The organism is Micromonospora xinjiangensis, assembly GCF_056150165.1.
The window spans coordinates 1-228,206 of record NZ_JAXCFO010000003.1 but is presented as its reverse complement, the minus strand read 5'-3'; the positions used below and the strand labels follow the sequence as shown (position 1 = coordinate 228,206).

At 72.7% G+C, this 228,206-nt stretch carries 212 protein-coding genes, 5 tRNA genes and 2 pseudogenes (1 of these 219 running past the window's edge); 87 read left to right on the top strand and 132 right to left on the bottom strand.

The genetic code is table 11. The annotated features are described in order from the left end of the window. From SM573_RS12920 to SM573_RS12905, 4 genes are all read right to left on the bottom strand, one after another. Positions 1–246: the 5' end (the start) of an acetyl-CoA carboxylase biotin carboxylase subunit gene (locus tag SM573_RS12920; RefSeq protein ID WP_474616166.1), read on the bottom strand. The gene continues 1,092 nt to the left of window position 1, outside the view; only the first 246 of its 1,338 coding nucleotides appear in the window; its start codon is at positions 244–246; its stop codon lies beyond the left edge, outside the window. A gap of 95 nt (positions 247–341) precedes the next feature. Then, a complete protein-coding gene (locus tag SM573_RS12915; RefSeq protein ID WP_474613374.1) occupies positions 342–941 on the bottom strand; it encodes a TetR/AcrR family transcriptional regulator in 600 nt (199 codons plus the stop codon). Positions 942–1,063: 122 nt separating this feature from the next. Further along, a complete protein-coding gene (locus SM573_RS12910; protein ID WP_474616165.1) occupies positions 1,064–3,949 on the bottom strand; it encodes a hypothetical protein in 2,886 nt (961 codons plus the stop codon). A 3-nt stretch (positions 3,950–3,952) separates the two neighbouring features. Further along, positions 3,953–5,740: an HSP90 family protein gene (locus SM573_RS12905; RefSeq protein ID WP_474616164.1), complete on the bottom strand. Its 1,788-nt coding sequence runs from the start codon at positions 5,738–5,740 to the stop codon at positions 3,953–3,955. A gap of 119 nt (positions 5,741–5,859) precedes the next feature. Between SM573_RS12905 and SM573_RS12900 the strand changes: the two genes are divergently transcribed. From SM573_RS12900 to SM573_RS12890, 3 genes are all read left to right on the top strand, one after another. Then, on the top strand, positions 5,860–7,158 hold the full coding sequence (locus SM573_RS12900) for an MFS transporter (RefSeq protein WP_474616163.1): 1,299 nt from the start codon (positions 5,860–5,862) through the stop codon (positions 7,156–7,158). A 68-nt stretch (positions 7,159–7,226) separates the two neighbouring features. Next, the gene (locus SM573_RS12895; RefSeq protein WP_474616162.1) at positions 7,227–7,754 is read left to right on the top strand and encodes a SigE family RNA polymerase sigma factor; all 528 of its coding nucleotides are present in this window, start codon (positions 7,227–7,229) and stop codon (positions 7,752–7,754) included. Further along, positions 7,751–8,938 (top strand): hypothetical protein, encoded by a 1,188-nt coding sequence (locus tag SM573_RS12890; RefSeq protein ID WP_474616161.1) that lies wholly within the window; start codon positions 7,751–7,753, stop codon positions 8,936–8,938. Before SM573_RS12895 ends, SM573_RS12890 begins: the two co-directional genes overlap by 4 nt. Positions 8,939–9,021: 83 nt before the next feature. Here SM573_RS12890 and SM573_RS12885 read toward each other — a convergent pair whose 3' ends face one another. From SM573_RS12885 to SM573_RS12865, 5 genes are all read right to left on the bottom strand, one after another. Continuing rightward, positions 9,022–9,924, bottom strand: coding sequence for a sulfurtransferase (locus SM573_RS12885; protein ID WP_474613380.1), 903 nt, complete (start codon positions 9,922–9,924; stop codon positions 9,022–9,024). Positions 9,925–10,015: 91 nt separating this feature from the next. Further along, on the bottom strand, positions 10,016–12,934 hold the full coding sequence (locus SM573_RS12880) for an Ig-like domain-containing protein (protein WP_474616160.1): 2,919 nt from the start codon (positions 12,932–12,934) through the stop codon (positions 10,016–10,018). A 166-nt stretch (positions 12,935–13,100) separates the two neighbouring features. Continuing rightward, complete coding sequence (locus SM573_RS12875) at positions 13,101–13,868, bottom strand: SGNH/GDSL hydrolase family protein (RefSeq protein WP_474613382.1); 768 nt, start codon at positions 13,866–13,868, stop codon at positions 13,101–13,103. A 163-nt stretch (positions 13,869–14,031) separates the two neighbouring features. Next, positions 14,032–15,153 carry a TolB-like translocation protein gene (locus SM573_RS12870; protein WP_474616159.1) on the bottom strand — a complete coding sequence of 374 codons (1,122 nt, stop codon included), beginning with the start codon at positions 15,151–15,153 and terminating at the stop codon, positions 14,032–14,034. Then, the gene (locus SM573_RS12865) at positions 15,150–15,680 is read right to left on the bottom strand and encodes a SigE family RNA polymerase sigma factor (protein ID WP_474616158.1); all 531 of its coding nucleotides are present in this window, start codon (positions 15,678–15,680) and stop codon (positions 15,150–15,152) included. The genes SM573_RS12870 and SM573_RS12865 overlap by 4 nt, the downstream gene beginning before the upstream one ends. 193 nt (positions 15,681–15,873) lie before the next feature. Here SM573_RS12865 and SM573_RS12860 point away from each other — a divergent pair, with 193 nt between their 5' ends. Genes SM573_RS12860 through SM573_RS12845 form a run of 4 tightly spaced genes read left to right on the top strand, consistent with a single transcriptional unit; the run spans position 15,874 to position 19,266 of the window. Continuing rightward, positions 15,874–17,643 carry a proline--tRNA ligase gene (locus SM573_RS12860; protein WP_474616157.1) on the top strand — a complete coding sequence of 590 codons (1,770 nt, stop codon included), beginning with the start codon at positions 15,874–15,876 and terminating at the stop codon, positions 17,641–17,643. 56 nt (positions 17,644–17,699) lie between these two features. Then, entirely contained in the window at positions 17,700–18,125 is a 426-nt protein-coding gene (locus tag SM573_RS12855) for a CBS domain-containing protein (RefSeq protein WP_474613384.1), read from the top strand. A 56-nt stretch (positions 18,126–18,181) separates the two neighbouring features. Continuing rightward, positions 18,182–18,610: a SufE family protein gene (locus SM573_RS12850; RefSeq protein ID WP_474613385.1), complete on the top strand. Its 429-nt coding sequence runs from the start codon at positions 18,182–18,184 to the stop codon at positions 18,608–18,610. Positions 18,611–18,630: 20 nt separating this feature from the next. After that, positions 18,631–19,266, top strand: coding sequence for a DsbA family oxidoreductase (locus SM573_RS12845; RefSeq protein WP_474616156.1), 636 nt, complete (start codon positions 18,631–18,633; stop codon positions 19,264–19,266). A gap of 164 nt (positions 19,267–19,430) precedes the next feature. Here the strand turns inward: SM573_RS12845 and SM573_RS12840 are convergent, their stop codons facing one another. The 6 genes from SM573_RS12840 to SM573_RS12815 all read right to left on the bottom strand — a co-directional run bounded on the left by SM573_RS12840 (position 19,431) and on the right by SM573_RS12815 (position 23,752). Next, entirely contained in the window at positions 19,431–19,979 is a 549-nt protein-coding gene (locus SM573_RS12840) for a YbaK/EbsC family protein (RefSeq protein ID WP_474616357.1), read from the bottom strand. Between the two features lie 140 nt (positions 19,980–20,119). After that, on the bottom strand, positions 20,120–20,314 hold the full coding sequence (locus tag SM573_RS12835) for a hypothetical protein (protein WP_474613387.1): 195 nt from the start codon (positions 20,312–20,314) through the stop codon (positions 20,120–20,122). 37 nt (positions 20,315–20,351) lie between these two features. Beyond that, positions 20,352–21,134 carry an SDR family oxidoreductase gene (locus tag SM573_RS12830; RefSeq protein WP_474613388.1) on the bottom strand — a complete coding sequence of 261 codons (783 nt, stop codon included), beginning with the start codon at positions 21,132–21,134 and terminating at the stop codon, positions 20,352–20,354. Positions 21,135–21,277: 143 nt separating this feature from the next. Next, a complete protein-coding gene (locus tag SM573_RS12825; RefSeq protein WP_474616155.1) occupies positions 21,278–21,928 on the bottom strand; it encodes a GAP family protein in 651 nt (216 codons plus the stop codon). A gap of 100 nt (positions 21,929–22,028) precedes the next feature. Then, positions 22,029–23,399, bottom strand: a complete 1,371-nt coding sequence (locus tag SM573_RS12820; RefSeq protein WP_474616154.1) for an MFS transporter — start codon at positions 23,397–23,399, stop codon at positions 22,029–22,031. Positions 23,400–23,491: 92 nt separating this feature from the next. Further along, on the bottom strand, positions 23,492–23,752 hold the full coding sequence (locus SM573_RS12815) for a hypothetical protein (RefSeq protein WP_474613391.1): 261 nt from the start codon (positions 23,750–23,752) through the stop codon (positions 23,492–23,494). Between the two features lie 216 nt (positions 23,753–23,968). Here SM573_RS12815 and SM573_RS12810 point away from each other — a divergent pair, with 216 nt between their 5' ends. Both SM573_RS12810 and SM573_RS12805 read left to right on the top strand, forming a co-directional pair. After that, the gene (locus tag SM573_RS12810; protein WP_474616153.1) at positions 23,969–28,459 is read left to right on the top strand and encodes an HAD-IC family P-type ATPase; all 4,491 of its coding nucleotides are present in this window, start codon (positions 23,969–23,971) and stop codon (positions 28,457–28,459) included. A gap of 53 nt (positions 28,460–28,512) precedes the next feature. Then, positions 28,513–29,322: an MBL fold metallo-hydrolase gene (locus SM573_RS12805; RefSeq protein WP_474616152.1), complete on the top strand. Its 810-nt coding sequence runs from the start codon at positions 28,513–28,515 to the stop codon at positions 29,320–29,322. A 162-nt stretch (positions 29,323–29,484) separates the two neighbouring features. Here SM573_RS12805 and SM573_RS12800 read toward each other — a convergent pair whose 3' ends face one another. Continuing rightward, positions 29,485–29,904 (bottom strand): CBS domain-containing protein, encoded by a 420-nt coding sequence (locus SM573_RS12800; RefSeq protein ID WP_474576188.1) that lies wholly within the window; start codon positions 29,902–29,904, stop codon positions 29,485–29,487. Positions 29,905–30,221: 317 nt separating this feature from the next. Between SM573_RS12800 and SM573_RS12795 the strand changes: the two genes are divergently transcribed. From SM573_RS12795 to SM573_RS12785, 3 genes are all read left to right on the top strand, one after another. Further along, positions 30,222–30,746: a GNAT family N-acetyltransferase gene (locus SM573_RS12795; protein WP_474616151.1), complete on the top strand. Its 525-nt coding sequence runs from the start codon at positions 30,222–30,224 to the stop codon at positions 30,744–30,746. A gap of 67 nt (positions 30,747–30,813) precedes the next feature. Then, entirely contained in the window at positions 30,814–31,368 is a 555-nt protein-coding gene (locus tag SM573_RS12790) for a hypothetical protein (RefSeq protein ID WP_474616150.1), read from the top strand. A gap of 170 nt (positions 31,369–31,538) precedes the next feature. Further along, a complete protein-coding gene (locus SM573_RS12785) occupies positions 31,539–32,147 on the top strand; it encodes a class I SAM-dependent methyltransferase (protein ID WP_474616149.1) in 609 nt (202 codons plus the stop codon). Between the two features lie 116 nt (positions 32,148–32,263). On the opposite strand, the gene SM573_RS12780 is transcribed toward SM573_RS12785, so the two are convergent. Further along, complete coding sequence (locus tag SM573_RS12780) at positions 32,264–32,920, bottom strand: HAD family hydrolase (protein WP_474616148.1); 657 nt, start codon at positions 32,918–32,920, stop codon at positions 32,264–32,266. Between the two features lie 69 nt (positions 32,921–32,989). Here SM573_RS12780 and SM573_RS12775 point away from each other — a divergent pair, with 69 nt between their 5' ends. Continuing rightward, on the top strand, positions 32,990–33,571 hold the full coding sequence (locus SM573_RS12775) for a suppressor of fused domain protein (RefSeq protein WP_474616147.1): 582 nt from the start codon (positions 32,990–32,992) through the stop codon (positions 33,569–33,571). A gap of 348 nt (positions 33,572–33,919) precedes the next feature. Here SM573_RS12775 and SM573_RS12770 read toward each other — a convergent pair. From SM573_RS12770 to gyrB, 6 genes are all read right to left on the bottom strand, one after another. Further along, positions 33,920–33,995 (bottom strand) — tRNA-Ala (locus SM573_RS12770). 44 nt (positions 33,996–34,039) lie between these two features. After that, complete coding sequence (locus SM573_RS12765; RefSeq protein ID WP_240032904.1) at positions 34,040–34,168, bottom strand: DLW-39 family protein; 129 nt, start codon at positions 34,166–34,168, stop codon at positions 34,040–34,042. A 42-nt stretch (positions 34,169–34,210) separates the two neighbouring features. Next, positions 34,211–34,284 (bottom strand) — tRNA-Ile (locus SM573_RS12760). A gap of 140 nt (positions 34,285–34,424) precedes the next feature. Continuing rightward, complete coding sequence (locus tag SM573_RS12755; protein WP_474616146.1) at positions 34,425–35,315, bottom strand: DUF3566 domain-containing protein; 891 nt, start codon at positions 35,313–35,315, stop codon at positions 34,425–34,427. Positions 35,316–35,319: 4 nt separating this feature from the next. Then, the gene (gene gyrA, locus SM573_RS12750; RefSeq protein WP_474613400.1) at positions 35,320–37,839 is read right to left on the bottom strand and encodes a DNA gyrase subunit A; all 2,520 of its coding nucleotides are present in this window, start codon (positions 37,837–37,839) and stop codon (positions 35,320–35,322) included. 126 nt (positions 37,840–37,965) lie between these two features. After that, entirely contained in the window at positions 37,966–39,909 is a 1,944-nt protein-coding gene (gene gyrB, locus SM573_RS12745) for a DNA topoisomerase (ATP-hydrolyzing) subunit B (protein ID WP_474613401.1), read from the bottom strand. Positions 39,910–40,433: 524 nt separating this feature from the next. Here gyrB and SM573_RS12740 point away from each other — a divergent pair. After that, a complete protein-coding gene (locus tag SM573_RS12740) occupies positions 40,434–41,015 on the top strand; it encodes a hypothetical protein (RefSeq protein WP_474613402.1) in 582 nt (193 codons plus the stop codon). A 63-nt stretch (positions 41,016–41,078) separates the two neighbouring features. Here the strand turns inward: SM573_RS12740 and SM573_RS12735 are convergent, their stop codons facing one another. Continuing rightward, a complete protein-coding gene (locus SM573_RS12735; protein ID WP_474616145.1) occupies positions 41,079–41,546 on the bottom strand; it encodes a MarR family winged helix-turn-helix transcriptional regulator in 468 nt (155 codons plus the stop codon). A 102-nt stretch (positions 41,547–41,648) separates the two neighbouring features. Here SM573_RS12735 and SM573_RS12730 point away from each other — a divergent pair, with 102 nt between their 5' ends. Then, entirely contained in the window at positions 41,649–41,867 is a 219-nt protein-coding gene (locus SM573_RS12730; RefSeq protein ID WP_474616144.1) for a hypothetical protein, read from the top strand. 64 nt (positions 41,868–41,931) lie between these two features. On the opposite strand, the gene SM573_RS12725 is transcribed toward SM573_RS12730, so the two are convergent. The 6 genes from SM573_RS12725 to dnaA form a co-directional block, all read right to left on the bottom strand. Next, the gene (locus SM573_RS12725) at positions 41,932–42,444 is read right to left on the bottom strand and encodes a DciA family protein (protein WP_474613565.1); all 513 of its coding nucleotides are present in this window, start codon (positions 42,442–42,444) and stop codon (positions 41,932–41,934) included. Positions 42,445–42,604: 160 nt separating this feature from the next. Next, positions 42,605–43,738: a DNA replication/repair protein RecF gene (gene recF / locus SM573_RS12720; protein ID WP_474613405.1), complete on the bottom strand. Its 1,134-nt coding sequence runs from the start codon at positions 43,736–43,738 to the stop codon at positions 42,605–42,607. A 14-nt stretch (positions 43,739–43,752) separates the two neighbouring features. Further along, entirely contained in the window at positions 43,753–44,625 is an 873-nt protein-coding gene (gnd, locus tag SM573_RS12715) for a phosphogluconate dehydrogenase (NAD(+)-dependent, decarboxylating) (RefSeq protein ID WP_474613406.1), read from the bottom strand. A gap of 38 nt (positions 44,626–44,663) precedes the next feature. Continuing rightward, positions 44,664–45,797, bottom strand: a complete 1,134-nt coding sequence (dnaN, locus tag SM573_RS12710; protein WP_474613407.1) for a DNA polymerase III subunit beta — start codon at positions 45,795–45,797, stop codon at positions 44,664–44,666. A gap of 211 nt (positions 45,798–46,008) precedes the next feature. Beyond that, complete coding sequence (locus SM573_RS12705) at positions 46,009–46,281, bottom strand: hypothetical protein (protein WP_474613408.1); 273 nt, start codon at positions 46,279–46,281, stop codon at positions 46,009–46,011. 279 nt (positions 46,282–46,560) lie between these two features. Next, a complete protein-coding gene (dnaA, locus tag SM573_RS12700) occupies positions 46,561–48,360 on the bottom strand; it encodes a chromosomal replication initiator protein DnaA (protein ID WP_474613409.1) in 1,800 nt (599 codons plus the stop codon). Between the two features lie 625 nt (positions 48,361–48,985). Here dnaA and rpmH point away from each other — a divergent pair. The 9 genes from rpmH (at position 48,986) to SM573_RS12655 (ending at position 58,899) form a co-directional block, all read left to right on the top strand. Continuing rightward, positions 48,986–49,123 carry a 50S ribosomal protein L34 gene (gene rpmH / locus SM573_RS12695; RefSeq protein ID WP_013736606.1) on the top strand — a complete coding sequence of 46 codons (138 nt, stop codon included), beginning with the start codon at positions 48,986–48,988 and terminating at the stop codon, positions 49,121–49,123. Positions 49,124–49,160: 37 nt separating this feature from the next. After that, positions 49,161–49,568 (top strand): ribonuclease P protein component, encoded by a 408-nt coding sequence (gene rnpA / locus SM573_RS12690; protein WP_474613410.1) that lies wholly within the window; start codon positions 49,161–49,163, stop codon positions 49,566–49,568. Positions 49,569–49,612: 44 nt separating this feature from the next. After that, positions 49,613–49,858, top strand: coding sequence for a membrane protein insertion efficiency factor YidD (gene yidD / locus SM573_RS12685; protein ID WP_474613566.1), 246 nt, complete (start codon positions 49,613–49,615; stop codon positions 49,856–49,858). After that, positions 49,855–50,838, top strand: coding sequence for a membrane protein insertase YidC (gene yidC / locus SM573_RS12680; protein WP_474613411.1), 984 nt, complete (start codon positions 49,855–49,857; stop codon positions 50,836–50,838). The genes yidD and yidC overlap by 4 nt, the downstream gene beginning before the upstream one ends. Before the next feature lie 213 nt (positions 50,839–51,051). Continuing rightward, positions 51,052–51,648, top strand: coding sequence for a Jag family protein (locus tag SM573_RS12675; protein WP_474616143.1), 597 nt, complete (start codon positions 51,052–51,054; stop codon positions 51,646–51,648). A gap of 4 nt (positions 51,649–51,652) precedes the next feature. Further along, positions 51,653–52,546 carry a 16S rRNA (guanine(527)-N(7))-methyltransferase RsmG gene (gene rsmG / locus SM573_RS12670; protein ID WP_474616142.1) on the top strand — a complete coding sequence of 298 codons (894 nt, stop codon included), beginning with the start codon at positions 51,653–51,655 and terminating at the stop codon, positions 52,544–52,546. 596 nt (positions 52,547–53,142) lie between these two features. After that, complete coding sequence (locus SM573_RS12665) at positions 53,143–54,384, top strand: ParA family protein (RefSeq protein WP_474616141.1); 1,242 nt, start codon at positions 53,143–53,145, stop codon at positions 54,382–54,384. Positions 54,385–54,411: 27 nt separating this feature from the next. Continuing rightward, positions 54,412–55,425, top strand: a complete 1,014-nt coding sequence (locus SM573_RS12660; RefSeq protein ID WP_474613414.1) for a ParB/RepB/Spo0J family partition protein — start codon at positions 54,412–54,414, stop codon at positions 55,423–55,425. A gap of 2,421 nt (positions 55,426–57,846) precedes the next feature. Further along, a complete protein-coding gene (locus tag SM573_RS12655; protein ID WP_474616140.1) occupies positions 57,847–58,899 on the top strand; it encodes a hypothetical protein in 1,053 nt (350 codons plus the stop codon). A gap of 189 nt (positions 58,900–59,088) precedes the next feature. On the opposite strand, the gene SM573_RS12650 is transcribed toward SM573_RS12655, so the two are convergent. After that, the gene (locus SM573_RS12650; RefSeq protein WP_474613416.1) at positions 59,089–60,069 is read right to left on the bottom strand and encodes a D-alanine--D-alanine ligase family protein; all 981 of its coding nucleotides are present in this window, start codon (positions 60,067–60,069) and stop codon (positions 59,089–59,091) included. Positions 60,070–60,076: 7 nt separating this feature from the next. After that, complete coding sequence (locus tag SM573_RS12645; protein ID WP_474616139.1) at positions 60,077–61,390, bottom strand: aminotransferase-like domain-containing protein; 1,314 nt, start codon at positions 61,388–61,390, stop codon at positions 60,077–60,079. 287 nt (positions 61,391–61,677) lie between these two features. Between SM573_RS12645 and SM573_RS12640 the strand changes: the two genes are divergently transcribed. Then, the gene (locus SM573_RS12640) at positions 61,678–62,346 is read left to right on the top strand and encodes a GNAT family N-acetyltransferase (RefSeq protein ID WP_474613418.1); all 669 of its coding nucleotides are present in this window, start codon (positions 61,678–61,680) and stop codon (positions 62,344–62,346) included. Between the two features lie 24 nt (positions 62,347–62,370). Here SM573_RS12640 and SM573_RS12635 read toward each other — a convergent pair whose 3' ends face one another. The 7 genes from SM573_RS12635 to murJ form a co-directional block, all read right to left on the bottom strand. Then, a complete protein-coding gene (locus SM573_RS12635) occupies positions 62,371–63,531 on the bottom strand; it encodes an N-acetylmuramoyl-L-alanine amidase (protein WP_474613419.1) in 1,161 nt (386 codons plus the stop codon). Positions 63,532–63,678: 147 nt separating this feature from the next. Continuing rightward, positions 63,679–64,002, bottom strand: a complete 324-nt coding sequence (gene trxA / locus SM573_RS12630; protein WP_474613420.1) for a thioredoxin — start codon at positions 64,000–64,002, stop codon at positions 63,679–63,681. A 30-nt stretch (positions 64,003–64,032) separates the two neighbouring features. Beyond that, positions 64,033–64,986, bottom strand: a complete 954-nt coding sequence (trxB, locus tag SM573_RS12625) for a thioredoxin-disulfide reductase (RefSeq protein WP_474613421.1) — start codon at positions 64,984–64,986, stop codon at positions 64,033–64,035. A gap of 182 nt (positions 64,987–65,168) precedes the next feature. Then, on the bottom strand, positions 65,169–66,248 hold the full coding sequence (locus SM573_RS12620; protein ID WP_474616138.1) for a hypothetical protein: 1,080 nt from the start codon (positions 66,246–66,248) through the stop codon (positions 65,169–65,171). Beyond that, positions 66,245–66,997: an RNA polymerase sigma factor SigM gene (gene sigM, locus SM573_RS12615; protein WP_474613423.1), complete on the bottom strand. Its 753-nt coding sequence runs from the start codon at positions 66,995–66,997 to the stop codon at positions 66,245–66,247. The genes SM573_RS12620 and sigM overlap by 4 nt, the downstream gene beginning before the upstream one ends. A 43-nt stretch (positions 66,998–67,040) precedes the next feature. Continuing rightward, positions 67,041–68,642: a protein kinase family protein gene (locus SM573_RS12610; protein ID WP_474613424.1), complete on the bottom strand. Its 1,602-nt coding sequence runs from the start codon at positions 68,640–68,642 to the stop codon at positions 67,041–67,043. A 431-nt stretch (positions 68,643–69,073) separates the two neighbouring features. Further along, positions 69,074–70,816, bottom strand: coding sequence for a murein biosynthesis integral membrane protein MurJ (gene murJ, locus SM573_RS12605; protein ID WP_474616137.1), 1,743 nt, complete (start codon positions 70,814–70,816; stop codon positions 69,074–69,076). A 126-nt stretch (positions 70,817–70,942) separates the two neighbouring features. Here murJ and SM573_RS12600 point away from each other — a divergent pair, with 126 nt between their 5' ends. Continuing rightward, complete coding sequence (locus SM573_RS12600) at positions 70,943–72,403, top strand: CCA tRNA nucleotidyltransferase (protein WP_474613426.1); 1,461 nt, start codon at positions 70,943–70,945, stop codon at positions 72,401–72,403. 55 nt (positions 72,404–72,458) lie between these two features. Here SM573_RS12600 and SM573_RS12595 read toward each other — a convergent pair whose 3' ends face one another. Genes SM573_RS12595 through SM573_RS12580 form a run of 4 tightly spaced genes read right to left on the bottom strand, consistent with a single transcriptional unit; the run spans position 72,459 to position 76,202 of the window. Beyond that, positions 72,459–73,967 (bottom strand): flotillin family protein, encoded by a 1,509-nt coding sequence (locus tag SM573_RS12595; RefSeq protein WP_474613427.1) that lies wholly within the window; start codon positions 73,965–73,967, stop codon positions 72,459–72,461. A gap of 30 nt (positions 73,968–73,997) precedes the next feature. Beyond that, entirely contained in the window at positions 73,998–74,519 is a 522-nt protein-coding gene (locus tag SM573_RS12590; RefSeq protein WP_474613568.1) for a hypothetical protein, read from the bottom strand. A 22-nt stretch (positions 74,520–74,541) separates the two neighbouring features. After that, positions 74,542–75,693, bottom strand: a complete 1,152-nt coding sequence (locus SM573_RS12585) for a TolB family protein (protein WP_474616136.1) — start codon at positions 75,691–75,693, stop codon at positions 74,542–74,544. Next, positions 75,690–76,202 (bottom strand): SigE family RNA polymerase sigma factor, encoded by a 513-nt coding sequence (locus SM573_RS12580; RefSeq protein ID WP_474613429.1) that lies wholly within the window; start codon positions 76,200–76,202, stop codon positions 75,690–75,692. Before SM573_RS12580 ends, SM573_RS12585 begins: the two co-directional genes overlap by 4 nt. Positions 76,203–76,324: 122 nt before the next feature. On the opposite strand from SM573_RS12580, the gene SM573_RS12575 reads away from it, so the two are divergent. Next, on the top strand, positions 76,325–76,729 hold the full coding sequence (locus SM573_RS12575) for a hypothetical protein (protein WP_474616135.1): 405 nt from the start codon (positions 76,325–76,327) through the stop codon (positions 76,727–76,729). Positions 76,730–76,788: 59 nt separating this feature from the next. Continuing rightward, complete coding sequence (locus tag SM573_RS12570; RefSeq protein WP_474616134.1) at positions 76,789–77,271, top strand: methylated-DNA--[protein]-cysteine S-methyltransferase; 483 nt, start codon at positions 76,789–76,791, stop codon at positions 77,269–77,271. 69 nt (positions 77,272–77,340) lie between these two features. Here the strand turns inward: SM573_RS12570 and SM573_RS12565 are convergent, their stop codons facing one another. Then, positions 77,341–78,420, bottom strand: coding sequence for an inositol-3-phosphate synthase (locus tag SM573_RS12565; RefSeq protein WP_474613432.1), 1,080 nt, complete (start codon positions 78,418–78,420; stop codon positions 77,341–77,343). Between the two features lie 23 nt (positions 78,421–78,443). Continuing rightward, complete coding sequence (locus SM573_RS12560) at positions 78,444–79,082, bottom strand: PadR family transcriptional regulator (RefSeq protein ID WP_474613433.1); 639 nt, start codon at positions 79,080–79,082, stop codon at positions 78,444–78,446. A gap of 173 nt (positions 79,083–79,255) precedes the next feature. Here SM573_RS12560 and SM573_RS12555 point away from each other — a divergent pair, with 173 nt between their 5' ends. Then, the gene (locus SM573_RS12555; RefSeq protein WP_474613434.1) at positions 79,256–79,702 is read left to right on the top strand and encodes a DUF5318 domain-containing protein; all 447 of its coding nucleotides are present in this window, start codon (positions 79,256–79,258) and stop codon (positions 79,700–79,702) included. A gap of 139 nt (positions 79,703–79,841) precedes the next feature. Here the strand turns inward: SM573_RS12555 and SM573_RS12550 are convergent, their stop codons facing one another. Then, positions 79,842–80,351: a hypothetical protein gene (locus SM573_RS12550; RefSeq protein ID WP_474613435.1), complete on the bottom strand. Its 510-nt coding sequence runs from the start codon at positions 80,349–80,351 to the stop codon at positions 79,842–79,844. Between the two features lie 130 nt (positions 80,352–80,481). Between SM573_RS12550 and SM573_RS12545 the strand changes: the two genes are divergently transcribed. Both SM573_RS12545 and SM573_RS12540 read left to right on the top strand, forming a co-directional pair. Then, positions 80,482–82,758, top strand: a complete 2,277-nt coding sequence (locus SM573_RS12545; RefSeq protein WP_474616133.1) for a transglycosylase domain-containing protein — start codon at positions 80,482–80,484, stop codon at positions 82,756–82,758. 120 nt (positions 82,759–82,878) lie between these two features. After that, positions 82,879–84,378: a glycosyltransferase family 87 protein gene (locus SM573_RS12540; protein ID WP_474613437.1), complete on the top strand. Its 1,500-nt coding sequence runs from the start codon at positions 82,879–82,881 to the stop codon at positions 84,376–84,378. Between the two features lie 49 nt (positions 84,379–84,427). On the opposite strand, the gene SM573_RS12535 is transcribed toward SM573_RS12540, so the two are convergent. Both SM573_RS12535 and SM573_RS12530 read right to left on the bottom strand, forming a co-directional pair. Continuing rightward, a complete protein-coding gene (locus tag SM573_RS12535; RefSeq protein WP_474616132.1) occupies positions 84,428–86,917 on the bottom strand; it encodes a hypothetical protein in 2,490 nt (829 codons plus the stop codon). Then, entirely contained in the window at positions 86,914–87,705 is a 792-nt protein-coding gene (locus SM573_RS12530; protein ID WP_474613439.1) for a deoxyribonuclease IV, read from the bottom strand. The genes SM573_RS12535 and SM573_RS12530 overlap by 4 nt, the downstream gene beginning before the upstream one ends. Before the next feature lie 696 nt (positions 87,706–88,401). Between SM573_RS12530 and rpsF the strand changes: the two genes are divergently transcribed. The 4 genes from rpsF to rplI all read left to right on the top strand — a co-directional run bounded on the left by rpsF (position 88,402) and on the right by rplI (position 90,042). After that, a complete protein-coding gene (rpsF, locus tag SM573_RS12525; protein ID WP_076468436.1) occupies positions 88,402–88,692 on the top strand; it encodes a 30S ribosomal protein S6 in 291 nt (96 codons plus the stop codon). 80 nt (positions 88,693–88,772) lie between these two features. Then, entirely contained in the window at positions 88,773–89,300 is a 528-nt protein-coding gene (locus SM573_RS12520; RefSeq protein ID WP_474613440.1) for a single-stranded DNA-binding protein, read from the top strand. A gap of 41 nt (positions 89,301–89,341) precedes the next feature. Further along, positions 89,342–89,581: a 30S ribosomal protein S18 gene (gene rpsR / locus SM573_RS12515; protein ID WP_013289355.1), complete on the top strand. Its 240-nt coding sequence runs from the start codon at positions 89,342–89,344 to the stop codon at positions 89,579–89,581. A 14-nt stretch (positions 89,582–89,595) separates the two neighbouring features. After that, the gene (gene rplI / locus SM573_RS12510; RefSeq protein WP_474613441.1) at positions 89,596–90,042 is read left to right on the top strand and encodes a 50S ribosomal protein L9; all 447 of its coding nucleotides are present in this window, start codon (positions 89,596–89,598) and stop codon (positions 90,040–90,042) included. 60 nt (positions 90,043–90,102) lie between these two features. On the opposite strand, the gene SM573_RS12505 is transcribed toward rplI, so the two are convergent. Continuing rightward, positions 90,103–91,692 (bottom strand): hypothetical protein, encoded by a 1,590-nt coding sequence (locus SM573_RS12505; protein WP_474616131.1) that lies wholly within the window; start codon positions 91,690–91,692, stop codon positions 90,103–90,105. A 417-nt stretch (positions 91,693–92,109) separates the two neighbouring features. Here SM573_RS12505 and SM573_RS12500 point away from each other — a divergent pair, with 417 nt between their 5' ends. Further along, positions 92,110–94,776: a replicative DNA helicase gene (locus SM573_RS12500; RefSeq protein ID WP_474616356.1), complete on the top strand. Its 2,667-nt coding sequence runs from the start codon at positions 92,110–92,112 to the stop codon at positions 94,774–94,776. Positions 94,777–94,816: 40 nt separating this feature from the next. On the opposite strand, the gene SM573_RS12495 is transcribed toward SM573_RS12500, so the two are convergent. The 5 genes from SM573_RS12495 to SM573_RS12475 form a co-directional block, all read right to left on the bottom strand. Beyond that, the gene (locus SM573_RS12495) at positions 94,817–95,494 is read right to left on the bottom strand and encodes a maleylpyruvate isomerase N-terminal domain-containing protein (protein WP_474616130.1); all 678 of its coding nucleotides are present in this window, start codon (positions 95,492–95,494) and stop codon (positions 94,817–94,819) included. A 188-nt stretch (positions 95,495–95,682) separates the two neighbouring features. Further along, positions 95,683–96,087 carry a TFIIB-type zinc ribbon-containing protein gene (locus tag SM573_RS12490; RefSeq protein WP_474613444.1) on the bottom strand — a complete coding sequence of 135 codons (405 nt, stop codon included), beginning with the start codon at positions 96,085–96,087 and terminating at the stop codon, positions 95,683–95,685. A 19-nt stretch (positions 96,088–96,106) separates the two neighbouring features. Next, on the bottom strand, positions 96,107–96,739 hold the full coding sequence (locus SM573_RS12485; RefSeq protein ID WP_474616129.1) for a phosphoribosyltransferase: 633 nt from the start codon (positions 96,737–96,739) through the stop codon (positions 96,107–96,109). Positions 96,740–96,748: 9 nt separating this feature from the next. Next, on the bottom strand, positions 96,749–98,074 hold the full coding sequence (locus SM573_RS12480) for a glycosyltransferase 87 family protein (protein ID WP_474616128.1): 1,326 nt from the start codon (positions 98,072–98,074) through the stop codon (positions 96,749–96,751). 49 nt (positions 98,075–98,123) lie between these two features. Then, complete coding sequence (locus SM573_RS12475) at positions 98,124–100,643, bottom strand: putative bifunctional diguanylate cyclase/phosphodiesterase (protein ID WP_474616127.1); 2,520 nt, start codon at positions 100,641–100,643, stop codon at positions 98,124–98,126. A gap of 529 nt (positions 100,644–101,172) precedes the next feature. Here SM573_RS12475 and SM573_RS12470 point away from each other — a divergent pair. From SM573_RS12470 to SM573_RS12450, 5 genes are all read left to right on the top strand, one after another. Then, positions 101,173–104,232: an AfsR/SARP family transcriptional regulator gene (locus tag SM573_RS12470; RefSeq protein ID WP_474616126.1), complete on the top strand. Its 3,060-nt coding sequence runs from the start codon at positions 101,173–101,175 to the stop codon at positions 104,230–104,232. Between the two features lie 276 nt (positions 104,233–104,508). Next, a complete protein-coding gene (moaC, locus tag SM573_RS12465) occupies positions 104,509–105,000 on the top strand; it encodes a cyclic pyranopterin monophosphate synthase MoaC (protein ID WP_474616125.1) in 492 nt (163 codons plus the stop codon). Next, a complete protein-coding gene (locus SM573_RS12460) occupies positions 104,997–105,467 on the top strand; it encodes a MogA/MoaB family molybdenum cofactor biosynthesis protein (RefSeq protein WP_474616124.1) in 471 nt (156 codons plus the stop codon). Before moaC ends, SM573_RS12460 begins: the two co-directional genes overlap by 4 nt. A gap of 47 nt (positions 105,468–105,514) precedes the next feature. Continuing rightward, positions 105,515–106,774: a molybdopterin molybdotransferase MoeA gene (locus SM573_RS12455; RefSeq protein WP_474616123.1), complete on the top strand. Its 1,260-nt coding sequence runs from the start codon at positions 105,515–105,517 to the stop codon at positions 106,772–106,774. Then, entirely contained in the window at positions 106,771–107,199 is a 429-nt protein-coding gene (locus SM573_RS12450) for a molybdenum cofactor biosynthesis protein MoaE (RefSeq protein WP_474613451.1), read from the top strand. Before SM573_RS12455 ends, SM573_RS12450 begins: the two co-directional genes overlap by 4 nt. Before the next feature lie 30 nt (positions 107,200–107,229). Here the strand turns inward: SM573_RS12450 and SM573_RS12445 are convergent, their stop codons facing one another. Both SM573_RS12445 and SM573_RS12440 read right to left on the bottom strand, forming a co-directional pair. Next, the gene (locus tag SM573_RS12445) at positions 107,230–108,669 is read right to left on the bottom strand and encodes a glycosyltransferase 87 family protein (RefSeq protein ID WP_474616122.1); all 1,440 of its coding nucleotides are present in this window, start codon (positions 108,667–108,669) and stop codon (positions 107,230–107,232) included. 215 nt (positions 108,670–108,884) lie between these two features. Further along, complete coding sequence (locus SM573_RS12440; protein ID WP_474613453.1) at positions 108,885–109,433, bottom strand: DoxX family protein; 549 nt, start codon at positions 109,431–109,433, stop codon at positions 108,885–108,887. Between the two features lie 133 nt (positions 109,434–109,566). Here SM573_RS12440 and SM573_RS12435 point away from each other — a divergent pair, with 133 nt between their 5' ends. Next, on the top strand, positions 109,567–110,112 hold the full coding sequence (locus SM573_RS12435; RefSeq protein WP_474613454.1) for a GNAT family N-acetyltransferase: 546 nt from the start codon (positions 109,567–109,569) through the stop codon (positions 110,110–110,112). A 24-nt stretch (positions 110,113–110,136) separates the two neighbouring features. Here SM573_RS12435 and SM573_RS12430 read toward each other — a convergent pair whose 3' ends face one another. Then, the gene (locus SM573_RS12430) at positions 110,137–111,378 is read right to left on the bottom strand and encodes an AAA family ATPase (RefSeq protein ID WP_474613455.1); all 1,242 of its coding nucleotides are present in this window, start codon (positions 111,376–111,378) and stop codon (positions 110,137–110,139) included. Positions 111,379–111,614: 236 nt separating this feature from the next. Beyond that, positions 111,615–112,109, bottom strand: a complete 495-nt coding sequence (locus tag SM573_RS12425) for an LppU/SCO3897 family protein (protein WP_474613571.1) — start codon at positions 112,107–112,109, stop codon at positions 111,615–111,617. Between the two features lie 420 nt (positions 112,110–112,529). Here SM573_RS12425 and SM573_RS12420 point away from each other — a divergent pair, with 420 nt between their 5' ends. Together SM573_RS12420 and SM573_RS12415 are read left to right on the top strand one after the other, a co-directional pair. Beyond that, positions 112,530–113,537 (top strand): EamA family transporter, encoded by a 1,008-nt coding sequence (locus SM573_RS12420; RefSeq protein WP_474613456.1) that lies wholly within the window; start codon positions 112,530–112,532, stop codon positions 113,535–113,537. A gap of 10 nt (positions 113,538–113,547) precedes the next feature. Further along, on the top strand, positions 113,548–114,231 hold the full coding sequence (locus SM573_RS12415; RefSeq protein ID WP_474616121.1) for a prepilin peptidase: 684 nt from the start codon (positions 113,548–113,550) through the stop codon (positions 114,229–114,231). 143 nt (positions 114,232–114,374) lie between these two features. On the opposite strand, the gene SM573_RS12410 is transcribed toward SM573_RS12415, so the two are convergent. The 5 genes from SM573_RS12410 to SM573_RS12390 all read right to left on the bottom strand — a co-directional run bounded on the left by SM573_RS12410 (position 114,375) and on the right by SM573_RS12390 (position 121,212). After that, positions 114,375–117,566, bottom strand: coding sequence for a UvrD-helicase domain-containing protein (locus tag SM573_RS12410; protein WP_474616120.1), 3,192 nt, complete (start codon positions 117,564–117,566; stop codon positions 114,375–114,377). A gap of 200 nt (positions 117,567–117,766) precedes the next feature. Then, positions 117,767–119,011 (bottom strand): metallophosphoesterase, encoded by a 1,245-nt coding sequence (locus SM573_RS12405; protein ID WP_474616119.1) that lies wholly within the window; start codon positions 119,009–119,011, stop codon positions 117,767–117,769. Between the two features lie 10 nt (positions 119,012–119,021). Next, entirely contained in the window at positions 119,022–119,285 is a 264-nt protein-coding gene (locus SM573_RS12400) for a MoaD/ThiS family protein (RefSeq protein ID WP_474616118.1), read from the bottom strand. A gap of 2 nt (positions 119,286–119,287) precedes the next feature. Then, positions 119,288–120,301, bottom strand: coding sequence for a GTP 3',8-cyclase MoaA (gene moaA / locus SM573_RS12395; RefSeq protein ID WP_474613461.1), 1,014 nt, complete (start codon positions 120,299–120,301; stop codon positions 119,288–119,290). Next, on the bottom strand, positions 120,298–121,212 hold the full coding sequence (locus SM573_RS12390; RefSeq protein ID WP_474616117.1) for a fructosamine kinase family protein: 915 nt from the start codon (positions 121,210–121,212) through the stop codon (positions 120,298–120,300). The genes moaA and SM573_RS12390 overlap by 4 nt, the downstream gene beginning before the upstream one ends. Before the next feature lie 183 nt (positions 121,213–121,395). On the opposite strand from SM573_RS12390, the gene SM573_RS12385 reads away from it, so the two are divergent. Both SM573_RS12385 and SM573_RS12380 read left to right on the top strand, forming a co-directional pair. After that, on the top strand, positions 121,396–122,445 hold the full coding sequence (locus SM573_RS12385; RefSeq protein WP_474616116.1) for a DUF4192 domain-containing protein: 1,050 nt from the start codon (positions 121,396–121,398) through the stop codon (positions 122,443–122,445). A 309-nt stretch (positions 122,446–122,754) separates the two neighbouring features. Continuing rightward, a complete protein-coding gene (locus SM573_RS12380) occupies positions 122,755–123,480 on the top strand; it encodes a GAP family protein (RefSeq protein WP_474613464.1) in 726 nt (241 codons plus the stop codon). Between the two features lie 16 nt (positions 123,481–123,496). On the opposite strand, the gene fdhD is transcribed toward SM573_RS12380, so the two are convergent. Then, the gene (gene fdhD / locus SM573_RS12375; RefSeq protein WP_474613465.1) at positions 123,497–124,351 is read right to left on the bottom strand and encodes a formate dehydrogenase accessory sulfurtransferase FdhD; all 855 of its coding nucleotides are present in this window, start codon (positions 124,349–124,351) and stop codon (positions 123,497–123,499) included. A 51-nt stretch (positions 124,352–124,402) separates the two neighbouring features. Here fdhD and mobA point away from each other — a divergent pair, with 51 nt between their 5' ends. The 3 genes from mobA (at position 124,403) to SM573_RS12360 (ending at position 126,743) form a co-directional block, all read left to right on the top strand. Then, positions 124,403–125,041, top strand: coding sequence for a molybdenum cofactor guanylyltransferase (gene mobA / locus SM573_RS12370; RefSeq protein WP_474613466.1), 639 nt, complete (start codon positions 124,403–124,405; stop codon positions 125,039–125,041). Next, positions 125,038–125,295: a DUF6457 domain-containing protein gene (locus tag SM573_RS12365; RefSeq protein WP_474613467.1), complete on the top strand. Its 258-nt coding sequence runs from the start codon at positions 125,038–125,040 to the stop codon at positions 125,293–125,295. The genes mobA and SM573_RS12365 overlap by 4 nt, the downstream gene beginning before the upstream one ends. A 278-nt stretch (positions 125,296–125,573) precedes the next feature. Next, the gene (locus SM573_RS12360; RefSeq protein ID WP_474613468.1) at positions 125,574–126,743 is read left to right on the top strand and encodes a T3SS (YopN, CesT) and YbjN peptide-binding chaperone 1; all 1,170 of its coding nucleotides are present in this window, start codon (positions 125,574–125,576) and stop codon (positions 126,741–126,743) included. 99 nt (positions 126,744–126,842) lie between these two features. Here SM573_RS12360 and SM573_RS12355 read toward each other — a convergent pair whose 3' ends face one another. The 3 genes from SM573_RS12355 to SM573_RS12345 all read right to left on the bottom strand — a co-directional run bounded on the left by SM573_RS12355 (position 126,843) and on the right by SM573_RS12345 (position 130,405). Further along, the gene (locus SM573_RS12355; RefSeq protein WP_474616115.1) at positions 126,843–127,799 is read right to left on the bottom strand and encodes a zinc-binding dehydrogenase; all 957 of its coding nucleotides are present in this window, start codon (positions 127,797–127,799) and stop codon (positions 126,843–126,845) included. Between the two features lie 124 nt (positions 127,800–127,923). Further along, on the bottom strand, positions 127,924–129,801 hold the full coding sequence (locus SM573_RS12350; RefSeq protein WP_474616114.1) for a beta-propeller domain-containing protein: 1,878 nt from the start codon (positions 129,799–129,801) through the stop codon (positions 127,924–127,926). A 145-nt stretch (positions 129,802–129,946) separates the two neighbouring features. Continuing rightward, complete coding sequence (locus SM573_RS12345; protein WP_281571676.1) at positions 129,947–130,405, bottom strand: Lrp/AsnC family transcriptional regulator; 459 nt, start codon at positions 130,403–130,405, stop codon at positions 129,947–129,949. Between the two features lie 59 nt (positions 130,406–130,464). On the opposite strand from SM573_RS12345, the gene ddaH reads away from it, so the two are divergent. Then, positions 130,465–131,298 carry a dimethylargininase gene (gene ddaH, locus SM573_RS12340; protein ID WP_474613471.1) on the top strand — a complete coding sequence of 278 codons (834 nt, stop codon included), beginning with the start codon at positions 130,465–130,467 and terminating at the stop codon, positions 131,296–131,298. 88 nt (positions 131,299–131,386) lie between these two features. Here the strand turns inward: ddaH and SM573_RS12335 are convergent, their stop codons facing one another. After that, a complete protein-coding gene (locus SM573_RS12335) occupies positions 131,387–132,580 on the bottom strand; it encodes an ABC transporter substrate-binding protein (RefSeq protein ID WP_474616113.1) in 1,194 nt (397 codons plus the stop codon). 47 nt (positions 132,581–132,627) lie between these two features. Continuing rightward, positions 132,628–133,455 (bottom strand): alpha/beta hydrolase family protein, encoded by an 828-nt coding sequence (locus SM573_RS12330; RefSeq protein WP_474616112.1) that lies wholly within the window; start codon positions 133,453–133,455, stop codon positions 132,628–132,630. A gap of 83 nt (positions 133,456–133,538) precedes the next feature. On the opposite strand from SM573_RS12330, the gene SM573_RS12325 reads away from it, so the two are divergent. Continuing rightward, positions 133,539–134,132 carry a bacterial proteasome activator family protein gene (locus SM573_RS12325; RefSeq protein WP_474613474.1) on the top strand — a complete coding sequence of 198 codons (594 nt, stop codon included), beginning with the start codon at positions 133,539–133,541 and terminating at the stop codon, positions 134,130–134,132. Between the two features lie 65 nt (positions 134,133–134,197). Here the strand turns inward: SM573_RS12325 and SM573_RS12320 are convergent, their stop codons facing one another. The 3 genes from SM573_RS12320 to SM573_RS12310 form a co-directional block, all read right to left on the bottom strand. Beyond that, the gene (locus SM573_RS12320; protein WP_474613475.1) at positions 134,198–135,010 is read right to left on the bottom strand and encodes an HAD family hydrolase; all 813 of its coding nucleotides are present in this window, start codon (positions 135,008–135,010) and stop codon (positions 134,198–134,200) included. Next, complete coding sequence (locus tag SM573_RS12315; protein WP_474613476.1) at positions 135,010–135,831, bottom strand: HAD family hydrolase; 822 nt, start codon at positions 135,829–135,831, stop codon at positions 135,010–135,012. The genes SM573_RS12320 and SM573_RS12315 overlap by 1 nt, the downstream gene beginning before the upstream one ends. Before the next feature lie 234 nt (positions 135,832–136,065). Further along, a complete protein-coding gene (locus tag SM573_RS12310; RefSeq protein WP_474613477.1) occupies positions 136,066–136,770 on the bottom strand; it encodes a hypothetical protein in 705 nt (234 codons plus the stop codon). Between the two features lie 128 nt (positions 136,771–136,898). Here SM573_RS12310 and SM573_RS12305 point away from each other — a divergent pair, with 128 nt between their 5' ends. The 3 genes from SM573_RS12305 to SM573_RS12295 all read left to right on the top strand — a co-directional run bounded on the left by SM573_RS12305 (position 136,899) and on the right by SM573_RS12295 (position 138,614). Further along, positions 136,899–137,330 carry an OsmC family protein gene (locus SM573_RS12305; protein ID WP_474613478.1) on the top strand — a complete coding sequence of 144 codons (432 nt, stop codon included), beginning with the start codon at positions 136,899–136,901 and terminating at the stop codon, positions 137,328–137,330. A gap of 117 nt (positions 137,331–137,447) precedes the next feature. Continuing rightward, a complete protein-coding gene (locus SM573_RS12300) occupies positions 137,448–137,795 on the top strand; it encodes a metallopeptidase family protein (RefSeq protein WP_474613572.1) in 348 nt (115 codons plus the stop codon). 99 nt (positions 137,796–137,894) lie between these two features. Further along, a complete protein-coding gene (locus SM573_RS12295) occupies positions 137,895–138,614 on the top strand; it encodes an AIM24 family protein (RefSeq protein ID WP_474613479.1) in 720 nt (239 codons plus the stop codon). Between the two features lie 108 nt (positions 138,615–138,722). On the opposite strand, the gene pheA is transcribed toward SM573_RS12295, so the two are convergent. The 5 genes from pheA to SM573_RS12270 form a co-directional block, all read right to left on the bottom strand. Further along, complete coding sequence (gene pheA, locus SM573_RS12290; RefSeq protein WP_474613480.1) at positions 138,723–139,679, bottom strand: prephenate dehydratase; 957 nt, start codon at positions 139,677–139,679, stop codon at positions 138,723–138,725. A gap of 9 nt (positions 139,680–139,688) precedes the next feature. Next, a complete protein-coding gene (locus SM573_RS12285) occupies positions 139,689–140,192 on the bottom strand; it encodes a hypothetical protein (protein WP_474613573.1) in 504 nt (167 codons plus the stop codon). 263 nt (positions 140,193–140,455) lie between these two features. Continuing rightward, positions 140,456–140,845: an ACT domain-containing protein gene (locus SM573_RS12280; protein ID WP_474613481.1), complete on the bottom strand. Its 390-nt coding sequence runs from the start codon at positions 140,843–140,845 to the stop codon at positions 140,456–140,458. Between the two features lie 74 nt (positions 140,846–140,919). Continuing rightward, positions 140,920–141,378, bottom strand: a complete 459-nt coding sequence (locus SM573_RS12275) for a hypothetical protein (RefSeq protein WP_474613482.1) — start codon at positions 141,376–141,378, stop codon at positions 140,920–140,922. A gap of 163 nt (positions 141,379–141,541) precedes the next feature. Next, on the bottom strand, positions 141,542–142,282 hold the full coding sequence (locus SM573_RS12270) for a hypothetical protein (protein ID WP_474616111.1): 741 nt from the start codon (positions 142,280–142,282) through the stop codon (positions 141,542–141,544). A 160-nt stretch (positions 142,283–142,442) separates the two neighbouring features. On the opposite strand from SM573_RS12270, the gene SM573_RS12265 reads away from it, so the two are divergent. Next, positions 142,443–143,657, top strand: a complete 1,215-nt coding sequence (locus SM573_RS12265) for an arginine deiminase (protein WP_474613484.1) — start codon at positions 142,443–142,445, stop codon at positions 143,655–143,657. Between the two features lie 39 nt (positions 143,658–143,696). Here SM573_RS12265 and SM573_RS12260 read toward each other — a convergent pair whose 3' ends face one another. The 15 genes and pseudogenes from SM573_RS12260 to SM573_RS12190 form a co-directional block, all read right to left on the bottom strand. Next, positions 143,697–144,581 (bottom strand): DUF5926 family protein, encoded by an 885-nt coding sequence (locus tag SM573_RS12260; RefSeq protein WP_474613485.1) that lies wholly within the window; start codon positions 144,579–144,581, stop codon positions 143,697–143,699. A gap of 58 nt (positions 144,582–144,639) precedes the next feature. Beyond that, the gene (locus tag SM573_RS12255; RefSeq protein ID WP_474616355.1) at positions 144,640–145,047 is read right to left on the bottom strand and encodes an ATP-binding protein; all 408 of its coding nucleotides are present in this window, start codon (positions 145,045–145,047) and stop codon (positions 144,640–144,642) included. Positions 145,048–145,113: 66 nt separating this feature from the next. Further along, on the bottom strand, positions 145,114–146,568 hold the full coding sequence (locus SM573_RS12250) for a PAS domain-containing sensor histidine kinase (RefSeq protein WP_474613486.1): 1,455 nt from the start codon (positions 146,566–146,568) through the stop codon (positions 145,114–145,116). A 55-nt stretch (positions 146,569–146,623) separates the two neighbouring features. Continuing rightward, positions 146,624–147,418, bottom strand: coding sequence for a glycerophosphodiester phosphodiesterase (locus SM573_RS12245; protein WP_474616110.1), 795 nt, complete (start codon positions 147,416–147,418; stop codon positions 146,624–146,626). Between the two features lie 10 nt (positions 147,419–147,428). Beyond that, entirely contained in the window at positions 147,429–147,764 is a 336-nt protein-coding gene (locus SM573_RS12240) for a rhodanese-like domain-containing protein (RefSeq protein ID WP_474616109.1), read from the bottom strand. A gap of 58 nt (positions 147,765–147,822) precedes the next feature. Then, entirely contained in the window at positions 147,823–148,761 is a 939-nt protein-coding gene (locus tag SM573_RS12235) for an LCP family protein (protein ID WP_474613489.1), read from the bottom strand. 206 nt (positions 148,762–148,967) lie between these two features. Next, on the bottom strand, positions 148,968–150,182 hold the full coding sequence (locus SM573_RS12230) for an LCP family protein (protein WP_474613490.1): 1,215 nt from the start codon (positions 150,180–150,182) through the stop codon (positions 148,968–148,970). A gap of 212 nt (positions 150,183–150,394) precedes the next feature. After that, the gene (locus tag SM573_RS12225) at positions 150,395–151,627 is read right to left on the bottom strand and encodes an LCP family protein (RefSeq protein WP_474616108.1); all 1,233 of its coding nucleotides are present in this window, start codon (positions 151,625–151,627) and stop codon (positions 150,395–150,397) included. 76 nt (positions 151,628–151,703) lie between these two features. Further along, positions 151,704–152,678 (bottom strand): UDP-glucuronic acid decarboxylase family protein, encoded by a 975-nt coding sequence (locus tag SM573_RS12220; protein ID WP_474613492.1) that lies wholly within the window; start codon positions 152,676–152,678, stop codon positions 151,704–151,706. A gap of 166 nt (positions 152,679–152,844) precedes the next feature. Further along, the gene (locus tag SM573_RS12215) at positions 152,845–154,518 is read right to left on the bottom strand and encodes a solute symporter family protein (RefSeq protein WP_474613493.1); all 1,674 of its coding nucleotides are present in this window, start codon (positions 154,516–154,518) and stop codon (positions 152,845–152,847) included. Beyond that, the gene (locus SM573_RS12210) at positions 154,496–154,858 is read right to left on the bottom strand and encodes a DUF485 domain-containing protein (protein WP_474613494.1); all 363 of its coding nucleotides are present in this window, start codon (positions 154,856–154,858) and stop codon (positions 154,496–154,498) included. Before SM573_RS12210 ends, SM573_RS12215 begins: the two co-directional genes overlap by 23 nt. A 162-nt stretch (positions 154,859–155,020) precedes the next feature. Next, positions 155,021–155,572: pseudogene (locus SM573_RS12205) on the bottom strand (flavin reductase family protein); the annotation flags it as partial. A 135-nt stretch (positions 155,573–155,707) separates the two neighbouring features. Further along, positions 155,708–156,571, bottom strand: coding sequence for an alpha/beta fold hydrolase (locus SM573_RS12200; RefSeq protein ID WP_474613495.1), 864 nt, complete (start codon positions 156,569–156,571; stop codon positions 155,708–155,710). 120 nt (positions 156,572–156,691) lie between these two features. Beyond that, positions 156,692–158,386: an ABC transporter permease gene (locus SM573_RS12195; RefSeq protein WP_474616107.1), complete on the bottom strand. Its 1,695-nt coding sequence runs from the start codon at positions 158,384–158,386 to the stop codon at positions 156,692–156,694. After that, positions 158,371–159,135: an ABC transporter ATP-binding protein gene (locus SM573_RS12190; protein WP_474616106.1), complete on the bottom strand. Its 765-nt coding sequence runs from the start codon at positions 159,133–159,135 to the stop codon at positions 158,371–158,373. The genes SM573_RS12195 and SM573_RS12190 overlap by 16 nt, the downstream gene beginning before the upstream one ends. Positions 159,136–159,298: 163 nt before the next feature. On the opposite strand from SM573_RS12190, the gene SM573_RS12185 reads away from it, so the two are divergent. Both SM573_RS12185 and SM573_RS12180 read left to right on the top strand, forming a co-directional pair. Next, on the top strand, positions 159,299–159,799 hold the full coding sequence (locus SM573_RS12185) for a SigE family RNA polymerase sigma factor (RefSeq protein ID WP_474613498.1): 501 nt from the start codon (positions 159,299–159,301) through the stop codon (positions 159,797–159,799). Further along, positions 159,792–160,664 (top strand): hypothetical protein, encoded by an 873-nt coding sequence (locus SM573_RS12180; protein WP_474616105.1) that lies wholly within the window; start codon positions 159,792–159,794, stop codon positions 160,662–160,664. The genes SM573_RS12185 and SM573_RS12180 overlap by 8 nt, the downstream gene beginning before the upstream one ends. A gap of 26 nt (positions 160,665–160,690) precedes the next feature. Here SM573_RS12180 and SM573_RS12175 read toward each other — a convergent pair whose 3' ends face one another. From SM573_RS12175 to SM573_RS12145, 7 genes are all read right to left on the bottom strand, one after another. Further along, a complete protein-coding gene (locus tag SM573_RS12175; RefSeq protein ID WP_474613500.1) occupies positions 160,691–162,331 on the bottom strand; it encodes a sodium/solute symporter in 1,641 nt (546 codons plus the stop codon). Between the two features lies 1 nt (position 162,332). Then, positions 162,333–162,731, bottom strand: coding sequence for a DUF485 domain-containing protein (locus SM573_RS12170; RefSeq protein WP_474613575.1), 399 nt, complete (start codon positions 162,729–162,731; stop codon positions 162,333–162,335). A 424-nt stretch (positions 162,732–163,155) separates the two neighbouring features. Next, positions 163,156–163,818: a DUF5701 family protein gene (locus SM573_RS12165; protein WP_474616104.1), complete on the bottom strand. Its 663-nt coding sequence runs from the start codon at positions 163,816–163,818 to the stop codon at positions 163,156–163,158. A gap of 165 nt (positions 163,819–163,983) precedes the next feature. Beyond that, a complete protein-coding gene (locus SM573_RS12160; RefSeq protein WP_076473892.1) occupies positions 163,984–164,745 on the bottom strand; it encodes a LytR/AlgR family response regulator transcription factor in 762 nt (253 codons plus the stop codon). Positions 164,746–164,762: 17 nt separating this feature from the next. After that, positions 164,763–165,989 carry a sensor histidine kinase gene (locus SM573_RS12155; protein WP_474613502.1) on the bottom strand — a complete coding sequence of 409 codons (1,227 nt, stop codon included), beginning with the start codon at positions 165,987–165,989 and terminating at the stop codon, positions 164,763–164,765. A gap of 43 nt (positions 165,990–166,032) precedes the next feature. Further along, positions 166,033–167,604 carry a sugar transferase gene (locus tag SM573_RS12150; RefSeq protein ID WP_474613577.1) on the bottom strand — a complete coding sequence of 524 codons (1,572 nt, stop codon included), beginning with the start codon at positions 167,602–167,604 and terminating at the stop codon, positions 166,033–166,035. Between the two features lie 266 nt (positions 167,605–167,870). Further along, positions 167,871–168,731 (bottom strand): Fpg/Nei family DNA glycosylase, encoded by an 861-nt coding sequence (locus SM573_RS12145; RefSeq protein WP_474616103.1) that lies wholly within the window; start codon positions 168,729–168,731, stop codon positions 167,871–167,873. Between the two features lie 80 nt (positions 168,732–168,811). On the opposite strand from SM573_RS12145, the gene SM573_RS12140 reads away from it, so the two are divergent. Beyond that, complete coding sequence (locus SM573_RS12140; RefSeq protein WP_474616102.1) at positions 168,812–170,095, top strand: glycosyltransferase family 4 protein; 1,284 nt, start codon at positions 168,812–168,814, stop codon at positions 170,093–170,095. A 75-nt stretch (positions 170,096–170,170) separates the two neighbouring features. Here the strand turns inward: SM573_RS12140 and SM573_RS12135 are convergent, their stop codons facing one another. The 5 genes from SM573_RS12135 to SM573_RS12115 form a co-directional block, all read right to left on the bottom strand. After that, positions 170,171–170,884 (bottom strand): CDP-alcohol phosphatidyltransferase family protein, encoded by a 714-nt coding sequence (locus SM573_RS12135; protein WP_474613505.1) that lies wholly within the window; start codon positions 170,882–170,884, stop codon positions 170,171–170,173. Beyond that, complete coding sequence (locus tag SM573_RS12130) at positions 170,868–171,935, bottom strand: iron-containing alcohol dehydrogenase family protein (protein ID WP_474613506.1); 1,068 nt, start codon at positions 171,933–171,935, stop codon at positions 170,868–170,870. The genes SM573_RS12135 and SM573_RS12130 overlap by 17 nt, the downstream gene beginning before the upstream one ends. Then, entirely contained in the window at positions 171,923–172,654 is a 732-nt protein-coding gene (locus SM573_RS12125; protein WP_474616101.1) for a phosphocholine cytidylyltransferase family protein, read from the bottom strand. Before SM573_RS12125 ends, SM573_RS12130 begins: the two co-directional genes overlap by 13 nt. Before the next feature lie 91 nt (positions 172,655–172,745). Next, complete coding sequence (locus SM573_RS12120; RefSeq protein WP_474613508.1) at positions 172,746–173,516, bottom strand: hypothetical protein; 771 nt, start codon at positions 173,514–173,516, stop codon at positions 172,746–172,748. Beyond that, complete coding sequence (locus SM573_RS12115) at positions 173,513–173,962, bottom strand: NUDIX domain-containing protein (RefSeq protein ID WP_474613509.1); 450 nt, start codon at positions 173,960–173,962, stop codon at positions 173,513–173,515. The genes SM573_RS12120 and SM573_RS12115 overlap by 4 nt, the downstream gene beginning before the upstream one ends. Before the next feature lie 115 nt (positions 173,963–174,077). Here SM573_RS12115 and SM573_RS12110 point away from each other — a divergent pair, with 115 nt between their 5' ends. The 3 genes from SM573_RS12110 to corA all read left to right on the top strand — a co-directional run bounded on the left by SM573_RS12110 (position 174,078) and on the right by corA (position 177,299). Beyond that, positions 174,078–174,470, top strand: coding sequence for a CBS domain-containing protein (locus SM573_RS12110; RefSeq protein WP_474613510.1), 393 nt, complete (start codon positions 174,078–174,080; stop codon positions 174,468–174,470). Between the two features lie 182 nt (positions 174,471–174,652). Then, positions 174,653–175,747 (top strand): aminotransferase-like domain-containing protein, encoded by a 1,095-nt coding sequence (locus SM573_RS12105; RefSeq protein ID WP_474616100.1) that lies wholly within the window; start codon positions 174,653–174,655, stop codon positions 175,745–175,747. Between the two features lie 403 nt (positions 175,748–176,150). After that, positions 176,151–177,299, top strand: coding sequence for a magnesium/cobalt transporter CorA (gene corA / locus SM573_RS12100; RefSeq protein ID WP_474613512.1), 1,149 nt, complete (start codon positions 176,151–176,153; stop codon positions 177,297–177,299). 118 nt (positions 177,300–177,417) lie between these two features. On the opposite strand, the gene SM573_RS12095 is transcribed toward corA, so the two are convergent. After that, positions 177,418–178,212: a hypothetical protein gene (locus SM573_RS12095; RefSeq protein WP_474613513.1), complete on the bottom strand. Its 795-nt coding sequence runs from the start codon at positions 178,210–178,212 to the stop codon at positions 177,418–177,420. Between the two features lie 84 nt (positions 178,213–178,296). Here SM573_RS12095 and SM573_RS12090 point away from each other — a divergent pair, with 84 nt between their 5' ends. Beyond that, complete coding sequence (locus tag SM573_RS12090; RefSeq protein WP_474613514.1) at positions 178,297–178,827, top strand: peptidylprolyl isomerase; 531 nt, start codon at positions 178,297–178,299, stop codon at positions 178,825–178,827. A 55-nt stretch (positions 178,828–178,882) separates the two neighbouring features. Then, the gene (locus tag SM573_RS12085) at positions 178,883–179,803 is read left to right on the top strand and encodes a rhomboid family intramembrane serine protease (protein ID WP_474613515.1); all 921 of its coding nucleotides are present in this window, start codon (positions 178,883–178,885) and stop codon (positions 179,801–179,803) included. A 76-nt stretch (positions 179,804–179,879) separates the two neighbouring features. Here SM573_RS12085 and SM573_RS12080 read toward each other — a convergent pair whose 3' ends face one another. Beyond that, a complete protein-coding gene (locus SM573_RS12080) occupies positions 179,880–180,314 on the bottom strand; it encodes a PH domain-containing protein (RefSeq protein WP_474613516.1) in 435 nt (144 codons plus the stop codon). Positions 180,315–180,435: 121 nt separating this feature from the next. Here SM573_RS12080 and SM573_RS12075 point away from each other — a divergent pair, with 121 nt between their 5' ends. The 5 genes from SM573_RS12075 (at position 180,436) to SM573_RS12055 (ending at position 185,182) form a co-directional block, all read left to right on the top strand. Further along, positions 180,436–181,608 carry a thiolase family protein gene (locus SM573_RS12075; RefSeq protein ID WP_474613517.1) on the top strand — a complete coding sequence of 391 codons (1,173 nt, stop codon included), beginning with the start codon at positions 180,436–180,438 and terminating at the stop codon, positions 181,606–181,608. A gap of 173 nt (positions 181,609–181,781) precedes the next feature. Continuing rightward, entirely contained in the window at positions 181,782–182,294 is a 513-nt protein-coding gene (locus SM573_RS12070) for a hypothetical protein (RefSeq protein WP_474613518.1), read from the top strand. Between the two features lie 75 nt (positions 182,295–182,369). Then, entirely contained in the window at positions 182,370–183,062 is a 693-nt protein-coding gene (locus SM573_RS12065; RefSeq protein WP_474616099.1) for a response regulator transcription factor, read from the top strand. Continuing rightward, positions 183,055–184,533: a sensor histidine kinase gene (locus SM573_RS12060; RefSeq protein WP_474616098.1), complete on the top strand. Its 1,479-nt coding sequence runs from the start codon at positions 183,055–183,057 to the stop codon at positions 184,531–184,533. The genes SM573_RS12065 and SM573_RS12060 overlap by 8 nt, the downstream gene beginning before the upstream one ends. 58 nt (positions 184,534–184,591) lie before the next feature. Beyond that, positions 184,592–185,182 (top strand): hypothetical protein, encoded by a 591-nt coding sequence (locus tag SM573_RS12055; RefSeq protein ID WP_474616097.1) that lies wholly within the window; start codon positions 184,592–184,594, stop codon positions 185,180–185,182. Positions 185,183–185,306: 124 nt separating this feature from the next. Here SM573_RS12055 and SM573_RS12050 read toward each other — a convergent pair whose 3' ends face one another. Further along, on the bottom strand, positions 185,307–186,902 hold the full coding sequence (locus tag SM573_RS12050; RefSeq protein WP_474616096.1) for a ricin-type beta-trefoil lectin domain protein: 1,596 nt from the start codon (positions 186,900–186,902) through the stop codon (positions 185,307–185,309). Between the two features lie 164 nt (positions 186,903–187,066). After that, entirely contained in the window at positions 187,067–189,295 is a 2,229-nt protein-coding gene (locus SM573_RS12045; RefSeq protein WP_474616095.1) for a hypothetical protein, read from the bottom strand. Between the two features lie 123 nt (positions 189,296–189,418). On the opposite strand from SM573_RS12045, the gene SM573_RS12040 reads away from it, so the two are divergent. Then, positions 189,419–190,123, top strand: coding sequence for a glycosyltransferase family 2 protein (locus tag SM573_RS12040; protein ID WP_474613524.1), 705 nt, complete (start codon positions 189,419–189,421; stop codon positions 190,121–190,123). A 49-nt stretch (positions 190,124–190,172) separates the two neighbouring features. Here SM573_RS12040 and SM573_RS12035 read toward each other — a convergent pair whose 3' ends face one another. Both SM573_RS12035 and SM573_RS12030 read right to left on the bottom strand, forming a co-directional pair. Next, on the bottom strand, positions 190,173–191,066 hold the full coding sequence (locus SM573_RS12035; protein ID WP_474613525.1) for a transketolase family protein: 894 nt from the start codon (positions 191,064–191,066) through the stop codon (positions 190,173–190,175). 2 nt (positions 191,067–191,068) lie between these two features. Beyond that, positions 191,069–191,814: pseudogene (locus tag SM573_RS12030) on the bottom strand (transketolase). A 46-nt stretch (positions 191,815–191,860) separates the two neighbouring features. Here SM573_RS12030 and soxR point away from each other — a divergent pair. Continuing rightward, entirely contained in the window at positions 191,861–192,370 is a 510-nt protein-coding gene (soxR, locus tag SM573_RS12025; RefSeq protein ID WP_474616094.1) for a redox-sensitive transcriptional activator SoxR, read from the top strand. Here the strand turns inward: soxR and SM573_RS12020 are convergent. Continuing rightward, the gene (locus tag SM573_RS12020; protein ID WP_474616093.1) at positions 192,357–193,334 is read right to left on the bottom strand and encodes an NAD(P)H-quinone oxidoreductase; all 978 of its coding nucleotides are present in this window, start codon (positions 193,332–193,334) and stop codon (positions 192,357–192,359) included. The genes soxR and SM573_RS12020 overlap by 14 nt on opposite strands. Positions 193,335–193,544: 210 nt before the next feature. Here SM573_RS12020 and SM573_RS12015 point away from each other — a divergent pair. After that, positions 193,545–193,634, top strand: a tRNA-Ser gene (locus tag SM573_RS12015). A 63-nt stretch (positions 193,635–193,697) separates the two neighbouring features. Here SM573_RS12015 and SM573_RS12010 read toward each other — a convergent pair. Both SM573_RS12010 and SM573_RS12005 read right to left on the bottom strand, forming a co-directional pair. Next, on the bottom strand, positions 193,698–194,831 hold the full coding sequence (locus SM573_RS12010) for a hypothetical protein (RefSeq protein ID WP_474613531.1): 1,134 nt from the start codon (positions 194,829–194,831) through the stop codon (positions 193,698–193,700). A gap of 188 nt (positions 194,832–195,019) precedes the next feature. Next, on the bottom strand, positions 195,020–195,178 hold the full coding sequence (locus SM573_RS12005) for a hypothetical protein (protein WP_474616092.1): 159 nt from the start codon (positions 195,176–195,178) through the stop codon (positions 195,020–195,022). A gap of 149 nt (positions 195,179–195,327) precedes the next feature. Between SM573_RS12005 and SM573_RS12000 the strand changes: the two genes are divergently transcribed. Next, a complete protein-coding gene (locus SM573_RS12000; RefSeq protein ID WP_474613533.1) occupies positions 195,328–195,870 on the top strand; it encodes a YbhB/YbcL family Raf kinase inhibitor-like protein in 543 nt (180 codons plus the stop codon). A gap of 72 nt (positions 195,871–195,942) precedes the next feature. On the opposite strand, the gene SM573_RS11995 is transcribed toward SM573_RS12000, so the two are convergent. Further along, positions 195,943–196,653, bottom strand: a complete 711-nt coding sequence (locus tag SM573_RS11995) for a class I SAM-dependent methyltransferase (protein WP_474613534.1) — start codon at positions 196,651–196,653, stop codon at positions 195,943–195,945. A 210-nt stretch (positions 196,654–196,863) separates the two neighbouring features. Between SM573_RS11995 and SM573_RS11990 the strand changes: the two genes are divergently transcribed. Next, positions 196,864–198,678: a DUF6311 domain-containing protein gene (locus SM573_RS11990; RefSeq protein WP_474616091.1), complete on the top strand. Its 1,815-nt coding sequence runs from the start codon at positions 196,864–196,866 to the stop codon at positions 198,676–198,678. A gap of 9 nt (positions 198,679–198,687) precedes the next feature. Here the strand turns inward: SM573_RS11990 and SM573_RS11985 are convergent, their stop codons facing one another. Then, positions 198,688–199,470, bottom strand: coding sequence for a hypothetical protein (locus SM573_RS11985; protein ID WP_474616090.1), 783 nt, complete (start codon positions 199,468–199,470; stop codon positions 198,688–198,690). A gap of 334 nt (positions 199,471–199,804) precedes the next feature. Here SM573_RS11985 and SM573_RS11980 point away from each other — a divergent pair, with 334 nt between their 5' ends. Beyond that, positions 199,805–201,325, top strand: a complete 1,521-nt coding sequence (locus tag SM573_RS11980; RefSeq protein ID WP_474616089.1) for a peptide deformylase — start codon at positions 199,805–199,807, stop codon at positions 201,323–201,325. An 80-nt stretch (positions 201,326–201,405) separates the two neighbouring features. Here SM573_RS11980 and SM573_RS11975 read toward each other — a convergent pair whose 3' ends face one another. Then, entirely contained in the window at positions 201,406–202,521 is a 1,116-nt protein-coding gene (locus SM573_RS11975; RefSeq protein ID WP_474616088.1) for a globin domain-containing protein, read from the bottom strand. Between the two features lie 144 nt (positions 202,522–202,665). Here SM573_RS11975 and SM573_RS11970 point away from each other — a divergent pair, with 144 nt between their 5' ends. After that, a complete protein-coding gene (locus tag SM573_RS11970; RefSeq protein WP_474616087.1) occupies positions 202,666–203,436 on the top strand; it encodes a CPBP family intramembrane glutamic endopeptidase in 771 nt (256 codons plus the stop codon). 33 nt (positions 203,437–203,469) lie between these two features. Here the strand turns inward: SM573_RS11970 and SM573_RS11965 are convergent, their stop codons facing one another. After that, positions 203,470–204,072, bottom strand: a complete 603-nt coding sequence (locus tag SM573_RS11965) for a hypothetical protein (protein WP_474616086.1) — start codon at positions 204,070–204,072, stop codon at positions 203,470–203,472. 7 nt (positions 204,073–204,079) lie between these two features. On the opposite strand from SM573_RS11965, the gene SM573_RS11960 reads away from it, so the two are divergent. The 7 genes from SM573_RS11960 (at position 204,080) to SM573_RS11930 (ending at position 212,156) form a co-directional block, all read left to right on the top strand. After that, the gene (locus SM573_RS11960; protein WP_474616085.1) at positions 204,080–204,529 is read left to right on the top strand and encodes a hypothetical protein; all 450 of its coding nucleotides are present in this window, start codon (positions 204,080–204,082) and stop codon (positions 204,527–204,529) included. A gap of 416 nt (positions 204,530–204,945) precedes the next feature. Beyond that, positions 204,946–205,036: transfer RNA gene (locus SM573_RS11955), tRNA-Ser, on the top strand. 35 nt (positions 205,037–205,071) lie between these two features. Then, positions 205,072–205,144 (top strand) — tRNA-Arg (locus SM573_RS11950). Between the two features lie 393 nt (positions 205,145–205,537). After that, positions 205,538–207,073 (top strand): type I restriction-modification system subunit M, encoded by a 1,536-nt coding sequence (locus tag SM573_RS11945; RefSeq protein ID WP_474616084.1) that lies wholly within the window; start codon positions 205,538–205,540, stop codon positions 207,071–207,073. Further along, a complete protein-coding gene (locus SM573_RS11940) occupies positions 207,070–208,260 on the top strand; it encodes a restriction endonuclease subunit S (protein WP_474616083.1) in 1,191 nt (396 codons plus the stop codon). Before SM573_RS11945 ends, SM573_RS11940 begins: the two co-directional genes overlap by 4 nt. A gap of 45 nt (positions 208,261–208,305) precedes the next feature. Beyond that, entirely contained in the window at positions 208,306–211,719 is a 3,414-nt protein-coding gene (locus SM573_RS11935) for a DEAD/DEAH box helicase family protein (protein ID WP_474616082.1), read from the top strand. Between the two features lie 212 nt (positions 211,720–211,931). Beyond that, positions 211,932–212,156: a hypothetical protein gene (locus SM573_RS11930; protein WP_474616081.1), complete on the top strand. Its 225-nt coding sequence runs from the start codon at positions 211,932–211,934 to the stop codon at positions 212,154–212,156. Positions 212,157–212,340: 184 nt separating this feature from the next. Here the strand turns inward: SM573_RS11930 and SM573_RS11925 are convergent, their stop codons facing one another. Together SM573_RS11925 and SM573_RS11920 are read right to left on the bottom strand one after the other, a co-directional pair. Then, on the bottom strand, positions 212,341–212,826 hold the full coding sequence (locus SM573_RS11925; protein ID WP_474616080.1) for a PIN-like domain-containing protein: 486 nt from the start codon (positions 212,824–212,826) through the stop codon (positions 212,341–212,343). A gap of 4 nt (positions 212,827–212,830) precedes the next feature. After that, positions 212,831–213,418, bottom strand: a complete 588-nt coding sequence (locus SM573_RS11920) for a DUF433 domain-containing protein (RefSeq protein WP_474616079.1) — start codon at positions 213,416–213,418, stop codon at positions 212,831–212,833. A gap of 740 nt (positions 213,419–214,158) precedes the next feature. On the opposite strand from SM573_RS11920, the gene mraY reads away from it, so the two are divergent. After that, the gene (gene mraY, locus SM573_RS11915; RefSeq protein WP_474616078.1) at positions 214,159–215,262 is read left to right on the top strand and encodes a phospho-N-acetylmuramoyl-pentapeptide-transferase; all 1,104 of its coding nucleotides are present in this window, start codon (positions 214,159–214,161) and stop codon (positions 215,260–215,262) included. 319 nt (positions 215,263–215,581) lie between these two features. On the opposite strand, the gene SM573_RS11910 is transcribed toward mraY, so the two are convergent. Together SM573_RS11910 and SM573_RS11905 are read right to left on the bottom strand one after the other, a co-directional pair. Continuing rightward, a complete protein-coding gene (locus SM573_RS11910) occupies positions 215,582–216,439 on the bottom strand; it encodes a YybH family protein (RefSeq protein WP_474616077.1) in 858 nt (285 codons plus the stop codon). Positions 216,440–216,502: 63 nt separating this feature from the next. Continuing rightward, entirely contained in the window at positions 216,503–217,525 is a 1,023-nt protein-coding gene (locus SM573_RS11905) for a sigma-70 family RNA polymerase sigma factor (protein WP_474616076.1), read from the bottom strand. A gap of 257 nt (positions 217,526–217,782) precedes the next feature. Here SM573_RS11905 and SM573_RS11900 point away from each other — a divergent pair, with 257 nt between their 5' ends. Beyond that, a complete protein-coding gene (locus tag SM573_RS11900; RefSeq protein WP_474613545.1) occupies positions 217,783–218,394 on the top strand; it encodes a dihydrofolate reductase family protein in 612 nt (203 codons plus the stop codon). Between the two features lie 21 nt (positions 218,395–218,415). On the opposite strand, the gene SM573_RS11895 is transcribed toward SM573_RS11900, so the two are convergent. Together SM573_RS11895 and SM573_RS11890 are read right to left on the bottom strand one after the other, a co-directional pair. Further along, entirely contained in the window at positions 218,416–219,129 is a 714-nt protein-coding gene (locus SM573_RS11895) for a B3/B4 domain-containing protein (RefSeq protein ID WP_474613546.1), read from the bottom strand. A gap of 161 nt (positions 219,130–219,290) precedes the next feature. Further along, positions 219,291–219,911 carry a TetR/AcrR family transcriptional regulator gene (locus tag SM573_RS11890; RefSeq protein ID WP_474613547.1) on the bottom strand — a complete coding sequence of 207 codons (621 nt, stop codon included), beginning with the start codon at positions 219,909–219,911 and terminating at the stop codon, positions 219,291–219,293. 75 nt (positions 219,912–219,986) lie between these two features. On the opposite strand from SM573_RS11890, the gene SM573_RS11885 reads away from it, so the two are divergent. Further along, positions 219,987–220,613 (top strand): hemerythrin domain-containing protein, encoded by a 627-nt coding sequence (locus SM573_RS11885; RefSeq protein ID WP_474613548.1) that lies wholly within the window; start codon positions 219,987–219,989, stop codon positions 220,611–220,613. A 92-nt stretch (positions 220,614–220,705) separates the two neighbouring features. Here SM573_RS11885 and SM573_RS11880 read toward each other — a convergent pair whose 3' ends face one another. Further along, on the bottom strand, positions 220,706–221,080 hold the full coding sequence (locus SM573_RS11880) for a VOC family protein (RefSeq protein ID WP_474613549.1): 375 nt from the start codon (positions 221,078–221,080) through the stop codon (positions 220,706–220,708). Between the two features lie 87 nt (positions 221,081–221,167). Next, positions 221,168–221,926 carry an SDR family NAD(P)-dependent oxidoreductase gene (locus SM573_RS11875; RefSeq protein ID WP_474616075.1) on the bottom strand — a complete coding sequence of 253 codons (759 nt, stop codon included), beginning with the start codon at positions 221,924–221,926 and terminating at the stop codon, positions 221,168–221,170. A gap of 158 nt (positions 221,927–222,084) precedes the next feature. Here SM573_RS11875 and SM573_RS11870 point away from each other — a divergent pair, with 158 nt between their 5' ends. Beyond that, a complete protein-coding gene (locus SM573_RS11870; protein WP_474616074.1) occupies positions 222,085–222,987 on the top strand; it encodes an AraC family transcriptional regulator in 903 nt (300 codons plus the stop codon). 85 nt (positions 222,988–223,072) lie between these two features. On the opposite strand, the gene SM573_RS11865 is transcribed toward SM573_RS11870, so the two are convergent. The 7 genes from SM573_RS11865 to SM573_RS11835 form a co-directional block, all read right to left on the bottom strand. Then, positions 223,073–223,624 (bottom strand): pyridoxamine 5'-phosphate oxidase family protein, encoded by a 552-nt coding sequence (locus tag SM573_RS11865; RefSeq protein WP_474616073.1) that lies wholly within the window; start codon positions 223,622–223,624, stop codon positions 223,073–223,075. Between the two features lie 59 nt (positions 223,625–223,683). Continuing rightward, positions 223,684–224,076 carry a hypothetical protein gene (locus SM573_RS11860; protein ID WP_474616072.1) on the bottom strand — a complete coding sequence of 131 codons (393 nt, stop codon included), beginning with the start codon at positions 224,074–224,076 and terminating at the stop codon, positions 223,684–223,686. Next, the gene (locus tag SM573_RS11855) at positions 224,073–224,522 is read right to left on the bottom strand and encodes a hypothetical protein (RefSeq protein WP_474616071.1); all 450 of its coding nucleotides are present in this window, start codon (positions 224,520–224,522) and stop codon (positions 224,073–224,075) included. Before SM573_RS11855 ends, SM573_RS11860 begins: the two co-directional genes overlap by 4 nt. A gap of 257 nt (positions 224,523–224,779) precedes the next feature. Next, positions 224,780–225,259 (bottom strand): DUF6098 family protein, encoded by a 480-nt coding sequence (locus SM573_RS11850; RefSeq protein ID WP_474613555.1) that lies wholly within the window; start codon positions 225,257–225,259, stop codon positions 224,780–224,782. A gap of 53 nt (positions 225,260–225,312) precedes the next feature. After that, positions 225,313–226,368 (bottom strand): tryptophan--tRNA ligase, encoded by a 1,056-nt coding sequence (gene trpS / locus SM573_RS11845; protein WP_474616070.1) that lies wholly within the window; start codon positions 226,366–226,368, stop codon positions 225,313–225,315. 93 nt (positions 226,369–226,461) lie between these two features. Further along, positions 226,462–226,635 carry a hypothetical protein gene (locus tag SM573_RS11840; protein WP_474613557.1) on the bottom strand — a complete coding sequence of 58 codons (174 nt, stop codon included), beginning with the start codon at positions 226,633–226,635 and terminating at the stop codon, positions 226,462–226,464. A gap of 51 nt (positions 226,636–226,686) precedes the next feature. Beyond that, positions 226,687–227,139 carry a PRC-barrel domain-containing protein gene (locus tag SM573_RS11835; protein ID WP_474616069.1) on the bottom strand — a complete coding sequence of 151 codons (453 nt, stop codon included), beginning with the start codon at positions 227,137–227,139 and terminating at the stop codon, positions 226,687–226,689. Between the two features lie 128 nt (positions 227,140–227,267). Between SM573_RS11835 and SM573_RS11830 the strand changes: the two genes are divergently transcribed. After that, positions 227,268–227,522 carry an SCO4848 family membrane protein gene (locus SM573_RS11830; RefSeq protein ID WP_474616068.1) on the top strand — a complete coding sequence of 85 codons (255 nt, stop codon included), beginning with the start codon at positions 227,268–227,270 and terminating at the stop codon, positions 227,520–227,522. Positions 227,523–228,206 lie beyond the last annotated feature (684 nt).

The following is a 228,206-nucleotide window of genomic DNA, read 5'->3' as shown; positions in this document are numbered from 1 at the left end:
GTAGCCGGGGTGGATGGCCTGCGCACCCGTGGACTTGGCCGCGGCGAGGATCGCCTCGACGTTGCGGTAGCTCTGGGCGGGGTTCGCCGGGCCCACGCAGACCGCCTCGTCGGCCTCGGTGACGAAGGGCAGCCCGGCGTCCGCCTCCGAGTGCACCGCGATCGCACGGATCCCGAGCCGCTTGGCCGTACGGATGATCCGGCGGGCGATCTCGCCCCGGTTCGCGACCAGCAGTGACTCGATCATGTTTCCTCCCAGCGTCCAGGGGTCGGGACGGATCTCAGGGAACCACGCCACCCGGGTTACTCACGAGTCGGCACCGGCCGGCCGACAGCGGGTGGTCAGGCGAGGAGCGCGGCCAGCGTGGCACCGCGCAGCAGCTCCGCCCGACGCCGGCGGTCCACCTCGCCACCGAGGAACGGGGTCGAGTTCATCAGGCCGAACGCCGCGTGCGCCAGCACCCGCGCCTCGCCGTCCGGCATGCCCGGGTGCAGGGCGGTGAGCACGGCCACCCACTCCTCCACGTACAACCGCTGGAGCCGGCGGATGCGGCGGCGCGGCTCGTCGGGAAGACGGTCCAACTCGTGCAGGTGGAGGGCGATCACCGCCGGGTTCGCCAACGCGAAGTCGACGTGGAAGTCGATGAGCGACTCCAGCGCCGCCCGTGGGTCGCCGGGGTGCGCGGCGGCGCGTTCCCGGCCGCCGGCGAGCAGCCCCTCGCTCACGGGAATGAGCGCGGCGACCAGCATCGCCTCCTTGCCCGCGAAGTGGTGGTAGAGCGCCGGCCCGGTGACCCCGGCCGCCGCGCCGATGTCGTCCATCGAGACGCCGTGATAGCCCCGGGCCGCGAAGAGACCGACCGCGATCTCCAGGATCTCGTCCTTGCGGGAGCGGCGCCGGCTCCCGCCTCCCGTGCCCCGTGCCTGCTGCTCCACCGTCACCGGGCAAGCGTAGACCCGCGCGGACGACCGGGTGGAGGCACGGTTACCGACCGGTTTGCTCACCTCCGCCGGTCCCGGGCCACCGGTCCGGGCCGGCCGCGATCGGCCGGCCCGGATCACCGTCAGTCGTCCTGGTCGAGGTCGTGCTCCGCGCGCAGCGCGGCCGCCTCCTCCGACCGGCCCAGGTCGTCGAGCGCCCGGGCGAGCAGCCAGGCCGCCTGCTGCACCGGCCGGGAGCCGGCGGGGAGGCCGCCGAGCACCTCGCGCAGCTGCCGCTCGGCCTCGGCGGGCCGGTCCAGCCGCAGCAGCAGCTCGCCGGTGAAGATCTCCACCTGCGCCGCCTCGCCGAACGCCTCGATGGACCGCAGCCGGTCGGGCACGCCGGCCAGCCGGTCGAGCGCCTCGGCCGCACCGCCGTCGTTCGCCAGCACCCGCGCCGCCGCCTCGGCCGCCATGGCCCGCTCGTACGTCACGGGCGGTTCGGTCCCGCCGTCCAGCGCCGCGGCGAGGCGGTCCAGGACGGCCACCGTGCGCTGCGCCGCGGCGCCGTCGCCCGCCCACATCCAGGCGTACGCCTCGCGGCGGCGCGCCCGCAGCTCGTGCAGCGCCAGCCCGGCCAGCTCGTACGCGCTCGCCGCCGCCGCGAACCGCTGGGCGGCCTGCGCGTCCCGGTCGGCGTCGTAGAGCAGGCCGCCGGCCTCCTCCAGCATCTGGGCCCGGTGCGGGAGGTTGTCCGGGCCGTCCAGGTTCTCGGCGAGCTGCGCCAGCAACGCGAGAGCCGGATCGATCTCGCCCAGCCCCTGGTAGATACCGGCCAGGAGGTACCGGCAGCGGTCCGCCTGGGCCTGCGCGCCGAGCTTGTCGAGCCCGATCACGGCCTCCTCGGCGACCTCCGCCGCCTCGCTCAACCGGCCCGCGACCTGGTAGGCGTTCGCCAACTCCCAGCGCAGCAGCGCGTCTCCCTCGGCGCCGCGCTCCACGCAGAGCGTTACCGCCTCGGCGAAGTCGTCGACCGCCTCGTCCGCCCGGTCGGCGGCCATGAGCGCCCGGGCCCGGGTGACCCGCACCGCCACGAGCGCCTCGGGCGGCGCCACCCGCAACGCCTCGTCGCAGGCCGCCACCGCCTCCGCCGGGTCGTCCACGGCCCGGGCGTACGCCAGGCTGGCGGTCATCAGCAGCTCACCGACGCCCAGGTCGCGGGCGAGCCGCCGGGCGTGCTCGGCCGACGCCCGGAACTCCTCCTCGCGCGCCAACTCCTCCAGGGCGTGGGTGCGGTGCAGCGCGACCCGCAGTTCGAGGTACGGGTCACCGGCCGCTCCCGCCGGCACCCGCTCCAGCGCGGTGAGCGCCTCCGACCAGCGTTCACCCTGCATCAGCGCGAGCGCCACCCGGTCGTGGGCGGCGGCCCGCAGCCGGTCGTCCCCGATCCGGTCGAGCGCCTCGACGGCCGCCTCCGCCAGCGCCAGCCCCTCCTCGACGCCCTCCTCCGACATGGCGAGAAGCACACCGAGCCGGCTCGTGACCACCTGCGCCCGCACCTCGTCGCCCAACTCCCGGTACGCGGTCACCGCCGCGCGGGCCACCTCGACCGCGGCCGGGACCTGCTCGCCGTCGCTCAGCTGCGCCGCCCGAAGCTCCAGGCGGCGCGCCGCCGCGGCGGGGGACGGCTCCGCCGCGCCGAACCGCTCGTCGTAGGCCGCCAGGACGGTCCGGAAGCCGGCGAGGTCGTGCCGGTGCCAGCACGTCTCCGCCAGGTCGAGCAGCTCGTCGGCTCCGGCGTCGGCCGGCACCGTCACCGGCTCCGGCCGCCGTACGCCGGGATCGGCCGGTGCCGCCGCCTCGGCCCCGCCCGGTCCGGTCGGGCTCGGCCCGGCAGCGCCGGGGCGGGCCGGACGGCGGCGCAGGCTCGCCGACAGCGGCAGGTGCTCGCCGGTCGGGCGGACGGCGAGGCGACCGGCGATCAGCTCGGACTGGCGGGTGGTGCCGTTGCGGGCGTCGAAGCGGGCCGCCAGCGCCGTGGCGGTGCCGGCCAGCTCGTCGGCGAGCCGCGCCGCCGGGACGTCACCAGCCGGCCGGTCGCCCGCCGCGCGCCGGTACACCGGCAGGTCCCCGTCCACCTGTCGCAGCGCGGCGGAGGCGGCGGCCGCGAAGTTCATGGCCGCCGCCGGCGAGGGCGCGCGGTCCAGCCAGTCCAGGTGCCGCTCGACCAGTTCCAGCGCCCGCGCCTCGTTTCCGGTCTGGACGCAGAACTCGACGTGGTCGGCGATGTCCCACAGGTCCGAGAGGTTGCCGCGCAGCCGGCGGTACGCCTCCCGGTGCGCGCCGCGCGCGTCGTCGTGCCGACCGGTGCGCAGGTACGGCACGAGCAGCGCGGTCAGGATGGCCTGCGGCTGTTCGGTGCAGGTGAGCCGGCCGGCCAGCACCGGCTCGGCGAGCGCCACGGCCTCGGCGTACCGGCCGGTGTCGGACAGGTACTGCACCTCCGTGGTCGGGTCGCAGCCGGCGCAGTCGGAGAGGTCGTCGCGCGGCGTCGTCTGCCAGAGCCGGTACCAGTGGGCGGCCGCCTCGTCGTCGCCGACGTGCTCGGCCACCCGGAACCGGTGCTTGTGCACGGCCTGGAGGCTGTGTCCGCCCGCCTGGTAGCGCCGCTGCATGTCGTCGAGCACCGCGTGGGTACGGTCCAGCGGCACCTCGGGGAACTTCAGCAGGCCGTTGACCATGTACTTGAAGTGCCAGAGCAGCTGCCGGGCGTGCCGCGCGTGGTAGGGCTGCGGATCCCGGTCGAACTCGCCGAGACACCAGGAGAACGTCACGAAGGACTTCGCGGGCTCGCCACCGTAGGTGTAGCCGGTGGTGGCCTGCATCCGCGTGACGAAGGCCAGGTGCCGGTCGTCCGCGGCGTCCACCCGTCGGAGCAGCTGCTCCAACGCGGCGATCTGCCCCGCCCCGTACGGCATGTTGCTGACCTCGCGGAGCACCCGCCACAGGTCGTCGTCGTTCGTGCCCACCGCTCACTCCCGTCCCGGCACGGCCCGGCCGAGCAGGCCGAGGAAGGAACTGTTCAGCAGTGCGGCGTCGGCCGCGCGGATCGGGTGGTGGCCGAGCAGGAGCGACTGCCCGTACAGCGCCTCCACGGCGAGCCCCACCAGCTCCGGGTCGGTGAGCGTGCTGACCCGCCGGACCAGCGGGTTGCGATGGTTCAGCACCAGTTGCGGGCGGTCCGGCGGCGCGGACGCGGCGAGCGCGTCGAGCACACCGCCCCACAGCTCGTCGGCCCGGTCGCGGCTGGCCGCGAGCTGGTCGTTGAAGGCCGCCGAACGGCTCACCAGGTAGAGCGCCGGCAGCGAGACGGGATCGTACGCCCGGATCACGACCTCGCAGCCGGTGCGTTCCAGCGCCCGCTGCGCGGCGCTGAGGAACGGCCGCAGGGCCAGCTCGACCTGTGGGTCGAGGGTGTCGAAGCGGGTGGTGAGGTCGCTGGGCTCCAACCGCTCGATGAGCACCGAACGGTCCACCGTGGGCAGGCGCTCGATCAACTCGGTGTCGTAGGTGTAGCCGCCGTTGACCAGCGCGAGGTCCTGCGCGGCGGCGACGGCGGCGAGCTGACGGAACTCGTCCAGGCTGGCCGCGTACCGGATCAGGCCGTGCCGCTGACGGAACTCGGCGAGGGTGAGCGTGCCGACGTTGGTGTCCATCGGCCACCACTCGTCGACCAGGCGGAGCATCTCGTCGTCGTGCAGCGCCAACGCCTTGACGCCGAGGTGGTGCACCTGGAGGAACTCGGCCAGCCGGCGCGGGTCGTGCTTGGCCAGCCGGACCAGCCAGCCCCGCACCTGGTCGCCGAGCGCGTCGCGGGTGGCGGTGAGCAGCGTGTCCTCGTAGAGCGCCTCGCGGCTCGCGGTCGGCCGCAGCTCGCTGGCGTCCACCACGCAGTGGGCGAAGAACGCCCAGTCCGGCAAGAGGCCGTCGGCGTGCTCGGTGAGGAGCATCCGCTTGAGGTAGACCCGGTGACCGGCCCGGGCCGCCGGGTTCACCGGCTCGGGAAGGATGAACGCGACGCCGGTCAGCCCCGCCTCCGGCGCGGCGAGCGGCAGCACGTCGAACGGCTCGAAGCCGAGCGTCTCCCGGGCGTACCGGATCAGTGCGGGACGGTCGACGGGCGCGCCCGGCGACGTCGGCCACGGCGGCGGCCCGGCGGTGGTGACCACGTCGCCGACCCGGACGGTGACCGGCAGCAGGGAGCCGAAGAGCCGCGCCAGGTCCCGGACGGTGGGGGTGGCGAACCACTGGTCGGCGTCCCGGCGCGGGACCAGGGTGACGGTGGTGCCCGGCTCGCTCCGGCCGGCCCCCGGCGGGGCCGGCTCCACGGTGTAGCGGCCGTCGGAGTGGCCCGTCCAGCACACCGACGGCTCGTCGCCGTGCCGGGTGAGCACCCGGATCTCGTCGGCCACCAGGAAGCAGGAGAGCAGTCCGATCCCGAACTGCCCGAGGAACTCGTGCCGGGAGAAGCCCAGCTCGTCGCGCTTGGAGCTGCGGCCGATGGTCGCGAGCAGCTCGTGCACCTGCGCCTCGGTGAGACCGATGCCGGTGTCGTGCACCCGCAGCGTCCCGTCGCCGGTCAACTCGGGCGGCTCGACGCGGATCAGCGCCGGCGCGTCGGGGTCGCTCGCCCGCCGCGCGGTGATCGCGTCCACCGCGTTCTGGAGCAGCTCGCGGACGTACACCCGCGGGCTGCCGTAGAGATGATGACTGAGCAGGTCGACCACGCCACGGAGGTCGACCTGGAAGGTGTGGTCCACAGCCTTGCGCTCCCCGGTCCGATGCCGGCGCCCACCGTACCGATGATCACCGACACGCGCGTCCCCCTTTCACCCGGCGGCTTGACCCTCGACCGGGTCGATCCTTCAGGGTCCCGGGCATGCCCCGAATTCGACTCGGCCGTGACTACCACCTGCTCTGGTCCGCCGCCGTCTCCTCCCGTTTCGGCGACGCCCTGCGTACGCCCGCACTGGCCCTGCTGGCCGCGACGCTGACCCGCGATCCCCGGCTCATCGCCGCGGTGACGGTCGCGGCCCAGGTGCCGCCGCTGCTGTTCGGTCTGCTCGGCGGCGTCTACGCCGACCGATGGGACCGGCGTCGGACGATGGCGCTGGTCGACGGGGCGCGAGCGGTCGTCGTGGCTGGGCTCGCCGCGGCGGTCGTCGCCGACCGGGCCGGCGTGACGACGATCCTGCTGGTGGCCTTCCTGCTCGCCGCGCTGGGCGCCTTCTTCGACGCCGCCTCCTTCGCGCTGCTGCCGTCGGTGGTGACGGCGGCCGCCCTGCCCCGGGCCAACGGCCGGCTCCAGGCCGGTACGGCGGTGGCCGGTGGGCTGCTCGGCGCACCCGTCGCCGGGGCGGCGTTCGCCGCCGCTCCCGCCCTTCCGTTCGCGCTGGACGCCCTGACCTTCGCGCTCGCCGCCGTGCTGGTGCTCGCTCTCAGCCCGACCATCCGCCCGGTCACCACAGGCGGAGCCGCGCCGGGCGACCGGACGGCGTCGGTCCGCGGCGACATCGCGGCGGGGCTGCGCTGGCTGCGCGGCGACGCGACACTGTGGCGGGTCACCCTGCTGACCGCCGCGAGCAACCTCGCCATCAGCGGGCTGCTGGCCGTCGTGGTGCTGTACGCGTTGGACGTGCTGCGGGTGCCACCGGCCGGGTACGGGCTCTTCACGGCGACCGCCATCGTCGGCGGGGTCGCCGGGGCGCTCGTGTCGGGCCGGCTCGCCGCCCGGTTCGGCACGCTGCCCGTGCTGCGCGCGGTGCTCGCCGCGCAGACGGTGGCGCTGGCGTGGCTGGCGCTGGCCCGGCAGCCGGTGCCGGCCGGAGTCGCGCTGGCCGGCTTCGCGGCGGGCACCTCGGTGTGGAACAGCCTCTGGGCCTCCTACGGCCAGAGCCGAATACCCGCCGCCCTGCTCGGCCGGGTGGGCGCCGCGCAGCGGATGACCGGGCTGCTCACCGCGCCCGTCGGCGCGGCCCTCGCCGGCCTGGTCGCGGGCGCGTTCGGCACCGTGCCGGTGGTGGTCGCCGCCGCCGTGACCTTCGCGCTGGTCACCCTCGCGGGATGGCGCGTGCTACGGGCGCCGGCCGTCGCGGCGCCGCCCGTCAATCCGCCCACCACCGCAGCGACGGCCGCCCGGCCAGGGCGGCCGCACCTCACCGGGCTGCCGGAGGACTGACCCAACCTTTTGCGCCCTCCCGTACGTCTGACAGGTGACGCGGAAACGGTGCCGGGGGAGGAGGGCGGATGGGACGTGCGGCGGACGACGGCCGGGACGGCTACGTCGCCTTCGTGGAGAGCCACCAGCACCGGCTGCTGCGCGCCGCGTACCTGGTCTGCGGCAACCGGCACCAGGCCGAGGACCTGCTTCAGGACGCGCTGCTCAAGCTCGCGCTGCGCTGGCCCAGCGTGCGGGAGGGCGACCCGGCCGCGTACGTGCGCTCGATCCTCTACCGCGACGCGGCCTCCTGGTGGCGCCGGCGCCGGCGGGAGTGGCTGAGCGCGCAACCGCCGGACCGGGTGAGCGCCGACCGCGACGGCGCCCTGCGGCTCGCGCTGCACGACGCCCTCGGGCAGCTTCCACCGCGCCAGCGGGCCGTGCTGGTGCTGCGGTACTTCGAGGACCTGAGCGAGACGTCCACCGCCGAGGTGCTCGGCGTGACCGTGGGCACCGTGAAGAGCCAGTGCCACGCGGCGCTGCGCCGACTCCGCGAGGTGGCGCCCGAGCTGGGCCGCGACGACGGCCTCGCCGACGGAATGGAGGTGACCCGGTGAGGGAGGAGGACCTCGGCCGTCTGCTGACCCTGGCCGCCGACGACATCCGACCGGAGCGCCCGGCGGTCGCGGGCTGGGAACGGGCCCGGCGGGTCCGCCGCCATCGCCGCGCCGCGGCGGCCACCGCCGTCGCGGTCGTCCTGCTCACCGGCGCTACGGCGGTGGCGCTGCGCCCCACCGGCGGCCCGGCGCCCGTTCCGGGCACCAGCCCGACCGTGAGCCCCACGCCGAGCGCCCCTCCGGTGCAGGAACCCCCGCTCCAACTGACCTATCCCGGTGACCCGCTCGGTCGCCTCGGCGACCCCGTGGAGGCGTCGCTCTCCGTCCGCCCGGTCCGCCAGGCGCTGGCCCTGTACCAGCCGTTCGATCCGGCGAGCGGTGACGAGGGCCGCATCCGCGTGCTCGGCGACGACGGCATCGTCCGGGAACTCGACGTGGTCACCCCGGCCCGGACGCGCGACGCCGCCGGCAACGAGGCAGCGCCGCTGAAGTCCGGAAGTCTCTCCCCGGACGGGCGGCTCGCGGCCTTCGCGCAGACCGACGAGGTGATCGTCGTCGACCTCACCACCGCCCAGGTCCACCGCTACCCGCTCGAGGGCTACCTGGAGCACGTGCTCTGGGCCGGTGACCGGCTCCTCGTCGGCGACAACGACACCACGTACGAGCTGCATCGCGACTCGGGCACCACCCGCAGGGTGCCGTTGTCGCCGTGGGACCTGGTCACGCCGGACCCGTCCGCCCGGGCGGACGCCCTGCTGGCCCTGGGCGGCGCCCCGAAGGGCCTGCGCCTGAGCCGGTGGATGTCGAGCGCCGGGGACACCGAGCCGGGCGGCCGGCCGCTCGACCAGAGCGCACTGCCCGCCGGCCACCGGGTCGACGAGTTCTACGGGCGCGGCTGGCAGCACGGCGACCGGGTGGCCCGCGCCGGCTGGATCACCACCGGCAGCACGAGCGGCCTGGAGGGGATCGCGCTGCTGGACGCCGGGACCGGCGCGGTGACCCGTCTGCTGAACCTGGGCAGGGATGTGCGGAAGGGCTGCTGTGAGGTGCTCGGCTGGGACTCCGACGGCGCGGTGCTGCTCCGCCGCAACCCGGGCGGGCTGCTGCGCTGGCAACCGACGACCGGCGAGGTCACCGGGGTGGTCCGCGACCTGTCCGGGGTGGTCTCGCTCGCCGCTGGCTGAGGACGCGGGGGCGGCGGGTTCGCCGTACCGCCGCCGGAAGCGGGCCGCGCGCGGTCGCAACCGGCGCGCGGCCCGGCCCGGGGTCAGGGGTTCAGCCCGCCGGGCTGGTCGCCCTTCACGACGGGTGCGCGGACCAGGTTGCCCCACTCGGTCCACGAGCCGTCGTAGTTGCGCACCTGCGGGTAGCCGAGCAGGTGCCGCAGCACGAACCAGGTGTGACTGGACCGCTCACCGATGCGGCAGTAGGCGACGATGTCGTCGTCGGGGGTCAACCCCAGCTGGTCGGCGTAGATGGCACGCAGCTCGTCCGGGGACTTGAAGGTGCCGTCCTCGTTGGCGGCGGACTTCCACGGCTTGTTCACGGCGCCCGGGATGTGCCCGCCGCGCAGCGCGCCCTCCTGCGGGTAGTCCGGCATGTGCAGCATCTCGCCCGTGTACTCGCCGGGCGACCGGACGTCGACCAGCGGGCGGCCGGCGGCGACGTGAGCCATCACCTGCTCGCGGAACGCCCGGATCGGGGCGTCGTCCCGCTGCGGCACCGGGTACTCGGCCCGCGGCCGGGTCACCTTCTCGCGGCTCAGCTCCCGCCCCTCGGCGATCCACTTCTGCCGGCCGCCGTCGAGCAGCCGCACGTCCGGGTGGCCGAAGAGGGAGAAGACCCAGAGGGCGTACGCGGCCCACCAGTTGAAGTTGTCGCCGTAGAAGACGACGGTGTCGTCGCGGCCAATGCCCTTGGCGGCACACAGCTCGGCGAAACTCCTGGCGTCCAGGTAGTCCCGGGTCACCTGGTCGTTGAGTTCCAGGTGCCAGTCCACCTTGACGGCGCCGGGGATGTGGCCGGTGTCGTAGAGCAGCACGTCCTCGTCGCTCTCGATGACGACGAGGCCCTCGTCGCCGAGGTGCTCGGCCAGCCAGGCGGTGGTGACCAGGCGCTGCGGGTCGGCGTACGCCTGGAGGCGGGGATCAGGATCGCTCGGCACAGACATGATCCCCAAGGTACGCCCGAGGACCGTCGACCGAACCGAAAACGTGACCGGCCCACCACCCGCACGGGTGGTGGGCCGGATCACCGGGAGGTCACCGCACGATGAACCAGTAGTACGTGGGGTCCGAGCGGTTGCCCGCCGCGTCCACGGCGTACACGGTGAGCGACGTCCAGCCGGGGTCGGTGGGCGTCAGCGTGACCGAGGCCGTCCCGTCGGCGCCCGCCGGCACGCTGACCTCCGTGCCGTAGTTGTACTGGTAGACGTAGCCCGCCACGTCCGTGCTGCGCGGTGCGAACGTGAAGACCCCGGGCACCCCCACGCCGCCGGCGTACTCGCCGTGCGGGTAGGTGGCGGAGCTGACCGTTGGCGACGTGCTCACCGTGAACGTGAAGGTCGCCTCCGGGGACAGCTCACCGCTAGCCGACCGGCTGCGCACCGTGAGGGTGTTCCGCCCGCCCCGGTCCGGGGTGACGGTCAGGTCCGCCGCCGTCCCGTCGGTGACGGGGACCGTCTGCTCCGGCCCGCCGTTGAGCTGGTAGCGGTACTCCACCGTGTCCGGCAGCTCGGAGAGGAACCGGAAGTCGCCGGGCACCCCGATCCCGCCCTGCGGGTCCCACTCCGAGTAGAGGTACGACACGATCGCGGGCTTCGGATCGCGCACCGAGAAGCTGTAGTCACGCTGCTCGGTGACGGTGCCGTCGCCGGTCACACCCCGCACGCTCAGCCAGTACCAGCCCGGCTGCCGCGGGGTCCACGTCACCGAGGCGGTGCCGTCCGCCGACGCCTCGACCGTCCGCTCCTCCTCTCCGGCGAACGTGTAGCGGTAGCTCACCACGCCCGGCCGCTGCGGGCGGAAGGTGAAGACGCCCGCGGCGCCGGGCAGACCGGCACTGGTGTCCTGCGGGTACTCCGCGGACTCGACGAGCGGGGCGTCGTTGACGAGGAACGTGTACGTCCGTTCCGGGGACACCGTGCCGTCCGTGGTCACGGCCCGCACGGTCAGGGTGTGCGGCCCGCCCTGCTCGGGCGTCCAGGTGATCCGGGCCGTCCCGCCCGGTCCGGCGTCCACGGTCTGCTCCGGCCCGTCGTCGAAGCGGTAGCGGTACTGCACGGTGTCCGGGCCGGAGCTGAACCAGAAGTCGCCCGGCTGCCCGGGACCGCCGCCGGGGTAGTGGGGGTTGTAGATGCCGCCGTCGACCACGGGCCGTGGATCCCGGACCATGAAGTACCAGGTGGCCGGCTCCGACTCCGTGCCGTCCCGGCTGACGCTCACCACGGTGAGCGTCACGTTGCCCGGGTCGGTGGGCGTCCACGTCACCGACGCGCTGCCGTCCGGCGCCGCCGCCACGGTGCCGGACGCGCCGCTGAACTCGTAGCGGTAGCTCACCACGTCGGGCAGCCGCGGAGTGAAGGTGAAGACGCCGGAGACCCCGGGGCCGCCGCCGGCACCGCCTTCCTCGTACACCGTCGCGGTGATCCTGGGCTCGGTGAGCAGCGTGAACCGGCGCTCCGAGGTGGCCGCGACCCGGTCGGCGGTCTCGCTCGTCACGGTGAGCGTCCGGTAGCCCCCACGGGTCGCGGTGACCGTCGCGGTGGCGGTCCCGTCGGGGCCGGCGTCGACGGTCTGCTCCGGGTCGCCGTCCAGGTGGAAGCGGTAGCGCACCACGCCGTCCAACTGCGGACGGAACGTCATCCGCGTCGGCACCCCGACCCCGGTCAGCTCACCCTCGATGATCGGCCCGACGCTCCGCGCCAGGAACCGGTACGAGGTCGTTCCAGAGCGGTTGCCGGCCGGATCGACGCTCCACACGTCGACGGTGTTCACGCCCTGCCAAGGCGTGATGGTGACGGTGGCCGAGCCACCGGGCCGGTCCGCGGCCACCGACTCGGTCCCGCCGCCGTTGAGTCGGTAACCGAACGCGACCGCGTCGGTGGCGCCGTTGGCGTCGAAGGAGACCTCACCCGGCAGTGCCGGAAACCACTCGCCGTCCCGCGGGAAGTCGGTCGACGAGACGGCCGGTGCCGTGGCCGGACCCTCGAAGTCGGTGCGGAGGTAGCAGACAGCGCTCCAGTCGCCGGTGGCCCGGTCGTCGGCGGCCCGCACCTGCCAGGCGTACACCCGGTCGTGTGCCAACAGGTCGGCGCCGAATCGGCCGACGGCGCGCTCACCGTCGCGGGCGTTGTCCGTCCGTTCGATCCGGGCGTCCGGCTCGTCCACCGGCCAGAGCGCGAACGTCGCCGCGAGCATGTCGGTGCCGCCGGTGTCGTTGCGGTCCGCGTCGTGCAGGAGTGCCGAGAGACCGAGGTCGCCCCGCCGCACCAACTCGTACGGCTCGGCCGTGGTGCACGCCTCGTTCGTGGTCCGCAGGTCGGTGGGTACGCCGGGCGGGTAGTTGTAGGCGATCGCCAGCCCGACGGTGCTCGCGTACCGGCGGCCGAGGGCCGGATCCGCCTCCGCCCCGGCGGGCAGCCGGAGTGAGAGCGTGAGCGTCGAGGCGCCCTCGGCGAGCGCCTGGCGCAGACCGTCGGCGGCGCCCCACTCCACGTAGGGCGCCGGGCAGACCGTCGTGTCCGGCAACGTCGTCGTGTGGAGCTTCGCCCGCTGGGCCGGCGGCCTGCTCCAACTCGACTCGGCCGTGTACGCCTCCGTGCGCCACAGCTCCACGGCCGGGCGCTTCGTGCAGTCGACCGCGGACGTCTCCTTCGCCGTGAACGTCGCCGACTCGATCACCGCACCGCGGTAGCGGGTGATGTCGAAGGTGAAGTAGGCGCGCGCGGTGTGCTTGCGTCCGCGCTCGTCCCGCCAGGACCCGACCGGTACGTCACCGGCCTGGTCGACAGTGATCTTCGTCGGCCGGTGCGCGTCGACGTACGCCCACGAGGTGTTCCTCTCGTAGCGCGCGCTGGACGCGGCGGCCGGTGCGCCGGCCACCGTGACCACTCCGGCCGTGACCGCCACGGACAGCGCCGTGGCCAGCAGACCGCGCCGGGTTCTCCCGGGCACGGTCATGCCAGGTATGAGGGCCAATTCCTCATCCGCCTTTCCCCGAATTCCCCCGCACCGATCGGCGGGGGCAGCGGATGCTATCGGGCGCGGCGGACATCGGGCATCCCCGATAAGGGACGGCCAGCTCAGGCCGGTCGAGTGAGCGATGTGGAGGGCGGGATCCGCCGTCTCAGTCGGCGATCGGGCTGAGCCCCGGGCGCTTGGCGGTGACCGTGTCGCCGGACGAGCGGCCGGTGAGGCGGCGCTTGATCCACGGCGCCAGGTGCTGACCGGCCCACCGCAGGTCGGCCGCCCGGGCGGCGAGCCACGGCGACGGCGCCGGGTGCGGCGGGACCAGGAGCCAGTCCTCGTCGCAGCCCACACCCAGCGCGTCGAGGACCTGGCCGGCGACCCGGCGGTGCCCGGCCGGGGAGAGGTGCAGCCGGTCCGTGCTCCAGAGCAGCGGATTGAGGTACGTGTCGTCGGCGTAGAGGTCGACGAGGATGGCGCCGTGCCGCTCGGCGGTCTCGCCGACCGCCCGGTTGAGCAGCTCGACGCGGGGCTTGACGAGGCGCTGCCCGGGGAGGCGGGCCATGACGTCGGCGAACCGGAAGACGAGGACGTCCGCGCCGGTCGCCCGGAACCGCCCCACGATTTCGTCGAAACGGGAGACGAGCGCGGCGCCGTCGAAGGTGCGCCGCAGCACGTCGTTGCCGCCGGCGGCGAAGCTGACCAGGTCCGGCTTCATCGCCAGCGCCTCGGGCACCTGGTTCTCGACGACGTTGGGGAAGAGCCGGCCCCGGATGGCCAGGTTCGCGTACCGGAAGTCCGGGCCGGCCTCGGCGGCGAGCCGGGTGGCGACCAGGTCGGCCCAGCCGCGGTAGGTGCCGTCCGGATAGGGGTCGTCCATCCCCTCGGTGAAGCTGTCCCCCACCGCCACGAAACTGCGCCAGCGCACTGCGGCCTCCCTCACGCCCCCTGGTTGCCTGCGGCGACCAGTTTGGCACCGCACACCGGCCCCCCGGTGCCCGCTGCCCGACGAACGTGGCCGACATCATCAACCGTGTGAGCGAACGCCGGGGGCGGACCACGTGGTGGTCCGCCCCGGCGTACGGAGACCGTCAGGGCACGTACGCCAGCAGCCTCAGGTCGCGCACGGCGGCCGGCTCCGTCACGCTGCCCGTCGGGCGGAGATCCTCGTCGAGCACGGTGAGCCCGCTGCTCCGGTGGACGATGGCCCGGCTGTCGGCCGTGAACAGGATGCTCCGGATCTCGCCGCTGCCCGGCAGGTCCACCACCTCGCTGCTGGTGGTGTCCACGACGGCGAAGCTGTCGTCGCGGCGGGACGGATCGGTGCCGACCCAGCCGACGGAGACGTACCGCCCGTCCATGGAGACGCTGCGGGCCTGCCAGCCGCCCCACTTCGCCGCCTCGTCCTTCGGTGGCGTGTAGGTGTACTGGCGCAGCTCCTTCCCGTCGGCCACGTACGGCTTGCCGTCCGAGAACGCGGCCAACCAGCGCCCGTCGGCCGACCAGCACCGATCCGTCTCCTGCCCCGGGTCGCCCTCCACGGGCCTGCCAGCGGCCACGTCGATGAGCACGGAGCTGCCGTCCCGGTAGGCCATCACGTGATCCCCGCCCCGCCACGTCAGCGCCTCGGGTCCGTAGCAGTTGTAGGTGCTGGCGAGCTTCCGCTGCCCGGCACCGTCGATCGACGCGATCACCAGGGTGCCGCCCCCCTCGTTGGCGCCGCCCTCGACCCAGGCCAGCCACCTGCCGTCCGGGGACACGGTGATGGTGTTGCGGACGCACTCGCCGGCTCCCAGGGGGATGCGGGCGGTGACCTCGTCCGTGTCCCCCCGCACGGCGTGGATCGTCGCCGTCCGATCGGTGAAGCCGAGGTAGTAGCGGGTGCCGTCGAGCGGCGCCGCCGTGTCGACGGCGGTGGTCGACGGCGGCGACGGCGTCGTGGAGGGCGCCGGCGACGGGGTGACGTCCACCGGCGGCCAGGTGCTGGTGGCCGGCGGCGAGTCGGCGGGGAGGCGGGGGGCGGAGGCGTCCGGACGGACCGCCAGGGCGGTGCCGGTCACCGCGCCGAGCAGCGCCAGCACGGCGGCCGAGCTGGCCATGGCGCGCTGGATGCCGATCCGGCGGGAGGTACGCAGTGCCCGGTCGCGCAGGTCGACCGGGGCGACCTCGTCGGCCAGGGCAGCCAGGTCGAGCCGGAGACGGTCGTGGTTCATCGGGCGGTTCCTTCCATGACGTACAGCTCGGCGAGTTCCGGCGCGACGGCGCGCAGCTTGGCGAGGGCCTTGGAGCTCTGGCTCTTGACCGTGCCGACGGTCACGCCGAGCAGCTCGGCGGCCTCGGCCTCGGTGCGGTCTTCGAAGAAGCGCAGGACGAGCACGGCCCGCTGCTTCGGCGAGAGCTTCTGGAGCGCGGTCCGCAGGGTGAGCCGGAGCGTCGTCTGGTGGGCGTGGTCGGCGGCCGAGTCGCCTCCGCGTGGTTCGGGCAGGTCGCCCGGCATCGACTCGGCCACCCGGCGGCGACGCCACCAGGACACCTGGAGGTGGTACATGGTCTTGCGGGTGTACGCCTCGGCGTTGCCGCTGTGGTGCAACCGGCCCCACGAGCGGTGGGTTCGGGCGAGCGCCGACTGGACGAGGTCCTCGGCGAGGTGTTGGTCTCCGGTCAGCAGGTAGGCGGAGCGCAGCAGTGCGGGCGTGCGGGTACGCACGAACGAGTCGAACTCACTCAGGAGAGGGTCCACACGAGCCGATCCTTGGGGGTAGGTGGTGCACCATCGTGACGCCAGCCAAGACGTCACCCTCCGCCGGCACGGTTGCCGCCCGGCACGACCAATTTCACCGGGGTGTCGCGCCACCGGGGGGCGGCGTTGATCGATGGGCGCGCGGTGTCGAAACCTGTCGCCCGCCTGACGGGGCCGGACGTACGCTGCGCGAATGCTGCTGCGTATGTCGACCCTCCTGCTCCGGACGCTGCGTGAGGATCCGGCGGACGCGGAGGTGCCGAGCCACCGGCTCCTGCTGCGCGCCGGCTACATCCGCCGTGCCGCGCCGGGTGGCTACAGCTGGCTCCCCCTGGGCACGCTGGTGCTGGACCGGATCGCCGAGGTCGTACGGTCGGAGATGACGGCCATCGGCGGCCAGGAGGTGCGGTTCCCGGCGCTGCTGCCGGCCGAGCCGTACCGGACCAGCGGCAGGTGGGCCGAGTACGGGGACGACATCTTCACGCTCGCCGACCGCAGGGGCGCGGAGCACCTGCTCGCCCCGACCCACGAGGAGATGGCCGCCCTGCTGGTGAAGGACCTCTTCACCTCGTACCGGGACTTCCCGGTGACGCTCTTCCAGATCCAGACGAAGTTCCGGGACGAGGCCCGGCCCCGGGCCGGCCTGCTGCGGGGTCGCGAGTTCCTGATGAAGGACGCCTACTCGTTCGACCTCGACGAGGCGGGCCTCCAGGCCGCGTACGACCGGCACCGGGCGGCGTACCGGCGGATCTTCGACCGGCTGGGCCTCGACCACACGGTGGTGCACGCCATGTCCGGCGCGATGGGCGGCTCGGCGTCCGAGGAGTTCCTGGCGGCCACCCCGGTCGGCGAGGACACGTTCGTCGGCTGCACCGGGTGCGACTACGCGGCGAACACCGAGGCGGTGACCACCCGGGCCCCGGCGGCCGGCGACCCGCTCGCGCACCCGCCCGCCGAGGTGCACGACACCCCGGAGACGCCCACGATCGCCAGCCTGGTCGAGCTGGCGAACGCCCGCGGCCTCGGTGGCCGCGACGACTGGACGGCCGCCGACACGCTGAAGAACATCGTGCTGACCGTGCGCCGGCCGGGTGCGGACGAGGCCGAGCTGCTGGTGGTCGGCCTGCCGGGCGACCGGGAGGTGGACCTGAAGCGGGTCGCCGCCGCGCTGCACCCGGCCACGGTGACCGTCTTCGAGGACTGGGCGGAGCACCCGGAGCTGGTCCGCGGCTACCTCGGTCCGCAGCTCTTCGCCAAGCTCGGCCTCCGCTACCTGGTCGACCCCCGGGTGGTGCCCGGCTCGGCCTGGCTGACCGGCGCGAACGAGCCCGGCCGGCACGCCACCGGGGTCGTCAACGGCCGGGACTTCACGCCGGACGGCACCATCGAGGCCGCCGAGGTGCGCCCCGGCGACCCGTGCCCGGCCTGTGCGGGCGGTGAGCTGACCATCCGGCGGGGTATCGAGATCGGGCACATCTTCCAACTGGGACGCCGGTTCACCGACGCGTTCGCCGTGGACGTGCTCGGCCCGGAGGGCAAGCCGGTGCGGCCCACCATGGGTTGCTACGGCATCGGCGTCTCCCGTGCGGTGGCCGCCGTCGCCGAACAGCACCACGACGAGCGGGGGCTGGTCTGGCCGGAGTCCGTCGCGCCGTGTGACGTGCACCTCGTGGCCGCCGGCAAGGGCCCGCAGGTGGAGGCGGCCGTCGACCTCGGCGTCCGCCTCTCCGCCGCCGGCCTGCGGGTGCTGGTCGACGACCGGGCCGGCGTCTCCGCCGGGGTGAAGTTCACCGACGCCGAGCTGGTCGGGATTCCGCGCGCCGTCGTGGTCGGCCGTCGACTCGCCGAGGGGTACGTCGAGCTGCGTCACCGGGCCACCGGCGAGCGGACCGAGCTTCCGGTGGACGGTTTGGTGGAGCGACTCGTCGGCGAGGTACGGGCCGGGCGCGGGCACCTGGTGTAGCGGGCACGTCACGGGGTACCGCAATCGGATCGGCGTACGCGTTTGTGGAGGCTGTCATGACCGGTTACCGGGTCAGCGACGTGATGACGAGGCAGGTCGTCTACCTGCCGGCGGAGACCACCTTGGACGAGGCGGCCTCGGTGATGAAGGAGGCCGACATCGGCGACGTGGTGGTCACCGACGGCGCGAGCCTCGCCGGCATGCTCACCGACCGGGACATCGTGGTGCGGGCGGTGGCCGAGCGGGCCAACCCGGCGACGACCACGATCGGCTCGATCATCACCCGCGAGGTGGTGATGATCGACCAGTACGCGACGGCAGGGGAGGCGGCGGCCCTGATGCGGGAGCGCGGGATCCGGCGGGTGCTGGTCTGCGACAGCGACCGCAAGCTCGTCGGCATCGTCTCCCTCGGTGACCTCGCGATGCAGCTCGACCCCCAGTCCGCGCTCAGCGAGATCAGCGAGCAGGCACCCACGGTGTGAGGAGGGCCCCTCCCGAGCGGAGGGGCCCGGCGCCCGGTCGGCGGTAGCCTCGACGCATGTCCGCCATGCCGGCCAGGTTGGCCGAGATCGTCGACGAGTTCGCCGCCGCACCCCGCGACGTGGTGCTGGAGATGCTGCTCGAGTACGCCGACGTCATTCCGCCCCTGCCGCCCGGGTCGGCCGAGCGGGAGGGCATGGAGCAGGTGCCGGAGTGCCAGACGGCCTTCTTCCTCCGTGCCCGGGTGACGCCGGAGAAGACCGTGGAGACGCTCTTCGACTGCCCGCCCGAGGCGCCGACCACGCGGGCGTTCGCCGGGATCCTCGCCGAAGGGCTGGCGGGCGCCAGCGCCGAGGAGGTGCTCGCCGTCCCGGACGACCTCTACCAGCGAATGGGTCTGGCCCAGGCGATCAGCCCGCTGCGCGTACGCGGCGGCACCGCCATCCTGGCGCGGCTCAAGCGCCAGGTCCGGGAACAACTGGGTTGAGCGGGGAGTTGCGACCGGTCATGGAGATCGAGATCTACGCCGACGTGGTGTGCCCGTGGTGCTACATCGGCAAGCACCGCCTGGACCAGGCCCTCGCGTCGTACGACGGCGAGGTGACGGTGCGGTTCCGGCCGTTCCAGCTCGATCCGTCGCCGGTGCCCGAGCCGGTGCGCACCGTCGACGCGCTCGCCGCCAGGTTCGGCGGCCCGGCCAACGCCCGGCAGATGATCGCCCGGGTCACCGAGGCGGCGGCAACGGCAGGGCTGCGACTCGACTACGACCGCGCCATCGCCGCCAACACGTTCGACGCGCACCGCCTCGTCGCGTACGCCACCGACCGCGGCCGAGCCGCCGAGACGGTGGAGGCGCTCTACCGGGCGCACTTCGTCGACGGGATCGACGTCGGCTCGCGGGACGCGCTCGCCCGGATCGCCGAGCAGGTCGGGCTGGACGGCGTCGACGCACGCCGGTTCCTGGAGTCCGACGAGGGCACCAAGGAGCTGGCCGCGGAGCTGGCCAAGGCCCGCGACCTCGGCATCAGCAGCGTGCCCACCTTCGTCCTGGCCGGCAAGTACGGGATCAGCGGCGCGCAGGAGTCGCAGACGCTGCTGGCCGCGCTCGCCGAGGTCGAGCGCCTGGAGTCCGGCGCGCGGTGAGCCCCGCCGGCCGGGCATCGACGCCGGTGATGTTTCACGTGCAACGGCATCGACGACGCTGAGCGGCGGGACGCTTCCGGCCGTGGTCGGGCGGCCCGGCCGCCGGTCCGTCGCCGTCGAGGCGACCACCGGCGACCGGTGCGGCGCTGCCCGTCCGGTCGCTGTCAGGCGGGACGGGCGAGGTCCTCGACGACCTGGGCGCCGGGCAGCGCGCCGAGCGCCGGGCCCGGCAGCGCGATCTTGCTGTGCCGTACGCCGCTGCCGATGATGACGTGCGGCGTGGCGATCACCCGGGAGTCGACGAGAATCGGCCACTGCGCCGGCAGGCCGATCGGCGTGATGCCGCCGTACTCCATGCCGGTCAGTTCGACGGCGTCCGCCATCGGCGCGAAGCTGGCCTTGCGCACGTCGAGCGCCCGGCGGGCCACCCCGTTCACGTCGGCCCGGGTGGTGGCGAGGATGACGCAGGCCGCGTAGCGGACCACGCCCTCCCGCTTGCCGGCCACCACCACGCAGTTGGCCGAGACGTCCAGCCCCACGTCGTACGCCGCGCAGAACGCGGCGGTGTCGGCGAGGTCGGCGTCGATCGGCGCGACCAGCACCTGGTCCACGTCCACCGGAGCGTCGGCGGGCCACTCCCCGAGCGCCGCGGCGACCGGCGGGGCGAGCAGGTCGGGTCGGCTCCGGGCGGGTTCGGTCTTCAGCGTCCCCATCACGGGTGCGATCCTTCCACCCGCCGGGCCGCCCCGCCCAGCCCAGGGCCGTCCGATCCGCGGGTCGGGACGGCCCCGGGCCCCGAACGGGTGCCGCAGGTGGCCGCGCCGACCCGCCGACTCGGCGGCGGTCCGGCGGCTCAGCTCCCCGCGAGGAAGGCGTTCTCCTTGAGGAACGTGCGGTCCCGGTGGGCCGCCAGCTCCTCCGCGCGCGCCGCCTGGGCGCGGCGCACCTCCAGGTCCTCCATGGCGTGCCGGACGGCGAGCCGGATCACGCCGTAGAGGAAGACGAAGCCGAAGCTGTAGAGGATGACAGCGGTGACGACAGCGAACATGCCGTCACGCTAGGCCGAACGTGAACAGGACACGTTCTCATCTCCGGCCGTTTCCCCCGTACGTGTCCGCGAGGTAGTCCGCCCAGGTGCGGCTGCCCCGAGGCAGGGCCTCCGTGACCAGTCCGCCGGCCCGCAGCTCGCGGCCGAGCCGCCCCGGCAGGCGTACCGGCAGCAGCGGCCGGCGCGAGCCCCGCGCGGCCCGCCAGGCGCGTACGGCGTCGTCGAAGCGGAGCACCTCCGGCCCCCCGTACTCCTCGATGCCGCCCAACGGCCCGGCGGCGAGGCGGGCCGCGAGCCGCGCCGCGACCTCTCCCGGGTCGACCGGCTGGGCGAGGATCGCCCGGTCCCCGATGGTGGGGCCGAGCCGACTCGCCGTCCGCAACATCTCGTCGAGGAACTGCGGAAACTGCGTGGCCCGCAGCACCGACCAGGGCACCGGGCCGGCGGCGACGACCCGCTCGGCGTCCAGCTTGTGCCGGTAGTACGGGATGGGCACCCGGTCCACGCCGACGATCGAGATGTAGACCAGGTGCCGGACCCCGGCCTGGCCCGCGGCGAGCACCAGCCGGCGGGTGCCGAGCACGTCGACCTCGTGGGTTCGCCGCCCGGTGGGAGCGGACGCGAGGTGCAGCACGGCCTCCACACCGGCCAGCGCCTCCGGCAGGCCCTCGCCGGTGTCCAGGTCGGCCACCGTCCACTCCATCGCCGGATCGGTACGCGGGCGCCGGCTCGTCCCCCGGACGGTGAAGCCGTCGTCGAGCAGCCTCGGCACCACGGCCCGTCCGAGCCGGCCCGTGGCACCGGTGACCAGAACCCTCATGTCTCCTCCTCGCTCGCACCCGACGCCCCGGTTGCTCCGCGGGCACGCCCTCGCCAGCCATCGGCTCCGCGACATCGACGGCCGCCCGATGTCCCGTGTGACGGGTTGTGCGCGGGCTCACCATCCCGCCGCCCGTCCTTCACTCAGTCCAGCAGGTCGAGCACGGTCACCAGGGCGTAGAACGCGATCACGACCTCGCTGATCACCCACGCGTTGTGGTCGGACCACGTCCGGACGCGGGGCAGCACCGCGGTGGCACGGCGGCCGGCCAGCAGCAGGGCGAGCAGCGGAAGGGCGAGCAGCGCGAGGACCACCCCGACGAACGGCAGCAGGTGCCACCAGGACAGGTCGTGCCGGGCGACGCTCGCTCCGACGGCCGCCATGGTGAGGTCGTCGCTCGGAGAGGTGGCGACGAGCACCGCACCGAGCCGCGCGGCCTCGGCCGGCCCGGCGTGCTGGAGGACGTTCAGCCAGCGCGGCGTGCCGGTCTGGTGGCGACGCCGGTAGACGACCACGGCCACGACGACCAGCAGCCCCAACACCGCCCAGTCGATCCGCTGCGCGGTGCGCTCGAGGTGGCCGACGTCGGTCTCCGCCCGGTCGGCGAAACCCCGCACCGTCCGGGTGACCAGCCAGCCGACCGTGACCCCGACGGTGACCACGGCCGCCACCCCGCCCAGATACCCGAGCGGGGCGGCGCGCGGGCGATCGGCCGACGGGAGCAGGACCGCCGCGACGAACTGCGTACCGGCGACCATCACGACGGCCAGCGGCAGGACGGTCAGGAAGCTCATCACCCGCCATCCTCCCGGCCCGCTCCCCGCTCCGCGCCGGTTCGCGCCGGCCACCACCGGGATCGGCGGAACACCCACCCGACGGGCGGCGGGCGGGCGCTCACCGGGCCGGGCTCACCCGGCCGGACAGGAGCGCGCCGACGAGGGCCAGGCCGGCCGACACCGCGAGGGTGAGGAGGTAGCTGCCGGGGCCGGGCGAGGAGCCGGCGGCCAGCACCGCTCCGGTGAGCGCCAGCACGACGGCCGCGAAGAGCGAGTCGCCCAGCTGCAACGACGAACTGTTCCGGCCCTGCTCGCCGGGGGCGGACAACTCCAGGGTGAGGGCCGACAGCGACGGGTAGAGCAGGCCCATGCCCAGCCCCGCGACGGCCCAGCCGAGCACGACCACGGCGACCGGCGTCCAGGACGCGACGGTGAGCGCCACCGTGGCGACGCCCACGGTGATGCAGGCCAGCCCGACCCGCGGCAGGGTCGCCCGCGACGCCGGCGCCGGGATCCGGCCCTGGATCCAGGAGCCCACCGACCAGGAGAGAGCCCCGACCGTGAGAACCAGCCCGGCGGCCGTCGGCGAGAGACCCCGCTCCCGCGAGAGCATCAGCGGGATGACCACCTCCGCGCCGACGAACGCCGCCGACGCGAGGCCACGCAGCCCGACCACGGTCGGCAGCCCTCGGGCGGCCCGGACGAACCCCGCCGGCAACAGACGGGGTACGCAGACCAGCAGGCCGGTCATAGCGACCGCCGTGAGCGCCAGGGCGTACGCGCCGCGCTGCTGTCCCCCGATGTGCAGCAGTGCGGCGCTCAACCCCGCCCCACAGGCCCAGCCGATCCGCGCCACCGCGCCCGCCGCCGGCCGGGCCACCGTCGTGCCGGCGATCGCCCGCAGGCCGGGCCGCATGAGCAGCGCCGCCGGCACGGCCACCGCCGGCACCGCGAGGAAGACCCAACGCCACCCGAGGTGCTCGACGACCAGCCCGGCCAGCGCCGGCCCGACCAGCGACGGTACGACCCACGCGGCGGCGAAGGCGGCGAAGATCCGCCGGTGCAGCTCCTCCGGGTAGACCTGGCCGACGATCACGTACAGCGCCACGGAGAGCAGCCCGGAGCCGAAGCCCTGCACCACCCGGCCGACGACCAGCACACCCATCGTCGTCGCGGTGCCGGCGACCACCAGGCCCACCACGAACCAGAGCAGCCCCTGCCACATCGGCGAGCCCGGTCCGCGCGCGTCGCACCAGATGCCGGAGAGCACCATGGCGAGCACGCCGGCGGCGAACGGCCCCCCGAAGGCCAGCCCGTACAGGCCGAGCCCGTCGAGGCTGCGCGCGACCGTCGGCATCGCGGTGCCGACGGCCAGCGCCTCGAACGCGAGCAGCGAGATCAGCGCCACGCTGCCCACCGTCATGGCGCGCAGCCGGGGGGTCAGCAGGCTGCCCCGCGCCGGTGCGGCCGGCGCGACGGTGGCGGTCACCGGTCACCCGGCCGGTCGGTCCTCGACACGTGGATCAGCATGGAGCCAGCCTGCGACCTCAACCCGGATTGAGGTCAACCCGGCACTCTCCCTCAGGCGGTCTGGAGCGCCTCGCCGAACCCCTTCACCAGCCCGGACAGGTGCTGGTCGGCCAGGAGGTGGCCGGCCGTGACCGCCAGGGCGACCGGCCACTCGATGATCTGGAGGGCGGCGAGCAACGCGACGCCCCCGTAGTAGACGACCTTGTCGGCGGGCGGGACCGCCACCTCGCCCAGCAGCGGCACCTGCACCCGCCGGCTGTACATGTGGATGCTCTCGCGGGCCCCGTTCAGATGTCGGGTCAGTGTGCTCATTCCGGCCTCCCCGTCAGCTCGTACCACCCGCCGCTTTCCACCGACCATCCGGTCCATGCGCCGTCGCTGAGGGAAACTTCCCCTGCTCGGGGGGCATAACGGACGGCACGCCGGGAAGCCAGGCCGCCGGACGCGACGCGCGGGAGGCGAGATGGCGTACGGCAGGGGCAGCAAGGCAGGGGAGTTCCGCCGGCACCCGTCCGGCCGTACGCCTCGATGACCCTGCCAGGGCGCGTCGCCGCTCGGCTCCTCCCGCCGCTCGACGTGCCACGACTGGTCGGGGAGGCGTCCCGGACGGTCGGCTCCGCGGCCTCGCGGATGGCCCGGTTGGCCGGGCTGACCAGCCGTCGCGTCTGGTCCCGCCCGGGCCGGCACCACATCGAGGTGCACGGCGTCTGCCAGGACGGCGGCGACGCCCTGGCCCGCCAGGTCGAGAGCGCGCTCGAGGGCATGCCGGGGGTGGCCTGGGCCCGGGTCAACGCCCCGTCGGGTCGGGTGGTGGTGGCCGTCGAGCCGCCGGAGCCGAAGCTGCGCGACCTCATCGCCACGATCTCCCGGGTCGAGCGGACCTGCCCGTACGAGCCGGACCCGGAGGTGCCGCCCCCGCACCCCCCGGAGGAGGGGCCGCGCACCCCCCGGACCCTGGGCGCGCTCGCCTCGGACGCGCTGGGCCTGACCATCTCGGCGGCCACCCGGATCCTGCCGTTCACCCCGGTCCCGGGGGAGGTGGCCGGCCTGCTCGGCGCGGTGGACCTGCACCCGCGGCTGCACGCGTTGGCGGGCCGCGGCCTGCGGGCCGACCCCCGCGCCGACCTGATCTTCCCGCTCGCCGAGGCGGTGGTGCAGGGCCTGACCGGCGGCTGGGCCGGCATCGTGCTCGACGGCGCGCAGCGGATCGTGCAGTGGGGGGAGGACCGGGCCCAGCTGCGCGTCTGGGAGAAGGCCGAGCCCGGCCTGACCGGCCACCCGGACCGGGCCGTCGCGCGGTGGCCGGTGGCGGACCGGCCCCGCCCGAAACCGGACGGCCCGCTGGAGAGGTACGCGATCCGGATGTTGACGGCGGGTGCCGCGGCCGCCGCTGGTGCCTTCCCCGTGCTCGGCCGGAAACGCGCGGCCGCGCTGGGGCTCTCGGCGCTGCCGAAGGCGCCGGGCAGCGGCCGCGAGGGCTACGGCGCCCAGTTGGGTCGCATCCTGGCCCGGCGCGGTGTCATCGCGATGGACCGCGTCGTGCTCCGCGAACTGGACCGGATCGACACGGTCGTGCTCGACGCCGCCGTGCTCGGCTCGGATCGCGGCGTCCTCGCCGACCTGGCACCGCTGGCCGACGCGGACACCGGGCAGGTGGCCGAGCGGGCGTTCGCGCTCTTCGACCCGGAGCAGCCGGACCGGCTGCACGAGGCCGACGGCTGGCGGATCGGCCCGTTGGACCGGCTGGAGGCCGACGACCCGGGCGACACCGACGACAGTGCCCGGCTCCGCTCGGCGGGTGGCCGCCTGCTCGGCCTCGCCCGGGGCGACACGCTCGCCGCTCTGCTGCGGGTGGAGGCCGAGCCCGCGCCGGGTGTCGAAGGGCTGCCCGCCGCCGCCCGCCACGCCGGCCTGCGGCTCGTGGTGGCCGGTGACGACGCGCAGCGGTACGGCTTCGCCGACCTCGTCCTGCCCGGGGGCGACCGGCTGACCGAGTCGGTCCGCTCGCTCCAGCGCGACGGTGCCACGGTGATGCTGGTCTCCGGCGATCGGGCGGCGCTCGGTGCCTCGGACTGCGGGCTCGGCATGTACGACCCGGACGACCTGCCGCCGTGGGGCGCCCACCTGCTGGTCGGCACCGACCTGCGGGTGGCGGCGCTGCTCATCGAGGCGGCGGGCGCGGCCCGCCGGATGACCCGGCAGAACATCCGGCTGGCCATGGCCGGAACCAGTCTCGGCGCGCTCAACGCGTTCACCGCCCCACCCCCGGAACTGCCCAGCCGGAGCCTGCTCGCGGTGAACGGAGCGGCGGCGCTGGCCTTCGGCAACGGGGTGTGGCGAGCCAGCCGGTTGCCCCAGCCGGACGACACGCCGGTGCCGGTGACGACCGCCTGGCACCTGATGCCGGTGGAGGCGGTCCTCGACCGGCTGGGCACCGGCCGGGACGGGTTGACCGACGTGGAGGCGCAGCGGCGGCACGTCGGCCGGGGCGGCGGCGACGCCCCGGGTGCGGGCGGCCTGCTCCGGGCGTTCGTCGACGAGCTGTCCAATCCGCTCACGCCCGTGCTGGCCGCCGGTGCCCTGCTCTCCGCGTCGTTCGGCTCGCTGGTGGACGCCGCGCTCGTGGGTGGCGTGGTCGGTGGCTCGGCGTTGATCGGGGCCGTGCACCAGCGCAACACCGAGCGATCCCTCGCCGAGCTGCTCTCCCGCTCGGCGGTCACCGCGCGCGTCCGGCGCGACGGCGACGAGCGGGTGGTGGCGGCCGACGACCTCGTGCCCGGTGACGTCCTCCAGTTGGAGCCGGGGGATGCGGTACCAGCCGACTGCCGGGTGATCGAGGCGGTGGGCCTGGAAGCCGACGAGTCGTCGTTGACCGGTGAGTCGCTCCCGGTTGCCAAGTCCCCGCAACCGGTGGTGGCCGCGGCCGTCGCGGACCGGCATTCGATGGTGTACGAGGGCACGACGATCGCTGCCGGGCACGGCACCGCCGTGGTGGTCGCGACCGGCTCCGACACCGAGGCGGGGCGCAGTCTCGCGCTCGCCCGCCAGGCGCCTCCGGCCGGTGGTGTGGAGGCGCGGCTCGGCCGGCTCACCCGGGCTTCCATCCCGCTGGCGGCCGGTTCCGCCGTTGCGGTAGCCGGCGCCGGGCTGCTCCGGGGCGTACCGCTGGCGCAGACCGCCGCGACCGCCGCGAACCTGGCCGTGGCCTCGGTGCCGGAGGGGCTGCCGTTCCTCGTGAGTGCCGCACAGCTCGCGGCGGCCCGGCGGTTGGCCGAGCACGGCGCGTTGGTCCGCAACCCCCGCACGATCGAGGCGCTCGGCCGGGTGGACGTGCTCTGCTTCGACAAGACCGGCACCCTCACCGAGGGGCAGTTGATGCTGGCCGGTGTCGGTGACGGCGACGCCAGCCGATACGCGCCCGTCGACCGGCTGGAGGAGCGCCTGCGGTCCACGTTGGGTGCGGCGCTGCGTGCCACCCCCGGTGCCGACGACCCGAATGAGCTGACCCACCAGACCGACCGCGCGGTCCGGCACGGCGCGGCGGCCGCCGGAGTGGTCGAGCAGACCGGTGCGGCCGGCTGGCGGGCGGTCGGCGGGCTGCCGTTCGAGCCCTCCCGCGGCTACCACGCGACCGTCGGCGAAACCGAGAGCGGCCTGTTGCTCAGCGTGAAGGGCGCACCGGAGTCGGTGCTGCCCCGCTGCGCGTCGCGCCGGGTCGACGGGCGGGACGAGCCGCTGGATGACGCCGGGCGTACCGAGCTGGGCCGGCTGCTCTCCGACCGTGCCGGCGCCGGGCACCGGATCCTGGCGGTCGCCGAGTGCCGGGTCACCGACAGCGGCGTCACCGACGACCAGGTCCGGAACCTCAGCTTCGTCGGCTTCCTGGCCCTCGCCGACGGGGTGCGGAAGAGCGCCGCCCCCGCCGTACGCCGCATCCAGGAGGCCGGCGTGCACACCATCATGATCACCGGCGACCATCCGGCGACCGCCGAGGCCATCGCCGCCACCATCACGGAGCGCGACGAGCAGGACGTGGTCACGGCCACCGAACTCGACCAGCTCGACGACGAGGCGCTCGCCGAGCGGCTGGCCCGCACCGACGTCGTGGCCCGCTGCACGCCGGCGCACAAGGTCCGCATCATCAGGGCGTTGCAGAAGTGCGGTCGTACCGTCGCCATGACGGGGGACGGCGCGAACGACGCGCCGGCGATCCGTCTCGCCGACGTGGGGATCGCGCTCGGTCAGCGGGGCACCCCGGCCGCCCGGGCCGCCGCCGACCTGGTCGTCACCGACGACCGGCTGGAGACGATCATCGCGACGCTGGTCGAGGGGCGGGCCATGTGGTCCTCCGTCCGGCACGCGCTGAGCATCCTGGTGGGCGGCAACCTCGGTGAGATCGCCTTCAGCGTGCTGACCGCGGCCGCGACCGGCCAGTCAGTGCTCAACGGGCGGCAGCTGCTGCTGGTCAACCTGCTCACCGACCTGGCGCCCGCGCTCGCCATCGCCGTCCGTCCACCGGCCGCGGACCGCACGGACGGCCTGCTCCGGGAGGGGCCGGACACGTCGCTGGGCGCGACACTCAACCGGGAGATCGGGCTGCGCGCCGGTGCGACCGCCCTCGGTGCGACCGCCGGCTGGACGCTCGCCCGCTACACCCCCGGCGGGCCGCGTCGCGCGAGCACCGTGGCCCTGGTCTCGCTGGTCGGCACGCAGCTCGGCCAGACCGTGCTGGCCGGTGGCACCAGCCCGGCGGTGCTCGCCTCCACGGCCGGGTCGCTCGGGGTCCTGGCCGCGGTGGTGCAGACGCCGGGTCTCAGCCACTTCTTCGGCTGTACGCCGCTCGGCCCGGTGGGCTGGGGCATCGCCGCCGGGTCCGCGCTCGGCGCCACCTTCGCCAACGGCGCGCTCAGCCGGCTCGTGGAACGGCTGCCTCCGGTGGGCACGGCGGCCGACCACGGCAGCGCCGAGCACCCCGACGCGGGCGACTCCGACGGCTCCGGGTCCGCGCCGCAGCAGTGAGCACCGCCGATCCGCATGCCCGGCCCCTTCGCGGGTACGAGGCCAGGGTGGAGATGGGCGCATTGACACAGCAGCCGCAGGTCACGTTCGTCGGCACCGCCACCACGGTGCTCCGGATCGGCGGGTTCACCCTGCTCACCGACCCGAACTTCCTGCACCGGGGGCAGCGTGCCTACCTCGGCAAGGGGATGTGGTCGCGGCGGCTCACCGATCCGGCGCTGCGGATCGCCCAACTGCCGACGCTCGACGCGGTGGTCCTCTCCCACCTGCACGGTGACCACTTCGATCGGGTGGCCCGCCGGGAACTCGACCGCGACCTGCCGATCGTCACCACCCCGGCGGCGGAACGGAAGCTGCGCCGCTGGGGCTTCCACGCGGTCGAGGGGTTGCCCACCTGGCAGTCCCACGAGCTGCACGGCGACGGTGAGTTCCTGCGGCTGACCTCGCTGCCCGGCCAGCACGGCCCCGGTCTGCTCGACTGGCTGTTGCCGGACGTGATGGGCACGATGATCGACCTGGTACGCGGTGGCACCCGGGCCTTCCGCCTCTACATCACCGGCGACACCCTGAACCGGCCGCAACTCGCGCGGATCCCCGAGCGGTACCCGGAGATCGACGCGATGCTCATCCACCTCGGCGGCACGAAGGTGGCCGGCGTCCTGCTCACCATGGACGGGCGGCAGGGCGCCGACGTGGTCGAGTTGATGCGGCCGAGGCTGACCGTGCCGATCCACTACGACGACTACCGGGTCTTCCGCTCACCGCTGGCGCACTTCGTCGAGGAGGCCCGCCGCCGTGGCCTCGTGGGCGGCGTACGCACCATCGCCCGCGGCGAGACCGTGCCGCTCGCGCCCGCCGCCTGACCGCGCCCGGCCGTCAGCCCCTGTACGCCACGACCGGTGGTGCACGGGCAGCCCCGGTGGGGTGCTCCACAATCGGGGCTGCGGCGGCGGCCGCGGCCGGCGTACGAACGATCGCCGCCAGCCGGGCGGAGCCGGCGGCGGCGATCGGAGGTGGGGGCGCGGTCAGCCGCGCTCGGAGATGGCTTCGATCAGGTCGCCGACCGGGCGTTCCGGCAGCGAGCGGGCCACGTCGGCCACGGCCACGATGCCGACGAGCCGATGCCCGTCGATCACCGGCAGCCGGCGGACCTTGTGCTGGCCCATCGTCCGCAGGATCTCGGCCGCCTCGTCGTCGGCGCCGATGGTCACCGCCTCGCCCTGGGCCAGCTCGCCGGCGGTCACGTTGCTCGGGTCGCGACCCTCGGCCAACACCTTCACCACGATGTCGCGGTCGGTCAGCATGCCCTTGAGCCGGTCGTCCGCACCGCAGATCGGCAGGGAGCCGACCCCCAGCTGGGCCATCTGCCTGGCCGCGGTCCGAAGGTCGTCCTGCTCGCGGATGCACGTCACGTCACTGGTCATGATCTCGCGTGCTGTCGGCATCGGCGTCACACCTCACTTCCGGGGGGTTGATGCGGTTCCTCCTACCCCGGCCCGGCCGAGCCATGCCGTGACATCCACTCCCGCCACTGTTCAGCGGCGCCGGCGGGAGCGGCTGACCGCCCACAACCCGGCGCCGATCGCCGCGAGGGCCGGCAGGAGGCAGATGAGCAGGGTCATGACGTGCCACGGCTTGATCGCTCCCATGGCCGAGAGCTTAGGAACCGGCCTCCAGTGGCGGGTGTCCTGGCCGCCCACCCGCACTCGCCTCGGCGGCGGCGACGTGGTCGGCACGCGGGCCGGGCCGCTATCGTCGGCGGGTGCCCGAACTGATCGCGCCGACCGTCCGCCTGCACGCGGCCTGGCTGGAGGCGCGCGACGAGTGGGGCCCCGGCACCCACGAGGACGGCTTCGGCCTGCGGCCCTCCGACGAGGTGGACTCGCCCGCCGGGTTCGCGGCCTGGGTGGCCCGGCTCACGGACGAGTCCGACCCGACCGAGCCGCGCCACGACGGCGCGGTGCCCTGCACGTACCGGTGGATCGTGGACGGTGACCGCGTTCTCGGCGGGATCGCGCTGCGGCACCGGCTCGACGAATTCCTGCTCCGCGTCGCGGGGCACATCGGCTACGGCATCCGGCCGTCCGCCCGCCGGCGCGGGCTCGCCACCTGGGCGCTCGGCCGGATGCTGGACGAGGCGCGGGCACTCGGGCTCGACCGGGTGTTGGTGACCTGCGCGGTCGACAACGTCGCCTCGGCGAGGACGATCGAGCGCCACGGTGGCGTCCTCGACGACGTCCGGGACACCGAGCTCGGCGCCGTCCGGCGCTACTGGATCACGCTCTGACCGGGTGGCCTGCGCCGCTTTCCCGCCAGCGCCACGAAACACGGACGCATCGGCTTGGATGGGCTTCATGGACGTGACCAGGGACGGACGGAGCTGGCGACTGGGTACGACCGACGACGTCGCCTGGATCGCCGGTCACACCACGGAAGGCCTCACGGTCACCACCGCGATCCCGCCGGTGTTCGACGCCTACGCCACCGTCCATCCGCCCGACGGCCTCGGCATCCGGGCCCACGAACGCGCGCTGGTCGACGTACTCGTGGCGAACACCCCCGACCAGCCCTGGCTGCTGGGCTTCCTCGACACCGGCGCCCACGACGTCGTCTTCCCCGCCGCGCCCCGGGTGCGGCTCTACTGGGACTGGCCCTACGTGCTGGTCGAGGCGGGGCCCGAGCAGGCCCTCACCTGGCGGATCGGTCACATGCGCGGCAAGGGGCCGTTGCCCGACCTGTTCTTCCCGGCGGACCGCTCCTGGCTCGTCTCCGCCCTCTGGGACGACACGTGGACCGATATCGGCGGCACCGCGGCGCTGATCGACGCCCTGTGCCGCGATCCGCTGGTGAACGCCCGTCGGGTCGGCCCCGACGAGGACGCCCTCCCGCCGGGACTCACCCGCGAGTGACCCGGCCACCCGAAAGGGTGTTCCGGTCCTGCGATGTGTCGGCACAGCCGCGCGACCCTGACGGGCGTCGGCGGGTAGTAGCCGCTGACCCGAGAGCCGGCGGCTTCGAGCGATCCGCTCGCCGACGTTGGGCCCCGTCGGCGTTCCGGACGAGCCCCTATAGTCACCCGGTGGGCATGGAGCAGGTCCGGCAGGCATACGCGTCCGTCGCAGAGCTCTACATCGAGCTGTTCGGTACGAGCCAGAAGGTGCACGACGACGACCTGGCCTTCATTGCGCGACACCTGGCGGGCCGGCCCGGCACGGTGCTCGACCTGGGCTGCGGGCCCGGTCACATCACCGACCACCTCCGCTCGTCGGGCGTCGACGCGACGGGAATCGACATAGTCCCGGAGTTCATCGCCCACGCGCGGGCGGCCTATCCCGACGGTAGGTACCACCTCGGGTCGATCGCGGATCTCGCCGTCGCCGACCACTCCGCCGCCGGCATCCTGGCGTGGTATTCGTTGATCCACCTTCCGCCCCAGGAGCTCGACGGCGTGCTCGCGGGATTCGCGCGCGCGATGGCCCCGGGTGGGCCGTTGGTGGTCGGCTTCTTCGACGCTGACGAGGTCTCCGCCTTCGACCACAAGGTCGCGACCGCCTACCGCTGGCCCGTCGACGAATTCTCGGCGCGGCTGGCGCGGGCCGGCTTCACGGAGGTCGAGCGGCAACGGCGACCCGGCGACGGCACCCACCGGCCGCTCGCCGCCATCGCGGCGATCGCCACCGACGGGTGAGCCGAGGCCCGGTCCTCCGCCCTCGCCCAGGCTCGACCCCCGGGACACGGGCCGCCCCGCCACCGGCCACCCCAGCAGCTCCGCCGGACGGCAGCGCCGCCGACGCGGTCGGCGGGTCAGCCACTCGCCGCGTTGTGCTCCGCGACCAGGCTCGGAAGCTCGTCCAGCGAGTCGATGCGGAACAGGCACTGCTCCGACACGGCCGGCATGTCGAGAATGTGACCCCACGGACCGCGCCGGATCAGGCAGGCGTTCATCCCGGCCGCCACGGCCGGGCGTACGTCGTTGTCCGGCCGATCACCGACGTACAGGATGGCGGACGGGTCGCCCCCGCCCTCCCGGATGACGTGCGCGAAGAAGGCCGGTGACGGCTTCGCCACGCCCCAGCCGTGCGACGTGCCGATCACGTCCACGGGCAGGTCGAGGTCGCGGAGGGTCGTCCCGGCGTGAGCGGGCTGGTTGCCGGCCAAGCCCACCAACAGACCCTGCTCCCGCAAGGAGGTCAGGCACGATCGGGCGTCGGGGTAGAGATCCGCTTCGCCGAACGACTCCGGAACGCCGGCAGCCGCCCGGCGTTCGAGTTCGGCCGCGAGATCGAAGCCGGGCCGGAAGACCCGGAACGGTTCCTGCCAGTCCAGACCCCGGGCGATCGCCGCACCGAAGACCGCGGAGAACGTGTGCCGTGGCACGCCGAGCCAGTCCGCCCAGCTCTCGAACTCGCGAGACTCGTCGAGAATCGTCCCGCCGACATCGAAGAAGACCGCCTTGATCACTTGTGCTCCTCCGTCCCGGCCGCGGCCAGTGAACCACAGAGGACCTTCGAACGGCGTAGAGTGCGCGCCGTGGCCGCTCCTCCTGTTCTGCGAGACATCTTCAACGCCTACCAGACGCAGTTGGGTGAGGAGGACGACGGCATCCTCTTCGAAGACGAGCGGGGACCGATCAGCCGGCTGGATGTGCTCGTGTACCGGCCGACATCCGCGACGGGCATCACCTCTTTCGCCACCATCGGCATGGCGGCAGCGGAAATGCCGGCGGCGCCCGGACCGGGTGGAGGTGGTCGCGCCGAGCTCCACCTCCGGCGGCGCGCGCCGCTAACCCGTTCCGAAGAGCAGGCGATCGCTGGCCGGTTGGCCGACCTTGCGGTGCACCCGTTCGTCACGGGAATGCAACTGAACTGGGGCCACATGATCGGTCTCCGGGAGGATTTCCCGACCTTCCCCGGATGCCGTGCCGTCTTCCTTGCCGGGCCGTTGAGCGCCGGTGGGCTGGACTACGTCCACACCAGCGCAGGCGCTGTCAGGGTGATCAACATCGTGCCGATTACGGACGCGGAACGTGAGCGGGGAAGGGCCCTGCCTCCCGTCGACTTCGCCCGATCACTCCTGGAGCATGCCGACATCTTCGCAGAGCGACCGCAGTAGCTGGATCGCGCCGTGCTCGCGACGACAGCGCGGACTCAACGCCATGAGTGCGCTTCGTCAGCGGCCAACCAGCCCGGATCCCAGCGGTGGCGTCTCGTCCCGTGCCCATGGGCGAGCGTCGGTGTCGCCTGTTACTCGTGCCGTGATTCGCTGCCCGGGGCGAGGAGCTACGCACGGTCATGGAGCTGCTTGGGCACTCCACCATCCGGATGACGGCCGACACCTACGGAGACATCCTGCCGGCGACGGATCGGCAGACTGCCTCGGCCATCGATCGCCTGCCGGGTGAGGAGGGGACGGCGAGACCGCTTGGCTGTACTCAGGACCGAGATCAACCGTTGAAAGTGCTGGTGGAGCCCAGGGGACTCGAACCCCTAACCCCTGCCTTGCAAAGGCAGTGCTCTGCCAGTTGAGCTAGGGCCCCGGGAGCGGGCGTCGCCGCTGTGTCGCTACTGCCGACGACAGGCCTCAGCGCAGGTCGGGCGCGGTGGTCGCCTCGTGCCAGAGGGCACGCTCGTCGTTGGACGCCTTGATCTTCTTGGCCACGACGGCGGCCACGCCGACAACGCCGACCAGAATCAGAAGCTTCTTGACCACGGGGCGACCCCTTGCGCTCGGCTGCCGTCGGAGGACGTGCGGTGGGGCTAGCTGGAATCGAACCAGCGACCTCAGAGTTATCAGCTCTGCGCTCTAACCGACTGAGCTATAGCCCCGCGTTGCGACGAGCAAGGTTAACCCATCCGCGTCTACCGCCCCAAATCGGGGTCGGCGTGCCGCCCGTCGCCGTCGAACCTACCCGAGTACGGAACGCCGGGGCGATCGCTTTCCGCGGCGCCCCGGCGTCCGGTGCCTTTCAGTCGCGCTCGGCGAGCGTCAGCTCGATCCCGCCGACGAGGTCGGCGCAGACGTTGTAGACGAACGCCGCGAGCGTTGCCAGCGCCGTGAAGAGCACGACGTTGACCAGGCCGATCAGGGCCGAGCTGAGGATCACGCCCTTCGCGGTGATCTGGAAACCATCGGTGCTCTGCCCGCCACCGGCGCTGACCAGGTCGGTCAGGCTGTCGTTGACGCTCTGGAAGACACCCATCGCGTCCAGGGCGAGATAGAGGACCGAGGTCGCCACCACGACCACGATGAAGAGCACCACCGACACGGCGAACGCGAACTTCATCACAGACCAGGGGTCGATGCGCTTCAGGTTCAGCCGGGCGCGGCGTGGCCCGCGGGACGCGGCCGAACTGACCGAGGTGCGGGCCGCGCGTACGGCGTCACCGACCCGGGCGGCCCCGACGGCGGCCGCGTTGCCGATCCCGGGCGGCAGGCCACCGCCGTTGGGCGCCCGGCCGGGAGCGACGCCCGGGCGGGCGGCCTCCGGCTTCGCGGTGCCGGTGACCCGGGGCTGGGTGCCGGTGGTGCCGCTGGCCGGCAGCCCGGCCCGGACCGGGATCTGCTGGGTGCTGCTGGACCGGGCCGCTCCGGCGGCCTTGGCGGCACCAGCGGCGGCGGCCGCCTCGCTCGGCACCGCTTCGGTCTTCTCGCCGGACCCGGCGTCGTCGGTCGGCTTGTCGGGTGGGGGCGTCATCCCGGGAGCCCGGGTGAATTTCGGGGCAGGCGCGTCGGCGGGGACGGTTGCCCGGCCCACGGCCGCGCGGCCGGTCGCAGATGCGCCGCCTCCGGCGGCCTCCTCGTCGACCGGGTTGGCCGAGGTCCCCGTGTTCCCCGACTTCGCCTGTGTCTCCGTCATTCAACTAGTCCTGTTCGTCAGGCTCGTCGGCATTGCGAGCAATCGCCACGATAGTCACGCCGTCCGGAAGGTCCATCAGCTTGACCCCCATTGTGTTCCGGTCACGCGTACGGCGTACAGGCTTCACCGGAGTCCGGATGACACCACCGTTGCTGGTGATCGCGAACAGCTCGTCGTCCGGGTCGATCACCACCGCGCCGACCAGACCACCCCGTCGCTCTGTGATCTTCGCAGTCAGCACGCCCTTACCTCCCCGGCCCTGGACCGGGTATTCCTCGATCGGCGTACGTTTCGCGTATCCGCCGTTCGTCGCGACCAGGACGTCCATGCCCGGCCGGACCACCTCCATCGCCAGGAGGACGTCGTCCTCGGCGAAGCGCATCCCGATGACACCCGAGGTCGCCCGGCCCATCGGCCGCAGCGCCTCGTCGCTGGCGTTGAAGCGGATCGCCTGCGCGTTCTTGGAGACCAGCAGCAGGTCGTCCTCCGGCGCGACCAGTGCGGCGCCGACCAGCTCGTCCTCATCGCGCAGGTTGATCGCGATGATGCCGCCGGACCGGTTGGAGTCGAACTCCTCAAGCCGCGTCTTCTTCACCAGGCCGTTCTTCGTGGCCAGTACCAGGTAGGGCGCCACCTGGTAGTTCGGGATCTCGATGATCTGTGCGATCTGCTCGTCGGGTTGGAACGCGAGCAGGTTGGCCACGTGCTGGCCCTTGGCCACCCTACTGGCTTCCGGAAGCTCGTACGCCTTGGCCCGGTAGACCCGGCCCTTGTTGGTGAAGAACAGGATCCAGTCGTGGGTCGAGCAGACGAAGAAGTGGCTGACGATGTCGTCCTGGCGCAGCGAGGCACCGCTGACGCCCTTGCCGCCGCGTCGCTGCGAGCGGTACTGGTCGACCTTCGTCCGCTTGGCGTAGCCGGTGCGGGTGATCGTGACCACCACGTCCTCGCGGGCGATGAGGTCCTCCATGGAGACCTCACCGTCGAACGGCACGATCTGCGTCCGGCGGTCGTCGCCCCACTTGGCCACGATCTCGCCGAGCTCGTCCGAGACGATCCGCCGCTGCCGCTCGGGCTTGGCGAGGATGTCCTTGAGGTCGGCGATCTCCAGCTCGAGCTTGGCCAGGTCGTCGAGGATCCGCTGCCGCTCCAGCGCGGCGAGCCGGCGCAGCTGCATGTCGAGGATGGCGGTCGCCTGGATCTCGTCGATCTCCAGGAGCCGGATCAGGCCCTGCCGGGCGTCCTCGACCGTGGGCGAACGCCGGATCAGGGCGATCACCTCGTCCAGGGCGTCCAGCGCCTTGGCCAGGCCGCGCAGGATGTGCGCCCGCTCCTCCGCCTTGCGGAGCCGGAACGCGGTCCGCCGGCGGATGACCTCGATCTGGTGCTCGACGTAGTAGCGGATGAACTGGGCCAGGTTGAGCGTGCGCGGCACCCCGTCGACCAGCGCCAGCATGTTGGCGCCGAAGGTCTCCTGGAGCTGGGTGTGCTTGTAGAGATTGTTGAGCACCACCTTGGCGACCGCGTCGCGCTTGAGCACCAGCACGATCCGCATGCCCGTACGCCCGGAGGACTCGTCGCGGATGTCGGCGATGCCGCCGAGCTTGCCCTCCTTGATCAGCTCGGCGATCCGCTCGGCGAGATTGTCCGGGTTGACCTGGTAGGGCAGCTCGCTGACGACCAGCGCCGGACGGCCGCGCTTGTCCTCCTCGACCTCGACCACGGCGCGCATCCGGATCGAGCCCCGGCCGGTCCGGTAGGCGTCCTGGATTCCGGCGGTGCCAACGATCAGGCCGTGGGTCGGGAAGTCCGGGCCCTTGACGATCCCCAGCAGTGCCTCGAGGGTGGTCGCCTCGTCGGCCTCCGGGTTCTCCAGGCACCACTGCACGGCGGCGCCGATCTCCCGCAGGTTGTGCGGCGGGATCTTGGTGGCCATGCCGACCGCGATGCCCTCGGAGCCGTTGATCAACAGGTTCGGGATGCGGGACGGCAGGATGGTGGGCTCCTTGGCCCGGCCGTCGTAGTTGTCCTGCAGGTCGACGGTGTCCTCGTCGATGTCCCGCAGCATCTCCATCGCCAGCGGGTCGAGCTTGCACTCGGTGTACCGCATGGCCGCGGCCGGGTCGTTGCCCGGCGAGCCGAAGTTGCCGTTGCCGTCGACGAGCGGGTAGCGCAGCGACCAGGGCTGGGCCATCCGGACCAGCGCGTCGTAGATGGCCGAGTCGCCGTGCGGGTGGAACTGGCCCATCACGTCGCCGACGACCCGGGAGCACTTCACGTAGCCGCGGTCCGGCCGGTAGCCGGAGTCGAACATGGCGTAGAGGATCTTGCGGTGGACCGGCTTGAGCCCGTCCCGGACGTCCGGCAGCGCGCGCCCGACGATGACGCTCATGGCGTAGTCGAGGTAGGAGCGCTGCATCTCCACCTCGAGCCCGACCGGTTCGATCCGGTCGTGCGCGACCACGGCGCCGGCGGCCTCGGGGACCTCGGGCTCGTTCGGTGTGGACTCGGGGGAATCGGTCACTGTATACCCTTATCAGACTGTGAGTCGTTTTTGTGCTGTGGATAACCGCTGTGGAAACCGGCCAAGTTGTGGATAACTCTGTGGATCAGCGGGCCGGCCGGTGGATGCCGGCCGGCCCGCTGCCCGTCAGATGTCCAGGAACCGGACGTCCTTGGCGTTGCGCTGGATGAACGACCGGCGTGCCTCCACGTCCTCCCCCATGAGAACGCTGAACAACTCGTCGGCGGTTGCCGCGTCGTCGAGCGTCACCTGGCGGAGCGTACGGGTCGCCGGGTTCATCGTGGTCTCCCACAGCTCCGGGTAGTTCATCTCGCCGAGGCCCTTGAACCGCTGGATGTCGTCGGGCTTGGCGTTCGGCTTCTGCTGCTGGCGCAGCGCGATGAGCCCGTCGCGCTCGCGGTCGGAGTACGCGTACTGCGCGTCGTCGCCCCGCTTGTTCCACTTGATCTTGTAGAGCGGCGGGGCGGCCAGGTAGACGTGCCCCAGTTCGACGAGCGGGCGCATGAAGCGGAAGAGCAGCGTGAGGAGCAGCGTCTGGATGTGCTGCCCGTCGACGTCCGCGTCGGCCATCAGCACGATCTTGTGGTAGCGCAGCTTCTCGATGTCGAAGTCGTCGTGGATGCCGGTGCCCAGCGCGGTGATGAGCGCCTGGACCTCGGCGTTCTTCAGCACCCGGTCGATCCGGGCCTTCTCCACGTTGAGGATCTTGCCGCGGATCGGCAGGATCGCCTGGACCCGCGGGTCGCGACCCTGCTTCGCCGAACCACCCGCCGAGTCGCCCTCGACGATGAAGACCTCGGACTCCCGCGGGTCGGTGGACTGGCAGTCGGCCAGCTTGCCCGGCATCGAGCCGGACTCCAGCAGCGACTTGCGCCGGGCCAGCTTGCGCGCCTGCTGGGCGGCGATCCGGGCGCGGGCCGCCTGGGATGCCTTCTGGATGATGATCTTCGCCTCGGCCGGGTTCCGGTCGAACCAGTCGACGAGCCACTCGTTGCAGACCCGCTGCACGAAGCTCTTCACCGGCGTGTTGCCGAGCTTGGTCTTGGTCTGCCCCTCGAACTGCGGGTTGGCCAGCTTCACCGAGATGATCGCCGCGAGGCCCTCGCGGATGTCCTCGCCGGAGAGCTTCTCGTCGCTCTTGAGCAGCTTCCGGTCGGTGCCGTAGCGGTTGACGACGCTGGTCAGCGCGGCCCGGAAGCCCTCCTCGTGGGTGCCGCCTTCGTGGGTGTTGATCGTGTTGGCGAAGGTGTAGACCGACTCGCCGTACGACTCGTTCCACTGCATGGCGATCTCGACCGACATGCCCTCCTCCTCGGCGCCGAACTCGACCACCGTCTTGTGGATCGGGTTCTTCGAGGCGTTGAGGTGCCGGACGAAGTCGGCGATGCCGCCCTTGTAGAGGAAGGTCACCTCGCGCGGCTTGCCCTCGTCGTCCTCGCTGCGCTCGTCGAGCAGGTGGATGGTGAGGCCCCGGTTGAGGAAGGCCATCTCCTGGAGGCGCCGGTAGATGGTCTGGAAGTCGAACTCGACGGTCTCGAAGACCGCCGCGTCGGGCCAGAACGACACGGCCGAGCCGGTGCGGTCGGTCGGCTCGCCCTTCTCCAGCGGGCTGGGCTTGGAGTTGGTGTAGCTCTGCCGCCACACGAAGCCGTCCTTGTGGATCTCCACGAACATCTTCGTGGAGAGCGCGTTCACGACCGACACGCCGACGCCGTGCAGACCGCCGGAGACGGCGTACGCCTTGCCGTCGAACTTCCCGCCGGCGTGCAGCACGGTCAGCGCCACCTCGACGCCCGGCTTCTTCAGCTTCGGGTGCAGGTCGACGGGGAAGCCTCGGCCGTTGTCGGTGACCCGGACGCCGCCGTCGGCCAGCAGCACCACGTCGATGGTGTCGCAGTAGCCGGCCAGCGCCTCGTCGACCGCGTTGTCGACAACCTCCCAGACGAGGTGGTGCAGACCCCGCTCGCCCGTCGACCCGATGTACATGCCGGGCCGCTTGCGGACCGCCTCCAACCCCTCGAGAACGGTGATCGATTCTGCGCCGTACTGCTGGTTTTCCTGCGCTGCCACCCTCGGCCACTTTCTCGCGCCGTCAGCGCCGGATGGGCACGTCGGGCGCGGGTTCGGCGGACAGGACGCGACGTCGGCGCGGACCGGCGCCGGAGGAGTCCGGTCACGGGTCGGTACGCGCCGGTCGCCGCGGTTGCCCGCGGATCGCGATCGGCTCGACCCGACGTGGACAATGATCGCGGGCCCTTCCGGGCCCGTGTCCGTCGCTCCGCACCGGGTCTTCGTCTCTCCGTCAATCTTACTGTGCGTTGGCGGTAGAACCGCCACTCGGCACCCTCGCAAAGCGCCTGAGAACTCCGTAGCCGGCCGAACCGCGTCGTCCGCGACTCCCCCTACACGCCAGGCCAAGATCGAGGGGCGGCGCCGCTCGACGGTGCACCCGCAGTCGGGCGGGTCAGGGGTCGCGGTGCGACCGGCGGGTGCCGTACGTTTGCGGCGGTCTCCGGCTCGGCTTGATCTTTCTCCGCGGGAACCGGACGATCGACCCGATCGACCCCCACACGTTGCTTAAGAGGTGACCCCAGATGGGGCTGGACAACGTCGCGGTGCACTGGCCGCGTACCGGCCGCTTCTACGATCCGGTCGCGCCGGCCGAGTTCGTCGACTTCGGCGAGATCGTCGACATGCCACGGATCTCCGCGCCGACAGCCGCGCTGGCCGAGTTGATCGCGAAGACCGGCACGGTCCGCGCGACCGCGTACACCGAACTGGTGGACCTGCTGCTCGGCCTCGAGGGTGTGCTCTACGCCACGGACGCCGCCGCGGAGGACGAGGACCCGGTGATCGATCCGGATGGCTGCGCCTGGATCGCCGACGGCATCGAACGGTTCGTCGCCGGGCACCGGGAGCACGGTGAGGCGGTGACGTTCGACTCGGTCAGCACGGTGCTGCGCAAGCTGCTCGGCGACGGCCGCCTGGCCGAGCAGCAGCTCCGCTGGCTGGACACCCGGCTCGACGCGCTGCGCGACGAGAGCGGCGACCCGCCGCAGTGGAACTTCACCTGCGCCGAGCTGAGCGTGCTCGCCGCCTTCTACCGGCGGTGTGCGGACCGGGGCTTCGCCGTCTACGCCGAGTCGGAGGCCCCCCGGCGGGCCACACACCCCTGACGGCCGGGGTCGTCCGGGCAGGGGCCGGGACCGCGCGGCGCGACGCCGGCCGGACGCCCGCCGCTAGGTGAGCGGCCCGGCTCCGGCGCGGTTCGCCGCCGCGATGACGTCGGTGAGCGCGCCGTGCAGCCGTTGCAGCTCCTCCAGGGGCATCCCGAGCCGCGCCACGATCGCGGGCGGGATCTGCTCGGCGCGCGCCCGCAGCGCCTGCCCCGCGGCGGTGAGGGTCACCGCGAGGCTCCGCTCGTCGCCGGCGGCCCGCTCGCGGCGGAGGTAACCGGCGGCCTCCAGGCGCTTCAACAGTGGCGAGAGCGTGCCGGGGTCGAGTTGCAGGAGGCGGCTGAGCTCGCGTACCGACAGCGGCGCGTGCTGCCAGAGCGCCAGCATGACCAGGTACTGCGGATGGGTCAGCCCCATCGGCTCCAGCAGCGGGCGGTAGACCGCGACGACGCTGCGCGCGGCGACCGACAGCGCGAAGCACACCTGCTCCTCCAGCGCCAGCGGATCGCGGCCGCCCACCTCGTGCTGCACGTCTCGCCCTCTCCTAGACCGACTGCTATCGTACCGATAGTTGGTTCCCCAATGATTGGTGCACAAACTATCTGCGGCGAACCACGAGGCGAGGCGGGTGGCATGGGCGAGGAGAAGCCGGCCCGGGCGCCGGGCGAGGGCGGTCGGCTCTGGAGGTGGGCCTACAAGTACCTGGCCGGCCCGGCCGAGGTGCAGGGCGCCGTGCAGGGCGGCTCGGCGATCGCGCGCGAGCTGTGGAAACGCGACCTGGAGAACCGGAAGCGCTACACGCGGGAGCAGCGGGAGCGCAAGCGCGCCGCCCGCGAGGCACGGCGCGACTGACGGCCGCACGCCGGAGCACGGCGCGGCTGGCGCCCGCACGCCGGGACGACGGCGGGCGAGCCGGTCAGCCGTAGGTGTCCCGCGGCCCGCGGCCACGCACCCGGCGCGGCCCCCGCGACCAGGACGGCGCGGCCGGCCCGTGGATGTGCAGCTTGCGCACCACGTTGTGCCCGACCTCCCGCCCGATCTGTTGCAGGAGCGACCCGGCGAGCAGCCGCAGCTGGGTCGCCCACGCGGTCGAGCGTGCCTCCACGGTCAACTCGCCGTTCTCCAGCTTCACCGGGCGGCTGTGCTGGGCCACCTCCGGCCCGACCACCCGCTCCCAGGCGCCGAAGACGGTCGCCTCGGCGGCCGGCTGCTGCCAGCCGCGCGCCTTGACCAACCGGTTCAGCACGGCGCCCAGCGGCTGCGGGTCGCGCGGGTCCGGCCCCGGGCCGGAGTAGCCCCGCAGGCGCCGCTCGCCGCCACCCGTCCCGCCGGCCCCGCCGCTCCCGGCCCGCCGCCGCGTCCGGGCGGCCACCTCCCGCCGGGCCTTCGCGGCGTCCAGCACCGCACGGGCCAGTTGCGGCCCGGACACCCCGTCCGGGCCCTCGGCCGCCGCGCCGGTGCCGCTCGGCGGGTCGGCCCGGCCTCCGCCGTCGGTGCCGTCACCGGTCGTACGCGCGACCCGGCGACCGGTCGAGGCGGCGCGGCTCGCTCCACCCGCCCCGGCCGCCTCCGCCCCGGCGCGCTCCGGCTCATCCGACACGCCGCACCGTCCCCTCGCCCACCGCGTACCGGGCGCCGAGCAGCGCGGCGGGCACGTCGTCGTCGACCGCGCACGTCACCAACAGCTGACTCGCCCCGCCCACCAGTTCGGCCAGCCGCTCCCGGCGCCCGGCGTCCAGCTCGGCGAACACGTCGTCGAGCACCAGCACCGGCTCGATGCCGTCGGCACGCAGCAGGTCGTAACCGGCCAACCGGAGGGCGAGCGCGAACGACCAGGACTCGCCGTGGCTGGCGTACCCCTTGGCGGGCAGCGGGCCGAGGGTGAGGGCCAGCTCGTCGCGGTGCGGGCCGACCAGTGTGGTGCCCCGCTCGATCTCCGCCGAGCGGGCCTCGGCGAGGGCGGCGGTCAGCGCGTCGGCGAGCACGCTCCGGTCCGTGGTCGGCTCCGGCAGCTCCACCGACGGTCGGTAGGCGATCCCGGCCGCACCCCGCCCGGCGGCCACCGCGTCGTACGCCTTCGCCACGTGCGGCGCCAGCGCGGCGACCAGCTCCAGACGGCCGGCGAGCAGCTCCGCCCCGTGCCGGGCCAGGTGGGTGTCCCAGACGGCCAGCGTGGAGAGGTCCCCGCCCCGCGATCCGCCGGTCTTCCGGGCCAGGTAGGCGGTGCGCAACAGCGCGTTGCGCTGCTTGACCACGCGCTCGTAGTCGGCCCGCACCCCGGCGAACCGGGGCTGCCGGTTCACCAGCAGGTCGTCCAGGTAGCGGCGGCGTTCGGCCGGATCACCGCGAACCAGCTCCAGGTCCTCCGGGGCGAAGAGCACCAGCCGCAGCGCGCCCAGCACGTCCCGGGCCCGGCGGGCCGGGGAGCGGCCGAGCCGCGCCCGGTTCGCCTTGCCCGGGACTATCTCCAGCTCGACCAGCAGCTCCCGGCCGTCGTGCACGATGGCGCAGCGGATCACCGCCGACCCGGCGCCCATCCGCACCAGCGGTGCGTCCGTGGCGACCCGGTGACTGTCCAGGGTCGCCACGTAGCCGAGCGCCTCGACCAGGTTGGTCTTGCCGACGCCGTTGGCGCCGATCAGCACGTTCGCCCCCGGTTCCAGGTCCACGCCGATCTGCTCGTACGAGCGGAAGTCGACCAGTTCCAGCCGGCGGACGTACACAGGTGGTGGACCGGTCAGCGCTTGCGGACGGCGTGCCCACCGAACTGCTGGCGCAGCGCGGCGACCGCCTTCATCGCGGGCGAGTCGTCCTGGCGGGACGCGAACCGGGCGAAGAGCGAGGCCGTGATGACGTTCAGCGGCACCGCCAGCCGGACCGCCTCGTCCACCGTCCAGCGACCCTCACCGGTGTCCTCGGTGTAGCCGCTCAGCTCCGCCAGCTCCGGGTCCTCGTCGAGAGCCCGGTCGAGCAGGTCGAGCAGCCAGGAACGGACGACGGTGCCCTCGCGCCACGACTTGAACACACCCGGCACGTTGGTGACCAGCTCGGAGGCGGCGAGCAGCTCGTAGCCCTCGGCGTACGCGTGCATGAGGCCGTACTCGATGCCGTTGTGCACCATCTTCGCGTAGTGACCGGCACCGACGGGGCCGGCGTGCACGAAGCCGAACTCGCCCTCGGGCTTCAGCGACTCGAAGATCGGCATGAGCCGCGCGACGTGCTCCTCGGCTCCACCGACCATCAGCGCGTAGCCGTTCTGCCGGCCCCAGACGCCACCGGACACGCCGACGTCGATGTAGCCGATGCCGCGCTCGTTCAGCCGCTCGGCGCGGGGGGCGTCGTCGCTGAAGCGCGAGTTACCGCCGTCGATGATGATGTCGCCCTCACCGAGCACGCCGGCCAGCTCGTCGATGGTCGCGTCGGTGACGCCGGCCGGGACCATGACCCAGACCGCCCGCGGCGACTCGAGCTTCTCCGCCAGCTCCGCGAGGGAGGCGACGTCACTCAGCTCCGCGTTGTGGTCGAAACCGACCACCTCGTGGCCAGCGGCGCGCAACCGCTCGCGCATGTTGCCGCCCATCCGGCCGAGTCCTACAAGGCCGAGCTGCATCTGTCCTTACCTCCGGTGCGTGGGTGTTGCGGGCGCGATCAGCGGGAGACGCGGATCGGCATGATGAGGTAGCGGTACCCGGGAAGGACCTCGCCATCCTCGCCGGCGGGCGAAATCACCGCGGGCTTGAAGGCGTCGACGAACGAGAGCACGGCCGTCTGTGCGCCCATGTTGGCCAGGCCGTCGATCAGGTACTGAGGGTTGAAACCGATGGTCAGCGGGTCGCCGGTGAAGGATGCCTCCATGGCCTCGCTCGCCCGCGCCTCCTCGGAGCCGCCGGCCTCGACGACCAGGCCGTCGCCGCTGAAGCTCAGCAGCACCGGGGTGGTGCGTTCGGCCACGAGCGCGACGCGCTTGACGACCTCGATCAGCGTGCTGACCGCCACCCGGGCCTCGGCGTTGTGGCTGCTCGGGAAGAGCGAGCGGACCGGCGGGTAGTTCGCCCCGTCGAGCAGGCGGCTCGTGGTGCGCCGCGTACCCCCGGCGAAGCCGATCATGCCTTCGCCCGCGCCACCCGCGGCCAACGCCAGGGTGACCTCGCCGCCGACGGGCCCGAGGGCCTTGGCGGTGTCGTGCAGCGTGCGGGCGGGCACCAGGGCGTTGATGCTCACGTCGGGGTCGTCAGGGTTCCACTGGATCTCGCGCAGCGCGAGCCGGTAGCGGTCGGTGGCGAGCATCGCCAGGGTGTTGCCGGAGAGCTCGATCCGTACGCCCGTCATCATCGGCAGGGTCTCGTCACGCCCGGCGGCGACGGCCACCTGGGCGACCGCGGCGGCGAAGGCGGCCGCGTCGACGGTGCCGGCGCTCTGCGGCATCTCCGGAAGGGACGGGTAGTCCTCCACCGGCATCGTGGGCAGGGTGAACCGGGCGCTGCCGCAGACGAGTTCGAGGTGGGCCCCGACCGCGGCGATGTCCACCGGCTTGGCCGGCAGTGCCTTGGTGATCTCGGCAAGGAGCCGGCCGGAGACGAGGGCCGCGCCGTCGGCGTCCCCCTGCACCTCGACCGTCACCTGGCTGGAGACCTCGTAGTCGAAGCCGGAGACCTGCAGGTTGCCGTCGGTGACCCGGAGCATGACACCGGCCAGCACCGGAACGGACGGCCGGTTGGGCAGGCTCTTCGCGGTCCAGGCCACGGCCTCGGCGAGCGCGTCGCGCTCCACTCGGAACTTCATCAATGCCTCCGCGTCGACGTCGACGACAACTCTCTCATGCCGACCGCTGCCTGCCGACCCGCCTGACGGTGCGGGTACCCATCGCACCTTAGGGCGCGAGGGCATCGGCTGTGCGCCCGACCCCGTGCAGCGGGTCGATGCTCACCGTTGCTCCGGCAGCGACCGGCCCGATCCACAGAAAGTCCAACGGTGATGATTGGTTTTTGTTCTTTCAGAAGAGATAACTCATCGTCTTCATCGCACCTGTGCAAACTGTGGAGAACCGGCGTTCGCGCAGGTGAGACAGGTTATCCACCGGTGAGTTGGCTGTGGAGAACCAGGGTGTAAACCCGTGTCCGAGTCCACAGGCCCGGCTCACCCCCAGGTTGTCCACGGTTGTCCACCGGTTGTCCACCGCCAATCCACCGACTTTCTCCCCAGGCCTGTGGACCGCCCGGATCGTCACGTTCGCCGTCATCCCCAGATCCTTCAACAGGTCACCCACAGGTCGACCGTCATCGGTGGATGACGGCACCCGTTGTCCCCACCCGTCCACACCCTGTCCCCAGGCACTGTCCACAGCCTGTGGGTGACGGGGAGCGAACCGAGCGTAGTTATCCACCGTCGGTGGACAACGGGATGTGGACAACGAGTCGGGGCGGTGGACGGACACGCCCCGATCCTGGAGGCTCGACCGGGTCGAGGGTCAAGGCGGCCGGGCTGTGGAAAGCGTCGAGCCCCGCCGACGGGCGGGGCTCGGTGTTCTCTCGGTCGCGCGTACGCCTCAGGTGTTCTGCTTGATCCGGTTGGTCAGCTCGGCGATCTGGTTGTAGAGCGAGCGCCGCTCGGCCATCTGCTGCCGGATCTTGCGATCGGCGTGCATGACGGTGGTGTGGTCCCGGCCGCCGAACGCCTGCCCGATCCGGGGCAGCGACAGGTCGGTCAGCTCCCGGCACAGGTACATGGCCACCTGGCGGGCGTTGACCAGCACCCGGGACCGCGAGTGCCCCCGCAGGTCCTCCAGGCTCACCCCGAAGTAGTCGGCGGTCGAGACCATGATCTGGTCGGCCGTGATCTCCGGGCCGGCGCCGTCCGGGATGAAGTCCCGCAGCACCTCCTCCGCCAGCGACAGCTCGACCGTCGAGCGGGTGAGGCTCGCGAACGCGGTCACCCGGATCAGGGCGCCCTCGAGTTCGCGGATCGAGTTCGACACCCGGGAGGCGATGAACTCCAGCACGTCCGGCGGGGCGAAGAGGCGTTCCTGGGCGGCCTTCTTCTGGAGGATCGCGATCCGCGTCTCCAGGTCCGGCGGCTGGATGTCGGCGAGCAGTCCCCACTCGAACCGGGTACGCAGCCGGTCCTCCAGCGTCGCCAGCTGCTTCGGCGAGCGGTCGGAGGTGATGACGATCTGCTTGTTGGCGTTGTGCAGGGTGTTGAAGGTGTGGAAGAACTCCTCCTGCGTCCGCTCCCGGTTCTCCAGGAACTGGATGTCGTCGATCAGGAGGATGTCCACGTCCCGGTAGCGCCGCTGGAACGCGCTGGTCTTGTCGTCCCGCAGCGAGTTGATGAAGTCGTTCGTGAACTCCTCGGTCGAGACGTACCGCACCGAACGGGCGTTGCCGAGGGTCGTCGCGTAGTGCCCGATGGCGTGCAGCAGGTGGGTCTTGCCCAGCCCGGAGCTGCCGTAGATGAAGAGCGGGTTGTACGCCTTCGCCGGCGACTCGGCCACGGCGACGGACGCCGCGTGCGCGAAGCGGTTGGACGAGCCGATGACGAAGGTCTCGAACATGTACTTCGGGTTGAGCCGGTTGCCGCCGGTGTCGGCGCCGGGGAGCCGCCGTTCGTCCCGCAGACCCGGGCGGTGATCCGCGCCACCGCGTCCGGGCCCGCTGTCGGTGGCCCCGTCACGGGGCAGCGCCCGGATCACGTGCTGGTCCCGAGGCGACGCCGCGTCCTCGCGGTACCGCGTCTCGTAGGCACGGGCGTCCGGACCCGGCGGGTCCAGCCTGGCCGCCTGCTCGTCGAACGTGCGCCGCTCGGGTGCCGCCCGGGGAGCGGGCGGCGGCTCGCCGAAGGCGGCGCCGAAGAGCGTCTCCTGCGCGTCGTGACCGCCCGACCCGAGATTCGCGCGGTGCGGGTCGGCGAGCGGGGCCGTCGGGTGCTCCGGTGCGCGATCGGGCTGCGGTTGCTCGGGGATCGGCAGCTCCGGCCGGGCGAACGGGGCCGGATCGTCGAGCAGACCCGCCGGCCCGATCTCCGGGTCGCCCGACCCCGGCTCCGGGCCGCTGCGGTAGACGGTGCCGGCCGGCCTGCCGGCCGCGTCCTCGGCCACCCGGACCGTGACGGCGACCTGGATCGGCCGGCCCAGCCGGCGGGTGAGCGCCTCGGTGATCGCAGGGCGCAGCCGCGACTCGATCACATCCCGGGTGAAGGCGTCCGGCACGGAGAGAAGCGCGGTGTCCTCGACGATGGCGCGCAGCCGGGTCAGCCGGAGGTACGCCCGCTGCTGGGCGGAGATGATCTCGTCGGCGAGCTCGTCGGTCGTCGCCGTCCACACCGCGGCAAGGTCGGTCGAACCGGCCACCGTCGTGCCACCCCCTCGCCTCTGCTCCCCGGCCGCCGCTGTCTGCCAACGGGCCGTCCCGGGCCCGCCGCGTTCCCGCGGGTGGCTCCTCACCACCCGAACGGCCGACCAGTCGTCGTCCACAAGTTATCCACAGCCTGTGTACCGACCGATTGTGGCCGTTCGTCGGACGCGGGTGGGACCTGCCCCTGCCTGAACGGGCGCTGAAGCGGGTACACCGTGCCGAACGATTCACTACCTTGTCCGGTCTTGCCGGCCGACGACGACTCGACCCCCCGACGCCGACCGCAATCGGGCACGGTAACAGCGTTGTCCCTGCGCCATCAACCGGCGACGCGTCCCGGGCGTTGTCGGTATGAGCGAAAACCGCCCCTTCGGTCGTCGGCGCGTCCGGGTGGAACCGGGGTGAGGCGTTTGACGGTCATTGCCCCCCTGCGTAGGCTGGAGCGGCTGCTCTCACGCCCTCTGCTAGGGTGATGGGTGCTTGCTGTCCCCGACGTCTCCCCGCTCCGCCGAGGATGTCGCGTCACCGGGCAGCACCGATCGGAGGCCACCGCCGAGTGGCCTGGACCACCACGATTCCCGGGCAGTCACCGCCCGGGGCGTAGACAACGGAGAGCCTGACGTGAGCAAGCGCACCTACCAGCCGAACAACCGCCGGCGCGCCAAGACCCACGGCTTCCGGCTGCGCATGCGCACCCGGGCCGGCCGGGCCATCATCTCGACCCGTCGCGCCAAGGGCCGCGCCCGCCTGTCGGCCTGAGGCCGACCGGGCAGGTCCGGGGGGACGTGAGGCAGTCGTGCTGGCGGCCGCGCAGCGACTGCGGCGCAGCACCGACTTCGCCGCAGCGGTCCGGGGTGGCCGGCGCGCCGGCCGTGGCGCCGTCGTGGTGCACCTGACCCTGCCCCCGGAGGCCGCGACATCGACGTCGCCGGAGCCGGCGCGGAACGCCGGTGCGGAGCAGCCCTCCGCACCGACCCGCGCCGGCTTCGTCGTGTCCAAGGCCGTCGGGCCCGCGGTCGTCCGCAACCGGGTCCGCCGCCGGCTGCGGCATCTGGTCCGCGAGCGGCTGAGCGAGCTGCCGGCCGGCAGCACTCTGGTCGTCCGGGCGCTCCCGCCGGCCGCCGACGCCTCCTACCCCCGCCTCGGCGCCGACCTGGACGCCGCGATCGCCGCGGCCCGCACCTCCCGGGGGCGGCGTCGGTGAGCGCGGGACCCACCACCTCCCGGCCCGGCAGCGCGGCCGCCCGTGTGCTGATCGGGCCCATCATCGCGTACCGTCGGTGGATAAGTCCGGCACTGCCGGCCCGTTGCCGGTTCTACCCGTCGTGCAGCGCCTACGCCCTGGAGGCGGTGACGCGGCACGGCGCGGTCCGTGGGACCGGCCTCGCGGTCCGGCGGTTGTTGCGCTGCCACCCCTTCCACCCAGGTGGACATGACCCGGTGCCGGAGCCGGGCGGTCGCCGCCGTCCCGACGTGACTGGAGCTCCGAATTGAGTCTCGACTGGATCTACTACGCGATTTCGTGGATCCTGCTGACCTGGCACTCGGCCTGGGACGCCATCGGAGTGCCGGTCGAGGCCGTGATCGGCACGAACTTCGCGTGGATCCTGGCCATCGTCTTCCTGGTGGTCACCGTCCGGGTGATCCTGTTCCCGGTCTTCGTCAAGCAGATCAAGTCGCAGCGCGCCATGCAGGCGTTGCAGCCCCAGGTCAAGGCGCTGCAGGAGAAGCACAAGGGTGACCGGGAGACGCTCCAGAAGGAGATGATGGAGCTCTACCGGAAGGAAAAGGCCAACCCGCTCATGGGCTGCCTTCCGATGTTCCTCCAGATCCCCGTCTTCCTGGGCCTCTTCCACGTGCTGCGCCGGCTCGACCCGGCCAAGCAGGCCAAGACCCTCTACGGCTGGTCGGTCGACCAGTTCGACAGCGCCTCCAGCGCGAAGCTCTTCACCGCCCCGATCGCCGGCAAGTTCGGCTCCACCGCCGACGAGCTGGCGCGGCTCGGCGCCAACGGCACGACCGTCAAGGTCATCGCCGGCATCCTGGTCCTGGTGATGATGGGCACCACCTATCTCACCAGCCGCCAGATGATCCTCAAGACCGGGTGGGCCGAGGACCCGCAGCAGCGGATGATCCAGCGCCTGATGCTCTACGGCATCCCGCTCTCGCTGCTCGTCTCGGGTGCGATCTTCCCGATCGGTGTGATCATCTACTGGGTCACCAACAACCTCTTCACCCTCGGCCAGCAGCAGTGGGTGCTGCGCAAGTACCCGCCGCCGCCCACCGCCACCAGCAAGGCCACCACCGGCGCCCGCAACCCGGTGCAGCCGGCGCGTCCGGCCGGGTTGTTCGGGCGCGCCAAGTCCGCGCCGCCGGCGCCGACCAAGGCCACCGCGCCCAAGGTGGCCGGGCCGAAGCCGGGCGCCAAGCCGGTCAACCCGAAGAAGGGTCGCCCCGCCAAGCGGCAGGGCTAGCGTGAGTACGGGCCGCCCGCGGGGGACCGCCGGCGGCCCGTTCCGCACCGTGCAGCCGCCGTACGGCCGGCGCCGGGCGGAACGCACCGCGCGAGGCGCGGCCACGGGCGACACTGCCCGTACAGACGTGCCCGTGGGCACCGGCGACCTCCCGCCGGCCCCGGGAGACCAGCGGACCCGACGGTCCGGCCGAGCGAGTACGGAGATGAGACCGTGACGGACACCAGCATCCCCCACGCCGACGAGTCCCTGGACGAGGAGGGCACCGCTCCCGTCGAGGCGGCCGACGACACCGACGCCGAGGCGGAGGAGGCCGGCGGCGCGGGCCGCGAGAAGAAGGCCCCGGCCGACAGCGACCTGTTCCGGCAGAGCGAGATCGCGGCCGACTACGTCGAGGGCCTGCTCGACATCCTCGACTACGACGGCGACATCGACGAGCTGGTCTCGGGCGGACGCCCGGTCGTGGAGGTCGTCGGCGGCCGGCTGCAGAACCTCGTGGGCCAGCGTGGGGCCACCCTGGAGGCGCTCCAGGAGCTGGCCCGGCTCGCCGTCTTCCGGCAGACCGGCACGCCGAGCCGCCTGCTGCTCGACGTCGGCGGCTACCGGGCCACCCGCCGCAAGGAGCTCGCCGCCGTCGCCCGCAACGCGGTGGAGAAGGTCAAGGAGTACGGCGAGCCGGTTCGGCTCGAGCCGATGTCCGCCTTCGAGCGCAAGTGCGTGCACGACGTGGTCAACGCGATCGCCGGTGTGGAGAGCGAGTCGGAGGGCGTCGAGCCCAACCGGCGCATCGTCGTCCGGCCGGTGGACTGACGGGGTGACCCACGACGACATCGCGGCCGACGCCGCGACCGGCCCGGGTGGCACGCCGCCCGGGCCGTCGCCTGTCCGGCCCGACTCGCGTGCCGGTCGCTCGTCGGTTGCCGGCGTCACCGACCCGGGCCGGACGGCCGCGGACACGTCGTCGGCGGACAGCCCCGATCCCGCCGTCGCGACGTTGCCGCCCGAGTTGGCCCCCGCGGCTCGTGCCCTCTTCGGCGACCGTCTCGACCTCGCCGCCGCGTACGCGGAGCTGCTGGCCACCGACGGCGTGGTCCGCGGTCTGATCGGCCCCCGTGAGGCGCCCCGCATCTGGGACCGGCACCTGTTGAACTGCGCCGCGGTGGCCGAACGGATCCCGGAGGGCGCCGAGGTGCTGGACGTGGGATCCGGCGCCGGCCTGCCCGGCCTCGTCCTGGCGATCGCCCGTCCCGACCTGTCGGTCACCCTCATCGAGCCGCTGGCCCGCCGCACGTCCTTCCTCGTCGAGGCGGTCGAGCGGCTCGGCCTGGGGGCGTCCGTCCGCGTGTTCCGGGGGCGGGCCGAGGAGGCGGCCACCGGCGCGACGGGTGTGGCGCCGCTGCGCGGAGATGTCGTCACCGCGCGTGCCGTCGCGCCGCTGGACCGGCTCGCCCGCTGGTGCCTTCCCCTCGCCGTGCCGAACGGGCGGCTCGTCGCGCTCAAGGGCGCCTCGGCCGCCGAGGAGATCGCCGAGCACGGGGCCGCCGTGTCACGACTCGGTGGTGGGGAGCCGAGTGTGCACCTGTGCGGCGTCGGCGTGATCGATCCACCGACCACGGTGGTGGAGGTCGTACGGGAGCGGGTCGTCGGCCCGGCCCGGGCCCGGTCCGCCGGCAAGAAGTCACGGGGCGGTCGTTCCCGCCGGCGTTGACGGCCGCAGCCGAGAGCAGGTCGGTCCGGGTCGGCAGCGGCCGACTGTCTCCGGTCGGTCCGGGTCGGTAGCGGCCGGCAGCTTCCGGGTCGGTGCTTGTCGCAACCGCCGCGAGCCTCCGGTCGGTGTCGATCGCGCCCGGCGCCGGTCTTCGGTCGGTTGTGCGTCGGCTCCCGCGGTCGGCCGCGCTCCTGCCCGTTCCGCGCGACCCGGACGACCGGGTTGCGGCGGGCCGGCGCGCCTCCTGAGGGGTCAGAGGTCGCCGTCCTGTGATACCGGTCGCTCTCGTACCCGGTACGGGCACCAGATGGTGCGGTACCGGCTGGATGACCAGCGCTTCCGCCGCCGGGAAGCCTTTCCCACCCGGCGGTTGCGTCGTTGAACCGATGCGGGTGGAGCGAAGGGATGAGAACCCGACGTGGACCGGCCGCGCCCGTGCGCCGTAGGCTGGCCGCGCGTCGATAGTGTGGAGCGGGCGGTGGCGGACCTGGACCGTGCCGGCCGCTCTCGCCGGCCGCAGGCGCCGCGGGAGCCGTGCGCGGGCGTGGCCAGTTGACGGGTGCGGACCGACCATCCGAAGCGGGCAGGGATGACAGGTGCATGACGACGGCAGGTACGACGACCCACGCATGGGCTCCACCAGCGACCACGTTTCACGTGAAACCGGCTATCCGGGTTGGTCGTCGGACGGCTCGGAGTCGGAGCAGCCGACCACGCGTCGCGCGGCGGATTCCGTCCCGCGCCCGGTGAACGCGCCGACCGACGCCCGGTCGACCGCGAGCGGCCGCAACGCACCCGCGTCGGCGCGGTTCGAGCCGCCGGTCCCCCACCAGCCGACCCCCGATGTGGTACGGGACGCGGCCTCCGCCGCCGCACTGCCCGACACCTCCGCTGTCCCGGGCGAGCCGTACGCGGCCGCGCCGGTTGATCCCGCGTTCGTTTCACGTGAAACGGCCGATGACGATGACCCACCGTTGGCAATGGAGGCGATGCGCGCCGTGCAGATCCTGAACCCCAGTGGCGAGGTGACGATGCCTCGACCGGAGCGGACCCGGGTCATGTGCGTCGCGAACCAGAAGGGCGGCGTGGGAAAGACGACCACCACCGTGAACCTGGCGGTCGCGCTCGCGCTGCACGGCAACCGGGTCCTGGTGGTCGACCTCGACCCGCAGGGCAACGCCTCGACCGGGCTGAACGTGCCGCACCACACCGGGGTGCCCGACGTGTACGACTGCCTGATCAACAGCGTGCCGCTGGAGGAGGTGGCCCAGGCGGTCGAGGGCATCCCCAACCTCTGGTGCGTGCCGGCGACCATCGACCTGGCGGGCGCGGAGATCGAGCTGGTCTCGGTGGTGGCTCGCGAGTCGCGGCTGGCTCGGGCGATCGCCGCCTACCCCGGCCACTTCGACTACGTCTTCATCGACTGCCCACCCTCGCTCGGTCTGCTGACCGTGAACGCCCTGGTGGCGGCGCAGGAGGTGCTGATCCCGATCCAGTGCGAGTACTACGCGCTGGAGGGGCTGAACCAGCTCATCAACAACATCAACCTGGTCCGCCAGCATCTCAACCCGCGGCTCGAGGTCTCCACCATCCTGCTCACGATGTACGACCGGCGTACCCGCCTGGCCGACGCGGTCGAGCAGGACGTTCGCAACCACTTCGGGGACAAGGTCCTCCGGGCGGTCATCCCCCGCAACGTGCGGGTCTCCGAGGCACCCAGCTACGGGCAGTCGGTGATGACCTACGATCCCGGATCTCGGGGTGCGACGAGCTACTTCGAGGCGGCCCAGGAGATCGCCGAGCGGGGCGTCAAGGAGCCGGTGGGCCGGAATGCGTAGTGCGGACGAGGCGTCGGGAGGCGTGGCATGAAGAACCGTCCTCGGGGCGGTCTGGGCAAGGGCCTGGGAGCGCTCATTCCGACCGGGCCGGCGCTGGGCGCTGGCGCGGCCGAGGCGGCGGGCGGCACCTCGCCCGCGGCTCTGGCCGCCGCGGGCGGAGTGGGCGTGGCCACCGAGCACCCGGCCGCGGCGGCCCAGTCAGAGCCCGCACTGAGCCCGGTGCCGGGAGCGCGGTTCGCGGAGATCCCGGTCGACGCGATCGTGCCGAACCCGAAGCAGCCCCGACAGGTCTTCGACGAGGAGGCGCTCGAGGAGCTGAAGACCTCGATCCAGGAGGTCGGCTTCCTTCAGCCCATCGTGGTACGCCAGCTCGACGACGAGAAGTACGAGCTGGTGATGGGCGAGCGGCGCTGGCGGGCCGCCCAGGCGGTCGGCAAGGACCGCATCCCGGCGATCGTGCGGGATACGCGCGACGACGACATGCTGCGGGACGCGCTGCTGGAGAACATCCACCGGGCCAACCTCAACCCGCTGGAGGAGGCGGCCGCGTATCAGCAGTTGCTGGAGGAGTTCGGCGCCACCCACGAGGAGCTGGCCCGCCGGATCGGACGTAGCCGCCCACAGATCTCGAACACCATCCGGTTGCTGAACCTCCCCGCTCAGGTGCAGCGCCGTGTGGCGGCCGGCGTCCTCTCCGCCGGGCACGCCCGTGCGCTGCTGAGCCTCGACGACGCGGAGGCGCAGGAGCAGCTCGCCCTGAGGATCGTCGCCGAGGGTCTCTCCGTACGCGCCACCGAGGAGATCGTCGCCCTGGCGTTGAGCGACGGCCCGGCGAAGGCACCGGCCGCGAAACGACGGTCGAAGCCGCACGCGCCCGCGCTGAACGATCTGGCGGATCGGCTCTCGGACCGCTTCGACACCCGGGTGAAGGTGGACATCGGCCGGAGCAAGGGGAAGATCACGATCGAGTTCGCCACCGTCGACGACCTGGAGCGCATCGTGGGGATCATCGGTGTCGGCCAGGAGCCGTCCGAAGGCTGATCCAGGGTTCACAGGCGGCCGTACGCTCTCTGAGCGTGCGGCCGCTTCGTGTCCTGGTGCTGATGGTGGCTCCGGGTGAGCGGACTTGAGGGCGGTCGCTCGGCCTCGGTGATACGGCGGCCGGACGTCACGCTGAGACGCGGGCGTGGCAGCGGGGCGGGGTTGTTGGAGGGGGCGTCCGCGAGGCACCGACGTCGGTGAAGAGGATTGCCGGAGGGAGCGTCCGCGAGGCACCGACGTCGGCGAAGAGGGATTGCCGCAGGGGGCGTCCGAGAGGCGCGGCGGTCGTCGCAGAGCACGGGTGCCGGCGGGCGGCGTCCGGGACGCAGGCTTGGCGGAAGGGTGGCACCCGAGACGAGAGGGTCGGGAGGGTTGCGGACGGCCGGGAGGCGGCGGGACCGACCGCCCCCTCCGGTCCGGGCTGGCGCGCCTCGCGGTTCGCGGCATGTGGTTTCACGTGGAACGGCTCGCTCCTCGCCACACGCGCGGCGAGGGCGGCTACGGTCGGTCGCAGAGGCGAGCCACGGTTTTCGTCAGTGCGTCTGTCCGGGTGGAATGCCGCCGAGCCCTGGATCGGGACCACTCGCCGAAGTCCCGCCGGGGACGCACTGAGCGCAGCCGACTGCGCCACCTCGACCCTTTCGAGGCGACCGGGAGGGCCGCCGCGGCGGCGTCGAGCGCGGAAGCGTGGTCGGGTCCGAGCACGGCGAGGTGGCTCCGAGCGCGTTGGCGTGGCCGTGTGCGAGCGTGCGCGACATCGAGGCGGACGCCCGCAGCACCGCCGAGGAGCGCGCACGGCGACTTGGCTCCGAGCGCGCCCGACGCGGTCCGGATGACGACGAGCGGCGAGGCGCTGCCGCTCGCGTTTTCGACTCTGCCCTCCGGTACCCGATGCGCTGGGAGCACCCGTTGCAGGTTCCCGTCTCTGACCCGGTCCAGAGTTGCGCGGTGGACTGACGCCCGGCCGGGCGCCGGCCTCGAGAGGCGTCCTCCCGGGTAGTGGCGACGCCGCCGACTCGGGGATAGGGAGCGTCATCGCGTTTGGCGCGGTTGCTCGCCGGCGGGGCATACCGGTGATCACACGCCTCGGGTGGCGCGGCCGCGTAGCCCCGTCGGCCGACAGGGGCGCGTCGAGCCGACAGGGGCGAACTACTTGTGGCGACCACCCAGGGCGAGATTGGTGCGGGCGAGGTTCGATGGCGCCGAATCGTCGGCGACGGTCTTTGGCCGCCCGGCCTCTCCTCGGGGACGGCCCGACCGGCTCTCTCCGGCGTACGTCCCCGGGGCGGGCGTTTCACGTGAAACAGGGGTCCGGTCGCTGGCGCTATGCCGTGCTTAGGGATGGGCCGGGCGGCCTGGCGCGCGCCGCGCAGCTCGGCGGGAGCGTGTTGATTCATCCGAGCCCCAGGCCAGTCGGGGCGAAGCGTCGAGTGGCAAGGCGCGGCAGCCCACGCCGGCATCAAGCCCACGGCGTCGGCCACCGACCGACCACATGCCCCTGCCCCTTGGTCACCGCCGTCGCCTCGCCTGGCTGGCAGGCTACGCCCCGCTGACGGGGACCGCTGCCGCCCCGCTGGCGGCCTGCTGCCCGCCTGCGGCCTGTCGCGCCGCTGGTGGCCTGTCGCGCCGCTGGTGGGCTGCCGCCCCGCCGGCGGGTCTCTCGATCAGGTACCTCGGTCTCTGGTGAGGCTCTCGCTCGGGCGCCCCGGTCGACTCGGCTCGCACCGCCCGACCCCCGACCGCCACGCGCTGGCTCGCCGGCCCGTCCGTCCACACCCTCTCAACGGAGCCTGTCGACGCCCGCCCGCGAGCGATTCTTGGTCCTCTCGGCATGGACCGGCCGAGCCGTCAGCCCCTCCGCCCTTGGACACCCCATGGCGACCCGTCCCGCTCGACTCTGCCGACGGGCGCGGGCTCCCTGCCCGTACTCCATGAGCTTGGCCTTCGCCCAGACCCCCGCGCCCCGGCCGCACGCCGCCGATCACCGGCCTCCATCCCGCTCCTGAAAGCCCTCGCCTCCTGATCTGTCGGCGGGGTCCTTCGGCCGGGCCGACTTGGCGTGCGGCCGGACCGCGGCCCACTGGGACGACCTCGAAGGGCGCTTTCGTGCCTGCCTTCAAGTCGCGGGTCGTGACCCGCTCGGCGTCCGTGTTTCACGTGAAACGACGGAGACGGGCCTCTGCCCACACCCCGGCCCGGCCGCCGAACTTATCCACACCGGTTATCCACAGGCACCCGCCGTTTCACGTGAAACAGCGCGTGGAAACCCTTGCGGGCCTGTGGAGAAGGGCGTGTTCCACCGGTCGCGGAAGCCTGTGGATATCCGGTCCCGCGAGGGGTTCACGCCATACCGGGAGGGCCGGTGACAACCGCTGTTTCGGGGTAGGGACAGCGGTCCCGGACTCGGCTAGGGTCAGCCTCGTGCACGACACCCCTCCCGCAGTTCCGGATTTCACCCAGTGGCCCTCGTTCCCCTTCGAGGGAGACATCCGCGTCAAGCAACTCGATGATCCGGTTCCGGTCGAGCCGCCGCGCAAGGGCGAGGGCAACCGGGAATGCACGACGTGCAGTGCCCCCGACGAGGCCTATATCTGGGTCGGCGAGCGGTGGCGGGTACGCGCGATGGATCGGCCCACGGGCCTGCCGATGGTCCTGATCCTGGAGTCTCGATCCCACCTCGACCTCGGCGACCTGCCGAACCTGCTCGCCGCCGAGTTGGGAGTCATGACGGTACGACTGGAGCGGGCGATCCGTTCGCTGGACGACGTCGCCCGGGTGCACGTGAATCGCTGGGGTGACGGGTCGGCGCATCTTCACCTCTGGTTCCTCGCCCGCCCGTACGGCCGGCTCCAGCTGCGTGGCACGTTCCTGTCGCTCTGGGACTCGATCCTGCCGCCGATCCCCGAGGAGAAGTGGCGAGAGAACCTCGCACTCGTCGCCGCCTGGCTCGCCGAGTTCGGCGGCCGCCCCCTCGCGGAGCCGCCCCGCATCGAGTGGCAAGCACCGTCGAGCTTCGCGGCCTCGATCCCCGCGCGGGATGACACGGACAGGCCGGACGACGAGCCGGCCTCGGTGATCGAAGCTGCCGAGGAGAACCCGTCCGTTGACGACCCGGGCGAGCGGCAAACGGCCCCGGGAGCGGAGACGCCTCCCGCGACGGGTGGCCCGGCCACCGGTAGGGCGGAGTCCTCCGTCCGGCAGGCACCCAGCGTCGGGCGGGAGACCGCGTCGGTGGGGGCCTCGGAGGCGAGCGTGGCCACGACCGCGTCAACGACGGCAGGGCCGCCGACGACAGGAGCCTCCCCGGCGGCCTCGACGGGAGCGGACGACTCGACGGCGGCGGACACCTCCACCGCCGAAAGGGCGACGGCGCCGGCCTCGTCGACGGACGACGTCGAACCGAGGCCGAAGGTGCCGGCACCGAGGCGTCCTGACGCCGACGCCCACACCGAGAGCCGGACGGCCGGGGGCTAGATGCGAGCCGCCCCGGCGCCCACGCCGCGACCGGCACGGTGGTTGACATCGCCGTGCGGCGCGGCGGGCGGTCGGTGCGGCTCGGACGCTGATTCAAACAGGCCCAGGGTCCACGACGCGCCGGTCCACGCACGCGCCGGTCGGAGGGGCGCCGCTCAGGGACGGCGCCCCGGTCCGAGGGGCGCCGGTTCAGGGCCGCCGGGCGGCTGCGCGGGTGACGAGCGCGCTGAGGACCTGCCCGAAGTCCAGGCCGGCGGCCGCCACGGCGAGTGGCAGCAGCGACGTCTCGGTCATCCCCGGCGAGACGTTGACCTCCAGGACGTGCGGCTGCCCGGCGCCGTCCACGATGAGATCGACCCGGGACAGGTCCCGCAGACCCAGGGCGTGGTGCGCGGCCAAAGCGACGTCGGCCACGTGCTCCGCCACGGCCGGGTCGAGGCGGGCCGGCGAGTGCCAGGTGGTGCGACCGGCGGTGTAGCGGGCGGCGTAGTCGTACACCCCGTTGCGCGGCACGATCTCCACCGCGGGCAGCGCCTCCGGGCCGTCGCCGAGGTCGACGACCGAGACCGCCACGTCCATGCCCGGCACGTACCGCTCGACGAGCGCCGTCGAGCCGTACGCGAAGCAGCCCACCATCGCGGCGGGAAGCGCCGCCGCGTCCCGGACCACGGCGGCGCCCAGGCCGGAGCCGCCCTGCGCGGGCTTCACCATCAACGGCAGGCCGAGCCGGTCGACGATCCGGTCGAGCACGGCGACGGCCCCCAACTCGGAGAACCGGTCGTGCGGCAGGGCCACCCAGTCGGGGGTGGGGATTCCCGCCTCGCGAAGTACGGTCTTCGCCGACGGCTTGTCCCAAGCCAGCCGCGACGCCCGCGCGTCGCACCCCACGTACGGCACGTCGCAGAGGTCGAGCACACCCCGCAGCGAGCCGTCCTCGCCGGTCGCGCCGTGCAGGGCGATGACGACGGCGTCCGGTGGATCGGTGGCGATCGCCGGCAGCAGCGCCACGTCGGCGTCGCGAAGTTCGGCGTCCATGCCGACGGCCCGCAGCGCGTCGAGCACCCGGCGGCCGGAGCGTAGCGAGACGTCCCGCTCGTAGGAGAGCCCTCCGGCGAGCACCAGGACATGCAGGTCGGCGGGCTCGGTCAGCGCGGCGTCGGTCGTAGCCATGCCGGAATCATGCCAAGTCGGGACCCGGCACATCCGAACCGGCCCGGCCCCGGCGCGGGCCTTCGCCCCGCACCGCACCGAAGACCCGCCGCGTCGCGATCTCCTGCTCCATCACCCCGGCCAGACGGCGTACGCCCTCACGGATCCGCTCGGGCGGCGGGAAGCTGAAGTTCAGCCGCATGTTGCCGCCGCCGGAGCCGTCGGCGTAGAAGCCGGTGCCCGGCACGTAGGCGACCCGCGCCGCGACCGCGCGCGGCATCATCGCCTTCGAGTCGAGCCCGTCCGGCAGGGTGGCCCACACGAACAGCCCGCCACCGGGCCTGGTCCAGCTGGTGCCCTCCGGCATCAGGTCGGCGAGCGCGTCGAGCAGCGCATCCCGGCGCTCGCGGTAGACCTCCCGGTAGACCTTGAGCTGCTCCCGCCAGGGCATCGTGCCGAGGTACGTCGCGACGGCCGCCTGGGCGTATCCGCTGGGGCAGAGGATCTGGGCTTCGCTGGCGATGACCAGCTTGTCGCGGACGGCGTGCGGGGCCAGGATCCAGCCCACCCGCAGCCCGGGGGCGAAGGTCTTGGAGAAGGTGCCGAGGTAGAAGACCCCGTCCCGGCGACGGGCGCGCAGCGGCGCCGGCGCCTCACCCTCGAAGCCCAGTTGACCGTACGGGTCGTCCTCCACCACCAGCAGGCCCGCGCGTTCGCAGATGTCGAGGATCCGTTCGCGCCGCTCCTCGGTCAGCGTCACGCCGGTCGGGTTCTGGTAGGTGGGGATGGTGTAGAGGAACTTGACCCGACGACCCGCGCGGGCCAGGTCGGCGATGGTCGACTCCAACGCCTCCGGAAGCAGCCCGTCCTCGTCCATCGGCACGTGCACCACCTGGGCCTGGGCGGCCTGGAACACCCCGAGTGCGCCGACGTAGGTCGGCCCCTCGGCGAGCACCACGTCGCCCGGGTCGAGGAAGAGTCGGGCCACCAGGTCGAGCGCCTGCTGCCCGCCGACGGTGACCACCACGTCGTCCGGGGACGCGCCGCAGGCGGCGTCGATCCCGGAGAGCGCCATCACCTCGCAGATCCGCTCGCGCAGCTCCGGAGTGCCCTGCCCGATGCCGTACTGGAGGGTCGTGACACCCTCCTCGGCGCCGAGCCGCCCGAGCATCTCACCGACCGCGTCCAGCGGCAGCGCGGCGATGTAGGGGGCTCCGCCGGCCAGCGACACGACCTCCGGGCGACTCGCCACCGCGAAGAGGGCCCGGATCTCCGAGGCCGTCATGCCGCGGACCCGCCGGGCGTACCGGTCGGTGTAGTCGTCGAGCGTCGTGCCGGTCATGACATCACCTCGATCGCTGGAGGACGGGCTCCTGCCCCGCGCGTACCCCGGACACCGGCGACCATGGCGGCACGGGACGTCGATTTTCGATCCTAGACCCTTTTGCGCAGCTCAAGCGACGGACATGAGGTGCGTCCATATCGCGGACCGTCACCCGCCATGGTGACCCTACGCGCGTCCACTCCCGTACAACCGGACAGCGGCGTACGATCGCTCGTCGGGGGCAGGAAGGCGGCGCTGTCGTCCGGTGCCGGTCTCACCGCCGAGCCTAGTGTGGGGATGCGCCAATGTCGCGACGTCTGGTCAGCCTGACCCTGGACACCCTGGAGGACCTGCCCCGTTCCTGCCGGCAGTGCGTCTACTGGGAGCTCGACCCCGTCTCCGCCGACCGCGCCTGCGCGGCGGGTGACCCGGGGCTGGAGAAGGAGGCCTGGGTCTCCCAGACGCTGCTGGAGTGGGGGTCCTGCGGCAAGCTCGCCTACGTCGACGGCATGCCGGCCGGCTTCGTGATGTACGCCCCGCCCGCCTACGTCCCCCGCTCGATGGCCTTCCCCACCTCACCGGTGTCGGCGGACGCGGCGCTGCTGATGACCGCGAACGTGGTGCCGGCGTTCGCCGGTGGCGGGTTGGGGCGGATGCTCGTGCAGGGTGTCGCGCGGGATCTCACCAAGCGGGGGATCAAGGCGATCGAGGCGTTCGGCGACGCGAAGTTCGGCGACGCGGAGGAAGAGACCTCGCGGGCCTGTGTCGCCCCGGCCGATTTCTTCCTCTCCGTCGGGTTCAAGACCGTACGTCCGCATCCTCGCTTCCCGCGTCTCAGGCTGGAGTTGCGCACGGCGCTGAGCTGGAAGTCCGACGTCGAGTACGCGCTGGAGAAGTTGCTCGGCTCGATGAGCCCCGAGACCCTGCTCCGGCCGGTCCGTCCCGCACCGGCGACCCGCTCCACCACCAACTGACCGCACCGGCGTCGGCCGGCAGCCTCAGTCCGTCCCCGCGGCGACCACCGCACGCAGCTCGCTGACGTCGATCGAGCCGGTCGGCACGTCCCGCTCGATGGGGAAGTACATCCGCTGCACGGCGGCCACGATGGCCTCGACCACCCGGTCCCGGAAGCGGGGGTCGACGAGGCGGCCCCGGTCGGAGGGTGAGGTCAGGTAGCCGACCTCCACCCGCACCGCCGGCATCCGGGTCAGCCGGAGCAGGTCCCACGCCTTGGCGTGGGTGCCGCAGTCCCGCAGCCCGGTGCGCGCCACGATCTCCCGCTGCACCAGCCCCGCCAGGCGCTCACCGGTCGCCGAGGTGACCCCGTTGTCGGTGCCGTAGTGGTAGGTGGCCACCCCCTCGGCGTCGGGGTTGCGGTGGCCGTCGGTGTGCAGCGAGATGAACACGTCGGCGCCCAGAGCGTTCGCCAACTGCGCCCGGTCCGTGTCCGGCAGGCAGTCGCCGGGCGCCGGCCCCCGGGTGAGCTGGACCCGCACCCCGGACGCGGCGAGCCGGCCCTCCAGCCGGCTCGCCAGGTCGTGCACCAGGTCCGCCTCGGTCCAGCGCAGCGGGCCGTCCGGCACCACCACCCCGGGGTCGGTGCCGCCGTGGCCGGGGTCGACGACCACGGTCCGACCGACGAGCGTCGGGCCGGACTGCCGGATCGCGTCGGACTCGCGCAACCACTGCGGGCGGCCGCCGACGACCTTCCGGCCCAGCCGCCGCAGCGCGTTCATGGTGTGCGGCCCGCACGCGCCGTCCGGGGTCAGCCCGACCTCGCGCTGGAACTGGGCCACCGCCCGTGACGTACGGATGCCGTAGATGGCGTCCGCGCGGCCCGCGTCGTAGCCCATCTCCAGCAGACGCTCCTGCAACGAGCGGACGTCCTCACCGGTGAGTGGTTCGGGCACCGCGTGGTAGAGCGTCCGGGCGCCGAGCCGCCAACGGGCCGCCTCCAGCGCCCGCCAGGTCTCCGCGCCGACGCGGCCGTCCACACTCAGCCCCCGCGACTGCTGGAACGCGCGTACCGCCCGCTCGGTCGCGGCGTCGAACTCGTCGGCGCGCGGATCATCCGACTTGGCCAGCAGGTCGAGACCGGCCAGGACCGTACGGATCTCCGTGACCGCGGGTCCGCGGTCACCAGGACGGATCGGACGCACGCACGACCCCCTCTGCACGGATGCTGGCTGGCCGGGCGGCCCGTGCTTGAGGTTATGCGTTCCGGAGCGGCCAAGTGGCTCGGCCGGCGAAAAAACGCGACCCCGCACCCGGTGGGCCGGGCTGCGGGGTCGCGGTGTCAGCGCTGGTCAGAGCGCGGACTCGATGAGCTTCACCAGCTCACCCTTGGGCTTCGCGCCGGCGATGGACTGCACCGGCTCGCCGTTCTTGAAGACGGTCAGGGTCGGCACGGACATCACCCGGTAGTTCCGGGCGGTCTCCGGGTTCTCGTCGATGTTGAGCTTGACGATCGTGACCCGGTCACCCATCTCGCCGGCGATCTCCTCCAGCAGAGGCGACACCTTGCGGCACGGCCCGCACCACTCCGCCCAGAAGTCGACCAGCACCGGCTTGTCGGACTTCAGCACGTCGGTGGCGAAGCTCGCGTCGGTGACCGCCTTGGTTGTTCCCACTATGGCCCTCCTCCGGGTTGTTTCGGTTGTTCAGCCCTGCAGCGTGGCGATGAAGCGCTCGGCGTCGAGGGCGGCGGCGCAGCCCGTACCGGCGGCGGTGATCGCCTGCCGGTAGGTGTGGTCTACCAGGTCGCCGGCCGCGAACACACCCGGCACGCTGGTCCGGGTGCTGGGCGCCTGCACCTTCACGTACCCCTCGGCGTCGAGCTCGACCTGGCCGCGGAAGAGCTCACTGCGCGGGTCGTGGCCGATCGCCACGAAGACGCCGGTGACGTCGAGCACCTTGCTCTCGCCGGTGTGCACGTTGCGTACGCGGACGCCGGACACCTTGCCGTCGGCGCCGAGAATCTCCTCGACCACCGTGTTCCACTCGACCTTGATCTTGTCGTTGCTCAGCGCCCGGTCGGCCATGATCTTGCTGGCCCGGAACGAGTCACGCCGGTGGAGGATGGTGACCGAGTCGGCGAAGCGGGTGAGGAAGCTGGCCTCCTCCATCGCCGAGTCGCCACCGCCGACGACCACGATGTGCTGGTTGCGGAAGAAGAAGCCGTCACAGGTCGCACAGGACGAGACGCCGTGGCCGAGGTACTCCTGCTCGCCCGGCACGCCCAGCGGCCGCCAGGCGGAGCCGGTGGCGAGGATGACGGCGCGGGCCCGGTAGGCGGTGTCACCGACCCAGACGGTGTTCGTCGCGTGGGAGCCCGCGTCGCCCGTGTCGACCAGCTCGACCCGGGTCACGTCGTCGGTCAGGAACTCGGCGCCGAACCGCTCGGCCTGCTTACGCATGTTGTCCATCAGCTCGGGGCCGAGGATGCCGTCGGCGAAACCGGGGAAGTTCTCCACCTCGGTCGTCGTCATCAGGGCACCGCCGGACTGGACACCCTCGATGACGAGGGGCTTCAGGTTGGCCCGCGCGGCGTAGACCGCCGCGGTGTAGCCGGCCGGCCCGGAGCCGATGATGATCAGGTTGCGGACCTCGTCCACTGCCGTCTCCCGAGTTGTGAGTGTCCGGCATCGGCGCGCGCACCGATGCCGATCCGGGTGCCGACGCCTGGAGGGTGCCGGCAGCTACTTCCGAAACGTCATCGTACGAACCGGGAATTCCCGAGCCGGCCGTTCGGTGGGTCACGTCACGCGGGCGCCCGAACGCCCGGGTGACCGCTGATTCACCCTACCCGCGTGCGGTAGCGGGTGTCCGCGCCGGAGCCCGGCACACCGCACTCCGGGCCACTCGCCCAGGCCCAGCGGGCGCCCGTCGAGTCGGTGAACCGCACGATCAGCGCCTGCTCACCCTGGAAGGCGGCGTAGTCGACCAGATCCACGACGAGCCCGCCGCCCCCGTGCTCGGCGGAGATCTCCCGCAGGCAGGCGTCGAGCGCCGAGGGATCGGTAAGCCGGGCGAGCCGGTCCCGGCCGTCGGGTGCCGGCAGCCGCCCGCTCTTGGGGGTGTCCGCCTGGTCGCCCATCACCGGGTTCGGGGTCGAACGTCCGTCGAACGTGGCGGTCGCGCGCGCGGCACGGATCGTCTCCGGCGTGTAGTCCTGACCGCTGCGCATCGACGGGCCGGTGGTCCGCACCGGCGCGGCCGCGGCCTCGGGCGCGTTCACCGGTGCCTCGGCCGCCGTGTCGCTGGTGCCGGCGTCACGCCCCTCGTAGGCCGCCAACTGGGCCAGACCGAGCCCGGCGACCGCCGTGAAGACCGCCGCGAGCCCGACCGGAAGGGCCCGGCGGGTCCACGGGCGTCGCCGCCCCGGCCCGGTGGCCGAGCCCGGCGCCGATCGGGGGGCGCCGGCACCCGGCCGGCGTTGCCCACCCTGGGCGGGCACCTGCGGACCCCCGGCCCGGCCCGCTCCGGAGGCGTCGCGGACGCCCGCACCGACGGGGCCGTCGTCGAGCGTGCCGTCGGTGGCCCCATCGGCACCGGACCCGGCGCCGGTGGTGCCCTGGAGCACGGCGTCGTCGAGCCGGTCGTTCGAGTCGCCCGCGAGCGGGGACAGCGCGGCCAGGGCCGCCGAGATCCGGTCCGCGACGGCCGGCGGCATCTCGCCCACCGGCTCCGCCCACCGGGCCAGATCGTCCCGGACGGCCGCCAGCGCGGGGGCCAGCCGCGCGTACGCCTCGGCCCAGGCATCGTCCTCGGCGACCAGCCGGGCGACCACCGCCTGCTCCGGCGTACCGTCCAGCGCCCCGCCGAGGTAGTCGGCGAGCAGGTCGTGGTCGACCTCCCTGAACCCCCCGACCGTCACGAGTCCTCCTGCTTGGCGTCGCGCCGGGATCGCCCCGACCCTGATCCGACGCCCTCCGCCGGGCGTGGGTTCCCCGACGTGACCGGCGGCACGTCGGCGGAGTCCGACCGGGGGGCCGGCGCGCCTCCCGTGGGCGCCGCCGCGGCGCCCACGGCCGGGCGGAGATGACCCAGGAGCACCGCGAGGCGGGCACGCCCACGGGCGCAGCGGCTCTTCACCGTTCCCTCGGCCACGCCGAGGATCCGGGCCACCTCGGCGACCGGGTAGCCCTGTACGTCCACGAGGACGAGCGCGGCGCGCTGCTCCTCGGGCAGCGCCGCGAGGGCCTCGCGTACGACGAGTGCGGTGTCGTGGTCGCGTACCGGGGCGGCCGGCTCCACACCCCCGGTGGCCGACCCGCCGTCGGTGCGTACGCCGTCGGGCAGCGGCACCGTCGGGTGCGCCTGCCGTCGGCGGAGCCGGTCCAGGCAGGCGTTCACCACGATCCGGTGCAGCCAGGTGGTGACCGCCGAGTCGCCGCGGAACCGGGCCGCCGCCCGATGCGCGGAGAGCAGCGCGTCCTGGAGCGCGTCGGCCGCCTCCTCGCGGTCGCCCGTCGTCCGCACGGCCACCGCCCAGAGCCGGTCGCGGTGCCGCTGGAAGAGCTCGGCGAAGGCGTCCCGGTCACCGGCGACGTGAGCGCGCAGCAGCGCGAGGTCGCTGAGCGGGTCGGCCGGCCCGCCGGGCGGGCGGTTCCCGTGCTCGCCCATCACCACGTCCGGCGGAGGCGGTGCCCGGATCGCGGCGGCCCGCTCACGACCCCTGGACCGAGATTTCCTGGACGTCGATCTGGTAGCCGCGGCCGTTCGAGGGCAGCTCGCTGATCCAGAAGAGCAGGTAGCGGTACTTCTGGTCGGCGTTGAAACCGTCGAAGGTCATCCGGGTGCCGTCGTGCTGCTCGAGCGGCTGCCCGATCGGCGTCCTCTGGTAACCCTCGACCAGATCCTTGTCGCCCTTCGAGGTCGACTGGTGGGTGGTCGTGCCGGCGTAGAGCGCCGCGGTGGCGCCGACGGCGGAGAGCTCGACCTGCACCGACTTCACCGTGTGCGGCGCGCCGAGGTCGATCCAGACACCCATGCCCGACTTGAAATTGCCGAACTTGGCGGTGGTGTAGGTGTCGGTGCCCCAGCCCTTGTCCCGGTCACCGTCGATGATCTTGTCAGCACCGCCCAGCTCGTCGCGCTTCGTGCTGTCCGGGTCGATGATGCGGACGTCCTGGACGCGCAGCGGACCGGCGGCCGCCTGCGAGCTCGCCACGTCGGCGGGCGCGCTGGAGGTTGGCGCGGCGACCGGGTTGGTCCGCGGATCCTTGTCGTCGTCGCCGAACGCGCTGATGCCGACCAGCAGCGCGACCAGGGCGAACGCCAGCACCCCGGCGATGCCGATGGCGACCTTGCGACCGCCCGCGGCGGCCAGCGGCGACGGCTCCTCGCCGGTCTCGGCCGCGAAGCGCAGCGGGCCGGTGTTGTCGAGGAACTGGTCCTCGGCCGGGACGTCGAGCCGGGCCAGCTCGGCGGCGAGCACGTCCGACGACGGCGGCGCGATCTCCCCGTCGAGCAGGTCCATGGTGAGGTCGTCGAGGTAGGCCGGCACACCGGCCCGGATCTGGCGCGGGGCGGCGAGAGCGCCGGTGGCGTCGCGGACGGCGTCGGGAATGGCTGCCCGGCCGTGCCCCGCGGTGGCGCCGCGCAGCGGGGCCTCGGCGTGGGGCCAGTGACCGGTCAGCGCGAAGTAGAGGATCCCGCCGACCGCCCGGACGTCGCTCTCCTGGCTGTCGTCGCCGTCGGTGCGGGCGTCGGCCAGCACCACCCGGGCGTCGTCGGAGATCATCACGGTGCCGGGGTGCACGTTGCCGTGCACCATGCCGGTGGCGTGCACGGCGGCGAGGGCGCTGGCGACGGAGGCGCCGATCGCGGTCGCCCGGGCCGGATCCAGCGGGCCCTCGGTGACCAATTCGCGCAGGGACTCCCCGTCCACCCACTCGCGCACCACGTACGCCCGCTCGCCCTCGTCGATCGCGTCGTAGACGCCGACGAGGTTGGGGTGGATGACCCGGCTGGCCGCGACGGCGGCCTGGAGCATCTCGGTGGCGGAGTCGCCGCCCGGGTAGCGCAGCACGACCGCGACGGGACGACGGAGCACGACGTCGACGCCGCGCCAGACCAGCCGCCCGGCGCTGTCGTTGTTGATGTGCTCGACCAGCTCGTAACGCTCGGCGAGGACTTCACCGGCCGTGGGAGCACCGAAGGTCATGACCGGCGGAGCGCTCTCGTCCGCGTCCTGACCCTCGCCGACCTGGGTCACCCGTCCTCCCTCGGTGATCGTGTCGATCGATGGACCCGCGCTGCTGGGCATGTGGCTTCCCGCTCTGCCTTCGAAGGAACGGTCGATCGGTGACGACGCGGAGCGCCGGCGCCTGCCGTACCCGTCGAGAGCGACCTTACCCGGCTTGCCCGCCTCCCCGACATGTCATCTTCCCGCCCTACCCACCGGGGTGCCGCGGGTGGAGCGTTTCGTCCGGTCACGACCGTTGTCAGCCACGTTGCTGGCACATGTACTAGCCAATCTACGGGTTGGCCGCAAGAGGCCGCAGGAGGGGCTGGGCCCGGTGTGGCGGCCCCTCCACACCGCAACCTTCCCCCCGTACGGTGTCTCACGCTCAGCCGTACGGCTGGTTATCCACAGGCCGATCCGGTGGTTGGCCGGCGAATCGCGGAGTTATCCACAGACGCATCCCCAGCCTGGTGATCCACCGTCACGGACCGTACGGGTGGATAGGGGGTGGGTCAGCGGCCCAGCCGGCGACGGACCAACCCGACCACCTCGGTGATCTCGCCGATCTTCAGGACGGTGGCGAGACCGAGGTAGGTCCCGCCGATCGCCGCACCGCCGATCACCAGTTGGAGGAGGGCCTGGCCCCAGCTCGGCGTGTCGTCGCCTGGCAGGACGGCCATGACCAACAGGCCCACCAGCGCGGCGCCCAGCGCGGCGACCAGCACCCGGCCGAGGGTACGCATGATGTCGCCGAGGCCGATCCGGCCGACCCGTGGCCGCAGCAGCCACGCGGAGCCGATGGCCGCGGCCAGGTAGGAGACCGCGTTGCCGACCATCATGCCGGCCGCGGCGAAGTGCGCGGCGAAGGCGGCGAAGAGCACGATCTGCACGCCGATCCGCAGCGCCACCACCGGGATGTTGATCAGCGCCGGGGTGCGGGTGTCCGGCAGCGCGTAGAAGGCGAAGGTGAAGAGCTGGCTGATGGCGAACGGCACGAGGGCGAGCGCGGCGAGCAGCAGCACCAGCGAGGTGTCGGCCGCGTTCTCGTCGCTGAAGGCCCCGTAGCGGAAGAGCACCACCGACAGCGGGCCGGCCAGCACCGCGTAGCAGACCGCGATCGGGGCGAGCACGGCGGAGACCGTGCGCGTGCCCCGGGACAGGTCCGCGGCGAAGTCGGCGTAGCGGCCGTCGGCGGCCGCCGCGCTCATCCGGGGCATCAGCGCCGTGATGATCGAGACGGCGATGATGCCGTGCGCCATCATCAGCAGCAGGAACACGTTGTTGTAGATGAGCGCGCCGGCGTCGTCGTCACCCGCCCGGTTCAGCAGGTTGAACAGGACGATGAGGCCGACCTGGCTGACGGCGACGTAGCAGAACATCCAGGCGCCGAGCCGCCCCAGCTCGCGGAGGCCGAGCGCGCGGAAGTCGAACCGCAGCTTCCACCGGAACCCGACCTTGCGCAGCGCCGGCAGCAGGCCGGCGGCCTGGATCGCGACGCCGAGCAGGGTGCCGCCGCTGATGAGGACGATGCGACCGGCGGTCATCTGCTCGGGGCGGATGATCTCCGCACCGAAGATCGCGATGTAGAGACCGGCGGTGGCGATCACCACGATGTTGTTGAGGATCGGCGCCCACATCGGGGCGGCGAAGTGCCCGCGGGTGTTGAGCACCGCGCTGATCAGCGCGCTGAGGCCGGTGAAGAAGATCATCGGCAGCATCAGGAACGACAGGTGGGTGACCAGTTCCCGGTAGGCGTCGCCGCGGTTGTCGCTGGTGTAGAGCTGCGTCAGCAGCGGCGCCGCGGCCACCGCGATCAACGCGGCCGCCGCCAGGGTGACCACCGCGAGGGTGAGCAGCCGCTGCGCGTACGCCTGACCGCCGTCGGCGTCGGCCTTGCGCCGGCGCACGAGCACCGGGATCAGCACGCTGGTGAGGATGCCGCCGAGCAGGAACTCGTAGACCATCCCGGGCAGGATCTGCGCCGTGGTGTACGCGTCACCGACCAGCGCGCCGCCGAGCGCGGCGGTCAGCACGAGCGTACGGAGGAAACCGGTGCCCCGGCTCACCAGGCTGCCGATGGCCATCACGGCGCTGTTCGTGGCGGCGCTGGCCTCGGCGACCTGTTCCTGCGGCGGTGCCGTCGACTCGATCGACGGCTGGTTCAGCGGCTCGGCGGAGATGAAGGTCGCGCCGTCCGTCGGCGGCCGGGCACCCTCCGGCATGGCGTTCGCGCTGCGGTAGAGCCCGCCGCTCATGTTCCAGCCTCCCCGGATACCTCCGCCCGGGCGCCCGCCCGCACGTCACAGACCTTAGTCAACGCGAACCCGTTACCCGCGCCCGCCGCAGGTGATCCGCACCCGGCCCGATAGGCTGGCGATCCCATGTCCGAAGCCTCCGCACCGTACGCCGCCGACCGCCGCGAACTCACCGCCGCGCAGCGCAACGCCGTCGCCGAACTACTCCGGGTCTCGCCGGTCGCCGACGAGTTGGGCCGCCGGTTCGCCCGGGCCGGTCACGAGCTGCACCTCGTGGGCGGTTCGGTCCGGGACGCACTGCTCGGCCGGCTCGGCGAGGATCTCGACTTCTGCACCGACGCCCACCCGGACGAGACCCTGCGGATCGTCAAGGGCTGGGCAGAGGCGGTCTGGGAGACTGGCCGGGAGTTCGGCACCATCGGCGCCCAGCGCGACGGGCTGCGGCTGGAGATCACCACCTTCCGCGCCGAGTCGTACGACCAGGTCAGCCGCAACCCGGTGGTGGAGTACGGCACCAGCCTCGTCGAAGACCTGAAGCGGCGCGACTTCACGATCAACGCGATGGCCGTGAGCCTGCCGGAGCACCGGTTCACCGACCCGCACGGTGGGCTCGACGACCTCGCGGCCAAGGTGATCCGCACCCCCGCGACCCCCCACGAGTCGTTCCGCGACGACCCGCTGCGGATGCTCCGTGCGGCCCGGTTCGCCGCGCAGCTGCGCTTCGCCGTGCACCCGGACGTCCGTGCCGCCATGACCGCGATGGCCGCCGACCTGGACCGGATCACCGCCGAGCGGATCCGCGACGAGTTCACGAAGCTGCTCTGCGGCGCGGACCCGATCACCGGCCTGCGGCTGCTGGTCGACACCGGGCTGGCCGAGCGCTTCCTGCCGGAGCTGACCGGTCTGAAGCTGGAGATCGACGAGCACGCCCAGCACAAGGACGTCTACGAACACACGCTGACCGTGGTCAGCAACGCCGTCGGTTTCGAGGAGGAGGGCTGCGACTTCATCCTCCGCATGGCCGCGCTCATGCACGACGTGGGCAAGCCGGCCACCAAGGCGGTCGGGTCCGACGGCCGGGTCAGCTTCCACCACCACGAGGTGGTCGGCGCGCGGATGACCAAGGCCCGGATGAAGGCGCTGCGCTATCCGAAGGAGGTCACCGCCAAGGTCACCGCGCTGGTCGCGCTGCACCTGCGCTTCTACGGATACGGCCGGGGCGAGTGGACCGACTCCGCGGTACGCCGGTACGTCACCGACGCCGGCGACCTGCTGCCCCGGCTGCACAAGCTGACCCGGTCGGACTGCACCACCCGCAACCGGCGCAAGGCCGCTCAGCTGGCCGCGGACTACGACGCGCTGGAGGAGCGGATCGCCCGCATCGCGGCCGAGGAGGACCTGGCCCGGGTCCGCCCCGACCTGGACGGAAACGCCATCATGGAGCTGCTCGGCGTGCCGCCGGGGCCGATCGTGGGTCGCGCCTGGAAGTACCTCAAGGACCTGCGGCTGGAGCGCGGCCCGCTGGACCGCGAGGCCGCGGAGGCGGAGCTGCTCCGGTGGGCCCGCGACGAGGGCGTCATCGACTGAGGACGACACGCGAAGGGCGCCGCCCCGGCCGGGGACGGCGCCCTTCGTCGTACGGTCAGCGGGTCTCCACCGCCGTGCTCTCGACGGGGGTCTTGCCGTTCGCGCCGGCGCTGCCCAAGCGGGCGAGCAGGCCGGCCAGGTCGATGCCGGTGAGGTCGCTGCCGAGCTGGAGCCCCTGCGCCACGTTGCCCGCCACCGACTTGGTGAGCGAGGACGCGCCGTCGGTGGAGATCACGGTCATCTTGTCGATGGCGCCGATCGGCGCACTGGCCGCCTCCACCACCTCCGGGAGCACCTTGACCAGCAGGTCGAGCACGGCGGCCTCGCCGTACGCGGCGAACGCCTCCGCCTTGCGGGCCATCGCCTCGGCCTCGGCCTCACCCTTGGCCAGGATCGCCGCCGCCTCGGCCTGCCCCTCACGCTCGACGGCCTCGGCGATCGCCGAACGGCGTCGCTGCTCCGCCTCGCCCTCCTTGGCGCCCTCGATCGCGTTCGCCTCGGCGAGCGCGGCGCGCCGTGCCCGCTCGCCCTCACCGGTGAGCCGGGCCTGCTCGGCGGCGGCCTGGGCGGCGGCGATGACCGCCTGCCGCTCGGCGTCGGCCTTCAGCACCGCGGCGTTGCGGGCCGCCTCGGCCTCCTGCTCCACCTTGTACCGGGCGGCGTCGGCCGGCTTGCGGACCTCGGTGTCCAGCTGGCGCTGCTTCAGCTCGGCGTTGCGCTCGGCGACCTTCTGCTGCTCGGAGAGGATCGCCTGGTCGCGCTCGGCCTGCGCGAGCGGGCCGGCCGCCGCCGACTTCGCCTTGGCCGCGTCGATCTCGGCCTGGATGGCGGCCTGCTTGAGCGCGAGGTTCCGGTTCGCCTCGGCGATCGCCTCCTCGGCGAGCAGCCGCTCCTGCTCGGCCTGCTGCCGGGCCCGGGCCTCGGCGATGGCCGCGTCCTTGAGCACCCGGGCCGCCTCGGGCCGGCCGAGGTCCTGGAGGTAACTGCCCTCGGCGAGGATGTCCTGGAGCTGGAAGGTGTCGAGCACGAGGCCCTGGTTGGTCATCGAGTGCTCGGCCTCCTCGGCCACCGCGCTGGCGAACGCCGCCCGGTCCCGGATGACCTCCTCGACCGTGAGCCGGCCGACGATCGAGCGCAGCGCGCCGGCGAGCACCTCGCGGGTGAAGTCCTCGATCTCGTCCTGCTGGTGCAGGAAGCGCTGGGCGGCGGCCCGGATGGCGTCCTCGGTGCCGCCCACCTTGACGATGGCGACCCCGTGCAACTCCGTACGGATGCCCTGCTTGCTCACCGCGCCCTTGATGCCGACGTCGATCCGCCGGCTGGACAGGTCGAGGGACTGGAGCTTCTGCACGACGGGTAGGACGAAGACCGAGGCCCCGAGCACCACCTTCTGCCCGGACATGTCGGTCGACCGGCCGCCGTCGGCGGTCTGGGTGGTCCGGCCCTTGCGGCCGGTCACGATGAACGCCTCGTTGGGGCCGGCGACCTTGATCCGGGAGAGCACGAAGAGAACGAGAACGAGGACGAGGAGGACGGCGCCTCCGATGGCGATCAACAGGGGCATACGACTGTCCTGTCTGATGAGGGGTCGAATTCAGTACGTCTCGACGTGCACGCTGGTCTCGCTGAGCGCCTCGACGACGAATATCTGCGCGCCGACCGGGATGGGTCGGTCGGCGCGGGCGTTGAGCTTGACCGGCTGGCCGGCCACGCGGATCCGGACCTCGCCGTAGCCGTTCGCGGGCACCGGGGTGACCACGAGACCCGTCGCGCCGACCAGGTCGCCCCGGGTCGGGGTGGGGTCGGTACGCATGGTGCGGGCGGCCCGACCGAGCCGGGAGGCGAGCCAGGCGAAGGGCAGGGCGGCGAGCGCCCCACCGGCCGCCGCCCCGGCGACCGCGCCGGGGGTGCGCCCGCCGACCAGTTCGTTGACGATCGCGCCGCCGAAGCCGAACGCGCCGGCGAAGCCGGCCACCGTCTCCAACGACACCGGCCCGTCGACGTCGGCGCCGCCGAGGTGCAGCAGTTCCGTGCCGAGCAGGGCGAGCGCCAGCACCGCGACGCCCGCCCCGCCGATGATCAGAAAGATGAACGTCCCCGTGGCCACGACCGGCACGGTATCGACGTCCCGCAACGCGTCAGGCCGGCGCGACCGCCAGCGTCAGGTTCTCCAGCGCGGACGGCAGGGGTTGCCGGGCCAGTTCCCGCCCCTCGCGGTCGAGCAGCAGGAAGGCGTTGGCGCCGCGGCTGCGGTGCAGCAGCCGTCCGTCGTCGACCCACACGTCGTCCGCACCCTTCGCGGGGCCGACGATCCGGCCGGTGGCGACCTCGGCGATCAGCGGGCCGTCGGGGCCCTTGATGACGACCAGCCGGCCGTCCGGCGACCACGACCACGGGCCGGCCGGATCCCCGGGCACCGGGATCAACGCGCCGGGGCTGCCGTCGTCCGGGGAGAAGAGCTGGACACCACGGCGGATGTGCGGCCGCGACTCGGAGCGGGGCGCCTCCGGGTCGGTCTGTTGCAGCACCACGTCGCGGCCGTCCCGGGTCCAGGTGAAGAAGCACATGTCGGTGCAGGAGTACCGGGACGTGTCCACCAGATAGGTGCGGTAGTCGCCGCCGCTGGTGAGCACACCGAGCGAGAAGGCGCCGCTCGCCTTGTCCACGATCGTCAGCGCCAGCCGGCCACCGTCCGGTGACCACTGCGGCTGCATGATGTGGGGGCCGGTCCGCACCCAGCGGACCTTCTCGGTGCGCAGGTCGAGCAGGCCGATCTCGCCCGGTCTCTCGTCGTCGACGACGGCGGCCACGTGCCCGGCGGGCGGCGTCCAGACCTCGTGGTATCGCTTGACCAGGAGGTAGCGGCCGCGGTCCCGGTCGAGCGCGTAGCCGGCGGCCACGGGGCCGCCGGTCCCGGTGGCGCCGGTCAGCACCCAGCCGCCGGGGAGGGTGAGGACCCGGTCGGTCCAGCCTCGGCCCGGTGTCGCCCCCACGGAGGGGGAGGGGGGAACGGAGGGAACCGTCTCGGGTGTGGCGGTCGTGGCGGCCGACGGTGCGGCGGCATCCCAGAGGCGGTTCGGTTCGGTGGGGGGACCGGGCCGGAGCCAGAGGTACGGCACGGCCAGCGCGGCGACGGCGGCGATCGCGCCGACCGAGGCGGCGGCCCGCCGCCGGCGGCGCAGCCGGCGTCCCCGGCGCAGGGCCTCGGCGGCGAGTCGCGGCGGGATGCGTGCCTCGTCCGCCAGGCGCCGTACGGCCTCTCGCATCGCCTGCTCCGCCTGGCTGCTCATCGATTCACCTCCGGAACGACGCCGTCGAGAGCGGGTACGAGCCGGCGCAGCTTGGCCAGGGCCCGGGAGGCCTGGCTCGCCACGGTGCCGGCCCGGCAGCCGAGCACGGCGGCGGTCTGCTCGACGCTCAGGTCCTCCAGGTAGCGCAGCGTCAGCACGGCGCGCTGCCGGGGTGGCAGGGCGAGCAGCGCGTCGCGCAGCAGCAGCCGCAGGTCCGTCTCGTCGCCGCCGGAGTCCGTCGCGGGTTCGGGCAGCACCGCGACGGGCACCTCCGGACGGCGGGAGCGGCGTCGCCATCCGGAGACCTGGTCGTGGTACAGGATCTTGCGCACGTACGGCTCGGCGTCGCCGCGGATCCGCGGCCAGCGGGCGTACGCCTTGGCGAGCGCGTTCTGCAGCAGGTCCTCCGCGCCGTGCTGGTTGCCCGCGAGGGCGTACGCGATCCGCAGCAGGACGTCCCCCCGTTCGTTGACGAAAGCGGTGAATTCGTCGTCGGTTCCGTGCGCCACCCCGTGCACCTCCGATACCTAGACGCCGGCCGGCGGCGGAGTCTTGCTCCGATCCTCAATCTTGTCATTGACAAGATGTCGTCCGGGCGGCAATCTTGACGGTGACAAGACGGAGGTGTCCCATGTCCTCGGCAACCCTGACCACCGCCGGCATCCTGCTGATCACCGTGGTCGCCGTCGGTTACGGCGGTCTGACCCTGCTCACGCACCTCGCCGGCCGCAGGGCCGGCTACCTCGACAACCCCGTGCGCCGTGGGCTGTGGACGGCGGGGCACGCCCACGCCGGTGTGCTGGTGCTCTTCACGCTCGCCGCGCTGCCGTACGTCGACCAGGCCGACGCCTCCGACGGCACCCGCACGCTGATCCGGTCGTTGCTGGTGGCGGCGCCCGTGCTGATGCCGCTGGGCTTCTTCCTCTCGGTGGTACGCCCGAGCGACACCCGCCCCAACAAGCTGATCTGGTTGACCGTGGCCGGCGGTGCCTGCCTGATCGCCGGTGCCCTGCTGCTCGGCGTCAACCTGCTCTGAGCGCGGCCCGCGGGCTCTCCCCGGCGCGGAAGTGTCGCTCCGGCGCGGACAATGGGGTGATGCGCTGGACGACGATAACCGGCTCGCCGATCGGGGAGTTCTCCGTGGCCACCGACGGCACGAGCGTGTGCGGGGCGCACTTCGGCCGGGTCGCGGGCGCGCTCGACGAGCCCGACGACGCGGTGACCGGCCAGGTCGTCGCCGAGCTGCACGCCTACTTCGCCGGCGAGCTCACCGACTTCACCGTGCCGCTGACGGTCCCGCGCGGCTCCGAGTTCGAGCGGGCGGTGTGGCGGGAGATGACCCGCATCCCCTACGGGGAGACGCTGACCTACGGCGACGTGGCCCGCCTCGTGGGCGATCCGGGCGCCGCACGGGCCGTCGGGGTGGCCTGCAACCGCAACCCGATCCCGGTGATCGTGCCGTGTCACCGCATCGTGGGTGCCGGCGGCAAGCTGGTCGGCTTCGGTGGCGGGCTCGACCGCAAGGTGCGCCTGCTGGAGTTGGAGGCGCGGGTCGCCCTGCAACGGGCCTGGTCCTGATGTGTGGAAGACGTGCCGAGGGCCGGGTCCGTGTGGACCCGGCCCTCGGACGTTGCCGTCGTCAGCGCGTCAGCGCTCGACCTCACCGGCGATGAACGCCTCCACCGCGGCGTGCGCGTCGTGGTCGGCGTACTGCACCGGCGGGGACTTCATGAAGTACGACGAGGCCGACAGGATCGGGCCGCCGATCTTCCGGTCCAGCGCGATCTTCGCGGCCCGGACCGCGTCGATGATGACGCCGGCCGAGTTCGGGGAGTCCCACACCTCGAGCTTGAGCTCGGCGTTCAGCGGGGTGTCGCCGAAGGAGCGGCCCTCGAGGCGGATGTAGGCCCACTTGCGGTCGTCCAGCCACGGCACGTGGTCGGACGGCCCGATGTGCACGTCGCTCTTCTGCATCTCGTGCGGGATCTGCGAGGTCACCGACTGGGTCTTCGAGATCTTCTTGGAGACCAGGCGGTTGCGCTCGAGCATGTTCATGAAGTCCATGTTGCCGCCGAAGTTGAGCTGGTACGTGCGCAGCAGCTCGACACCGCGGTCCTCGAAGAGCTTCGCCAGCGCGCGGTGCACGATGGTGGCGCCGACCTGGCTCTTGATGTCGTCGCCGACGATCGGCAGGCCCGCGTCGGTGAACTTCTTCGCCCACACCGGGTCGGAGGCGATGAACACCGGCAGGGCGTTCACGAACGCGCAGCCGGCGTCGATCGCGGCCTGCGCGTAGAACTTGTCGGCCTCCTCGGAGCCCACCGGCAGGTAGGAGACGACCACGTCGACCTGCGCGTCGCGCAGGGCCTGGGCGACGTCGACCGGCGCGACGTCCGACTCCTCGATGATCTCCCGGTAGTACTGGCCCAGGCCGTCGAAGGTCGGGCCGCGCTGCACGGTGACGCCGGTCGGCGGCACGTCGCACAGCTTGATGGTGTTGTTCTCGCTGGCGACGATCGCCTCGGCGAGGTCCATGCCCACCTTCTTGGCGTCCACGTCGAACGCCGCGACGAACTGCACGTCCGAGACGTGGTAGTCGCCGAAGGTGACGTGCATGAGACCCGGGACGCGATCGTTCGGGTCGGCGTTCCGGTAGTACTCGACGCCCTGCACGAGGGACGAGGCGCAGTTACCCACACCGACGATGGCGACGCGGACGGAGCCCATAGCGTCTGCCTCCTTCTTCTTCATCACGGCCGCTCTTTCCTGGACTCTCCAGGCGGGGGCGGGCTGATCTCTTCTCGTCGGCCGCCGGCTGTCCCGGTGTGCGGGACCGTCGGGGCTCGGCCGGAGCGCTCGTTGGCGATGAGCTCCTCCAGCCAGCGGACCTCGCGCTCACAGGCTTCCAGTCCGTGGCGCTGCAGTTCCAGGGTGTAAGCGTCGAGGCGCTCGGCCGCCCGGGCCAGCACGTCGCGTAGCCCTTCGCGACGCTCCTCGATCTTGCGGCGGCGACCCTCCAGAATGCGCAGTCGGGTCGCCTGGTCGGTCCGGGCGAAGAACGCGAAGTGCACACCGAAGCCCGTGTCGTCGTACGTCTCGGGCCCCGCCTGTGCGATGAGTTGGGCGAAGCGTTCCTTGCCCTCCGCGGTGATTTTGTAGACCACCCGACCTCGTCGGCTGGTCAGCGCGGGAACCTCCTCGGCGGTGGCGGGTGTCTCAGCAGCTTCGGTGATCCAGCCCGCCGCCTGCAGCCGGCGCAGGGTCGGGTAGAGCGAGCCGTAGCTGATCGCCGCTCGGATGGCGCCGAGCTTGGCAGTCAGCTCCTTGCGCAGCTCGTAGCCGTGCATCGGAGACTCCTGCAGCAGGCCGAGGATGGCGAGCTCGAGCACGGGCCATCCTCTCTTACCCTCTGCGCGGAGCGGTAACCGCCGCGATGTATCGGACCGATACATCGCACGTTAGTCGCTCGCCCCGATCAGGGCAAATCCCAGTTCCGGGGTTCTTCAACTACAGAAAGTAACCCTGGTCGCCTCGCTCGGCCGGAGCGCGTACCCTCTTCCGCATGCGTACGCAGCGCCAGGTCGTCGACTACTCGCTCCGGAAGCGAGCGGTGCTGCGCGAGCTCCTGGCTGGACGGGTGGGCACCTACGACGTCTGCGACGCCTCGCCGTACCTGAAAAACGCGGCTCGGTTCCATGGTGAGCCGACCGACGAGCGCTGCCCGATCTGCCGGAGCGAGAACCTCATCCACGTCCACTACATTTACGGCGACGAACTCAAGCAGTCCGCCGGTCAGGCGCGCACACTGGCGGAGTTGCCCGTGCTGGCGATGACGCTACGTGAGTTCCAGGTCTTCGTGGTGGAGGTGTGCCTCGGCTGTGACTGGAACCATCTCGTCGAGCAGTACCTGCTCGGCCGGGACGGCCTGGCCGAGGGCGGGTCGGAGCCCGACGTGATGGGTGGCGAGGAATCCGGCTCGGTACGGCGAAGGCGAGAGGCCCAACGGTGAGTCCCACCCGATCCTCCGGCTTCGGCGTCGCGCAGGACGGCCAGCACGGACGGCGGGTGATTGGTCTGATAGGCCCGATTGATCGGGAAACGACAGTCCGCGCGTGGCGTCGACATGCCACGTTCGGGCGTGAATCAGCTCACGGCAACCCGGTGGTGGCGCGGCAGTGCCCCACCGCGACCGGCAGGGTGTGAGGAATGAACTCGTACGGCGATCCCAGTTCGCGTGGGCGGGCCCAGATCCCGAATCCGAGCGGCGACTCCGGACGGGGGGCGGACGACGCGTACCGCCGGCCCGCGGGTGACGCGCGCGGTGGTGGCTGGTCCGCCCAGGACGGCTCGGCGTCCGCCGGACGCGCGTCGGTGGCGCCGCGTGCCGCCGGCTCGGGCGGTCGGGCGACGGTCCCCTCGAGGGGCGGGGCCGCAGGAGCGGCCTCCGTCGGTTCCGCGTCGGTGGGGTCGGCCTCCGCCGGCCGGCCCGGTCGGGCCTCGGTTCCGGTCTCCCCGGCGCCCGGTGGCACCGGCCGCGCCTCGGTGCCGGTCTCGCCGGCCGGGCCGGCCGGCAGGGCCTCCGTCGGCGCCGCCTCCGTCGGCGCGGCCTCCGCCGGACGGGCGAGCGTCGGCTCGGCGTCGGTGGGTGGGCGTGCCACGGTGGCCCGCGCCAGCGTGTCCCCCGGTGCCGGTGGGCCTGGCGGGCCCGGTGGCCCGACCGGGCCGCGGCGCGCTGCCCGCGGCGCGGGCGACCCGGACGCCGTGGCCCGGGCGAAGAAGCGCAAGCGGATGAACATGATCATCGCCGGCTTCGCGGTGTTCATCATGCTCGCGGGCATCGGCGTCGTCGGCTTCACCTACTACTCGACCAGCGTGGTGCTGCCGCAGCAGGTGCCCATGCCGCTCTCGACGACCGTCTACGCCGCCGACAACAAGACCACGCTGGCCAAGCTGGGCGACCAGAACCGGCAGCTGGTCAAGATCGACCAGATCCCGCAGCACGTCCGGGACGCGGTCGCCTCCGCCGAGGACCGCAACTTCTACGAGCACTCCGGCGTCGACTACAAGGGCATCGTCCGGGCCGCCTGGAACAACCTCACGGGCGGCGACAAGCAGGGCGCGTCGACGATCACCCAGCAGTACGCCCGGAACGCGTACGAGAACCTGAAGGACGACACCTACGCCCGGAAGGTCAAGGAAGCGATCTTCGCCTCCAAGCTGAACGACCAGTTCAGCAAGGACCAGATCATGGAGCACTACCTCAACGTCATCTACTTCGGGCGCGGGGCGTACGGCATCCAGGCGGCGGCGCAGACCTACTTCGGTGTCGACGCCGCCAAGCTCACCGTGGCGCAGGGCGCGGTGCTCGCCGCGCTCATCAAGCAGCCGGTCGCGAGCCAGACGCACCGGGGCTACGACCCGGCGGTCAACCCGACCGACGCGAAGAGCCGCTGGGACTACGTCATCCAGGGCATGATCGAGAAGGGCTGGCTGGACGCGCCGAACCGGCCGCAGCACCCGACCGAGTACCCGAAGGTCCTGCCGCCGAAGCCGGACGGCGCCGGGTTCGGCGTGAACACGCCGCGGGGCAACGTGGTCAACTACGTCCGCGAGGAGATGGAGCAGATGGGCATCTGCTCGAACTCCGGCGCGGCCGACAAGCCGAGCTGCGTCGACGAGCTGCGCGACGGTGGTTACAAGATCCAGACCACCATCGACCCCAAGCTCCAGGCGGCCGCCGAGGAGGTGGCCATGCAGTCCAAGAAGGGCTCGGAGCTGTACGACCAGCCCAAGAACCTGATGGCCGCCGTCGTGGCGGTGGAGCCGGCGACCGGCCGCGTGCTGGCCTACTACGGCGGCGACAGCGGCGCCGACTTCGACTACGCCGGCAAGAACACCGACCAGAACGGCAACCTCACCGGTGGCCACCCGCCGGGCTCGTCCATGAAGGTCTACACGCTCGCCGCGGCCATCGAGGCCGGCATCTCGGTGAAGTCGCACTGGGACGCGACGCCGTTCAAGCCGGAGGGCTTCGCCAACGAGGTGCAGAACGCGGGCCGCGGCTCCGGTGTCTGCGGCAAGTGGTGCACCCTGGAGCAGGCGACCATCCAGTCGTACAACGTGCCCTTCTACCACGTCACGAAGGAGATCGGCCCGGACAAGGTCGTCGACCTGGCCAAGGCGGCCGGGATCACCACGATGTGGACCACGTCGGACAACCCGCCGAAGCCGATCGACCTGACCAAGGTCAAGGGTGAGGACGTCGCGCCGTCGCCCTTCTACCACGTCATCGGTTACGGCCAGTACCCGATCACGGTTCTGGACCACGCGAACGGCCTGGCCACGCTGGCCAATGACGGCAAGTACATCAAGGCCCACTTCATCCGCAAGATCGAGAAGCAGGACCAGAACACCGGCAGGTGGGTCAAGGTCGCGGGCGCCGGCGAGCAGATCAAGCCGCAGCAACGGATCCCGGCTGAGGTCGCCAAGGAGGTGACCGCCGTACTCAAGCAGATCCCGGGGGCCAACAGCCTCTCGCTCGACGGGGGTCGCCAGGCCGCTGGTAAGACCGGTACCTGGGAGTACGACAAGGACGACAACGCGCACGCCTGGATGGTGGGCTACACCCCGCAGCTCGCCACCGCAGTCTGGGTCGGCAGCCGCGACCCGAAGAAGCCGGAGATCCGCCTCAAGGGCGGCAAGGACATCGGCGGTTCCACTCTCCCCGGCCCGATCTGGGAGAAGTTCATGAACGCCGCGCTCAAGGGCAAGGACAAGGAGACCCTGCCGAGCGTTACCGGCATGGGCGACGACAAGGCCGGTAACGGCGTCGAGCCGGCGCCGCCGCCGAACCAGCAGCCGACCATTCCGGGCTGCCCCAACCCGATGAACCCGTTCTGCCCCCGCGACGGTGGTGGCAACAACGACGGCGGTGGGAACGACGGCGGGGGCAACAACGGCGGGGGCAACCCCAACCAACCGAATCTGCCCGGCTTCCCCAACGGAGGCGGGGGCGGCGGTGGTGGGCTGCTACCCAGCACATCACCCACGTACTACCGGGACTGACGCAACCCTCGACGCCGCCGGCGGCCGGACCATCCGTCCGGCCGCCGGCGGCGTTTCGCGTCCGACATCTCGGCGCCGGGACGGGACGCGGGCCCGGCACGTACGGCAGGATTCCTTCCCATGAGCACACAGTCGACGCCCGGCACCGGCGACACCGGCCCCGGCGACCATCCGTCCCGCTCCGACGGCTTCGTCCGCGGCGCCTCGGGGCTGATCGGCGGTCCGCTGGGCGACCACGCCGTGGCCCTGGACCGTCCGACCGGCCGGGAGCGGCGCTTCTGGACCGCCGCACGGATCGTGCTGGCCCTCGTCTGCCTCACGCTGGCGCTGCACTGGGTGCAGAAGTCCCCCTGCCAGGACGGCGCCTGGCAGGACAACGAGCAGTACACGAGGTTCTGCTACACCGACGTGCTCGCCCTCTACTACAACGAGGGGCTCAACGAGGGCAAGGTGCCCTACCGCGACCACCCGGTCGAGTACCCGGTGCTGACCGGGTACTTCATGGGTGCGCTCGGCCTGCCGGTGCACGCGCTCGGCGACAACGACCCCGGCATCAACCAGGGCCAGTGGTTCTACAACCTCAACGCCCTGGTGCTCGGGGCCCTCGCGGTGGCCACCGTGGCGGTGATCCTCGCGCTGCGCCGTCGACGACCGTGGGACGCCGCGCTGTTCGCGCTGTCGCCGGCCCTCGTGCTCACCGCGACGGTGAACTGGGACCTGCTGGCGATCGGGCTGGCCGCGTTCGGCCTGCTGGCCTGGGCGAAGCGGCGGCCGGTGCTCGCCGGCGCGCTGCTCGGGCTCGCGGGCGCCGCCAAGCTCTGGCCGCTCTTCCTGCTCGGCCCGGTGCTGGTGCTCGCCCTGCGCGCGAAACGGCTGCCCGCCGCGCTCAGCGCGGTGGCCGCGGCCGTGCTGGCGGTGATCGTGGTGAACCTGCCGGCCGCGGTGCCGTACCGGGAGAACTGGGACCGTTTCTTCGAGCTCAACTCCAGCCGCCCGATCGACTGGGGGACCCTCTGGTACATCGGCCGCTACCTGGACGGCAAGGTGGGCAGCCCGGGTCAGACGGGCCCGTTCGAGTGGCTGAACGCCAACATCCCGACGCTCAACATGCTCTCGTACGCCCTCTTCGGCCTGGCCTGCGTCGGCGTGGCCGCGCTGGCCCTGCTGGCGCCGCGCCGGCCGCGGCTGGCGCAGCTCGCGTTCCTGGTGGTCGCCGCCTTCCTGATCTTCAGCAAGGTGTGGTCCCAGCAGTTCGTGCTCTGGCTCCTCCCGCTGGCCGTGCTGGCCCGTCCGCGCTGGGGAGCCTTCCTCGCCTGGCAGGCGGCCGAGGTCTGCTATTTCGCCGCCTTCTACGGCGAGCTGCTCGGCGCCTCCACCGGCCGGCCGGTCTTCCCCGAGGGCGTGTTCGTGCTCGCCGCCACCCTGCGGCTGGTCACCGTGGTGGTGCTCTGCGGGCTGATCGTGCGCGACGTGCTGCACCCCGAGCGCGACCCGGTCCGGGCCACCTACGCGGACGACCCGGACGGCGGCGTGCTCGACGGCGCCCGGGACGCGCCGTGGCTGGACCGGTGGCGGCGGCGCCGGGAGCTGCCCGCCGAGCCGCTACCGGTTGGCGGCTGAACCCCACCGCCGGTCATCCGATCGTTCCACCCGCCGATGGGGTCGACGGTCACTGCCCCGCCTGGATCGGCGGAGTCGGCAGGCCGGTCGGGAGCCCGGACGGCAGCCCGGATGGCAGGCCCGACGGCAACCCGCTCGGCAGGCCCGACGGCAACCCGCTCGGCAACCCCGGCTGGTTCGTGGGGAATGACGGGGTCGGCTGGGGCTGGGGCGCCACGTTCTGCTCGCCGGGCCAGAGCCGGTAGACCACCGCGCCGCCCAACTCCTCCCGGGTGATGCCGAGGGAGTCCACCGGCGTGTCGACCGACAGCTCCCACGGCGTGCCGGCGATCTGGTCACGCAGCAGCACCACGTTGCGTACGCCCAGCGTGCGCAGGTAGTCGACGCTGGTCTGGTCGGGGAACGACTGCGTCACCCGGCGGACGTCGTCCAGCTGCCGGGGTGTGAAGCCACTGCCCCCGTTCACCACGTCCTGGAAGTGGGTGGTGGACCAGAGCATGACGTGCTGGTCGATGCTCTGGTTGCTGGGCAGGACCAGCATCGGCCCGTCGACCAGGCGCAGGGCGGCCGGCTGGGTCGGCGCCAGCGGATGCGGCGTGGTGTTGAGCCCTTCGAGTGTGACGAGGAGCAACGGCAGCAGGGTGGCCAGCCGCAGCCAGGGGCCCGGCCAGGACGGGATCCGCTCTGCGGCGAGGTCACGTACCCGGTCGGTGAGCGCGGTGACCGCGCCGGCCGCCAGCAGGCAGAGCAGCAGGGTGGTCCACAGCATCAGCCGGCCCGGCGTGCGCAGGCCGTTCCAGCCGGGTAGGTGCTCGAACAGCGGAATGTAGGTGAAGGTGCCACCGAAGAAGCGCGTGCCCATGGCGAGCACCATCGTGCCCGCCACCCCGAGGAGGAGCAGCATCCGGTGCCGCAGCTTCCAGACGGAGAAGAAGAGCCCGCCGGCGGCCAGCGCGTAGAGCACGAAGCCGGGCAGCAACGTCATCTCGGGATGCCATGGCAGGGCGGCTCGGGCACCCTCGTGCAGGTCCCCCCAGATCCGCGACTCCGCCGGGGCGGTGACGAAACCGGAGGCGGGCGGTGAGAAGCGGGAGATGTCGCCGATCGACCGCTCGGCGTAGGGGTGCAGGCGGGTCACTTCGAAGTAGGGGATCGCCATCAACAGGCCCACCCCGGCGAAGAACCCCGCACCGACCATGTTGGCGACGACCAGCCGCCGCCCGAACGGCCGGCGCGCGCCGCGGAACCACGCCCCGACGTACCAGGTGACCGCGGAGACGACCACCGTGGCTCCGAGGAAGTAGGCGAACGGCAGGCCGATGCCGAACCCGAGGCTCAGCTGCCAGGCCGCCACCAGCCAGCCCGCGTACACCCAGCCGTCGTGGCGGCGCTCGGGCCGGTAGCCGTGCCGCAGCGACCAGCCGTGGCCCCGGGCCAGCATGGCCAGGGCCAGGGGGATGCCACCGTTGGAGAGCACGTGCAGGTGCCCGGCCTGGGCCAGCAGCCAGGGGGCGTACGCGTAGCCGACCCCGGCGACCGCCGCTCCCATCCGGCCCGAGCCCAACTGCCGGGCGAGCGCGTAAGCCCCGAGCGTGGCGATCCCGTGCGCCAGCACGAACATGATGTTGTAGCGGAGGACGGCCGCCTCGGGCCCGGTGCCGATCATGCCCGCCGGCGCGTAGCCGAGCAGGGTGTCGGAGAAGGCGAAGCTCCACAACTCCGGGAAGAACGCGTTCGACTGCCACAGCTGCGCCGGGTTCGCCAGCAGGATGTGGCCCGACCACGCCATCTGCCAGGCCTGGAGGCTCGGGTCCCAGGTGTCCTGCGGCAGGGTGTAGCGCGGATAGCGCAGCGTCGGCCAGGTCATCAGCACGGCGAGGGCGAGGGCGCCGAGCGTCGCCAGGGTCCATTCGTGGATCAGCGCTCGGCCGACCGCTCGGGCCACCCGGCGGGGGCGGCTCGGTACCGTCTCGGGGGCCGGGCCGAAGGCGGCCCAGGGGTCGGCCGTGGTCTCCTCACCCGGCTTCCCGGCGTCGCCCTCCTTGCCGTCGGCCCTTTTCCCGTCGGCCTTGGTCCCGTCGGTCTTGGTCCCGTCGGTCTTCGTCCCGCCGGTCTTCGTCTCGTCGGCCTTCGTCCCGCCGGGCTCCTTCTCGTTGGTCTCCTTCTCGTCGGCCTTCGTCTCGTCGGCCTTCGTCTCGTCGGCCTTCTTCTCGGGGGCCGTGCCCGCCGCGGTCCTGCCCTCGGTGTCGCTCCTGGCGTCGGCCTTCGCCTCGGCCTCCGGGGCCGCGTCGATCCCACCCGTCAGGCCGCTCGCACCGGTCGGGCCGGGCTTGTCGTCGCCGGCCCGCGCGCCCTCGACGGCGCGGGGTGCTCCCCCGCCGGCGGGCCGGCCCGGGTCGCCGTTCGGCCGGTCGGCGGCCGTGGCACCCGTTCCGCCCTGAACGCCGTCCGTCCGCCGCGGTGCGGCACCGCTCGGGAGTCGCTGGCTGTCGCCGGCCGGCGCGGGCGCGCCCCCGGTCTCCGACTGTCCGGTCGTCATGCCGCCGGGCGCTCCGTTCCGAGCTGCTCGCGAAGGAAGGCGATGTCGGCGGCCTGACCCGGCACGCCGCCGGGGGTCTCGACGACCACGGGCGCGTCCGCCGCGCGGATCACCGACACCAGCAGCTCCGGGTCGATGGTGCCGCCGCCGAGGTTGTCGTGCCGGTCCTGGCCGGAGCCGAACGCTCCCTTGGAGTCGTTGGCGTGCACGAGGTCGATGCGTCCGGTGATCGCCTTGACCCGGTCGACCAGCCCGAGGAGCTCCTCGCCACCCGCGTGGGCGTGGCAGGTGTCGAGGCAGAAGCCCACCTCGTAGTCGCCGACGGCGTCCCAGAGCCGGGCGAGCGCGTCCAACCGCCGCGCGCACGCGTTGTCGCCGCCGGCCGTGTTCTCGATCAGCACCGGCACCCGGAAGCCACCGGACTCGGCGGCGTACGCGAACGTCTTGCGCCAGTTGTCGAAGCCGACGGCCAGGTCGTCACCGGCGTTGACGTGTCCCCCGTGGACGATCAGCCCCTTCGCACCCACGGCGGCGGCCGCGGTCGCGTGGGCGACCAGGAGCTTGCGGCTCGGGATCCGGATCCGGTTGTTGAGGGTCGCGACGTTGATGACGTACGGCGCGTGCACATAGACGTCGACCTCCGCGCCGCGCAGCCGCTCCGCGTCCTCCCGAGGCTTGGGAGCCTTCCACCCCTGGGGGTCGGCGAGGAAGAACTGCACGACGTCGGCTTCTCGGGCGGTCGCCTCCGCCACCGGGTCGGTCGAATCGACGTGGGCTCCGATACGCATGCAGGCGAGCCTACGTCGCGTCACCGACGCGCGGAACGACGGCAGATGCGAGTCGGTACGTCACCCGGCAGACCGGCGGTCGTTGATGAGGTGGGAGGGAAGGCGCGTGTTCCCGCTGCTGGGCTGGCCGGCAACGTCGCCGTGCGGAGCCCCGCTGGCGAGGAGCCCGTGGTCGTTCCCTCCCCGATGCGAGGGCTCCCTCGTCGCGCGGCCCGGCGCGGCGGGGGCCTGCCCCGGACAAGAGAGGGAAGGCGCCACAGGATTCCCGGAAATTTGCGCCATTTCCACCTACAAGTGACGAGAGCCGTTGTATCGTCAGGTAACAACACGATAAAGCTCCGCGGGGCGTCCCCGGTCCAACCTCATCGGTGTGGTCGTTCCTCCCCAGGTCCCACCCAAGGAATGCGGACGGGACGCCCCGCGGCCTCGTTGACGGGGGCCCGCTGCCGGCCGATGGTCGGTGCGGGCCCCCGTCGTGGTCGCTCTCGTCCACTCACCGACGTCGTCGGCGACCGTTGCGCTGGTAGCTCCTTACGCGCGGGCGCGGCCACCCCCGGCATGATCGTCCGGACCGGGTATCCTGGTCCGGTTGTCCGCGCCCGGCCGGGTCCCCCCGGATCCCGGCGCGGTCCACGACGCACGACCTCCTGCCACGGAAGGACCGTGGCCGCTTAGCCCACAGGAGGTGAGCACGTCTTGCGTCATTACGAGATCATGGTGATCCTCGACCCCAGCCTCGAGGAGCGCACCGTCGCCCCGTCGCTCGACACGTACCTGAACGTGATCCGGACCGCGGGTGGCTCGGTGGAGAAGACCGACGTGTGGGGCCGCCGGCGCCTCGCGTACGAGATCAACAAGAAGGCCGAGGGCATCTACGCCGTCATCGACCTGCAGGCGACGCCTGCGGCGGTGGCCGAGCTGGACCGTCAGCTGCGGCTCAACGAGTCCGTGCTGCGCACCAAGGTCATCCGGCCGGAAATGCGCTGAGCGCATCCACCCCGGCTCGCCCGGATCAACCTCATCGACGCTGTCGTACGGCTCTGGGAGCCTGTATGGCGGATCGATGAGTGCGCGAGGAGATGGTCATGGCAGGAGACACCACCATCACGGTCATCGGCAATCTGACCGATGACCCCGAGTTGCGGTTCACCCCCTCGGGGGCGGCGGTCGCCAAGTTCCGCGTCGCCTCGACGCCCCGGTTCATGGACCGGGCGTCCGGCGAGTGGAAGGACGGCGAGCCGCTGTTCCTCTCGTGCACCGTCTGGCGCCAGGCCGCCGAGCACGTCGCCGAGTCGCTCCAGCGGGGCACCCGGGTGATCGTGTCGGGCCGGCTGCGGCAGCGGACCTACGAGACCCGTGAGGGCGAGAAGCGCACCGTCATCGAGCTCGAGGTCGACGAGATCGGCCCGTCGCTGCGCTACGCCACCGCGAAGGTGCAGAAGATGGCCCGCTCCGGCGGCGGTGGCGGCGGCTTCGGCGGCGGTGGTGGCCAGGGCGGCGGAGGCAACTTCGACGACCCCTGGGCCTCGGCCGCGCCCGCCCCCTCGCGTTCCGGTTCGGGCGGCGGAAACTTCGACGAGGAGCCACCGTTCTAATGGCGCCCAGCGCCCGTGATCGCAAACCAGGAGCAAGAGCAATGGCCAAGGCTGCGGCACTTCGCAAGCCGAAGAAGAAGGTGAACCCGCTCGACAAGGACGGGATCACCTACATCGACTACAAGGACACCGCACTGCTGCGCAAGTTCATCTCCGACCGCGGCAAGATCCGCGCTCGGCGGGTGACCGGCGTGACCTCGCAGCAGCAGCGGCAGATCGCCCGTGCGGTCAAGAACGCCCGTGAGATGGCGCTCCTGCCGTACACGGCCACCACCCGCTGAGAGGAGGCGCCGATATGAAGATCATCCTGACCCAGGAGGTTTCCGGCCTCGGTGCCCCGGGCGACATCGTCGAGGTGAAGGACGGCTACGGCCGTAACTACCTGCTGCCGCAGGGCTTCGCGATCGCCTGGACCAAGGGTGCGGAGAAGCAGGTCACCCTGATCAAGCGGGCCCGCTCGGCCCGGGAGATCCGCGACCTCGGCCACGCCAACGAGGTGAAGGGCCAGCTCGAGGGCCTGAAGGTGAGCCTCAAGGCCCGCGCCGGCGACGGTGGCCGGCTCTTCGGCTCGGTCACCCCGGCCGAGATCGTCGACGCCGTCAAGGCCGCCGGGGGCCCGACCCTCGACCGCCGTCGGCTCGAGCTGCCCGGTCACATCAAGTCGACCGGCGCCTACCCGGTGCGCATCAAGCTGCACCCCGAGGTGACGGCCTCGTTCAACCTGAACGTCGTCGCCGGCTGATCCGACAAGCGCCACACCAGGGCCCGCACCGAGCGATCGGTGCGGGCCCTGGTCGTTCGGTCAGCCGATCGGTTGCCCCGTCACCGCGCTGATCATCACCGTGGAGAGACCTCCGCCCACCACCGCCGAGGCGAGCGCGATGGTCGTGGCGCGCCACGTCGTACCGACCCGGGAGAGCAGCGCCGCGACCACCAGGCTGCTGACCATAGCCAGCCCGTAGCGGGGTGCACCGGCGACGAGCGAACCGAGCGCGTGCGCCCGGGGGGAGTCACAGCCGCCGCCCGTGATGTCCGTGACGCAGCCCGCCGGAGCCTGCGCGTCCAGGGTGAGCAGCCACGCGAAGATCAGAACCGCCGGGGCGAGGTAGCACGCGGCGGTGTAGAGCAGGGACCGGAACGCACCACCCGGGTTCGGGTCGAGCAGGTCGTCCTCGAGGCGCCGCGTCCAGGTGTCCGGGGCGGGTGCCTCGACCCGGCGACGGGCGGGCGCGGCGCCCCTGCCGCGAGGCGCGCCGAAGGGCTCGGCCCGCCGTCGACTCGGCCCGTACGCGCCCGGGGCGCTCCTTGGCCGTGGAGCCGTGTACGTCACCGTCGGCGAGCGCGGCGCCGAGCTGGGCGGGTCGGTCCACCGCGGGTCGTCACCCGCCAACCGGGTGCCCGACCAGAACTCCCCGCCCCGGCCGGACCACACCCGACCCTCCGCCTCGGTGGTCATCTGACGAGCGGGTGGCGACTCCGGCCGGGCCCACCCGTCCGCGTCGACGAACCGGGCCCACTCGCCGGTGCTGTCCGGCTGCTCCCACTGCCCGGTGCTGTCCGCTCGTGCCCACTGCCCGGTGGCGTCCCACCGGTCCGACGGGCTCGCCGGATGAAGCGCCTGGAGACCGGAGGCGTCCCACGGGTCCACGTCGGCCCCGGTCTGCCAGGTGTGCACCCCCGAGGCGTCCCACGGGTCGACGGCCGGCTGGTAGGTCGGCTTCGCCTCCTCGGTGCGGCGGGTCGACCGGTCCCACGGCTCGACGGATCGCGACCAGGACCCCTCCGCCGCACGTCGGGCCCGCCGGGTGGGCCGGTCCGCCGCCGGTCTGACGGACCGCTCCTCCGTCGGCTCCGGCTCGTCGCCGCCCGACCAGATCACCGGCGGACGCTCGGCTGCCGCCCTCCGGGAGCGGCGCGTCACTATTGCGCCGGTGGTCGGACCGTCCTCAGCGGACTCGGCACGCCGGCTGCCGACGTAGCCCTGCTCCTGCGGGAGGTCGAACGTCCACTCGCCGGTGTGGTCCGATTCGGGAGCCGTGGCGTAAGACGGGAGTGCGCGTCGGCCGGTCTCGGGGGCCGCGCGCCGACTGCCGGCGGTCCCGATGGCGCGCCGACCCTCGCGGGAGCCGATCGGGTCCTCGTCGTCGTCCGGCGCGGCGTGCCGCCCGCCGTCGGCGCGGCGCACCCCGGACTCCAGCGCCCAGCGCGGCAGGTAGGCGTCGACCTGCTCCTCCCGCCCGGACTCCAGTGCGCGGCGGCGGCGTGGTGTGCGCCGAGCTTCGTCGGTGCGGGACGCGTCGACCGACGACGGGGTGGCGGGCGCGTTCCACGAGGCGATCGGGCGACCCTCACGCGGGCTGCCCTCCCCGCGTCCCCAGTCCCGGTAACTCACGGCCGGAGCGTGACCCTTCTCAACCGATGGCGCAATCCGCTGTCCAGGTGTAGCCGTCCGCTGGAGATGGTACGGGACGGAACCCCTCCCGGCCCGACCGGAAACTTCCCCTCCACAGGCTGGGGATCGCATCTTCGCAGCTCAGAGTGTTGTTGCCCAGGAATTCCCCAGTGCTTGTCCACAGCCTGTGCACACGCTGCGCACATGCCCGCCCACCGGCGTCCACAGGTTGTCCCGAGGCTCGTCCACTGGCAATGTTGAGTCGCTGACCTCGTGTTCCGTATGGTTGGCCCCCGACCGCCCGCGCGATGACCCCCGATCGACCGGCCGGTCGGCAGGAGTGTCGCCCCCGGACGGTTTGCCCGGGAGCGAGGATCCGACGCAGCGGAGGGGGAGACCGTGTCGGTCACCGACGACATGCGTGCGGAGCCGCGCGTCGACGGGCAGCCGCCCGCGCCCGCGCAGCGGGACGGCCAGTTCGAGCGCACCCCCCCGCAGGACGTCGCGGCGGAACAGTGCGTCCTGGGCGGCATGCTCCTCTCCAAGGACGCCATCGCCGATGTCGTCGAGATCCTCAAGAGCAACGACTTCTACCGGCCGGTGCACGCCACCATCTTCGACGCGATCCTGGAGATCTACGGCCGAGGTGAGCCCGCCGACCCGATCACGGTCGCGGCGGCGCTGGCCGACTCCGGCGACCTCGCGCGCATCGGCGGTGCGCCCTACCTGCACACGCTGATCGCCAGCGTGCCGACCGCCGCCAACGCCGCGTACTACGCGCGGATCGTGAGCGAGCGGGCCGTCCTCCGCCGGCTCGTCGAGGCCGGCACCAAGATCGTCCAGCTCGGGTACGGCACGGGCAACGGCGGCAGCCGCGACGTGGACGACATCGTCGACCTCGCCCAGCAGGCGGTCTACGACGTCACCGAGCGGCGGGTCAGCGAGGACTTCGCCGTCCTGGCCGACATGCTCCAGCCGACGCTGGACGAGATCGAGGCGGTGGGCGCCCAGGGCGGGGTGATGACCGGGGTACCCACCGGCTTCACCGACCTGGACCGCCTGCTCAACGGTCTGCACGCCGGGCAGTTGATCATCGTCGCGGGCCGGCCGGGTCTGGGCAAGTCCACCGCGAGCATGGACTTCGCGCGGAACGCGGCCATCCGGGCCAACCAGGCGTCGGCCATCTTCTCCCTGGAGATGAGCAAGGTCGAGATCGTCATGCGACTGCTCTCGGCCGAGGCCCGCGTCCCGCTGCACGTGCTGCGCAGCGGGCAGCTCTCCGACGACGACTGGACCAAGCTCGCCCGCTGCATGGGTGAGATCAGCGAGGCGCCGCTCTTCGTCGACGACACGCCGAGCATGAACCTCATGGAGATCCGGGCCAAGGCGCGGCGGCTCAAGCAGCGGCACGACCTCAAACTGGTCGTGGTCGACTACCTCCAGCTGATGACCTCGCCCAAGCGCACCGAGAGCCGCCAACAGGAGGTCGCGGACCTGTCCCGTGGCCTCAAGCTGCTGGCCAAGGAGATCGAGTGCCCGGTGATCGCGGTCAGTCAGCTGAACCGCGGCCCGGAGCAGCGCACCGACAAGCGACCGCAGCTGTCCGACCTACGCGAATCCGGCTGTCTCACGGCGCAGACGAAGGTCATCCGTGCCGACAACAATTCGGAGGTGACGCTGGGTGAGCTTCTCGCCTCGGGGGCCAAGGACATCCCGGTGTGGGCGTTGGACGAGAGCCTTCGGTACACGCCGCGCACGATGACCCACGTCTTCCCCAGCGGGAACCGAGAGGTCTTCCGCATGACGTTGGCGTCGGGCAAGCAGATCGACGCCACCGCCAACCATCCCTTCCTCACGTTCGGCGGATGGGTGCCGCTGGGAGAGCTGTCCGCCGGTGCGAGGATTGCGACGCCCCGGCACGTGCCGCCCCCGATGGCCGTCAAACCGTGGGCCGAGGCGGAGGTCGTGCTGCTGGCACACCTGCTCGGCGACGGCTCGTTCGTACGGCGGCAGCCGATCCGGTACGCGAGTCGGGACGAGGCGAACCTGGCCGCGGTGGCGGAGGCCGCGAAGCACTTCGGCGTGTCCGCGATCCGTGACGAGTACGCGGCGGCGAGGGTGACCACCCTGCGTCTGCCCGCGCCCTACCGGCTCGCCCGAGGCCGTCGGAACCCGATCGCGGAGTGGCTGGACAATCTCGGGCTGTTCGGTCTGCGTTCGCACGAGAAGTTCGTTCCGCAGGCCGTCATGGGCCTGCCCAAGGAGCAGATCACCCTGTTCCTGCGCCACCTCTGGGCCACGGACGGCTCGGTGTGCGTCGACAAGTCCGGCCGTGGCGGCCGGGTCTACTACTCCTCGACGAGCCGCCGCATGCTGGACGACGTCTCGCGACTCCTTCTCAGGTACGGCATCACCGCGCGGATCAAGACGGTGCGTGTGGAGGGGCAACGGCCGCAGTACACCCTCGACATCTCCGGGCGCGACGACCAGCTGAGATTCCTGCGTGAGATCGGTGTGCACGGCGAGCGGTCCCGGGGCTGCGCCGATCTCCTCGCCGCGCTGGAGACCACGAAGAGCAACCCCAACGTCGACACCGTGCCCTCGGAAGTATGGACCCGTGTCCGGGAGATCCTGGCGGATCAGGGCATGAGCCACCGCGAGTTCGCGGAGGCCATCGACATCCAGTTCTGCGGGAGCGCGCTGTGGAAACACGCACCGAGCCGGTCCAGGCTGGCCCGGATCGCGTCCGTCCTCGACGCCGCCGACCTGGAGCTGCACGCGACGAACGACATCTTCTGGGACAGGATCGTCTCGATAGAGTCGCTGGGCGCGCAGGATGTCTTCGACGCGACCGTGCTCGGCACGCACAACTTCATCGCGAACGGCATCGCGACCCACAACTCCATCGAACAAGATGCCGACGTCGTCATCCTGCTGCACCGCGACGACTACTACGACAAGGAGTCGCCGCGCGCCGGTGAGGCGGACTTCATCGTGGCCAAGCACCGGAACGGCCCGACCGACACGGTGACCGTCGCGGCGCAGCTGCACCTCTCGCGATTCGTCGACATGGCGATCGTCTGAGCCACCGGGGTCGCCTGTGCCCGCAGGCGGCCGGTCGCGCTCAGCGGAGCAGCGGGAACGGGCCTGCGATCTCGCCCAGCTCCTGCCGGTCCCGGTCGCTGAGCGGGAGCCGTCCGCTCGCCTTCCACAGGAACTCGTGGTCGTCCCAGCTCGCGGGCCGGGTCGCCCCGTCGCCGAGCAGGCCGTCCATCGTGGCGGTGGCGACGCGGGTGGCGAGCGGCCCGGGGAGCGGCGCGTCCGGCAGGTGCGGCACCAGGTCGAGGTGGTGGATGACCGCCTCGGTGGTGAGGGTGTCGAGGAAGTCCGGCACGCGCAGCACGTGGCCCTGGGTGGCCACGTGACCGGTGGGATCGGCGGCTGCTGCCGCGCGGACGGCGGCCGGCGCCGTGTCGCACCAGACCTGGACGACGCCGGAGGGGCGGTCGAAGGCGGCGGCGGACCGGCGGACCCAGCGGGCATGCCGCGCCGCACCCTCCGCGTCCACCGGTGCGGCGCGCCAGTAGCCGACCCCGTCGACGTCGGGCGGGCCGGCGGCCGGGGTGGCGAGCGCGACCAGGGCGCGTTGAGCATCGCAGATCAGGTGGAGGAGCAGGTCGTCGACGAGCCACCCCTGGCATCGCGTGGGTCGCTGCAGATCGGCGTCGGCCAGGCCCGCGACCACATTCGTGATGCCCTGGTACGCCTCGGCCAACGCGTCGTGCTGCCGGAGCGCGGTCATGGATGGCAGCTTCGCACGGGCGGCCGGTGCGCGCACCACGAGTGGACCGGCGGAGCGGGTCGGGAGGTCCGCCGCGCGGTGTCGCCGGAACCGGCCACGACGACGTCGGGGATCAGGACGATCTGGCGGGGCGCGACCGGAGGCCGGCCCGGTGGACACCGGGCCGGCCGTCAGACGCTCTGGTGGCCTCAGCCGAAGAAGTCGTCCAGGAAGCTCTTGTGCTTCTTCCGGCGGTAGTGCCCGTGGTAGCCGTGGTGCTGCTGCCCGTGGCCGTACGCCGGTGCCGGCGGGTAGCCGTGGGCGGGCGGCGGGGGCGGTACGGCACCGTAACCCGGCTGGTGCGGGGCGGGCGCGGGCGGTGGCGGAGGCGGCGGGTAGCCGCCGGGCTGGTGGGCGGGCTGGGCGTGTGCGGGCTGGCCGGCGGGGGTGGCCGCCTGCTGGCGGTTCCAGTTCGCCTCCGCCTCGAACAGCTTCTCCAACTCGCCGCGGTCGAGGAAGATCCCCCGGCACTCGCCGCACTGGTCGATGACGACGCCGCTGCGCTCGTACTGGCGCATTTCTCCATGACACTTGGGACAGGTGAGACTCATCACCCGACGGTACCCGGTCAGGTCACGCTGTTGCCGTCAACGTCTCGGTGACCTCCTCGTCGTTCACTTCGTGGAAGTCCTCGTAATAGGCGCTCACCGCCATGAACTCGGGCGGCCGCTGGGCGCAGACGACCTGATCGGCCTCGGCGGCCAGGGTCTCGTACGCCTCCTGGGACCCGACCGGCACGGCGACGACCACCCGGCGGGCGCCGAGCTGGCGGGCGACCTCGACGGAGGCGCGGGCGGTGGCGCCGGTGGCCAGGCCGTCGTCGACGATCACCACGGTGCGCCCGGTGAGGTCCAGCGGTGGCCGGCCGGCCCGGTAGAGCCGCTCGCGGCGTTCCAGTTCGGCCTGTTCGCGGCGGCTGGTCTCGGCGATGTCCTCGGCGCTGATGCGGCTGGCGACGTGCTCGTTGAGCACCTGAACGCCGCCCGGGCCGAGCGCGCCGAACGCGACCTCGCGGGCCCAGGGCATGCCGAGCTTGCGGATCACCATGACGTCCAGTGGCGCGCCGAGCCGTTCGGCGACGACCCGCGCCACCGGTACGCCGCCGCGTACGAGGCCGAGGACGATGACGTCCGGTTCGCCGATCAGGCCGGTCAGCCGGTCGGCGAGCACCCGGCCCGCCTCGGCACGGTCGCGGTAGGTCGTCATGCCTCAGGTCTACGCCCTGCCGCGCTCCATCGCCTGCCAGTTCCCGGAAAGAGCCGGATCGGCGGTGGGTCGGCGGTCGTGCAGGGCGGGGGCCCAGGCGAGCAGGGCGATCGGGTAGAGCAGGTAGCCGAAGCGGGTGGAGGGCATGAGCGCGATCGCCGCGAGCAGCCCGTACCCGCAGATCAGCGCGGTGGCGACGGCCGTGCGCGGCGGTCGTCGGGCGAGCCGGACGGCGATCGCCACGCCGGCCACGACCAGCAGCCCGGCGGCGATCACCCGGCCGCCGGGCAGCCCGGTCGCGATCAGGTGGCCGGGGAAGGGCGACTGCGCGGGGCTGGTCACCAGCCCGTGACCGAGCGGGAAACGCAGGACGTTCTCCACCAGGGCGTCCCGGTCGACGAGCAGCGCGGGCAGCAGGGCGGCGACGGGCAGTCCGACGGCACCCGCGGCCACCCGGAGGCCCTTTCGGCGGGTGGCCCCCCAGATGATCAGGACGAGCGCGACCGGCCAGGCGAAGAGTTTGAGCGCGCCGGCCAGGCCGACCGCGATCCCGGCGCCGCCGGCCCGGCCGGTCGCGGCGAGCGTCAGCGACAGCAGGCAGAGCGCGAGCACGGGCAGGTCGTCGCCGCCGGTGGCCAGGGTGAGGGCGCAGATCGGCAGCACGGTGGCGGCCTGTACGCCCCGGAGGAGGGCGGCGTCCCGGCGCGGGTCGGTGGCGGCGGTGTGCCGGCGGAGGCTGGTGACGGCGAGGGCGAGCACGAGGGCGGTGCCGATCGCGAACCAGATCCGGGCGTCGGTCCACCAGCCGCCGGTGACCGCGCGGGGCAGGCCGAAGAGCGCCATGCCCGGCTGGTACGGCGTGTAGCCGAGCAGTCGTTCGTCGGCGGGCAGGGCGGCGATGGCGTCGTGGCCGAGGTACGGGGTGCCGTGCTCGACGAGCCGGTGGCCCGCCTGCTCGACGACGAGCACCTCCTCCTGCGCCCGGTCGGTGCGGCCGGCGGCCCGTTCGACGGTCTGCGCCACGAGCGGCAGCAGGGTGGCGGTCGCCCAGGCGAAGGCCGTGACCGCCCCGCGTGCCGGCAGCCCGGTCAGGGCGGAGTGCGGGTCTCGGCGGCGCACGAGCAGTTGGACGGTGCCGGCCAGCGCGGCGAGGAGGTAGCCGATCGCGGCGATGCCGCCCCATGCCCGGTGCGGGAGCAGCGTCGAGGTGACCGCGGTGACCGCGGCGAAAGCGGCGGACGCGGCGTACAGGACGAGGTCGAGGGTGAGGCCGCCCGCGGCGGAGTCGAGGGCCTGCCAGCCTCGGCGGCGGGAGTGCGGGGCTGCGGCGGTCACGCGGGCAAGTGTGGCAGATCGTCCCGCCTGGCCCGGGCCCGTGGACCGTTCAGGCGGGCTGGTGCGGCAGCCGGTCCCGGCCGCGGCCGCCGGTGCGCCGCCCGGAGGAGAGGCGGATCACCGCACCGGCGTCGTGCAGCGGGGGTGCCAGGGTGCCGGGGCTGCCGCCCGCGCCGCGGTGCAGGGCGGCGAGGAGCTTGCCGGCCGGCATCGGCCGGGCGAAGAGGTGGCCCTGCCCGGCGGCACACCCCAGCTCCCAGAGCGCCCGGCGTTGGGGCTCGCTCTCCACGCCTTCGGCCACCACCACGAGGTTCAGGCTGCGCCCCAGGTCGAGGGTGGAGCGGATGACCGCGGCGGCCTCGGCGGAGGTCTCCATCGCGGTCACGAAGCTCCGATCGATCTTCAACTCGTGCACCGGGATCCGGGAGAGCAGGCTCAGCGAGGAGTAGCCGGTGCCGAAGTCGTCGAGGGCCAGACGTACGCCCTCGTCGCGGAGGCGGCTGAGCACCCGGTCGACGACGTCGAGCTGGCTGAGGGTGAGGGTCTCGGTCAGCTCCAGCAGCAACCGGTCGGGCGGGAGGTCGTGGGCGCGGAGCCGGGCGAGCACGGAGCCGGGGAACCGGGCGTCCAGCAGGCTGCGTGGGGAGACGTTCACCGCGACCGGTACGTCGAAGCCGGCGTCCCGCCAGGTCTTCGCGGCGATCAGCGCCTGGTCGAGGATCGCCTCGGCGAAGGCCGGCAGCAGCCCGGAGCGCTCGACGGCCTCCAGGAACCGGAGCGGGTCGATGAGCCCGTGTGTGGGGTGGTGCCAGCGGGCGAGCGCCTCGGCGCCGGTGATCTCGCCGGTGCCGAGGTCGACGATGGGCTGGAAGTTCACCGTGAACTCGTGGTCGGCGACCGCGCGGGGCAGCTCGCCGCCGAGGGTGAGCCGGCCGACGTCGGCAGTGTCGCGGGTGGGGGCGTACGTGGAGATCCGCTGGCCGGCGCGCTTGGCCTGGTACATGGCGACGTCGGCGCGGCGCAGCAGCTCGGGCATCCCGCCGCTGGCGGGGGCGGTGGCGATGCCGCCGCTCGCCTCGACGCTGATCCGCATGCCGTCGAGGTCCACCGGCTCGTGGAGCACGGCGAGCAGGTTCTCGGCCCGGTTGGCGGCGACGGCCGGCGCCGGCAGGCCGCGCAGCAGCACGGCGAACTCGTCGCCGCCCAGGCGGGCCACCAGGTCGTTGTCCTGGGCCGCATCGCGCAACCGCTCGGCCACCCGCACCAGGACCTGGTCCCCGGCCGCGTGGCCGAGCGTGTCGTTGATTTCCTTGAAGTGGTTCAGGTCGATGAGCACCAGCGCGGTCACGCCCTCGGCGTGCCGGGCGCTCAGCTGCTCGGTGCCCTCCTCGAGCAGCTGCCGCCGGTTGGCGAGGCCGGTCAGCGCGTCGTGGCTGGCGGCGTGCGCGTGGTCCTCCGCGACGCGGGCCAGCTCGGCGTACGCCTGCGCGTTGCGCACGGCGGTGCACAGCGCCGAGGCGAAGGTGCGCAGCGTGTAGCTCTCCCGCTCGGACAGCTGCACGGGCCCACGGAACCGCAGGCGCAGCACACCGACGTCGACCGCGCGGTCGTGCCCTTCCAGCGACGCGGGCACCACGGTGCCGTCCACGGTGGTGGGGCGGCCGCGCGGCCCGTCGTACGTGATGGAGCCCGCGGCGTCGCCGCGTACGGTCCGGTCGCCGTCGCGCAGTTCGATCTCCACCTCGTCGGCGGAGAAGAGTTCGGCGGCCTGGGTGACCGCGGTCGTGAGGACCTTGTCCAGGTCGACCACGTTGAGCGCGTCGGTGGCGCGGGCGAGTCGTTGCCACGCCTGCTGCTCGGTCCGGCCCCGGATACGGGCCGAGTACGCGAGGTGCAGGCTCAGCACGAGCGGGGGAACGGCCAGGAGCAGCCGTGGATCCGCCCGGATGATGAACACGGTGCAGACGGCGACGACGAACCAGACACCGAACCCGGCGAGCCGGAGGTCGAGGCCGCTCAGGAACTGCCGGGAGATCTTGTCGCCGGCGGCGAGGGCGATGACCGGTTGGGCGAGGAGATCGTCCAGGAGCGCGGCGACCAGGTACACCGCGCCGAGGACGACGATCACGTGCCAGAACCCCTCCGGTGGCCAACGGTCACCGAGGAGCAGGATCAGAGCGGTGGCACCTCCTGCGACGAGTGTGTGCTTCGCGATGCCGAACGCGGTCTTGATGGCGGACAGTCGGGTGAGGAACGACGCACAGGCGATGCCGACGCCGGTGGCGATGATGACCTGTGGCGGCGGTGCCAGGGCGAGTCCGACGACGATCGCGGTCTCCACCCAGGCGATGGAGAAGGCGGTCGACCTGATCCGGAGCGGGGCCTTGACGATCGCTCCGAGCGCGATCATCACGGCCACGGCCGAGATGGTCGTCAGGTCGTCGACCGAGGTCGGTGGAGCCTTTCGGACGGCGAACCCCGCGCCCAGCGCGACCATGCACGCCAGGACGACGAGAACGCCGACCAGCAGGTGCAGCGGCCGTCCCTCATTGCGACGTGTCCGGCTCACACGACCCCATCCGTTGCCGACCGTCAGTATCCGATGACCGGCAGCGTACTCCGCGTGTTCGCCAGCGATAAGAACTCAGTTCCACTCGGTGCTGCGCATGGCACTTCCTCCTCGTCGACGACCGGGGCCCGGGGGCCGCCTTTCGGTGATGAGGGGAGCGTAGGAGTGAAAGTGCGCGATACGAAAGCATTAATGTCGGTATGCGCAACATAAGCCAAGCTAGGGCGGATTTGTTACGTTCTGTCCGCACTCCTGAGCGGAGAGCGCTTAACCCAATCGGCGCAATCCACGGTGTCATCCGCAGTGCGGGTGAACGTTAACGCTGGGTTGCCACTCCAGTGTCGCGGAGGTTGCCGGATCCTTCATCCGCACTTTCGGTGGGCTGGGTACTCAAATCAGGACGGAGCCCGGCGGTTGCGCAGGGTAACGGTGAGGCCGGTGAACGGGTCGCCCGATCCGACCCGACGCGGCCTATGCTTCGGTACGTGATCATGTAAATACCCAATTCCGTGCCAAAGCAGAGGGACCGGTGAAGATTCACGTTCTGGGTGGCCTCGCGGTGCAACTTTCCTCAGGCAGCCTGCAGTTGGGGACGCCGAAACAGCGGACAGTTCTCGCGATGCTCGTGACGCACCCGGGACAACTCGTGACGGTCGACGAACTGATTGACGAACTCTGGCCCGGCGAACCGCCGCGGTCGGCCGTTCCGAACGTCCGTACGTACGCCGCCAATCTGCGCCGGAACTTCGAGGCCGCGGGCGCCCCCGCGGACGCGTTGCTACGGCACGGAAAGGGCTATCGGCTGCGCGTGGATCCCGAGTCGATAGACATGTTCCGGTTCGAGGCCGAGTACCGGCAGGCCCGGCTCCTGCTCGGCCAGGGTGCGCTGGAGCAGGCGGTGGCACTCGCCGAGCGGGCCGTCGGCCGGTGGCGGGGACCGGCGCTGGCCGGCCTCCCCGTCGGTCCGGTGCTGACGGCCCGGGTCGCCGCCGCCGAGGAGCAGCGGCTCGCGGCCACCGAGCTGTTGGCCGACGCGTGGCGCCGCGCGGGGCAGGGCGAACGCGCCGTCCCGCTGCTCCGGGACCTGCTCGGTCGTCATCCGCTCCGGGAATCCGCCCACCTCCTGCTCATGCGGACCCTCTACGAGCACGGCGACCGGGCCGGGGCGGTCGCCGCGTACGACCGCGCCCGCGATGTGCTGAGCGCGGAGCTCGGCATCGCCCCGGGCGCCGAACTCCAGCTCCTGCGCCGTGCCGTCGAGGACGCCCCGCACCCGTCTCCGTCCGGCCGCCAACCCGGGTCGCCGCCGCCGCGACAGCGACCCGGCGCGGACGGCGGCCCCGGCGCGACCCCACCGGGGGCGCACCACTGGCTGCCGAGACCGGTGACCGATTTCGTGGGCCGAGGCGGGGCCATCGAGCGGTTGCTCGCGGAAACCCGACGGGTGGAGAGCCACAGCTCCGCGGTGCACGTGATCGACGGAATGGCGGGCAGCGGGAAGACGACTCTCGCCGTCCACGTCGCCGGCCGCCTGGCCGACCGCTACCCCGACGCGCAGCTCTTCATCGACCTGCGCGGCCACGGGGGCGAGGATCCGGTCACCCCGCCCGCCGCGCTCACCAGCCTCCTGCGGCAGCTCGGGGTGCCCGGCCACCAGATCCCGGTCGAGGCGGTGTGCCGGGTGGAGCTGTGGCGGCGTGAGCTGGCTCGCCGCCGCTGCGTCGTGGTGCTCGACAACGCCGCCAGCGGCGACCAGGTGCGCCCGCTCCTACCCGTGCTGCCCGGCACCGTCCTCATCGTGACCTCGCGTGTGCGGCTCACGGGTCTGGACGTGGGGCCGCCGGAGTCCCTGCCGGTGATGACGCCGGACGAGGGGCTCGCGCTGCTCGCGCGGTCGGCCGGACCGGAGCGGGTGGCCGCCGAACCGGAGGCGGCCGCAGAGGTCGTCCGGCGGTGCGGCCACCTGCCCCTGGCGATCCGGCTGGCCGGCTCGCGGCTCGCTCGGCGTCGCAGTTGGAGCCTCGCCCATTTTGCCGGGCTGCTGAGGGACGACGGGACGGCGCTCGGGCAGCTCTCCGAGGAGCAGCGGACCCTCGCCGGTGTCTTCGCCACGTCCTACGAGCCGCTGAGCCCCACCGCGCGACGGCTGTTCCGGGCGTTGAGCCTGCACCCGGGCAGCCGGATCGGCACCGCGATGGCGGCGGCGTCGGCGGGCCTGCCCCACGACGTCGCGGCCCGCGCGCTGGACGAGCTGGTCGACGGGCACCTCGTCGAGGAGGTGGAGACCGGCCGATACCGGATGCACGACCTGCTCCGGCAGTACTCGTCGGAGCTGTCCGCACACGTCGACTCCGCCGAGGACCGGCACGCCGGCCTGGCCGTACTCCTCGACGTCATGCTGCACGCCGCGCTGCGCGCGGCCGAACGCATCGAGCCCGACTTCATCCGGGCGCAGGTGTCACCGCCGCCGCCACGTCGCCCCGACCTGCTCCACGAGATCGGAGCAGTCGGCGTCGACTGGCTGGAGCGCGAACGAGCGGAACTGGTCGCCCTGGTCGTCCGGGCGCAGGGAGCCGGTCACCACGGCTATGCATGGCGCCTGGCCCGGACCATCTGGCGGTTCTGCTACATCCGGGCCTACTTCGACGAGATCCTCCTGACCCACCGGCACGGGCTGGCCGCCGCCGAGGCCTGCGGCGACGCCCACGGCCTCGCCTCCATGCACAACTACCTGGCATCCGCGTACGTCCGCACCGGCGACCACCGTGCCGCGCTCGACCACGTCACGAAGGCCGTCTCGATCTGCGAACGGGAGGGCGACGACGCGAATCTCTTCCGGTACCGGGCCAACCTGGTCGTCGTGTACATGTTCCGTGGTGACCTGCGGGAGGCCGTGGCGGTCGGTCTGGAGAGCCTCCGGGACCCTCGCGGGGACGGCGGGCACGACATATCGGTGGGCCTACCCAACCTGGGGCTGGCACTCGCGGCGAGCGGACGCCTCGCGGAGGCGCTCCGCATCCACCGGCTGCACCTGCACTGGTCACGGATCCGCCACAACGACTTCCACATCCTCAACGCCCTCGCCCACATCGGCGGGGTGCGGGTGCGACTCGGGCAGCACCGTCCGGCGATCAGGCTGCTGAAGGCGTCGTTGGCGCTGCGCGACCGGACGGGGCACCGGTACGCCGAGGCGGAGGTCCGCAACGACCTGGGCGCCGCGTACCGCGCGCTCGGGCGACTGGTCGAGGCCGAGCGGGAGCACGAGCTGGCTCGTTCTCTGGCGAGCGACTCGGGAGAGCGGTACATCGAGGCGGCCGCCCTGAACGAGCTGGGACGGACACTCGCCGCCGCCGGCCGGGGGGACGAGTCCCTGCGAAGACTCCGCGAGGCCCTGCGCCTGGCGACCCGGATCCCGTCCCCGTACGAGCAGGGGCGGGCGCTCGCGGGACTCGGCGAGCACTTCGCCCGCACCGACCCGGGCGAGGCGCGCCGGCACTGGGAGCGGGCACTGGCGATCTTCCGCCGGATGGGCGTTCCGGAGCGCGCCGACGTGGAGCGTCGGCTCGCCGACTTGTCCACCCTCCACTGACCGCTTATCGAATTCTTATCGATGCCCCGCCTACAGTCCGGGCGTGTCGGCGAACGGGGGAGGTTCTGGCGTGCCGTCAGAACCGGGTCGCCGTGTCGCCCGCCGGTCGGGTCCCCCCAGCGACTGTGACGGCGGGTGGTGTGGGAGGAGCGACGCCATGGCGTGCGGCCGCGCGGGCAGCACCCCGTCGCGACCGCCACCGCGCGTCGCTCCTCCCCACCGGACGCATCGACGGTGGGCGGGCCCCGGTCGTGCCGGCGGGATAGGCTCGCGGCCGTGACAGAATCCGCGCAGCTCACCCACGTCGACACCGCCGGTGCGGCCCGCATGGTCGACGTCTCCGAGAAGGCGGTGACCGGTCGTAGGGCCGTCGCGGCGGGTCGGTTGCGGACCACGCCCGAGGTCGTCGACCTGCTGCGCCGCGACGGCCTGCCGAAGGGTGATGCCCTGGCCGTCGGCCGCCTCGCCGGGATCATGGGCGCCAAGCGCACCCCCGACCTCATCCCGCTCTGCCACCCGATCGCAGTGCACGGTGTGACCGTCGAACTCGAGCCCACCACCGACACCGTCGAGATCACCGCGACCGTGCGCACGGCCGACCGCACGGGTGTGGAGATGGAGGCGTTGACGGCCGTGGCGGTCGCCGGCCTCGCCCTGATCGACATGGTCAAGGCCGTCGACCCGGCCGCCTCCGTCGAGTCGGTACGCGTCCTGCGCAAGGAGGGCGGCAAGACCGGGGAGTGGGTCCGTCCGGAGGACCGACCGTGATCCGGGCCCGGGTGATCGTGGCCTCCAACCGGGCCGCCGCCGGCGTCTACGCCGATACCAGCGGTCCGCTGCTCGTCGCCGGGCTGCGGGAGCTGGGCTGCGAGGTCGACGAGCCGGTGGTGGTGCCCGACGGCGAGCCGGTCGGCGAGGCACTGCGCGCCGCGCTCGCCGCCGGGGTCGACGTGGTGCTGACCAGCGGCGGCACCGGCATCACCCCGTCGGACCGCACGCCCGACGTGACCCGCGCGCTGCTCGACTACGAGATCCCCGGCATCGCCGAGACGATCCGTGCGCACAGCCGCGACCGGGTCCCCACCTCGGCCCTCTCCCGGGGCCTGGCCGGAGTGGTCGGCCGGATGCTGGTGGTCAACCTGCCCGGCTCGACCGGCGGCGCCCGGGACGGCCTGGCCGTGCTCGGCCCGATCCTCACCCACGCCGTCGACCAGCTGCGCGGCGGCGACCACTGAACCGAAGGGGCCCAGCGGACCCCTCTCCGCCCGGATAGGCTCGGCCGGTGAGCACGGAAACCGCAGCGACGGCCCAGCACACCGCCGTGTCCGCACCGGTCGACTGGGCGCAGGCGCGTACCCGGGTGTACGCGGCCGGTCTCGAGGCCGTACTCCCCGCGAGCGCCCGGCCACTCGCCGAGACGGACGGGCTGACCCTGGCCGAGCCGCTCACCACCCGCACCGACCTGCCCGCCTTCCCCACCTCCAGCGTGGACGGCTGGGCGGTGCGCGGCGCGGGCCCCTGGCGGGTCGTCGGCCGGGTGCTGGCCGGCCACACACCGTCGCCGTTGACCGAGGACGGCACCACCGTCGAGATCGCCACCGGAGCCATGGTGCCCGAGGGCACGACGGCGGTGCTGCGCATCGAGGAGTCCGACCGGACCGGGGACGGTCGCGTCACCGGCACACCCCGCAGCAGCCCGGAGTGGCGGCGGCCGGGCGAGGAGGCGTACGCCGGCGAGGAGCTGCTTCCCGCCGGCACACCGGTGGACCCGGGCGTGATCGGGCTGGCCGCCTCCTGCGGCCACGACACGCTGCCCGTGCGGCGGGCGCCGCGCGCGGCCCTGCTGGTCTTCGGCGACGAGCTGCTGACCGCCGGTCCGCCGGGCGCCGGGCGGGTCCGTGACGCGCTCGGCCCCGCCCTGCCGGCCTGGCTGGCGCGTTACGGCTGCGACATCCGTCCCGCCGACGTGGTCGGCCCCGTCGCGGACACGCTCGATGCCCACGTCGCGGCGCTGCGCGGGGCGCTGGCCGAGGCCGACGTCGTGTGCACGACCGGCGGCACCATGCACGGCCCGGTCGACCACCTGCATCCCGCGTTGGCGGAGCTCGGCGCCGACTACGTGGTCAACACGGTGGCGGTGCGGCCCGGTTTCCCGATGCTGTTGGCCCGGCTGACCGGGGCGGACGGCCGCCCGCGTTTCGTGGCCGGCCTGCCGGGCAACCCGCAGTCGGCGATCGTCGCGTTGGTCTCGCTGGTCGCCCCGCTGCTCGCCGGCCTCCAGGGCCGGCCGATGCCGGTGCTGCCGCACGCCACCCTCGCCGAGCCGGTGCCGGGGCGCGGCGACTACACCCACCTCGCGCTGGTCCGGTTGGACCGGGCCGCCGGCACCGCGTATCCGGTACGCCACGTCGGCTCGGCGATGCTGCGCGGGCTCGCCGGCGCGGACGGCTTCGCGATGATCAGCCCGGGCACCAGCGGCGAACCCGGTTCCCGGGTGCCGGTGGTGCCACTGCCACTGCTACCCGGGGAGCGTCCCGCATGACCGCACCCACTCTCGCCCTCGGCGAGGTCACCGACCGGCCGCTCGACCTGGCCGCCCACGAGGCGGCGGTCGCCGACCCGCGGGCCGGCGCGGTGGTCTCCTTCCAGGGCGTGGTGCGCGACCACGACCACGGCCGAGCGGTGACCAGCCTCGAATACGAGGGGCACCCCAGCGCCGAGCGGATCCTGCGCGAGGTCGCCGCCGAGGTCGCCGCCGATCCCGAGGTGTACGCGGTCGCCGTGTCCCACCGGGTCGGTCCGCTCGCGATCGGCGACGTGGCCCTGGTCGCCGCGGTGAGCACCGCGCACCGGGCCGCCGCGTTCGCCGCCTGCGCCCGGCTGGTGGACGAGGTGAAGGCACGGCTGCCGATCTGGAAGCGGCAGGTCTTCGCCGACGGCACCGAGGAGTGGGTCAACTGCCCCTGACGGGCGCCCACCGACCCGCCGGTCCGCGCCTCACCGGCGGGCCGCCGCCACCCGGCCCATCCGGTCGGCGTAGAACACCGGCTCCGCACCGGGCCGCCAGGGCAGCGCGGCGACCAGCACGATCAGGGCCACCGCCAACGAGTTCTCCATGAGCGCGCCGAAGAGGCCGTCCTGGTAGTGGGACACCTCCGGCAGCTGGTGTTCGTACGGCCAGATCGGTGAGATCAGGAAGAGCAGGTACAGCACGATCGCGGCGACGCCGTGGCGCATCCCGGTCAGCGTGGGATACCAGATCGGCGGGCGGAGCCCGTTCACACCGGGCAGGCCACCGTTCGCGGGGGCCGACGCGGCCCGGTACGCGAGGCCACGGCTCGCCTCGCGGCGTCGGACGGCGGCGTCGGCCAGCACGATGATCGCCGGGATCACCCAGACGAGGTGGTGCGTCCAGGAGATCGGGCTGATCACGTTGGTGGTGAGCCCCACGAGCGTGAACGCGGTCAGCTCGTCACCGTCGGCGTGCGAGGTGGCCGCCCGGGACAGCCCCAGCGCCAGGATCAGTACGGAGAACGCGAACCAGAGCAGGCCCGGCGTCTCGATCGAGTCGTACAGGCGGGCCAGCAGGCCGGCCAGGGACTGGTTCGGCGTCATGTCGGCCGCGCCGACGCGCTCGGTCTGCCAGAGCACACCGCCGAAGTAGGCCCGCGACTCGCCGCCGACGATCGCGAAGGTGGCCAGCGTGACGCCGACCGTGGTGGCGATCGCGGTGATCGCCGCACGCCACTGCCGCGTGAGCATGAGATAGACGATGAAGAGCGCGGGGGTGAGCTTCACGGCGGTGGCCAGGCCGATGCCGACGCCCGCCCAGGCGCCGCTGTAGACGAAACGCAGCAGCGGCCCGTCCTCGGGCGACACGTGGGTGCCGCGGCGGGAGCGCCAGCGCAGGCCGATCAGGTCGGCGATGACCAGGGCGAAGAGCAGGAGGTTGACCTGGCCGTAGCCGAGGGTCTCCCGCGCCGGCTCGATGGCGGCGGCGAGGGGCACGGCCAGGGCGACCGTGAACCACAACGGCCAGCCGAGCCGGTCCACGATCGGGCGGAGCAGGCCCACGAGGACGACGGCCAGCGCGGCGAGGCTGGCCAGTGCGTTGACCATGCCGGCGGCCCCGACCGGCAGGTGCGCCATCGGCAGCATGACGAGGCCGGCGAACGGCGGGTAGGTGAAACCGAGTGTGGTCTCGGGCGCGACGAACTCGTAGAGGTCGTGTCCGGTCGCCCACCACACCACCGCGCCGTGGTAGATCTTCATGTCGAAGAAGTTGTACGGCCGCCCGAAGGCGCCCACGGCGAGCCACGCGGCGTAGGCGACGGCGGCCACGATGCCGATGCGTACGAGCTTCCTGCGATCGATCCCACTCGTCACGCGTCGGACGGTGGCGAGGCGGTCCGCCCGTCTCCCGACGGTCGCCGGCATGGCGTGGCCACCCCCGTACCAAGCTCGTCCTACCCGTCCAGGTCCCGCACGGAGCCTAGAACGGCGCCTCACGTTGATGCCTCCCGCGTTATGCGACCGTGTCCGATCCCACACAAGTTTTTGACATTTCCACCGCGTTAACGCCTACCGCGCGGTTCAGGTGATTCGCGCCGTTGGGCGGGGTGGGACGTGCCGAGGGGAGGTATCGACGCAGGTCAGCCGGGCAGACGACGGGCGGTGGCCGTGGCGCGGGCGGTGGCGACGCGGGCCTCCCGTCGGGCGGTGCGGACGGCCCGCTGCACGGAGCGTCGAGAGTGGCCGATGCGGTGGCCCGTACGCCAGCGCAGGCCGGGCTTGCCCTGCGTGTCGGCGGCGGCGAGCAGGAGCCCACCGAGGAGCCCCAGGTTCTTGAGGAAGTGCACCTGGTTGTTGTTCCGCATCGCCGGGTCCTCGTTCTCCCAGAAGCGGTGCCCGGCGAGGGTCACCGGCACCAGCGTGCCGGCCAGCACGAGCGCCATCGGTCGGGTGAACTTTCCGGTGGCGAACAGCAGGCCCGCGCCGACCTGCACGGCCGCGTTGGCCCGGATCTGCGTCGCGGCGTCGGTGGGGAGACGGGGGTTCGTCCGCTCGATCAGCGGCGTCACCCGATCGGTGATCGGCTTGGCGGACGACACCAGCCGCTCGGGATTCACGAAGTTGCGGTACCCGCTGACCACGAAGATGCCGCTCAACATGGCGCGGGCGAGGGAGCGTACGGGTTTCATGGCTCAGTCATACCCCCTCGCGACCCCGGTCACCCCGGCAACGGCCGATCCGATCGGCGAGCGTGCACGTCGCGCCACGCCGATTCGAGCGACCGTCGCGGATGGACGGGCTCCTGGGGGTAACGTCGCGCGCGTGACGACGCTGCGGCTGCGACCCGAGGACCCGGCCGACACCGGTCCGGTCCGGCGGGTGCTCGCCGCCGGCTTCGCCCGTCCGGACGTCGCCACCCCGCCCGAGGTCGGGTTGGTCGACGAACTACGCGCCTCCGACGCCTGGATCCCCGAACTCGCGATGGTCGCCGAGTACGGCGGCGAGGTGGTCGGCTACGCGCTGCTCACCCGCGTACGGGTGAAATCCGATCAGGGATCCGCCCCGGCGCTGGCCCTCGGCCCGGTGGCGGTGGCTCCCCACCGCCAGCGGCTCGGGCACGGCACCGCCGCCGTGCAGGCCGGCCTGGATGCCGCGACCGAGCTGGGTGAGCGGCTGGTCGTGGTGCTCGGCAGTCCCGCCTACTACCGCCGCTTCGGCTTCAGCCGGGCCGACCGGATGGGGTTGACCAGCCCGTGGTCCGGGTTGGGTGAGCCGTGGCAGGCCCTGGTGCTGCCACCGGCGACCAGCGACGCCCCGCCGCCGCCGCGCGGCGAGGTGGTCTTCCCGCCACCCTGGTCGAAGGTCTGAGCCTCGTGCCGTCGCCCGTGCGGATCAGGCCGGCTGGGTGCGCAGGTAACGGCCGAAGTGGGGGACGGTGAACGCCACCGTGCCCCGCTCGCCCGAGTAGATCAGCCCCTTCTTGATGAGCGCGTCCCGCGCCGGGGAGAGGCTGGCCGGCTTCCTGCCGAGCGCGCGGGCGATCTCCGAGGTCGGCACGGCGGCGTCCATGTCGTCCCGGACCACGCCGCCCGTCTCCGTCTCCACGAGCGAGAGGGTGGCCATCGCCCGCATGTACTCGCGTTCGGCCGGCGTGGCCCGCTCGAAGCGGGAGCCGAAGAAGCCCACGGCTAGCTCCGCCTCGGCCTCGGGGGCGGCGACCCGCACGTCGGCCGCGGTGATGGGCGAGCGCGGCGCGTGGTCCCAGGTGGCCTTCCCGTAGGCCTGCACGAAGTAGGGGTAACCGCCGGACTTCTCGTAGAGCAGGTCGAGCGCCTTCTGCTCGTACTCGACCTCCTCCCGCTCGGCCGGGGCGCAGAGCGCCTGGTCGGCGGCGATCCGGTCGAGCCGGTCGATCCGCTGGTAGCGGAAGAGGCGTTCGGAGTATGACTTCGCGGCGCTGAGGACGGCCGGCAGGTGCGGCAGGCCGGCACCGACCACGATCAGCGGGGCGCCGAGCTGGGAGAGCTCGTGGCAGGCCGCGCAGAGCGCCGACACGTCCTCGGGGCCCAGGTCCTGCATCTCGTCGATGAAGATGGCGACGCCGGTGCCCACGTCGCTGGCCACGGCGGCGGCGTCGGTCAGCAGCTCGACGAGGTCGATCTCGATGTCGCCGGAGTCGGCCCGGCCGCTGCTGGCCGGCACGTCGATGCCGGGCTGCCAGCGGTCACGCAGCCTGGGGGCCGCGCCGGCCCGCCCGGTGGGCGCGGCACGCAGCGCGAACGCCTTGAGCACGCCGAGGAACGCGTCGATGCGGTCGGGCGCGCGGTGCCGGGGGGCGAGTTCCCGGACCGCCATGTGCAGCGCGGCGGCGATCGGGCGGCGCAGGGACTGGTCGGGCCGGGCCTCGATCTTGCCGCTGCCCCAGAGCCGGTTGATCGCCTGGGAGCGGAGGGTGTTGAGCAGCACGGTCTTGCCGACGCCGCGCAGGCCGGTCAGCATCAGGCTCCGCTCGGGCCGCCCGCGCGCGATGCGCTCCAGCACGATGTCGAAGACGTCCAGCTCCCGCCCCCGCCCGGCGAGTTCGGGCGGGCGCTGGCCGGCGCCCGGGGCGTACGGGTTGCGCACCGGATCCACGCATCGCAGAGTATCGGGCCGTCTAGCTGGGAGGCTAGACATGGATAGATGGGGCTACCGGCGTGTCGGGGATCCTCGACAAGAAACTAGTGCTGTCTAGCGTCCACGCTAGACAGCACTAGTTTTGGCTACGACCGTCGCCGCGCTGCTCACCACCGACCCGCAGCGTTCGGAGGAGGAGCAGGCTCTCCCTCGGCGCGAAGCGGGCCCGCGACCCCGAGCCGGCGTCTGGAGCGTTACCGCTGCTTGAGGCAGAGGACGAAGTCGAGCGTGTCCAGCTCGCTGTCGAAGAAGTACCAGTTCGTGTAGCCGGTCACCTTGGCGCACTTCGCCTCGGCGTCCTTCTCCCCGCTGGTCGTGCCGTCGAACCGGCGCAGCACCTCGTAGGTGTTCGCGCCGCAGCCGCTGATGAGCAGCTTCGGCTTCCCGCCGGCCGGGCCCTCGTTGCGGACGCACTGGCCGACCTTCACGAAGCGCGGATCGGCCGAGGACTCCGGGGCGGGCGCGGCGGCCGCCCCCGTCGGCTCCGGCACGTCGGGGTCGGCCGCCTCGATGGAAGCGGAGGCGCTCGGCGCGGCCGCCGGCGCCGCCGGCTCGTCGCCGTTCAGGACGTAGAGCACCGCTCCGCCGGCCAGCACCAGCAGCACGACGACCGCCAGCACCGCGATCAGTGGCCCACGACCGCGCCGGACGGGCGCCGGGGCCCCGGCGTACGGCACCGGCCCGCCCACCGGGTCCCATCCCGAGGCGGACCCGTACGCCGGCTCCGGCGCGGCCGGCTCGTGCGGTGCGACGCCCCAGCGCGGGTCGCCGCCGTGGTGCGGACCCGGCTCGTGGCGGTACCCCCCGTGGTGCGACTCGCCGTAGCGCGGCTCGCCGTAGCGCGGCTGGCCGTGGCGCGGGTCGCCGTGCTGCCCCGGGTAGCCACGCTGACCGCTGTCGCGGGTCGGGAAGCCGCCCTGCGGCTCGCCCCAACCGGGACCCCCGGGCGTCGCCCCGTACGCCTCGTCCGGCCGCTGCCCGCGCCACGGGTCCGGGACGTCGCCACCCGGTGATCCGTAGTTCGCCATGAACGTCCTCCTGGACAGTGGTGAGAGGCCGGCCACCAACATGGGACGCCGACGCCGACGTCACCGTAGCGTGGACCGGCGATGAGCTCGACTTCCCCACGTACGTCCCGTCCCGCCGATCCGATCGGCGCGCCCGCTCCCGGCGGCGCCACACCCGCCGTGGTCTGGACCGCCTTGCTCCTGGTCTACATCCTCTGGGGCTCCACCTACCTGGGGATCCGGATCGCGGTGGAGACGCTGCCGCCGCTCACCTCCGCGGCTGCCCGCTTCGCGGCAGCAGCCGTGGTGCTCGCGCTCGTCCTGCGGATACGCCGAGGGCCGGGCGCGCTCCGGGTCGACCGGCGGCAGCTCGCCTCCGCGGGGCTGGTCGGCGTGCTGCTCCTCGCCGGCGGCAACGGGCTCGTGGTGCTCGCCGAGTCCGGCCCGCCCGGGGTGGCCCTGCCCTCGGGCATCGCCGCCCTGCTCGTCGCGACCGTGCCGCTGCTCGTCGTGCTGCTCCGATCGGTCACCGGCGACCGGCCCCGGTTCTGGACCTTCGGCGGGGTCACCCTCGGCTTCGTGGGCCTGATCCTGCTGGTCCTGCCCAGCGGGGGCGCGGACGCGGTGCCGCTGGCCGGAGCCCTCACCGTCGTCGCGGGCGCCGCCTCCTGGTCGATCGGGTCGTTCTTCTCCAACCGCCTCCGCATGCCCTCGGACCCGTTCGTCGCCACCGTCTACGAGATGGTGGCGGGAGCCGTCGTGCTCCTGCTCCTCGCGGTCGGTCGGGGCGAGCTGCACGGCTTCGACCCGGCGGAGGTGAGCGGCCGGTCCTGGCTCGCGCTCGTCTACCTGATGGTCGCCGGATCCCTGGTCGCCTTCACGGCGTACGTCTGGCTGCTGCAGAACGCGCCGATCTCGCTCGTGTCGACGTACGCGTACGTCAACCCGGCGGTGGCGGTGGCGCTCGGCGCGCTGCTGGCGGCCGAGCCGATCACCGCGCAGGTCCTGCTCGGCGGCGCGGTGATCGTGGCCGGCGTGGCCCTCGTGGTGACCACCGAGCGCCCGCGCCGCCCGCGAGAGGGGCCGCCGCCAGAGCCCGTGCGCCGGTAACGTCGGGCCGGTGTCCGCCGGGCCGATGATCGCCGTGACGCTGCTCGGGGTGCTGGCCGGCCTCGGCGGCGTCCGGCTCGCCCGGCACGTCGTCACGACCCTCCCACCGCCCCTGGTGGCTGACGCGCCGGTCGCACCGCCCGACGCCGTGGCCGTGTCCCCTCCGGCCGGCCGGCACGCCGTGCCCGCCGTGGCCGGCGCGGTCGCGTTCGGGGGCCTGGCGGCGGCGCTGGGGGCCCAACCGGCCCTGCCGGTGTTCCTCGCGCTCGCGGCGGTCGGCCTGGTGCTCGCCCTCGTCGACCTGGCCTGCCTGCGGCTGCCCGATCCGCTGGTCGGCGCGGCCGCGCTGGTCGCGGTGTGCGGCCTGACCGTCGCCACGGCGATCACCGGCACGCCGATGAGGCTGGTCGGCGCGCTGGCCGGGGCGGCCGTGGCCGGTGGCGCGCACGTGCTGCTCGCGCTGCTGCCCGGGTCGCGGCTCGGCTTCGGCGACGTCAAGCTCGCGGCCGTGCTCGGCCTGCCGCTCGGCTGGCTGGGCTGGTCGACCCTGTGGCTCGGGCTGCTCCTGCCACACCTGCTGGCCGGCCTGCTGGTGCTCGCGCTGCTCGCCGCCCGCCGGGTACGCCGGGACAGCCCGCTGCCGCTCGGCCCGGCGCTGCTCACCGGCGCGTGGCTCGCCGTCCTGCTCGCCTGACCGACCGTCCGGCCGGTCACCGCCGTGCGCGGCCGGGGTCGTTCACCGCCGACCGCCGACCGTCCCCTGGCACGGAGCCTGAGGCACCGGGCCCCCGGCCCGGGACCCGGTCGACCCCCGTCCGGCACGGACGCCGGTCGGGGTCAGATCAGCCGCAGCTGCCGGTCCTTCGGCCGGCGCGGCTCGGCGTCGCCGAGGCGCTCGAACAGGCCGGGGTCGATGGCGTCCAGGAACGGCGACGGGACGCACTCGCGCTCCGTCCCCTGCCGGGTGCGCCGGGCGGCGTGGCTGACGTAGAGCCGGTCCTGGGCGCGCGTCAGCCCGACGAAGAAGAGCCGCCGCTCCTCGGCGACCGCGTCCTCGTCGGGCGTCGAACTGGGCCAGCGCAGCGGCAGCAGGCCGTCCTCCGCACCGACCAGGAAGACCACCGGGAACTCGAGCCCCTTGGCCGCGTGCAGCGTGAGCAGGGTGACCGCCTCGGCCCGGGGGTCGAGCGCGTCCACCTCCGCGCCGGTGGCCAGCTGCGACAGGAAGAGCTCCAGGTCCTCGCCGCACCGGCGGGCGAGCGGGGTGAGCAGGTCCACCGCGACGCGGACGTCCTCGGGGCGTACCGAGCCGGAGCCGTCCAGCGTGGGCGTGGCGAACCGCTCCGCCACCACCTGGCCGGCCAGCCGTACGCGGGCGGCCAGGCCACCACCGAGCCCGGACGCGTGCCGCAGCTCCCGGGCGATGGCGGCCACGCCCGGACGGTCCCGCAGCCGGTCGTGCGACCGCTTCTGCACGGGGATGTTGGCCCGGGTCAGCGCGTCCACGATCGGCGCGGCCTGGGAGTCGGTGCGGTAGAGCACCGCGATGTCGCCGAACGAGAGCGCGGTGGACCGGCCGTCGATCCGGCCGGAGTCCAGCGACCGGTGGGAGAGGCCGCCGACCAGCTCGTCGACGGTCCGTACCACGAAGTCGGCCTCGTCGGCCACGGAGGTCGCGGGGTAGCGGCCCACCAGCGGGGCCTCGGGGTCGAGTCGGGCCGGGTCCAGCCGCCGGCCGCGCACCAGCGACGACGGTGCGATCGCCTGTACCGCGGCGGCGAGGATCGGAGCCGAGGAGCGGTAGTTGCGGTTCAGCCGCACCAGCCGCGCGTCGGTGAAGTCCTGCGAGAAGCGCAGGAAGTAGCCCACGTCGGCGCCCCGGAACGAGTAGATGGCCTGGTCGGGGTCGCCGATCGCACAGAGGTTCCCGTCGGCGGGGCTGAGCAGTCGCAGCAGCTCGTACTGCACCGCGTCGACGTCCTGGTACTCGTCGACGAAGACCCACCGCCAGCGGTCCCGGTAGCGCTCGACGAGCGCCCGGTCCTCGGTGAGCAGCGACACCGGCAGGGTGAGCAGCTCGTCCAGGTCGACGAGGCCCTGCTTGCGCAGCAGCGCCGTGTAGGCGGCGGGATCGTCGCCCGCCTCGACGCGGGCCCCGGCCCGGTCGGCGTCGTCGGCGATCCGGAAGTCCGCCGGGAGCCCGGCCGCGCCCGCGTTCTCCCGCAGGATGGTGAGCCCCAGCGAGTGGAACGTGCCGACCGTGATGTCCTCGGCGACCGGGCCGAGCAGGCCGTCGAGCCGGTGCCGCAGCTCCTCGGCGGCCCGCCGGGTGAACGTGATCGCCAGGCAGTGCTCCGGGAAGACGTTCAGCTCCGCGCAGAGGTATGCGATCCGGTGGGTCAGCGTGCGGGTCTTGCCGGTGCCGGGGCCCGCCACGATGAGCAGGGGGCCACCCGGCGCGGACGCCGCCACCCGCTGCATCGCGTCGAGCCGGTCCAGCAGACCGGTGCCGACCTCCTCCATGCCGGCGAGCATCGGTTCGAACGGCTCGTGCGGGGAGGGCGGCGGGGCGATCGGCGGCGGCGGCGCCGGAGCCTTCCGCTTCGGCTCGGCCTTGGCCGCCGCCGGACGCTTGGCCCGTGGCCGGGCCGCCGGCTCCGCGGGCCGGCGCTGCTCCGGCACGGGTACGTCGAAGAGCGTCTCCGCCTGCGCACCGCCCGCCCGTCCCGACAGCTCGGACGGGTCGAAGAGGGTGATGACGCCGTACTCGCCGTCGTAGCCCGGAACCCGCCGGACGTCGCCCCGCCGCAGCCGGCCGATGCCCTCGGCGAGCAGCTCACCGCCGACCCGCGCGATCTCGTCGAGCGGCACACGGGTGAGGACGTCCAGCTCCGGGCCGAGCGCGGCGATCAGCTCGTTGAGCTTCCCGTCGACCTTCTTCGAGCGGGCGCCCACGCCGTTGATCTCGCCGAGGATCTCGGCCAGCGGCACCAGGTGGGTCACCTCCCGGGCGTGCTCCGGCCGGTATCCCTCCGGCCGGTCCGCCAGGTCCTCGACGCGGCTGAGCACCCCGACGGTCAGCGGCTTGCCGCACTCGGGGCAGCGGCCGCCCGCCTCCCGGGTGCGCTCCGGCGCCCAGTTCACGCCGCAGAGCCGGTGCCCGTCGGCGTGGTACTTCCCCTCCTCGGGGAAGAACTCGATGGTCCCCGCGAGGCCGTCGCCGGTGCGCAGCGCGTCGCGTACGGCGAAGTAGTCGCGGTCCGTGGCGAAGACCGTCGCCTCCCGGGCCAGGGCCGGCGGGGAGTGCGCGTCCGAGTTGGACACCAGGCGGTAGGCGTCCAGGCTGCCGACCCGCCAGTTCATCTCCGGGTCGGAGGAGAGGCCGGTCTCCACCGCGAAGACGTGCTCGGCCAGGTCGGCGTAGCAGTCGGCGATGGCGTCGAAGCCGGACTTCGAGCCCAGCGCGGAGAACCACGGCGTCCAGATGTGCGCCGGCACGAGGTAGCCGTCGCCGCTGGCCTCGAGAGTGATCTCCAACAGGTCACGGGAGTCGAGACCGAGGATCGGCCGCCCGTCGGAGCCGAGGTTGCCGATCCTGCCCAGCGCGGTGTTGAACCGGGCCACCGCGTCCAGGTCGGGTAGGTAGATCAGGTGGTGCACCTTGCGCGTGCGGTCGTCCCGCTTGTAGATCGTCGAGATCTCCACGCTGAGCATGAACCGCACCGGGTCGCTCTCCGCCTCGCTGGCGAGCCGGGGCGGCAGCCGACGGGCGATGTCCCGCTCCGCCTCGGGGCTGAGCCGGTAGAGGCCGGGCTCGGCCGGGTGCAGGGTCTCGCGCAGGTGGTCGTACCAGGCGGGGTGGGTGAAGTCGCCGGTGCCGAGCAGCCCGATGCCCTTGCGCCGGGCCCACCAGCCGAGGTTCGGCAGGGTGAGGTCCCGACTACAGGCGCGGGAGTACTTCGAGTGGATGTGCAGATCCGCGACGAATGGCGGGCGGCCACCGGGGGGTGCGGCGCTGAACGGAGGCACGCCGCATCCTGTCACGCCCGACCCGAGCCCCGCCCGCCGCCACGCACACACGTGACACGCGCAATTCGCGACCACCGTGTCGCGCGGCCGCCACCGCGCCCGCCACCGGTCGCGCAGAACGACGCCGTTCCCTGCTCCGGCGCGTGTCGCGGCGGCCACCGGATGACCGACGGAGAGGTCGACGGGCGGCGTCGGCCGGGTCAGGGGGTGCGGAGCTCCACCAGGGTGACCTGGGGAGGGGCGCCGACGCGGACCGGTGGACCCCAGAAACCGGCGCCGTTGGTGACGTAGACCTTCGTGCCGTCCACCTCACCCAGGCCGGAGACGACCGGCTGCTCCAGCCGGACCGCGAGGTTGAACGGCACGATCTGGCCGCCGTGGGTGTGCCCGGACAGCTGCAGGTCCACGCCGTACTTCGCCGCCTCCACCGCCGCGACGGGCTGGTGGGCGAGGAGCACCACGGGGCGGGACGGGTCACGGTCACCGAGCGCCGCGGCGTAGTCCGGCCCGGCGGCCAGGCCCGTGCCCCGCCCGGAGACGTCGTTGACGCCCGCGAGGTCCAGCACGCCCCCGCGCGCCGCGATCTCGACCCGCTGGTTCTGGAGTACGCGCAGCCCCAGCCGGTCGACCTCCCGCACCCACTCCTCGACCCCGGAGTAGTACTCGTGGTTGCCGGTGACGAAGTAGCTGCCGTAACGGGAGCGCAGGTGGCGCAGCGGGGCCGCGGCCTCGCCCAGCTCGGCGACCGTGCCGTCGACGAGGTCGCCGACGACCGCCACGATGTCGGCGTCCAGGTTGTTGATCATCGTGACGATGCGTTCGGTGTGCGCGCGGCCGAGCAGCGGTCCGAGATGGATGTCCGAGACGGTGGCGATCCGCAGGCCATCCATGCTTCGCGGCAGCTTGGCCAGCGGGATCCGCACCCGGTCCAGCTGCGGCGGGCCGAGGGCCGTGCGGACGCCGTACCCGGTGACGCCGGCGGCGGTGAGCCCGGCGAAGATGGCGGCGCCGCGAGCCAGCAGCAGGCGACGCGACGGGTCGTGGTCGCGCTGCGCGACCGCCGCGGCGGCCGGCGGGTCGGCGGAGCCGGCCGCCCCGACGAGCACCGGCTCGGGCGCGGCGGCGGTCGGCTCGGCGGTGACCACCCGGCGGCGTAGCACCAGCCGGGCCACCAGCATCGGCACTTCCAGCACCACGAGCAGCACCAGCAGGTAGAACATCAGGGCGAGCCAGAGGTAGCCGGGCCAGGCCAGCCAGTGCAGCTCCGCCCGGGTGCCCACCATCGTGGCCGGCACCAGCAGCGCGAGCACCACCGCCGTGACGCCGCCGATCCGCCGTGAGCGCCCCGGCCGGGTGGTGTCCCGGACGAGACGCTTCCACAAGTACAGGTGGATCAGGCCGGTGACCAGGGCGAGGGTGGCTACAAACCCCAGTGCCGCCAACACGTGCCCTCCCTCAGCCGCCCGCGAAGGGGGGCAGGACGTCGATCGTCACCCCGGCCGGCAGCGGTGTGCGTCGATCATGACAGGTCACGCCGTCTACCAGGAAACTCGCCACCCGCAGTACCGCGGCGAGCCGGTCGCCGTGCCGTACGGCGAGGTCGGCCGTGACGTCGTCGAGCGACCGGCCGGCGGGCACGACCTCCTCGCTGCGGCCGGCGGCCGCCCGGGCACCGGCGAAATAGCGGATGGTGAGAGTCGCCGTCGTCAGGTCGGTCACGGTCACCCTCCGATGGCCGACATGGGCCGGGCAGGTTGCAGGAACGTGGGGTCGTCGATGCCGTGGCCGGCCCGCTTGCCCCACATCGCGCGACGCCACCGGTCGGCGAGCCCGTCGTCGTCCACGCCCGCGCGCAGCGCGCCCCGCAGGTCGGACTCCTCCGTGGCGAAGAGGCAGGCGCGGACCTGGCCGTCGGCGGTGAGCCGGGTGCGGTCGCAGTCGCCGCAGAACGGGCGGGTGACACTGGCGATCACCCCGACCCGCGCCGGGCCGCCGTCGACCAGCCAGGTCTCGGCGGGTGCCGACCCCCGCTCCACCGGATCGGTACGCAGGTCGAACTCGCGGCGCAGCGACGCGAGGATCTCGTCGGCGGTCACCATGTCGGCCCGGTTCCAGCCGTGCTGGGCGTCCAGGGGCATCTGCTCGATGAAGCGCAGCTCGTAGCCGTGGGCGATGGCGAAGCGGAGCAGGGCCGGTGCCTCGTCCTCGTTGACCCCGCGCATCAGCACGCTGTTGATCTTCACGGGGGTCAGGCCCGCGGCCGCCGCGCCGGCCAGGCCGGCCAGCACGGCGTCGAGCCGGGGACGACGGGTCAGCTCGGTGAACCGGGCCGCGTCCAGCGTGTCCAGCGAGACGTTCACCCGGTCGAGGCCGGCGTCGCGCAGCGCCGGGGCGACCCGGTCGAGGCCGATCCCGTTCGTGGTGAGCGAGATCGTGGGACGCGGATCGAGCGCGGCCACCGCCGTCACGATGCCCGCGAGCCCCGGACGGATCAGCGGTTCCCCGCCGGTGAACCGCACCTCCGTCACGCCCAGCCTCTGCACGGCGACGCGGACCAGCCGGACGATCTCGTCGTCGGTGAGCAGCTCCGGCCCGGCGAGCCAGGGCAGCCCCTCGGCCGGCATGCAGTAGGTGCAGCGGAGGTTGCACTTGTCGGTCAAGGACACGCGCAGGTCCCGGGCGACCCGGCCGTAGCGGTCGACGAGGACGCCGTCGGTCGGTTGGGCGGCGTTCACCGCTCGACCGTAGCGCGGTCGAGGCCGGCCAGGGCGCAACGGGCCGCGCGGTTGACCGCATCGCGGTACGCGGCGCCGAAGAGCGCCGTGTGCACCAGCAGGAGATGCAGCTGGTGCAGCGGCACCCGCTCCCGCCAACCGTCGGACAACGGCCACACCTCCTGGTAGGCGGCGAGCACCCGGTCCAGGTGCGGTGCGCCGCCGAAGAGCGCCAGCTGGGCGAGGTCGGTCTCCCGGTGCCCCCCGTGCGCGGCCGGGTCGACCAGCCAGGCCCGGTCGTCGGCGCCCCAGAGCACGTTGCCCGGCCACAGGTCACCGTGGACCCGCGCCGGGGGTTCGTCGCCGCCGAACTCGGCGATCCGCTCGACGACCTCCGCCACCAGGGCCGCCTCGGCACCGGTCAGCGCGCCGTTCTCCCGGGAGCGGCGCAGGTACGGGGTCAGTCGACGCCGGGCGAACCACTGGGACCACGGCCCGTCATCGGGGGTGTTGTCCTGCGGCAGCGCCCCGATGTAGCCGCTCCACTCGGCGCCGAAGGAAGGCGCGCCGGCCCGGTGCAGGTGGGCCAGCTCGCGGCCGAGGCGCTCCGCCGCCGCCGGGCTCGGCTCGCCCGGCTCCACCCAGTCGAGCGCGAGCAGGTCGGGCAGCGCGACGATCACCTCGGGCACCGGCACGGCCCCCGCCTCCCGCAACCAGCGCAGCCCCGCGGCCTCGGCGGCGAAGAAGCCCTCCGGCACGGGACGGTCGGCGCGCTCGGGCCAGGTCTTGGCGAAGACCGAGTGACCGTCGTCCAGGGTGAGGCGGGACGCGGCGCAGATGTCACCGCCGGACACCGGGGTCTCCCGGATCCGCTGGTGGGTGAGGAAGGTCGGCAGCTGCGTCGGATGTGCCCGCAGGTACGCGAGGTCCATCAGCGCACGGTAACGCCTCCCCCCGACACCGGCCGCCGTAGCCGCTCGGATTCCGCGGGTCCGTCGGGACCGGACCGGTGCCGTACGCGCGCGACCAGGGAGAACACTCTGCGTGTCTGTGGACGACGCGCGTGTCGTCCACAGGGGCAGCAGGCCCGGCGCGCCCGCCCGCAGGCTGACGCCATGACCTCCACCGACCCCGCCCGGCTCGCCGTGCGCTCTCCCGCCGACCTGCTCGCCGCCGTGCCCTACCTGCTCGGCTTCCACCCCGCCGACAGCGTGGTCGTGGTGGCGCTGCGCGGGCGGCGGATCGTCTTCGCCGCCCGCGCGGACCTGCCGGCCCCCGAGGAGGATCCGGCCGACCCCGCCCGGCACCTCGCCGGTGTGGTGCGCCGGCAGCGGGTCGACGCCGCCACCGTGGTCGGCTACGGGCCGCCGGCCCGGGTCACCCCGGCGGTGGACGCGGTCCGTGCCGCGCTGACCGGGATCGGGCTGGAGCTGCTCGACGTGCTGCGGGTGACCGAGGGGCGGTGGTGGTCCTACGTCTGCGCCGAGCCCGCGTGCTGCCCGCCGGAGGGCCGGCCGTACGCCCCGGAGTCCAACCAGCTCACCGCGTCCGCCGTGCTCGCCGGTCAGGTCGCGTTGCCCGACCGGGCCGCGCTGGTCGCGCAGGTGGCGCCGGTCGAGGGGGCGGCGCGGCAGGCCATGCGACAGGCGACCGCCGAGGCCGAGCGGCGCCTGGTGCGCCTCCTCGAACAGGCGCCCGCCGGCGATCTGGTGGGTGGGCGCTCGGTGCGCGCCGCCGGGGTGACCGCCGTGCGCGAGGCGATGCGCCGGCAGCGCCGGGGGGAGCGCCACGGCGACGACGAGGTGGCCTGGCTCAGCCTGCTCCTGACCCACGTGCCGGTCCGCGACCACGCCTGGGAACGCACCGACGGGCGGGACCGCGACCTCGCGCTCTGGACGGAGGTGCTGCGGCGCGCCGAGCCGGATCTGATCGCCGCCCCGGCGAGCCTGCTGGCCTTCGCCGCCTGGCGGGCCGGTCAGGGAGCGCTCGCCGCGGTCGCCCTCGAACGGGCGCTGGCCGAGCATCCGGGCTACTCGCTGGCGGTGCTCCTCGACGACCTGCTCCGCCGAGGCGTACCCCCCACGGAGCTGGACGGCTGGCCCGAGATCGGCCTGCCGGGCCTGGTCCGCCCCCGGAGACGGCGACGCCGCCCGGCCGGCCGCTGACCGGTCACCCCCCCCGCCTGGCGGGTGGTCGCGGGCGGCACCCGCGAGGTGATCGGGCGCGGGCCGAGCCCCCGACCGGCGGGGGCGCGCCAAGCCAGGCGGGCGGTCGCTGGCCGCGCCCCGCCACGCGAGCCGTCGCGGGCCACGCCCCGCCACGCGAGCGCGTCGCGGGCCACGGCCCGGCAGGTGCGGCGTCGCGGCGCGGTCGCTCCCTCGAAGGATGTACGCGGTGTTCGTTCCCGGGGCCGATTCACCCGTTCGGGGACCGTCCGAGAATCGTTGCGTGCCCGTACTCCCCTCGACGAACCGATGAACGCCGGCCTGCTGCTGACGCTCGCCGGCCTGGCGCTGATCGACAGCACCAGCATCGGCACGCTCTTCATTCCGGTCTGGCTGCTGCTCACGCCCGGTCCGATCCGGGTGGGGCGGATCCTCACCTACCTCGGCACGATCGCCGGCTTCTACCTCGGCGTCGGCCTGTTGCTCGTCTGGGGCGGCACCCGCCTGGCCGACACGGTGAGCGGGGCACTGGACCACCGGCCGGTGCTCTGGGCACAACTCGCCCTCGGCGTCGGGCTCTTCGTGCTGAGCTTCCGCTACGACGGCAAGCGGCAGCGCCGCTCCGGCGGCGGGGTGCTGCGCTGGCGTGACCGCGCCACCTCCGGCGACTCCTCGGTCCGCTGGCTGATGGGGCTGGCGCTGCTCGCCGCCCTGGCCGAGGTGGCGACCATGCTGCCGTACCTCGGCGCGGTGACCCTGCTGTCGACGGCCGACCTCTCCGGCCCGGCCGTGGTGGCCGTGCTGGCCGGCTACTGCGTGGTCATGGTGGTGCCCGCGTTGGTGCTGCTGGGTGCCCGGCTGGCCTTCCCCGCCCCCATCGAGCGGGTGCTGGGGCGGCTCAACACGTGGATCTCGCAGAAGGCGGGCGGTGCGCTGGGCTGGGTCCTCGGCATCGCCGGTTTCCTGATCGCCCGCGACGCCGCGGTCCGGCTCGGCCTGCTGGGCGGCGCCGTGCGGATCGACCTGTTCAGCTGAGGGCGGCCGGCGGGGATCAGCTCGTGAGCACGCGCTGCGGACCGGCATAGACGTTCATCGTGCGGCCGCGCAGGAAGCCGACGAGGGTCATCCCGGCCTCCTCGGCCAGATCGACGGCGAGGGTGCTGGGCGCGGAGACCGCGGCCAGCACCGGCAGCCCGGCCATCCACGCCTTCTGCGTCAGCTCGAAGCTGGCCCGGCCGGAGACCATCAGCACATGCCCGCCGAGCGGGAGGCGCCGCTCGCGTACCGCCCACCCGATCACCTTGTCCACCGCGTTGTGCCGACCCACGTCCTCCCGGAGCACGACCAACTCCCCGGTCGCGGTGAACAGGCCGGCGGCGTGCAGCCCGCCGGTGCGCTCGAAGCCGCGCTGCGCCGCGCGCAGCCGGTCCGGCAGCTCCGCCAGCACCCCGGCCGGGACGGTCACCGCGTCGCCGGCCACGGGGAAGAGCGAGCGGGTCCGGACGGCGTCGATGCTGGCCTTGCCGCAGACCCCGCACGAGCTGGTGGTGTAGAAGTTCCGGGCCGGGTCGGTGGCCGGCTCCGGCACGCCGGGCGCGAGTACGACGTCCACGACGTTGTACGTGTTGGGTGTCTCCGCCCCGGCGCAGAGCTGGGCCGTGTGCACGTCGTCCGTCGACCGGATCAGCCCCTCGGTCAGCAGGAAGCCGATCGCGAGGTCGAGGTCGTCGCCGGGCGTCCGCATCGTCACCGCGAGCGGCCGCCGTCGACCCGGCCCGGCCGCACCCACCCGGATCTCCAGCGGCTCCTCGACGGCGAGGGTGTCCGGCCGCCGGACCGACGTGCGGCCGTCCGCCGCGTCGAGGTCGATCCGGAGTACGCCACGTCGATCAGCTGCCCGTCCCACCCCGCCATCCTGCACCCCGCGCGGGGGCGTCCGCACGGCTACCGTGGCCGGGTGGGGACCTACGGGGCCGTGGTGCTCGCCGGTGGCGCCGCCCGCCGGATGGGCGGGGTGGACAAACCGGCGCTGCCGGTCGGCGGCCGACCGATGCGCGCGCGGGTGCTGTCAGCCGTCGCCGACGCCGCACCGCGGGTCCTCGTCGGGCCCGCCGACCCGCCCCCGCCGGGCGTCCTGGTCACCAGGGAGCAGCCGCCCGGCGCCGGTCCGGTGGCCGCCACCGCGGCCGGGCTCGCGCTGCTCGGTCCCGACGTCCCCGTGGTCGCCCTCCTCGCCGCGGACCTGCCGCTGCTCACCCGGGACGCGGTCGCCGTCCTGCTGCGGGAGCTCGCCCCGCCGGCGGGGGCCGGCGGGCACGGCGTGACACCCGCCCGGGTCGAGGCCGACGGTGCCTGCTTCGTCGATGCCGACGGGCGGCGACAGACGCTGTGCGGGGTGTGGCGGGTGCCCGCGCTGCGGGCCGCGCTGGCCCGGCTCGCCGCCGACCGGGGCGGCACCCTCGCGGGCGCCCCGGTGCGCGCGCTGGTGGACGGGCTGGCCGTGCGCGAGGTGGCCTGGGCCGGTGACGGTCCGCCGCCGTGGTTCGACTGCGACACTGACCAGGACGTACGCCGGGCGGAGGAGTGGGCGCGATGACGGTCATGGACGACTGGGTCACGGCGGCCTGCGCCGAGCTGGGTCTCGACCGGGCGCAGGTCCCGGTGCCCGCGGTGCTCGACCTCGCGAAGGACGTCGCCCACCAGGTGCTCCGGCCCGGGGCACCGGTCTCCGCGTACCTCCTCGGGCTGGCCGTGGGGCGCGGCGCCGACCCGGCGGACGCGGCCGCCCGTCTGAGTGCGCTCGCCGCGACGTGGCCGGTGGAGCTGGGGGCCGACCCCGGCACGGCCTGAGCGTCACCGCCGACCGTCGACGTCGACCACCCGACGCGTCCACCGTCCGCCCGGCGCGCCGCTGGCCGGGCCTCCGGCGGGCGCCACCGCTCCGGTCGATCCGGCGCGAGCCACGCCGGCGGCCGTCCCGGCACGAGTCGCACCGCCCTGACCAGGAGTTTCTTCACCGAGCGCGGCCGGTCGGGCCGGTTCGGGTGACCCGGGTGTCCGATCACGGTCGGGGCTGATTCGACCTCCCGGCCCCGTGGGTAGGGTGACCGTGACGGACGGAGGCGATCATGACGGCAGACCACCCCTCGGCGCCGCCCGGAGAACCACCCGGCGCCACCGCGGCCCAGCCGCCGGCGGCCCACCCGGGCGCGACCCCGCCCGCCCACCCGGGCGCGGCGCAGCCGGAGCATCCGGACTCGATCCTGCTCGACGAGCCGAGCACCGCGGACCTGCGGGCCAAGGTCACGCAGGCGTGGCAGGAGTTCGCCCGGGCCCTCGCCGAGCGGCTGCCCGCCCTGCCCACCGGCGCGCACGTCGAGCTCACCCTCGACCCGACGGCCTCCGGCACCGGTGACGCCGTCTACTCGATCGGCATCGACGTGGGCGAGGAGGGTCGGCTCTCGGCCCGGGCGGTCGGCAACGCCGGCCTGCCGGAGGGCTACCGGCTGGACCGCATGGCCGTCGCCGACATGATCGCGCTGGGCTGGTCTCCGCCCGGTGTCCTGCCGGGCTCCGGGGAGTACTTCGGCCTGGAGGGCGCGACGGCCGAGTCGAACCGGGTCGCCGCCCTGCTCTCCCGTACCCTGCGCGACGTGTACGGGGCGCCGCACCCCGCGTTCCTCGTCTACCTGATCCACGACGCGGAGGGCGAGCCGCTGCCCGGCGGGCCGCTGGGCACCGCGCGGAGCGAGTTCGGGTCGGAGCGCGTCGGCGAGGAGGAGCTGGACGACGCGCTGATCGAGGCCGTCGCCGCCCAGTCGGAGCAGAACGACGTGCTGGCGCTGGAGGAGCGCGTTCGCACTGTCGTCTCCACCATGTTGAAGTCCGACTCGGACCGGCTACAGGTGGATTCGGACGGCGACATCAACATCCGGGCCGGCTCGGCGATGGTGTTCGTCCGGGTCCGGGACAATCCGCCCCTGGTCGACGTCTTCTCCCCGGTGCTCACCGAGGTCGAGCCGACCGAGCGGCTGTACGTCAAGCTCTCCGAGCTGACCAACCGGATGCCGATCGGCCGGCTCTACTGCGCCGACGACACGGTGTGGGCGTCCATCCCGGTCTTCGGCCGCAATTTCCAGCCCACCCACCTCATGCTGGCCGTCCAGGTGATGACCGGGCTCGCCGACGAGCTGGACGACCGGCTGCACGGCGAGTTCGGCGGTAAACGGTTCTTCGGCGAGGGGGACAAGGCGGCCCGCCGCGACGAGGGCGACCACCGCACCGGGATGTACCTCTGACGGGCTCCTAACGCCGCCCGGGGCGCCGCACGTCACCGGGCTCCCGTCCGGCCGCCACGCCGCCGTGCCGCAGACCCACCGGCCCGGGGCGGGCCCCGGTCAGCGGACGTCGAGCAGCGTCTTGCCCACCGTCGCCCGGGCCTCGATGGCGGCGTGCGCGTCGGCCGCCCGCTCCAGCGGGAACCGTTGGCCGATGACCGGCCGGAGCCGCCCGGCCGCCGCCTCCGCCAGCGCGCTCTCGGCGTACGCGCGCAGCCGCGCGGGCGGCACGTCCGGCCGGAGCAGCGTGACGCCCCGCGCGGCGGCGTCGTCGGCCGGGACGTCGGCCCACTCGCCGCTGGCCAGGCCGAAGCTGATCATGCGACCTCCCCGGTCGAGCAGGGTGAACGCCGCCCGCCCGATCTCGCCTCCGACACCGTCGAAGACCACGTCCACCCCGCCGGTGGCGTCCCGCACCCGGTCGGTCCAGCCCGGGTCGAGGTAGTCCACCGCCACCGTCGCGCCCAGCCCGGGCAGCAGCGCCACCTTGCGCGGACCGCCGGCGAGCGCGACCACCCGCGCCCCCGCCGCGGCGGCGAGCTGCACTAGCAGGCTTCCGACCCCGCCCGCGGCCGCCTCCACGAGGGCGCGCTCGCCCGGCCGGAGGCCGACCGCGTTGACGAGCATGGCCGCCGTGCGACCGTCGGCGAGCAGCGCCACCGCGTCGTCGAGGGCCAGGCCGTCCGGCACCTCGATCGGCATCGCGGCGTCGACCGCGACCCGCTCGGCGTACCCGCCGGAGCCGCGCAGGCCGCTGACCACACGCCGCCCGACCAGGGCCGGGTCGACGCCGGCGCCGACCGCGGAGATCACACCGCCCACCCCGTTGCCGGGGATCAACGGCGGGGTGCCGCCGAACGGGCCGGCCCGGCCGGCCCGGAACTGCGTCTCGACGAAGGTGATGTTGGCGTGCGCCACGTCGATGAGCACCTGGCCCGGCCCCGGCACCGGGTCGGGAGCCGAGTCCACCGTGAGCACCTCCGGCCCGCCGAACTCGCGCAACCACACCGCCCGCATGACGCCCCCCGCTTCTTCCGCTCCGGTTCCCCGTCGAGTCGACACCGTGAACCGGGGTTGAGGTCAAGGCGGGTGGGGCCCGGAGGCCCCGACGTACCGGGCCCCACCCGCGGGGGAGGGAGATTCAGGTCGAGGGGAGCCAGGCGAGGCTCCGTCCGGTGCGCGGGTCGCTGGCCCGCAGACCGGTGTCGGAGACGGTCCAGAGCGCGTCGCCGACCAGCAGTGACCGGTTGAGGCTCCAGCCGCGGCCGCCCGGGTGGGTCACCCGGCCGATCTCGTCGATGCCGGTGCCCGAGACGCGCAGGAGCCGTACCCCGCCGTCGGCGGGCAGGGCGAGCAGGCCGGTCTCCTCGTGGTACAGGAACGCGTGCGGGTCGGCCTCGACGGCCGAGCGCGCGCCGGGAACGTGGTACCGGTCCAGCCGGACCGGTCGGGCCGGGTCCCGCACGTCGAAGAGGGAGACCTGGAGGCCCCGCGTCCGACCACGTTCGTCGGCCTCCTGCCCGACGCCGAGCAGGCGCCCGTCCGGCATCGGATGCAGGTACGCCGAGTAACCGGTGATCTTCAGCTCGCCGGTCACCCGCGGTGCGGTGGGGACGGTCAGGTCCAGCGTGTAGAGCGGATCCGTCTGCCGGAACGTCACCACGTGCGCCGTGCCGCCGAGGAAGCGCACCGAGTGGATCCGTTCACCCCGGCCCAGGCCCCGGACGGCGCCGACCTGCTCGAGCGTGCCGCCCTGCCGGCGGAGCACGTGGACACCGGACTCGGAGGGCGCCGCGCGCCCCGCGACACCGTCGACCGTGGTGGCCACCCGCAGGTCGCCCCGCCACTGCGACATGGCGTACTGGTTGACGAGCCAGCCGGGCACACTGCCGCTGGCCAGGTAACGCGGCCGGCCCGGGGAGCCCGTGTCGAACTGGTGGATCGTCGTGGTCACGTCGAGACGCCGCCCGCCCCAGATGGCCGTTTGCGCGGCGTCACCGCCCGCTCGCATCCGGGGCCGTTCGGCGGCCACCCAGAGGCTCGTGGCGGTCCCGTAGACGGTGGTGGCGTCGGCGGCGACGCTCACCGGGTCGCCGTCGCCGAGGCGCTGCGCCGCCAGGTCGAAGCTGAGCAGGGTCAGCACCGAGGTGCCGGTCGCGTCGGCCGGGCGGCTCAGCCGGTCGCAGCCGACCCGGCCGGCGTGGCGCTCCCGGCCGGACGTCCACTCGTACGCCGGCAGCCAGGCTTCGATCCCCGCCGCCGCGATCTCCGCGCGGTTCGCCGCGGTCCGCTCGGCGTCGCCGGCGATCGAGTCGCCCGTGAAGTCGAGTTGGGGCCGGGAGCGGACGGCCACCCGCACCGTGGCGCCGGTCTGCCGGGCGTCGACCAGGGTGCCCTCGATCCGGTAGGAGCCCAGCACGGCGGGCGTCCCGGCGAGGTCCACCAGGGTCAGGAGGGCCTCCTCGCCGGCGGGCTGCTCGTCGGTCAGCCCGCGCATCATCACCCTCGGCGCGGTGAGGACGAGCGCCCGGTCACCGGAGAGCAGCAGGTTCCGCTCCCAGCCGCGCTCCGGCCGCGAGCCCCCGGTGAGGTCGAGGGTCCCGGTCGTCCGCCGGCTCGCCGGGTCCGTCACCCGGAGCACCCCGCGGCTGACCGTCACGATCCGCCGGCCGTCGGTCTTGACCAGGTCCGGCTCGTCCGCCCCGATCTCGTGCACGTTGGTGGTCGAGTGCTCCGGCGCGGATTCCGTGTCGAACCGGGCGCCGGCCGCGGTCCTCGCGTTCTTGGGCGTCATGAGGTCCCGGTCCTGGAAGCCCCACGGCCCGACGGCCCGGGTGGCGGCGGCCCGCAGCCCCGCCAGCGCCTCGGCGCACGTCTCGTACGCCACGAGTCGGGACGGTCCGCTGGCGGCGGCCGCCGGGGGTGGCTCTCGCAGGCCGGTGGAGGGGAGGCCGCTGGCGGCAAGCAGGGTGAGCGCGGCCAGCGTGCCGACCGCGGCGATCGGTGTTCCCCGTGTCATGGCCCGTTCGACGCAACCTACCCCGCCGCGGTTCCCCGACCACCCCGCCGATCTCCCGCAGGCCGCCCGAATCCCGAGGGGTCAGCCGGAACCTCTTGATCACCACGGTGGGCGGCCGGCGGGTCGACGGCGGTGGGGTGCCGGGTCAGCCGGCGGACGGGCCGACGCCGGGCGACTCGACCAGCCGGGAGAGCACGATGGTGCTGCGGGTCGAGGTGACGAACGATTCGGCGCGCAACCGCTCCAGCGCGGCCTCCAGGTGGGCGATGTCGGCGGCGCGCAGGTGCACGAGTGCGTCGGCCTCACCGGAGACGGTGTAGGCCCCGACCACCTCCGGGTGGCGGCGGGCCGCCGCGCCGATCTGCGCGGGCGTGGTCCGCCCGGCGCAGAAGAGCTCGACGAAGGCCTCGGTGGTCCAGCCCACCGCGGCGGGGTCCACGACAGCCGTGAATCCCCGGATCACCCCGGCGGCACGGAGCCGGTCGACCCGCCGCTTGACGGCGGGGGCGGAGAGTGACACCCGGGTGCCGATGTCGGCGTACGACGCCCGGGCGTCGGCGACGAGCAACGCAATGATCCGCTGGTCAACGGCGTCTATCTGCAACGTTCCGCCTCTGGGAAGCAATGTTTGTGGCTGTTACCAAAGTTCTACGGTACCTACTCTTGGTCACCGTGAACCACCAGCGAGTGCCGCGAAAGCGGACATATCTCATGTGCTCTCCGGAGCACTTCGCGGTCGAGTACGCGATCAACCCGTGGATGGACGTGACCACCCCGGTCGACTCCGAGTTGGCCGTGAAGCAGTGGGACCGGCTGCGGGAGACCCTGGTGACCCTCGGTCACGAGGTGCACCTGCTCACCCCGGAGCAGGGTCTGCCCGACATGGTGTACGCCGCCAACGGCGCGTTCGTGGTGGACGGCACCGTCTACGGCGCGCGGTTCAAGCACGAGCAGCGGGCCGCCGAGGCCGCCGCACACCGGGCGTTCTACGAGTCGCGGGACTGGCGGTTCATCGCGCCGAGCGAGACCAACGAGGGCGAGGGCGACTTCGCGTACGTGCCGGACGCGCACGGCGGCCTGATCCTCGCCGGGCACGGGTTCCGCACCGAGCTGGCGGCCCACGCCGAGGCGCAGGAGGCGCTGGGCCGGCCCGTGGTCTCACTGCGCCTCGTCGACCCCCGCTTCTACCACCTGGACGTGGCGCTCGCCGCGATCGACGACGGCAACATCGTCTACTTCCCGGGCGCCTTCTCGACGGCCAGCCAGCGGGTGCTCGCGCAGCTGTTCCCGGACGCCGTCGTCGCCGACGACGCCGACGCCATGGCCTTCGGCCTCAACCTGGTGAGCGACGGGCGGAACGTCGTGCTCAACAGTGAGGCCAGAGGGCTCGCCGAGAAGCTGGCGGCCGCCGGCTACCACCCCGTACCGGTCGAGCTGTCGGAGCTGAAGAAGGGCGGCGGCAGCGTGAAGTGCTGCATCGCCGAGCTGCGGCCCTGACACCCGGCGCCGCCCGGCGCGTACGCGACAGGGGCCGGCCCCCGTGAGCGGAGGCCGGCCCCTGTCCGTGTCCGGTCGGCGCGGCGGGTCAGCCGAGCGTGCCCATCTCGCTGAGCAGGACGTTCGACATGACCTGGCCGTCGCGCTGCACCTGACGCAGGTACCACTTCTGCTGCGGCGTACGCGACTGGTTGAACTGCCAGGTGCCGCGCGGGCTGTCGATCTGCCCGAGCTTGCCCAGCGCGAGGTTGACGTCCTGCGGCTTCGGGTCGTCGCCGGCCAGCTCGATGGCCTGGTGCAGCACGTACGCCGCGTCGTACGACGCCATGGCGTAGGTGGTCGGCGAGACGTGGTGCCTCTTGCGGTAGGCCGACGCGAACACCCGGTTGGACACGTTGCTCAGGTCCGCCGAGTAGTTCAGCGCGGTCTGGATGTTGAGGGCCTTCTCCTTCATGTTCTCCAGTGCCGTGCCCTCGGTCAGGAAGCCCGGGGCGTAGACCGGGCCCCCGTACCCCTCGTCCCGCAGCTGCTTGACGAACTCCACTCCGGCGGTGCCCGTGAAGAAACAGACGACCGCGGTGGGGTTCTTCCGCAGCGCGTTGCGGATGTCCTGGACGAAGGCCCGTCCTCCCGGGTCGGGGGCGGGGGTGGTCCAGGTGACGGGGTCGGCGATGCGCGGGTCGGAGGCGCCGAACTGCCGCTGGAAACCGCGCAGCACGTCCTGGCCGCCGACGTTCTCCGGCATGATGATCGCCACCCGGCTGCCCTTCGGAAGCTGCTGCTTCAGGTAGCTGCCGAGCGCCTCGCCCGCCTCGCTCAGCACGTACGACGTCCGCCAGATGTAGACGACGCTCTGGAGGGTGCTCGGCGACGCGTTCGAGCCGATGAGCGGCACCTTCGCCTGCTCGACGGTGTCCCGGATACCGAGCATGACGGTGGAGTTGACCACGCCGGTGAGCGCCAGCACGCCCTGCTTCAGCAACTCGTCGACGGCCGCCCGGCCGGACTTCGCGTCGGTGCCCTCGTCGGCCGTGACCAGCGTCACCGGGTGCCCGGCGAGCTGCTGATCGTGCAGGTCGAGGAAGAGCTGGAAACCGTTCGTGATCTCTTCGCCGATGGGCGCTAGGCTGCCGGCCTGGGGCACGATGAGGCCGATCTTGATCGGTTTCCTGGTGCCGCCGGCGGACTCGCCGTCGGTGTCGTTGCCGCAGGCCGCGACGAGTCCGGTCGTACCGAGCGCGGCCAGGAGTTGGAGCGCCCGTCTGCGGTTCATCTGCGACACCCGAGTCCTTCCAACGGGAGTTTCAGGGCGGTCGCCCCTCCGGCGTTCTACCTGCTTGGCGACGCTGCGTCAATCGGCTGCTGATCTTCGTCCAGAGATCGCAACGCGCGGAGCACCACCGGCCAGGCGGCCGACTCAGGATCGATGAGCCCAAAGTGCTCGCATTCGGGCAGCTCAAAGAGGGCGATATCGGAACCCGCGGCGCGCGCCGCTGTGACGAAGTCCCGACTGATCGCTGCCGGCACCTGCGCGTCCCGGACACCATGGACGACTACCGCGCGTGACGGTATGGGTACGAGGCCCCGCGGGTCCGCCGCCGCGTACCGCTCCGGCACCTCGTGCGGCCCGCCGCCGAGCAGCGCGGCGACGGCCCCGGAGTCCAGATCCCTCCGGTACGCCTCGGCGAGGTCGGCCACCGGGGCGAGCGCGAGGACACCGCCCACCACCGTCGGCGCCGTCGCGGCGACATACAGCGCCAGGTGCCCTCCGGCGGAGTGTCCCACGAGGATTGGCGCGCCCGGCCCCACCCGTCCCGGCATCGCCGCGGCGGCCAACTCGGGCAGCGCGGTCACGCCGGTCAGCACGTCGGTGAGCGTGTTCGGCCAGCCACCGCCCGGCTGCCCGGTGCGCCGGTACTCCAGCTGCGCCACGGGGTGACCCAGCGCGGCCAGCGCCGCGGCCAGCGGGCCGGTGTGCCGCCGGTCGTACTCGGCGCGCCAGAAGCCGCCGTGCACCACGACGACGAGTGGCCGGGCCGGGCCCGTCCCCGCCGGCTCCCGCAGGTCGGCGATCTGGTCCGGATGGTCGCCGTACGCCACGGTGTGGTCGGGCTCGGGTGCGGGCCGGGTGAGGACGGCGCGCGGGTCGGCGGACATGGCGCGACGGTAGCGCGCCGGACGGGTGGTCCCTGCCGGCGGGATCGGTCCCGCCGAGCGGCCGTGGCGGGCACTGGGTCAAGATGGATCCCATGACCGAAGCGAGCTCTGGACAGAACGACGAGCCGGGCCACGAGGGCACCGGTCACTCCGGCACCGTGGTGGTGGTCGGGCCGGACGGCCGACCGGTCGGCACCGTGCAGACCGACGACGCACAGGGGGAGGACCCCACCCGCCTGGTCGAGCAGCCCGCCAAGGTGATGCGGATCGGCAGCATGATCAAGCAGCTGCTGGAGGAGGTCAAGGCCGCTCCGCTCGACGACGCCAGCCGGCACCGGCTGCGCGAGATCCACGAGCGCTCCATCGTCGAGCTCAAGGAGGGTCTCGCCCCTGAGCTGCGTGAGGAGCTGGAGCGGATCTCGCTGCCGTTCACCGAGGAGGGCGCGCCCAGCGAGAGCGAACTGCGCGTCGCCCACGCGCAGCTGGTCGGCTGGCTGGAGGGCCTCTTCCACGGCATCCAGGCGGCACTGGTCGCCCAGCAGATGGCCGCCCGCGTGCAGCTGGAGCAGATGCGTTCCGGCCGGGCGCTGCCGAGCGGCCCGGGCGCGGTGGCGCCGGGGATGCCGGGCATGGGCCAGCCGCCGGGCGACGGGCACAACACCGGCCAGTACCTCTGACCCGCGAGCCGTGTCCGGCGCGACCCGCGCCGGACACGGCCAGGAGTCCGACCTGCGCCGGCCCGTCACTCCACGCCGAAGACCTTCTCCAGGTACGCCGCCACGCCGTCCTCGGTGTTGGCGGCGGTCACCTCGTGCGCGATCTCCAGGACGGCGCGGTGGGCGTTGGCCACCGCCACCGCCCGGCCCGCCCAGGTGAGCATCGGCACGTCGTTGGGCATGTCGCCGAACGCCACCACGTCCCGCGCGTCGATACCCAGCCGGGAGCAGTACCAGGCCAGGCCCGCCGCCTTGGTCACGCCCGCCGCGGAGATCTCCACCAGGCCCGAGTAGGACGAGTGTGTCGCCTCGGCCAGCCCGCGCAGCGCCGCCGCCACCACCCCGACGAACGCGTCCGGGTCCTGCTCGCCGGCCCGCGCGAGGAGCTTCACCGCCGGGGCGGCGAGCAGCTCCTCGGGCGAGGACACCGCGCGGATCGCGTCGTGGTCGGCGTCCCAGCGCAGCGGGTAGTGCACCTCGTGCCGCATCTGCCGGCTGTCGGTGACCTCCACCGCGAAGGTCACCCCGGGCACCTCGTCGCGCAGCCGGCGCGCCACCTCGGCCAGCAGCTCCGGCGCGAGCGGGTCGGCGCGCAGCACCTCGTCGTTGACCGGGTCGTAGACGACCGCGCCGTTCGCGCAGACCGCCGGCAGCGGCTCGGGCAGCTGCTCGTACACCAGCTTCAGCCAGCGGATCGGCCGACCGGTCACCAGCACGACGGGCGTGCCCTGCGCGGCGATGCGGGTCAGCACGCGCGCCGTGCGCGGGCTGACCGTCCGGTCGTCCCGGATGAGGGTGCCGTCGATGTCGGTGGCGACCAGCCGCGGTGTATCTCCCATCACCGGGAGAGTAGTCGGTCCAGGTAGACCGCCACTCCGTCGTCGTCGTTGCGCAGGGTCACCTCGTCGGCCGCCGCGCGGACGGTCGGGTGGGCGTTGGAGACGGCCACCCGGGACCAGCCGGCCCACTGGAACATGGGCAGGTCGTTGGGCATGTCGCCGAAGACGAGCACGTCGCCGGGGTCGACACCGAGCGTCTGCGCCACCACCGCCAGGCCGCTGGCCTTGTCCACCCCCGGCGGGCAGATCTCCACGAACCCGAGCCCGGCCTGGGTCAGCGTGGCCACCTCCGGCGGCACGATCCGTCGCGCCACGTCGAGCAGCTCGTCCACGTGATGGCCGGTCGTCCGGGCGAAGGCCTTGATCACGTCGCTGGAGAGGCACTCGGCGCGGGTACGGGTCTCGAACCGGTCCTGGTAGGGCCAGGTCGGGTCGTAGTCGCCCCACAGCGGCGCGTCGTGCTCGTCCGACGCCTCCACCATGACGGTCAGCGGGCCGACCTCGGCCTCCAGGTCGGCCAGGATCCGGGCGAGCACGTCGGCGGGGAGTCGCTCGTCCCGGAGCACCACGGGGCCGGCCGGGTCGCTCTGGTCGACCACGCGCCCGCCGCCGGCCATCACCAGGAAGTCGGCGGCGCGGATGTCGTTGCGGGTCAGCTCGGTGAGCCGGGGGCCGCGGCCGGTGGCGCCCACCACCGGAATCCCGGCGGCCCGCACCCGGTCGAGCACCTCATGGGTGTACGCGGAGACGGTGTCGTCGCTGCGGACGAGAGTGCCGTCGAGGTCCGTGGCGATCAGCTTGGGCAGTCCCGGGCGGGTCATCGTTCCTCCTTCGCCCGCCGCCGTCGCAACCAGCCGTTCAGTGGTCGATCGTCGACCCGGAGTGACGGCGGGCAGCAACCGTACCTCGCCGAACCGGTCGCAACCATGGCTTCCAGGCGAATCGGATGCCAACCGACGGCACACCCCCGGTGTCGGCGGTGCCGCCCGGCCCGGGGCCGGTCCGACCCTCCCCGCCGGGCCGCCCCGGGGCGGTGTCCGGACGCCAGCCGGCGCTCAGAGGGGTGACTCCGGCCGGGCGAACGGAACCGTCGGCTGCACGGTCAGGTCCGCCGGGGCGGGCGGCTCGTCGTCCGGTTCCTCCCGGACTGACCGCCTACGGCGGAACGCCGCCACGGGCGGGTCGGCCTCGTCGGGCGGGGTGGCGTACGACGCCAGCCGGAGCGCCACCCCGAGCAGCGCGCAGGCGACGAAGGCCATCACGAGCCCCCGCCCGTACTCGACCTGGAAGCCCTCGTCCGGGGTGTAGACGAGGCGTCGGCTCGAGTCGTCCAGCTCGGAGGCGGCGGCGGCGAGCAGCACCAGCAGCGCCCCGGCCAGGGCGAGCCCGGCCACCCGGGCGTTCGGTCGCACGGCCTGCGTACCGCCGAGCGCGAGTGCCACGGCGCAGACGAGCACGAGCAGCCCGACCAGGTAGCCGATCCCGAAGGCGCCGATGTCACCGACTCCGGCCGGCACCTCCAGCGGACCCTCACGACCTCCCTCGGGCAGCGTCATCACCACCCACTCGCCGAGCAGCGAGGCGACGGCGGCCACCGCGCCCAATCCGGCGACCAGCGGCGGGAGCCGGTGGTCCCGTCCCCACGCCGCCAGCGGACGCCGGGACCTCCCCGGCGCGGCCGGCTCGGAGTCGCCCCACTCGATCACGGCCGTGCCGTCGGACCGGTCGTCCTGTCGTGGGATGGGAATCTCTCGGGACATCGGCCATCCTTCCGCCGGTCACGCGACTGCTCGAATCATGGCACAGGGGACGAGCGGTGACGGGGATCGCACGGCGGGCGTCGGCCGAGGCCGTCGCAGGGGGATCGGCTTTCCGATAGCGTCTGACCATGCCTATCCGTACCGCTTCCGCACGTTGGCAGGGCAACCTCACCGAGGGTGCCGGCAGCATCCGCACCGGCAAGGGCGGGCTCCAGGGGAACTACTCGTTCAAGTCCCGCTTCGAGGAGGGGGAAGGCACCAACCCCGAGGAGCTGATCGGCGCCGCGCACGCCGGATGCTTCTCGATGGCCTTCTCCAAGGCGCTCGCCGACGCCGGCTCGACGCCCACCTCCGTCGAGACGACCGCCAAGGTCCACCTGGACAAGACCGACGCCGGCTTCACCGTGACCCGGATCGACCTCGAGACCGTCGGTGAGGTGCCCGGCATCGACGAGGGTGAGTTCCAGAAGCTCGCCGAGGCCGCCAAGGCGAACTGCCCGATCTCCCGCCTGCTCTCCCCCGGCGCCGAGATCACCCTCACCGCCCGCCTCGCCTCCTGATCTCTCGCTGATCGCACGTTCACGGGAAGAGTCCCCACGGGTCCTCTTTCCGTGAACGTGCCTTGATCTTGAAAGCCCCGGAAGCGGACGGACGTCAGGCAGAATGGCGGAGTGCCGGTGGAGATGAGCCGCGAACGCTTCGAGGAGCTGGTCGCCGACGCGCTCGACGAGGTGCCCGAGGAGCTGCTCGGCCTGATGAGCAACGTGGTGATCCTCGTCGAGGACGATCCGCCGCCGGGCGACGAGGACCTGCTCGGTCTCTACGAGGGGCACGCCCTCACCGAGCGGGGCTGGGACTACGGCGGGGTCCTGCCAGACCGGATCCTGATCTACCGCCATCCGATCCTGCGGATCTGCGACGACGAGGACGACGTCGTCGACGAGGTGGCCGTCACCGTGGTGCACGAGATCGCACACCACTTCGGCATCGACGACGAGCGGCTGCACGCGCTCGGCTGGGGCTGACGGCCGGTCGTCCGCCCCGGGCCCGCCGCCAGGCCGATGCTGCTGGTTGCGGTGGTCGCCTACGGTCGTGACAGGCAACACGACCTCAGGAGGCACTTCATGCGCAGCTCGCTGTTCTCGGCGGAGAACCTGGAGCAGGAGTCCGCGCAGCCGGGCATGCGGCTGCAGAACTCGAAGATGTTGAAGATCGAGCTCAACGGTGAGGCGATGGCCCGGGTCGGGTCGATGGTCGCCTACCAGGGGCACGTGCAGTTCCAGGCGCTGGGCTCCGGCGGGTTGGGCAAGTTCCTCAAGCAGAAACTCACCGGCGAGGGCGTGCCGCTGATGAAGGTCAGCGGTCAGGGTGACGTGTTCCTGGCCGAGCTGGCCAAGGACGTGCACATCATCGACCTGGAGCCGGGCGACGCCCTCTCCATCAACGGTTCCAGCGTGCTGGCCTTCGACTCGACCCTCCAGTACGACATCCGCATGGTCGGCGGCAGCGGCATGGCGGCCTCGGGGCTGTTCAACTGCGTCTTCAGCGGCCACGGGCGGATCGCGATCACCACCAAGGGCACGCCGGTGGTGCTCAACGTCGACCAGCCCACCTACGTCGACCCGCAGGCCGCGGTCTGCTGGTCGGCGAGCCTCCAGACCGGCTACCACCGTGCCGAGCAGCTCGGTCTCGGCACGCTTCTCGGCCGGCGCACCGGCGAGGCGTTCACGATGAGCTTCGCCGGTCAGGGCTTCGTCGTGGTGCAGCCCTCCGAGGAGCCGCCGGTGATGGGCAGCGGTGCGCAGGAGCAGCAGGGCGGCCTGCTCGGCGGCCTCCTGAGCTGAGCGTCCGGGCGCCCGGCCGGTGCGCCGGCCGGGCAAGGGTCGGCCCGCCGGCGGCGGGCCGGGTCAGCTCACCCGGCCCAGGTGTGTGATCAGCACACCGGTCGCGGGTCAGGTCAGTTCGCCGGCGCGCAGCCGGGCGAGCCAGGCCGCCGCGTCGGCGTAGTCGACGTCCGACAGACCGGGCGGCGGGGGGACCGGTCGTTCGCCCGCCGCCTCCGTCCACCGGTGCCGGGGGTACGAGCCGAGGAAGCGCACGTCGGCGCAGACCCGGCGCAGCCCCTGCAGTGCCTCGCCGAGCCGGACGTCCGCCACGTGCCCCGTGCAGTCGAGGAAGAACACGTAGCGGCCCAGCGCCTCCCCGGTGGGCCGGGATTCGATGCGGGTCAGGTTGACCCCGCGCACAGCCAGCTCCATGAGCACCGAGAGCAGCGCGCCCACCCGGTCGTGGGCGATATAGACGGCCAGCGAGGTGACGTCGTCACCGGTGGCCGGCGGAGGCGGCCCGGGGCGGGAGAGCAGCGCGAAGCGGGTCACCGCGTCCGGGTGATCGGCGATCTTGTCGGCCAGCACCGCCAGCCGGTGCCGGGCGGCGCCGATCGGTGCGCAGATGGCGGCGTCGTACTCGCCGGCCGCGGCGCCCGCCGCGGCGGCCCCGTTGGAGAGCACGTCGACCACGACCGCGTCGGGCAGGTGGGCGCGCAGCCAGTTCCGGCACTGGGTGGAGGCCTGCGGATGCGCCGCCACCGTGCCGACCGTGGCCAGTTCGGTGCCGGTACGCGCGCCGAGCACGAACTCCACCGGCAGGATCACCTCGCGGGTGATGACCAGCGGCTCGCCCTCGGCCAACTCGTCCAGGGTCACGCCGACCGCGCCACCGATCGAGTTCTCCAGCGGCACCAGGGCCGAGTCGGCGTCACCGGCTCGTACGCTCTCCAGCGCCTCCCCGACGCTGCGGGCCGGTGTGCGGCTGCCCTTCTCGGCGGCGGGGATGGTGCGCAGCGCCTGCTCGGCGAAGGTGCCCTCGGGCCCTAGGTAGACGAAGCGCGTCGGTGGAGTTCCCGGCATGCGACCAGCCTACGCACCCGGTACGCCCAGCGTGCCGCCGTCGCAGGCCAGTGTGCGGATTCCGACCGGCCCCACGGCCCGGACCTCGGCGTTGCACACGTCCGTGCCGGCGGTCACCAGCTGCGGCGCGTCGGCTCGGCCCCGGGTCACCACCTGAAGCTCCTCGTGACCGGTCACCTTGAGCACCGTGTACTGCCAGTCGGCGGCGCAGAGCGGGCCGGTGCCCACCTGGACACCGATGTCGTCGGGAAGCACCCCGGCGCGACCCCGCAGCAGTTGGATGACGCGCGAGCCGCTCGGGCCGTTCCGGCACGGCGTCGCCACGAGACCCGGATCGGTCGAGGCCGACGGGAGGCCCGGAACGGTCGAGGGCAGCCCGGTGGCGGGCGGCACCGCCGGGGTGGGGACCGAGGTCGGGGCCGGCGGGGCGGTCGTCGACCCGGCCGACGCCGGTTGGCTGATCTCGGGCGGCACACCACAGCCGGGCAGCGTCAGCACCGCCAGGACCGCCAGCGCGGCACCGGGGAGGCGGGACCGGTGACCGGTCGGGGGGTGGAGGCGGGCGGAGGCGCCGTGGCGCGGCGGGTGGCACCTGTCGGCCAGGGTCGGCCGGACGCCCGGCGGCGCGGAGCGTGCGCCGGGCAACGTCGGGCCGGCGGGGGACAGCGTGCTACGGCGGGGCGGGGTGGGCGGCACGGGCCGATCCTGGGGGCAGCGGGGACGTTACGGCCGGGGTGGCCGAGCCCATCGTAGGAGGATCCGCCGCGGCGGTGAAGTCACCCGATCATCCGGTGCCCGGCGCGCTCCAGCGCGGCGGTCGCCTCGCCCAGCCGCACCGTCGGGACGAGCAGGTAGTCGGTGTCGAACGTGGAGAAGGCGACCGTGCTCACCCGGGCGCCCGCGAGGGGGTCGACCAGGCTGGCGAGGGTGCCGGCCACGGCCACGTCCTCCGGTGCGGAGACCCGCAGGCAACGCCACGTCGTCTCCACGACCGCCTGCCGGGGGGCCCGGTCCAGCGGGCAGATCAGGGAGATCCCGTCCGCGGTCCAGCTCACCGTCACCACGTCGGCGGCGTCGAGCCCGCTCGACAGCGCGGGTGGCAGGTCGGTGCCGGCGGCCATCCGGCACACGGCGTACTCCCCCGGCAGCAGAGCGATATCGAGCATGAGGGCACCTTACGGCCTCGGACCGGGCCGGCCCGACTGCGGCGCGTGCGGCGAACGCCACACGTCGCCGCAGGTCAGACGCCTGAGAAGAAGGTCAACGACCCGGCGACCGTGCCGGCCGTGAGCACCGGGGTCGAGATGGCGTCCACGGTGGACACCGGTGCTCCCTCGATCGTCCCCTGCACCCGGAGCAGGCCCCGGGCGAGCCGCCCGGAGGAGAGCGCCAGCAGCGGGGGGATCTTGTCGATCTCCTGCTCGGTCAGCTCGCCCCGGTTGGCGGTGAAGTCGAGCAGGCGCAGCCCGCCGTCGAGCAGGGGTCGCCCGATCACCGCCTCCGGCTCGCCGAGGCAGAGCAGCTCGCAGCCGGCGGACGAGATCGCCACCACCCGGGTGTCGGCGGCGATCAGCAGGCACGGCTCGTCGGCGTGGGAGACGGTCGACGACCACTGCTCGAAGTTGTCGACCTCCGGCTCTGTCGACGCCCGCTCCGACGGCACGAACGCCTCCGAGAGCGAGAGTTCGACGTGGGCCACCGACGCCTCCTATGTACACCGACGGACTGTCCACGCTAGCCGGTTACCAGTCGGTCGGCGAGTGCGCCGCTGAGCGGCGGCGCCGGCGCCGGACGGCCGCCCGACAGCACGGACCTGCGACGCCGGCCGTTGCCGGCTCCCCCTCGTGACGTCGCCGACGACGTTACCGGCGGTTCGCCGGCTTGTCAGCGGCCGTTCGGCCGCCCTCGTACCACCGGTAGTCGGCGGCGGGACGGTAGGTGCCGTTCAGCCACGTGCTCGGGTGCTGTGCCACCCGCGAGAGCTTCTCTGCGGTGGCCGGACTGATCCGGTTGCCACCGGCGACGAGGAGGCGGTCCAGCTCGCGGTGGGTGGCCATGAGGCAGTCCTTCGGCAGGCCGTAGACGCTGATGACGCCGGAGCCGACGAAGGTCAGCACCGGCGTCACCGGGATCGGCAGGCCCACCGCGTCCGACAGCGCCTTGCTCGCCCGCTTGGCGTCCCGGCGCGCCTCGGCCACGTACGGCGGCCGCTTGCCGTTGATCTGCACCACGTCGCCGGCCACCAGCACGCGGGCCCGGCCGTGGTCGGCGATGGTGACCGCGAACAGCCCGCTCGGCCCGATGGCGAGGAACCCGGCGCGCTCCTCGTGGGGCCGGTCGAGCAGGACGTCGGCCGCGTCGGTGCGAGGCCACTCGATGACGTGCCACGCGGGCCCCAGATGGTCGAGCTGACCCAGCGCCCGGGCTCCGGCCGCCTCGAGCCGTCGCGCGCCCCGCTCCGCCCGCCGACGGCGGGCCCACTCCAGGGGTGTCGGACGGGCCGACTCGAGAACCCCCGGGGACTCCGTCCGCGGGTGTGGCACCGCCACGGGCGGCAGTGCCCGGGTGGTGGGTACGGCTCGACGAGCGGGAAAGACAGTCATCGCGACCTCCGGCAAAAGGTCCCTCGAAGTTATGTCCTCACTACCCTACGTTGCCAGTCGGGGGGCTCGGCAAGGTGGAGCGCCGGAGTGACTGTGGATGAATGCCATATTCATCCCCACTTCTTTTACCGGATGCCGCCAAACCCTGCCCTACGCTGCCATGGTGACCCACTACGTGGACAGCGAGGTCGGCCGACTCGGGACGGTCCTGCTGCACCGTCCCGGCCCGGAACTCGCGCGGCTCACCCCTCGCAACAACGACACCCTGTTGTTCGACGCGATCCCCTGGGTGGGTCGTGCCCAGGAGGAGCACGACGCCTTCGCGGCGGCGCTGCGGGAGCGCGGTGTCGAGGTGCTCTACCTCGCCGACCTGCTCGCCGAGACGCTCGCGGTGGCGGACGCCCGCGCCGAACTGACCGAGCAGGTGCTCAGCTCTCCCCGACTCGGTGACACGTTGCGCGCCCGGGTCGCCGACCACCTGGCGTACCTGGACCCGGCGGCGCTCGCCGACGTGCTCATCGCCGGGCTGGCCCACGAGGAGCTGCGGATCAGCCCGGAACGCCCCGGCGGGCTGGTCTACACACTGATGGACCGGCACGACTTCGTGATCGAACCGCTGCCCAACCTCCTCTTCACGAGAGACTCCTCGCTCTGGATCCGGGACCGCGTCGGGGTCACGAGCCTCGCGATGCCGGCGCGTCGGCGGGAGAGCACGCTGACCAACGCCATCTACCGCCACCACCCGCGCTTCGCCGGCACCGGGTTCGTCTACCACCCGGGTCTGGAGCATCTGGAGGGCGGCGACGTGCTGCTGCTGGCGCCGGGTGTGATCGCGGTGGGGGTGGGCGAGCGGACGACCCCGGCGGGCGCGGAACGACTCGGTCGGCAGGTGTTCGCCGCCGGGTTGGCGCACACGATCCTCGTGGTTCCGGTCGCTCAGGAGCGGGCGACCATGCACCTCGACACGGTCTGCACCATGGTCGACGTCGACGCCGTGATCATGTATCCGAACGTCGCCGACACGCTGTCGGCGTACACCGTGATCGCCGGCGCGGACGGTGGCGACCCGCGGGTCGACGGGCCGGCCCCCTTCCTGCGGGCCGCCGCGGACGCCATGGACATCGACCAGCTCCGCGTCATCGACACCGGCCTGGACCCGGTCACCGCGGAGCGGGAGCAGTGGGACGACGGCAACAACACCCTCGCCCTCGCGCCGCGTCTCTGCGTCGGTTACGAGCGCAACGTGGAGACCAACGCGCAGCTGGAGCGCGCCGGCATCGAGGTGATCCCGATCGCCGGCTCGGAGCTGGGCTCCGGGCGCGGCGGTCCCCGCTGCATGTCCTGCCCGCTGGTGCGGGAGCCGCTGCACGGCTGACCCGGCGACGCGTCGGCCCGGACGTCGCCCGGGGCCGGGTCAGCGCAGGGTGAGTTGACGGCCGAGGAGGCCCTGCCGGGCGCGGCGACCGGCGGCGTCCAGCGGGGCGGTGTCGGCCAGCGCGTCGGCGTACCGCTTGGCGAACTGCGCCACCGGCTCCTCCCACTCCGCGGCGGGCGTCTGCTCGGGCAGGTCCCAGACCGGCGCCAGCCGACCGTGGGCGCGGAACATGCCGGCGAACCGGGTGTCGTCGCCCAGGGTCAACGTGCCGGCGGCGCCGAGGCGGGCCAGCGCGTCCAGCGCGGCGTCCTCGTCCTCCGGCAGCACCCAGCGCACGTGCGCCTTCTCCGGCACCTGGCACCAGTACGCGGCCTTAGCGGCGGTCAGCCGCACCGTCGGGTAGATGGCGGCGTTCGCCCGCTCGAGCGACGCCTGCACGTTCGGGTCGTCGGTCGCACCCGGGTCGAGCCAGAACTCGAACCCGTCGTGCATGCTGATGTCCAGCGGTCCGTCGGCCAGGATGTCCTGGAGGCGGGGCCCGGGGCCGGGCAGCGGGGGCACCGACACCTGGCCACCCGGCTCGGTACGCAGCGCGCAGAGCAGCGCCTCGGCCAGGTCCCGGGAGACGTCGCCGGACTGAAGGTGGCGCTGGAGCCCGATGAGCACCCGCCCGTCCGGCTTCGTCATCGCCGGCGCGGCCATCGGCAGCACCGTGGCCAGGGTCACGGGCCGGTCGCCGAACTCCTCCACGAGGGTGGGAGCGAGCCGCAGCGGCGCGGACGCGGCCGGCACCAGCTCGCGCAGCGCGATCCACTCGGGCTCGTCGACCAGCCCCTCGAACGGGCGCGGCACGAAGATGTCACGCACCTTCTCGCGCTTCGGAGTGCTCTCGGCGGCCCGCTGGCTCTTTCGACGCTTGCTCACGGCGAGACAGCCTAGAGGCCCGGACCGGCCGGTGTGGGGAGGACCCGCCCCCGGGGGCTCAGCCGGTGACGACGAGGTCGCTGTCGGCGGGTTCGAACTCGGCCCAGACGCTCTGCCCGAGCCCGTCCCGTTCGACCCCCCAGCGGCTCGCGAGCCCGGAGACGATGTGCAGGCCTCGGCCGTCGGCCGCGTCGAGTGTGGCCGGCCGCATCCGGGGCCCCTCGCCGGCCCCACCGTCGGTCACCCGGAGCTGGATGTGCGGCGCGTCGGCGGGGCCGCGCAGTCGCCAGGCCACCCGCACGACTCCGCCGGGCAGCGGACGGGCGTGCCGGACCGCGTTGCCCACCAGTTCGGCGAGGACCGCGACCAGGTCCGCCATGAGCGCCGGCGGCACCAGCCCGACCAGATCGTCGGCGAGCCGGCGCCGGGCCAGCCGCGCCCCGCTGGCGTGGTGGGGGACCACCACGCACCAGGCCCGTTCGCCCGTTCCCCTCGCCACCGTCGTCCCTTCACGCCCCCACGCCGCCGCAGGTCATCCCCGCGGCAACCGCACCTCTGCGACCGTACCGCCACCGGTCCTCGGTCGGAGGGATACCCATCCATTCTGTTGTTCAACGATCCGGCGGACGAGATAGAGACCGAGTCCGGCCCCCGGATAGCCCCGGCGGTCGCCGGACTCGCCCTGCCAGAACCGGTCGAACGCCCGCTCGACGTGCTCCGGGCGGATGCCGATGCCCCGGTCGCTCACCCGGAACGAGACCATCTGGCCGTCGACGTGGGCGCCGATCTCGATCGGTGAGCCCGGTGGCGAGTACTTGCCGGCGTTGGTGACCAGCTCGGTCAGCACGGTGGCCAGGCTCGGCCGGTGGCCGAGCGCCTTGGGCAGGTCGGTCGGCAGGTGGACGGTCAGCCGGTGCCGCAGCTCGCCGGGGAGGTCGCGGACCGCGGCCCGTAGGGCGTCGCCGAGGTCGAAGGGGGCGGGAGGCTCGTCGCCGGGCCCCGACTCGGCGGCGGACGTGAGCAGCCGGTCGACCAGGCGGGCCAGCTCGTTCGCGCGCTGGCCGATCACCCGTGCGGCCTGACGTCGGTCGGCGTCGGTGAGCGACTCCCAGTGGTCGGTGAGGGTGTCCGCGTACCCCTTGATCACCGTGACCGGAGTCCGCAGCTCGTGGCTGGTCACCGCCACGAAGAGGTCCCGTTCGTGGTCCCGGCGCTGCTGGTCGGTGATGTCGCGGAAGGTCACCACCCGCAGGTCGCCCGGGCCGGGCAGGTCGCCGGAGGTGATCCGCAGCCAGCGGCCGTCCGGGAGGCGGTGGTCGAGCACCTGCCCGGACGGGGGGATGGGGAACGGCAACGGTCTGCCGAGCGCCTGGGGCGCGGCCTGACCGGTCACCTGGCCGGCCGCCGGGTTCCAGAGCCGCACCCGGCCGTCCCGGTCGACCACGGCGAGGCCGTCGGCGAGCGCCGCGACGACCGGGCCGTCGCCGTGTACGGGCAACCCGGTCTGGTCGCCGTACATGTGGGCGATGCAGGAGGCGAGGTACGCGATGACGGCGTGCTGCTCGGCGTCGGGCTCGTCGTCGTCGGCGTAGAGGGCGTGCAGGCTGCCGACGGTGTAGCCGCCGATCTCCGCCCGGGAGACGACCATCTGGCGCAGGCCCCGGTCGGAGAGCTCGGTGGGCAGCTTGCCGGCGAGTTCGTCCGTCCGGACCTGCCGCACCCGCGGGCCGGCGAGCAGGCACACGGTGGCCGGGTCGTTGGCGGGCAGCGGACGGCCCACCGTCCATTCGGCGGCGCCGGTCGCCGAGATCACCCGGCCGCCGGTGGGCCCGAACTCGACGAACGCCATGGCCGCGGCGCCCAGCGCCGGCTGGGCCACCCGTAGCAGTTGGGTGAGGACGGGAAGGCCGGCGTCACCGGAGTTGATCATCTCGATCACCACCGTGTGGCCGGCGATGAGAGCCGCGAAATCGATGCGCTCCGGCATGCCCCGAGTGTGCCCCGCCGACCGAATTTTGGGCACCCCCCGGGCCGGCGGAGGATCAGCGCCCCAGGCGGGCGAGGGTCTGGGCCGGTCGGTCGGTGATGATCCCGTCCACCCCGGCGGTGAGGACGAGGTCGAGGTCCTCCGGCTCGTTCACTGTCCAGACGTACACCTGGTTGCCGGCCGCTCGCAGCGTGGGCAGCAGCTGCGGACGGGCCCGGACCAGCGCGATGCCCGGCCCCGCGATGCGCGTGCCGAACGGCAGCCGACCGAGCCGCATCCAGGGCGGCAGCACGTCCAGCAGCAGGACCGTGGGCAGGGCCGGGGCGAGGTCGCGGATCCGGCGGACGGCCCGCGGCGAGAAGGACATCACGGTGATCTGGACCGGGTGGTCCGGCGCCGGTTCGGCGAGCCCGTACCGGCGCAGGAGGGTGACGAGCCGCCGTTCGACGTCTCCGCCGTAGCGGGACGGGTGCTTCGTCTCGATCAGCAGCCGGACCGGGCGCCCGGCGGCCAGTACCGCGTCGAGCAGTCGCTCCAGGGTGAGCAGCCGGGTGTGCGACTCATCCGGCGGCTCGTCTCCGTCGGCGGGTGCGCAGCCGGGGTGCCAGGAGCCGAAGTCGAGCGTCTCCAGTTCGGCGAGGGTGCGGGCGCTCACCAGCCCCCGGCCGTTGCTCGTGCGGTCCAGCCGCCGGTCGTGCACGCAGACCAGGTGCCCGTCGCGGGTCAGCCGCACGTCGCACTCGAGGCCGTCGGCACCCTCGGCGAGGGCCCGCAGGTACGCCGCCAGCGTGTGCTCCGGCAGGTCGTAGGAGGCACCGCGGTGCGCGAACACCAGGGGTTGGTCGCCCATGCCCGCCGCCCTAGAGCACCCGGCCGGGCTGCCCGTCCTCGCCGACCACGGGGCGACCCGCGGCGGCCCACTCGCCCATCCCGCCCGCGACGTTGCGCACCTGCTCCCAGCCGTTGCGCATCAGGTACGCGACGACCTGGGCGGAGCGTCCGCCGGAGCGGCAGATGACGGCGACGTCCCGGTCCATGGGGATCTCGGCGAGCCGGGCCGGCAGCTCCATCATCGGCAGGTGGTGGGCGCCGGGCGCGTGGCCCGCCGCCCACTCGTCGTCCTCGCGGACGTCGAGGAGGTACGTCTCGTCGACGATCTCGGTCACGGTCACGGTGGGAACCTGGGATCCGAACACGGCTACCAAGCCTAGATCCTCGTCGACGGGATCGGCGGGGACCAGGCCGTCTCCGCCGTCACAACCGGACCATCCAGCGCGGGTTGGCCTGCGCCCAGCCGGGCATCCGGGTGCCCCGGACGGCGTCGAACAGGCCGTTGCCACCGTTGTCCAGCACGACGTACGACACCTCGTCGATGACCTGCGGATACGACGGCACCTGGACGCCGTGCAGGCCGTCGGCGGGCAGCCCGCGGAGGGCGAAGAGGAGATCCTCCAGGGCCACTCCGTTGGTGTCCACGGTCAGCGAGCCGCCGACGGCCCGGATCACCTGGTCGAGCTTGACGGGGTTGCTGCGCAACCGGGTCTCGCCGGCCCGGTCCAGCATCGCCCGCAGCAGTTGCTGCTGGTGGCGCTGCCGGTCGTAGTCGCCGCCGGGCAGGTCGTAGCGCTGCCGGACGTAGTCCAGCGCCTCGGCGCCGTCCATCTGCCGACAGCCGGGGCTGAACACCCGGTCGGTGTGGATCGAGCGGACCTCCCGGTCCACGCACATCCGGACTCCGCCCAGCAGGTCGACGACCTTACGGATGCCGGAGAAGTCCACCAGGGCGGCGCCGTCGAAGCGGACCCCGGTCAGCCGGGTCAGCGTGGCGGAGAGCAACTGGGCGCCGGCCTCTCCGCCGCCACCGTGCTCGTACGCCGCATTGATCTTGTCCTGGCCGCCGGCGTACCCGCTCCCGGCGGGGATCGCCACGAGCAGGTCGCGAGGTATGGAGACCAGGTACGCCTGCCGCAGGCCGGTCGGCACGTGCACGATGAGGATGGTGTCCGCCCGTTGTTCGGTGGTGTTGTCACCGGGCCGCCGGTCGGTGCCGATCAGCAGGTAGTTCAGCGGCCCGTCCAGGTCGGGCCGTTCGTTGCGGGCGCTGGCGTCGAGCAGGTGCTCCTTCAGCACGGTGCGGTCGTACCGGTCGGTGAGCGCCCGCAGCCCGAAGACGGCGAGCCCGGCCAGCACCACGAGCGTCAGGCCGGTCCCGAGCAGGACCCGGTACCAGCGGGCGCGTCCGGGCCGTGCGGCCGCGGCGTCCGCCCCGGTCCGCTCCTCGTCGTCCTGGCCCGACCTGGACGTGGCCCCTCCCCGACGCCAGTACGTGAACGCTGCTCACGTCAGGCTACGGGTGGGGCCACGATCGTTGGTCCGCTTTGCCGACTTTCCCCGGCCGGTCACTTCCGGTTGGAGATGACCTCCGGGTGGTAGAAGACGAACTCGGCGAGCTTGTCCTCCTTGACGGCCTTGAACATCTGCAGCGTCTCTTCGCTGAGCACCTCGCGCCCCGCGCCGTTGCCGTTGAAGGTGCCGTTGTTGGTCTTGAGCGTGGTCAGCTCGTTGCCGGTCACGCCCCGCATGGTGAAGACGAAGTCCTCGATCTTCACACCGCCGGTGTCGAGGACGAGCGCCTCGCCGGCCGCCTTGATCAGCTGCTGGAGCTTGAGCGGGTTGGTCAGCATGCCGTTCTGCGTGGCCTTCTTGGCCATGGCCTTGATCAGCTGCTGCTGGTTCGCCTGCCGGTCGTAGTCGCTGTTGGCCAGGCCGTAGCGCTGCCGCGCGTAGTCGAGCGCTGCCCAGCCCCTCATCTCCTGGCAGCCCTTCTTGTGCACCACGGGCGTCATCTCTTTGCCGGTCTTCTTGGCGTCCGCGTTGAACATCGGCTTGCCGTCGACGTACGACATGTGGATCGACTTGACCTCCTGCTTCGCGCAGATGCGCACGGTGCCGAGGGTGTCGATGATCTTCTTGAAGCCGCCGAAGTTGATGATCGCGGCGCCGTCGAAGCTCACTCCGGTGAGCCCCTTGATGGTCTTCGCCATCATCTGCGCGCCGCCCTCCCAGCCGCCGCCGTTGCGGGCGCCGATCTGGAAGGCCGCGTTGATCTTCTCGGTGCCGCCGCCCCAGCCGGCCCTCTTGTCCGCCGGGATGTGGGCCTCGGTGTCCCGGGGAATGGAGATCAGGTACGCCTGGTCGTGGGTGGCCGGGATGTGCAGGATGATGATCGAGTCCGACCGGACGTCGTCGGCCGCCCAACCCACCCGCGCGTCCACGCCGAGCAGCAGCATGTCGATCGGGCCGTCCAGGCTCGCGCCGCCCTCGGCGTCCGTCTTGCTCGCGTCGCCCAGCAGGTTGCGCTGCGAGATGCTGCCGGTCGCCTGACTGATCACCGCCTTGCTGCCGACGATGGCGACGCCGCTGGTCAGCATGAGCACCGCGCCGAAGACGACGGTGAGTCGCGCCCAGAGCGGGTCCTTGCGCCGCTTCCGCTTCGTCGGTGGGATCGGGTCGCCGCCCCGCTTGCGCGGCTGCGAGGGGATGGCCGCGGAACCGCCGGCGGACCGACGAGGGGGATCCAGCGACGGAGTGCGATGGCTGGTCTGAACCGGCATGCGTGCTCCAGTTCGCGTTGTCAGGGGGCGGGACCACTGTACGGACACTTCGCGCTCCTGGCGAGTTCGTCAGGACGCAAATTGCCGCTATCCGGGCGGGCACCACGCATCTTGACCGATCGGCCAGCATGATTGCGACCGCTCGGGGGCTGGCTTTCACAAACTGGAAACTTTCTCGCCAGCTCCGGGTTCCCAGGCCCGGCCGGCGACTCTCAGCCGCCGTCGGTGTTCTTCTGCTCGTTGGCCTTCACCCAGTCGGCCATCGTGTCGGCCGACATCGCCCGGTACATCGCCAGGGCCTTCTCCCGGTCGGAGACCACCACCGACTCCCCGTCCCGCATCTCGCTGCCGGAGTTCGGGCTGGTGACGAAGGTCAGGTTCTCACCTCGCAGGTTGCGGAACTGCACCGCCATGTCGACCAACGAGAAGCCCCGGTCGACGGTGACGGCGTCGGTCACCGACTGGAGGAAGGCGTTCAGCTTCTTCGGGTTGCTCAGCGTCCCGGTGCTCGCCGCCTTGTCCATGAGCGCGCGCAGGAACTCCTGCTGGTGACGCATCCGGGCGAAGTCCCCGTCCGGGAACTGCTTGCGCTGGCGGATCCAGTCCAGGGCCTCGGCGCCGTTCATGTGGTTCATGCCCTTGGTGAAGGTGCGGTACGGCTTGTGGATCGAGGTGATGGTCCGCTCGACGTTCAGGTCGACGCCGCCCAGCGCGTCCGTGACCTCCTTGAAGCCGGCGAAGTCGATCGCCATGACGTGGTCCAGCCGGACGTCGGTGAAGCACTCGACGGTGCGGACCGCGAGCGGCAGGCCGCCGAACGCGAAGGCCGCATTGATCTTCGCCCGCCGGCCCGAGTCGCACGCGGCGCCGGCGCTCTCCGGGATCGGCACGTACAGGTCACGCGGGATGGAGACCAGGTAGGCCTCCTGGTGGTTGGCCGGGATGTGCATCACGATGATCGTGTCGGCCCGCCACTCGCCGGCCTGGTCGATTGGGGCGTCCGGGTCGCGGGAGTCGCTGCCCACCAGCAGGATGTTGAGCGCGCCCTCGACCGGCTTGGTCGGCCGCCCCGCGGTGATCTCGGCGAACGGGTCCGTCCGGGCCAGGTCGTTGTCCAGGTTGCGCACGTAGAGCCAGCCGCCGATGCCGCCGAGCAGCGCGAGCACCAGCACCGCCACGCCGGCCACCAGGCCGATCCGCCCCCACCGGGGCCGCGGTCCGCGACGCCCCGGACGGCCGCCGCCTCCGGGTCCGCCCGGTCCGCCCGGTCCCCCGGGCCCGACCGGTCCGCCCGGCCCACCGCCGAGCGGCTCCTCGTCGTACGACGGGCGCCGCGTGTCGGACGGGCGGGCGCGCCCGCTGACGCCGCGGGTGGAGCCGGGCACCGAGGCCCGCCCGGAGGTGCGGTGCAGGTACGGATCGCCGGCGGAGGAGGTGGCTGACATGTAACTCAGGGTACGTAGCCCGAGCCATCGCCGCCCTCAGGCGACACTCAGGTTGCCTCGGGCGTGCCGCCTCCGGTCAGCCCAGTCGGCCGCGGAAGTAGTCGATGGTGCGGCGCAGGCCCTCCTCGGGCGCCACGGTGGGCTCGTAGCCGAGACGCTCGCGGGCGAGGGTCAGGTCGGGTCGGCGCATCTCCGGGTCGTCCGCGCCACGAGTGACGTACGTCACCTCGGAGCTGCTGCCACAGAGCGACACGATGGTCTCGGCGAGCTGCCGCATGCTCATCTCGTGCTCCGTCCCGCAGTTGATCGGGCCGGTCTCGGTCGAGTCGAGCAGCAGCAGGATGCCGCGGACCAGGTCCTCCACGTAGCAGATCGAGCGGGTCTGGTTGCCGGTGCCGTGCACGGTGATCGGCTCGCCGCGCAGCGCCTGGGAGATGAAGGTGGGGATGGCCCGGCCGTCGTCGGGTCGCATGCGCGGGCCGTACGTGTTGAAGATCCGCACGATCGCGGTGTCCAGGCCGTGGCTGCGGTGGTAGGCCATGGTCGCCGCCTCGGAGAAGCGCTTGGCCTCGTCGTAGACGGAGCGGATGCCGATCGGGTTGACGTTGCCCCAGTACGTCTCGCGCTGCGGGTGCTCCTTCGGGTCCCCGTACGCCTCGGAGGTGGAGGCCATCAGGAACCGGGCGCCGTCGGCGAGCGCGCGGTCGAGCAGGTGCAGGGTGGCGACCGAACCGACCCGGAGGATCTCGACGGGCAGCTTCTCGAAGTCGGTCGGGCTGGCCGGGGAGGCCATGTGCAGGATCGCGTCGAACCGCTCGGCGAGCGCCGGGTGGGCCGGCAGCCCGTCGGAGATGTCGGCCTCGACCAGCGTGAAGGTCGGCCTGTCCAGCAGGTGCGCGATGTTCTCCTTCGAACCGGTGACGAAGTTGTCCAGCGCGACCACGGTGCAGCCTCGCCCGATGAGGGCGTCCACCAGGTGCGACGGCACGAAGCCGGCGCCGCCGGTGACGAGGATTCGGTGACCGGAGCCGAAGCGGGGGGAAACCTTCATGCCGATCAGCCTACTCAGCGTCGCCGGACCACGGCTGCCGGCCACTCTCCGGGACGCCCCACCCCGCCCGGCGGAGCCTCACCACGCCGGCCGGTCGTCGCCGGGCCTCGACGGGAGCGGGTCCCCTCCCACCAGGGGAGAGGACCCGCGGGTGACGTGCCGTCGTTCAGTGCGCGCCGGCCCCGGTGATGGCCCGCACCTCCAGTTCCGCGTACTTCTCCTCGTCGTGCTCCTTCGACAGGAGGGTTCCGACCCAGCCGCAGAGGAAGCCGAACGGGATCGAGATGAGGCCCGGGTTGGACAGCGGGAACCACTGCCAGTCGTGCTCGGGGAACATGGCGGTCGGCGCCCCCGAGACCACGGGCGAGAAGAACACCAGCACCACCGCGGCGAGCAGGCCGCCGTAGATTGCCCAGACCGCGCCCGAGGTGTTGAACCGTTTCCAGAACAGGCTGTAGAGGATCGCGGGCAGGTTGCCCGAGGCCGCCACGGCGAACGCCAGCGCCACGAGGAACGCGACGTTCAGGTTCTGCGCGAAGATGGAGAGCGCGATCGAGATCGCACCGATCACCAGCGCGGAGATCCGGGCGACGTTCACCTCCTGCCGCTCCGACGCCTGCCCGTCCTTCATGACGTTGGCGTAGAAGTCGTGCGCCAGGCTGGACGACGACGCGAGCGTCAGCCCGGCGACCACGGCGAGGATGGTGGCGAAGGCGACCGCGGCGATCACCGCGAGCAGTGCCGCGCCGCCCAGGTCGCCGCCGAGGAAGTCGATTCCGAGTGCCTCGGCCAGCTGTGGCGCCGCGGTGTTGCCGGCCCGGTCCTGCGCCGTGATCGCCTCACCGCCCACCAGCGCCGCGGCGCCGAAGCCGAGGGCCAGGGTGAGCAGGTAGAACGTGCCGATGATGCCGATCGCCCAGAGGACGCTCTTGCGGGCGGCCTTGGCGGTCGGGACCGTGTAGAAGCGGATCAGGATGTGGGGCAGGCCGGCGGTGCCCAGCACCAGGGCGATGCCGAGCGAGAGCAGGTCCATCTTGTTGTAGAAGGTCTGTGTCGCGTTGCCGGCCACCTCGACGCCGTAGCGGAGCCCGGGTTCGAGGAAGGCGCTGCCCTTGCCCGAGGACGACGCGGCGTCGCCGAGCAGCGAGGAGAGGTTGAACTTGTACTTCGCGAGCACGAGCAGCGTCATGATCAACGCGCCGCCCATCAGCAGGAACGCCTTGACGATCTGCACGTAGGTGGTGCCCTTCATGCCGCCCACCGTGACGTAGATGATCATCAGAGCGCCGACCAGGATGATGGTGGCGATCTTGGCGGCGTCCGCGTCCATGCCGAGGAACGTGGTGCCGGGCCGGATGCCGAGCAGCAGCGCGACCAGGGCGCCGGCGCCCACCATCTGGGCCAGCAGGTAGAAGATCGACACCGTGATCGTGGAGACCGCCGCCGCGGTGCGTACCGGACGCTGACGCATCCGGAAGGCCAGCACGTCGGCCATCGTGTAGCGGCCGGAGTTGCGCAGCAGTTCGGCGACGAGCAGCAGCGCCACCAACCAGGCGACCAGGAAGCCGATCGAGTACAGGAAGCCGTCGTAGCCGTAGAGGGCGATGATGCCGGCGATGCCGAGGAACGAGGCGGCCGACATGTAGTCGCCGCCGATCGCCATCCCGTTCTGGAAGCCGCTGAAGGAGCGGCCGCCGGCGTAGAAGTCGGTGGCCGTCTTGGTCTGCCGGCTGGCCCAGATGGTGATGGCCAGCGTGATCGCCACGAAGATCAGGAAGAGCGTGATGGTGAGGTTGCGGGCGGTGGTGTCGCCCGCCTCAGCCGCGAGGACCATCCTCATGGGTCACCTCCCCGATCTCGGCGCGGATCCGGTCGGCGACCGGGTCGATCCTGCGGTCGGCGAAGCGGGAGTACAGCCAGGCGATCACGAAGGTGGACACGAACTGGAGCAGCCCGAAGACGAGCGCCACGTTGATGTTGCCGACGAGCTTCGTGCCCATGAAGTCCCGCGCGTACGCGGAGAGGATCACGTAGAGCGCGTACCACAGGAAGAACGCGACGGTCATCGGGAAGACGAAGCCGCGCAGGGCGCGACGCAACCCGGCGAACTCGTCCGACCGCTGTACGGCCAGGTACCGGTCCGGCGCGGGCGTGGCCGGCGCGGGTGTGTCCGTGGACATTTGTGGATCACCACCTTCACAGGCGTCGGGGATTTCCGCGCACCGTAAGAAGCGCGCTCCCCGGCACGGAAGGCCGAGATCGTCGTTGGTCGGCGGTTGCGCCGAACGGCGGGTTCGCTGCGCCGAGTGACTCAGGTCACCCCGCTGAGCGGTCGGTGGCCGTCAGGTCAGCTCCCGGTAGCGGCCCCGGTAGTGCAGCAGCGGCGCGCTCTCGTCCACCAACTCCACCGCCTCGATGGTCGCCTCGATCAGCAGCGCCCAGCCGTACTCCCGCGCGGTGTCCAGCCGGCAGCCGGCCCACCCTCCGGCGTCGGCGGGTACCGGCCCGTACGGGGTGTCCGTCCAGGTGCCGCTCGCGAAGAGCCCACCGGGCGACGGGAAGAGGCCGGCGAACCGGTCCGCGAGCTGCCGGTGCGCCGGGCCCAGCGGCGCCACCGCGAAGCGCCCGGCCGACTCCGCCGCCGCCCACAGGTCCGACTCGGCGTCGATCAACCCGAGGAGGCGGTCCGGCTCACCCTCGGCCACGAGCGTGGACGAGACGGTGAGCCCGGCCGGCCCGGGCGCGGTCCAGAGCGTCACGGGCGAGGCCAGGCGTCCCCGCAGCCGTCGCGCGGGGGACCGCTGCCCGGCCGGCACGGCGAACGGATCGGTGTGGTGGATCTCGGCGCCCGGCTGATGATTCACGTGAAACATTGTGCCCGCGCGGCGGCCCCACCGGCCGGCGGACGCGAAGCCGGGGCACGACGACGGACGGCGGACCGGCCCGGCCGGCGGACGCGAGGCCGGGTGGCGGACGCGAGGCCGGGTGGCCCACTCACCTGCCGGCGGACGCGAAGCCGGGTGGCCCACTCACCTGCCGGCGGACGCGAAGCCGCGGACCAGCGAGGCCACCTCGTCGGCCCGGGTGTCCAGCAGGAAGTGGCCGCCGTCCAGGACGTACACCTCGGCGTCCGGCACGTCCGCGCGGTACGCCTCCGCCTCCGCCACCTCGAACGAGGTGTCGTAGCGCCCCCACAGCACGAGCAGCCGCGGCCGGCTCCGGCGCAGCCACTCCTGCCACCGGCCGTACGACGCCACGTTGGTCTGGTAGTCGTAGAAGAGGTCGAGCTGGATCTCGGCCTGCCCGGGGCGACTGAGGAAGGCGTGCTCGTCGGTCCAGAGGTCCGGGTCGTACCGCTCGGGGTCCGGGTCGGTGCCGACGTGCCGGGTGCGCGCCGCCGCGAGGGACAGGAAGTTCTCCCGGACGGCCGCCTCGCGACCCGCCCGGTCCCGCCAGAACTCCCGGCGGACGTCCCAGAGCCGCCCGAGCCCGACCTCGTGTGCCACGGCGTTCTGCACCACGAGGCCGGTGAGCCGGCCCGGATCCGCCAGCGCCATCCGGAAGCCCACCGGGCCGCCGTAGTCCTGGACGTACAGCAGATGACGCCCCACCCCGATCGTGGCCACGAAGCGCGCCATCACCTCGGCGATCCGGTCGAAGGTGTACGTGAACCGCCCCGGCTCGGGCGCGTCGCTGTGCCCGAATCCCGGGTAGTCGGGCGCGATCAGCCGGAACCGGTCGGCGAGCCGTTCGAGCAGCGGTTCGAACATCCGCGACGAGGAGGGGAAGCCGTGCAGGAGCAGCAGGACGGGTGCGTCGGGCGGACCGGCCTCCCGGTAGAAGATGGACAGCCCGTCGACCCGCGCGGTGCGGTAGCGGGTCGAGACGCCCATCGCGGCTGCTCCTTGTCACGGCTCACCGCACCGTAACGAGCGGGCCGGAACCCGGGCCGGCGTTTCGCCGGTGCGCACCGGATCGGGTGCGTACGTGCCGGTCGCCGTCGACGGCCGGTGTCACCGGCGAGGAGTGACGGCGGCGAGCAGCTCCGGCTGGCGGCGGTCCAGGACGTCCCCGGCCAGGTACGCGCCGAGCAGCGCCACGCCCAGCCCGTACGCGGCACCGACCGGCAGGGCGAGCCAGAGCCACACGTCGCCGAGCAGCGCCGCGGCCACCACCATCGGCACCGCGGCCACGGCCGTGCTCAGCATGGCGAGCAGGGTGAGGAAGCTCTTGGCGACCCCGGCGCCCGTGTTCAGCGCGAAGGGGTTGCTCGTCTCCGGCAGCGAGTACGCCCCGAGCACCGAGACGAAGCTGTTCACCGCGAGCCCCGCGCCGTAGCTGGCGAAGAGGCCACCGGCGGTCAGGCCGATCCACCCCGGCCGGCCGAGCACCACGGCGATCACCACGGAGATGACCGCCAGCATCGGCACCACGTAGATCGAGAAGGCGGTCATCCGTGCGCGCAGCTCCTGCTGCCCCGGCACCCCGGCCACCACGTGGGCCGCGTACGCGCTCCCGTCGAAGCCGAACTGGTTGGCCAGCGTGACCGCGGCCAGCACGCCCACGAAGAGCATCGAGATGCTGACCAGCAGCGGCGACGTCTCGCCCGCCGCCGGGACCAGGCGCTCGCCCGACCCCACGTCGTAGCCGGCACCGCCGAGGTTGACCAGCACCGGGACGAAGATGCCGACCACGGCCACCGTGATGAGGTTGGCCCGCCGACGGGCGTCCCGCCACCAGTAGCGGGCTTCCCGGGCGACCAGGGCGCCGAACCGGTCCCGACGGGACCACGCCACGGCGCGCGGAAAGAGCTGGGACACCGCGCCGCCGACGGCCCCGCCTCCGGCCGGTGCCGGCCCGGAGCTCGCCGCGCCGACCATCGCCGACTCCAGTGACCGGGACCACCAGACCAGGAGCGCCACGAGGGTGAGCGCGGTGATCAGCAGCTTGACCGGCGCGGCCCACGCCCGGCCCTCCGCCACGTCGATGCCGACCGTCCACGGAGCACCGAACGGGGTCCAGCCGACGATCTCGGCCGCCCCGCGGAGCCGGTCCCAGTCGGTGTCCTGGAGTGCCGACACGCCGACGATCTGTAGCGGGCCGAGCAGGGCGGCCGCCACCGCGAGCAGCACGGCGGCCAGGTCACGGACCCGGCGCGAGCGCAGCATGGAGGCGAAGGCGCTGGTCACCGCCCGGGCGGCGGCGACACAGACCAGCAGTCCCGCCACCACCCCGATCACCTGGACGGCGGCGGCAGCGGCACCGCCCAGCACACCGGCGGTGACCACGAGCCCGCAGAGCGCGAGCAGCACCGCGACCGACGGGACACTCACCAGGGCCCCCGCGAGCAGCCCGGTGACCAGCGTCCGGCGCGGCAACGGCAGCAGTGCGAAGCGGGCCGGGTCGAGGGTCTCGTCCACCCCGAAGAAGACCAGCGGAAGCAGCAGCCAGCCGAGCACCACGAGACCGCCGCCGAACGCGGCGACCAGCAGCGCGTACCGGTCGCTGTCGGCCAGCCCGGGCGCGGCGAACAGGAAGAAGCCGCTCGCGGCGAACCAGAGCCCGACCACCGCGCCCACCACGAACAGCGCGATCCGCCAGCCCTGGCCGCGGAAGTTGTTGCCCATCACGCGCAGCTTCAGCCGGACGAAGTGTCGCGCGGAGACGCGACGGGCCGGCGCGGCGGGCGCGGTCAGTTCGACAGCCACGCCAGCTCCTCGCCGGTCGCCGTCCGGCCGCCGACCACCTCGACGAAGACCTCCTCCAGCGAGCGCTTGCCACGCACCTCGTCGATCGTGCCGACCCGCTTGATCGTCCCCTCGGCGAGGATCGCCACGTGCGAGCAAAGCCGCTCGACGACCTCCATGACGTGACTGGAGAAGACCACCGTCCCGCCGCTCCCGACGTAGCGCTGGAGGATGTCCCGGATCAGCGCGGCGGAGACCGGGTCGACCGCTTCGAACGGCTCGTCCAGCACGAGCAGCCGGGGCCCGTGCAGCAGCGCGCAGGCCAGGCCGATCTTCTTCTTCATGCCGGCCGAGTAGTCCACGACCAGGGTGCGGCCGGCGTCGCCGAGCGCCAGCACGTCGAGCAGCTCCGCGGCCCGCTGGTCGACCACCGCCGGGTCCATCCCGCGCAGCAGCCCGTGGTACGCCAGCAGCTCGGCGCCGCTGAGCCGGTCGAAGAGGCGTACGCCGTCGGGCATGACGCCGAGCAGCCGCTTCGCGCGGATCGGGTCGCGCCACACGTCCTGTCCGAGCACCCGGGCCTGGCCCGCGTCCGGCCGCAGCAGCCCGACCGCCATGGAGAGCGTGGTGGTCTTGCCGGCGCCGTTCGGCCCGAGCAGGCCGTAGAACGAGCCGGCCGGTACGTCCAGATCGACGCCCGCCACCGCGACCTTGCCGTCGAACCGCTTGGCCAGGCCACGGAGGGACAGCGCCGTGTGCTCATCGGTCATGCGTCCGAACCTATCCCGCGGGTGCGAGCCGGAGGTCAGGCGGCGGAATGACCTCCTGTCATCCGCGAGGTGTACGCGCGTATCGCGCAGAACCGTGTGCGGGGGCGCAACCGGGCAGCCGTCTGTGGGGTGATGGACCCAGGGATCGTGACGGGGAGGGGACGTGAACGGCGACGAGGGATTCGAGGAGTTCTACCGGGCCACGCGACACCGCGTGGTCACCGTGCTCTACGCGCTCGGGGGCGATCTGTCCGAGGCGCAGGACGCGGCCCAGGAGGCGTACGTCCGCGCCTGGCAGCGCTGGGAGCGGATCAGCGGGTACGGCGATCCCGAGGCGTGGGTGCGGATGGTCGGCCAGCGACTGATGATCAATCGCTGGCGCAAGATCCGCAATGGGCTCGTCGCGTACCGCCGGCACGGTCCCGCTCCGGCGACCGGCCCACCCTCGGAGAACACCATCGCTCTCGTGGCGGCGCTGCGCCGCCTGCCCGAGGAGCAGCGACAGGCGATCGTGCTCCACCACCTGGCCGATCTGTCGGTCGCCGAGATCGCCGCCCAGACCGGTGCCCCGGCCGGAACCGTGAAGGCCCGGCTCGCCCGGGGCCGCAGGGCACTGGCCACCCTGCTCGACACCACCCTGCCCGAGGAGGCGACCAATGCCTGACTCGCTCTTCACCGATCTGTACCGGGACACCGAGAACCTGCGGTGGGCGCCGGTCGAGCAGGTCCGTCAGCGGGGGCGGCAGCGGACCCGTCGTACCCGGATCGCCGCCGGCCTGGCCGGCGCGGTCGCCGTGGCGGTCGTCGCCACCGGCGCGGTCGCGCTGGCCCGCGGCCCGCACACCGTGCCACCCGTGCCGCCCGCCACGAACACACCGACGCCGACCCCCCGCGCGACCCCCACCCCGACGCCCTCGACCGGCCCCAGCCGAAGTGCCGACCCCACGCCGGGTAGCGGTAGCCCGACCAGCCGGTCGCCGTCGGGCGGGACGAGCAGCGACGGCGGACGGACGGCCACCCCGGGCGATCCGGCGATCCCGGCCGCGGCCATGCTCCAGCTCGCCGACCTGCCGGACGGGTTCGCCGTGCGCGACGGCGTCGACGAGGGGGACTGGACCCTGGAGTCGCTCAGGACCTCCTGCCGCAACGACCCACCGACGCTCTCCGTCCGGCAGGTCGCCCAACGGTTCCGCGTCTTCGACTCGCCCACGGACCGCCTCGTCCAGCGGGTCACCCGGCACGCCGGCGACTCCGCCTCGACGACCATGGACCGGGTCCGTGAGCTGGTCCGTACCTGTGATCCGGGCGGCTCGGGCAGCTCGCTGTCCATCCTCGCCGAGGGGCTGGCCGGCGACGAGTCGCTGTTCGTGGGCTCGCTGATCGAGGGGGTCCCGAGCCGGTGGATCCTCGTCCGTCAGGGCGATCTCGTGGCGCAGGTGTTGCTGGACCGCCAGGCCACCCCCGCCGAGGCGCGCGGGTATGCCCGTCCGACGGCCGAACGGCTCTGCCGCGGCACGGACGCCTGCTGAAGCCGGGCCGCGGACCCGGCGCCGGGTCACAGGCGCAGCGTGTCCGGGGCGTGCAGGCGCAGCATGGTGGCCCCGATGTCGGCGGGTACGCGGCGGCGCGTGGCCATCGACACCAGCACGGTGACGGTGAACGCCAGCGGCACGGTCCAGGCGGCGGGCTGCGCGACGAGCGTCGCGGGCCACCCGGAGAGCGGCGGGCCGACCACGGTGACCAGCACGGCCCCGATCGCGGCGCCGCCGCCGACCAGCACCCCGGCGGCGGCGCCCAGGTCGGTCAGCCCGCGCCACCAGATGCCGAGCACCAGCAGCGGGCAGAAGCTGGACGCGGCCACGGCGAAGGCGAGCCCGACGACCTGCGAGACGTCCAGCCCGGAGAGGTTCAACGCGAGGACCGTCGGCACCGCCCCGGCGATCACCGTCGCCAGCCGGAAGCCGCGTACCGAGCCGCGGCCGAGCACGTCCGTCGAGATCACCCCGGCGACGCTCGTCAGCAGCCCGGACGAGGTGGAGAGGAAGGCCGCGAACGCGCCGGCCGCGACGAGCGCGGCGAGCAGCCGCCCGGTCGGCCCGCTGCCGAGGGCCGCCTCGGGCAGCAGCACCACGACCGCGTCCGTCTGGCCGGTGACGAGCAACTGCGGCGTGTAGACGCGGCCGAGCACCCCGTAGATGGTGGGGAGCAGGTAGAAGGCGCCGACAAGCGCCAGCACCACCAGGGTGGTACGGCGTGCCGCCGTGCCGTCCGGGTTGGTGTAGAAGCGTACGAGCACGTGCGGCAGCCCCATGGTGCCGAGGAAGGTGGCCAGGATCAGCGAGTACGTGGCGAACAGGCCGCGGTCGTCGTCCCCGGCGGTGCTCGGCAGCAGCCAGTCGGTCGCGTCGATCGTCACGCCGGTCACCTCCGGCACCGGGTCACCGGCCGCGAACGTGACCGTCTCGCCGGGGCGTACCTCACGCACCTCCCCGTCGGGGAAGGTGAGGGTCGCGGGGTGCTCGACCACGACGCTGGTCGCGGTCCGGAACGTCGGACCCTCCGGTGGAGTCACCGCCGGGCGGGCGTCGGCCTGCCACTGCAGCGCCAGGAAGATCGCCGGTACGGCGAGCGCGGTGAGCTTGAGCCAGTACTGGAAGGCCTGGACGAAGGTGATGGCCCGCATCCCGCCCAACGCCACGTTCGCGGTGACGACCACGGCGACCAGCACCGCCCCGACCGGGTACGCGGAGCCGGTGACCGTGGAGAGGGTGAGCCCGGCGCCCTGGAGCTGCGGCACCAGGTAGAGCCAGCCGATGAAGATCACGAAGACGGTGGCGAGGGTGCGCAGTCGCCGGGAGCCGAGCCGCAGTTCGCAGAAGTCGGGCAGGGTGAACGCGCCGGAGCGGCGCAGTGGGGCGGCCACGAACAGCAGCAGGGCGAGGTAGCCGGCGGCGAAACCGACCGGGTACCAGAGCACGTCCACGCCGTACTTCAGGATCAGTCCGGCGATGCCGAGGAAGGACGCCGCCGACAGGTACTCGCCGCCGATGGCCGCCGCGTTCCAGGTCGGGCTGACCGTCCGGGAGGCGACGAGGAAGTCGGAGGTGGTCCGGGCCAGCCGCAGGCCGTAGAAGCCGATGCCGACGGTGAGCAGCGTGACGGCGACGATCGCCGGGATGACCAGAGCGTTCTCCACCTCAGCGCTCCGGACGCTGGACGAGGTCGGTGAAGTCCTGCTCGTTGCGCTCGGCGAGCCGCACGTACGCCCAGCCGACGCCGATCAGGAACGGGAAGCTCGCCACTCCGAGCAGCAGCCAGGGCAGCTTCACCCCCAGTACGGCCACCTCGCCGACCGAGGGGGCGATCGCGAACAGCCAGGGCAGCCCGCCGAGCCCGATCATCACCACCAGCGAGAGCCGCAGCGCCAGGGCGAGCTGCGCGCGGACGAGCCCACGGACGAGCGCCTCGCCGACCCGGGTCTGCTGGGCCAACTCGGCGCGTGTCCGGTCGCCCCGGTCCTCCCCGCGGGACACCTCGGCCAGCACGATCCGGGCCCGCGGCTGGGGCACCGCCGGTCGCTCCTCGGCGGGGCGCACCGGCTCCGGCGCACCGGGGCGGCGCCCCGGTCCGGGCACCGGCGGGTGATCGTCGGTGGCGGCCACCCCGGCAGTCTCGTCCTATCGATGGGAATGTCAAGCGCTTGGCGGTCAGCACGAGCGACCCACCGGGCAGGACCGACCGGCAACGGCCGGTGGCGCGGCCGCCGTGCGGCACGGTACGCGTCAAGGCCGGCCGCCTGCGCCGCGCGGCGATGGCCCGTTCGTCCTCGGGGCCAGGATCCGGCGGTGTTCCCTCATGGCCTCGCCGTAGGGGCCGCCGTGGAGATCGGTGGGGCGCGTTGTGAATAACCTGTGGAGAACCCGTCACCCCTGTGGATAACCCGGTGGAGAGCGGGGCCGCTCCGGTCCCCGCTCTCCTGCTCGGCCGTCTCCCTGGACCGTCACGTGCCGGCCGATCCGGTCACGACAGGCCGACGCGCTCCGGGTGGGCGGACGCCGAGCCGAGCCACGTGTGCGGGTTGCCGTACCAGCACCAGCCGAGTTTCGGCGCCCCCTGGCTGATCCAGAGCGCCGGCACCCGCTTGTCACCGCAGCGGGAGCCGACCAGCGAGAAGCACTTGTTCTTGGCCAACGCCGCCGGGTGCAGCGTGACGAAGGCGAGCCCTTCGTCGATGGTGAGCGGCAGCCGGCCCTGGCCGGTGATCACCTCCATGGCGGACGCGGGGGCGAGGTTCAGCGTCTCCTCGCCCCGGTCGACGTCGAAGAGCAGGTACGCGGGCCCCTCCGGCACCTCCAGTTCCTTGATCGGATCGAAACGGGCCAGGTCGCCCTCGGGATAGTGCCGGTCCAGGAAGCCGGGCTTGCGCTTGCCGGCCAGCGTGGTGAGCGCCAGCCGCTCCTCCACCGGGATCAGGTCCCGGGTGATCACCAGCAGGAACGGCACCCGCCCCTCGGTCGGGGCGGGCAGGCCCGCCGCGCCGGTGACGGCCGCCGCGCGCAGCGGGGCGACGAGGTTGCGGAAGGTGTCCTCGCGGAGGTCGGCGAGCGCGGGGTAGCCCAGCGCCACCAGGCGGTCGAGTTGGCGGTCGAATTCGGTCGCGGCGTCGAACAAGGCGGCCTCCATTCTCGTACGGAGTACCGTACAGCGTACGGCGAGCGGGTTCTATTCCCGGCTCCCGTAGCGATTTCGACGGGACGGTCGGAACCCACGCCGTCCCGGCGCAGGCGACGCCGTGTCGCGGTATCGCAAGGGGGGCGGCACGGTGGGTCGGGCGCGGCCGCGCCGCGGTCAGCGGTTCCAGTCCTGCTTGGCCGCGCGGACGAGCTTGTCCTTCAACTCACGGGTGTGCCGGCGGCTCACCGGCAACTCGGTGCCGTCGATGACCACCACGTAGCCGGAGTTGACCAGCCGCAGTTCGGCGATGAGCTTCAACTGCACCAGGTACGACCGGTGGATGCGGACGAAGCCGGCGTCCGCCCACCGCTCGGCGAGCGTGGCCAGCGAGACCCGGACGAGGTGCGAACCGTCGGCCGTGTGCAGCCGGGCGTAGTCGCCCTGCGCCTCCACCCACCGCACCGCGGAGCGGGGCAGCATCCGCGTCGTGCCGGCCAGCTCGATCGGGATGGTCGGGTCCTCCTCGGCGCGGGCCAGCGCCGCCGGGTGCGACGGCACCACCCGGGAGCCGATCACCCGGCGCAGCGACTCGGCCAGCCGGTCGGCGCGTACCGGCTTGCGCACGTAGTCGGTGGCGCCCAGGTCGAACGCGTCGACCGCGCCGTCGTCGTACGCGGTGACGAAGACGATCGCCGGCGGCCGGGCGAACCGGCGCAGCACCCGGGCCAGCTCCATCCCGTCCAACCCCGGCATCCGGATGTCCAGGAAGACGACGTCCACGTCGCCGTCGCGGAGCAGCCGGAGGGCCTCCGTCGCGTCCCCGGCGGTGTGCAGCCGCGCCACCCGCGGATCGGCGCGCAGGTGGTAGGCCAGCTCGTCCAGGGCCGGCGGCTCGTCGTCGACGGCCAGCACCCGCAGGAAGCCGGACGGGTTCACGGCGCTGATCCGCTCGCTCACGAGCCCGCCCGGACGCCCGGGTGGAACTTCGGCACCCGCATGCTCACCTTCGTACCCGAGCCCAGCCCCGTCTCCACGACCAGCCCGAAGCGGTCCCCGAAGACCGACCGGAGCCGCTCGTCGACGTTGGAGAGACCCACGTGCTGGCCGGAATCCTCCCCGGGATCCCCGGTGCTGCGGGCCAGCTCCGCGATGCCGGCGGTCAGCGTGGTCGGATCCATTCCCACCCCGTCGTCCTCCACCGTGATGTGGCACTCGGCTCCCGCGTCCCGGGCCTCGATGCTCACCATGCCCGTCCCCGGCTTGCGGGACAACCCGTGGCGGACCGCGTTCTCCACGAGTGGCTGGAGACAGAGGAACGGCAGGGTCACGGGCAGCACCTCGGGCGCGATCTGCAACCGCACCTGGAGCCGGTCACCGAACCGGGCCCGTTCGATGGTCAGGTAGCGGTCGATCGAGCGCAGCTCCTCGGCCAGTGTGGTGAACTCCCCGTGCGCCCGGAACGAGTAGCGGGTGAACTCGGCGAACTCCAGGATCAGCTCGCGGGCGCGCTCCGGGTCGGTCCGCACGAACGAACCGATCGCGGTCAGCGCGTTGTAGATGAAGTGCGGGCTGATCTGGGCCCGCAGCGCCCGGATCTCGGCGCGGGCCAGCCGCTCCCGCGACGAGTCCAGCTCGGCGAGCGCGAGCTGGTTGCCGGCCCAGTGGGCGGTCTCCAGCGTCGCCTGCACGAGACCGGGGGCGGGCGGACCGTCGGCGACCGCCAGCAGCGCGCCGACCACCCGCCCGTCCGCGCCGGTCAGCGGGGCGACGACCGCGCCCCGCACCGGGCAGTCGACCCGGTCGCACGACAGCTCCGACTCGCCGAGCACCGTGGACCGCCCGGACGCCACCGCGCGGCGGGCGGCGCCCACCAGCTGCTCGCCGTGGTGCGCGCCGCGCCCGTCGAGGGCGAGCAGCGTCTCCCGGTCGGTGAGGGCCAGGCCGGGCGCGCCCACGAGGGCCCGCAGATGCCGTACGGCCTTCGCCGCCCCGGCCTCGCTCAGCCCCGCCCGGAGCGGCTCGGCGGCCAGCCCGGCCGTGTGCAGCACCTCGTAGGTGGCCCGCTGGGTGGCGGTGGCGATGCCCCGGCGGGCGCGCAGCCGCCCGACCGCGTACAGGGCCGCGACGAGCGCGCTGACGAGCGACACGACAGCGAAGACGGCCGAGAGGTTGCCACCCACGCCGAGAATCCTGGCGGTTCGCGGACGGCTGCGCCAGACGCCGTCAGTACGCGCCCTTGCGGGCGAGCACCACCCCGACGGTGCGCCAGAGGATGCTCAGGTCGTACGCGAGCGACCAGTTGTCGACGTAGTAGAGGTCGAGCCGGACCGCCTCGTCCCAGGAGAGGTCGGAGCGGCCGGAGACCTGCCAGAGCCCGGTCATGCCGGGGCGCACCAGCAGCCGCCGGCGTACGTCGCCGAGGAAGTCGCCATCGTCGGCCGGGAGCGGGCGCGGCCCGACCAGCGACATCTCGCCCCAGAGCACGTTGATCAGCTGCGGCAGCTCGTCCAGCGAGGAGGCGCGCAGGAAGCGGCCCACCGGGAAGACCCGCGGGTCCTCTTTGATCTTGAACAGCATGCCGTCGGTCTCGTTCTGGTCGACCAGGCTGGCGAGCCGCTCCTCGGCGTCGACGTACATCGTCCGGAACTTCCATACCCGGAACGTGCGCCCCTCGTGCCCCACCCGCGGCTGGCGGAAGAAGACCGGCCCGCGGTCGGAGATCTTGATGGCCACCGCGATGGCCGCGAAGACCGGGATCAGCAGCAGCAGCCCGAGAGCGGCCACGAACCGGTCCATCACGTTCTTGGCCAGCAGCGCCGGACCCGACAGGGTCGGCTCCTCGACGTGCAGCAGCGGCAGGCCCTCGATCGGGCGGATGTGCACCCGGGGGCCCGCGATGTCGGTCAACTGCGGCGCCACCACCAGGTCGACGCCGGAGCCCTCCAACTGCCAGGCCAGCCGGCGCAGCTCGCCCGGCTCGGCGCTGGCCGACCCGCACACGGCGATGGTGTCGCCGCCCACCTCCCGCACCAGCGCGAGCACGTCGCGCCCCGTGTAGACCGGCACGGGTGTCTGCATGCCGCGGGCGGCCGCGTAGCCGTCGGTGAGATGGATGGCGACCGGCACGAGCCCGGCCGCCGGGCTGCGCGTGACCGCCCGGTAGACCTCCAGGCACTCGGGCAGGGTGCCGACCAGCACCATCCGGTGGCCGCCCTGGCTGAGGTTGCGCCGCACCACGTGCAGCACGAACCGGGCGAGGATGCGCCCGAGCAGGATCAGCAGGAGCGCGCCGAGCAGCGCGGTGCCGACCGTGTAACGGGAGAGCTGGGTCTTGGTGGCGAAGGCGAGGAACGAGACCGTGGCCGCGACGGCGACGCCCGCGCGGATCACCCGCTTGAACTCGTCCGGGCCCAGCCCCAGGTAACGCCGGTCGTAGGCCCGGTTGCCCCAGAGGATGACCAGCCAGCCCAGCGGGAGCAGCACGAACGCCACGGTGAAGAACCAGGTCGGGTCCTCCTTGGCGTTGTAGAAGCCGGACCGGGCCTGGTCGAAGGTGTGGATCGCGGTGAAGCTCGCGAACGCGGCGGCCGCGAAGTCGAGCAGCAGCAGGGCGATGGTGTAGGGGCGGTGCCAGCGCGAGACACGGCGACGGGCCCGGGCCCACGCCGACCTGGGTACGCCGTTGTGCGACGGCGGCGTCGGCGGCTGGATCTCGAAGCTGTCGACGTGCCGCACGAGTTCGCTCCGGCCTGTGTTGGTTACCGGGCGCTGGAGGCTTGCCGTCACCTCACCCATGTCCTCCCGCATGACGCGTGCCGATCACTCGTCGTGAGGGGCCGCGTCGCCCACCGTCCCAGTCTCCCACGCGGCACCCGGCCGGGCGCCGGACCCGAAGGACTTCCGCGCCCCGCTGGTGCCGGCGGGATCTGGCCGGCTCCACGCCATGTCAGAAGCCGGGGACCGGGCCACTATACCGACGGAGGGCGGGGTCGGTAGAGCCGCGGAGCGTGAGTTGCGGGTAATCCCGTCGATTTCGCTCCGTAGTCGGCCTGTGGCGTCACTCACCGTACGAGCCGGGACAGCCGTCGGTCAGCGAGGGGCTTGCCGCCCGTCTGGCAGGTGGGGCAGTACTGGAGGCTGGAGTCGGAGAAGGAGACTTCCCGGACGGTGTCGCCACAGACCGGGCACGGCAGCCCGGTGCGGGCGTGCACCTTCAGCCCCGAGCGCTTCTCGCCCTTCAGCTCCGCGGCCCGCTGCCCCAGCGACCGGCTGACCGCGTCGCCGAGCACCTGCCGCGTCGCGGCGTGCAGGGTCGCCAGCTGGGGGTCGGTGAGCCGGTCGGTGAGGGCGAACGGGGAGAGCTTCGCCGCGTGCAGGATCTCGTCGGAGTACGCGTTGCCCACCCCGGCCAGCACGGTCTGGTCGGTGAGCACCCCCTTCACCTGCCCCCGCCGGCTGCGGATCCGTTCGGTGAACGTGGGCAGGTCGGCGGTGAGCGCGTCCGGGCCGAGCTTCGCGACCCCGGGCACCGTGGCCGGGTCGGTCACCAGGTACGCGGCCAGCTTCTTCTGGGTGCCGGCCTCGGTCAGGTCGAAGCCCGACCCGTCGTCGAGGCGTACCCGCAGCGCGATCGGACCCTTGCCGGGCCGCAGCGGCGTGGCGCTCGGGAACGCCTCCCGGTAGTGCAGCCAGCCCGCCCGGGCCAGGTGCACGACCAGGTGCAGGTCGCCCTCGAAGACCACGTCGAGGAACTTGCCGTGCCGGCGCGCGTCCACCACGGCTCGGCCGGCCACGGCGGTCGGCGCCGGGTCGTACGTCTTCAGGGCGCTGATCGCCGCGACCTCGAGCCGGTCGACCCGCCGCCCCACCGCGCGCTGACGCAGGTAACCCGCGAGCGCCTCAACCTCCGGTAGTTCGGGCACGACACAACGGTAGCCTTCTTTGCCGTGAGCGCGAGGAACGAGCTTGCGAGTCCCGCAGTCGCGAACGAGAGGCGAGCTTCGTGAAGATCGTGGTGGCGCACAACCGGTACCGGCAGGCGCAGCCGTCCGGTGAGAACACCATCGTCGACGCCGAGATCGCCCAGCTCGGCGCGGCCGGGGTCGAGGTGCTGCCGTTCATCCGCAGCTCGGACGAGATCGCCACCATGCCGCGTACGGCCAAGGCGCTGCTGCCCGTCTCACCGATCTACGCGCCGCGCGCCCAGCAGGACCTGAGCCGGTTGATCACCGAGCACCGGCCCGACGTGCTGCACCTGCACAACCCGTACCCGTTGCTCTCCCCCTGGGTGGTTCGTACCGCCCACCGGCACGGTGTCCCGGTCGTGCAGACCGTGCACAACTACCGGCAGGTCTGCTCCTCCGGGCTCTACTTCCGGGACGGGATGATCTGCCAGGACTGCCGGGGGCGCGCCCTCGGCGTGCCGGCGATCGTGCACCGCTGCTACCGCGACTCCCGGGTCCAGAGCGCGCTGATGGCCACCACGCTGGCCGTCCACCGGCCCACCTGGCGATCGGTGGACCGGTTCATCGCACTCACCTCGGCGGTCGCCGCGCACCTGCGGGACTACGGCATCCCCGCCGACCGGATCGTGGTGAAGCCGAACGGCATCCCGGACCCGGGACAGCCGGCCCCGCCCGGTGACGGCTTCCTCTTCCTCGGGCGACTCTCCCCCGAGAAGGGGCTGGACCTGCTGCTCGACGCCTGGCGCCGGCACCCGGAGGGCTCGCTCGGCCCGCTGCGGATCGCCGGTGACGGCGAGCTGCGCCCGCTGGCCGAGGCGGCCGCCGCGCAGCGGTCGGACGTCACGTTCCTGGGGCCGCTGGACCGGGCGGGGGTCCGCGCCGCGCTGGAGGCGAGCGCCGTGGTGCTCGCCACCTCCACCTGGCACGACGTGCTCCCCACGGTGATCATCGAGGCGATGGCGAGCGGCCGGCCGGTGCTCGGCACGGCGCTCGGCGGCATCCCGTACCTCGTCGGGGCGGACACCCCGCGCGTGCCGGCGGGCACCGGGCCGGCCGAGGTGGCGTCCGCCGCGACCCCGACGGCCGCGGCGGTGCCGGCGTCGGCGCCGCCGGCCGGTACGACCGCCGTGCCGGCCGGGCTCGTGGCGGGCGAGGCCGGCTGGGTGGTCCCGCCGGAGGCTCCGGCGCTGGCGGCGGCCCTTCCGGTCGCCCGCGCGGGCGCCGCCGCCGTCGCGCCGGCGGCGCGGGCACGCTACGAGCGCACCTTCCACCCCGACGTGGTCACCACGCAGCTGATCGACATCTACCGAACCCTCACCTGACCCGCCCTCCCACGCCGCGATCTCGGTGAGGAAGCCGCCCCTCCAGGGGCGCTTCCTCACCAAGATCCCGATGGGTCAGAGGCTGGCGCGGGCGCTGAACGCGATGCTGGCCAGCAGGAAGCCGCCGTTGACCACGGTGAAGGCGGCCACGACCCAGAGCGTGAGGGCGGGAGCGAGGAGCAGCACCAACCCGGCCACGAAGATCACCGCCCCGTAGTCGCGGACCAGCTTCACCAGGCGTACGGGCAGCGAGGTGGAGGTCACCATGCTCGCCGCGTTCGGGCCCGCCTGCATCACCGAGGTGACCAGGTTGACCATCCAGGTGCCGGCGAAGAGGGCGACCAGCCACGTCGGCGTCGACGGGTGCTGCGCCACGGCCGTCGACGCGAGCGCCGCGACCAGAGCGATCTGGGCCGCCACGTCGCAGAGCACGTCCACCCGGGCGCCCGCCGCGCTGCCCTGACCGGTCACCCGGGCGAGCTGGCCGTCCGCGCAGTCCAGGGCGTACGCCACCTGCCACCCGACCAGGGCCAGCAGCCCGACCGCCCAGGCCGGGGTCTCGCCGGCCGCCACCCGGCCGGCGAGCGCGACCACCGTGACCGAGGTGGCCAGCCCGATGACCAGGTTGGTGAGGGTCAGCGCGGTCGGCCGCAACCCCAGCCGGTGCGCGCCGGCCGCGAACACCGCGCCCAGCCACTGGCTGATCGACTCGCTGAACAGCCCGCCGCCCCGGTTCGTGCGGTGGAAGTCCGCGACCCGCGGGTGGGACGGCTCAGCCAAGGTGGTCACGGAGGGCGTCAACGTAGTCTCCAAGCCGGGTCCGGAGGTCGTCGGCGGACAGCGACAGGTGTTCGAGGATCGTGTAGCGGTCCGGCCGGGTACGGGGGGCGAAGGCCACCACCTCGACGAACTGCTCGTCGGTCAGGCCCAGGTCGGCGGGGGAGGTGGCGAGGCCGTGCCGGTGCAGGCACCGGGCGAGCTGGCCGAACCGCTCCAGGTCGCCGTGGAGGAACGTGCAGAACAGCGCGCCGAGACCGGCCTGCTCCCCGTGCGAGGCGGTGCCGGGGAAGAGGTGGTCGATGGCGTGCGAGATCTCGTGGTCGCCGCCGCTGGCCGGTCGGGTGGACCCGCAGACCGAGCTCGCGAGGCCGCCGAGGATCAGCGCCTCGGCGAGCGTGGTGAGGAAGCCGTCATCGGTGATCTTCCCGGGGTGGTTGACGAGCGCCTCGGCGCCGGACCGGGCGAGCGTCACGGCGAGCCCGTCGATCGGCTCCCCGCGGACGTCGTGGGCCAGCTCCCAGTCCGCGCAGGCGTTCAGGTTGCTCACCGCGTCCCCGATGCCCGCCTGGGTCTGCCGGTCCGGGCCGTTCTCCACGAAGTCCAGGTCGACGATCACCGCGATGGGGATGTGCACGCCGTACGAACCCTTGCCGCCCTCGTGGTCCAGGGAGGCGGTCGGCGACGCGATGCCGTCGTTGGCGAGCGAGGTGGCGACGCTGACCATCGGGATCCCGTACCGGGAGGCGGCGTACTTGGCCGTGTCGATGGTCTTCCCGCCCCCGATGCCCACCACCGCGTCGTAGGAGCGGGCCCGCAGGCGGGTGCCCAGCTCGTTCGCCGCGTCGACGGTGCCGCCGGTGACGGTGAACACGTCGGCCGAGCCCAGGCTGGGCCGGCACAGCTCGACGATCTTCTCGCCCTGGCCGGGACCGACCACCACGGCGACGTCGCCGCCGGACGAGATGCGCCTGTCGACGAGCAGCGGACCCAGGTCCGCCACCGCACCCCGGCGGACCTCGATCAGCAACGGGGTGTTGACGGTGCGGGCTAGTAGCGGCACGCGATCTCCCGCGCCCGGGCCAGATCGGCGTGGTTGTCGACCTCGACCCAGGCGACGTCCCCGATCGGGGCGGCCCGGACCTCGCCACCCCGGTCGGAGAACTCCTGGTAGCCGTCCTCGTAGTACAGGTTCGGGTCGCGCCGCCAGGTCGTCTCCAGGGCGTCGGCGAGCGCGTCGGCCACCTGCGGCTCGATCAGCGTGGCGCCGATGTACTCCCCGTACGCCTCGCCCGGGTCCATCAGCTTGGTGATGCGGGTGAGCTGGCCGGCCGCGTCGAAGGTGGTCTTCATCTCCTCCTCGGCCAGCGGCTTGAGGGTGTCCACGGCGAGCAGGATGCCGGGCCCCCGCTCGGCGAGCAGGGTCTTCTCCACGCTCACCGGGTGCACGGTGTCACCGTTGACGAGCAGGACGCCCCGGGCGAAGTACTCACGGGCCAGCCAGAGGGAGTACGCGTTGTTCCAATCCTCGGCCTTGTCGTTGTGCACCAGGGTGAGCGTGACGCCGTACCGCTTCTCCAGGTCGGCCTTGCGCGCCCGGACGGCGTCGGCCGCGTAGCCGACGACGATCACGATCTCGGTGAGGCCCACCTCGGCCAGGTTGCGCAACGCGATGTCGAGGATGGTGACCTCACCGTCGACCGGCACGAGCGCCTTGGGCAGGGTGTCGGTGTACGGACGCAGCCGGCGTCCGGCCCCGGCTGCGAGCACCATCCCGATCATGCCGACGTCCTCCTCGTACGACTCCCGTTCACCGGGCGAGGATAGCGCCGCCTGTCGGTACGCCTCCGGTCAACCGGGGTTCATCAGACCGTCACCCGGGCAGGGCGGCGAGATCGGCCAACATGCCCAGCCGCTCGTCCGGGGTGAGCGCGGTGAACGGGCCGGCCGCACGGCGGTCCGTCTCCTGCTCGATCGCCGTCCGCTCGGGGCCGGGCGGCAGGGCGGCGACGCTGAGCGCGGTGTGCCCGGCGGCGGCCCCGGCGGCGGCGTGCGCGTCGGCCCGGTGGTGGCGCAGGGTGTCGAGCCGGTTGAGCAGCAGCACTCCGGGCGGGGTGCCGTCCGGCTCGTGCGGCGGCGACATCGCGGCGAACGCGGCCCCCGCCGATCCGGGCTGCTCGGCGGCGAGCAGCAGCCCGTACGCCAGGAGCCGGCCGAGCGCCTCGACGACCCGGACGACCCGCTCCTCGTGCCCGGCCCAGAGCTCCGCGGTCACCTGGCCGTGCAGGCGCCAGAGCTCGTCGAGGAAGGCCAGTCCGCGCTCCGTGGCCACGAGCGCGCCGTCCGGCCGACGGTGCAGCATCCCGTACGCCACGTGCTTGTCCAGCGCCCGCCGGCACTCCGCCGCGTCCCGGTACCGGGTGACCGCGGTGAACCCTGGGGCGTCGATCAGCCCTCCGGGTTCGGCGAACCGGGTGCGGAACTCGACCAGGAATTCGGTCGCCGCCGGCCCGCCGTACCGCTGGCTCAGCTCGGCGCCGCCCCCCTCCCGCCCGGCGCGCAGGCCGGCGGCGAGGGTCCGGTCGACGGCCGGTGCGACCAACCCGGCGAACCGGTGCGGCGCCAGCTCGACGGTGTGGTTCACCGACCCATCGCGCGCAGGGCGGCGAACGCCTCCTCCGCGATCCGGCGGATCAGCCCGTCGTTGACGTCCCGGTGCTCGTCCAGCAGGGTCACGTCCTCCTCGGCGAGCCAGCGGAACTCCGTGTGCTTGCCCACCTCCAGCCGGGGCCGGTCGAGATCGCCCTCCACCTCGACGAGCCAGTCGCTCTCGATCCGCTCCAGGCCGTCGTCACCCACGTAGCGGTACTCACCGACCGGGCGGAGCACGCGCGCGACATGCCAGCCGGTCTCCTCGATCACCTCGCGCCGCAGGGCCGCCTCGACGTCCTCACCGGGCTCCAGGTGGCCGCCCACCACGTCCCAGCAGTTGGGGAAGAGGCGTCGGTCCGGGGACCGGCGCTGGAAGAAGATGCGGCCCTCGTCGTCGACGATGAGCGCGCCGGCGCAGCGCAGAGGCTCGGTGGACACGCCCCGACAGTAGCGAGCCGCCGGGCGCGTCGGCGATGCCGAGGTCTTGTTCCGTTAACATCGAACGCCCACTATGTCCGTACCGGATGCCACCGTCCCACAGGGGTGATGCGTGATGCAGGTACGGGAAGCGATGTCGAGCCAGGTCCTCGTGGTCGGTCCGGAGCACACGCTCCGGCAGGCGGCCCGGATGATGGCGGCCCGCCGGGTCGGCTCGGCCGTGGTGATCGACCCTGATTCCGAGGGCATCGGGATCATGACCGAACGAGACGTGCTCAACGCGATCGGGGCCGGGCTCGACTGCGACGTGGAGCGCACCGGCTCCCACCTGACCTGGGACGTGGTCTACGCCGGCCCCGACTGGACGATCGAGGAGGCCGCGGCGGCGATGGCCCGGGGCGGCTTCCGCCACCTGGTGGTGCTGGACGGGCGCGAGGTGGCCGGGGTGATCTCCGTACGCGACATCGTGCGGGTCTGGGCGGGCAGCCGGATGGCGTCGACCGGCTGAGCGGCGAGGCGGGCCCGGGGCGGGACAGTGCCGGTGGCCGGGCGCAGCACGACCCGCTCGACCTTCCGGTCCGACTTGCCGTCCCGCGGGCCCCGCCCAGGTCACCCGACCCGGTGGCTCAGGATGCGGACATCGCCGTGCCGTCGGCGTAGCCGCCGGGGCCGCCCGTACGCTCAACAGCCATGACCGCCGAGCAGCTGATCTCCTTCGCCCGTGGAGCTCCCTCGCTGGACATCGTCGATGTCGAGGGGCTCAAGGCCGCCGCCGTCCGCGCGTTCGACGCCGACCCCGCGGGGGTCACGGCGTACGGCACGTCCGTGGGGTACCCACCCCTGCGGAAGTGGATCGCGGAGAAGCACGGGGTGGCACCGGAGCAGGTGCTGATCACCAACGGCTCCCTCCAGGCCGACGCGTTCCTCTTCGACCACCTGGTCCGGCCGGGCGACGCGGTCGTCGTCGAGCGGCCGACCTACGACCGGACGCTGCTCAACCTCAAGCGCATGGGCGGCGAGCTGCACGGCGTGACGATCCAGCCGGACGGCCTGGACACCGCGGAGCTGCGCAAGCTGCTGGAGTCCGGGGTCCGCCCCCGGCTGGCGCACGTCATCCCGAACTACCAGAACCCCGCGGGCGTGACGCTCTCGCTGGAGAAGCGGCGCGAGCTGCTCGACCTGGCGGCGGAGTACGAGTTCACGATCTTCGAGGACGACCCGTACGCCGACATCCGGTTCCGGGGCGAGCCGCTGCCGTCGATGCTCTCGCTCGACACCCGCGGCGTGGTGGTGCACGCCTCCAGCTTCACCAAGACGGTCTGCCCCGGGGTGCGGGTCGGATACCTGGTCGGCCCGGCCGACCTGATCGCCGACATCGCGAAGAAGGCGACAAGCCTCTACATCTCGCCGGGCATGGTGTCCGAGGCGATCGTGTACCAGTTCTGCGTCTCGGGTGAGATCGACCGCTCGATCGAGACGGTCCGGGCGGCGCTCGGGGAGCGGGCCCGGGTGCTCGCCGAGTCGCTGCGGCGCCACCTCCCGCAGGCCCGGTTCGTGGAGCCGGACGGCGGCTACTTCCTGTGGGTGGAGTTCCCCGAGGACGTGCTGGTCGACCGGCTCACCCCGGCGGCCGCCGAGCGCGGTGTGGCCGTGGTGAAGGGCAGCGACTTCGTCATCGACGGTGGTCAGCACGCGCTGCGGCTCGCCTTCTCGGCCGTCACCGCGGACAAGATCGATGAGGGTGTACGCCGACTCGCCGAAGCGGTGGAAGCAGTCCGCGGGTGAGTTTCTGTCGGATTCCCGACAGAAGGACGTTGTCGACCGCCCGGGGACTCCCGCCCGGGCGGACGGCGGCCCACAATGCTGCGAGCGTCATTCACGAGGTGTAGTGGAGGTCACCGCCCGGGCCTCGATGCCGGCCGAGCCGGCGCCGGGCGGGCTTCAGACCCGCGGCACCCGCGACGAGTGGCGTGACCAGCACAACCCCCGCCCCCAAAGGGCGCCGGGTGGGCCGCGTCGTCCCCTCACCCCCCGATGCGACCCGGCCCGCCCGGCGCCGCAACCCGACCGATCCGTCACGGGCAGTCACCGCCCCGTGCGGCGTACCCTGCAATCCGGCCTGCGGGCCGGGAGCGGCAGCCCCCAGCCGGCCGGACCGGCGGGTGGCGGAGCGTGGAGAGGGGGCGCGATGTCAGGTCGAGAGGATCGGGACCGGGGGACCACGCAGAACGGCGGGCGGCTGCCACGGCCGCGGGCCTGGGCGGCGCCGGTGCGCGCGATGACGCGCATCCTGAGCACGGACGGCACCCCGCGCGCACCCGAGCCCGCCGAGTCGGGGCACAACGCGGTGGTCGACTGCGCGCTCTACGTCGACGGCAAGCGGCAGCCCGGCGACTGGAACTACGCCGACGCCCTGGCCGCGGCCCGCCAGCAGGACCACGGGTTCGTCTGGCTCGGGTTGCACCAGCCGGAGCTCGACGAGATGAGCGCCATCGCAGCCACGTACGGGCTGCACGAGCTGGCCGTCGAGGACGCCGTGAAGGCGGCGCAGCGCCCGAAGCTCGAACAGTTCGGTGACGTCAGCTTCCTGGCACTGCGTACCGCCCGCTACTGCGAGCACACCGAGCTGACCGAGCACTCCGAGGTGGTGGAGACCGGGCAGGTGATGCTCTTCATCGGCCCGAACTTCCTCATCAGCGTCCGGCACGGCGACGCCTGCCGGCTCTCCCCGGTACGCGCCGACCTGGAGAACAAGCAGGAGCTGCTCCTCCACGGGCCCTGGGCGGTCGCGTACGCGATCACCGACCGGGTGGTCGACCTCTACCTGGAGGTCGCCGACAAGATCGAGGACGACCTCGACACCCTGGAGGCGCAGGTCTTCGACCGCAACGGGAGCGGTCGGATCCAGCGGATCTACCAGATGAAGCGGGAACTGGTGGAGTTCAAGCGGGCCGTGGTGCCGCTGCAACGTCCGCTGCTGACGCTGACCTCACAGGTCAACCGGGAGGTGCCGAAGGAGATCCGGCGCTACTTCCGGGACGTGCAGGACCACCTCAGCCGCACCGTCGAGCAGGTGAACTCCTACGACGACCTGCTCAACTCGATCCTCCAGGCGCGGCTCGCCCAGGTCACCGTCGACCAGAACAACGACATGCGCAAGATCGCGGCGTGGGCCGCCATCGCCGCCGTCTGGACGGCGATCGCGGGCATCTACGGCATGAACTTCACGTACATGCCGGAGCTGGACTGGAAGTACAGCTACCCCGTCGTCTGGGCGCTGATGCTGGGCTTCTCCTACACGCTGTACCGCTGGTTCCGCCGCAACGGCTGGCTCTGAGCCGCCCACAACGGATGGCTCCGAGCCGACCGCGGCGGCGGTGCGACGCCGCGGGGAAGCGGAAGCGCCGGCGTTGCGGGTCTCCCCGCCTCGCCGGCGCTCTCCGCTGAGGCCGCGGTCAGCGGCGCCCGTTCGTCCGGGCGGTGTCCTTGCCCATGGCCTTCGTCAGGTCGTCCGCCGGGCGACCGGAGACGTCCTTCGCCCCCTCGGCCACCGAGGGGACCTTCCCGGTCGGCTGCACCTTCGACGTGCTGCTCGCGGTGCTGGCCGGCGTGGTCGAGGCGCTGGGCCCGCCGGCCACCGCCGAACTGCCGGCGCCGGTCGGGCCACCGCCCATTCCGGAACTGCTCGCGTCCGCCATCTTCGCGCCCCCCGGGGTCGACCGGGTCTGCACCTCGATGGTGTCGACCTCGTCCCGCATCGGCTCCAGCGTGCGGGTGGGGTCGTACTCCGCCCACTCCTGCTGTTCCCGGCGGCGCCGCGCGGCCATCATCCCGGCCACACCGGCGATGGCGCCCGCGGCCAGCAGACCGGTCATCATCCGGCCGCGACCCCGCGACTGCTTCTTCTTCCCGCTGATCCGCATGTTCTTCGACTTCGCCTTCCTGGTCATCGAACCCGCCTGCACGGCGCCGTCGCGAGCGGCGGCGGCGAGCGGTGCGAGCGAGGTGAGCGTCGTCCCCCAGCCGGTCGCGGCGCGGTCACGCAGCTTCGCCGCCGTCGGTCCGACGTGGTCGCGGGCCGCCTGGACCCGCGGGCCGACCGTCGCGCCGGCGCCCTTCGCGGCGTACGTGGCTGCCTGCATCAGGTGACTGATGCTCTGGTCCAGCTCGACCTTCGCGAGCTGCCCATGGGACTTGCGCCGCCCCATTCCAAACACGGTCCCACCTCCTGGGAGTTGTTCCTCCGTCATCCTCCACCCTCGGATGCCTCCGTGATGCCAGATCGGGCACATGGGAGGATCCGCATGGAACTGACCAACGAGTGAGGAGTACCCGTGGCCGAGTCCATCTACGCCACCCTGCACACCAACGCCGGCCCGATCCGGCTGGAACTCTTTCCGAACCACGCCCCGAAGACCGTCCGCAACTTCGTGGAGCTGGCCGAGGGCACGCGCGAGTACGTCGACCCCCGCACCGGCCAGCCGGGCAAGGGGCCGTACTACGACGGCACCATCTCGCACCGCGTCATCGCCGGTTTCATGATCCAGATGGGTGACCCGACCGGCACCGGTCGCGGCGGCCCGGGCTACAAGTTCGCCGACGAGTTCCACCCGGAGCTGCGCTTCGACCGGCCCTACCTGCTGGCGATGGCGAACGCCGGGCCGGGCACCAACGGCTCGCAGTTCTTCATCACCGTCGCCCAGACGCCGCACCTGAACAACCGGCACACCATCTTCGGTCAGGTGGCCGACGAGCAGTCGGCGAAGGTCGTCGACTCGATCGCCAACACCCCGACCGGCCCGAGCGACCGTCCCCTCCAGGACGTCGTCATCGAGCGGGTCGAGATCGAGCGCAACCCGTCCTGAGGCGCGCGCGAGGTACCTTTGCTCGCATGATTGAGCGCTCCGGAGGGTGGGCACGGTGAGCGAGTCGCCGCCGACCACCCCGGTCTGCTACCGACACCCCGGCCGGGAGACGTACGTCCGCTGCACCCGCTGCGACCGGCCGATCTGCCCGGACTGCATGCGGGCGGCGTCGGTCGGGCACCAGTGCCCGGAGTGCGTCAACGAAGGACGTCGTAGCGTGCGGCCGGCGCGTACCGTCTTCGGCGGCGGTGCCGCCGGCCGCCACGGCTACGTCACCAAGATCCTGATCGCGATCAACCTCCTGGCCATGATCGCCTCCATCGCGAGCGACCGGGGTGGCGACGCGGCCGTGGGCGGCTCCGGCTTCGGCGGGCTGCTCGGCGGTTCCACGCCGCTCACCCTCTGGGGCGGCGTGCTGGGCTACGCCTCGTACGTCCCCTTCGGGCCCGTGCACGGCATCGCGGCCGGCGAGTGGTACCGCCTGGTCACCGCGATGTTCCTGCACTACGGCCTGCTGCATCTGCTGCTGAACATGTGGGCGCTGTGGGTCCTCGGCCGGGATCTGGAGGCGGTGCTCGGCCGCGTCCGGTTCCTCGCGCTCTACCTGATCGCCGGCTTCGGTGGCAACGTCGCGGTCTACCTGGTGACGGACCCGCGGAACAACCCGACGGTCGGCGCGTCGACGGCCATCTTCGGTCTCTTCGCCGCGGTTTTCGTGATCATGCGGCGGCTCGGCCGGGACACCTCAGCGATCCTGCCGATCCTCGTCATCAACCTGATCTTCACGTTCACCGTGCCGGGGATCTCCATCGCCGGGCACCTCGGCGGCCTGGTGATCGGCGCGCTGATGGGTCTGGTGCTCGCGTACGCGCCCCGGTCCCGTCGGTCGCTCGTGCAGTTCGGCGGCGGCGCGGTCATCGTGCTGATCCTGCTGGGGCTGGCCCTGGTCCGGACGGCCCAACTCCTGGCCAGCTGACCGCCGACTCAGGGCCGGCCCGCACCCCGCGCCCTCGACGGGCGCCGACTGCCGTCGCGCCGGTGCGTGACCCCGGTCACGCGCCGGCGGCCGTGCGCGCCACACGCAGCAGCCGGGCCACCTCCCCCGGCTCGGCGCCGAGGTCGTACCGGCTGAACAGGTGCAGGGACTCGCCGGCGTCGATCTCCAGCGTCTCGGTGGCGAGGCCCAGCCGGGACCGGCGGTCCACGGTGATCGCCGCGATCGCCGTCCAGGGCAGACGCCGATGCCCGGCGAACCCGTGGATGACCGTGACCCCGGTGTTGTCGGCCGCCAGCCGGACCGGCGCCACCAGGTCGCGGGCCGCCCAGGCGGCCAGCGCGGCGGCGGCCAGGCAGGCCAGCGCCAGGCGCACCGGATCGCCGTCGGCGAAGAGCAGGCCGATCGAGACCAGCAGGACCGCCGCGGCGAGCTTCGCCGCGGGCAGGATCGCGGGCACCCGCCACTGCCGTACCGGGAACGTCTCCTCCACCCGCCCAGCATGCCAGTGCGCGGGTGGCCGGCGGTGCCGCACGATGGCGTGCCCTGGGGCGCGACGCCGGGGCCGTGGAGGACGTAGGATCGGGGGCAGCCCAAGTTACCGGGGAGTAGTCATGAGTGACGCGGTCATCGTCGGCGCGGTACGCACCCCCGTCGGGCGGCGCAAGGGCAGCCTGGCCGGCGTGCACCCGGTCGACCTCTCGGCGCACGTGCTGCGCGCGCTCGCCGAGCGCACCGGCATCGACCCGGCGCAGGTCGACGACGTCGTCTGGGGCTGCGTGTCCCAGGTGGGTGAGCAGTCCTGGAACATCGCCCGCAACGGTGTGCTGGCCGCCGGGTGGCCGGAGTCGGTGCCGGGCACCACTCTGGACCGGCAGTGCGGCTCCAGCCAGCAGGCCCTGCACTTCGCCGCGGCGACGGTGCTCTCCGGTCAGGCCGACCTGGTGGTCGCGGGCGGGGTCGAGTCGATGACGCGGGTGCCGATGGGCTCCAGCGTGGCCGGCGGGATGCCGTTCAGCGACACGATCCGTGACCGTTATCGGGGCGTGGAGGGCTTCGCCGAGGATTCGCCGCTCCCGTTCAACCAGGGCGTCGGCGCCGAGCTGATCGCGCAGCGGTGGCGCTTCTCCCGCACCCAGCTCGACGAGTTCGCGCTGGCCAGCCACGAGAAGGCGGCCGCCGCGCAGGACGCGGGCGCGTTCGACCCCGAGCTGGCCCCGGTGGTGCTCGGCGACGGCGGCAAGTTCGCCGTGGACGAGGGCATCCGCCGGGACACCTCCCTGGAGAAGCTCGCCGAGCTGGCCACCCCGTTCCGGGCCGACGGCGTGGTGACCGCCGGGTCCGCGTCACAGATCTCCGACGGCGCGGCCGCGCTCGCCGTGACCACCGGCGAGTGGGCCAGCCGCCACGGCCTCCGCCCGCTGGCGCGGATCCACACCGCCGTCGTCGCCGCCGACGACCCGGTCGCCATGCTCACCGCGCCCATCCCGGCCACCGCGAAGGCGCTGCGCCGCGCGGGGCTGGGCATCGAGGAGATCGGGGTGTACGAGGTGAACGAGGCGTTCGCCCCGGTGCCGCTGGCGTGGCTGGCCGAGACCGAGGCGGACCCGGAGCGCCTCAACCCGCGCGGCGGGGCCATCGCACTCGGGCACCCGCTCGGTGCCTCCGGCGCCCGGATCATGACCACCATGCTCCAGCACATGCGGGACAACGGGATCCGCTACGGGTTGCAGACCATGTGCGAGGGCGGCGGCATGGCCAACGCCACCATCGTGGAGCTGCTCTGACGCCCGTCCCCGGCAGCGTCGCCCGGCCGGCTCGCCGAACTCCCGACCTCCGACGAGGGCTGGGCCGCGGTCCCGTCCGCGAATGTCGGACAGGCGGTGCGACGCGGGACGTGGAAGTTGCAAAATCTCGGCGTGACCCACGTCACCCACCTGTGGGCGTCGTTGGGCAGGTCATGGACGTCTTCTCCCGAACGTTCCTTCCGGCCGCCGCCGAGGCCGGGCTGGCGGTGCAGACCGTCAGCCGGCACATGCCCGTCTTCCGCCGCTGCGTCGGCTCGGGCGACGCCACCATCCTCGTCTCCCGGTGCAGCCGCCCCGACCGTCCGGTCGGCGGCGAGTACCTGCTCCTGCTCACCCACCGGCGACTCGTGGTCACCCAGCAGACCCGGGTGCTGCACCGGCTCCGCCTGCACCTCAACACCGAACTGCGCGAACTCAGCAACGTCACCTGGAGCCCCGACGCGCGCCTGCACTCGGTCGAGCTGGCCGCCACCGCCATCGACGGCGTCCGCGAGCGGTTCCTGATCCGCACCAGCCACCCGAAGCAGGTGTGGCAGCTCGACGCCCTGCTCAACCACGCCTTCCGCACCCGGCTGCGGACGGCCCGGGAACGCATCGTCGCCACCATCGGCGAGGCTCCGTCCGGTGCCCGGCCCGCCGCCCTCCGGCCGGCCGCCGTCCGCTGAGCCGTCCGGCGCGCCTTACCTGATCCGAACATCCGCCGGCCGCGCCGCGGGCCTCCGGTCGGCAATCATGGGCGTGTGACCCACGACCCGCCGCAGCGTGGCCTCGTCCTCGTGGTCGAGGACGAGCCCGCCATCGCCGACCTGGTTCGGCTCTACCTCGGCCGGGACGGTTTCGGCGTACACCTGGAGCGGGACGGCGACGCCGGCCTGGCCGCCGCCCGCCGGCTGCGTCCGGTGGCCTGCGTGCTGGACATCGCCCTGCCCGGTCTGCCCGGGACGGAGGTCTGCGCGCGACTGCGCGAGGCCGGTGACTGGACCCCGGTCATCTTCCTGACCGCTCGGGACGACGAGGTGGACCGGATCGTCGGCCTGGAGCTGGGTGCGGACGACTACGTCACCAAGCCGTTCAGCCCTCGCGAACTGGTCGCCCGGGTCCGCGCGGTCCTGCGGCGCTCGGCCGGCCCGCCGGACGCCCGGGACCGGCCCCGCGTCATGGGGGCGGTGGCGCTCGACCCGGCTCGCCGCACGGTGACCGCCGCCGGCGCCCCGGTCCAGCTCACCTCGACCGAGTTCGATCTGCTCGCCCATCTGATGGCGCGCCCGGGGCGGGTCTTCACCCGCGAGGAGCTGCTCGCCGCGGTCTGGGGGTACGCCGCCCACGCCGGTACGCGCACCGTCGACGTGCACGTCGCGCAGGTGCGCGCGAAGCTCGGCGCGGCCAGTGTGATCCGCACCCACCGGGGCGTGGGGTACGCGGCCGATGCCTGAGCCGGCCGACCCTCGCCGCCCGCCTGACGCCGCACCGCCCACCGTGGCGCTGCCGGTGCTCGGCGCGGCGGGGCAGCCGCCGCCCCGCAGCCGGTTGGGGCGCACCCTGACCGCCCGGGCGGTGCTGGTCACCTGCGCGGTGGCGCTGGTCTCCGTGCTGGTCACCGCGATCGTGGCGGTGCCGCTCGCGGTGCGCGGCGCCGAGCGGCGCGACCGGGAGGCGCTGACCGCGCAGGCCCGGCTGGCCGCCGAGGTGCTGCGGACCCGGCTGGACCGCGGCCGCACCGCGGACGAGGAGCGGCTCATCCGCCAGCTGCGCGCGCTCGGCGTGGACGCGTTCCTGATCCGGGGCGGCGTCGCGGACCGGCCCGGCCTGCCGCCGCGCGTCGTCGAGCGGATCGCCGGGGGGCGCAACGTCTCGGCCCGCCGGCTCGTGGACGGGCGGCCGGCGCTCGTCGAGGGGCGGGCCCTGCCGAACGGCAACGGGGTGGTGCTGTCCCGGCCGGTCCCGGCCGGTCTCTGGGGACAGGTGCTGCGGGGTCTCTGGGCGCCCCTGCTCGCCGGTCTGGCCGCCGGCGTCGTGGCGGGGCTGCTGCTCGCCCGACGGCTGGCCCGGCCGATCCGCACCGCGGCGACCGCCGCGGCCCGCCTCCGCGCCGGCAACCGGGCGGTGCGGGTGCCGGTCGAGCCGCCCGACGAGGTGGCCGACCTGGCGTACGCGCTGAACGGGCTGGCCGCCGCGCTCGCCACGAGTGAGGGGCGGCAGCGGGAGTTCCTGCTCTCCGTGTCGCACGAGCTGCGTACCCCGCTGACCGCGATCCGGGGGTACGCGGAGGCCCTCGCGGACGGGGTGATCGGGCCGGACGAGGTGGCGGGCACCGGGCGCACCGTGCTCGCCGAGGCCGAGCATCTGGACCGGCTGGTCCGCGACCTGCTGGCGCTGGCCCGACTGGAGGCGGCCGATTTTCCGCTGGAACCGGCGCCGGTCGACCTGGCCCGGCTGGCCGCCGACGCGGAGCGGACGTGGACGGCCCGGTGCGCGGCCGTCGGCGTCGGCTTCCGGGTCGAGCGGCCGGACGGGCCGGTCCCCGCGTACACGGATCCGGGGCGGATCCGGCAGGTGGTCGACGGGCTCTTGGAGAACGCGCTGCGGGTCGTGCCGCCGGGGGCGCCGGTGGTGCTCGCCGTCCGTCCGGCCGGGCCCGCCCCGGCGTCCGGTGGCATCGTCGAGGTCCGCGACGGCGGACCCGGCTTCACCGACGACGACCTGGCGGTGGCGTTCGAGCGGGGCGCGCTGCACCAGCGGTACCGGGGGGTGCGGAAGGTGGGCAGCGGGCTCGGCCTGGCGCTCGCGGCCGGGTTGGTCCGCCGGCTGGGCGGCGAGATCGTGGCGGGGCACGCCGCCGAGGGCGGCGCGGCCTTCACGGTCCGGCTGCCCCCGGATCCTTACCTGAACCGAACATCGGTCTGACACCGCGCTCGTCCCGGTGCGCGAGGCTGGCGGCACCTGACGGACGAGAGGGAGAGTCATGGCTCGGTGGAGATTCACGACCGGCACGGCACTGCTCGCGGCGGTCACGCTCGGGCTCGGCGGGTGCGCTGCCGAGGTGGCCGGTCAGCCTGCTCGTGAGGCCGCGGTCGAGGTGACCGCCGCGATGGGCGCCGAGGGCCAGGCGCTCGCCGCGATGGGCTTCGACGCGGGCGACCTGGAGGTGGTGGAGGCGCTCGCGCCGGCCGCGCCGTCGGCGGCGCCCACGGCCACGGCGTCCGGCCCGCGCCGGGAGCGGGCCGAGCAGCTCCGCGAGCGCCGCAAGGCCCGCGTGCTGCTGCGCCGCAACACCCTGCACGGCGAGGTCGTGGTCACCGACAGGGACGGCGGTACGAGGACGATCGCCGTGCAGCGCGGCGAGGTGACCGCGATCGACGGCGACTCGATGACGGTGCGGTCCACCGACGGTTTCACGATGACCTGGCGGTTCGGCGACGACCTGCGGGTGATCGAGCGGCGGTCCTCGGTCCAGCCCGCGGCCCTGAAGGTCGGCGCCACGCTCGGCGTGGCCGGTGCCAAGAGCGGCGACGACGGGGTCGCCCGCCTGGTCGTCATTCCCCGCGCCGCCTGACCCGCGCTCCCGAGCCCCTCCACACTCCCGCGATGGTGCGGCTCGCGCCCTCGATTCGGGCCGGTCGCGGCTCGCGCCGGGTGCCGAGAGCGCACGGTCGCGGGAGTGGGGGAGGGCGACGGGGTCAGTAGACGCGGGAGCCGATGAAGTCGTCGTGGCCGTAGCCGACCGGGTCGGCGATGGTGCGGGACTCGAAGGACCACCGCTGCCGGGTGCTCGTCGAGCAGGTGGCCAACCGCAGCCGGGGCGTGCCGAGCAGCGGGTTGTCGAAGGCCACGCAGAGGTTGGCGTTGCCGGCGGGCTTGAGCTGGTTGCCCACGAAGACGAACTTCTGGTTCGCTCCGCCGTGGCAGTCGTAGATGTTCACGGCGGTGCCGCTGGTCAGCGACCCGTTGGCGACGTCGAGGCAGCGGTCGTGCGACAGCTCCGAGTGCAGCGACTGGCGGGTCGGGTCGTACCAGAAGCCCTGGTTGCGCCCACCGTGGCAGGCGTACGACTGTTGCTGCGTGCCGTTGCGTGAGTCGTACCCCTTGCCGTCCACGCAGGTGCCGGTGGCCGCGTTGCGCAGCTGCTTGAACTCGAACAGACCGGAGTAGAGCACGCCGGTGCCGGTGCTGGCCGGGTCGACGCAGGTGGCGTGCTGCTGGCCGGAGTGCCAGAACTGGGTGATGCACTGGGCGAACATGCCGTGCCCGCGGTAGTTGGGGTGGAACGACTGGCGGGCCGCGTTCTCGTCCCAGATGCCCAGCTCGATGTAGAGGCCGCGGACCGCCGTGCTGTCGGTGCAGACCTCGTGGCCGTGGAAGAGCCGGCTGGCGTCCAGGTAGCGGGTGCCGGTGTTGGCGGCGGCCGTCCGCAGCGCCGACTCGAAGAGCGGCACCGCCTTGTTGCGGGCGAACGCCATGTCGGCCAGGTAGAGCAGGCACCCGCCCGCGTACCAGCCGGGGAAGTCCGGGTTGTCCTCGACATCCGGGCTGCCCGGGCTCGGGTACGACATCAGCACCAACTCGTAGTCGCTGGCGAGGTAGCCGGCCTTGGTCATGGTGTTCCGGATGTCGGTGAGCGCGTCCTCGACGGCCTGCCGGCTGCCGTCGGTGCGGACCGTCCACTCGTCGGTGTAGGTCGGGTAGCACGGGCCCTGGAAGAAGACCCGCCGGATGGCGCAGTCGGTGGCGACCGGGCCGAACTGGATGGTGCCGTCACCGTTCGCGCCGACCACCACCCAGATCAGCTTGATGTGCGTGTTGCGCGCCTTGATCGCCAGGTAGTCGCCCTGGTTCAGCTCGTTGTGCTGGGTCGGCCCGCCGGCGATGAGGTTCCACGGGGTCGCCCCGGAGCAGGCGATGTTGTACCTCTCGTCGGCCGGGATGCCGGTACGGAACACCGCCTGGTCGTACGAGCGGTCGCACCAGTTGCCGGGTTCGTGGGTGCCGGGGACGTAGTTGCCGACCCCTTCCCCGGAGATCTCGCTGTCGCCCATGGTGACGAGCGCGGTGCGGCGTTGCTCGATGGGACGGATTCCCGGGCTTCCGTAGAGGGCGGTCGCCTCGGCGGCCCGGACGGCCTCGAGGTTCGCCGGGAGTGGCTGGACGGTCGGTCGGTCGGCCGCGGCGGCGGGGGTGGCCGGTCCGGCGAGCATCGGCAGGGCGAGAGCGGCGGCGACGACGGTGGCGAGGGCCCGCCGTCGGGTCCGCGTACGCCCGGCAGAGGTGACAGGCATCGACGCACTCCTTTCCACTCAATCGCGGGACGTCGATTGAGTTACCAGAAAGTAACGTGCGCAGAGATAGATGTGAATGCGTCTCGTGATCCTTGCGCGGGGAGCGTAGAACCGCGCCCTTCGGGCGATCCGGACTCCCCGGGGCGCACGGCGGCGGCCGCGACTCAGCGGCCGGGGCGCAGGGCGTACCCGACGTAGCCCCGGTACTCCACCCGCCAACCGGGCGGCACCAGGCGCGTGCACGCGGCACGGGGCCCGGTGCAGACGACCGCGTCCACCGAGGACGGGTGGGCCGGCGGGCGCTCGGGCAGCACCGACTGCAACGCGAGCAGCTCCGGCGGCCTCCCGTCCGCCGCACGCAGCAGCAGCCACCAGGGGTACTCCCAGTTGTCGTTCTGCTGCACCAGACCGATCCGGCGGGCACCGCTGTCGCGTACCGCGTCGGCGGCCCAGCGGAACTCCTCCGCCCACTGCGGGCGGCGCAGGAAGCGGGTGTCCCAGTCGGAGGTGGTGAAGACCGAACCCGCGCCGACCAGCCGGCGCGGAAAGCCGTACGACACCGAGAGGACGCCGGCCAGCGCCGAGGTGGCCAGCACGGTCACCGCCGCCGACACGGCCACCGACCGCCGCCGCCCGGAGCTGGTGGACGCGGGGCCACCGTCGGCCGTCCCGAGGGCGCCGGCCCCTCGGCCGCCTCGACGGAACAGGTCGTCCAGCCAGAGCCCGGCCAGCGGGGTCGCCAGCACGAGGGCGTAGAGCAGCAGCCGGTTGCCCCACGGCTGCCACTTGATCATCGCGGTGTGCAGCAGCACCGCCACGACGACCGCGACCGCGTACGCCCGCAGCGCCCGGGCGCGCGCCGGGGCCAGGCGTCCCGGCCGCACCAGCGCGAGGACCGCCCCGAGCAGCGCCAGTGACCCGACGATCGGGAACGCCACCCGGTCCTCGTCCGGATACCAGGCCGGCTCCGGGAACCGCTCCCGGCCGAACGTGGTCTCCCGGTCCTGCGGGTCCACGCCGATGAGCCCCGCGCCGTGGACGATCGACTCGGCGGCGGCGCGGCGCAGCGGCGCGAGCGGCGTGTCGAAGGCGGTGTGCGCGATCCGCAGCGCGTTGATCAGCACCGAGGGCGGGTCGTGCCGCTCCATGGGGATCGACTCGCGTAGCCGGGGTGGCCCGAGCGGGTGCCCGAAGTCCGCGGTCACCCGGACCAGGAACGGGCCGACGATCGCCGCGGCGACCAGCAGGACAAGCATCGAGCCACCGACCGTCCGGGCGATCCCCCCGACAGCCGCGAGGCGGGGGGACGGCAGCGGCGCTCGCCGTCCGGGATGCCGCGTGCGGCTCAGCCGGAGCTGGGCCAGCCCCCAGAGCACCAGCAGCGGGCCCACTCCGATCAATCCGCTCGTCTTGGTCAGCGCGGTCAGCCCCGCGGCGGCGCCCAGCGCGAGCAGCGTGCCCGGCCCGGTGCGGCACCGGAGCCCGTCCAGCACCAGGGTCGCCGCGCAGCCGACCCAGGCGGCCACCACGAGGTCGGTCTGCGTGCTGGTCGCCTGCAGCAGCACCATCGGGGTGGTGGCGAGCAGGAACGCGGTCAGCAGCTGGGCTCGGCGCCCGCCGCCCAACTGCGCGACGACGCGGGTGGCCACCAGCAGGCACACCACCGCGGCCGCCCACTGCACCAGATTGTGCAGCCGGTCACCCTCGGTGAGCAGGCGCAGGTGCAGCAGCAGGTACTCCGCCCCGGGCGGAATCGTCACCTGCCGGTGGATGGCGGTCGGCCAGAAGTCGAGGTGGCCCTGCGCGACCCAGCGCTCGACCTTGGGCAGGTGGTACGTCTGCGAGTCGAAGTTGTTGGGTTCGGCCAGGAGCGCGACGACCAGCTCCACCAGGAGCAGCCCTCCGATCGTGCCGGCCAGCAGGCGCTCGCCCGGTCCGGCCGTACGCCACAGCTCGGTCGGGCGGCGTCGCCACCGCGCGTACGCCGGGGTCGTCTCCGTCGCGGGAGGGGCGGTGACCGGGCGGACGGCGCCCGCCGGGGCCGGGGCGCGGGGGTCGACCGCTCCGGCGCCCGCCCCGACCGGCACCTGCCGCGGCGTGACGGCCGGCGACTCGTCGCGCCGCCCCGCGTCCCGGCGCCGGCGCCACTGCGCCGCGACCGTGGCGGCGGCGAGGAACAGCAACCAGGCGGCGGTGAAGGCGGGCGTGGTCAGCAGGTGCAGCGCGCCGAGCACCTCGACCGTGAGCACGGCGTAACTCCCGGTGAGCAGCGCTGCCCGGACGGCGGCCAGCCGCCGCGGTGTCACCGCATCGTCCTTCGGTCGGGTGGCACGGGCGAGCAGGATCGTGGCGGCGACGGGCGCCACGGCGAGCAGGTAGCCGGCTGCCGACATGGCGGGAAGTAAACACCATCCGGCCACCGCGCCACGCCGGATGCGGGAGGGAGGGAGGCAGCGGCTGGCCGAGGGCCAGGCTAGGCTATGGCCGACACGTCGTCGCCCCTGTGGAGAACTCCCGTGAAGCTCTCGATCCTCATGCCGGTCTACAACGAGGAAGAACGCATCGCGGATGCCCTCAAGCAGGCATTGGCGGTCGACTATCCGTGCGAGATCGAGCTGATCGTCGTCGACGACGGCAGCCGGGACGGCACCGGCGAGATCCTCGGCCGCACCGACGACCAGCGCGTCCGGGTCATCACCCACCCGCGCAACGCGGGCAAGGGGGCGGCCATCAAGACGGCCGTCGACAACGCCGAGGGCGAATACATGGTCATCCTCGACGCCGACCTGGAGTACGACCCGCAGGACATCCCCAAGCTGCTCGACCCGGTGCTCGACGGCCGGGCCACCGTCGTCTACGGCAACCGCACCTTCGGCAGCCACAGCGCCTACAGCTTCTGGTACGTGATGGGCAACAAGGGCGTCACGATGGCCGCCAACGTGCTGTTCAACTCCTACATCGGCGACCTGGAGACCTGCTTCAAGCTGATGCCGGTGGCGCTCTACCGCTCGCTCAACATCCGCTCCCACGGCTTCGGCATGGAGGCCGAGGTGACCGGGAAGCTGCTGCGTCGGCGGATCCGCCCCTACGAGGTGCCGATCAGCTACCGCGCGCGGGGGCGCGCCGAGGGCAAGAAGATCACCTGGAAGGACGGCGTCGAGGCGATCTGGATCCTCGGTCGCGAGCGCACCCGCCGTCGCCCGCCCGCGTCGGCCCACTGATCTCGCAGAGAGGCCCCTCGTCACGCCGAGCGCGACGAGGGGCCTCCTCTCATGCGAGCAGCGCCGGCTCCAGGAACCCGGTGACGGACCGGCGCAGGCCGGCCGCGTCCAGCCCGTGCCACCGGGTGTGATCCTCCGGCGAGCCGTATCGGCGCAGGTCCTTCCGACCCACGCCGAGGGCGAGCAGCCGGTGCGGCCGGTCGGCGAGCGCCGTCGCCACGACCCGGGTCGACGTTCCGGCCAGGTAGGGCTCGACCAGGATCACGTCCGTGCCGGCCAGCGCCCGCAGGCCGACGGTGTCGAACGGCCGGGCCCGGTGGGTGTACGCCACGGTGACCGGCAGGTCGGTGACCGCGGCCAGCGCCGCGTCCAGGGTCGGACCGACCGCCACCAGCAGTGGCGCGCCGGGCCGGGCGTTCCGGACGACCGTCAGCGCACCGTCGCCGCCGTGGGGTCGGTCGTTCCGGCTGGTGGAGAGACGCACGTACGCCGAGCCGTCGCCGGCCACCGCGTCGCGCAGCAGCGGCGGCACCTCGTCCGGGTGCCCGGGGACGTGCACGGTCCACCCGTGCAGGGTGTCGATCAACGAGACGTCGGCCGGTGAGAGGTGCGTACGGCCGGCCGCCGCCCGGTCGTACGACGCCCCGACGCTGACCAGCACGGCGGTCGCCCCCTGGTGGTCCAGGTCCAGCTTGAGCTGCTCGTACGCCCGCTCGACCAGGAACGGGGCGTAGCTGTGCACGATCGGCCGCAGCCCGGTGAGCGCGAGCCCGCCGGCCACCCCGACCATGAGCTGCTCGCGGATGCCCACGTTGAGCACCCGGTCGGGGTGCCGCGCGGCGGCCGGTGCGAAGGCGGCGGCGGAGATGTCGGCGAGCACCAGCGCGGTCCGCGGATCCTCGGCGAGCAGTGCGGTGGTGGTGTCGACGAAGGTCTGCCGCATGGTCACTCCTCCCCGTCGACGACCGCGACGACGACGTGCGGCCGGTGGTTGTCGTGGTCTGTCAGGGCGCGGTACAGGGCCTCGTGGTCGCGCCCGTCGACGGTGGCCGCGCTCCAGCCGTTCACCGTGAACCGGGCCGCCGCGCCGCCGGGCCAGCCGTGTGTGGCCGAGCCGTTGTCGTGACGATGGCGGTCAGGGTGGCGAGGCCCGTCGCCCCCGCGTACGCGATGGCCTCGTGGTTGGAGCCCTCGTCCAGCTCCGCGTCACCGAGCAGGACGTACACCCGGGGGGTGAGCCGGCCCTGGGCGCGGAGGCCGAGCGCGGTGCCGACGCCGAGCCCGAGCCCGTGGCCGAGCGACCCGGAGCCGATCTCCACACCGGGGACCAGGGTGCGGTCGGGGTGGTCGCCGAGCCGGCTGCCGGGCCCGCCCTGGTCGTCGAGCCAGTCACCGGGGAGGAACCCCTTCGCGGCCAGCACCGCGTAGTAGCCGGCGACGGCGTGCCCCTTCGACAGGAGGAAGCGGTCCCGGTCCGGATCGTCGACGGTGTCGGGCGTGACACGAAGCACGCGGTCGTAGAGCACCCAGAGCACGTCGACGGTGGAGTAGACGTTGGCCGCGAACTCGCGGCCGGCGCGTAACCGCTCCAGCGGGGCGGCGACCGGCCCGGGCACGGCCGGCGGCCCCGAGCCGGGGCCGTGTGGCCCTGCGCCGACCGGAAGGGGTTCGTTGGCAGTAGTCATCGTCATGCCGGTAGCCTGCAAGTTGAAGCGCACTTTAACTCAAGGCGACAGGATGCAGGAATCCCTCACCATCGGTCAGCTCTCCACCCGCAGCGGGGTGGCGCCCTCGGCGCTGCGCTACTACGAGCGGCTCGGCCTGATCCGCGCCGACCGCACCGGCGGCAACCAGCGCCGGTACGCCCGGTCCGAGCTGCGCCGGGTGGCGTTCATCCGGATCTCCCAGCAGGTCGGCATCTCGCTGGACGAGATCCGGGCAGCACTTGACTCCCTGCCCGCCTCCCGTACGCCGACGGCCTCCGACTGGGCGCGCCTCTCCACCGTCTGGCGGGAGCGGCTCAACGAGCGGATCCGGCTGATGACCAAGCTCCGCGACGACCTGGACGGCTGCATCGGCTGCGGCTGCCTGTCGTTGCAGCGCTGCTCGCTCTACAACCCGGGAGACACGCTGGGCGGGGAAGGGCCGGGGCCCCGGCTCGTGCTGCCCGGCCCCGCGGACGAGCCGGCGGACGAGCCGGCGGACGAGCCCGCGGTCGAGCTGGCCGCCGACCTCACCCGGTCGTGAGCAGCACCTTGCCGAGGTGGTCGCTGCGCTCGACCAGCCGGTGCGCCGCAGCGGCCTCCGACATCGGCATCCGGCGGTCCACGACCGGGCGGATCCGGCCCGCCTCGACCAGTGGCCACACCTCGTCCCGGACGCCCCGGACGATCGCCGCCTTCTCGGCGACCGGACGGGAGCGCAGGGTGGTGCCGGCGACCGTGGCCCGCTTCGCCATGAGCGCGCTCAGGTCCAGCTCACCCTTCCGGCCCCCCTGGAGCCCGATCACCACGAGCCGCCCGCCGGTGGCCAGCGCGGCCACGTTCCGGCCCAGGTAGCTCGCCCCCATGATGTCGAGGATGACGTCCGCGCCCCGGCCGTCGGTGACCTGGCGCACCTCGTCGACGAAGTGCTGCTCCCGGTAGTCGATCGTGTGCGCCGCGCCCAGGGCGCGCAGCTGCTCGTGCTTCGCGGCACGCGCGGTCACCACGACGGTGGCGCCGAGGGCCACGCCCAGCTGGATCGCGAAGGTGCCGATCCCGCTGCCACCGCCGTGCACCAGCAGGGTCTCGCCGGCACGCAGCCCGGCCAGCCGCACGACGTTCGACCAGACCGTGCACGCCACCTCGGGCAGCGCCGCCGCGTCGGCCAGCTCGACGCCGCCCGGCAGCGGCAGCAACTGCCCGGCGGGCACCGCCACCCGCTCGGCGTACCCGCCGCCGGCCAGCAGCGCGCAGACCTCCTGACCGACCCGCCAGTCGGTGACCTCCGACCCGATCGCGCTGATCACGCCGGAGCACTCCAGGCCGAGGTACGCCGGTGCGCCCGCCGGTGGCGGATAGTGCCCCTGCCGTTGCAGCAGGTCCGCCCGGTTGACGGCGCTGGCCCGCACGTCCACGACCACCTCGTCGGGAGCCGGTTCGGGATCGGGCACCTCGGCCCAGACCAGTGCTTCGGGGCCGCCCGGCTCCACAACGGTGATCGCACGCATGGCTCAGTCATACCCGAACTGTGCGGCTCGCCACGCACCGGCCGGAAACAGCGGGCGGCCCGGGACCGGCAACCACAGTGGACCGGGGAGGCGGCGACCGGGCCGCTCCGGGTGACCCGAATGATCATCCTCGGCCGGGTGCCGCCTCGTCCGAACGGCCGGACGGCATGGCAGACTAGGCACGTCCGCGTACCCGTGGGTCGCGGTCCGGGAGGGTTCGCCTAGTGGCCGATGGCGCTGGTCTTGAAAACCGGTAGGGCGGCAACGTCCTCGTGGGTTCGAATCCCACACCCTCCGCCAACCGCGAACGCCCCTGACCAGGGCACTCCCCGGTCAGGACGCGCAGGCGACCCTAGCGGGGTGTCACCGAGGCGCGGTGACCAGCACGGGCCAGCGCCGCCAGACGGCGACGTGCACGACCACGCCCAGGGCGAGGTAGTTCAGCGCGGCGAGCGCCACCCAGCCATCGGCGGTGGTCCGGGTCCAGTCGATCCCGGCGGCGTACGCCGACAGCGCCAGGTACAGCACCGCCGCGACGACGCCGACCACGGGCAGGACGGCGAGCCGCCCCGCGCCGGTGCCGAAGCGGGTGGCCGGCCAGCCGTCGAAGAGCATCGACACCAGCAGGGCCGCGGCGATCACGGTGCCGCCGACGGCGTTGAGGAGGTCGGCGTCGCGACCGGTCGACCACCACAGCAGCGGGAAGCTGGCCGCGGTGCCGACCACGACGGCCGCGTTGCGTGCGGCCAACCGGACGCCGTCCCGGTCGATGCGGGTGAAGGGCCAGCCGCGCAGGGCGACGAAGAGCAGCACCTGCCACACGCCGAGGACGAGCAACACCGCGCTGTACGTCGTCACCGGGACCGGGCCACCGGGGTTGCGCAGCCGCTGGGACTCCCGCAGCGCGGCCGGTACGTCGTCCAGGTTGACCAGGAGCAGGTACGCCACCACGGAGATCGCCACCGAGAGGACCAGCGCGACGATCCCGCCCCGGAACCAGCCGAGCCGGCGTACCGGCCAGCCCTCGCAGACCAGCGTGAGGTGGAGGATGACCGTGAACGCCGCCGCGCCCAGCGCGAGGGTCACCGGGAACGTGGGGGGATGCCCGGGGCCGGGGTCGGGGTCGAATACGCCGCGCAGGTCGACCCGGCTCGTGACGGCCTGACCGAGGATGGTCAGCAGCACCGCGCCGACCCCGATCACGATGGTGTCGGTGAGGCCGGACCAGCCGGGCCGCAGCCGGCTCCCCGGCCAGTCCTGCCACCAGAACGCGATGGTCGCGATCACCGGCAGCGCGAAGGTGGTCAGGGCGCCGAGCACCAGCAACGACGCCTCGGCGTCGCCGAGGGCGGAGGCGAGCAGGAAGAAGAACGGTACGACGAACGTCAGCCCGGCCAGGCCGAGGGTCGGCTGGCGGCCCGCCGGCTGTGCGGGCAGGTGCGGACCGGGATGTGGACGGGCCGCGCCCGGATCGTCCGCTCCACCTGCCCCGGTCATGTTCGACGTCCATCGCCTTCTGGGCCGGCACTCCCCCGGCGGGCCGGGGAGAAACCCGGACGAACCGGCCGGCTCCGCTGCTGACTCTAACCATGGCAGGGGCGTTGGCGGTCGGTTTCCCCGGCGGACGCCCGGCCGTGCGGGCGGGGGTCGTCGCGCGGCGGCCGGGTCGGTGTGCCGGGGTTGCCCTACTCCGGCGTCTCCGTGCGTCGTCGCTCCTGGCGGATCTTCTCCTCGGCCAGCCGTTCGACCGCGCGGCGGCGCTCCTCGTCGATCGCGCGCTCGTCCGGCCGGCGCCGGACCGACGTCACGATCGCCGCGAAGAAGTCGCGCCACACGTTGGCCAAGAATCTTCTCCCGGGACGGTTACCTACCGTCAAAGGTAGGGAGACGAACGGTTCATCCGCACCTGCCGCTTCCGGTCGATTGCCGTAGTGCGGCAGGGTAAGAAGAAGATCGCAGGATCTTTGCGTGCACATGGGAAGGACGCGTCTCGATGACCTTGGAACGACCGATCGCCCCGGATCCGTACGAACTGTTGCCGACCGTGCCGTCGTTCACGCTGACCAGCGAAGACGTGCAGAACGGCGAGCCGATGGACGTACGGCACGCGCACCCGAGCGTCGGCGGCGAGAACCTCTCGCCGCAGCTCACCTGGTCGGACTTCCCGGCCGACACCCGCAGCTTCACGGTGACCTGCTTCGACCCGGACGCCCCGACGGGCAGCGGGTTCTGGCACTGGGTGCTGGTGAACGTGCCGGTGAACGTGACCCAGCTGCCCCGGGGCGCGGGCGGCGCCGGGGGCAGCGACCTCGGGGGTGCGTTCTCGGTCCGCAGCGACTACGGCGAGCAGGGCTACGGCGGCGCCGCGCCGCCGGCCGGTGACCGCCCGCACCGGTACGTCTTCGCGGTGCACGCCCTCGACGTCGACCGGCTGGACCTGACCCCGGACGCCACTCCGGCGTACGTCGGCTTCAACCTGGCCTTCCACACCCTGGCCCGGGCCGTCATCCGGCCGACGTTCCAGGTCAAGGAGTGAGCTGACCTCGCGCCCTTCCCGCGACCCACGACCGGGCAGTGCCGGCCCGACGTGGATCGCGGGAGGGGACGGTCAGGCGGGCACCCGCGCGACGGCGAAGACGGACTGGCCGAAGGGCGGCCGGACGACCTGCTCCGCGGCCTTGGTCGCCGGGAGCACGAGGGTGTCGTAGATCTTGACCATCGGGCCTTCCTTCGGCATCAGCCGGAAGACCTTGGTCGCCATGAAGTAGCCGAGCAGGCCGAGCGCGTTCGCGTAGTGCATCGTCTCGACGATCAGGCCGGCCTCGGTCATCGCCGCGCCGAGCGTCCGCTTCGTGTAGCGGCGGACGTGGCCGGTGGCGATGTCCGCCGGGCTCATGGCGAACTGGAACGCCGGCACGATGATGATCACCGCGCCGCCGGGCCGGACCAGGTCGCGCATGCTGCGCAGGGCGCTCACGTGGTCCTCGATGTGCTCCAGCACGTTGTACGAGACCGCCGCGCTGTAGTCCCCGCGCTCGGAGTGCGGCAGCAGCATCTGCCGCACGTCGATGGTCGGCCGGTCGGCCAGCCGTTCCTTGAGCTGGACGAGGCGGTCCGGGTCCGCCTCGGTGGCGGTGAAGCGGGGCACCCGCTCGGCCCACTCCAGCGCGTAGTCGCCGAGCCCACTGCCGATCTCGATGGGGTTGTCGCCCAGGTACGGCACGGCCAGCTCGACGAACCAGCGGCGGTGGTTCACCGCCGTCGCCAGACCCTCCAGCACCTCGGACTGGACGCGCTGATCACCAGTGATTTCTGCCATGCGTCGATTCCTCACGGTATGAACTCGACCCGCGCCGGGACCGACAGAGTGAATCATCCGCGCGGCGGCAGAAGAATCGGGGCAACCTGATGGCCGAAATGCGGTCGGGGGCTGGCACGTGATCGGCGGTCGGCGAACCCGGCACATAGTACGGCAGTACCCCGAAACATGTCACGTCCACGCCATACGCTGACTACGCTCAGAATTGTTATGACTACTCCTGATTCGGACGCGCCGGGGGACCGCCCCGCGGCGGGGGCGCCGGAGGCCGGCGACCGTCTCGGGAGGGGGCGTCGGATCGATGCCCTGGCCGTGTTGAGCTTCGTGGCGCTGGCCTTCTGGGTCACCGCGCGACTCTGGCTCGACCCCCGCAACGGCATCCGGGACAACCGGTCCGATCAGGCCCAGTTCGAGTGGATGATGGCGCACGGTGCCCGAGTGGTGACGCATTTCGCGTACCCGTTCCACTCGGACCAGATGAATGTGCCGGACGGCGTCAATTTGATGGCTAATACGTCCGTATTATCCGTTTCTCTGCCGCTGACTCCGGTCACCCTGCTCTTTGGTCCCCGCGCCTCCTTCCTGCTCTTTCTCACCTTCGGAATGATTGCCACCGGGGTCGCCTGGTACTTCCTTTTCTCCCGGGTGCTGATCGGGGCCCGGGGCCCCGCCTGGCTGGGGGCCGCATTCTGCGCCTTCGCGCCCGCCATGGTGTCGCACGCCAACGCCCACCCGAACATCGTGTCGCAGTTCGTGGTCCCGCTGATCATCTGGCGGACCCTGCGCCTCGCCGAGCCCGGCCGGTGGCTCCGCAACGGCGTGCTGCTCGCGTTGGTGATCGTCTGGCAGGCGTTCCTCAACCTCGAGATCCTGCTGATGACCGCCATCGGGCTCGGCGTGATCGTGGCCGTGCTGGCCGTCGGCCGGGCGGAGCTGCGGCAGCGCGCCCGTCCCTTCCTCGCCGGCCTGGGCGTCGCCGCCGTCGTCGCCCTCGTGCTGCTCGCCTACCCGCTCTACGTCCAGTTCTTCGGCCCCGGTGCCTATCAGGGGCTGTCCCGGCTGATCCGCGGCTACTCGAGCGACCTGGCGTCGTTCGTCGCGTACTCGCGGGAGTCGCTCGCCGGCAGCCCGCGCACCGCCCTCGGGCTGGCGAAGAACCCGACCGAGGAGAACAGCTTCTTCGGGTGGGCGCTCGTGGTGCTCGTGCTCGCCATGGTCTGGTGGCTGCGGCGCAACCTGGTGGTGCTCGGGCTCGCCGTGCTCGGGCTGCTCTTCGCGGTGCTCTCGCTCGGCCGCGAGGTGATCTTCGACGGCCGGGAGACCGGCGTGCCCGGTCTCTGGGCACCGCTCGAGGACCTGCCGATCCTGCACTCGGTGGTGCCGACCCGCTGGGCCCTGGCCCTCACCCCGATCATCGGCCTGCTGCTGGCGTACGGCGCGGAGCACTCCCGCCGGCTCGCCGTACGCCACCCGGCGGCGCGACCCGGGATCCGCTTCGCCACCGTGACGATGCTTCTGATGGCCCTGCTCCCCCTCGTGCCGACGCCGCTGCCGGCGACCCACCTCAACCCGGTGCCCCAGTTCGTCACGTCCGGGGCGTGGCGTCCGTACGTCGCCGGTGGCCGCAGTGTCGTCACTCTCCCGCTGCCGGACACCAACTACGCCGAGCCGCTGCGCTGGTCGGCCGTCACGGGCCTCGACATGCCGCTGGCCCGCGGCTACTTCCTCGGCCCGGACGACCGGCCGCACGCCGAGGAGCGGGGCGCGGCGCTCTTCAGCGCCCCACCGCGCCCCACGAGCAGCTTCTTCACCGTGATCCGGCAGACCGGGGCCGTGCCGCCGATCACCCCGCAGTCCCGGGTGAACGCGGTCGACGACCTCCGGTACTGGCGGGCCGGCGTGGTGATCCTCGGGCCGCACCGGCACGCCGACGCGCTGCGCAGGGGAATGACCGAGATGACCGGCATCCGGCCGACGTTCACCGGGGGTGTCTGGCTGTGGGATGTCCGCCAGCTGACCGACTGATCGCCGCGCTCAGGCCTGGCGTACGCAGCAGCCCTGGCAGATCTTCGGGCTGGGCAGCGTGAAGGCGAGGCAGCACGTGCGCCGCTGCACGGTCAGCTCACCGGTCGGGCCGGGGACCAGCTCGACCAGGTCCTGGAGGTCGAGCGCACCCAGCAGCGCGTCAACCGTCTCGCCAGAGGGGCCGGGCAGCCCGTCCGCGGCCCGCAGGATGCCGTTCGAGATGCCGGACGCCACCGAGCCGAGCAGCGTACGCGTGCCGATCCGCACCTTCGCCTGGATCATCTCGATCATCGGCGCCAGGTGGGCGTCGAGCAGGGAGGCGCGGAGCGCGCCGAGCAGGTCGGCCTCGCTCGCCACCACCCGCACCCGGGGGTCACCGGCGAGGGCCAGCGGGTCGCTGGGCAGCACCGCCACGGTGGTCGAGCGGCGCAGCCCGAACGTGAACAGGGGGCCGTCGTTCTCGAAGCGGATCAGTACGTCGGACGGGTCGAGCAGCGGGACCCGCCGTGCCGAGGCCCAACCGAGCACCGCCGGCAGCGAGATCCAGTAGCTGTACGACTTCCAGGCGAGCGCGGCGCAGGCGTGCGGGGTGCCGTTCCAGCGCAGGGCGGCGGCGTTCAGCAGCTCCGGCAGCCGGGCGCCGTCGACCAGGGAGGTCGCCGGGGACCAGCCGAACTCGTCGTCGACCAGCAGGCCGCGCGCGAGACCGGGGACGTCGTCGGTGCCGAACATGGCGCGCAGCGCCGTGGTGACCGGGGCCAGAGGGGCGGCAGCGAGATCGCGACCAGGCATCACCGCCGTCACTCGATCATCCCCCGTCCCCCGTCCGGCCCGTTGAGCTAAGGCTAGCCTAACCACACCTCGTCGGTCTCAGGAAGGGCTCACGCCGGGTTGATCCGGAGGCCTGGGTCACCGTGGTGACGAGGTCGGGCCCCGCGGGTGCGGCGCTGCCTGCCCCGGCGTACTACCCCTGCCCCGGCCCGGGAAACGCTCCTGAGGAGCGCCGGGAGGGCTGCAGGATCGACACCCATCGGTGAATTGTCAAGCGGACTGTCGGCAAGGTGCCACTTCCGTGTGCGTCCGGCCACGGAACGTGAAACTGATACTCCCGGCCACGAGGAAGCCGATGACCACCTCACCCCTCGATCGTGCTGTCGATTCCTTCGCCGCCGAACTCGCCCGGCAGCGGACCGCCCGGGGGCTGTCCAAGAAACAACTGGCCGTGCTGATGGGCTTCGACCCGTCGTACGTCAGCCACGTGGAGGGGCGTCGGCACCGCCCGACGGAGGACTTCGCGCGCCGTGCCGAGGCCGTCCTGGAGGCCGGCGGCGTCATCTGGCAGCGCTTCCGGGAGTACGACGACGCGCGACAGGCCCGCAACGGGCTGCCGCAGCGCGAGCTGTCCCTGCCCGGGCAGTGGCTGCCCCCCGGCACCGGCCTGATCGTCGAGCGGGAGCTGGCCACGCTCATCCACACCGACGAGGGCTACCGGTGTGTCATCCAGCGGGAGCTGTACAACGCCGGCACCGAACCGGTCACCCGCTACCTGGTGCGCGTGGCCGTGGACCGCTATCCGAACGACCCGGGCCGCTCCAACCGGCACCACCGGGAGCACCCACTCACCTTCGCCGAGCTCCAACTGCGGGCCTACCGCGACGACGGCGGCGAGCGGGAACCGATGCACTGGCGTGCCAAGCACGACCGGGACGCGTTCAAGGAGATCTGGCTGCTCTTCGAGAACGGCGAACGGCGCTTCCCGCTCTACCCGGGCGACCGGGCGACCATCGAGTACGCGTACCAGGTCGGCGCGGAGAAGTGGGGCCCCTGGTTCCAGCGGGCGGTCCGGCTGCCCACCCGGCATCTCGCCGTACGCCTGGATCTGCCGGCGGCCCTGGACCCGCAGGTCTGGGGCGCGGAGACCTCCCTCTCGGCGGAGGAGGGCCCGCTGCGCACCCCGGTGCACCGGCGGGACGAGGGCGACCGCGCGATCTTCGAATGGGAGACCGACGACCCGCCGCTGAACGCCCGCTACCGCATGCAGTGGCGCTTCCGGGCCCGCCCCGAACCGGACCACGACGGCCCGAACGGCCGGGTCCGCCCCAGCGACCGGATGCGCGCCGTCGGCGTGGTGCAGCGCGGCCACGACCTGCTGCGCCAGCCCGCCCGGCCGTTCGACCTGCCCGCCGAGGAGGCGACCGCACGCGGCGTCGTCGAGCGTCTGCACGTGACCCTGGTCCGGCTCGACGAACTGCACCCGTTCAGCAAGGGCGTCGGGATCGCGGCGCCGCAGCTCGGCATCGGCCGGGCGGCCGCCGTCGTCCGACCACCGGACCGCAACGCCGAGCCGGTCGTGCTGCTCAACCCCCGGGTGGTCGACGTCTCACCGGACACCGACGAGCAGTACGAGGGCTGCCTCTCCTTCTTCGACCACCGGGGGCTCGTGCCGCGGCCACTCCGGCTCGACGTGGAGCACGCCCAGTGGGACGGCAGCCGCATCATCACGTCGTTCGAGTACGGGATGGCCCGGCTGGTCGCGCACGAGATCGATCACCTCGAAGGACGGCTCTACGTCGACCGGATGACGCCCGGGGTGCCGCTGGTCCCCGTCGAGGAGTACCGCGACACCGGCCGCCCGTGGCGCTACTGACCCGGTCCAGCGGGGACGGGGGCCGGGGTGCGTGCCCCAGGGGGCAGGGGCACGCACCCCGGATCGGGGGGAGAAAAGACTCAGACCTCACCGAAGGTGTCGTACCGGATGTGCGGGGGCGGCACGTCGTCCGCTGCGAGCACCCGCAGGGCCGACCGCACCATCGGGGCGGAACCCGAGACGTAGCAGTCGTGCGTCGTCCACGGGCCGTACCGGCCGAGCACGTCGGCGATGTCGCCCTGCTCGCCGTCGAAGTCCGGGTCCTCGCTGCACGCCGGGGTGACCGACAGCCACGGGTGCGCGGCGACCAGCTCGCGGAGACCGGCCAGCCCGTACAGGTCGGCCTCGCGGCGGGCACCGTAGAACACGTGCACCCAGCGGGTGCGGTTGTAGGTGGCCAGCTCCTCCACGAGCGCCTTGATCGGTGCGAGCCCCACCCCGCCCGCCACGCAGAGGATGTCCCGCTCCGAGGCGCGGTCCAGGGTCATCGAGCCCATCGGCGCGGCCAGCCGGAGCAGGTCCCCGGGCTTCACCCGGCGCACCAGCGCCCCGGAGACCCACCCCGCGCCGGTGGAGCGGACGTGGAACTCCAGCACGTTCTCCTCGTTCGGGGCGTTCGCCACCGAGTACGTCCGCCACACCCGGGGGTGGTAGCGCGGCACCTCCAGGCTCAGGTACTGGCCGGCCTTCCACGGCAGCGGGTGCTGGAGGGCGCGGACGGTCAGCACCGCCGTGTCCGGCCCGTGCCGCTCGTGCGTCAGCACCTCCGCGTGCCAGAACGGCGGGTTGTCGTCCGCCGCCGCCCCGGCCAGCATCTTCTCCGAGATCGAGGCGTACGCGTCGCGCCACGCCTGGTCGTACTCCAGGTTCCACCCGTCGCCAGCGGTGCTGCGCAGGGCGTCCATCAGCGCGACGCCCATCGTGGCGTAGTTCTCCGCCTCGACGTGGTACTTGCGGTGGTCGCGGCCGAGCGCGCGGAGGAACTCGTCGAAACTCTCCGGGTCGCCCACCGTGTGGATCGCCGTGATGATCGCTTCCAGCAGCCGGTCGCCCTGCCCCCGCATCTGCACCGGGAAGAGCTGCCGCAGGTCCGGGTCGAGCAGGAACAGCCGGGCGTAGAAATGCTCGCTGAGCCGCTCCCGATGCTCCTCCACCAGGGTCCAGCTCTCCTTCAACAGCCGTGCGAAGTTCTCCATCCGGCTCGCTCCTTCTCCTGACGGCGAATGGGGCGAACACAGAATCGCCACGGAGCGTGTTGAGTGGTCGCACAGAATGTGCGATCGGCTCACGAGGGCGGTTCGGCGCTGCCGGCGGCGGCCCGCGTCGGGCAGAGTGGTGCGGTGACCCTTGAGCTCACCCGCCCGGTGTCCCGCCGGATGCTGGGGACCGAGACGCTGCTGGTCCTCGGCCTGTCTCTCGGCCAGTCAGCCGTCTACGCCGTCGTCTCGATCATCGCGAAGCTGACCGCGCACGGAGGGCTCTCGAAGCAGACCGCCGCGCTCAACACCTCCGCGTCCACCCGCCCGTGGCTGGACCTCACGTACCAGCTGCTCGGGATCGTCTTCGCGCTGCTGCCCGTGCTGCTCGCCGTACACCTGCTGAGCCGGGACCCGGGCGACCCGGCACGCACCCTCGGCCTGGACACCCGGCGGCCCTCGGCCGACCTGGCCCGCGGCGCGGGCCTGGCGGCGCTGATCGGCCTGCCCGGCCTGGCGCTGTTCTGGGCGGCGGCCCAGTTGGGCATCAACGCTACCCTCGTGCCGGCCGCGCTGCCCGACGTCTGGTGGGCGGTCCCGGTGCTCATCCTCGCCGCGGTGCAGAACGCGGTGCTCGAAGAGGTGATCGTGGTCGGTTACCTGGTCACCCGGCTGCGTCAGCTCCAGTGGCGGCTGGGCGCGGTCATCGCGGCCAGCGCCGTGCTGCGCGGCTCCTACCACCTCTACCAGGGCTTCGGCGCGTTCCTCGGCAACGCCGTGATGGGTGTGGTGTTCAGCCTCTTCTACCTGCGCACCCGCCGGGTCATGCCGCTGGTCGTCGCGCACACCCTGCTCGACGTGGTCGCCTTCGTGGGCTACGCGCTGCTGCCGAAGGAGTGGTTCGACTGGCTCTGACGCGCGCCGCCGCCCCGGGGTCCGAGGCCTCGATCAGTCGCCGCGTGCCGGCCGGTAGGCCGTGATCGCGCGGGCCGCGAGGCGCTCGGCGGCGGCGGCGTCGCCGGCCGCCGCGGCGAGCACCGCGGCGCCCGGCACCAGCCGCGACGCCACCCGCAGCGCGAGCCAACCGGCGGCCTGGGCGGCGAGCGGCGCGGCCAACCGCCAGGCCGCCTCCGCCGCGCGCGGCCAGGGCGCGTCGCCCGGCCCGTCCAGGGCCCGGGCCGCCTCCAGAGCCGTACGCGCGCTCTCCGCGTCCGGGTGCACCTGCGTCAGCACCAGCAGCTCGGCCGCACGGTCAGGGTGGCCCGGATCCCGGCCATAGGCCGCGGCCAGGTGCAGCACCAGATTGGCCTGGGTCCAGAGCACCGAGGCCAGCTCCGCGAGCGGCGCGAGGGCACCGGCCAGCGCCGCCGTGGCCCCACCGGCCCCGGCGAGGCGTACGAACCGCAGGGTGGCGAGGCGGGCCAACCCGTCCGGCGACGCCTTGGGGTACGCCGCCCGAAGCCGGTCGGCCCACTCCCGCGCGCCGGGGCCGAGCGCGTCGACCGCCGCCAGGGCCAGCAGCTCCGGAGCGAACCCGGGATGGTCGAGCACCTGGCCCGTGAGCCTCCGCAGCCCGGGCACCTCCGGCGACGGGGGCGGTGCGGGCCGGGCCACCTCGGGCCCGCTCGGCGCGGTCTTCCGGGCCGGCGCGGCCTTCCTGGTGCTGGAGGCCGCCGCCTTCTTCGTCGCGCGTGCCGGCACCGGGGCGTGCGCCTCCGCGCCGGATGCCGACGGCGCCGGGTCTTCGGCGCTCGGTTTCCTGGCCGGCGTCGCCTTCCGGCCGGGCGCCTTCTTCGCCGGCTTCGTCTTCCCGGCAGCGGTGGCCGGGGAGGCCGTCTTCCTGGGTCTCGTGCTCCTGGTGGCTGCGGGCTCCTGCCGCTGGTCCGCGCGGTCGGCCGCCTCGGCCGGTGTTCCCTGGCCCGGTGTGCTCTGGCCCGGTGTGCTCTGGCCCGGTGTGCTCTGGTGCGGTGTGCTCTGGTCCGGTTCGCCCTGGTTCGGTGCGTCCTGATTCTGGTCGCTCTGGGCCGGTGCGCTCGCGTCGCCGGCCGCCGCCGCCCCCGACGACTGGCGGGGCAGTGGGCGGTCAGTCTCCGGCGGCTGGAACAGCACGTCCGGGGCGCCCCGGGCTCGCCGGGAGCGCGGGGCGTCGCCCGGCGGCGGGGCCGGTTCGGGTGCGGGTGCGGGGACGGCGGGCGGCGTGAAGGTCGCCTTGGGGGATCGCCGCCGGGCCCCGTCAGCAGGCTCGCGGCGGGTCGGCTCGCTCGGGGGCTGCTCCTGCATATCGATGGAGAGTAGCCTTCATCACGCCCGCGCACAGCGTGGAAGTGCGGCGCGGCGACACCCGGCGGGGTTGCCGGCGAAGTCGCTTTGCCCCCGGTGGGTGGGGACCTGTATCCTCGGGCGCGGTGGCCTGCGGGTCACCGAGGAGACTTCGCCTAGTCTGGTCTATGGCGCCGCACTGCTAATGCGGTTGGGGTTTAAAAGCCCCTCCCGGGTTCGAATCCCGGAGTCTCCGCGCGAAAGTCGGTCGTGTAGGCTGGCTGAGCACAAGCGCCCGTAGCTCAACGGATAGAGCATCTGACTACGGATCAGAAGGTTAGGGGTTCGAGTCCCTTCGGGCGCACACAGTTTGACCAGGGAAAACGCCTCCCAGTTGATCGATATTGATCGACCCGGGGGGCGTTTTGCGTGCCCCCCGGGGGGCACGCAAAACGCTGACGCCAGTTTTTCGTGACGGAGAGTCGCCAAGCGGGCCATTCCTGCAGCGTGGGGGGTGGTCGGACACTGGCGGCGTGCAGTGGGTGTGAGTGGTTGGACATGGGTGGCTCCCCTGACCACGAGTCAGATGCTCCGGGGTCGCTGCTCTAACTTGCCGTGCCCCCACCCCTCGCCGCCGGACGATTAGCCTCGCTGCTGCCCCGGTGAAGTCTTCGCCCCAACGCCCGATCCCGCCCAGCGGGGATGCGGGACTAACCTAGGTCGACTTGGCAGTACGACGGGGTGGGGACCGAGCTACGTGATCACCGGTGAACTGAAGAGCAAGATCGACCGCGTCTGGGATGCCTTCTGGTCGGGTGGCATCTCGAACCCGTTGGAGGTGATCGAGCAGATCACCTACCTGCTCTTCATCAAGCGCCTGGACGACCTGCACACCCTCGAACTGGCCAAGATCAACCGGTTCGGCCCGGACGCCGGACGGCTCGTCTTCGACGGCTCCGACGATCAAGGGCGCAAGTATGACGAGCTGCGCTGGTCGCACTTCAAGAGCGCCGCGCCGGCCGAGATGTTCGAGATCGTCGACCAGCGGGTCTTCCCATTCCTGCGGACGCTCGGCGGCGACGGGTCGACGTACTCCCACCACATGAAGGACGCCCGGTTCACCATCCCCAACCCGGCACTGCTCGCCCGTGTGGTCGACATGCTCGACCACATCCCGATGGAGGACCGGGACACCAAGGGCGACCTCTACGAGTACATGCTCGGCAAGATCGCCACGGCCGGGCACAACGGACAGTTCCGCACGTCACGGCACATCATCCAGCTGATGGTCGAGATGATGGAGCCCACCCCGGACGACGAGATCTGCGATCCAGCCTGCGGCACCGCCGGCTTCCTCGTCGAGGCTGGCGAGTACGTTCGCCGGACGCATCCGAACGCGCTGTTCGATCCGAAGCAACGGAAGCACTTCCACGAAGACATGTTCCATGGCTTCGACTTCGACAGCACGATGCTGCGGATCGGCAGCATGAACATGCTGCTGCACGGCGTGGAGAGCCCCGACATCCGCTACCGCGACTCGCTCGCGGAGAACGTGAGTGGTGAGTCGGAGAAGTACTCGCTGATCCTGGCCAACCCACCCTTCGCCGGCAGCCTCGACTACGAGAGCACGTCCAAGGACCTCCAGCGAGTCGTCAAGACCAAGAAGACAGAACTTCTGTTCCTTGCGCTCTTCCTCCGGCTGCTCAAGCCCGCCGGGCGGGCAGCCGTCATCGTGCCGGACGGCGTGCTCTTCGGATCGAGCAAGGCGCACAAGGAACTGCGCCGGATGCTGGTCGAGGATCAGAAGCTCGACGGGGTGGTGAAGCTGCCCAGCGGCACCTTCAAGCCCTACTCCGGCGTCTCGACGGCGATCCTCCTCTTCACCAAGACCAACAGCGGTGGCACGGACAACGTCTGGTTCTACGAGGTGACCGCCGACGGCTGGAGCCTCGACGACAAGCGAACACCGCTGCTGCCGGCGGAGAAGGTCGGGCCGACGCCGGACGTGGCGTTGACCGAGGACGAGCACGGGAAGAACAACCTTCCGGACGCGCTGGCGCGGTGGTTCCGTCGGGACACCGACGAGTTGCAGCGGACGCGGACCGAGCAGAGCTTCTGCGTACCCAAGGCCGACATTGTCGAGCAGGGCTACGACCTCAGCCTCAACCGCTACAAGGAGGTTGTGCACGAGGAGGTGGAGCATCGCGCACCGCTCGAGATCCTCGCGGTGCTGGAACGGCTGGAGTCCGAGATTCAGCAGGGCACGTCCGACCTGAAGGCGATGCTCTCGTGACGGTTGCGCTTCAGACAGTTGCCCTCGGGGAGGTCGCGTCCTTCATCCGAGGGATCACCTTCAAACCGTCGGATGTCGTGCCGGCCGAGACGCCCGGTGCCGTGCTCTGCATGAGGACCAAGAACGTCCAGACGCACCTCGACCTCTCCGATGTTTGGGCGGTCGATTCCGCACTCGTTAAGCGACGTGATCAGTTCCTGCAATCCGGGGACACCTTGGTGTCAAGCGCCAACAGTTGGAACCTGGTTGGTAAGTGCTGCTGGATTCCGCCACTGGATTCGCCATCCAGCTTCGGCGGGTTCGTGTCCGTCCTCCGCGCCAATCCATCCAAGGTCGATCCCCGATACCTGTACCACTGGTTTTCGAGCCCTCGAATCCAAGCCACTGCGAGGAGCTTCGGGCAGCAGACAACCAACATCTCCAATCTGAACATCGAGCGCTGCCTCAGGCTCGGGCTTCCGCTACCTCCTCTCGAGGAACAGCGGAGGATTGCGGAGGTGCTGGATCGGGCGGACGAGCTGCGCGCCAAGCGTCGCCAAGCCCTCACCCACCTCGACGACCTCACCCAGTCCATCTTCACGCAGATGCTGGACGAGTCGAAGACGGAGGTTGATGCGAAGCTGCTGCAATCACTCTGCACACGCATCACCGATGGAACGCATCAACCACCAAGGTGGAGCAGCAAGGGCAACCCATTCATCTTCGTCAGCAACATTGTCTCGGGAGAAATCGACTTCGAGACGGCCAAGTTCATTTCTGACGAGACGCACGAAGAACTCACCCGTCGGTGCCCGATCGAGGTCGGCGATGTCCTTTACTCGACCGTCGGGTCGTACGGCGTCCCCGCAGTTGTCGGGACGACGAGAAAATTTGCCTTTCAGAGGCACATTGCGCACATCAAGCCAAATCCGCAGTTTCTGAACTCGGAATTCCTCCGCGCCGCATTGGCGTCTGATGTCGTGCGACGCCAGGCGGATCGAGCCGCTAGGGGCGTGGCGCAAAAGACCATCAACCTTGCTGACATCAAGAAATTTCAGGTTCCTTGCCCTCCGTTGTCGGTGCAGCAGGAGTTCGCTCGCCGCTCCAACGAAGTCCGTGAACTCAAGTCAAGGCACAGAGCGAGCCTGGCGGAGTTGGATGAGCTGTTTGCGTCGTTGCAGGATCGGGCCTTCCGGGGGCTGCTCTGACGTGAGAAGATCGAGGGCTGTCGACTGTGGGGAGTTGACGCTCGGATGAGCAACTTCGCGTTCCTGCGGGCTGAGTGGCCCGTGCTGTTTGGCGAGGCCCTACGGGCGGAGCGGCTGGCCGTCGCCGATCCGCGGGCCTCGTGCTTCTACGCCCGGCGTTCCCTCGAACTCGCCCTCACCTGGCTCTTCGAGGCCGACAGCGCGCTCACCAGGCCGTACAAGGACGACCTGTCGGCGATGATCCACGAGCCGTCGCTGCGGAACCTGGTGGGCAACAGCCTGCAGGCGAAGATGAACATCATCCGCAAGCAGGGCAACACGGCCGTGCACAAGAGCACGCCGGTGACGCCGAAGGAGGCGGTGCCGGTCGTTCGCGAGCTGTTCCATGTCATGTACTGGATCGCCCGGCACTACACCCGCGACCGAGCCAAGGTCCCCGCGAGCGCCTTGGCCTTCAACCCGGACCTGATCCCCCGGCCGATTCCGTCCCAGGTCCGGCAGCAGACCCAGGCTGAGCTCAAGGAGCTGGCTGACAAGCTCGCTGCCCAGGACGCGGCGCTGGCCGCCGAGCGCGAGAAGTCCGCCACTCTCGACGCCGAGTTGGCGAAGCTGCGCGCCGAGATCGCGGCCGCGAAGGCCGCCAACGAGGCTCGCCCCGACGACCACGATTACGACGAGGCGCAGACCCGCGACCTCTACGTCGACCTCATGCTGCGGGAGGCGGGCTGGCGGCTCGACCGCCCGGAGGACCGCGAGTTCGAGGTCACCGGCATGCCCAACATGAAGGGCACCGGATACGTCGACTACGTCCTGTGGGGTGACGACGGCAAGCCGCTCGCGGTGGTCGAGGCCAAACGCACCCGCCGGGACGCCACCGTGGGCCAGCAGCAGGCGAAGCTGTACGCCGACTGCCTGGAGCAGCGGTATGGCCAGCGGCCGGTCAACTTCTACACCAACGGCTACGAGACCTGGCTCTGGGACGACACCGCCTACCCCCCGCGTCCCGTGCAGGGCTTCTACACCAAGGACGAGCTCCAGCTCCTGGTCCAGCGCCGGGACACCCGCAAGCCACTCGCGGACGTGGCCATCAAGCAGGAAATCGTCGAGCGGTACTACCAGCACCGGGCGATCCGAGCCATCGGCGAGGCGTTCGAGGCGCAGCGGCAGCGTCAGGCGCTGGTCGTGATGGCGACCGGCGCTGGCAAGACCCGCACCGTGATCGCTCTGGTCGACCTGCTGATGCGCGCGAACTGGGTCAAGCGGGTGCTCTTTCTCGCCGACCGCAACGCGCTGGTGAACCAGGCGGTCAATGCGTTCAAGGCGCACCTGCCCGACGCGGCGACGGTGAACCTGGTCACCGAGAAGAACACCGAGGGTCGGGTGTACGTCTCGACGTACCCGACCATGATGGGCCTGATCAACGAGACCGCGAGCGGCGAGCGGCGCTTCGGCCCCGGCTACTTCGACCTGGTCATCATCGACGAGGCGCACCGCTCGGTCTACCAGAAGTACCGGGCGATCTTCTCCTGGTTCGACAGCCTGCTCGTCGGGCTCACCGCCACGCCGCGCAACGAGATCGACCGCAACACCTACAGCCTGTTCAACCTCGAAGACGGCGTCCCCACCGACCACTACGACCTCGACGACGCGGTCAACGAAGGCTTCCTCGTCCCGCCGCGGGCGGTCTCCGTACCACTGAAGTTCCAGCGCGACGGCATCCGCTACGACGACCTCACCGAGGAGGAGAAGGACGTCTGGGATGCCCTCGACTGGGGTGACGATGGGCCTCCGGACAGCGTCGACCCGGACGCGGTTAACAAGTGGCTGTTCAACGCCGACACCGTGGACAAGGTGCTGGAGACGTTGATGACCCACGGCCACCACGTCGCCGGCGGCGACCGGATCGGCAAGACCATCATCTTCGCCAAGAACAACGCTCACGCCGACTTCATCCAGAAGCGCTTCGACCTCGCGTACCCGATGCACCGCGGCCACCTTGCCCGGGTCATCACCCACAAGACCGAGTACGCCCAGAGCCTCATCGACGACTTCTCCGAGAAGGAGAAGAATCCGCACATCGCGATCTCGGTGGACATGCTCGACACCGGCATCGACGTACCCGAGGTCGTCAACCTGGTCTTCTTCAAGATTGTACGGTCGAAGTCGAAGTTCTGGCAGATGATCGGCCGCGGCACCCGACTCTGCAAGGACCTCTACGGCCCTGGCCAGGACAAGCAGGACTTCTTCATCTTCGACTTCTGCCAAAACTTCGAGTTCTTCAACCACAACCCGAAGGCAGTGGAGGGCAAGCTGGGCGAGTCGCTGACCGAGCGCCTGTTCAAGGCCCAGCTCGAACTGATCTACCGCCTCGACCAGCGCCTCCCCTCCGACGCAGGCGAGGAGACGGAGGCCGACGGGACGCAGAGCGAGGCGGCGCTGCGCTGGGACCTCGCCCGCAACCTCCACCAGCGGGTGGAGAACATCCACCTCGACAACTTCGTCGTCCGCCCCAAGCGGCGCCTGGTCGAGTACTACGTCGACTTCGAGCACTGGCACCGGCTCACCCCGGAGGCCGTCGACGAGATCGGCGGCAACCTCGCCGGCCTGCCCACCGCCGTGAAGGACGAGGACGAGGCCGCCAAGCGGTTCGACCTGATGGTGCTGCGCCTGCAGCTCGGCCAACTCGACGTAGAACCCGCCTACGACCGCCTGCGCCGGCAGGTACAGGACATCGCCTCGACGCTGCTGGAGCAGACCAGCATCCCGGCCGTCCGCGAGCAGCAGCAGCTCCTCGACGAGGTGGCCGGCGACGAGTGGTGGCAGGACGTCACCCTGCCGATGCTGGAGCTGATGCGCCGCCGCCTGCGCGGGCTGGTCAAGTTGATCGAGAGGTCGAAGCGGGCCATCGTCTACACCGACTTCACCGACGAGGTGGGCCCGCCCTCCGTCGTCACGCTGAACGGAATCAAGATCGGCACGGACTTCGAGCGGTTCCGCGCCAAGGCGCGGGTGTACCTGCGCGCCCACGAGGATCACCTGGCGTTGCAGAAGCTGCGCCGCAACAAGCAGCTCTCCCCGACCGATCTCGATGAGCTGGAACGGATGCTGGCGGCCAGCGGCGGCGGCACCGAGGACATCGACGAGGCCCGCCGCTCGGCCCACGGGCTCGGGCTGTTCATCCGCTCGCTGGTCGGACTCGACAGGGAAGCCGCCACCGAGGCGTTCGGCGAGTTCCTCGCCGGCCGAACCCTGACCGCGAACCAGATCAACTTCGTCAACCTGATCATCAACCACCTGACTCAGAACGGCGTCATGGAGCCCGAACGGCTCTACGAATCCCCCTTCAGCGACATCGCCCCGCAGGGGCCGGACTCGATCTTCCAGTCCGCCGACGTCGACCGCCTGATCACGATCCTCAACTCCGTCCGAGACACCGCCGCCCCTGCCGAGGTGGCGTAGCCAGCCGAAAAGAGATGAAGACGCTCACGCACTGAGCTGTAGGAAGGAACCACGCGGGCCGCAAGCAGGCCCGCACCGGCCCGACCTCGGCCTGCATCGGCCGCCCCGCCCCGCCCCGCCGGCGGGCGACGGCGACCATGTCTTGGTGGTCCGCGGCAGGCTGCTGCACAAGAATGAGACGGAAGTGGGTCGGACGATGCTCGGAGGGGACCATGAGATTGAGTCGTGAAGAGCTGCGCGCGATCGACGAGCCGGTGACCGCCTGGCGCAACGCCGAGGTGGAGTACGAGCCCGCCCCGTTGATGGTGTTCCCGGTGCGGCTGAGCGCCGCCGACTTCAAGTGGGTGGCCGAAGAGGCCGACCGCCGCGGCGTCAACCCTTCGGTGGTGATCGAGGACCTGGTGAGCCAGGAAACCGAGCGGCGGATAGCTCGCTAGCAGTCCAAGCTGCGGACGGCGGACCTGGACCGCAGGCGATCGATCGGTGAGTAGAAGTGCGGCTACGTGCGGCGTCCCTGTTGGCGACGGCGGCCGCCGGTGAACTATCGAATTCGATGAGGAGTGGGCTATCCGCGCGATGGTCGATGGATGATCAAGGCCCTCGGCCAGCGGGTGCGGCGACCTAGCTCGATTCAGTCTGTCGGGGTGGACGGCGGCGGCGCACCGTCTTGCGGCCTGGCCAGTACTGGGTGGGAGGCTCCCGCTCCGGGTCCACGATCTTGTATCTGGTCTGGCCGCACTTGACCACGCCCAGCTCAACCAGGCGCTGCGGCTGGGTCTCGAGCAGCGGCACGATGATGGGCACGCCGGCTACCACTGTCGCGATTGCGCTGGCGGTGGACGCAATGCCCTTGCCGTGGCGCTCGAAGCGGACGTGGTGGATGCCTGCCTTCTTGATGGCGGCGCACTCCTCATGGTCTTCGAGTTGGCCGGTGTCGGCCGTGACCAGCATGAGGTAGCCGCGCGTGGCCATATCGGGGATCAGCTGCAGATCTTGCTTGCCCTTCCACCGGATCCGCTGGACATGGTCGACCTGGTGGCCGGGGAGCATGAGGCGGAGCGGATCAAGGGCAGGCTCGGGCACCTGCTCATCGAGCAAGATCTTCACGGGCTCACGCAGCCCGGCGCGGGTACTCGCTCACGTACCTATCAAGGGCTACCGCCCCCTCTACGCCGATGTCTGTCACTGACGGGTAGAAGTACCGGATGGAGGTGGCGTCGAGACCGTCGGCAGCCAGCGAGGCAACGGTGTCGTAGGGCACCCGCGTGTTGTCGATGACGGGGTAGCCGCGGAGCACGCCCGCGTTGATCCGGATGCCGGGCTTTGGGGTCTCCAGCGGCACCACAGTCTCGCCAGTCCAGCCGACGAACTCACCCAGGATGTCCTGCATCGTCGCGATGATCTGCTGGCCTGGCTGCCTCAGCACGTCGACCATCTGATCCTCGGACTGGATCCAGACGATCGTGTTTCCCTTGGCCACGAGCTTGTAGTTCGAAAGATGCTCGAAGTTGTCCAGATTTCTGATGTTCTGGATCGCCTTGCGGATCTTTTGGAGCGAGAGCTGAGTGCGGATCCGAGCGACGGTGCGGATTGCCAGCAGGTCTCGGAAGCTGTAGCTGACGCGGGGCCGGCTGCCGTACTCGGGGACGAGGACCGGGTTCGGTTGGCGCCGCCAGTGGACGAGCTGCCCCTCACTCACGCCACCGAGCGCAGCCGCCAACGAAGACGAGTACGCCACCCGAAACGCCCCTCTCCGTGCCATTGCAAATTCAATTCCTGCCGGCATCATCGCACTTCTTTGCGAAGCGCACATCCCCGTGCCGAACCAGACGCGCCGCCCGCCTCAGGTCAGACACCGGACAGGGCTGCCGGGCTGTCGCCGGCGGACGGCACGCCCTGGCCCCCGGCGCCCTCCCACCGGAGACCGGGAGGCGCCGATGCGGCAAGTGTCCGCCCGATGGCAGAGCGAGTAGCCGCTTCCCATCAGTGCTCGACCAGCGGCAGTCGCGACCGCGCATTCAGCTGATCGGTACATCTGCATCAGCCGTGCCCCCCAGGGGGCACGGTGGGGGGCGGAAACGCTGTCTAGCGTCACGTTCCGTCGACACTGCTACATGCCGAATACGGACGAAACGGCGTAACTCCAGGTCAGGGCAACTCTCTCCTACCGACTACGGATCAGAAGGTTAGGGGTTCGAGTCCCTTCGGGCGCGCAGCAGGTGAGGGGCCGTTTCGGGTGACCGGGACGGCCCCTTTTCCCGTCCTGTGCGGGCGGGCCCAGGGCTGCTCCGCTCGCCGTCGGATGGCAAGCTCGTGTCTCGTGATCGATGATTCCGCTGAGGACGATCCGTACGGCCGGCTCGGGTCGACACGCCGGGCGCTGATCCGGACGCCCGGTGGGGACGCCGTGAGAACCCCGGACCCTGTGGAGATCCGCCGGTGAGGGCGGTCATCGTCGCGGCCGCGGTCGCGTTCGTCATCTCCCTGCTCGGCACGCCGGTGGCGGTTCGCGTCTTCACCGCGCTCAAGGCCGGCCAGCCGATCCGATCCATCGGGCTCGCCAGCAACCAGGGCAAGAAGGGCACGCCCGCGATGGGCGGCGTCGTCTTCATCGTGGCGACCGTCCTCGCCTACGTCGCCGGGCATCTCGCCCTGACCACGCTGCCCGATCGGCAGATCGCGCAGGAGGGGCCGACCATGACGGCCCTGGTGCTGCTCGGGCTCTTCGTCTTCTGCGGCGCGGTCGGCTTCTTCGACGACTTCCTCAAGGTGCGCCGGCGCAACTCCGACGGGCTGTCCGCCAAGGGCAAGCTGCTCGGCCAGGCGATCGTCGGCGCCGGGTTCGCCGTCGCCGCGCTCTACGTGCCGAGCACCAACGGCCAGACCGTGGCGAGCGAGCACATCTCACTCATCCGCGACATCAGCTGGCTGGACGTCGGCAAGGTCGGCGCGGTCATCGTCTTCGTCTTCGTGATCATGGCGATGTCGAACGGCGTGAACCTCACCGACGGCCTCGACGGCCTGGCCACCGGCGCGTCGATCCTGGTGCTCGGCGCGTACGCGCTGATCGGCTTCTGGCAGTACCGGCACTGGTGCGCCGACGACGCGTACGCCCGCGCGAACGAGTACTGCTACCAGGTCCGGGATCCCCTGGAGATCGCCATGATCGCGGCGGCGGCGGCCGCCGCCTGCGTGGGCTTCCTCTGGTGGAACACGTCCCCGGCGCGGATCTTCATGGGTGACGTGGGCGCGCTCGGGCTCGGCGGGCTGATCGGCGGTCTCGCGGTGGCAACCCGCACCACGCTGCTCTCGATCGTGATCGGTGGGCTCTTCGTCATCATCACGACGACCTGGGTGATCCAGATCGTCTCGTTCCGGACCACCGGTAGGCGGGTCTTCCGGATGGTGCCGTTGCACCACCACTTCGAGTTGGCCGGGTGGAGCGAGGTCAACATCGTGGTCCGGTTCTGGATCGTGGCCGGCGTCTGCGTGGCGGTCGGCCTGGGCCTGTTCTACTCGGACTTCCTGGCGGTCGTCGGATAGGCCGGGCGACAAGTCTTCGCCGTGCCGCCGACGGTGGTCCGCCGGGCAGCCCGGTTCCTGTCGCTGGGTGACCGGGCAGCTCGGTCGACGGGGCGGCGCGTCCATCACTCGAAGGCTGTCGAGCTGCCCCGGAGGTGGGGCAGCCCCCCCGGCCCGGAGGGCTGCCCACATCGGCCCGGCTCAGGGCAGAGCCGGCCGGGAGGCCGCGCGCGCGAAGGAGCGCGGCACCGGGACCCGGCGGAGCGGGGTGCTTTCGGCGCTCACCGGCTCACCGGCGGTCACCGACGCTCCGGCCGACCGCCGCGTCGGCGCCCGACTCCTACGGCCGCAGGTCCGTCCTCGCCTCGCCCGTGCTCGGGTCGTACGGGTAGGAGAGGTGCTGGTGGACCATCCACCAGGCGCCGTCGCGGCGCTGGAAGACCCGGGTTCCTCGTGACCAGGTGTCGACGCGCTGGCCGTCTCCGCGCTCCACACCGACGTGGTTGAGCCCCCAGACCACGGCGAGGTCGTCGCGGACCAGGACCGACATCTCGGGGACCGTCCACGTCACCGTGTCGTCGCCGGCCGCGTCGAGGCCCTTCCTGCACACCTCGCGGACCTCGTCGACGCCGAGGTGTCGCAGGGGCTGGTCGTGCTCGTAGGAGACGACGTCGTCGGCGATGGGCGCCATCAGGCCGTCCAGGTCCTTCGCCGCGGTGGCCGCGAACCACCGCTCGTGGAGCTGGCGCAGCTCCTGCTCGGCGGCGGCGTCGTCCCGTTCGGTCTGCCCGGCCGGGGTCGGCTGGGTGTGGGGGAACGAATGGTGTTCGTGGGTGACGACCCAGCGGCCGTCCTGTCTGCGCAGGCCGAGCGTCAGCCGTAGCCGGTTGTCGGGATCGTCGGCGAACTGCTCCTCGGTGCCGCAGCGCAGCAGGCCGTACGCGAAGGCGACGTCGTCTCCGACGGTCACGTCCAGGGACTCGATCTCGAAGGACGCGCCGCTCAGCTGCCACCGCAGGAAGGGCGGCCACGCGTCGCGGTAGGCGTCCAGGCCGCGGACCCCCTCGTACGGCGGCGGCACGTCGAACATGACGATGTCCTCGGCGTGTTCGGCGATCACCCCGGCGAGGTCGCCGCGGTGGACCGCCTCGGCCCAGCGCTGGACCAGGTTACGGATCTGGCTCTCGTCGGTCGGCATCAGTGGCTTCTCCCTGCGGGTCGGTGTGTCGGTCAGCACTACAACCCGCCGGCGCCGGCGAACTCATCGCGCGAGGGGACCGCGTTCGTCGGCGAGTGCGACGGGCAGACCGAAGGCCGCGAAGTCGGCGCTGAGGAACGACACCACTTCACCGATCTGCCGGCCACGCAGGACGAGCAGGTCCAGGCCGGCCGGTACGTAGACGCTCCGGTCGTCGTCCCACATGTACGTGCCGAACGCGAGCTGCCCGTTCGCCGAGGCGGGGAGGAAGCGCCAGCGGCGCTGGAGCACCTCGACCAGGAAGCCGCGGATCGCCTCGTGCCCCTGATACCAGGCGGTCAACGGTGGCATGGAGTACGTCGCGTCCTCGGTCAGCAGCGCCACGATGGCGTCGACGTCGCCGTTCTCCCAGGCGGCCACGTAGCGCTGGACGATCTTCCGCTGGCCCGCGTCGCCGAGCGCGTCGAGCGTCTGTCGCTGGCTTCCGTCCGGGCGTCGATCGGCGAGGACCTTCCTCGCCCGCTGCAGGGCGCTGTTGACGGTCGCTACCGTCGTGCCCAACGTCTCGGCCGCCTCGCCGGCGGTGTAGCCGAGGACGTCACGCAGCAGCAGCGCGGCCCGTTGCCCGGCGGTCAGGTGCTGCAGGGTGGCGACGAACGCGAGCTCCATGCTCTCCCTCGCCACCGCGCGGGCCTCCGGAGTCAGCCGTTCCGTCCAGCCCATCAGCCGGCCCGGGTACGGCTCGAGCCAAGCGACCTCGGCCGCCGGCGCGCCGTCCGGGCTCAGATCGGTGGGCAGTTCCCGCCGCCTCCGCCGCTCGATGAGCGTGAGCGACCGGTTCGTCGCGATCTTGTAGAGCCAGGGCCTTATCGAGCCTCGATCCTCGAACCGTTCCAGGCCGCGCCAGGCCCGGTCCAGGGTGTCCTGGACGGCGTCCTCCGCGTCGTGCACCGACCCGAGTAGCCGATAGCAGTGTGCGCGCAGCTCGTCCCGCAACGGTGCGACCAGACGCCCGAACGCGTCACCGTCACCGGAACGCGCCGCGGCCAGCAGCTCCGCCGTGTTCGTCGTCTTCGGCCAGCTCACCTCGGCCCCCACTCACGATCAGGTCCCGGTCTCCGCCGCGCCCTCCGGCGATGATCCGGTGGCGCTGCCCCGGGCAGCCCCTGCCCGAAGCCTTTCACCTGGCTCCGACAGGTCCCCCCGGGTGAGCGTCGGTAACGAACCCGCGGGAAGGCGGGACGGGTGGTGGGCGGGTACGGCACTTTTCTCGGGAACGACCGATGACTTTCGACATCCGGCGTGGTCTGCCAGGAAACTGACCGAGAGTGAAGGAGCGCCCGATGGGCAAGCTGATCGTGACGGAGTTCGTGACCCTGGACGGGGTGGCGCAGGCGCCGGGAGCGCCCGACGAGGACCGTGAGAGCGGCTTCGGCCATGGCGGATGGCAGGCGCCGCTGTTGGACGACGAGTCCGGTGCCGCGATGTTCGAGCGGGCCAGGACCATGGACGCGCTTCTGCTGGGCCGCAAGACCTACGACATCTTCGCCGACTACTGGCCGAAGGCGCCCGAGGAGGTTCCCTTCACCGGCCTGCTGAACCGGGTACCCAAGTACGTCGCCAGCCGTACGCTCGCCGAGCCGCTCTCGTGGGCGAACTCGGCGGTCGTCACGGGCGAGCTCGCCGAGGGCGTCGCCGAGCTGAAGGACCGCCACGACGAGCTGCACGTGATCGGCAGCCTGGACCTGGTGCAGTCGCTGCTGCGGTTCGGCCTCGTCGACCAGCTGGACCTGTGGCTCTATCCGCTGCTGCTCGGCAGTGGGAAGCGGTTGTTCGCCGAGGGCACGGTGCCGGCCGCCCTTCGGCTCACCGAGTCGGTCACCTACGCCAACGGGACGCTGCACCTGTCGTACGCGGCGGCGGGCACCCCGACCTACGGCACCGTCGGCAGCTAGGGCCCCGGTCGGCACGGGGGGTCAGTGTGGCGGCGCGACGCGCGGCTCGTCGGGGCTCAGGAACCGGACCGTGACGCGGTCGCAGCGCCGCCCTACCCAGTCGCTCAACTGCCGGGCGGCCTGCCTCAGCGCCGGCTCGTCGCGCCCGGCGTCGAGGGTCTCCAGGATGAAGACGACGTTTCGGGATTTCTCGGTGACCCGGGTGCGGTGGGCGTCCCGGTGGTTCCAGTGGCGGGTGAGCACCGAGAGGTCGTCCACGTAGACCACCTCGCCGGGCCGGGGGCGCTCGACGGTGTCGGGCTCCCCGAGCGGCGTGAACTCCTCGGTTCCGTCCGCGTACCGGATCACGACGTCGCCTGCCACGGCGTCGAGGTCGAACGCGCCGGCCGGCAGGCCGTACCGCACCGAGACCGAGTTGTACGCGTCGACCGCAGGGTTGATGCGCGGGAGCGTGCCCCTGCGGGCGAGCCGGCGACCGAGGGCGTCGACGCTGGGACGCTCGCGACGCGGGTTGGTGCCGAACGATCGGTACGCGGCGTGCCAGGACGCGATGCGCGGGTCGTCCTCGCCGGCCGGCGTCCACTCCCCGGCGGCGGCCTGGGTCTCCATCTCGGCCAGCGCCGCGGCGGGCTCGGGCCAGGGCTCGTCGGCGCGCAGCCCTTCGGCGATGACCAGAGCGATGCGGGTGCCGGGAAAGGCTTCGGCGACCTCGGGCGAGAGGTGGAACGCGGTCATGTCACGACTCCTGGATCGGGTCGGCGTCCCGGGCGAGTGCCGGCGGTCGATTTTGCGATCGTCGGTGGGGTCGCCCGGGAGCCCTCGACGAGGCTACCGGCGGGGACCTCGACGGGTGTGGCCACGCGCGGAGGCGCGCACCGGCCCGCCGGACGATCCTGCTACTGCTCCTGCGCGAGGAGGGCGCGGCGGGCGGACGCCCCGAGCCACGCCTGCGCACGGTCGAAGGTCCAGCCCCGGTCGCCGACGAGGGTGAACCAGGCCGGCTGGCCGAGGTGGAACCAGAGCAGGTCCAGCGCCTCGGTCGGGTCGATGCCGGGGGCGAGCCCGTCCAGCGCCACGAGTCGTTCGACGATGCTGCGCAGGGCGTCGACGTACGAGCCAATTCCGGCCTCCACGACCTCCCGTGCGGCGTCCTCGCCGGGTGCGTGCCGGAGCAGCCCGTAGAGGATCTCCCAGTGCCGCTCGTGGGCCCGGCGGGTGCCCTCCGCCGTGAGGTCGATGATCATGCCCGGCTCGTCGGCCCTGGACACCGCGGCGAGCGTCTCGCCGACGGCGGAGTCGTTGACCGCCGGCTGGATGAGCGCGGAGAGGATCGCCGCCTTGCCGCCGGTGCTCGCGTAGACCGTCGGGACGGCGACTCGCGCCACCCTGGCTATCTCACTCACCGTAACTGCCGCGTATCCGCGCTCCAGGAAGAGGTCGCGCGCGCCGGACAGGATCGCGGCCCGGGTCGCGGCGGCGGCGTCGATACGTCGAGGGGAGTGATAACTGCTGGCCATTTGCGCTGTAGTCTAGCCCACATCACGGGGCGCTCTATTTAGTAGATGCTCCTATAACGAACTAGCCTCGGCGCCATGACGACGCTCCAGGAGCCACGATCCGTGATCGAGACGCGGCTCACCCACGACACGCACCGCCGTGCGACGACGCTGCTGGCGGACGCCGCGACGCGTCCCGCCACCGACCCCGCCGCCCTCGGCGAACTCCGCGACTTCGTCGTGGCGACCCTGCGCCACCACCACGAGAGCGAGGACAACGACCTCTGGCCGCTGATCGAGGCCGTGGCGCCCGGCACCGCCGAGCCGCTCCGCGCGCTGACCGACGAGCACGACGCGCTGGACGCCGCCCTGGACGCGCTGGAGGCGGCGCCGGTGCCGGCCGGGGAGGACCGCCGCGACCTGGCGGCGGCCGCCGCGGCCGTACGCGAACTCGTCCACACGCACCTCTCGCACGAGGAGCCGCTGCTCTTCCCCGCCCTGCAGACGCACGTGTCGGCGCAGGCATGGGCGTCCTTCGCCGAGAAGGTGATCGCCACCACCCCGCCGGTCGGTGCGAGCCTGCTCGTCGGCTTCTTCGACGAGGTCGGCACCCCGGAGGAGGTCGAGCTGATCCTGTCCGCGCTGCCGGCGCCCGCCCAGCAGGCCGTTCCCGCCATGCGCGCGCACTCCACGTCCGTGATCGCCACCCTGCGCACGGCCTGATCACCCCATCGACGACCGGCGCCGCCCGGCGGGTCGGAACGTCTCCCCCGCCGGGCGCCGCGCGGCCTCGGTCGGACGCGACGCCTGATGTGTCAGACGAAGAGGCAGAACGGGTGGCCGGCAGGGTCGAGGTGCACCCGGACGTCGTCCTGCGGCTGGAAGTCCGCCACGGTCGCGCCGGCGGCCACCGCGTGGGCCGAGGCCGCGTCGAGATCGTCGACCTGGATGTCGAGGTGGACCATCATCTGCGGGTCTCCGGGGCCGGCGGGCCACACCGGGCGGACGTACGCCGGCTCGGTCTGGAAGGCCAGGCCGGCCCCGCCGCCGGGCGCCCGCAGCGTGACCCAGTCCGGTTCGTCCTCCTGCCGGGACCAGCCCAGGAGGCGTTCGTAGAACGCGGCGAGCTGCCGGGCGTCGGGTGAGTCCAGCACGGTGGTGGCCAGGATCAGCCGGGGTCGATCGGTCATGCCGGCGTCGTACCCGCACCGCGGCCGCCCGTACACCTCGAAGCGGCGTGCCGCCGGAGCCGGCACGCCGCCCGGGCGTCGCTGCGGTCAGAGGTTGTAGCCGCCGGCCACCTCGATGTCCTGCGCCGTGATCCAGCGCCCCTCCTCGCCCAGCAGGCTGGCGATGACCATGCCGATGTCGTCCGGTTCGCCGACCCGGCCCAGCGCGGTCTTCGCCGCCAGCACGGGGATCACCTCGGGGTGGCGCTCGAAGGCGTTGTCGGCGAGGCGGGTGCGGGTGGCGCCGGGGGACACGGAGTTGACGCGGATGCCCCGCACGCTGAACTCCTTGGCCATGTAGCGGGTCAGCACGACGAGGCCGCCCTTCATCGTGCCGTACGCCGAGTAGCCCGGCTCCATGCCCGAGAGCCGGGCCGAGTTGCTGGTGACGTTCACGATGGCGCCACCGTCGGACAGCAGCGGAAGCAGGGTCTGGGTCAGGAAGTACGGCCCCTTGAGCAGCACCCGCCCCAACCGGTCGAAGAGCTCCTCGGTGGTGTCCTCGAACATCGCCATCTGGCTGAATCCGGCGTTGTTGACGAGGAACTCGAACGTCTCCCGCTGCCACGTGTCGCGCAGCGCCGCGACGACGGCCTCGCGGAAAGCCGGGAAGGTCTCGCTGCGGCCGAGGTCCAGCGGCAGCGCGACGGCCGTGCCGCCCTCCTTCTCGATGCTCGCGACCGTGTCCAGCGCGCCGTCCCGGTTGCCGCCGTAGGTCAGGATCACGCCCGTGCCTCGCTTGGCGATCTGGATGGCCGCGCTCTGCCCGATACCCGAGCTGGCGCCGGTGACAACTGCGATACGCATGCTGGCCTACCTGTCCAATCATGGAGCGACAATGGCTCCCTGGGAGTCGTGTCGACTCCATGAGACCGCTCTGAGCAGGCAGTCCAGTAGACAGATACTCCTATAGTCTTGCCTGATCCTCTCTTTGCCGGGAACGCCAGGAGTGCTTCAATCGACTCATGCTTCTCGACGAGCTGCGCGTGTCGCTCGCCCGCCACGTGCGCCCCGACGGCACCACCCCGATCGACGGCGTCCTGATCTCGAAGGCGGAGCGGTCGACGCCGCCGTACCCGTCGATGACCGGGACGGTGCTGGCGCTCATCGCGCAGGGCACCAAACGGCTGGCGCTGGGCGATCGGGTGTACGAGTACCGCGCCGGGCAGTACCTCGTCGCGTCCGTCGACCTGCCCGTGACCGGCCACTTCATCGAGGCCAGCCCGGAGCGGCCCGCACTCGGGTTCGGTCTGGTGCTGCAACCCTCCGACATCGCCGAGGTGCTGCTCCAGGCACCGGCGGGAGAGCTGACCCGGGGTGGCGCGGCCCCGTCCGGCATCGCCGTCAGCGACGCCCCCGACGAGCTGCTCGACGCCGCCGTCCGGATGCTGCGGCTCCTCGACCGGCCGGGCGACATCCCGGTGCTCGCCCCACTGATCAAACGGGAGATCCTCTGGCGGCTCATCACGGGTGAGCAGGGCGCCGTCGTCCGTCAGCTCGGCCTCGCCGACAGCAGCCTCGCCCACGTCGCCCGGGCCGTGCGCTGGATCCGGGACCACTACCGGCAGTCCTTCCGGGTGGAGGACGTGGCCCAGCTCGCCGGCATGAGCGTCTCCGCCTTCTACCGCAACTTCCAGGCGGTCACCGCCATGAGCCCGATCCAGTTCCAGAAGCAGATCCGGCTCCAGCAGGCGCGTCTGCTCCTCGCCACCCGCCCCAACGACGTCACCGGCGTCGGCCACCGGGTGGGTTACGACAGCCCGTCGCAGTTCAGCCGCGAGTACCGCCGCCAGTTCGGCGTGCCGCCGAGCCAGGACGCCGCCCGCCTGCGCGGCTCGGCGCCCCTCGCCGCGCCCAGCCTGCCGTGACCCGCGCCGGCCCGGTGTCTTCACACACCTGAGGCGTCCGGCCGAGGGCGTCAGCACGGAGGACATGGACGCCGTGGCGGTGCACTCAGCCGGTCGCCGGCGGGTCGACCGCTCTGACCGCGGCCCGCGCCCGGCGCCAGAACTGGCGTGGCGCGTAGCCGTCACGGCGCAGCCAGTGCTCGGTGTAGACGATGCGCTCCGCCTCGACCAGCACGAGCGGGTCCACCGGTGGTTCGTCGAGCGAGCGGGAACGCTCCACGTGGTCGGACTGCCAGCGCACCGCCGGCCAGTAGTGCTCCCGCTCGGGATCGCCGGGAACGAGCACGCGGGCCCGACCGAAGACCTGGGCGCCGCGACTGCTGGCCTGCCCGACGAGCGGCGCGAACACGCCGATCGACACCCGCGGGTCGGCGTCGATGTTCCGCATCTTGGGTGACGCGGCCGCGGCCGTGAACATCAACGCGAAGTCGAGGTGGAAGTAGCGCACGGGAGTCGCCAGTGGACCGTCCGGCCCCGACGTGGCCAGGACGCACATGTTCTGCGACGACAGCAGGTGGAGGATGCGCTCCTCGAGACGGTGCCGGTCGAGTCGCCTCGTGGGGGCCGGACCGGCGAGCCAGGGGTTCGTCACGGGCATGGTTGATCGTGTCATGCGACACGGGCGGTGCGACCAGGGGGCGGACGACGTCCCGCCCGCTACACATCCTCCGGCTCGGTGGACTGCGCGACCGTCGCCCGGATCCGTCGCAGCGTGGCGTCCGGTGCCATCACCGCGGCTCGCCACCGCTCCAGCGTGCGGCGCAGGGTCTGGACCGCGGCCTGCAACTGGTTCACCTGCTGGCGCATCGAGGCGATCTCCTCGCGGGCGGCCAGCGCCTCGCGTTCGAGCTCGCAGACGCGCGAACGCAGAGGCTGAACGAGGGTGAGGGCGGCGTCGGTGAGCGTGTCGGCCGCGTCCGCCTTGAACTTCCCCCGTTGGATGATCACGGCGACGATCGCGGCCAGGCCACCCGCGCTGCCCACCACGCCGAGCGCGGACAGCACGGCCTGGACCCAGTGCGGAGCGGTCGGCGGCGGCGAGCTGCTCATGCCGCCTCCTGGCCGACCAGGTCGGTGGCGAGCTGCCGGCTGATCCGGACGAGCCGTCGCAGATCCTGGATGATCTGGGTGGAGCGCCAGAACGAGCCGGCCGCCACCGCGACGATGAAGGAGGCGGCGGCGACACCCTCCCGGCCGGAGACGACGATGACCGCCACCGCGTACATGCCGGCGGTCGTGCCGAGCACCAGCAGCGACGCCAGTTCGATGCCCAGCCCGGTCGAGAGCCGACCGGGCCAGAGGATTCCGACGAGCCCGGAGACGCCGACGACGATCAGACTGAGATTCCAGACGGTCCGCAGCGGCGGCGGCATCGCCAGTTCGACCGACGGCGGTCGGACGTCGAGCAGGATCAGGAGGAGCCCACAGGCGGGCGCGGTCACGAGGATGGCGACCTCGAACGGCTGGTGCCGGGAGCGGATGCGGTGGGGCGACACGGGTACTCCTCACGGAGGCTCCGCCGCTCGCGTCCGTCGGGGGAGGGCCGGCGCCGGAGCCGAGGGCCCGGCGGCACCCGGGAGCAGGGCGCGCGCGTTCGGGTACGACCGGAGGCCCGGCGGGACGAGCGGCATCGAGTGGGGGTACGACGCGGCGCCGTTGACGGGCCGATGCTCCAGTCCTACCACCGCCCCGCAGCCGTCGTCCACTCCGGAGCGAGTCGCATTTCCGCAGGTCAGGGCCGGCGTAGCGGGCCTCAGTCGGCGCGGTGCAGGGGGCCCCACTCCGACGACGCCTGCGCCTCCACCGCCTCGTGCGCCTCCCGCAGGGCCCGCTCCGAGACCCACGCCACCGGCCGGTCACACCGCACCAGCGGCTCGTTGTCCGGCCCGCGGCCGAGCTGCTCGCCGACGAGCACCCAGGGGCGTACGCCCGGACCCCGCAGGTCCCGCAGGTGGCAGTAGTCGTACAGCCGTCGCGCCACCCACAGGCGCACCGGCCGCGCACCCCACCACGGCTCCACGGCCAGCGGGTTGGCGGAGAGACCGGGCAGGTCGATGCCGGTGAGGGCGTCCCGGCTCGACTGCTCCGCCCCGTGCCCTCGGGTAAGGTCGGCGTCGGGTCCACGGGACCACCGCACGTACAACTCCTCGCCCCGCGCGCCCCGCAGCAGCGCCACCAGTTCGTCGAGCGTCTCGAGCACGGGCAGCGCCGTTTCGTTCCGTACGCCGTTCATGGTCTCTCCTGTGCCCTGCGGGGCCCGGACCATTCGTGCCCGCCGGCAGCGGCTCAGCTCGCGGTCGCCGCCTTGCGGGCCCGCTCCGCCCGGCGGCGGACCTGGGCGTACGCGCTGGTCAGGCCCATCGCCCGGCGCACCTCCGTCACCGTCTCCCGCACCTCCCGACGGGTCCGCTCGGTGCCCTCGACGATCAGCTGGTCGACCAGCCCACGGTCGCCCTCGATGCTGGCGCGGCGCTCCCGGATCGGGTCCAGGAACCGGTTCAGCGCCGTCACCAGCTTCTCCTTGACCTCCACGTCGCCCACACGGCCGGCGCGGTAGCGCTCCTTCAGGTCCGCCACCTGCGCCCGATCCGGGTTGAAAACGTCGTGGTACGCGAACACCGGGTTCCCCTCGACGGTCCCGGGCACGTCGGCTCGTACCCGGTTGGGGTCGGTGTACATGCCCATCACCTTCCGGCGCACGGTCGCCTCGTCGTCGGAGAGCAGGATGGTGTTGCCCCGGCTCTTGCTCATCTTCGCGGCGCCGTCGGTGCCGACCAGGGACGGCGTGTCCGCCGGGATCAGCTCCGGGACGGGAAAGACGGGCCCGTAGAGGTTGTTGAACCGTCGGGCGATCTCCCGGGTCACCTCGACGTGGGCGGCGTTGTCCTTGCCGACCGGCACCACCTGCCCCTTCACGCAGAGGATGTCCGCGGCCTGGAGCACCGGGTAGCCCAGCAGCCCGTACGGCATCTCCTCCTTGCCGGAGTCCCGGGCCATGTCCTTGAGCGACGGCACCCGCTCCAGCCGGGGCACGGTCACCAGGTTCTGCAGGAGGGTGTTCAGGTCGCCGACCTCGGGGATGGCGGACTGGAGGTAGAACGTCGACCGGGCCGGGTCGACGCCCGCGGCCAGGACGTCCGTGACCATGTCCCGGGCGTTGGCGGCGACCCGCTCGATGTCCTCACGAGTGTTCCTCGTGGTCAGCATGTGCAGGTCGGCGATGATGAAGAAGCTGTCGTAGCGCTGGTGCAGCCGTACCCGGTTGGCGATGCTGCCGACGTAGTGGCCGAGGTGCAGCCGCCCGGTCGGGCGGTCTCCGGTGAGCATCCGTGCGACGGACATGGTGGTACGCCTTTCGTGCCTGGGGTGGGTGGGTTCGAACGCGGGCGCGCGCCGGTCGGGGCGGTGAACGCCCCACCGGTCAGCGGGATCGGGTCAGTGCGCCGTCCGCCATCGCGCGCCGTCGCGGAACCGCAGCCCGCCGGCACGAAGGACATCGATGATCTGGTCGCGGCCGTCGCCGCGGTGGGCCGGGCCGGTGGGTACGCCGAGCGGGAGGCCGTCGATCCGGGTGACGACCTCCGGCGCGCGGACGCTCGGCCGGGCCATGCGCCCACCGTACCGTGGATCGCCCCTCACCGGGGGCGACCCGTCCGCCGCTCAGGCGTGCTGCCGGTAGCTCTCCGCGTAGTAGCCGCCGACCCGGTCCCGGTACTCCGGCTCCTCGTACCGGTCGGGGTCGAACGCCGGCGAATCCTTGATCTGCTGCCGGGTGCGGTCCACGTGCACCGCTCGCTCCAGATGGTCGACGCGGTTGACGGTGCCGGCCGGCAGCAGGACCTTGCGGCCGAGGATCCAGGGCCCGGTGTCCACCACCAGGTAACGCGCGCCGGCGTCCCCGCTCGCCCGGTCGATCGAGCCGATCCGCCCGTCGACGGCCTCCACGCGGTAACCCGTCAGGTCGATCGGCGTGCCGGGACCGGGGGCGTCCGGACCGTCGTCACGACCGTCCGGCTCGGCGGCGGGCCCGGCGCCGGGATCCGCCCCGGTGTACCCGCCGGCCAGGGCGGACGGGTCGCGCCACGTCCACGGATCGAAGGGTGGGGACATCATCTGCACCTCCCGTGGTCTTCGACTGACCGATCCGACAGTGCCCGGCCGCTCCGCCCGGGAAACAGCCCACCACCTGCGGCCGGTCGCCCGACCGGCCGGCCCGGGCCCCGCTGGCATACTCGGCTGCCATGGTGTTGTCGCGTCGCTGGGCCCTGTTCCTCCTCGCGGTCGGGGTCTGGACCTGGGTGATCTGGCCCCGGTTCGCCGTCGCCATCTGGGACGACCCTCGGTCCTGGTCGAGCGGTACGTCCGGCGACGGCGCACCCACGTCGTTCCTCTGGGTGCACGCCCTTCTGATCGGGGCGTCCCTGGCGATCGGCACCACCGTCGGCGTGCTCGGCGTCCGCGGCCTCCTCGCCGCACGCCGTCGCCCCAGCTCCTGACGGTCCCCGTGGCCGTCGCGGGCATAAGGGCCCGCGCGACGGAATGCTCGCCCCGGTGATCCGGTTGCTCCTCACACGTCGCCCGTCGGCTCCGTGACCAGCGGAGATAGCCCGCCGAGGATGATGTGACGCGGGACGCGTGCCCCCGATTTGACGATCAAACCCACGGACGCGTAACTTTCTCTCTGCCAGCGCGGAACGGACGAAACGGGGCGAAGGTCCTGGGAGGCCGGAGCGCGGGAATGACCGTCGGGTCGGAGGGGTTGTGCTTCTCGGACCCGGTGCCTGGGTGGTGCCCCGGATCTGCTGCGAGGCGGATTTGGTGAGGCGAAACCGACCGGGTATGGTTGACGACCGGCAGGGCACCGGGCGAGCACGCGGGAAACCGCGGCGGCCGGTTCTGCCGAATCCGATGATCGAGCTCAGCGGCTCGCCGCTGCGCGCGCTCGTCGGTGCCAACCCGTTCAAAGCACGACAGACCGGGACAGACCGGTTTGACACGGCGGAGACGGTGAGGTAACGTAGTAAAAGTGCCCGGCGCGAGAGCGGCGGGTGGTTGGACGAGATGCCCCTGATGGGGCCCTCCTGGTGGGGGTTTCCGGATGGTGTGTGGTTGTTCTTTGAGAACTCAACAGGGTGCTTGATAAGCCAGTGCCAATTGTTTGATGCCCTGTGCTGGCAGGC

Coding starts and splice junctions, on each gene's coding strand:
- murJ (WP_474616137.1), bottom strand. CDS start 70,816: ATGAGCGGCGGGCTCTACCGCAGCGCGAACGCCATGCCGGAGGGTGCC.
- SM573_RS12830 (WP_474613388.1), bottom strand. CDS start 21,134: ATGAGGGTTCTGGTCACCGGTGCCACGGGCCGGCTCGGACGGGCCGTG.
- SM573_RS12390 (WP_474616117.1), bottom strand. CDS start 121,212: ATGGACCTCGCGTACCTGCGGGCACATCCGACGCAGCTGCCGACCTTC.
- SM573_RS12150 (WP_474613577.1), bottom strand. CDS start 167,604: ATGGGTGAGGTGACGGCAAGCCTCCAGCGCCCGGTAACCAACACAGGC.
- SM573_RS11895 (WP_474613546.1), bottom strand. CDS start 219,129: ATGACCGCGTTCCACCTCTCGCCCGAGGTCGCCGAAGCCTTTCCCGGC.
- SM573_RS12385 (WP_474616116.1), top strand. CDS start 121,396: ATGACCTCCACCGACCCCGCCCGGCTCGCCGTGCGCTCTCCCGCCGAC.
- SM573_RS12230 (WP_474613490.1), bottom strand. CDS start 150,182: ATGCCGGTTCAGACCAGCCATCGCACTCCGTCGCTGGATCCCCCTCGT.
- SM573_RS12050 (WP_474616096.1), bottom strand. CDS start 186,902: ATGCCTGTCACCTCTGCCGGGCGTACGCGGACCCGACGGCGGGCCCTC.
- SM573_RS12860 (WP_474616157.1), top strand. CDS start 15,874: ATGCTGCTGCGTATGTCGACCCTCCTGCTCCGGACGCTGCGTGAGGAT.
- SM573_RS12320 (WP_474613475.1), bottom strand. CDS start 135,010: ATGGGAGATACACCGCGGCTGGTCGCCACCGACATCGACGGCACCCTC.
- SM573_RS12045 (WP_474616095.1), bottom strand. CDS start 189,295: ATGTCGGCAGCCGGCTACCTGCTCGCCGTGGCGCCCGTCGCCGCCACG.
- SM573_RS12270 (WP_474616111.1), bottom strand. CDS start 142,282: ATGACTGTCTTTCCCGCTCGTCGAGCCGTACCCACCACCCGGGCACTG.
- SM573_RS12305 (WP_474613478.1), top strand. CDS start 136,899: ATGCCTATCCGTACCGCTTCCGCACGTTGGCAGGGCAACCTCACCGAG.
- SM573_RS12495 (WP_474616130.1), bottom strand. CDS start 95,494: ATGACCGCGCTCCGGCAGCACGACGCGTTGGCCGAGGCGTACCAGGGC.
- SM573_RS11860 (WP_474616072.1), bottom strand. CDS start 224,076: ATGAGCAGCTCGCCGCCGCCGACCGCTCCGCACTGGGTCCAGGCCGTG.
- SM573_RS12035 (WP_474613525.1), bottom strand. CDS start 191,066: ATGCGGCAGACCTTCGTCGACACCACCACCGCACTGCTCGCCGAGGAT.
- SM573_RS11910 (WP_474616077.1), bottom strand. CDS start 216,439: ATGCCGACCGACGAGAGCCAGATCCGTAACCTGGTCCAGCGCTGGGCC.
- SM573_RS12755 (WP_474616146.1), bottom strand. CDS start 35,315: ATGACGGAGACACAGGCGAAGTCGGGGAACACGGGGACCTCGGCCAAC.
- SM573_RS12485 (WP_474616129.1), bottom strand. CDS start 96,739: ATGACGACCTACCGCGACCGTGCCGAGGCGGGCCGGGTGCTCGCCGAC.
- SM573_RS12350 (WP_474616114.1), bottom strand. CDS start 129,801: ATGACACGGGGAACACCGATCGCCGCGGTCGGCACGCTGGCCGCGCTC.
- SM573_RS12295 (WP_474613479.1), top strand. CDS start 137,895: ATGCGCAGCTCGCTGTTCTCGGCGGAGAACCTGGAGCAGGAGTCCGCG.
- SM573_RS11900 (WP_474613545.1), top strand. CDS start 217,783: ATGGGCAAGCTGATCGTGACGGAGTTCGTGACCCTGGACGGGGTGGCG.
- SM573_RS11890 (WP_474613547.1), bottom strand. CDS start 219,911: ATGGCCAGCAGTTATCACTCCCCTCGACGTATCGACGCCGCCGCCGCG.
- gnd (WP_474613406.1), bottom strand. CDS start 44,625: ATGCAGCTCGGCCTTGTAGGACTCGGCCGGATGGGCGGCAACATGCGC.
- SM573_RS12645 (WP_474616139.1), bottom strand. CDS start 61,390: ATGACCGGCACGACGCTCGACGACTACACCGACCGGTACGCCCGGCGG.
- trpS (WP_474616070.1), bottom strand. CDS start 226,368: ATGTCCGTCGCACGGATGCTCACCGGAGACCGCCCGACCGGGCGGCTG.
- sigM (WP_474613423.1), bottom strand. CDS start 66,997: ATGGGCGAGCACGGGAACCGCCCGCCCGGCGGGCCGGCCGACCCGCTC.
- SM573_RS12740 (WP_474613402.1), top strand. CDS start 40,434: ATGGGGCTGGACAACGTCGCGGTGCACTGGCCGCGTACCGGCCGCTTC.
- SM573_RS12840 (WP_474616357.1), bottom strand. CDS start 19,979: ATGGGGACGCTGAAGACCGAACCCGCCCGGAGCCGACCCGACCTGCTC.
- SM573_RS12450 (WP_474613451.1), top strand. CDS start 106,771: ATGACCGCACCCACTCTCGCCCTCGGCGAGGTCACCGACCGGCCGCTC.
- SM573_RS12855 (WP_474613384.1), top strand. CDS start 17,700: ATGACCGGTTACCGGGTCAGCGACGTGATGACGAGGCAGGTCGTCTAC.
- soxR (WP_474616094.1), top strand. CDS start 191,861: ATGCAGGAATCCCTCACCATCGGTCAGCTCTCCACCCGCAGCGGGGTG.
- SM573_RS11830 (WP_474616068.1), top strand. CDS start 227,268: ATGGTGTTGTCGCGTCGCTGGGCCCTGTTCCTCCTCGCGGTCGGGGTC.
- SM573_RS12365 (WP_474613467.1), top strand. CDS start 125,038: ATGACGGTCATGGACGACTGGGTCACGGCGGCCTGCGCCGAGCTGGGT.
- SM573_RS11985 (WP_474616090.1), bottom strand. CDS start 199,470: ATGCCTGGTCGCGATCTCGCTGCCGCCCCTCTGGCCCCGGTCACCACG.
- SM573_RS12595 (WP_474613427.1), bottom strand. CDS start 73,967: ATGCCCCTGTTGATCGCCATCGGAGGCGCCGTCCTCCTCGTCCTCGTT.
- corA (WP_474613512.1), top strand. CDS start 176,151: ATGTCAGGTCGAGAGGATCGGGACCGGGGGACCACGCAGAACGGCGGG.
- SM573_RS11990 (WP_474616091.1), top strand. CDS start 196,864: ATGACTACTCCTGATTCGGACGCGCCGGGGGACCGCCCCGCGGCGGGG.
- SM573_RS12845 (WP_474616156.1), top strand. CDS start 18,631: ATGGAGATCGAGATCTACGCCGACGTGGTGTGCCCGTGGTGCTACATC.
- SM573_RS11875 (WP_474616075.1), bottom strand. CDS start 221,926: ATGCGTATCGCAGTTGTCACCGGCGCCAGCTCGGGTATCGGGCAGAGC.
- SM573_RS12265 (WP_474613484.1), top strand. CDS start 142,443: ATGGTGACCCACTACGTGGACAGCGAGGTCGGCCGACTCGGGACGGTC.
- SM573_RS12010 (WP_474613531.1), bottom strand. CDS start 194,831: ATGACCGGGGCAGGTGGAGCGGACGATCCGGGCGCGGCCCGTCCACAT.
- SM573_RS12060 (WP_474616098.1), top strand. CDS start 183,055: ATGCCTGAGCCGGCCGACCCTCGCCGCCCGCCTGACGCCGCACCGCCC.
- dnaN (WP_474613407.1), bottom strand. CDS start 45,797: ATGAAGTTCCGAGTGGAGCGCGACGCGCTCGCCGAGGCCGTGGCCTGG.
- SM573_RS12540 (WP_474613437.1), top strand. CDS start 82,879: ATGAGCACACAGTCGACGCCCGGCACCGGCGACACCGGCCCCGGCGAC.
- rpsR (WP_013289355.1), top strand. CDS start 89,342: ATGGCCAAGGCTGCGGCACTTCGCAAGCCGAAGAAGAAGGTGAACCCG.
- SM573_RS12440 (WP_474613453.1), bottom strand. CDS start 109,433: ATGAAACCCGTACGCTCCCTCGCCCGCGCCATGTTGAGCGGCATCTTC.
- SM573_RS12380 (WP_474613464.1), top strand. CDS start 122,755: ATGAACGCCGGCCTGCTGCTGACGCTCGCCGGCCTGGCGCTGATCGAC.
- SM573_RS12245 (WP_474616110.1), bottom strand. CDS start 147,418: ATGGGCGACCAACCCCTGGTGTTCGCGCACCGCGGTGCCTCCTACGAC.
- SM573_RS12530 (WP_474613439.1), bottom strand. CDS start 87,705: ATGCGTATCGGAGCCCACGTCGATTCGACCGACCCGGTGGCGGAGGCG.
- SM573_RS12110 (WP_474613510.1), top strand. CDS start 174,078: ATGCAGGTACGGGAAGCGATGTCGAGCCAGGTCCTCGTGGTCGGTCCG.
- SM573_RS12070 (WP_474613518.1), top strand. CDS start 181,782: ATGGACGTCTTCTCCCGAACGTTCCTTCCGGCCGCCGCCGAGGCCGGG.
- SM573_RS12325 (WP_474613474.1), top strand. CDS start 133,539: ATGGATCCCATGACCGAAGCGAGCTCTGGACAGAACGACGAGCCGGGC.
- SM573_RS12250 (WP_474613486.1), bottom strand. CDS start 146,568: ATGCCGGAGCGCATCGATTTCGCGGCTCTCATCGCCGGCCACACGGTG.
- SM573_RS12055 (WP_474616097.1), top strand. CDS start 184,592: ATGGCTCGGTGGAGATTCACGACCGGCACGGCACTGCTCGCGGCGGTC.
- SM573_RS12535 (WP_474616132.1), bottom strand. CDS start 86,917: ATGACGACCGGACAGTCGGAGACCGGGGGCGCGCCCGCGCCGGCCGGC.
- SM573_RS12555 (WP_474613434.1), top strand. CDS start 79,256: ATGCGTACGCAGCGCCAGGTCGTCGACTACTCGCTCCGGAAGCGAGCG.
- SM573_RS12355 (WP_474616115.1), bottom strand. CDS start 127,799: ATGCGGGCGGTGTGGTTGCGCGAGTTCGGCGGGCCGGAGGTGCTCACG.
- SM573_RS11995 (WP_474613534.1), bottom strand. CDS start 196,653: ATGGCAGAAATCACTGGTGATCAGCGCGTCCAGTCCGAGGTGCTGGAG.
- SM573_RS11975 (WP_474616088.1), bottom strand. CDS start 202,521: ATGGAGAACTTCGCACGGCTGTTGAAGGAGAGCTGGACCCTGGTGGAG.
- SM573_RS12315 (WP_474613476.1), bottom strand. CDS start 135,831: ATGACCCGCCCGGGACTGCCCAAGCTGATCGCCACGGACCTCGACGGC.
- SM573_RS12610 (WP_474613424.1), bottom strand. CDS start 68,642: ATGCCCAGCAGCGCGGGTCCATCGATCGACACGATCACCGAGGGAGGA.
- SM573_RS12850 (WP_474613385.1), top strand. CDS start 18,182: ATGTCCGCCATGCCGGCCAGGTTGGCCGAGATCGTCGACGAGTTCGCC.
- SM573_RS12570 (WP_474616134.1), top strand. CDS start 76,789: ATGCGCTGGACGACGATAACCGGCTCGCCGATCGGGGAGTTCTCCGTG.
- SM573_RS12800 (WP_474576188.1), bottom strand. CDS start 29,904: ATGCCGACAGCACGCGAGATCATGACCAGTGACGTGACGTGCATCCGC.
- SM573_RS12210 (WP_474613494.1), bottom strand. CDS start 154,858: ATGTCCACGGACACACCCGCGCCGGCCACGCCCGCGCCGGACCGGTAC.
- SM573_RS12600 (WP_474613426.1), top strand. CDS start 70,943: ATGTCCGAAGCCTCCGCACCGTACGCCGCCGACCGCCGCGAACTCACC.
- SM573_RS12445 (WP_474616122.1), bottom strand. CDS start 108,669: ATGCCGGCGACCGTCGGGAGACGGGCGGACCGCCTCGCCACCGTCCGA.
- SM573_RS12585 (WP_474616136.1), bottom strand. CDS start 75,693: ATGAGCAGCCAGGCGGAGCAGGCGATGCGAGAGGCCGTACGGCGCCTG.
- SM573_RS12420 (WP_474613456.1), top strand. CDS start 112,530: ATGAGCTCGACTTCCCCACGTACGTCCCGTCCCGCCGATCCGATCGGC.
- SM573_RS12810 (WP_474616153.1), top strand. CDS start 23,969: ATGACCCTGCCAGGGCGCGTCGCCGCTCGGCTCCTCCCGCCGCTCGAC.
- SM573_RS11865 (WP_474616073.1), bottom strand. CDS start 223,624: ATGCCCGTGACGAACCCCTGGCTCGCCGGTCCGGCCCCCACGAGGCGA.
- SM573_RS12360 (WP_474613468.1), top strand. CDS start 125,574: ATGACGGCAGACCACCCCTCGGCGCCGCCCGGAGAACCACCCGGCGCC.
- SM573_RS12075 (WP_474613517.1), top strand. CDS start 180,436: ATGAGTGACGCGGTCATCGTCGGCGCGGTACGCACCCCCGTCGGGCGG.
- SM573_RS12500 (WP_474616356.1), top strand. CDS start 92,110: ATGCGTGCGGAGCCGCGCGTCGACGGGCAGCCGCCCGCGCCCGCGCAG.
- SM573_RS12000 (WP_474613533.1), top strand. CDS start 195,328: ATGACCTTGGAACGACCGATCGCCCCGGATCCGTACGAACTGTTGCCG.
- SM573_RS12200 (WP_474613495.1), bottom strand. CDS start 156,571: ATGGGCGTCTCGACCCGCTACCGCACCGCGCGGGTCGACGGGCTGTCC.
- SM573_RS12895 (WP_474616162.1), top strand. CDS start 7,227: ATGGGACGTGCGGCGGACGACGGCCGGGACGGCTACGTCGCCTTCGTG.
- SM573_RS12220 (WP_474613492.1), bottom strand. CDS start 152,678: ATGAAGGTTTCCCCCCGCTTCGGCTCCGGTCACCGAATCCTCGTCACC.
- SM573_RS12825 (WP_474616155.1), bottom strand. CDS start 21,928: ATGAGCTTCCTGACCGTCCTGCCGCTGGCCGTCGTGATGGTCGCCGGT.
- SM573_RS12180 (WP_474616105.1), top strand. CDS start 159,792: ATGCCTGACTCGCTCTTCACCGATCTGTACCGGGACACCGAGAACCTG.
- SM573_RS12095 (WP_474613513.1), bottom strand. CDS start 178,212: ATGACGGAGGAACAACTCCCAGGAGGTGGGACCGTGTTTGGAATGGGG.
- pheA (WP_474613480.1), bottom strand. CDS start 139,679: ATGCCGGGAACTCCACCGACGCGCTTCGTCTACCTAGGGCCCGAGGGC.
- SM573_RS12330 (WP_474616112.1), bottom strand. CDS start 133,455: ATGTCCGCCGACCCGCGCGCCGTCCTCACCCGGCCCGCACCCGAGCCC.
- SM573_RS12310 (WP_474613477.1), bottom strand. CDS start 136,770: ATGTCCCGAGAGATTCCCATCCCACGACAGGACGACCGGTCCGACGGC.
- SM573_RS11880 (WP_474613549.1), bottom strand. CDS start 221,080: ATGACCGATCGACCCCGGCTGATCCTGGCCACCACCGTGCTGGACTCA.
- SM573_RS11870 (WP_474616074.1), top strand. CDS start 222,085: ATGCTTCTCGACGAGCTGCGCGTGTCGCTCGCCCGCCACGTGCGCCCC.
- SM573_RS12105 (WP_474616100.1), top strand. CDS start 174,653: ATGACCGCCGAGCAGCTGATCTCCTTCGCCCGTGGAGCTCCCTCGCTG.
- SM573_RS12835 (WP_474613387.1), bottom strand. CDS start 20,314: ATGTTCGCTGTCGTCACCGCTGTCATCCTCTACAGCTTCGGCTTCGTC.
- rplI (WP_474613441.1), top strand. CDS start 89,596: ATGAAGATCATCCTGACCCAGGAGGTTTCCGGCCTCGGTGCCCCGGGC.
- SM573_RS12020 (WP_474616093.1), bottom strand. CDS start 193,334: ATGCGTGCGATCACCGTTGTGGAGCCGGGCGGCCCCGAAGCACTGGTC.
- SM573_RS11835 (WP_474616069.1), bottom strand. CDS start 227,139: ATGATGTCCCCACCCTTCGATCCGTGGACGTGGCGCGACCCGTCCGCC.
- SM573_RS11935 (WP_474616082.1), top strand. CDS start 208,306: ATGAGCAACTTCGCGTTCCTGCGGGCTGAGTGGCCCGTGCTGTTTGGC.
- SM573_RS11840 (WP_474613557.1), bottom strand. CDS start 226,635: ATGGCCCGGCCGAGCGTCCGCGCGCCGGAGGTCGTCACCCGGATCGAC.
- SM573_RS12815 (WP_474613391.1), bottom strand. CDS start 23,752: ATGAGCACACTGACCCGACATCTGAACGGGGCCCGCGAGAGCATCCAC.
- SM573_RS12640 (WP_474613418.1), top strand. CDS start 61,678: ATGTCGCGACGTCTGGTCAGCCTGACCCTGGACACCCTGGAGGACCTG.
- SM573_RS12805 (WP_474616152.1), top strand. CDS start 28,513: ATGGGCGCATTGACACAGCAGCCGCAGGTCACGTTCGTCGGCACCGCC.
- SM573_RS12545 (WP_474616133.1), top strand. CDS start 80,482: ATGAACATGATCATCGCCGGCTTCGCGGTGTTCATCATGCTCGCGGGC.
- SM573_RS11930 (WP_474616081.1), top strand. CDS start 211,932: ATGAGATTGAGTCGTGAAGAGCTGCGCGCGATCGACGAGCCGGTGACC.
- SM573_RS12280 (WP_474613481.1), bottom strand. CDS start 140,845: ATGCTCGATATCGCTCTGCTGCCGGGGGAGTACGCCGTGTGCCGGATG.
- SM573_RS12565 (WP_474613432.1), bottom strand. CDS start 78,420: ATGGGCTCCGTCCGCGTCGCCATCGTCGGTGTGGGTAACTGCGCCTCG.
- SM573_RS12730 (WP_474616144.1), top strand. CDS start 41,649: ATGGGCGAGGAGAAGCCGGCCCGGGCGCCGGGCGAGGGCGGTCGGCTC.
- SM573_RS12870 (WP_474616159.1), bottom strand. CDS start 15,153: ATGAACCACGACCGTCTCCGGCTCGACCTGGCTGCCCTGGCCGACGAG.
- SM573_RS12190 (WP_474616106.1), bottom strand. CDS start 159,135: ATGACCGATGAGCACACGGCGCTGTCCCTCCGTGGCCTGGCCAAGCGG.
- SM573_RS12125 (WP_474616101.1), bottom strand. CDS start 172,654: ATGATCGGGATGGTGCTCGCAGCCGGGGCCGGACGCCGGCTGCGTCCG.
- SM573_RS12900 (WP_474616163.1), top strand. CDS start 5,860: ATGCCCCGAATTCGACTCGGCCGTGACTACCACCTGCTCTGGTCCGCC.
- SM573_RS12790 (WP_474616150.1), top strand. CDS start 30,814: ATGGACGTGACCAGGGACGGACGGAGCTGGCGACTGGGTACGACCGAC.
- SM573_RS11980 (WP_474616089.1), top strand. CDS start 199,805: ATGACCACCTCACCCCTCGATCGTGCTGTCGATTCCTTCGCCGCCGAA.
- SM573_RS12215 (WP_474613493.1), bottom strand. CDS start 154,518: ATGAGGATGGTCCTCGCGGCTGAGGCGGGCGACACCACCGCCCGCAAC.
- SM573_RS11885 (WP_474613548.1), top strand. CDS start 219,987: ATGACGACGCTCCAGGAGCCACGATCCGTGATCGAGACGCGGCTCACC.
- SM573_RS12650 (WP_474613416.1), bottom strand. CDS start 60,069: ATGGCTACGACCGACGCCGCGCTGACCGAGCCCGCCGACCTGCATGTC.
- SM573_RS12225 (WP_474616108.1), bottom strand. CDS start 151,627: ATGTCAGCCACCTCCTCCGCCGGCGATCCGTACCTGCACCGCACCTCC.
- SM573_RS12885 (WP_474613380.1), bottom strand. CDS start 9,924: ATGTCTGTGCCGAGCGATCCTGATCCCCGCCTCCAGGCGTACGCCGAC.
- SM573_RS12165 (WP_474616104.1), bottom strand. CDS start 163,818: ATGGAGGCCGCCTTGTTCGACGCCGCGACCGAATTCGACCGCCAACTC.
- SM573_RS11850 (WP_474613555.1), bottom strand. CDS start 225,259: ATGAACGGCGTACGGAACGAAACGGCGCTGCCCGTGCTCGAGACGCTC.
- SM573_RS12575 (WP_474616135.1), top strand. CDS start 76,325: ATGTCCTCGGCAACCCTGACCACCGCCGGCATCCTGCTGATCACCGTG.
- SM573_RS12880 (WP_474616160.1), bottom strand. CDS start 12,934: ATGACCGTGCCCGGGAGAACCCGGCGCGGTCTGCTGGCCACGGCGCTG.
- SM573_RS12660 (WP_474613414.1), top strand. CDS start 54,412: ATGAAGAACCGTCCTCGGGGCGGTCTGGGCAAGGGCCTGGGAGCGCTC.